Here is a 230,686-nt window from a genome sequence, read left to right as displayed (position 1 = left end):
GCGTTCCGATATAACAGGAAACGGAATGAGCAGGAGGGTGGTGATAAACAGCAAAGCGGTCTTACCGAAGCCACAACCGGCAGGTGGCCCTGCCAGCGGATCAAAAAGATAGGTGAGCAGTCCCAGCACGGCGCCCAGCGCCACCAGCGGATGCAGCCGTATCAGCCTCGCCCGGAAAAAATCCTGCAGCCGCAGCTGCGGCATGCGGTCGTCGTAAGCATAGGCTATCACAAAGCCCGACAGGCAGAAGAAAAAATCCACTGCCAGGAAGCCATGCCCTGCAAAGTTTTTATTGTAATCGGTAAATACCACTTCCATAAAGTGGAAAAACACTACGACGATGGCGGCTACGCCCCGCAGTCCGTCCAGTATCGCAAAATGTTGTTTGCCGGCGGACGCCTGCAGCCGCTGCGCCGCTCCCGTTGTCATTGTTCCTGTTTCCATATCTGTCTGCGCAAGATAACACGGAGGTGGCGTAACTGCAAACCGGATTTATTTGTATCTTTTTCGAAAAAAAGATGACGACCCTGCAGCAGATGGCCAAACATTTCCGCGACGTACATTTTGGTGGTAACTGGACATCGGTGAACCTGAAAGATACCCTGGCGGATGTGGACTGGCAGATGGCCACCACGCCGGTGCATTCGCTTAATACTATTGCCGTGCTGGTATTTCATGTCAACTACTATGTGAGCGCGGTGCTGAAAGTGCTGCAGGGCGGACAGCTCCAGGCCAGCGATAAATTCAGTTTTGACCTGCCGCCCATTACGTCGGAAGAAGAATGGCAGCAGCTGGTGACCAAAACGCTGGCCGAAGCGGCCACCTTTGCCGATGCCATGGAACAGCTGGAGGACAAACAGCTGGCGGAAGACTTCACCGACGGGAAATACGGCACCTGGTACCGCAACCTGGCAGGGATCATTGAACACACCCATTACCATCTCGGACAGATCACCATCATCAAAAAAATAATCAAAGGAACATAACCCGTTTCCTGCTCCCGGGAGTATATAACAATTCCCGTTTCCGGTTACATTCTTCCCTGATCCGGTTACTTCAGCCTATGGCAGTTGACAGAATTTTGCTGTCAAAGTAAAGAACAGATGGAATTAACGCATTATCGCACCCTGGGAAAGTCTGGGCTGAAAGTATCTCCGCTTACCCTGGGCGCCATGACTTTCGGAATGGACTGGCACTATGGCGCTACGCCGGAAGTATCGAAAGAAATCCTGGCTGCTTACCTGCAACAGGGCGGCAACATGATTGATACGGCCAATATCTACACCAAAGGGCATTCGGAAAAAATCATCGGGGATTATCTGAAGGAAAGCCATATTAACAGGGACCGGTTGGTGATCGCCACTAAATTTTTCGGCAGTATGCGGCCGGGAGACCCCAATAGCGGCGGCACCGGAAGGAAAACCATCCTGCAGTCTGTGGAGGCGTCGCTGCGCCGCCTGCAAACCGACTACATAGACCTCTACTGGATGCATGCCTTTGACCCGCATACGCCCGTAGAAGAAACGCTGTATACGCTGGAACAGCTGGTGCGGTCAGGCAAGGTACGGTATATTGGTGTGTCTGATACGCCGGCGTGGAAAATAGCGCAGGCGCAGACCATCGCCCATTTCCGGGGCTGGCCGGCTTTTATCGGTCTGCAGATAGAATACTCCCTGCTGGAAAGAACGGTCGAAGCGGAGCTGATACCGATGGCGCAGGAAATGCAACTGGGGGTAATGCCCTGGTCTCCCCTGAAGCAGGGCGTTCTCTCCGGAAAATACACGCGGGAACAGCGGGGGCAAACCCTTAGCAAACGGACCGCCGATAGTGCGCTCAGTGAAAAGGCCTACCTGCTGACAGACGCGCTCAACGGCATCGCGGCGGATTACCGCGTGCCGGCAGCCGCTATCGCGCTGGCATGGGTGATAGCAAGGGAGGGTGTAACATCGACCATCATCGGCGCCCGCACGCCGGAACAATTGCAACAAAACCTGCAGGCATTGACAGTCGTGCTCTCACCGCAGACGATTGCCGAACTGGATGCATTGTCTGCGCCCGAACCGGTTTTTCCGTACACTTTGCTGGCAAACGCACGGCATATAGCACAGGGAGGCGCTACCATCAACGGGCAGCCGTCTGTACTCCCAGCCATCCTTCCGCAAACGCAGAACGATCATTATTGACGCGGATATGTCTTATTTTTATGGCATGAAGAAAACAATGCCATCACCCGCGATATATCCGGACATCGCATCTTTTCATGAAGAACTGGGATTGCCTGCGCCGCAACATCCTTTGATCAGTTATGTCAGCTATGATGGTATACAGTTTCAGCGGCATGCGTTTTCTTCGCGGATCATGCTCAATTTTTACAAGCTATCTTTCATTCATAAAACGAACGGGATGGTCCGCTATGGACAGCACTATTATGATTTTAAGGAAGGGGGATTGGCTTTTGTGGCTCCGGGCCAACTGATCTCCGGTGTTTCACCGGAAAAGAGCCTGTCAGGCGTGATCATTTTTTTCCATCCGGACCTGATCAGGCATCATCCGTTGGGAAAGAAAATCCGCCAGTACGGTTTCTTTTCCTACACAGTGTCTGAAGCCTTACATCTTACAGAGAAAGAGCGGGATATTATCCTGAAGTTATTTGAACAGATAGCTATGGAGCTGGACACGCCGGCAGACCGGTTCAGCCAGGACCTGCTGGCATCGGGGCTGGAGCTGCTGCTGGATTACAGCAACCGTTTCTATCACCGGCAGTTTGCGACACAGCGGGAAGATGATAACGGACTGCTGAGCCGTCTTGATGCAGTCCTGCTCCGTTATTTTGACAGCGATGAGCCGTCCCGGTCGGGATTGCCAAGCGTACAGTATGTTTCAGAGCAGCTGCATTTTTCACCGGATTATCTAAGCGATCTGTTGCGCGCCAATACCGGCTTAAACACACAGCAACATATTCACCGGAAGCTGCTCGAAATAGCGAAAGACCTGCTGGGCGCCGGTGAATGGAGCGTTGCCGATATCGCCTACAGGCTGGGGTTTGAGCAACCGCAATCTTTTAACCGCCTGTTTAAAAGCAAAACAGGTTTATCTCCGCTGGCTTACCGCCAGTCCCTCAAAGCGGGAACAAGTACGTTATAATCCGGCATCTTCCGCCAGGACTTTTTGCCTTCTCTCCAGCTCCGCTGCTGACGGCGGTTTTGATTCAATCGCACGTGTTTGCAAGGCTCCCGCCGGTTCGTAGGTCGTCATGATCACCCCTGTGGAAGTGGGCGTAGCGTCTGTCAGTTTCCAGCTGCCGGGAAGCGTACCGTCCGCAAACTGACGCTTTCCCGATCCGATGGTAACAGGGAAGAGCCACATGTGAACGATGTCTGCCAGCCTGTGAGCCAGTAATGTCTGCATTAGCTGACTGCTGCCATAAACCAGGAGGTTGGGGCCGTCTGTATTTTTCAGTGCCTGCAGCGCTTCCACCACATCGCCGGTGATCAGGGTAGCGTGTTGCCATGGCAGGGGGATAGCGTTATGAGAGACCATGAACTTTTCCGCCTGGTTGAATTTTTTGCCGATGCCATCATTATAATGAGGCCAGTGTGCGGCGAATATATCATAGGTGCGCCTGCCCAGGAGCAGGTCGAACGGTTGGTCCATAACGGCGATTATCTTTTGGTTCATTATTTCATCGCTGAAAGGGGCTACCCAGCCACCCCATTGAAAGCCACCGGAAGTGTCTTCCTGCGGCCCGCCTGGCGCCTGTATAACGCCATCTAAAGTAATAAAGTTAACGGTGATGATTTTTCGCATAACGTCTGATTTTGTATTACAAAAATACAGGAGACGGCTGGCCTAAATGCTGTGTCAATGCGACTTTATAGGGGTGGGAAACCGACATGTTTATAACAATGCTATCTTACGCATCACCTGTTGCTTTTCAACGGAAGAGCGCGCCAGCGACAATGCCTGGCGGAGGCAAGCGGCAGCCTTTTCAGGCTGAATGTCTTTGTATAGTTCGCCTAACAGTACAAAATAGAAGTGGTTGTTGGTCAGCGGGATTTTTTCCGCTTCCGTGATCGCAGTTTGTGCGCCGTGAACTTTATACACGGCGTAGGCGCGGTTAAGTGCCACAGAGGGAGAGAAGTTCACCTGTAACAACTGATCATACAGCCGCAGGATGTCCTGCCATTTTTCAGGGGTGTCCTGTTGCTGGCAATGCCGGTAGGCGATACCTGCTTCCAGGTGATAGGACGTCAGCTGCCCGCCCTGGGCGGAGCGTTCGAGGTAACGGACACCCTGATGAATCAGTACCTGGTCCCACCGGGAGTTGTCCTGTTCCTCGTAGAGCACAAAAGAAGTTCCATTGTTTTGTCTCGCTTCAAACCGGGAGGCATGGAAACACATCAGTGCGATCAGCGCATTGGTAGCAGGTACGTTGGTCTTCTCGTAACCGGCCAGCATCAGTCCGAGCCGAAGGGCTTCCAGGCACAGCTCCTTTTGCAGGACGCGGCTTTGCGTACCGGAATAATATCCTTCATTGAACAGCAGGTAGATAACATGCAGGACATTGTCGAGCCGCGCTGCCAGCATGTTTTCCGGCGGCATCTCCAGCTTTATCCCCGCAGCGCGCAGCTTTTCTTTTGCCCTGAACAGCCTTTTGTTGATAGTCTCCTTGCTGGTCAGAAAGGCCTCTGCGATTTCATCGATACCAAATCCGCAAAGCACGCGCAGGGCCAGCCCAATCTGGCTTTCGCTGGCGATAGCCGGGTCGCATACCGCAAAAATCATCTGCAGCTGGCTGTCACGGATATGCTGGTCGGAGAAGTCTAGTGCATCCTGCTCCGCCTGACCTGCTTTCAGGGCCGGCATTACTTTTTCTTCGTAGATTTTATTCCGCCGGAAGTGATACAGGGTTTTCTGCCTTGCTACAGCATAGAGCCATGCGGCGGGGTTTTCAGGTATGCCTTTCAGTCCCCATGTTTCCGCAGCCACCAGGAAGGTCTCGCTCACGATGTCTTCCGCCATTTCGATATGCTGCAACCCGAAACGGCGGCTGATAACGGCCACCATACGGGAGAATTCCTGCTGGAATAATTGTTTTAAAGAGAGTGCTGCGTCCATGATCATATACCACCCGTCCCGCGGGACAGGTGGCGGTAAAGTTTATTGACAATTATACATATAACGGTCTGATTTCCACGCTGCCGCCCATGTCCACAGCCGGACAACCATGCGCCAGCGTAGTGGCGGACTCCAGGTCTTCCGCTTTTACGATAATAAAACTGCCCAGTATTTCCCGGACTTCCACAAAAGGTCCGTCTGTCACCACGCCGCCTGATTTTAATACCCTGCCTTCGAGCGACAGCCGGGGGCCATGGCTGGACAGCTTGTCCTGCGCTACGATACCGCTGACCCAGTCCTGCCACTTCTGGGCAAGCGCCTGCATCTCAGCCGGGGATGCATTACTGTAATCATAGCTGGGCTGACGGAATAATAACATAAACTCTTTCATCGGAACATTCAATTAAGGTGACGGTAAAAAGATAACATACATAGGATGACCGGAAAATAAAAAACAGGACATCTTTCCAAAATAATTTTCCGGCAGATAAACATACAATTAATCCGGCAGCTTTGTTACGGCTGCAAGCCTTCTGTTAGCAGGCCTCAGATACCAGGAAAGCATGATGAGTACCACGAAAATGACCTGTGCGGTAACATCGCCGGGCTTGTCGCCGCTGGCCAGGTGAGAGATGGTGGCGCCGGTCATCAGGAAAAAGAAACCGGCATAAGCCCATTCTTTGACCAGCGTCAGCCGCGGCAGCAGTAGTACCGCGACGCCCAGTATCTTCCAGCTGGCCAGTATCGTCATGATATAAACCGGATATCCCAGATGCACGATACCCTGCGTGGTAGACGGCGTGCGTAGCAGTTGAGCGATGCCTCCTGAAAGCATGCCGGCGGCGAGTAAACCAGTGGTGGTCCAGTAGGCGGCCTTACGGCCTTTGGTAGTTGCTTGCATGTGAAATGTGTTTGTTGTATTGGAATGATGCATGAGAAGCGGTAAATAGGACAAGCGGAGGAAATTTTTTTGTTAATACAGATCCGTTAACGGGAATACGGGATTTGTAGCCAGGGGACACTATACTTTCGCGGCTTATCCGGAATTGTTATGCCTGAACAACAAAATATTGAATACAAAACATCGTGGCGGGATGAATATCTCAAATGGATCTGTGGCTTCGCCAACGCACAGGGAGGCAGGATTTTTATTGGTCTTGACGATACTGGTGCAGTGGTTGGGGTGGAGGACTATCGCAAGTTGATGGATGAAATTCCCAATAAGACAGTCAACCATCTGGGGCTGGTGGTAGACGTTAATCTCCGCGAACGGGAGCAGCACTATTATATCGAAATTATTGTGCCCGTTAGTACTGTGCCAATTGCCTATCACGGCGTGTATCACTATCGGAGCGGGAGCACCAAACAGGAGCTGAAAGGTATTGCGCTGCAAAACCTGTTGCTGAAAAAGATCGGCAAAAAATGGGAGGAGCTGCCGGTGGAAGGCGCTACCTTAGAGGACTTCGATCGGGAGACGATTGATGCCTTCCTGCAGAAAGCCCGGGTCAAAGAGCGAATACCGGCAGATGCCGTGACATTGGATACAATGTCGCTGTTGCAAAAACTGGAACTGGCAACGTCCTCGGGAGAATTTTCCCATGCTGCGCTGTTATTATTCGGGAAGAGTTTAGGCAGAGTATCTATTACGGCCAGCTTTAAAATTGGCCGGTTCGGGAAATCGAATCACGATCTTTTGTTTCATGATATGATCGAGACCAATATCTTCAGCATGGCAGATAGCGTACTGGAGCTGTTGAAACGAAAATATCTCATCCGGCCAATATCCTATGAGGGCCTACAGCGGCTGGAGCCGCTGGAATACCCGGAAATGGCACTGCGGGAGGCTATCTGTAATGCGATTATACACAGGGATTACGCAAGCACATACACTTTTCTCCGGGTATTTGACGATAGACTGCATATATGGAACCCCGGCAATCTTCCCGAGGAGCTAAAAGTCGAGGCATTAAAGGAGAATCACTCGTCGTACCCCAGAAACAGAAATATCGCCAACGTTTTTTATAAAGCAGGGTATATTGAATCCTGGGGCAGGGGGATTAATAAAATCGTGGAGGCCTGTGTGGAGGCGGGACTACCTGAACCCAGGATGGTAGAAGAACAGGGAGGGTTTAGTATTGTGTTTTATAAAGACGCCTATTCCCTGGAAAATCTTAGAAAATTCAATTTAGAAGAACGACAGATAAAGGCGCTTCTGTTCATTAAAGAACATGGACAAATAAGTAATAAACAATATCAGGGTTATTTTTCAGTTTCTAAACGAACTGCAACATCCGATCTGCAAATATTGCTATTGAAACAGTTGATTGAGAAGGTAGGGTCAACAGGCAGAGGGACCTTTTATATTTTATCAAAACCTAATGGGGCAATTAATACGCCTAAAGGGGCGATAAAGGGGCAAAACAGGCGATAAAGGGGCAATAAAGGGGCAAAAGGGGCAATTTACTTATTCCGCCAGCTATGCCCGCAGTGCCTGCACTGCTCTGCCCGCGGCGTTTTGGCCAGGCCATGGCATTCAGGGCAGCGGTTAAAGTGTATCTTGTCTTTATGCTGATTAAATATCCTTGTGGCTACTTCCATTTCAAACTTATCAAAGCCATCTTTTAACAGCGTGAGGTCATCTTTCTCCTCCGTGATCCAGCCCAGCTGATATCATTTCAACAGCCCCATCGGTGTTATCCCGAATTTCTTTTTAAATGCCCGGTGAAAATGCTGCGGGTGCGTATAGCCGAGGCCGTAGGCAATTTCTGATATATTCCGGTCTCCCTGTAAGATCTGCTGCCGCGCAGCTTCCAGTCTCTCGTTGTTCACAAAAGCAAATACGCTTTGTCCGAACAACGACCGGAATCCTTTCTTCAGCTTGAACTCATTCAGTCCACAGTGGCGTGACAGCTCTGCCAGGGTGGGCGGGAAGGCAAGATGTTCCTGCAGGTACTGCCGCGCATGATGCAGGCGCTCACGGTCAGCGGGGCGGAGGATGTCTGCGCCGGCACGTTTGGGCGAAGGCAGCAACGCCTCGCATTGCAACGCCAGCAACTGCAGTATCTGTGTCTCAAAATGAAGACGCCTGAGGCCCTTCGGCGCGGGGCTGTCCCAGATATGGTCCAGCGTATGCTGCAGCCGCGGACTGAAATAAGCCGCTGGTGCGTGCGCAACGAAAGGAATGCCCTTCGCTATTTTGTCTGTCAGCTGATGCAGCTCCGGCGCGTAGCTGTTCAGCAGCGCCATCATTTTTTCCGGTTGGATATGCACCCCCAGGTTACGGAAGCCTTTGGTGTCGGCCAGTTCATTCTTTTCCCACGAGGAGGGGTTGAACAGCATATTGGCGCTTCCCTGTCTGAACAGCTCCCGGTGGATCAAGCCTTCGTGGGTCTGGTACAGCTGTCCCGACATCACAAAATTAAGTTCCACGAAAGTCTTCTCATTGTAATGCTCCCAGGAGAAGTCCGCCGGGCCTGACACCACATGCCCGTCGGCGATGGCCATGTCGTCGCAGAGGATGAATTTGCCGCTGCCGTCTACATCCGGCATGGGGAGGCGGTAGTGATGGATCTCTGCTTGCGGGATCAGGAAAGCGTCTCTGAAAGCGGTCGTATGAGCTACGGATGTTTCCATGGTGACAAATGTAGGGTGAAACCACTACAAAAATGGTACTTATTTATCCGTTTTGTGCACTAAACCCTTTCTGCAGACAGGCAATTTTGCAGGAAATAATTTACTTATGACAACACAACAACCGTTGCATGTGCCGGTACTGATCGCCGGCGGCGGTATTACCGGGCTTTCAGCTGCATTATTTCTTTTGCAACAGGGTATCCGGCCTTTGCTGGTAGAACGGCATCGCGGTACCTCTATTCATCCGAGGGCGAGAGGTTTCGATATCCGTACGATGGAGCTGTTCCGCGAACTGGGCGTAGGCGAGGCGGTACGGGAAGCCGGTAAAGCATTGGGACCGGCCTGGGGCGTGCTGCGGGGCGATACGCTGGCGGCGGTACTGGCAGACATCAGGCCGCGGGAGGGGGAACGCATCACCTATCCCAGCCAGCTGAAAGGGCTGGAGAGCCTGGCGGCGCTCACGCCGGAAAGCGGCGCCCGCTGTACGCAGGACCTCGCCGAACCGGTACTGCGGGCCGCCGCGGAGGAGAGAGGCGCCCAACTGTTGTTTTATACGGAGATGATTTCTTTCTCTCAGGAAGAAGACGGGGTAAGGGCGGAATTACGTGACCGGGAAACGGGGGCCACGACCATCGTAACGGCAGACTATCTGGTTGCGGCCGATGGCGCCGGCAGCCGTGTCAGACAGCAACTGCAGTTGCCGGTCACCGGTCCGGGCGTACTGGCAGATTTTCTCAACATTTACTTTGAAGCAGATATGGCGGAACTGGTACTGAACCGGGAGTTCAGCATCTGTATCATCGACACGCCGGGCATCACCGGTTTTGTGACGGCTATCAATAACAGCGACCGATGGGTGTATCAGCTGCGTTACTATCCTGATAAAGGTGAGCGCGTGGAAGACTATACGGAAGAAAGGCTGCAAACGGTCCTCCATGCAGCCCTGGGGATGCCGGAGCTGCCGGTCCGCATTCTCAGCGTGCTGCCCTGGGAGATGACCGTGCGGGTGGCAGACACCATGCAAAGCGGCCGCATTTTCCTTGCCGGTGACGCCGCGCACGTAATGACGCCTTACGGCGGAAAAGGCGCTAACACCGGCATACAGGACGCCCAGAACCTGGCATGGAAGATAGCAGCGGTGCTGAAAGGACATGCCGCATCATCACTGCTGGACTCTTATTCGCCCGAAAGGCAACCCATAGGACTGGCCAATGCCTTGCGCTCGGCCACGCTGGCAGATGAAAATGGCATCCTGAAAGACCAGGAGATCATGCAACGACAGGTGATAGCGCCGCCGAAGGCAGGTGAACAGGCATCGCCGGCAGAAATGACACTGACGCAAAATGTGCGGACGCTGATCGGTATTCCCGACTATCGCTACCCGGTGAAGGTTGCCTCCCATTGCCCGCCGGTGCCGGCCGATAAAGTGCTGTATGGCCTTCCCGGCACCCGTGTGCCGCATCTGTGGCTGGACGACGACCGTCAGCTGTCTACCCTCGATTTGCTGAAAGGGCGCTTTACGCTCTTCGTTCATGGCGGTCCTGCGCCCTGGCAGGCAGCGGTGAACGAACAGCCTGTTTTCGTTCAGGTGTGCCCGTTGCCCGGTAACAGGCTGGCGCCATGGGAGGAGGCTACGGGCGCAGCTCCCGGCGAGGCATTGCTGGTACGGCCGGACGGTTTCGTGGCCTGGAGAGGTAACAACGCCACCCGGCTGCCGCTGGCAGAACTGCTGTCATAACCGAACAGGCATTGTTCGAATCTGAACGTTATATTGATAATAATTATTCGTATTAAGTTGATATTTAACCTAATATGTTCGTGGTTTCCTTTTTGGTAGGCCTGTATCGTTTTTAGGTATAAATTTCCCTGTCATGCTAAAGAATTATTTCAGCGTAGCGATACGTAACCTTTGGAAGAACAAAGCCTTTTCTGCTATCAACGTGCTGGGACTGGCCATAGGCCTGGCTACCAGCCTGCTGATCATACTATATGTCCTCGATGAACTGAGCTACGACCGTTTTCATGCTGCTGCTGAAAGGACCTACCGGGTAGATGCCGACATCAAATTCGGCGGTACCCATTATGTGATCGCCAGCGCGCCGGCGCCACTGGGGCCGGCCCTGAAAAATGACCTGCCGGAGATAGAGGAAGAAACCCGCTTTCGTAAGTACGACGGCTGGCTCGTACGCAAAGGAAGCCAGAACATCAGGGAAGAGAAAGTGATTTTCGCAGACTCGACACTGTTCCGCGTTTTCTCCCTTCCGCTACTGGAGGGCGATCAGCGAACGGCGCTACGGGAACCGCGCACTGTGGTGATCACGGAGAAAACGGCCTTTAAGTATTTTAACACCACTGATGTTATCGGCCGCGATCTCCTGATTAATGACAGCGTGCCGTATAAGATAACGGGCGTACTGAAACCATTTCCCGGCCTCACACAGGTGGACTTCGATTTCTTCGCTTCGCTCTCCGGCGCGCCGGAAAGCCGGAACGACCTCTGGTTAAGTAATAACTTCAATACCTACGTGGTGCTGCGCAAAGGAGCAGATCCGAAGAAGCTGGAAGCCAAGCTGGGACCGGCTACCGCCAAATACATCGCCCCACAGCTGCTGGCGATGGTGAATACCTCCAGGGAAGAACTGGAGCGCAGCGGTGGTTATATCCGCTACTCCCTGATGCCGCTCACAGCCGTTCACCTGCACAGCAACAAAAGCTTTGAGCTGAGTCCTAACGGCTCCATTCAATATGTGTATATTTTCTCCGCCATCGCCTTGTTTATCCTGCTGATCGCCTGCGTAAACTTCATGAACCTGTCTACCGCACGCTCGGCCAACAGGGCGAAGGAAGTAGGCATCCGCAAGGTAATGGGCTCCCAGCGTGCCCAACTGGTGGCGCAGTTTCTGACAGAATCGATGCTGGTAAGCGCCATCGCCATGTTGCTGGCGCTGGGTATCGCCTCATTGATGTTGCCCTTATTTAACGATGTAGCAGGAAAACACATAACCCTGGGCCTGTTCAGCAGACCCTGGCTGGGCCTTGTCCTGGTGGGACTGGTGTTGCTGGTGGGACTGCTGGCGGGTAGTTACCCTGCCTTTTTCCTCTCCGCCTTCCGGCCCGTACTGGTACTGAAAGGCACTATCGCCTCCGGCTTCCGCAACAGCATGTTGCGCAACGGCCTCGTAGTGTTCCAGTTCAGCATCTCTATCATCCTGATGGTAGGCACCATGGTGATTTACAATCAGCTCCGCTTTATCCGCAATAAACAACTGGGCTTCAACCGCGAGCAGGTACTGGTACTGCAAAATACTGCCACGCTGGGCAGCCAGGCGAAAGCTTTCCGGCAGGAGGTGCTGGGACTCAATGGCGTACAGGCCGGCACGATGACTGCTTATCTGCCCACCGGCGATAGCCGTAACGACGGACCGATGTTCCTCACACCGGTGCCGGATCCCAAAAATGCAGTGACCATGCAAATGTGGTCGGTGGATGATCAGTATATCCCCGCTATGGGCATGCACATGAAAACCGGCAGGAATTTCTCCGCCGCCTTTGCCACAGACTCGCAGGCTGTCGTTATCAACGAGGCAGCCGCGCGGCTGATCGGACTGAAAGATCCGCTCAACCGGAAAATATACGAGTGGCGGGACGAAGGCGGCAAAAGCGGTAACAGCTATACTATCATTGGCGTGGTGAAAGACTTTAACTTCAACTCGCTGCGCGAACAGGTGACGCCGCTGGCGCTGTTTCTCCGGGAAGACAGGGGAAGCATGGCTTTCCGGGTACGCAGCAGCGATATCCCGGCCCTCGTGGCACAGGTGGAAGAGAAATGGAAAACGATGGTGCCGAATCAGCCATTCACCTACTCTTTCATGGACGATGATTTTAACAGCCTGTATCAATCTGAAAGCAGGATGGGTAAAATATCCCTGTCCTTCGCCATACTGGCTATCTTCATTGCCAGCCTCGGACTGTTCGGACTGGCGGCCTACGCTGCAGAACAACGGACCCGCGAAATAGGTATCCGCAAAGTGCTGGGCGCTACCATGACCAATATCGTCCACCTGCTGTCCAAAGATTTTCTGAAACTGGTGATGATCGCCATCCTGTTTGCCTTCCCGCTGGGCTGGTGGGCCATGCACCGCTGGTTGCTGGACTTCGCCTACCGGATCAGTATTGGCTGGGAGGTCTTTGCAGCGGCCGGCTTTATGGCTGCCGGCATTGCCCTGGCCACCATCAGCTTCCAGGCTATCCGCGCAGCGATGGCCAACCCGGTGAACAGCCTCCGGGCACAATAAACCGCGCTCCATTTACCCGATAACAGCGAGGCCGTCTCCCCCAGGAGACGGCCTCCTGGTTTACAGGAGACGTTGGTATATTTTATACCTTTATCGCCGGAGCAAATATCACGTATGGAAACGATCAGTAGCAAGGCAACGATCAAACAACTGGTGGCAGCAGCCCTGCATGCCCTGCAGCATAGTGGCCGGGAGATATTTGTCACCTCGCTGCATGACACCCTGCTGAAGAAGAAAGTGAAGTTTCCGCTGCTGGAATATGCCGCCAGGGAAATAGCGGCGGCGGTCCCGGATGAAGAACAGACCAGCATCCTGGACGATATTATATGCCTGCGGGAAACCGGCAGCCAGGTGCTGGCAGGCACGGTCCTGCAGCTGCGCCTGGACCGGCACTTCGCAGCGTCGATCGATAAGGCCTGCGCTTATATTCAGTACGGCGACCAGTGGTATGTATGCGACATCATCGGAGAACGGGTGTTAGGACACGCCCTGCTGACAAGGCCCGAAGAAACGATTCCCTTATTACAGCAGCTATCCGCGCACGAGAATAAATGGATGGTCAGGACCGTAGGAGTGGCTGCGCATTACGCAGTAAAGAAAGGATTATCACCGGTATTTGTTGAGCCGGTGTTCAATATGCTGCTATCGCTGTCGGACGCAACAGATTTTCATACCAGGAAAGGAATCGGATGGGGCGCCAAAACAGTCGCGAAGTTTCATCCGGAACTCATCGCCCGTTATCATCCGCGTATCGAATCTGCCGCCACAAGACAATGGTTCAGAACAAAAATTAATATGGGTCTTCATTACAGCAGGAAAAAATGATACGTACCGTCGTTGTTAAATCCATACTGAACAAGACAAAGCGCCGGGATCCCTGGTTCCTGGACGACTATACGCTCAATCCCTACAGCGGCTGCTCTTTCAACTGCCAGTACTGTTACATCAGGGGCAGTAAGTACGGGATCAATATGGAGGAAAAGCTGAGTGTGAAGAGTAATGCGGTGGGGCTGCTGGAGCGGCAGCTGTCGCTCCGCGCCCGGAAAAAACAGTACGGCATTATCGTGCTGTCTTCCGCCACTGATCCTTACCTGCAAATTGAAAAAACGCAACAGCTTACCCGGCGCCTGCTGGAGGTGATTCTGCATTACCGCTTCCCCGTGCATGTGATCACCAAATCGGACCTGGTCGGCCGCGATTTTGATCTGCTGCAGGCCATCGATCAAACCGCTATTCTTCCCGGCGATCTTCAGGATAAACTATCCCATAAGGTTTTTATTACGTTCTCCTTCTCCACCATCTCCGATACCATTGCGCATATTTTTGAGCCCGGCGCCACCCCGCCTTCGCTGCGCCTCGGGACGTTAAAAACAGCCATACAGCATGGCTTTCACAGTGGCGTGAGCCTGATGCCGTTGTTGCCTTTTATCACGGATACGGCCACACACCTGGATGAAATGTTTCAGGCCTTTAAAACTGCCGGTGCGGCTTATATATTCCCGGCTACGCTGACATTATTCGGATCGGGGCCGGCAGACAGCAAAACACTGGTGATGAACGCCGTCGCCAAACACTATCCTCATCTGATGGAAAAGTACCAACGGTTCTTTGCGGATGGTCCGCAAATGCCGGCATATTACCGGCAGGCTTTCTCGCAGAAAATGGAGGAGCTGTGCCGGCAATACGGGCTGCGAAACAGCCTTATCCCTTCATGATCTGTGTTTCGTAGGCCGAGCCCCGCATCCACAACAGCCAGTTCATACAAGCTATTGCACAGATATTGACCACGCCGGCATATACTACCCAGAAGTTAAAACCATAAAAGTAGATTACCGGGATCCAGTAGCTGAAAACGCTCCAGTAAGAGGCCATGCAGATAGGACACTGGATCACCGGCTTGCGCAGGTATTTATTAACCTTGAACACTTCATCGATCTTAAAAAATCGTATACTGTTGCCCGTTACTTCTACCTGTATTTTCCCGTCGATCTTAGGAAGCATGTTATTCAGCTCTTTCAGCACCGGGACCCTGGAAGCATCGTCCGGCGGAAGCAGGATGCTGTTGTCTTCCATGTTTAAACGGTATTCCGGCATCAGCACGCCGAGCCTCCGGGCCAGCTGATCAAACTGCTCGCCGCTGTAGTAAATTTTTATACGTTCGGTACGGGTGAGGTACTTGAAGATGGGGAACAGGATCATTTCACTGTCTTTGTCTTTTCCGTTGGGCAGTTTCTCTACCGCGCCTTTCGCCGCTATCCGTACCCCCAGTATAAACAGGGATTGTAAAAAGATATAGCCGATGGCAGCCATGATGCCGAAGAAGATTACACTTGTAGTCATTATTACTGGAATTAATTAAGTACAAAATTAGGATGGCGGTAATTGGGATTTATGACACTTATCGTTGGATATTTAGTACAATTCACAGAAACAGGAAGGTGATGGCCTGCCTGGGAATATTTGGAGAAAGTCATAGAAAACGCGAAATTGTCATTCACCTTAAACAGACAGGAACATGAAGATAAGAAGAGCAACAGCCACAGATTACCCGGAAATGGTAAGAATATGGGAATCCGCCGTAAAGGCCACCCATGGGTTTTTAGCGCAGGAAGATTTTGAGCATATCAGGGCGCTCCTGCCGGAGGCGTTTTTTCCACAGGTAGATACTTACCTGTTTTTGAATGACGCGGGACAGCCGGTAGCTTTTCTCGGTGTACACGCCGATTCGCTGGAGATGTTGTTTGTAGAGGATGCCTCGCGGGGAAAGGGCGTGGGTAAGCAGCTTATTCATTATGCCCTCACGGAGCTGCATATCCGTAAAGTGGATGTTAACGAGCAAAACAGTCAGGCTGTTGGTTTTTATGAGCGCATGGGCTTTAAGATCAGCGGCCGTTCTGAGAGGGACGGCATGGGCAAGCCCTACCCGATATTGCATATGGAATGCTGAAATAGAGAAGCCTGCGTTCACGCAGGCTTCTCTGATGTAAGAACAGCTATGCTTACTTCGCTGGCTGTAGCAGCCATACTTTCTCTTTGGCCCGATTGCGGGCAGGCAGTACCTGCCGCGCTTCCAAAAGGGTTTCCATTTTATACCAATCGACAGATACTCTTCCGAAAATATCTTCTTCCACGGGGCAGCCGAGGGCTGCATCGTCAATGTAAAAGTCAGCCTGTACCTTGGGGCTGCCGGTCCACCGGCGCTGCTGCGGATTCCTGTTTTCACCGTAGAGGGTAATGCCTTTGCCGTTGAGCCATTTCACGGCATCTTTCAGATGCCTGCCGGACCGCATGGTGTTGAGTATAAGCTTTACCCCTTGTTGTTGGAGTCTTTGTAACACAGTGATGCAGTGTGGAATTTCTTCCCCTATCATCGGAAAGCGATGATAGGCGCAGGTACCGTCAAAGTCAATCGCGATGGTGATATTGGAATGCATACGTTATGAAGGTTTAAAAAAGATATGGTAAAATTTTTTAGCAACTATAACTAGAGAAAACGATAAACCGGAAAAGGCAGGTCGGTCATGACCGGTGTGGGCGCCTTTTTCAGTGTCAGTGCTTTATAAGTGGCCGTGTCGGCAATCAGCCGCCATGTTTTAAAGTCCAGGTGCTGGTCAGAAAATCCGGCTTTGAAATTAAATAGCGAATCCTGTTGCCCGCCTACGCCGCCGCCGAGATGCAGATGCCGCATCCCTTTGGACTGCCCGAAAATACTGGCCTCTTCCACCAGCAGCCGCATGGGGGAGTCGTGAATAAAGTCCTCATGGGTGGCTGCCAGGTGTAACTGCATAATGTTGTTGCAACAGGTAAGGAAAACACCTGCGGTATCACGGCCTTCATAAGAAGCCAGCAGGATGTCACTCCGGAATCCGGTGGCCTGTAATAACCGGCTAAAATAATTTTTGTCGAAATGATAATTGGCGCTCGCGCCCAGCCGTTGCATATTCTGCAAATAGATCGCTGCAAATGATGCGATATCTTCTTCGTCGACACCCTGCCGTACTTTGTAGCCTTTATCCCTCAGCTGATTGATTTTGGAGCGGAATGCCTTGCGGTACTGCTGCCGCCGTTCCGCAACGGAAAGGGACAGATCTATCACCACCGTTTTCCCGTTGTCATACAAGCCGCCGGTTTTCCCGGGCTGAAAGTGCTGATGGATCAACGGATGCAGCCTTGTAAACACACTTACTATTTTCTTCTTTTTCAGAAACTGAAGAAAGGCCTGCGAAAACTGCTGTAAAAGCAGCGGTGACATATCACGAAAGTCGTGACTGGATAACGGTCCAGCATACCCGTAGACGGACGTGCAGTCAAAATAACTGGTATCTTCTATATTCCGCTTCAGTAGCGGTACCGCAATGAAATGCCCTTCTTTTTCAAAGACGAATATAAAAGGATGACTGTTGGCGGCAGACAACTGATGATAATACCAGGTGTGGTAAAAATCGTGCGTGTGGGCTGCATGGATAACCTGGTTCCACTGTTCTTTCTCGGTGATCTCAACTGTAAAGTAAGGCATAACAAATGAGGTTTTTAAACATATAGTTTTGATGGCTATGTGTTGATCGATTCACTTTTTTCAGCGGCGCTGATGTAGTAAGGCAGGAATCCGTACGGATATTTTAAAGCAGTAGCACGACATGCTCTTCAAACACCAACTGGTATTTTTTTTGTATTATGCAGCCTGCTATTGATGTAAAAGTCTTTACCTGTTACTATCGCTGAAATCGGCTATTGCTTATTTACATATGTGGTTGTTTGGGCTTCAGTTTTTTTTTACAGATGAGCTGTAATTTTTCCGGGTTAAAAAAATTTCCTTCCGGAATCCAATGACTATGCCATGTGAGTAAGTTTCTGTTAACCAATCACTTACGGAGAAAATTGTATCGTGGTCCCATCCAATATTTTGGAGTTACCCAAATGGATATACGAAATGTTGGATATTGTTAACCGGAGTTGCCGGATGAGCAACTCATTGACCCTATAGTGTAATGAAGAGTGAACATAACCGAAAGGATGCCGTTTATTTATCAACGTCATACGGACCGCTGATAGGAGGTCCTGCGCTGCAGGCTGTGATACAACAGGTGCAGCAGGTGGCCGATACCGATGCCACTGTATTGCTTACCGGGGAAACGGGTACCGGCAAGGAAGTTATTGCACAGGCCATCCATGAATGGTCTGCCCGCAGTACACGTCCGATGGTAAAAGTCAATTGCGCCGCATTACCGCCGCAGCTGATAGAATCTGAATTGTTTGGTCATGAGAAAGGCGCCTTTACCGGCGCACTGCAACGCCGCGCCGGTAAATTTGAACTGGCGCATCAGAGCACCATCTTCCTCGATGAAATAGGAGAACTGCCGCTGGAACAACAGCCGAAACTACTGAGAGTAATACAGGAAAAAGAAGTTGAAAGAATAGGCGGCAGCACCGTTAAAACTGACGTGAGGGTAGTGGCCGCCACCAACCGCATACTGGAAGCAGAATGCCAGTCCGGCCGCTTCCGCTACGATCTCTACTACCGGCTCAATGTGTTTCCGATTCACCTGCCACCCCTGCGGGAACGGAAAGAAGACATCCCCCTGCTGGCGAAATATTTTGTGGAAAATGCTTCCCAACATTTCCGCAAACCGGTAGCCGCCATCAGCCAGCGCTCCATGGAAGCGATGCTACGCTACGACTGGCCGGGCAACATCCGTGAACTGCAACACCTGGTGGAAAGAGCCGTCATTATCGGCAGCGCGCCGGTGATTTACGTGGAACTACCCCCGCCGGAAAAGGCCAGAGCCGCCGGCTCCAGTCCACCTATCACCAGCCTCGCGGAAGCTGAAAGACAACTGATCATCCGCGTACTGAAACACTGCAATGGACGTGTACGCGGAGAAAACGGCGCTGCGGCCATTTTACAGATAAAGCCAACCACCCTGGAAGCAAGAATGAAAAAGCTGGGCATCACCCGGCAGCACACGAAAGATAATTAACACTAAGCTCTTTTCTCCCAAAGTATTACCTGTCATAACTGTATATTTACCCCGTAAATATATGCGTTGCCGTATGACCACTTGTACCTGGATTTGGAAAGACCGTTTGCCGGCTTTGTTATTGGCCTTGTCCCACATCTGTCATTATGTTTTGGACGCGTCCGATCAGGAAGCCATCTCCTTTGGGTTAACCCGGACTTCCCTCGACAATAATCTCTGGTTTGATTACTCCCTGATAGGGGAGCAAACGATAGTGCTGCGGATGTGCCGTGACGACGAGGATACTGATATCCTTCATTGTCAGATCGATCATCCGGAGAAACAGCAGCCGGCCATTAGTATGATGCTCTTTTTTACGGAGAACTTTGAACTGCGGTATCTGCGTTAACCCGCAGGGCGGCCATGCGTTAGGTTTCGTGTACTCACTTTCGGGTGAGTTATTGATGTTGATAACAGGTCTTTCTAACATTGCAGGAAAATTATTTTTCCATGCAATCAAAAGTTATCAAATTAATCATCGTATTCCTGTTGGTGCAGGTGTCTCTCATAGCGCAGTCGCGGAAAGTATTTGTATTGGTGCACGGCGCCTGGCACGGGGGCTGGAGCTGGCAACGGGTCAGTGAACAGCTGCGGGCGGAAGGTAATATCGTGTATGCGCCTTCGCTCAGCGGTCTGGGTGAACATAGGAATCAACCGCATGACAGTATCGATCTCAATACCCATATCACGGATATTGTGAACCTGCTCTATATGGAAGACCTGCATGACGTGGTACTGGTCGGGCACAGTTATGCGGGCGTGGTGATCGCCGGGGTGGCTGACCGTATGCCGGAGAGAATCCGTCAACTGGTTTTCCTGGATGCCGTTATCGCGGGGAATGGGGAGAGTTGTATTTCCGTACATCCGGCATCGCTTCAAAAGGAATTTGAAAAAGACGCGGCGCAACACGGGATGCATAGCCTGTCCATACGGCCTTCCAGCCTGTTTGGCGTCAGCAATGCACAGGACCGGCAATGGGTGGATGCCCGCCTTACGTTACAACCCTATCGTACTTTCGCCCAGCCACTGGCCTTACATCATCCATACGGCAACGGCCTGCCGATGGCCTACATCGCCTGCACGCAGCCACAGCTGCCGGTGCTCGGAGTGTTTGCCGCGCAGGCAAAACAATCTCCCCAATGGAAATATTACGAAATGAAAACGGGGCATGACGCCATGGTCACCCAGCCGAAAGAACTGGCCGACTTGCTGGTAACATTAAGCCGTTAGCAATGGTTTGGCGAAAGACGGTAATGCACTTATATTTGATACACTGTTTTTAACCAATACATTGTACGTATGATGAAGAAATTAATCACTGCATGCCTGTTGACCGCCACCCTTTTCACCGGATACACGGCCTATGCCCAGCAGCGGGCGGGCAACACCATCCGCGAAGGAAAACATAGCTTCACCCTGCAGTGGATCAGCTGGGACCACCCCGGTGAAGTGATGATCGAAAAACAAAAAGACGCTACCTATACGGTAAAAGGAGAACAACGGGACGAGAAGACCGGCGACTTTGTGACCATCGACGGAACGCTTACCGTGGACTCCCCCAAAGAGCTGACTTTTAACGGTACCATCCGCACGCAATACAGCAATGTAAACGGCGGTAAGGTCTGCGAAAAAACCGGTACCTACCATTTCCTGGCCAAAGGCGCCAGAAAATACTGGAGGCTGCAGGAAATGGACAACTGTGAAGGCAATAATGTGGTAGACTACGTTGATATCTACTTCCATTAATTAACCTGTAAAAAAAAATGCGTAACCGATCGGTTTAATAATTTATATTTGTAACCGATCGATTACGCATTTTTTTATTGTTTAAAAACCATGACTATGGCAAACACACCTCAACCAGCGATCGCACAAAGCGGCATGCTGATCCGGAAACCGGCAGCGGAAGTGTTTAACGCATTTATTGACCCGGCTGTCACCACCCGGTTCTGGTTTACCAAAAGCACGGGTAAACTGGAGGTCGGTAAAGAAGTGGTCTGGTCCTGGGAAATGTACAATGTAAGCACCGCTGTGGACACCATCGCTATTGAACCCAACAGGCGGATCGAAATCCGCTGGTACGACAGCTATGACCTGAAAGGTGGTCACCGGAACGCGCCGGAGAACGCTACCCGCGTGGTGTGGACGTTTACGCCGCATGGCAACGACGCTACTTTCGTGGAAGTAGTGAATGACGGTTTCTCCGGTGATGTGCAGACAGTACAACAGAAAGCGCTGGACTCCACCGGCGGCTTCTGCTGGGTGTTAGCCGGATTAAAAGCTTATCTCGAACATCATATTGAGCTCAACCTGGTAGGCGATCGTTTCCCGCAGGGGAAATAACATGTCTTCCTTCTTTCCGGCGATCGAAGCCGCCAGGCCTGCTTACCGGTGTCGTTAAATCAGGACATGGGCTTGCCCCATGCGGTCAGCACAAGGTTGCGGGGACCGCCGTAATCCCGGTGCTCGCAGAGGTAAATGCCCTGCCAGGTGCCCAGCGCCAGCCGGCCGTTGTGGATAGGTATCATCACGGAACAGCCCAGCAGGGACGACTTCAGATGAGCAGGCATATCATCCGGCCCTTCGTCATTGTGCTTATAATCCGGATCGTTTTCCGGAACGGCCTTGTTGAAATACGTTTCGAAATCCACCCGTACCGTAGGGTCTGCATTTTCGTTGATCGTCAGGCCGGCGGAGGTGTGCTGGATAAATACCTGCAACATGCCGGACTGCAAGGCGCCTATCTGTGGAAAGGCCTGCACCACCTCGTGCGTAATCAGGTGAAACCCTCTGGGACGGGCTTTTAGCCGCAATGCCTGCTGAAAAATCTCCATGCTTCTGTTGTTTCTGCAAAAGTAACATTTCCGCCCGTCAATAAAATTCTGCTTGTAAATCACTGTATTGCACTGTATCTTACCGGGATTGATGAAAAACTAAACCGGAAATTTATCTCATGGCAGAAAACGTACAACCATTACGGGTGCTCGTTGTAGGCTGTGGCAATATGGGCACTTCCCATGCCGTAGCTTATCACACCCTGGAAGGCTTTGATATATGTGGTATTGTATCTACCGGCTCCAGCAAGCAGGTGTTAAATGATAAACTGGGCGGCGGTTACACGCTGTACAGCAACTACGAAGAGGCGCTGGCCGCCACCCGTCCGGATGCTGTCTGCATCTCCACCTATCCCGACACGCACGAAAGTTATGCGATCAAAGCGCTGGAAAGCGGATGTCATGTATTTATAGAAAAACCGCTGGCAGACTCCGTGGCTGGCGCTGAAAGAGTGGCTGCTGCCGCACGGAAGGCCGGTAAAAAACTGGTGGTAGGCTATATTCTGCGCCATCATCCTTCCTGGGAGCGTTTCGTGGAGATCGCCCACCAGCTGGGCAAGCCGCTGGTAATGCGGATGAACCTCAACCAGCAGAGCTCCGGCAGCAAATGGGGCGTGCACCGCAACCTGCTGCAAAGTCTGAGCCCTATCGTGGACTGCGGCGTGCATTATATCGACGTGATGTGCCAGATGACCCGCTCCAAACCGGTGCAGGTGAGCGCTATCGGCGCACGGCTGTCCAACGATATCCCGGCCGGTAACTACAACTACGGCCAGCTGCAGATCCGCTTTGAAGATGGTTCCGTAGGCTGGTACGAAGCAGGCTGGGGGCCAATGATCAGCGAAACCGCTTTCTTCGTGAAGGACGTGATCGGCCCGCAGGGTTGTGTGTCTATTGTGGCAAAAGAATCCGGCAAAGCGGGCAACTCAGATAACATCGAAGCACATACGAAAACTGAATCCCTGCGGCTGCATCATGCTGCACTCAACGATAAAGGAGAATTTGAGAAAGAAGATACCTGGATCAATATGGAAGACGAACCGGACCACCAGGAGCTGTGCAACCGGGAACAACGTTACTTCCTGAAGGCCATCCGCGAAAACGCAGACCTGACGGACCACGTGCAGGATGCGGTGAACAGCCTGCGCATCGCTTTTGCCTGCGACGAGTCTGTCCGCACGGGAAAGATCGTTACCTTATAAAACAGACACGAGCCCGCCACTGTGCGGGCTTTTTCTTTACCACCACCAGCCGCAGGCGCCGGCTACCAGCGCTGCAAACAACGTGTTGCTAAAGTTGACGGCATCATTGCCGATGTAGTGTTTCCGCTCCAGCGCCGCCCCCAGTACAGAATCCATCAGGTTGCCCAGTACCCCGGCTATTACGATAAAGGCTATACGCCGGTCGAATCCTGCTGCCAACGCATATACAACGGCGATCACGCCTGCGCCGGCAGCCCCCAGCAGCGTACCTTCCAGGCTTACCACGCCATCCAGTCCCTTCGGCTCTTTCCTGAAAGTGAGAACATTAAAAAAGCGGCGGCCATATACGGTGCCCAGTTCAGACGATACGGTATCGGCAGTAGCGGATGCCAGGCTGCCTGCCAGCATCAGTCCATATAACTCCCTGCGGGCGGGATCGGCCAGCATCAGCAACGCCATAAGGGCGGCGGCGCCGCCGTTGGCAAATACTTGCCCGGCCTTCTGCTTTTCGGGATGCGCCCCGTCGGCAGCAATAGCTGCTTTGATGTTTTTTTTGTGGGAAGTGGCAAGGGTGCCCAGCATGAAGAATGTGCCCAGCAGGGCAATGCCGGGATAGCCTGCGCCGGCAAAGACCAGCAGCCCTGTAAGACCGGCTGCCATGGCCGCAGAAACGGATAGTTTGCCGGTCCGGACGCAGACCGCTGTAAAGCCGGCCAGCAGCAACGCAAAGAGGCCGTAATGCTGAAATGTCGTATTCATAAATTGAGGTCAGCAAAACTAATTAATTACTTTTGCTGCCAGAAAATTTTATATGAAGACATTGTTGAATCTCGAAGAAGTTGCTATGTTCCTCATGGCCATCCTCCTTTTTAATGTGCGGATATCCTATGCCTGGTGGGTGTTCCCGGCCTGCCTGCTGCTACCGGACCTCAGCATGATCGGTTACGCTGCGGGCAACAAAGTGGGCGCCGTAGTGTACAACTTCTTTCACCATAAAGGGATCGCCCTGCTGGTATACCTCGCCGGTCACCTGCTGGGATTTGAATGGCTGGCGTTTGCTGGCATTATCCTGTTTGCCCACTCCTGCATGGACCGCGTATTTGGCTACGGGCTCAAATACATGACCGGCTTCAAAGACACACATCTGGGAGAGATTGGCCCACGGAAATAATTACAAATTACGAATTACGAATTACGAATTACGAATTACGAATTGAGGGCACCCTTACAGAGCGGTTATTTAATAACCTTTCCAAAAGGGTGCCCTCAATTCGTAATTCGTAATTAAAATTTAAAGGCTACGCTGGCAGAGAAGCGGCGGGGCATCATTCTCTCTACGGTCGTCCATCCGCCATAATATGCCTTGTCGGTGATATTGTCCATTTTCAGCGCAAGACGATAGGCATTCACCTGGTAGAAAATACCAGCATTCAATACAGTGTAGGATGGCAGCGTGAATACACCGGTCGCTTTTGAATTGGTGATCAGGTTTTCGCTGCCGTAGTTACCGCCGAATCCAAGACCAAGGCCGTGCAGTTTGCCGCTGGTAGCGGTATAGCTGATCCACCAGTTGGCCACATGCTCAGGGCCTGCGCTGACAGGGCGACGGCCGAGTATGCCGGAATCGGATTTCTCCATTTTGCTGTCATTATAACCATATCCCGCCACAATGTTTAATCCCGGCAGGGGATTGGCGATCAGGTCCACTTCCACACCCTTGCTGCGCTGGGAACCATCCTGTACGGTAATATTATAGTGGTTGCCGTCTTTTTCCACGTCAATGCTGCGTGTCATATTCGTCACGAGAATATTGTAGTAGCTGGCGCTCATGCTCAGTTTATTATTGAGCACATTCAGTTTCACACCGCCTTCAAACTGGTTGGCCTGCTGCGGCTTCAGCACGCCGCTGTACTCCGGCAGTGACTGGGTGACAGGCGCTGAATTTTTGAACCCGTTCATGTAGTTGGCAAACAGGCTTACTTTATCTTTCACTACCTGGTAGATCAAACCAAACTTCGGGGAGACGGAAGTCTGGCTGAAATCATCTTTGCCTTTCTCGCCGGTCACGTAGTTTTTGGTGGGTTTGGTAACAAAGTGGTCAACCCGTAAGCTGGCCATGGCGATCAGCTGGTCGGTGATATTTAATACGTCGGAAACGTAGGCGCTGTAAGTATAGTTGGTAGTGGCGTTTCTTACCTGCCCGGTCGTAGCCTGGGCCAGGCGGGCGTCTACGGCGGCCTTGTTGAGCTGGGAGTAGCGCGGGTCTTTTGGATTCACGGTATTAATGAGGTCGAAGCGGATATAGGGTGAGTTGTCGTTTTCGGTGAATTGGCTCAGGAAGTCCAGTCCGGCCACCAGGCGGTTGCGCAGGCTACCGATTTTGAAATCGCCGATGAAGTTCTGCTGAACGTCGGTGGCGGTGGTAGTGGAATTCTGGCGGGCCAGGTAACGGCTGATGAGCGTGTCGTTGGCGGGCATAGGGTTGTCCCGTGTGCCGCCCTCATCGAGGAACATCACGTAAGAGTAGTAGCCCTGGCTGCGGCGGGTGCTCCTGGAAACAGTCGTCTGGGAGGTCCACTGGTCAGATATTTTATAGTTGGCCTGACCGAAGAGGTTCACGGACGGTGTTTTGATGACAATATCGTTGCTGGTGAAAGACCGGGTGAAATCGATGCCCAGCTGGTCCGGTGTTCTGGCAATCAGCTGACGGCGACGGTTTAGGAATATCATGGTGGGGTTGGTGCCTTCACCGCTATAGAATTCTGTGTTCACGAGAAACGACAGGCGGTCGTTGACACGGTAGGAGAGGCTGGGAGCCAGGAACCAGGAGCGTTTAAAGCCTGCATCCTGGAAGCTGCCTTCAGAGTGATAGGCTGCATTGGTGCGCAGGATAACGGATTTATCCTTGTTTAGCGGGGTATTGAGGTCTGCCGTTACGCGGTTAAGGCCGTAAGTGCCGCCGGTGTAGCTGATTTCACCACCGAATGCGTCGTAAGGTTTTTTGGTGACGATGTTGATCAGGCCGCCAAAAGAAACGAGGCTGCTGCCGAACAGGGTGCCGGAGGGGCCTTTGATGGTTTCTACACGTTCAATGTCGGCCGGATCGGGGCTGCCGTTGGAGATGCCGGCAATACCGTTGACCATGGTAGGCTGTACCGCGAACCCGCGCATGGTGAAATAACCCGCGCCATCGCCGCCGCGGCCGGTGGAAGACCACAGGCGGGTAACCCCTGGCGCGTTTTTCAGCGCATCGTCAAAACTGGTGATCACCTGTTCTTTCATCAGTTCTTTGCCTATTACGTTGTACACCTGCGGATTTTCCAGGTTTTTGATGGGCAGGCGCGCGATATAATCACTTTCCTTGTTGGCCAGCTTGTTCTGGCCGCCAACTACGGTTACTTCCGACAGTTGTGTTTTGGATACCTGCAGGTGCAGCTTTACAGTGGCGGTTTGGCCGGCTGTTACGGTTACCGTCTCGGCCATGGGCTCGTATCCCAGCAGGGATACCTGTAATACATATGTTCCGGGCTCCAGGCGGCGGAAGGCGAAGTCGCCCTTACCATCGGTGACGGTGCCCCTGCTGTGCTGTTCGATGCGTACGCTCACAAAAGCGGCCGGTTCTCCCTCGCTGGTGACAATATTTCCTTTGATTCCTCCGGTGCCGCTCTGGGCGTTTACACCGGCTATCAGACTAAAGAGCGTTAATAATAACGCTGATAATTTCCTGGCCATGGCTGTGCTATAATGATGATATATGGTGATAAGTTGACAATCCCGGGCGCAAAATTCTATCAGTAAATAGAAGTTGCACCATCCAATCGGGAAAAATATTTACGCATTCGGGAATTATCCACGACAATTCAACCCGGTTATCCGACAATTCGGGAAAAAATGGCTGGCCGGGCTGCCGGGACGTCGCATTTTTGTAACGTCCATCAATAAAACACATCATGAAATTTGAAAAAGTGCATAACAAAGGGCAGGCGAGGCTTTTTAAGAGCCGTTACCTGGAGATGCTGACCAAAACGCACCCTGCGGTGATTTTTGGGATGTACCTGCCCGTTATCGGATATATGCTCTATTACAGCCATGCCACCCTGGGATATTCACTGCTCCGCGTAGTACTGACTTACTTCGGGGCCATGTTCAGCTGGACGCTCTTCGAATATGTGGCGCACCGGTTTATCTTTCACTGGGTCAGCGACCAACCGGCTATCCGCCGGGTAGTGTATACATTGCATGGCAATCACCACGAATACCCGCGCGACCGGCAGCGGCTGTTTATGCCGCCGGTGCCCAGCGTCATTATCTCTTCGCTCTTATTCAGTATTTTTTATCTCCTGATGAAAAACAATGCGTTCGCTTTCTTCCCGGGTTTTGTGTCCGGTTACCTGTTGTACGGAAGCATGCACTACGCTATCCATGCCTGGGCGCCACCGTTCAAATGGCTTAAACCGCTCTGGCGCAATCATCACCTGCATCACTATAAGAACGACGACCTGGGATTCGGGGTGAGTTCTACGTTGTGGGACCGGGTTTTCCGGACCATGTTCACGCTTTGCCTGCTGTTAAGCCTGTCTGTTGCCGGTTTCGCCCATCAGCAGGCCGAAGGGGAGTACCGGCTGGTAAAACGGGATAAGTCCATCTCCTTGTACGAACGATGGATCACGGCCGGTAACGAAGAAAGTGTGCGGGAGATCAAAGCGGTGTTCACCGTTCAGTCAGATGTGCCTTCAGTGGCGCGGCTGCTGACAGACCAGCAGCAGGGCGTGGTATGGAATGCCCGCGCCAAAGCTTACCAGGTGCTGCCGCTGGAAGAAGGCCGCGAATGGATCACTTACCTCAAATACAATATCCCCTGGCCTTTCGGCGACCAGGACTGCTGTCTGCTGTTCCGGCTGAAGATGCGGAATGAACGTTCCGGCGAAATCAGTTTCGAAAGTACGCTGAACAACCGTTTCCCTGTTTCCGGCGATGTAACGCGCATCACCGGCACCCGTGGCAAATGGCTGATGGAAGAAACCGGCAGTAACACCATGCAGATCACCTACACGATCACTACGAACCGCAGCGCCCGTATACCGCGGTGGGTATCGGACCCCATTATCCGCAACAATATGTTCGAAACGATGTCCACCTTCAGAAGCATCCTCGAAAAGCGTTGATAAATTGTGTTGTTTGATTATTTTTGGAGAAACCTCCGGTAAATGATCTACAGGGAGTTTGCACCTCACCCGCAACTGGCGCCATATGTTGAATGTTACTGGAAGGCCGACGCCGACAGGCCTCCCTTCCGGGAAGAGGAATCGCTGATTCCCGACGGCACCATAGAGCTGATGTTTAACTTCGGCGATAACTATGCCCGTGTCAAAGACGGTTCCCGCCAGCCGGTAAAAGGCTCTCATATTATCGGTATCCGCCGGCATGCGCTGCGGATCTCCCAAACCGCCCACCAGCATGTATTCTCCGTGCGCTTCCGGCTGGGTGGCGCCTATCCGCTGTTCCGCATCCCCGCCCATTTACTGGCCAACGACTTCTGGAGCCTGCCCGATGTGCTGGGCAAAGACTATACATTGCTCGAAGAACAGCTGTATGAAGCCGCTACAGACGAACAACGGGTGCAGCTCACCGACCGGTTTCTCCTCAGCCGCCTGCAATTTGATAATGCCCCCCATCATTTTCTGCAACAATGCACCGCCTGGATGCTGCAACGGGAGGAGGTGTCCGTTGCCGGCGCCTGTAAGGCTTTCGGCGTTTCCTACAAAGCGATGGAACGCCGCTTTTGCCAGGTGGCAGGACTCACCCCTGCCGAACTGCTGAAGATACGGCGGTTCAATAAAGCCATCCTGGCCATGTACAGCTGTCGTTATGAATCACTGACCGCCGTGGCGCACAGCTGCGGCTTCTATGACCAGTCCCATTTCATCCGCGAATTCAAACAGCTCTCCGGCACCACCCCGCGGCATTTCCTGAAAGAGCAGTATACTATTGTACAGGTGATACAGCCTGCCCTTGCGGCACGGCTGTCTAAATCGTACAATTTATAATCCGCCGCATTTATCACCTTCGTAAAAAATATATGTCATGGAAGGAAAAAAATATGAATTGATTCCCTATCTCACTTTCGGGGGCAATTGTGAAGAAGCAATGAATTTCTATGCGAAAGCGCTGGGCGGCACTTTTAAAGTATGGACCCGCTACGACAATCCGAACATGAACGCACCGGAAGCCTATAGGGACAAGGTGTTGCATAGCCGCCTGCATTTCAACGACCTGGCCATCTATGCCAGCGATATTTTCCCCGGCAAGGAGTCAAAGGGCAACAGCGGAGACGTATCCCTTTCGCTCACGTTCCCCGATGAGCAGACCGCGCAGCAGGCGTTTGACGCACTGTCTGCCGGCGGCACGGTAGGCGTACCTTTCGGCAAACAGTTCTGGGGTGACTGGCACGGCAACCTGACCGATAAATACGGGATTAAATGGATGGTGAATTGCTGATGGCCCCTGAAAGGCCTTGCGTAACAATGCGGCCAGGGTTCGTGCCCTGGCCGCATTGAGTCAGGAAATCTGCCCCAGGGTAATCAAATTGCCGCATCCGTCTTCAAAGATGGCTTCAATACCCCAGTCAACCTTGGTTGGAGGCTTTCGGAACACCACGCCTTTGGCAGTCAGCCGTTCGTATTCTGCTGCAATATCAGCAGTGCCCAATACGATGACGGGTATGCCTGCTGCGTATAGCCCTTCGTGATAGGCTTTGGCCAGCGGGTGGGTGGATGGTTCCAGCAGCAGCGTGGTGCCGTCCGGGTCTTCCGGGGAGACCACTACCGCCAGAAATGCTTCCGGCATATAGACTTTCTCTTTAAAGCCCAGTATCTCTGTGTAAAAGCGAAAAGCTTCCAGGGGGTCGTCAACGTGGACCCCGGTCATGGCTATTATCATATGGATATACTTTAGGAGTGAGTGATCATGGTGGCGGTGTCCCTGCCTTTTTTGCGTTTTAATATCAGGGCGCTGATGAGCGCGATCACGATGCCGATGGGCAGTACTTCCGAATAGGTGATGAGTATAACAAAAAGCGGGTTTTTATACATTTGTTTGAAGTTCTCCGCTTCCGCCATCTTTTTGCTGAGAGTGGCGGCGTCAGCGCCGGCTTCTTTGGCCTGCTTCAGCATATGGGCGTTGTATTTGTCCATGAAATCCGGGACAAACAGGTAGTAATCGACCAGCCATACCACCACATAGGCGGTGGAGGCGATCAGTGCTATCAGCAAACCTACTTTAAAAGCCAGGCCGAAGGTGACCGCGCCGTTGCTGTATTTGTCGCGGTAGTTTTTGACACCGATAAAAATGAAAGAGAAGGCGATCAGCATGCCGGCATAGCCCAGCACCATATTGCCTTTAAAGTCGGGGTCATTATAACACCAGAAAACAGAAAATACCATCATCAGGCTGATAATGGCGCCGGAAATTAATCCGAAAACGAGCACATTTTTTTTCATCTGTCAGTATTTAGTCGTGAGTACAAAAATGCCGTTCCGGCATCATTTTCCATTCATACTTTAGGATGATTTTGGACTTTTTACCTTTTTTCCTGCTTTCGGGTGATGATGATTATGGTATGATACTCAATCGTTTAGCTTTTTCCACGGCTTGTGTCCTTCTTTTGACGTCCAGTTTTTCGAATACGCGGGAGGCGTGGGTCTTGATGGTGTTCAGGGAAACGAACAGGCGGCCGGCGATCTCCTGGTTGCTGAGTCCATCGGCCATGAGTTGAAGCACTTCCAGTTCCCGGCTGCTCAGTCCGAGCCGGTCCAGTTCCGCGGTATTCAGCGAGAAGGGGGCAGCCGGTAACACCGGTACCGGTTTTTCCACGATCACCGTTTCCACTTTCGGCCGGGCCAGCTTTAACGCCAGCCAGATACCCAGCGCCGTAAAAATAACGGCTATCATGCCGACATATATTTCCATCGCATGATGAATGATCAGGAAACGAAGTTCCAGCCATTTCAGGAGAAATAGCAGGATGGCCAGGGAGAGGCCGTAGAGGATGTTTTGCCTGTTTCTGGTGATGGCTTGCCACTTCATGCGTAACTCATTTGCTGTCAGCGTAAAGTTACATATTTAACGCAAAAGGGATGGTCAGCGTTGCTCCGGCGCCAGTGACCATCCTTTCTCCGCTAAAGCCGCTTTGATGGTAGCGATGCCGTGAGGCCCCATACCATGCAGGTGTTTCAGGAATGATTCGGTGAAACCCGCAGGGGCAAGTCCGCCAATCAGGGGGCACCCCGCGACAAAACTTTTCCGTGGTCCGGAATGTATTAAATTATGGTTTCCTGTAACGAGCGCAGTAACATTTAAATATCCTTGTGCGTTGTACTGCTTTTGCCGGCTGCAGACAAGTGGTGGGCCATTAAAGTTTGACTATTAATCTATTATTTATCAAAAAATGATAAGAATTGTTGGTCGGGACATATGATTGTTCAATTGCATACAAGATAAAATAAATTACATTTGACACCAGAAAAACTCAATTTTCCCATGAACAGACGTACTGTTATTGCATTGCCGTTGGTTTGCCTGACGCTTCACAGCTCCCTCGCCAGCCTGGCTGCAAATGTTTACCCCGCTACGGAAACCGTTGCTACGGCCATGAACATGGCTGCTCAGCCAAAAGCGGCCAAAGCGATCACTTACGGCCAGGGTATAGACCTGATTGTAAAAGGGCTGGGCCTCAACATTGACAACATCCGGTTTATCAAAGAACCGAAGGCCACCGACTACTGCCAGTATGCAGATAATAAGGCATCCTACGCCCAGTCTGTGATTATTGCGGCCAACAACGGTATCACGCTGGACCGTAAACAACGTTTCAATACGCCTATGACCCGGGAGCAGTTTGCCCTCGCGCTGGAAGAAGCGATAGAGCACACCGGCCCGTACCCGATGAACATGATGTGGATCAATATCGGCGATGCTGCCGCTTTCGTTAACAAAGACAAGAGCAACAATGCGGTACAGGCGCTGATTAAATTCGGCGTGGTAAAGCTGGAGAGAAATAATTTCCGTCCAAGGGCCTATGTTACGCCGGCAGAAGCCAATGCCATGGTGGCAAAGGCCGCGGCATTCGTAAAAGAACACAAACAACGTATGGAAGAACATCAGCAACAGAGCGAGGTAACGGTAACGACTACCCCGGTAAACGCACAGGTCAACAGCGTGGTATTGTCCCGGGGCAGCAAGCCTAATTCCGGCTACCAGATTGCCATCACCGGCATCAACTTCGCCGAAGGCACTGCCACCGTACGTTACAAGCTCTCCAACCCGGAAGAAGGAAAGATGTACATGCAGGTGATCACTGAGCCTAAAGCCGAAACCTTTGTGGGCAGCGCTTATAAAGTAGTATTACAGGAAGATAAATAGTTTGCGGCCAGTGAGCAACAGCAGCGTGTTGCCGAACAACGGCCCGGTCAGCATGATAGCTGCCGGTTGCTCACTGGTACTATGGAATCGCTGGCGCCGGTGATCAGTGGCATAGAAAAAGAGTATCAGTTAACGGCCACGCCGACCATTATCCCCCGAACCCCCGGTATTTTTTTACAGGAACAAATCCGGCTGCAGTTTCCCGCCCGGTGTCACGTTGTAGTGCGCCAGATCTGTAATCCCCTCTGCTTTTAATACCGCTTCATCAATAAAGTTATTCCCTGTGCAGGACGCGGCAGGTTTGCCCAGGATATAAAATGCGGCATCCGCCATGATGTCGGGTTTGCGGCTTATTTTCATCAGGGCTTCTCCACCCAGCAGATTTTTGATAGCCGCCGTAGCGATGGTAGTGGCCGGCCAGAGGGAGTTGGCAGCAATACCGGCGGACTTCAGCTCTTCTGCCCATCCCAGCGTAAGCATGCTCATATTGTATTTACTGATGGTATACGCCACATGTGGGCCCAGCCATTTAGGGGAGAGATTCACCGGTGGCGACAGGGTGAGGATATGCGGGTTGTTGCCTTTTTTGAGATAGGGGATACAATGCTGGGTAACGAGGAAAGTACCTCTTACATTGATATCATACATCAGGTCGAAACGTTTGGCCGGCGTTTGTTCGGTGTTGGTCAACTGGATGGCCGAAGCGTTGTTAATGACCACATCGATGCCGCCGAATTTTTCAGCCGCCTGCTGCACGGCCTGTTGAATCTGGTCTTCTTCACGGATATCCACTTTTACCGGCAGGGCTTTACCGCCGGCTTTCTCTACGGCTTCCGCCACCGAAAAGATGGTACCTCCCAGGCGGGGATCTTCTTCCGTGCTTTTTGCGGCGATGACGATGTTGGCGCCGGCGGCGGCCAGTTTCAGGGCAATGGCTTCACCGATGCCTCTGCTGGCGCCGGTGATAAAAATAGTGCGGTTTTGAAAGGTCATATCAGGCTGCTTTTGTTGGGTGTACGAAAAGTTTATGGCCGGATGTTTTTACCGGCTTTATAGACCGTCACGATGTGCCGGGTGTTTTTAATGTCTTTCTCCGGGTTGCCGGCCAGTACCAGCAGGTCAGCTACCTGTCCGGGTGCGATGGTGCCGGTGTTCGGCAGTTTCAGCACTTTGGCGGCATTACGGGTGCCCACGCTGATGGCTTCCAGCGGTGTTAGTCCCGCCTGTACCATCAGTTCCAGTTCCAGGTGTTCTGAGAAACCCTGCGCTCTCACGGGCGTTGCGCCGGAGTCGGTCCCCATGGCTACCATAATGCCGGCGCGGTAGATGCGACGCAGGTTGCGCAGCGCTGTTTCGAAAGCCGCTTTGTTTTTGGCGAAGGCGGGAGAGGCCTGCAGCTGTTGCTGATAGGCAGGGGAGGTGATCATCTCGTATACGCCGGGTTCGAGTGAACGTTTAAAAAAATCGTCGTGTAGCCATTTGGGTTGGCGTGCATAGATATAGGCGTATTCATCGAGCGACAGCGTAGGGACGTATACGATACCTTTTGACTTCATGGTTTGCAGCAGCTGTTCGTCGATGTCTTTATCGCGGATACTGTGTGCGAAGATGTCCACGCCGGCGTTGGCCAGTTGCAGTGCGTCTGCTGCGTAATACAGATGCGAAGCGGCTCTGATGCCATGTTTGTGGGCTTCGGAGATGACTGCCTGGTATACTGCCGGTTCCATCTTTTTAAAACGTCCGCCAAAATCATCTACCCATAGTTTTATCACGTCGGGATGTACCTGTGCTACTTTATCCATGGCGGGGGCCACATCGGCGACGGTAGCAGGCCGGTTGACGAGGTCCATGCCATAGTCTACCGGCGGTGCGGCATTGGGCACGCCAAAGCCATAGCCGGCGGAATGCAGGCGTGCGCCTGGCAGCTGGCCGGTGGCGGAGGAGTCGCGCAGGCCGCTTTCAAACAGCAGGGGCCTGTCGGTACCCATGGCTAGCACATGCAGCACGCCATAGTCGGCATACTGCTGTAGCTGCCGCAGTATGTTTTCCCGGGTGTAGTTGACGGCGTTGGTGGTGATGCCCCTGAGCGTGCCTACGTGCGTATGTACGCTGATCAGCGCGGGCATGACGGTTTTACCGCTCAGGTCTACCACTGTAGCTCCCGGAGCGTTGAGACGGGGGCCTACTGCAGCGATGGTGTCTGCCTGTAGCAGGATATCGGTATGCTGCCGGGAACGGCTGCCGGTACCGTCTATTACGGTGGCGTTTTTTAACAGTATCGTCTGCGCGGTGGCTGCTGTCCCCGATAACAGGGCAGCTGTTACCAGCAGCGCAGAAAGGGTATTTGTCATCCTCATCGGTTTTTATAGATCTATCTTAAATATAACCCAGACTGCATAAACTACCATGTAAAATTTTGCAGGACATTTTACCGGTTTTGCAGAGAAAGCGCCGGATATCACACAATACCGTTGGCTGACGCGGACTGAGCGGCTATTTTTGAACAGTCATCATTTATTTATTTATGGATTACTGTATTGAAGTAGCCGATCTGGCATATCAGTTTAGAGACGGCACGCCAGTGTTGCATAATATAGCGCTGCGGGTGCCGCAGGGCGCTATCTATGGTTTTCTTGGTCCTAACGGCGCCGGCAAAACGACGACGCTTCGCCTGATCACCGGACTACTGCGTATGCAGACGGGCGCAGTCCATATTCTGGGGCACCCTTTCCGGGAGCACCGCCTGGAGGTGCTGCGGCAGACGGGCTGCCTGATCGAAAGTCCGGCGATATACGAGCACCTGAGCGCCGCGGAAAACCTGTTGGTGTTGCAGCGTATTTATCAATGCCCGAGGTCCCGTATCATGGAGGTGTTGCAGACGGTGGGACTGGCGGCGGCGGCCCACAAAAAGGCCGGGCAGTTTTCGCTGGGCATGAAACAGCGGCTGGCGCTGGCGATGGCTATGTTGCATCGTCCGAAGCTGTTGATACTGGACGAGCCTACCAACGGATTGGACCCCAACGGTATCATCGAGATGCGGGAGTTGTTGAAGAAGATCAACCGGGAGCAGGAGATCAGTATCCTGATTTCCAGCCATCTGCTGCCGGAAGTCGAGCGGCTGGCCACCCATATCGGCATCATCAGCCAGGGGCGTATGGTGTTTGAAGGCAGCCTGGAGCAGCTGGCGGGGTTGCGGCAGCAGGTGAGTGGCTATCTGCTGGACACCACGGACAACATGGCCGCGATGGCGCTGCTGGCGGCCCGCAACGTGCCGGTTGGCACCGATACCGGCAGGATACAGGTGCCTGCGTTGCCGGCAACGGCCATCGCGGAGCTGAACAGCCACCTGGTGCAGCGCGGTATTGGCGTATTCGGCATTCAGCCTGTTAAAAACGATCTCGAAACCATCTTTATGGACCTTATTCAATCTTAAATCATGACAGCTTATCTCTATAGTGTACAGAGCGAGTGGATCAAGCGAAGACACAGTGCGGCCGCCTGGCTCACGGTCATTGGCGGCACGCTGGTGCCGGTCATCGTAATGTGTATCCGTTTTTATCATTTCGATCTGCTGGCAAAACAAAATGCTTCGGCGGATATCTGGGTGCAGCTGTACAACCGCTCCTGGCAGTATATGGGTTTCTTTCTGCTGCCGATCGGCGTGGTCCTGGTCACCAGCCTGATCACGCAGCTGGAGACCCGCAGCAACGCCTGGAAGCTGTTGCATGTGACACCGCAACGGTTTACCACCATCTTCCTGGCTAAACTGACTGTCATCCTGGTCATGTTATTGTTCTTCTTCCTGTTGTTTAATACCGGTATTTACCTGACAGGCGTGCTGCCGGCATTGTTCGTAAAGGGAGTACCTTTCCCCGCAGCGCCTTTTCCATGGCTGAAATACCTGTATGGTAACGGACAATTCCTGCTGGCCTGTTTACCGATAGTGGCGATGCAGTTCCTGTTGGGATTACTTTACCGGAATTTTATGGTGCCGCTGGGAATCGGGCTGGCCGGGTATATTGTGTCTGTCATTGTATTCCAGTGGAAATACAGTTACATTATTCCCTACATTTACTGTATACTCGTATTTAACGACGGTTTTCATCAGGTGATAAGACCTGTCAGTATTTACGCCCTGGCCGCAGGCTATTTTATAACATTCTGCGTAGTGGCGTATGTGTTATATATCAACAAAAGGGAAAAAGGATAACTATGAAAAAGATCGTCACGGTTGTGATACATATCGGCTACTGGATGATGTATTGTTTCCTGCTCTTTTTTTGTCTGGTGATCGTTACCCGGGGAAAATTACGGCTATTGACATCAGCAGTATGATACCGATAGCCATTTTTTGTTTCGTACCTGCGCTGCTGGGTTTTTATAGTTTTTACGGTCTGTTGTTCAAACGCTATATGCATCCTCACCGGATAGGGTGGCTGTTTCTGACAGGTGTGGCGGCGGTACTTCTCAGCGGGTTTATTTCCCTGCTGCTGCTGTTGCCTTACAAAGGTCTCGCCGGCAACTGGCGGCAGTTTGCCGCTTTGGTACTGGTAACGGCCGGACTGGCAACCATTCATGGCATTATCGGATTGGTCTTGAAAGGCTTTATCAGTTGGTATAATGACATCAAAATAAAAGAAGCGCTGAACAGGAAAAATTATGAGACGTCTATGGCGCTGATTAAAGCGCAGATCAACCCTCATTTTTTGTTTAACACGATTAACAACATTGACATACTGATTTCGAAAGATGCACAGAAGGCCTCCATGTATCTGAATAAACTATCCGGCATCATGCGGTTTATGTTGTATGAAACCGACGGGGAGCTGATACCGCTGTCGCGGGAGATGACCTACATCGATCAATACATTGAGTTACAGCGTATCCGCTCGTCCAATGCAGGTTATGTGACCTATGAAGTGACCGGAACGCCCGGCAACCGTATGATAGCGCCGATGCTGTTCATTTCCTATATCGAAAATGCCTTTAAACATGCGGAGCATAAAAAGGCGGAAAAAGCGATACAGATACGGCTGCAGATAGAAACAAACCGGATGGTGTTCGTCTGCCGTAACCTTTACAGCGTGACGGCGCCGATGAAGCAGGAACACAACGGGCTGGGCAACGACTTGCTGCAAAAGCGGTTGCAGTTACTGTATCCCGGCCGGCATGAACTGAGTATCACCCGGGAAGCGGGCGTTTACCAGGTAAACCTTATATTACAGGACGCATGAAAATCAGTTGTATCATAGTAGAAGACGAGCCGCTGGCGCTGGAGCGGGCGAAGGAGTACGTAGAGAAGCTGCCTTATCTGCAACTGCTGGCTACTTTCGACAATGGCGCCGACGCGATGGTATACCTTCGCCTGCATCCGGTGCAGCTTATCCTGCTGGACATCAATATCCCGGGTATCTCAGGCATACAATTGCTGGAGGCGGACAATACACGCTGCGAAGTGGTGCTGATCACGGCTTATGAACAATATGCACTGAAAGGATATGAGCTGAACGTGACGGACTATCTCCTGAAGCCTTATACCTTCGACCGGTTTATACAGGCCATGGACAAGGTACAGCATAACCTGCAACGGCAGGCGCCTGCTGCGCCGGCATACATCTTCATTAAAACATCGTGGAAGCTGGAGAAAGTATCGCTCGATGATATCTTATACATCGAAGGGCGGCGTGACTACCGTAAAGTATATACGCAGCAGAAGCAGATCATGACGTTGCAGCCGTTCGGCTGGTTTGAGCAGGAGCTGCCGCCACAGCAGGTCTGCAGGGTGCACAAGTCCTATATGGTGGCCATCTCCAAAATTGACAGTATTGAAAAAGACGGTATCCGGGTGGGCGATGCTATCATCCCGGTGTCGGAGACTTACCGCAAACAGTTCTACGCACTGATTACGCGCGGCTGATTTTTCTACGGGTAAACCAGTAGCAAATTATGAAGAAAAGGAGGGCAATGAGGAGCCGGTACCATTTAACGATGGGGGCTTCGTACAGGTGACCGCGAGGAAAACTATAAAACCCTGTCAAATTAGTCAACCATTGTGAAGTGGCGTCGATGTGTGTTATGATAATGACAACAATCAATAACAGGCATGTAAATCCCGTCTGGGTTACGCGCTTTCCGAAGAGCGCCATTATTGGGACGATGCCCAGGAGTAATAACCCTGCCAATATAAATTTTGCTCTATGAGAGAGGAATCCCAGGAGTTCATTGTCCCGGAGATCGATGGCTATCGTACTGTACAGGACGATCGAAATTCCCAGCGCAATTAAGCCAAGGATGGAAAAGGTTGTATTGGCAATGCGTAAATATGTTGACCGAACATTTTTTAATGCGGGTATGAATACAGCAGCTATCAGAAAAAGGAAGATGGAAATAGCACAACCGTCTATCAGATAAGTAAGGATATCCCAGGTATGTTCCATTATACGGGTAAGATTGTTACTTTGCAAAATACAGATAAATGTGCGTATGTTTCAATTGCAGCCCAAACCGGTCATCGTAACGCTGGAAATAAGCCCTTCCGATATGGCATGGTTCAATACTTTGAGGGAGTTGCATTTCCCGGCGCATGCCAATTACCTCAAGGCGCATCTTACCTTGTTCTACCGGTTGCCCGGTATGGAAGCCGCTATCCCTGAGACGTTGCAACAGTATAGCCAACGGGCCCCTATGCCACTGCAGGTAAATGATATTGTGAGCTTCGGTACCGGGGTGGCCTATACGTTGCACGCCCCCGCGCTACAGGAGCTGCATAAGGACTTACAGGCCGCATTTGATCCCTGGCTGGTACGGCAGGACCGGCAGCCGCTCCGGCCGCATATTACCATACAGAATAAAGTAACCGCTTTTAAGGCGGCGCAGCTGCAGGCACAGCTAAAAGAAACTTTCACTCCATTCGATATCACCGCGACCGGTTTCGGTACCTGGGCGTACCTGCAGGGCCCCTGGAAAGCGCTGGACAAGTTTATGTTCCGGGAGTGATAGCCCTGTGACCGGATCCCTCATCTTAGCCAAGAACTCCAGCCCGGCGGCCCTGCGGGCAATAAAAAACGCCTCCGGGGGGAGACGTCTTTTATAAAGAAATAAGTGATTAAATATAGAGCGGGATTTTAATCCCGGGAAAACAAATTATTGCTGTGCGGCTCTTTTCTTTTTGGTGTGGTCCACGATCGCACCGGTACCTGCGCCTACGCCTGCTCCAATGATAGCGCCGATGGCGGCACCTTTCACGCGGTCAGGGTTTACGATAGCCCCGGTGATGGCACCGGCGCCAGCACCTACTACGGCACCTTTAGCGGTATGGCTCCAGCCTTTTTTCTTCTGCGGAGCGGGTGCTGGTGCGGGAGCAGGGGTATTATCGGCGGCTACGGTGTTGGGCGCTGCGTAGTTATTGCGGGCAGGCGCTTCTACCGGGTGGCTTTTATGGGCGGAATGATGGATAGCGTTCATGGAGTCGATCACCTGCTGTTTAGCTACGTTAACGGCATTGATGGAATCGAGCGTCTCTTGTTTGGCCTTTTCAACTGCTGCTGCAGTATCGGCACTGTTACTGTTACATGCGAAGAGTGTTACTACAGTGGCTAAGGCTAAAACTATCTGTTTCATGGTTCAAATTTTTGAAGAATCTTAGGTTTAGCCACGTTTAGCGAAAATTATGCCATATGTTTAAAAAGAAGTATAAAAATTTAGTTTTATGACGCCTACGGTTGGTGGATATTTAGTATATGTTTGACTGTTAGGTGGTTATCCTGGGGAAAAATACGTTATGCTGCGCTGGGCCGGCGCGCGATGAGCCAGGCCACGAAAATATTAGGCACCCAGCAAAGCCAGGCTACCACGCGGTACGCAATGACAAACTGATGCAGTTCATATACCAGCAGCGGGAGCCACAGCCGGAGCGTGACGGCGGCGAGGCAGGCGGCGTAACTGTAAATCATCAGCTTTTCATGCTGTGCCGTATTACCTTTTATGATGGTGGTATAAGCCAGCAGGGTAGTGGTAAACCAGACGATGGCCAGGCAAATGAAGCCGGCCTGCGCAACGGGTCCGGCGGTGGCGGTGAAGCCGATACAGAAGCCTGCCAGGCTGCTGATCAACACGGCGATGACATATACTTTACCCAGTTGCCGGTGAAATTGTACCCGCCGTTCCCTTAACCTGCGATTGAATTGCAACCAGCCGATCAGCAGTGCCAGCCCGCCGGGAAGGATGTGGGCATAGAAACCGATGCGCCACAGCGTATTGGTCAGTAATGCAGGAGGTTTGGAACGGAGCAGCCCAAACTTCTCTCCCAAAACAAAATAAAGGGAAGGGTAAAGGCCTACGATGACGGCCAGCAGGGATAGCAGTATCCAGGCGCCGGTGCGGAAGTACTTTGCGGTGGGGGACACATTCATGGGAAGGGGATTTAACCCCTATAAATTGCGAATAAAATCCGGCATTAGCAACAGCTACTTTGCTCACGGAACGTTGACCGGTTGCTTGCGGTTTAACTTCCGGTACATGCCGGGCGTGGTGCCACGGTATTTTTTAAAGAGACGGGAAAGGTAACTCTCGTCTGTAAAGCCCAGTTCCTGTGCTATTTCACGGACACGCATATTGCTGTACGCCAGGCGGACGTCCACCAGCCTGAGTTTATAGCTGATAATATAATCCTGTACGCTTTCACCGGTGTGTTTTTTAAAATATTCGCCGAGGTAATGTACCGACATGTTGAACTGTGCCGCCAGTACAGGCATACGCAACATTTCCGGCTGATACACATGTTCCTGCAAATAGCTGATAATACGTAATACAGAGGATGGACCGTTGTTTTCCTGAATGTCCGGTGATTCCGACATGAGGAGATTACGCGCGATCAGGTTGAGCAGGATGGAGATGGACTGCCGGATGATCAGCTGATAGCCCTTGCCATGCTGCTGATGTTCACGGGCAATGCTGTTCAGCAGCATCTGCGTCATAGCTTCGTCCGCAGCATCGCGAAAAATGCAGCCTGCCTTGGAGTGGAAGTTATGGAAGATGTAATCTGTTTTTTTCATCCAGTCGCACAGCTCCAGCCTTTCCGCATCATCTTTTAATTGTGTGATAAAAAGCTGCGTGAAGCGAATAATAATGAAAGTGGTGCGCTCCGTGATGTCGCAGTGATAGTGGTCTTCCGGGGCAACGATATATAATTTGCCGGGATGGTAATCATACCGGTTGCCATTGATGTGATGATGCCCTTTGCCTTCGCGGATATAGACCAGCTGAAAGGCGGGTTGGGAGAACCGCGTCTGTTCCCAGTTGTCTTTTTCCTCCAGTACGATATCGTATGGCTCGTGCAGCAGTTTATTGAACATGAAGCAAAAGTACTGGCAAAACCTGTTAAAGTACAGTTTTTTATTGTACAAATGGGTTTTTCTTTGCAGCCATAAAAAGCACGGAGTTTTATGGAAGCAATGGAAAGCCGCCGCTGGTGGGCACTGGCAGTGTTATGCCTGGGCGCGTTTTTGTCGCCACTGGATTTTTTTATTGTCAATGTGGCTTTGCCGGCTATCAAGACCAGCCTCGGTGCTTCAGACGGGGCTTTGCAGCTGGTGATAGCCGGTTATGGGGCGGCATACGCGGTATTTGTGGTGACAGGCGGCCGGTTGGGGGATATGTACGGGCGCAAACGTATTTTTTTGACCGGCATGACGGTATTTACGCTGACATCGGGTATTTGTGCGATGGCGGGGGATATCCGGGTGCTGATTGCTGCGCGCATAGCGCAGGGATTATCAGCAGCTTTGCTGGCGCCGCAGGTATTATCTACGATCAGGGTAATATTTCCGGTGAAAGAACAGCCGCTGGCCATGGGTATCTTTGGATCGGTGTTCGGGCTGGCGGCTATAGGCGGACAGCTGCTGGGAGGGATTCTCCTCAAAGCGGGTCTTTTCGGCTGGAGCTGGCAGAGCGTGTTTATGATCAATATTCCCGTGGGGGTGATCACCGCTATTGCGGGGTGGTTTATCCTGAAGGAGAACAGGCCGCCGGTGCGGCAACAGCCGGATATTCCGGGGATGTTACTGATTACCGCGGGATTGTTGTTGTTCATTTATCCGTTGATCATGGGCAGGGAAGCGCGCTGGCCGGCATGGATATTCGGTTGTTTGCTGGCTTCGGCGGCGGCGGCCGTGTGTTTCGTATATACGGAACGGTATGTGCTGCGACGGGGCCGTACCCCCTTGATACATCTGCCTTTGTTCCGCGACCGGCGTTTTGTGAACGGGCTGACGATCATCTACCTGTATAATCACACGGCGGCGTTTTTCCTGGTGTTTCCATACTATCTGCAGCACGAGTTGCACCGGGATGTATTATCGGCAGGGCTGTCGGTATTGCCCTACGCCGCGGGCTTTTTCGCGGGACCGTTGATCACTCCTGTACTGGCAAACCGGCTGGGCGTGCATATCGTCAGCCTGGGGCAGGGGCTGCTGTCCGCTGGGTTTGTATGGGTGGTAGCAGGATTATCGCTGTCGCCGGAACCGGGGCTGATCGTGCAGGCGGGATTATTTTGCGCGGGTATAGGGCACGGTATGGTGATGCCCTCCATGATGCGTATCGTCCTGTCGGACATCGCGGCGCCGCTGGCCGGCCAGGCCGCCGGCATTGTGAGTACGGCCATCCAGACGGGCAGCGTGATGGGGGTAGCATTGCTGGGGACTTTATTCTTCGCGCTGCTGGATGTTTACGCGGCGCCTGCCGCCACCGGCATCACGCTGGGCATCCTGGCCGCCTTACAGATGGCGGGGCTCCTGTTGGTCATCCCCCTGAAATCATCTGCAAAAAAACAAAAGATCATATATGGACAATCTTAGCAAAGCAAAAGAAGAAGTTATCCGTTTTCATGAAAAGATAGCCGCCTGGTTCCGGGGCGAAGCGCAGGCAGGGACAGCAGGTACTACGGAGCTACTCCGCAATTTCAGCCCCGATTTCCGGATGGTGGGGCCCGGCGGAAACCGGGTTACCCTGGAAGAGCTGGCAGCATTTATGCCGGGCGCATTGGGGAAATTTCCTGAAATGCGTATAGCCGTGAAGGATATAGAAGGTTATGCCACCTCTTACCATGTGCTGCTGACTTATACCGAGATACAGACTTTCGCTGACAGTGAGAACACCCGTCATTCGAGCGCGGTGTTCATCCGTGACGGGGACCGGATGTTATGGCTGGACCTCTGGGAGCGTTTTTAAGTTCTGAATAATCCTGTCCAGGAAAAGAACGGTGTGGGCGTAGTCTTCTGGATCGGTGCCTTCCAGCATCTTGTCCCGGATGTGCTTTTGCCTTTCTTCTATTGATGCGAATACGTCCGCACCGGAAGCAGTGAAGCGGCAGATGTCGTTGTGCACGCTGATCCAGTCCCTGTCCGTCAGGGAAGTGATAATTGCCCGGAATGTTTCCGGCGTGATGAACCGCGCTACCTGCGGGTAGTAGTCTTTCGTATATATTTCTCCGTTATCCGCGATGTTTCTCAGCAGCTGCCAGTGAAAGCGGGTAAGGCCTAAGCTTTCAAAGGCGTTGTTGAAGGCAGCGGTGATCAGGCTGTCTGCTTCTTTCAGATACCAGCCGATAGGCTTTAAGGATTCCATGTGTTAGTCTTTGCCGGGAGTGGTGATTTCTATTAAGATATTATCGTACTGAAAGTAAAATCCAAAGGTCTTACGGATGCGCCGGGGCGTTTCGGTGAGGGCAATGCCGCCGTCATGCAGTTGCTGCCATATGTGGTGCACGGCCGCCTGGTCCGGCAGGTAAAAACCGATATGAAAGGCATCGGGGTAGGTGGAATTGCCTTTGTCATTGAAACGGTTATGCATGAGTACCAGCAGGAACCCATCCGGACCGATGAGTATGGCCATCGCATCATTGGGCTGGTGATCGTTGGCTGCTGTAAAACCCAGGTACGTCTGAAAGAAGTGGGCTGCATCGGTGACATTATTGACGGTCAGGTTTAAGTGGTTGAGTGTCATTGTATTGTCTTTTAAAAAGAATGATCGTTCGTTTTTGTAATGCAAATATAAAAGAATGATCGTTCTTTTTTGAAATTTATTTTTTGAGCGGCTTGCCGGGGTAGATTGAGCCGGATGAGTGTCATTCAGGGAAGAGCTGCTGTTGTAGCAGGATAAACGCCTTTGAGGAACGGCACTACTTTACCTTGACAGGAGGCACGGCTGTCAGGATGGCTAAATGGCTTTTGGCGGGTGCTATTTTATTACAACGGGAAGTCCGCTGAAAGCGCTGTATTGCTGAATAGCTTTTTTCAGTGTGGTCAGCTGTGTTTTCTTCAGTGGGTGGAGGTGTTGCAGTTCCAGGGTGATGTCTTTTTTGTTGACTGTCCGTTTCCAGGTGCCGGTGATTTGCCCGTCGGCCACGATGACCGGGCCGAGGCTGGCCATGGGAGCAAGCTGGCCGTCAATACGCAGTTGTTGTATGTCTCTCTTTTTATAGGCGACGGTGAACTCGTCGAAAGCGGGCAGCAGGAACACGGAAGATTGGGCTTTAGTGGCTTCCGCGGGTGGCATCCAGTAGGTTTTGCCGTCTGCTTCTACGGCAACAAGCTGCTCTTTTATGGCTTCCAGTCCACTTTTGGCTTCTGTCACCGTCAATCCGGACCACCACGCGAAATCCTGTAACGTGGCGGGGCCGTGGCTGTCAAAATACCGTTTCGCCAGCGTAGCCAGCGATTCGGCTTTGGAAAGCGGGGCAGCCGGCGGCACGTGTTCTTCCAGCAGCACATAGGTAAACTGTTTACCATGGCGTGGTCCGCTACAGATAAGTCCGTCCAGTTCCGCATGGGCCAGCAGTGAGCCGAGGCGGTATTCGTCTGTAACGATACCAGCCTTTTGTAATGCCGGTCCCAGCTGCAACCGTGTCAGCTGTTGTTTATTGCGCAGCTGTTTTTCCAGTACTTTCTGGCTTTTGGTGATGACCGCTTTCGTGATACCCCAACGGTTATCGTTATACGCACAGAAAGCTTTGATCCTGGGGGCTGTCAGCTTCAGCATCCAGCGGATGTCTGCCGGCGACACAAAATGCCAGGTAGGGCGCAACACATGCGTTCGGATGATTTCCCAGCTGGCCATGGCTTCGTCGATGGCCGTCTCCGTAGCGCCGGCAAGCCGTTGCCCGATGGCCCACTTCGCGGCGCCGTAATCCTGTGCCTGCACAGCCCCCATCCAGGAAACCAGTTCACCGGCCCGCTTGTGCTGCGGTGTAATCAGGCATTGCTGCCGTAATCGCTGTTGAGTAATATCAAAAGTGTTCATCATCATTAAGTTAATCGTTCTGTTCGTGATTACAAAGAAATAACCGGCAAGTGACAACCATATGTCAGCAGGAAATGGATTTATTTTAAAAGTGGACCGTTTATTTTATGAAAACCGGGCTATCGGTGTCCGCCGATACGGTGGTATATTTGTGGTCCTTAACGCATACCACATGGACGGAATCACCATCAGAAAAGCTACAGCGGATGACCTGGCCACTATCCTGCTGATCGGGCGACAGACTTTTTTTGAAACGTTTGCGCCGCATAATACGGCGACCAATATGCAACGGTACCTGGAAGAAAGTTTTAGCGATGAGAAGGTCCGCGGTGAGCTGAACAATCCCGAGTCCTTCTTTTTTGTGGCGACGGAAGGAACGAAGCCGGTCGGTTACCTGAAACTGAATACCGGTAAAGCGCAGACAGAAGCGCAGGATGATACTGCGCTCGAGATTGAACGTATTTATGTTAGCAGCGATTATCATGGTAAAAAAGTAGGCCAACTGTTGTACGAAAAAGCGCTGGAGACAGCGCTGGCGCTCGGGAAGTCTTATCTCTGGCTGGGCGTATGGGAACATAATCCCAGGGCGATCCGGTTTTACGAGAAGAACGGTTTCGTAGCTTTCAGTCAGCATATTTTCAGCATGGGAGAGGAGGAGCAGACAGATATTATGATGAAAAAAACACTGTCATAAATTTTTCCGCATACCGGTATGAGCCTGAAGTATTTCAAATGCTTCAGGCTTTTTTGTTTTAAACAATAGCCCTGCCCGTTAGAGCCAAATGATATTTTTGTAAATAGTCTACTAAAATTATAGACTTTATGAAAAAATATGTATTATTGTACCCTGGCACGTTTCCGTATGCCACTTTGGATCAACTTTCATCCACCGTGCATAGCCCTTCCCAACGTAAGTTCTCAACCAGGAATCACCATGATACATTATTTATTAAGCGATTTATCAGCCTCCCCGGTTTTCCGATGTTGTTAAATCATTTTCAGGATAAGATATAAAAAAAGCCGGAACTGTTGGAGCAGTTCCGGCTGGCAAACAAGGCTGTGGGACATTTTACAGTGCAGTATGTGAATACTGGCACCGGCCTTATTTTTTTCATACCAAAGTAAAGATAATGAAAATTGCTATTGCAAGCAGTTTAGGCCTGCTGTTGCCCTTTCTTTCCCCGGCGCAGCAGAAAGGAGGGGACACGCTCTTACCTAAATCGGGGGTTGTTGTGCAACACAACATCTCACTCTCCGGAAAAGTCATCGACGCAAAAACATCACAGCCACTGGAGGGCGCCATCGTACACATTAAAGGCACCACGCACGAAGTACAGACCAACCGGCAGGGAGATTTTTTCTTTCGCACCGGCCAGAAAGTACCGGTGATTTACCAGATCTCCGCGCTCGGGTACCAGTTGAAGGAGATATACGTAGACAAGTCCAACGCCGGCAACATCGCCATGGCGGAGCTTTCCCAGCAACTGAACGATGTGGTGGTGGTAGGCTATGGCACGCAGAAACGCCGCGACCTTACCAGCGCCATCTCCTCTGTTAAAGGCGCCGACGTGGCCAACGTACCGGTGGCCAGCTTCGATGCGCAGCTACAGGGCCGCGCTGCCGGTGTGCAGATCAATTCCAACACCGGCGTTCCCGGCGATGGCGTATTTGTCCGCGTAAGAGGCACCACCTCTATTAATGCGGACAACAACCCGCTGTATATTGTAGACGGCGTGTTTATCAATAACACCAACCTGCAGACGGTCAATACCGGCGGGCGCAGCGCCTCGGTGCTGGCGGACCTCAACCCGGCAGACATCGAAAATATAGAGGTGCTGAAAGATGCCAGCGCTACCGCCATCTACGGTTCCCGTGGCGCCAACGGCGTGGTGATCGTCACTACCAAAAGAGGGAACTACAACACCAAATCCCGTCTGAATGTAGATGTGTCCGGCGGCGTAGCCTGGGCGCCCCGGCTATGGGACCTGACCACCGGCCCGCAACATGCGGAGCTGATCAACGAATTCTATCGCAACTCCTATGCGGACGCTGTAGCTCTCGGAGATGAGGCCGGCAGAAAAAAATATGAGCTGTTGCCGTTCCGTGCCAAAACAGACCGCCCGGAAGCCACCCCGGCGCCCCGCGGGCTGCCCTCCGAACAGCAGACGTACGACAGGCTGGGGGAGATCTTCCGCCATGCAGGACTACAGAACTATAACCTCTCGCTGTCGGGCGGCAGTAAGGAAACGAAATATTATATCGGCGGCGGCTTTTCCAAACAGGAATCCATCCTGCGGCCCATGTCATTCGACCGGGTGAACTTCAAACTCAACCTGGACCAGCGTGTGAACGACCGCATCAGCGTGGGTACCAGCAACAGTTTCTCGCGCAGCTACCGCAACCAGGGCCGTGCCGGCGATGGCCCGCAGGGAGGCCTGCTGCAGGCGGCATTGCATACCCCCACCTATCTGCCGGAATTCAATGCAGACGGTACACCGGCCAGATGGGCAGGGTTCGACAACGTACAGGTGCTCATCAACAACTATGATGTGAACACTACCAGTCTCCGCTACATCGGTAATATTTACCTCGATGCCGCTATTCTGCCGGACCTCAAATTCCGCAGCACGTTCAGCCTTGACTATAATAACTACAACGAATCGGAATACTGGAACAATTTTACACAGCTGGGAGCCGCGCCTACCAATGGATTGGCCACTTCCGCCATTACGCAGAACACCGCCTGGATCAACGAACAGACATTATCCTATAAAAAACGGCTGGGTACCGGCCACTTCCTTGGTGTACTGGCAGGCAATACCCTGCAGAGCAACACCATTTCCCTTACCTCGGCGCAGGGCACCGGCTTCGCCAGCAATGCCTACAAGGATATATCGGCCGCGGCTACACGTACTTCCAACCAAACGTGGACAAAAGTGAACCTGGCTTCTTTTTTCTCCCGCATCGATTACAACTATGCGGGTAAATATTATCTCGAAGCCAGCATCAGGGCAGACGGTTCTTCCAAGTTCGGTAAAGATACCCGCTGGGGCTATTTTCCGGCGGTAGGCGCCTCATGGCGCGTGAAAGAAGAAGCCTTCCTGAAAAATAATTCCCGTATCAGCGACCTTAAAATCAGGGCCAGTTACGGGGTGACCGGCAACCAGGCAGGTATAGACAACTTCGCCTCACAGGGGCTGTGGAGCGGTGGCTTCGGTTACCCCGACGGCAGCTCCGGCGATCAGCCGGGAACGGCGCCGCAACAACTGTCCAATACCAACCTGCAATGGGAACGTACCAGTCAAACAAACGCCGGTATCGACCTGGGCCTGTTCGAAGGCCGGATCAGTCTTACCGCCGATGTCTATTATAAATACACCAGCAACGTGTTACTGCGTTTGCCCGTACCCGGTATGACCGGCTTCAGTTCGCTCAACAGCAACGCCGGCGAAATCAGCAACAAAGGTTACGAGGTCGGCATTAATACCGTCAATATTACAAACAAGGCACTGCGGTGGACAAGCAGCCTCACCATCTCCGGCAATAAAAACCGTATAGAAAAGCTGCCGACACCTGTTTACCAGTACAACCGCGACTGGATCATCATGCAGGAAGGATCTCCCATGTATGCTTTCTGGCTTTACAAGCAGCTGGGCGTGGACCCTCAAACCGGCAGCGTGATTTTTGAAGGCGCGGAGAAAGGCAAGCTTCCCGTATCTGCCCGCCGGGTGATGGGTAATGCCATGCCGGACTTCTTCGGCGGCTTCAGCAACACTGTCTCCTGGAAAGGCTTCGACCTGAATGTGCTTTTCTCCTTCCAGTACGGCAACGATGTTTATAACCTGAACAAGTTCTTCGGTGAAGGCGGCGGCACCCGCGATGCCAACAGGGTATTGGTGGCCGACCAGCTGAACCGCTGGCAGAAGCCCGGCGACGTGACCGATGTGCCGCGGCTTACCGCCTATGGCCTGAACTATACGATTGATCAGAACAGCCGTTTCCTGGAAGACGGTTCTTTCCTGCGGCTGAAATCAGTCACCCTGAGTTATACGGTGCCCAAGAACGTCACCGCGCGGCTGCACATGAACCAACTGCGTGTGTATGTTACCGGTAGTAACCTGTGGTTGCTGACCAACTACACCGGTCCGGACCCCGAGGCCAATGTGACCTCCATTCAAACCGTCCAGGGGCTGGACCTCGGTACGCCTCCGCAGCCTCGCAGCGTACAGGCAGGCATCCATCTCACCCTTTAAATCCTGACTGATGAAACAACTACTCCGATATTTATTACTCTTCTGGACAGTGCTGGCCATCTCCTGCGGGAAGTTCCTCGATGTCAAACCCAAAGACTACGTCTCCGACGACCAGACCATCACAGACAAGACCTCTGCGCAGACCGCGCTGCGCGGCACTTACCGTAAGCTGTCTGCCGATGGTTACTACGGCAGCCTGTTCCAGACATTCGGCTACCTGCCGGGGGATAATGTGCAGTGGACCGGCTCCCAATCGGTCATACAACAGTTTATCACACATAATATCCAGGCAGACAACGGCAACCTGGCCAGTGTGTGGTCGGCCATCTATGCCACGATCAACAGCGCCAATCACGTCATTACCAAAGTGCCGGGTGTAAACGACGCCGCTTTCTCCTCCGATGATAAAAACCAGATCGTCGGCGAAGCGCTGGCCATCCGTGCGCTGAGCTATTTCGATCTGGCGCGGACATGGGGAAACGTGCAGATCACGTTGACGCCTACCCTGACAATGGCCGACAAGGAGAACGTGGAGCAGCGCAACCAGGAGGCCGTATATGCACAGGTGTTAGCCGACCTGAATGCAGCCGAGCCATTGCTCAAAGCGCCGGTATCCGCCAATCCTGTCAGGATCAACCAGGAAACAGTGTGGGCGCTGAAAGCGCGGTATTATTTATATCGTGGCCAATGGAGCGAAGCGGCCGCCTATGCCGCCAAAGTACTGGCTGATCAAAAGAATTACCAGCTGGTACAACCTTATGCCGCTTTCTTTTCTCCGGCCAGTACCGTGGCTACCAGGGAAAGTGTTTTTGAACTGTCCTATAGTGCTACCTATACCAACAGCCACCGCAACAGCTGGCAGCCTCCGGCTAATGGCGGCACCCGGCAATGGGCGCCGGCCGATGCGTTTATTACCCTGGTGAATGATGCCGCCATTGGGGGTAACCGCAAGGCGCTGGTAGGCAGAACATCTGCAGGTCTTTGGTATGGCAATCTTTACTACCGCAGTCCCGCCACTGATCCGGCCTATATTATCCGCATCGCGGAGCTGTACCTGATCTATGCCGAGGCATTGGCGCAACAGGGCAAAACCACCGAGGCGCTGACACCGCTCAATGCCGTACGGGGCAGGGCCGGTCTGACAGACTTCACCGGCACTTCTAAAGAAGCGGCGCTGCTGGCAATTGAGAACGAAAGACGCGTTGAATTTGCCTTTGAACCGCATCGCTGGTTTGACCTGGTGAGGACCAACCGCGCCGCCGCCGTGCTGGGACTGACAGATGCCCAAAAGTACCTATTCCCCATTCCGGCACAGGAGATCCTGTTGTCCAAAGGCAGGCTTGCACAGAACCCCGGTTATTGATCATCCAAAATAATTACTGTTATGGATATTACTTCACAAACAGGTGCGGAAAGCCGCTGGAACGCACCGGAGAAAACAGCCTTCCGGATACTGTTCGTCTACCTGCTGCTGCAGGTACTGCCGCTGGACTGGAAATTCTACAGTTATCTGGGTAAGGTGGACTGGCCGGAGCTGGCCTACCAGGATATTTTTAACCTGGCCCGCTATACCACCCGCTTTTCCGCCGGACCGGCAGCATTTACCGACTGGGGAATTATATTCGGGATAGCCGTGGTGGCCGGGCTGATATGGACTTATCGCGATGCAGGGAGGACGGACAATTACGATAAACTTTATTACTGGTTGCGGGTATTGGTGCGTTACCGGCTGGCGCTGGCCATTCTGGCTTACGGTTTTATAAAATTCTTTCCTTTACAGGCCCCGTATCCTTCGCTCAGCAGCCTGAATACGCCATACGGCGCCTTTAACCGGTGGAAGCTGTTTTCCCTCAGTCTGGGAATCGTACCCTCGTACGAGTTATTCCTCGGGTTGGTGGAGATCGTGACAGGACTGTTGTTGCTGCACAGGAAAACGGCCTCCATCGCCGCTTTTATCTTCCTGATATTTTGCGGAAACATCTTCATGTCCAATCTCGCATATGAAGGCGGTGATACGGTGTACAGCCTTTACCTGATTACGCTGGCGCTGTTCATTTTCAGTTTTGACCTGTTGAGGGTAGTGCGGCTGTTGGTGCTGCAGTTGCCTACGGCGCCGAACAATTTTCGTCCTTCTTTTACCGGTGGCTGGAAAGTAGGCCGGGTGGCACTGAAGTCGGCCTTTGTCCTTTTTTTTGTGTTGATTTATGGTGTCAAAACCGGTACAGGCGCGCGGAAGGACCCTTATCAATATCCGACTGCAAAGGGATTGGCCGCTGCCGCCGGATTATATAATGTTAGTACGTATGTGCTTAACGGTGATACCGTCACTTATTCTCCTTCACATCCCAAACGCTGGCAGAACGTCGTGTTCGAGGAATGGAACACACTGAGCATCCGTTCCAATGAGCCGGTGCTGCTGGACAGTAATAATGCGCACCTTGTGCCGAAAGCAGATACCGGCAAGAGATATGAGTCTGAAGGCACCAATGGCAGGCACTATTACAGCTATGTCATAGACAGTGTTCATCAGCGGTTGCTGCTCAGCAACCGGAACCCGCATTACCAGCATGATGTGTTTGTGTTGCAGTACAGCCGGCCATCGGCAGGCAGGGTGGTACTGGCGGGCATTACCGCCGCCAAAGATTCGGTATTGGCGGTGCTGGACAAGCTGCCCAAAAAATATCTGCTGGAAGAAGCCGCCAAAGGAGAAGGCCGGTTAAGGAAACTCAAATTATAAACATCTAACATTATTGAACATGGTAACAGCAGCAACTGTTTTACAGGAGGCCGCGCCGGTGACGAAAGCAGCGCCATCGCCTGTAAAGACTGCCTGGAAAGGCTATGAGAAGGTATTGTTCCGCATAGCGTTTATCTTTTTTATCGCTATTTCGATACCGAACACGCCGGAGTGGTACGCCCAGCTGATAGCGCTGGACTGGCGTCACCTCAACTACCGTGACCTGTATGATATTGCCCGGTTTGGTTCCGGGATCAATTTCTTCGGCAATAAAATTTTTGGCACGTCGCTGCTGGGGTATGCCAACTGGCTCACGACCGTGTTGATTGCTACTGGTGGCGGATTGCTGTGGACCTGGATCGTGAAGCTGCGTAAAACGGAGCGGGCGGAATATTTCGGTCTGTATTACTGGTTGAGGGTAGTGGTGCGTTACCGGGCTGGCATTGGTATCATCGGTTTCGGGTTCACCAAGCTGTTGCCCGTGCAGATGCCTTATCCTTCCCTGGGGATACTGAATACGAACTTTGGTGATCTGACGGCGCAGAAGATCTATTGGTTGTCGATCGGTATTGTGCCATGGTACCAGATTTTTGCGGGAGTGGTGGAAGTGGCCGCGGGCACATTGCTGTTCTTCCGCAGGACTACGACGCTGGGGGCTATACTGCTGGCGGCGGCGCTGGGAGATATTGTCTACGTCAATTTTGCGTATGACGGCGGCGTACATGTGTACAGCAGCTATTTTGTGTTGCTGGCAGGTTTTCTGCTGGTGAACGACGTTCCCAACATCTACCGGTTGCTGGTGCAGGAGAAGCCGGTGGTGCCGGTGAATTATTACCCGGTGTTTAATAGAGCGGGCAAAGCATTGCGCATCGGTCTGAAGTCTTTTACCATTTTTCTTTTCCTGGGAGTGTTGTTTTATCTGCAGCTGATCAATTTCCTGTATGATCCTTACAAGCAGCCGGCGGTGGCCGGAGTAAAGGTGCTTCGGGGGAACTACAACGTGACGGAGTTTCGTATCAACGACCAGGTGATCCCATACAATCCGCTGGACACGGTGCGATGGCAGGAAGCTACTTTCGAGAACTGGTCTACTTTTACCTTCCGGGTGAATAAGCCGCATCCGCTGGATTTATCCAATGGTGGCGGTGATCCGCAACGGGATGTAAACCGCACTTTTGAAATCACCGGCCTCGCCGGCGGCCAGCGGGCTTTTCACTATTATGCCGATGAGGTGGAACACACGTTGTATCTCGAAGATAAATACAAAGCCATCCCTGATCGGCGCAACAGGACTGCCGGCGTAGGCGGTGACGGTGGAACGGATGTGAACCTCGGTAACGATAAAACGCCGGCGGTTACACGAAACGATAAAGACGAGAGGCAGCAGGAAGACTGGATACCGGCTGCCGCAAGAAAAAATATCGGGGACGAGTATGGGAAGATAGCGTCCATTGCTTTGTCTGCCCGCAGAAAGCGCGATTATGCGGCGGCTCCCAAAAACGAAAAGCGTCAGCGTTTTGTGGTGCAGTACCAGACAACGGACGGCAATCATGTTATCCTTACCGGTACCGATGAAAACAAAAACAGGTTATACGTGGTGCTGGACCGGGTAGACAGGCACTATGCGCTTACGCCTTCATCCTTGCAGGCGGGGAAATATTAAAACAGATGATAAGAATATTAACAGTGGTGATGGCAGGGATGAGTGTGGTGGCCTGCCATACCACGCCGGCAGGCCCGGAGCGGTTCGGCTTCGGAAGGCCGGCCACACAGCAGGAAACAGATTCGGTGAATATCTCGATCGCTCCTGACGGGAAGGGGTTGCCGCCCGGCGAGGGGCGTACAGCTGCGGGCCGTGCTATTTTCATCGCCAAATGCGCTCCCTGTCACGGCCCTACAGGTACGGAGGTGGCCGCCTACCGGCTGGTAGCGCCGATGGGAGATACTTCCCACGTAAAAGCCATTGGTAACTACTGGCCTTACGCCACTACGTTGTTCGACTATATCCGCCGGGCGATGCCATTCAATGCGCCCGGCACGCTGAGCAATGAGGAGGTATATCATCTGACGGCGTTCCTGCTGAGCAGTAACCAGGTCATCGACAGCAATACTATCATTAATGCACACACGCTGCCTGCGATTGATATGCCGGCCCGCAAGCTGTATGTAAACGATGACCGCCGTGGTGGTCATGAAGTGAGATAAACAGTCAATGTATGAAGAAAGAGAAGATTGCGCGACGAACGTTATTGCAGGCAGCGGCGATGTCGGCGTTGGGAGCGTTGATCCCCGGGGCATCGGCACAGCAGGCGCCGCCTGAGGTTTGGGCAGACCCGACAAAAACGCCCGGCGTGCCGGTGGGAAAACTGGGTAGCCGTTCACCTTTTGAGCGGCCGGAGAAAAAGGCGTCGGACATCTCTGCCCGGTCGCCGCTGCAGGACTTCTACGGTATCATTACACCATCGGACCTGCACTTTGAGAGAAGTCACAATGGCGTACCCAATATTGATCCTGATAAGTATGAATTGCTTATCCACGGTATGGTGGAACGGCCCACAGTCTTTACGTTGAGGGACCTGAAGCGGTTTCCGGCGTTGTCACGTATCGCTTTTATCGAATGTTCCGGTAACTTCAGGACAGGAAAAGAAACCATGACGCCGCAGGAGATATGCGGGTTGACGAGCCAGAGCGAGTGGACCGGCGTGATGCTCAGCACCTTGTTCCGCGAGGTAGGAGTGAGCCCTAAAGCCACGTGGTTTCTGGCGGAAGGCTCCGACGCGGCCGTGATGACGCGCAGTATCCCCGTCAGCAAAGGCTGGCAGGATGCCATGATCGCTTACGCGCAAAACGGGGAGGCGATCCGTCCGCAGCAGGGTTATCCTGCACGGCTGTTCCTGCCGGGCTGGGAGGGCAATACGAACGTAAAATGGATCAGGCGTATTGAACTTTCCGATCAGCCTTTTATGACGCGTGAGGAGACGTCCAAATACACGGAGACGATCAGGGGCGGGAAGATCCGGCAGTTCAGTTTCGATATGGACGCCCGTTCTATTATTACCTATCCCAGTTACCCGCAGCAGGTCATGCGGGGTTGGATAGAGATCCGGGGTATTGCCTGGAGCGGTCGGGGGAAAATCAGCCGGGTGGAGTTGAGTACAGACGCCGGACGGCACTGGCATACAGCAACGTTACAGGAGCCGGTGCTGGACAAAGCGCATACTTATTTTCGTTATCTCTGGCGCTGGGACGGCCAGCATACCGAGATCATGAGCAGGGCGGTGGACGATACCGGGTATATACAACCCACGCTTCAACAGCTGACAGCTGCCCGTGGCACGGATATGGGAGGGTATCACCTGAATCCTGTCACCGCATGGATCATACAAAGAGATGGTACCGTTTTATTTAAACCGGAGAAATTCAGATGAGTTACGATGCAATCGTCGTGGGAGCGGGGCCTAACGGACTGGCGGCCGCTATTACCCTGCAACAGCAGGGGTTACAGGTATTGGTGCTGGAGGCCGGCGACACCATCGGCGGTGGTATGCGCACCAAAGCGCTGACGTTGCCTGGTTTCCGTCATGATGTATGTTCCGCCATACACCCCATGCTGATCATGTCACCGTTCTTCAGGGGGCTTTCATTACAGGACTACGGCCTTGAGCTGATATACCCGGCCGTGGCGGCCGCGCATCCGTTTGATGATGGCAGCGCCGCTGTGCTGCAGGGCAGCATAGCCGCTACTGCCGCTGCCCTGGGGCCTGATGCCGCTGCTTACGCAGACCTGGTGGGACCGGTGGTGGAGCATTGGAATGAATTGAGCGGGGATATCCTGGCGCCTTTTCATTTCCCGCGGCATCCCTGGCTGATGGCGCGTTTCGGGCTGACTGCCCTGCGGTCTGCAGCGGCAGTGGCCAAACGTTTTCGCACAACCGCTGCCAAAGGCTTGTGGGCCGGCATGGCAGCGCATTCCATGTTGCCGTTTCATTATCTCTCCGGCGCCGCTATCGGTATTATATTAAGCGCCGCCGGGCATGTGGCTGGATGGCCGCTGGTAAAAGGCGGTTCACAGGGCATAGCAGACGCTATGGCGGCGTACTTTCTGTCGCTCGGCGGAAAGATCGAAACCGGTATCAAAGTAGAAAACGTTGACCAGCTGCCGCCGGCAAGGCTGCTGATGCTGGATGTATCCCCCAGGCAACTGATCGCCCTGGCAGGGCACCGTTTCAGCACCGGCTATACAAAAGCGTTAGGACGTTACCGTTATGGCCCCGGCGTTTTCAAAATCGACTGGGCGCTCGACGGGCCGGTACCATTTACCAATCCTGAATGCCGGCAAGCCGGCACTGTCCACCTGGGGAATACTTTCGCGGAAATTGCACAAGCGGAGCGGGCCAACTGGCAAAACGAAATTTCACAAAAACCCTTTGTGCTTTTCGCCCAGCAAAGCCTGTTCGATCAGACGCGCGCGCCGCAGGGACATCATACGGCCTGGGGATACTGTCATGTTCCTAATGGCAATACCACAGACATGACTGCCATCATCGAAAACCAGGTAGAGCGCTTTGCGCCGGGATTTAAAAAGCGTGTCATCGGCAGGCATGTCATGAATGCCGCTGACATGCAGCAATACAACGCCAACTACATCGGGGGAGATATCAACGGGGGCGCTATCGATATCGGCCAGCTGTTCACGCGGCCGGTGCTAAGTACATCGCCTTACCGTACCAGCGCCAAAGGTATCTATCTCTGTTCCGCTTCCACACCGCCGGGCGGCGGCGTACATGGCATGTGCGGGTATCATGCCGCAGTGCAGGCGTTGAAAGATTTATAGGGAACAAAATTTTTTCTGAATATTTTTTGGAGATGAAAATGTTTTTACTACCTTCGCGCTCCCTTCAGGGGAAAATGATTCCGTAGCTCAGTTGGTAGAGCAATACACTTTTAATGTATGGGCCCTGGGTTCGAGTCCCAGCGGGATCACAGAAAACTTACAAACCTCGCGCTGGTCGCGGGGTTTTGTTTTTTAGTTGAGCGTCCAATGGCGTTTCCTTTTCCGCCCGTCAAGTATACTGGAGACAATCACGATTGTCAATTGTTCCGGTTCAAAAATCAGCCTGGTAAGGGATGAAGCAGTGGTGGACCGGGCCATTCCCTTGCTTCATGCAGTGGTTCGAGGCATGCCTGGATTTTATCTGGTGATTTGAGGTATTCCTGGATTTCCTTGTCAAGTTTATCTTTGGGAATGATGCCAACATGTTTGTAAACAAGCTTGCCATCTCTGAAGAACGCGATCACAGGGAGGCTGGTGATATTGTATTTTAAGGCACGATAGGGGTTCCGGTCCACATTTATTTTACCCACATTTACTTTACCGGCATACTCATCAGCCAGCGCTTCAATGACTGGGCGCATTGCGGCGCAGGAACCGCACCATTCTGACCAGAAGTCAACAACACAAAGTTTGTCAGAGAATATCACTTCACGAAAGAAGTTTGTATCAGTGAATTCTAAAGCCATACACAACTTATCTATATTGATTGTTATAAGAATTGTTTTGATTCTTTATCATCGTCTGTAGCATAAGCGATATAACAGCAAAGACTTACGTTTTGTTGTTTGCGCAAGATTACATTTTTATAAAGGTAAGCCTGGTGCCGGAAGGGGCAATGAATAGAAAAAAGTGGCTCCATGACCGTATGAAGATTCCGCCCATAATTTCCCTTCCATCTGCCAGATCATATCCTGGCAAATACTTAAAGCAATTCCGGCGCCTTGAAGATAATGGCTGTCTAACACCCTGGTATCCTGGACACTAAACAAGCGTTCAAGCTGTTCTTCCCTTATTCCCATCCCCTGATCAGCAAATGCCACGGTGATCTGATTGTCTTCAACACTGCATGATATATTGATGATTCCTCCCGGGGGAGAGTATTTGGTGGCATTACTTAAAATGTTCCTATTAATAAATTGCAGCATTTCCTTATTTGCATGAATCAGTTGATGCTCTGGAATAGTATTGGAAATACTGATGGATTTACTCGCCTGGTCATAAATATACAGCCCGTTAGCGCTATTGATGAGTTCACGTAAGGGTAGTGATTGTGTTTGACAGGTATAACCGTTATTTTGGGATTTCATCCAAAAAACCAGCCCGTCAAGCAGCTTAATGCTTTTTGATGCCGTATGACGCATATGGTCGAAGATCATATACAGCTCTTCTTCGGATAAGGGGTGGTCTGCATATTTGATCATGTCTGCAGCCGAGATAAGTGTTGCAAATGGTTGTCTGAGGTCATGTACCAACACTGAAATCAGCATTTTACTGAAGCTATCTGAAGTATCTTGCTTTTTTCTCATCATTATGGGATAAGGTGAACAAACAGTCTTAATCTTATATTTTTACGTTTACCCGGTTTTGCGCTGTCGAATGTAAAAGATGGGCCCTGATTTCCTGGTCGCCAATGATGTCGAGTAATTCTGTGATGCCATAGTAGCTTATGACCTGATCTATATCTATCTGAAGCAGGATGTCTTCAGGCTCTATTCCTGCAATGTCTATATTCAGTCGGTTCGGCTGTGAAGCAGGGGTGACATAAGCAGTTTCGGCATTTTTAATGATTAATCGCATTCTGAAAATTAATTTTATGACTTTGTTTATTCTGCTAATTGCTTGCTATGACAGGAGTGTTGAAGGAATACAAAATTAATCCACTTCTTTTAAAACGAGGTATAAGGCCCTATCTTAAGACAATAAAATGCTAGGGAATTTTAAAAAATAGCAGAAATTTGCTATTGTAGTGGTGACGTTTATTGCCGGACCAGATAATTTACATGTATAATATAATGATTTATAGGTATATCTGCGTTCATCTTCGCTGTATCAAAATCACATTTTTTTGCTATATTCGGGCTTCTATAGAAGTTTTTTATGAAAAAAAGGGAGGCTATAGCAATCGTATTTGATGATCACCTTTTGTTTGCAGACTCTTTTTCGGCGTTGATTGAACGGCTGGAACTTTTTCGTTCAGTACATACGCTTTGTGAGGAGCAGGAATTAACCCAATTCCTGATGAAACATACCGGGCTTCCTGTTTATCTATTCCTGGATTACTATTTGAAGAATCAAAATGGGCTGCCCCTTATCAATGTAGCCAGACGGTTAAATAAACACGTTACGATTATTATCGTAAGTTCTGTAGCCAGTCCAATAGCCATCACTAATATCCTCAGCTATAGTCCCAACGGGCTTATTAGTAAATCATCAGGATTTGATGCGATTCTTGAATGCCTGACCATGGTAGGCCGTGGCGAACAATATATCAGCCCGGCGATAGCTGAAATTAACTCAAATTCAAATTTAAAAGGAGCAACACCATTTTCAGCGAGGGAAGTGGAGATTCTGCAACATTTTGCACAGGGATTATCCATTGCTCAAACGGCTGAACGAACATATCTTAGTAAACATACTATTGTAGCGCACAGACGCAATATGATGGCGAAAGTGAATGTCAATTCCATTACGGCGTTATTGTCATATGCGCGCAAACAGGAAATAATCTAAACAGTCCCGGTAAAATAATTGTGTAACCTTATGATGACGACAGTTAATCCCTATCAGTCACAAAAGAATTTGTACTTCCTTATTGTATTTTTTTTACTCCTGATAGGCCCGGGCCAATTTGCTGCCGGGCAGTCGCTTGACAGTGCCAGACAGAATTTTGAAAAACTCAACAAGACCTACCATGCCGGTAACATCTCAGACACAGCCTACCTGGATCAGGCCTACTCGTTGACACAACAGTTTCTTGATGAAGGAATAGAATTCAAAACCCAGGAACTGGCACGTCTCCTCAGCTTGTATAAGGAGATTGCCTGGAGCAAAAAGAACTATGGGCGTCCCCGTGTGAACTACTATCTGGCATTATCCAACAACGCACTGATGTTTGGAGAAACCGGAGCAGCCATGTATTATACTGAAAAAGAAGCCAGGGAATTAGAAAAAAATGGCAGAACACGTCCTTTGCTGGAGGACCAGAGCAAAGTACAGATTTTGCTGGAACAGGACTTACATGATAAAGTTATCTCTATTTATAAGGGTAGAGAAGCGTATATAAAACACCTGCCTGAGCTGCTGCGGAAAAAAAAAACAGATAATGTTAACGGGATGCATGCCATAGACATTTTAATGGGAGCCATCAATTCCTATTTGAATATGCATGATACGGCAGCTGCTTATCAAACAATACAGGTGGCCGACCAAATTAGCGCTGAACTAAAGCACAAATACCCCATTAACAGAACCTTCATGTTTTATAATGACTATTTCATACTGATGAGGCAGTATGATATTGCTGCCATTGAAGGCAGGCAAGCCAAAGCAGGGGCGCTGCTGGATAGCATACAGGCACTAAAAAATACATATGAAGACCAGGCGACAGCCTATATAGAAAGGACCCTTTATGAATTAAAAATTGAACACTTCCTGGCCTTAAAAAACTATGATAGCGTACGTTTTTATATAAGTAAACTTGAATCGGTTCCCGTTTTTTTAAAAAATCAAAAGCCGATAGTTGATGAATACAAAGCAAAACTTCAGGTGGCTCAAGGAGACTACCGGGGAGGCTATACATGGCTAACCCAATCTTTGGCGAATGAGCGAAAGGCAAAGACAATATTGATGACACAAATGGATAGTTTGTTATATGCTTACACCGACGCCGAAAATACGAGGATTGAGCTTCAGCATTCAGAAACCATCAAAAAACAGCGAACGCTTTGGCTGGTGGTTATTTCATCTGCTGCGGCCTTTATTGTGCTGACCATCTATCTGATCATGCTTTACCGGAGCAGGAAAGCCAAAGCGCAGATTGAAGCCTTAAATAACGCTACCAATATGCAGATCATCTCCATGGAAGAAGCCAGGCACGAGGCGGTGAGGGAAGAGCAGCGACGACTTGGGCAGGATCTTCACGATGGTCTTTCTTCGTCTATTGCTGCTATCAGGCATCAACTGGAAACACTGTCAATGGATACCGAAGATATTACCCTGAAAACTAAATTGAGTAGATTGCAGCTGGCGACAGCTAACGCTTATGAGGCAGCCAGAAGAAAAAGCCATGAATGGTTCAATGCCGCAGACGGGCAGCAGGAGCTGTCTTTTGAAAAGCAGGTCAGGCTGCTGACAGATCAGTCGTTGCCCGATAGCCGGTACAATAAAACCATTCACATCGACGATAAGTCATTGGTTAATGTCGATACAGATACACGAATTGCATTACTCCGTATTATCCAGGAGGCTGTCACCAATATCATCAAACATGCCAGGGCTAAAAATGTAAGCATCCTGATTTATGAAGAAGAGGATAGCCTGATACTGACGATCAGCGATGATGGGATCGGATTAGGCGGAAAGAAATCCGGTAGCGAAAAATCAACTATGGGCCTGGAATCTATTCGCCGCAGGGTACAATATCTGAACGGTGAAACGAACATCAATTCAAACGCTGAAGGTACTGAGATAATGGTATCTATCCCGTTGGTATTATCCTGATTTACACCTTCTTCCCGGCCTGAAAATTTTGAACGATGTGCTTTTTTCAGCCTGGTTAGCTCTATCTATATTGATTCCGGCGAGGCCGGGTATGCTGCCTTTTTACAGGTTCGCGATCCGGCAGTCCCATCCGGGCAGCCCGACTCCATCCGAAAAGAAGCCATGGGAGAGAAATCCTTTGGCCCCGGCCTCATCATTTCCCAACAGTTTGTAGTAACTCTCCCCCCAAAAAGTGGTTGCCCCATCAGGATGATTTACAGTTGCAGTATTTGTTTTCAAAAAGTCAGGTGGAGATTGTCCGTTAAGTGATAATTCCTGCCTGAAGCAGGCGTGTTTGTCCGTGTAAGGATAGCAATAATTTGCTATTTCTGTAAATAACATAGCAGGTTATTGCTATAACCGTTAGCCGTATATATCAGTTTGATATTAAGTTGCTAGTTTTGCCAGACACCACAAGAAGTATGAGCTGCAAGGAAAATTGCTTGTATAACGCAATCGCCGGAGACTTCTTTAAAGCACCCTAAACAGAGTCATTATATCATTACAATTTCTAACAGAGAAGAGATTGCATCTGTGTTTTTGAATGCGCAGAAATTTTATACTATGGAAAACGAATGCATTCTTCCTTTGAACGCCTTTCAATATCTTTTTTTATGGGATTATAAACCGAACGTTGGAGCCTAACTGACGTCTGTTTTTGTTTTAAATCCAATATACCAAACGTCGTATGGGCCTGAAAAAACGCCGGGCTGTCAGCCAGATCAAATTGCGTAACCATCAGTAACCATCTTAATTAATCACTCATGACTGTATCACTTATGAAGTTTACCCGCTGGCCCGGCTTGCCGGATAAAGTGCGTATTACTTTCCCCATGCGCAGCATCAAAACCTGTTCAATATGGCGCCTTAATATCAGATCTACGGCTGCTTAATTTTTTACCGGACTATCATTAATAAAAACTGCTGACATTAAATCAGGTGTATGAGTAAAAGTTCTACGCTTAGGAACCCTTATGTCTATTATCGTGCTTGTCATATGTGGCAAGATTGTAAGAAGAAAATATCGGGATACCTGGTAATTCTATCGGGGATAATACTGTTCTGTATCAGTAGTGCGCAAAGCGTATATGCGCAGGGGTATGGTGTTTCTTATTCCTATAGTACTACGAATATTGTACGTATAGACAATGCTACCGGAGCCCTTACGTTTATTTATACCTTCGCTCCGGGCACCATCACTTCAGCCACGGCATTGGCAGTAGATCTGAATGGAGACATCTACTTTACAGACAGCCAGGTAGCCGGTGCCAGGTTGCTGAAGTTCGTACCTAATCCGCCGCCGGCTACGGGAGGAACGCTTTCAACGGTGGGCACTCTTAATGCTACATTTATCGATGCAAACAACGCAGCAAGAAACCTGGTGTTCGGAAAGCTGGCCTTTACTACATCCGGCTCGCTTTTCACAATTGCAAACTATAGTCCTGCGAATGCAAATAACCTGCCCGGCCGGCCTTACATGGTTAACCTCGATAAAGCAACGGCGGCAGTGGTTTCAACCAGTATCATACCTGCTCCTTCCAGTGTTACTGACCTTCCGGTGGGAGGGGGGGATATTGACTTCAGCCCCGCCGGTAGATTATTTGTAAGTGGAACAACTACCAGCAACATACCTTCTATTTGGGAGATTTCGCCTGCCAATGGTAGTATATTGGGGTATAAATCGGTGCCGGTGATTGCTCCTGCAACCTACTATAATTTAGCCGGGATAGGATTTGATTTGCAGGGTAATGTAATTACCAGTTCCCCGATTTCAGGCAGTACTGCCACTTATATAGTAAGAATAAATGCCAGCGAATTTTCCGGGACCAATGCATGGTCCGGTAATAGTAGCATTCCGGCCTCATCTGTTACTGTGTTGAGTGGACCAATTCCTCTTCAATATGGAGACCTTGGCTCCAATTCATTTAAGATCTCCGGGCGTGTATTCGAAGACGTTAACTATGGGGGTGGTGCAGGCAGGACATTTGGTACCGGAGGGACCGCCGGGATTCCTAATGCCAGGGTGGAAGTGTATAACGCTGCGGGTAACCTGGAGAATTTTACCAACACGCAGGCTGATGGTACCTATGCCATAGGTGTAAGCGGAAATGGTGTTTTTTACATCAGAGTTGTAAATAGTACGGTGAAGTCTACGCGGCCAGGCAGTAACGGAACAGAATTGGGCGTACAAACATTCAGGGCTGAAAGGGTGGTGGCATCTACCCTGAATAATGTGGTGGATGAAGTGGGAGGTAGAAGCCCGGCTACAGCAGATCCGGGTACAGGTACAATCGGTACTACTGCTTTGAATACAAGTACTTTTGTATTGAGTGGGAGCGTAAGCGGGGCGGCACAATCTGTATCGCAGGCTGCCATTGAGACTGCCAGTATCACCGGAATTGACTTTGGGTTTAACTTCTCCACGATCGTTAATACTAATAATACAGGGCAGGGTTCATTACAGCAATTTATTAGTAACAGCAATATATTAACCAATACGGGGTTGAGCCAGGCGGCTAACAGTATCTTTGCGCCTGCGCCCGGTGTGGAAACCAGTATTTTCATGATTCCGGACGGTAACGCGCACCCCGGGATTAACAAACCTGATCAGTTAACCGCTGCCGGAGGTGGCGCTACTGCCATTATTAATCTTACCACTTTATTACCTGCCGTTACAGATGCTAACACCAGTATTGACGGCCGTACCCAAACAGCCAATATTGGCAACACACAATCAGGGGTGGCTGGTAACCCGGGGACTAAAGTGGGAGTTGACCAGCTATCGTTGCCCGGAGTACAGCGGCCAGAGGTGGAAATACGTTGGAATGGCGCCGCTGGTACCGCTGCAAGCGGGTTGAATTTGAGCGGCAATAATGAGATTGTCCGAAATATCGCTATCAGCCGGTTTGGTAACAATACCAGTGCAGGAGCCAATATTCTTAGTACCGGTAATAATAACCTGATCACGGAGAATATTATCGGAGGCGCAGCTGTTTCAACCAATACAGAAGCCGCCGGAAGCAATCCGGGCTCCAATATTTCTATTAGCGGAAATGCCGGTGTCACCAATAACTATATTATTCGTGCCGACTTTGCAGGCGTCCGGCAAAGTGCAGCGATCAATGGCCTGACTATTTCAGGTAATGAAATACTGAATAACGGAAACGGAGCGCCGACTTCGGTGCAACCTTCCGGCATCGGTATTGAAATGACCAGCGGAACGGTATCAACGGACCTTCAGGGCCTCGGTATTACCGGAAACAGTGTGCAAAACAATCTGAATGAAGGGCTGAAAGTGGCTATAGGAAGCGGTACTACAGTAACCAACAATACTTTTTCCGGAAATGGAGCAGCAGGTACGATTGCAGCGGAAAGAGATAATATTCAGTTCAATAATACCACGAACAGTGTTATTACCAGGAATATTGTTACCGCTGCAGGAGCCTCCGGTATCGCAATAGGAGGCAGTGCTGCCGCTTTGGGCAATAAGATTACAGAGAACAGTACTTATGCCAATGAAGGTCTGGGAATTGATTTGCGGCCTGCAGGCAGTGCGCCGGATATTGTTACCCCTAATGGAAGCTCGACTTCCGGTCCTAATGCATTACTCAATTTCCCGGTTGTTACCGGCGCGGCAATTATAGGCAATAACCTGGTCATAAAAGGTTATTCCGTCCCGGGGGCCACTATTGAGCTGTTTCTGGCCGACAGGGATGCCAGCTTTGCTCCTGTGCCTTCCTTAAGCCCTAATCCGCTGCCAGCTGCATTTACCAACCTCCTGGGATTTGGTGAGGGCCGCAGGTACCTGGCCACATTTAAGGAAGGAGGAACGGTAGCAGGTATTACAGACCAGGACGCCGCTACCGGCACGTATATGGACGATGGGACCGGTATAACGGGAACCCATACCGCTAACCGGTTTCAGTTTACTATTCCATTGCCGGCCCTTAGTGGGGTGGCACAGGGTAGTTTGTTGACGGCAACAGCCACCGATGCCGGAAACAATACCTCGGAATTTAATGGCGTAGTAGCCGTAGCGAATGCTGATTTGGGAGATGCGCCGGATAGTTACGGTACTTTATCAGCATCTGATGGACCAGTGCATCTTGTTAATCCCGGATTGAAAATAGGGGCTACCCTTGCAGGCAAACCAGAAGCGCTTGCGGTGGCCGCCGGCGCTGACGCGAATGTACCCAACGGTGATCCGAATGACGATGGCCTGACCGCACCATTACCTGTGCTTACAGCCGCGACCACCACTTATACACTTACTTTGCCTGTTACCAATACTACCGGTACGGACGCTAATCTGGAAGGCTGGATCGACTTTAACCGTAACGGTACTTTTGATCCGGAAGAAGCAACCGGTGCTACAGTCGCCAATAACGGGACCACTGCGACGCTTACCTGGACTAATGTTAATACCTTAATCACAGGAGCAGGCATTTCAGGAGGGATTACCTATGCGCGTTTCCGTTTGACCACCGATCCGCTGACGGCAACAAGTACTTTTGGTGCTGCAATGGATGGGGAAGTGGAAGACTATAGCCTGATCATACAATCGGCCTATGATTTGTCGATCACTAAAACAGCTAATCCAAATCCGGTTGTTGCCGGTCAGTCACTGACTTATACGCTTACTGTTACCAATAACGGCCCGTCTGCTATAAATGCATCGGATAGCATCACTGTGACAGATAACCTGCCTGCCGGTTATACGGCTAATGGTTATACTGCCTCTGCAGGCACCTATACCAGCGGCAATGGCATCTGGACAGGCCTGACCCTTACGCCCGGCCAGAACGCCACTATCACTATTGCAGGTACCGTAGCGGCCAATGCTGCCGATAGCCTGAATAATACCGCTATCGTCACCAACCCGCCAACGATCCCTGATCCGAACCTGTTAAATGATACGGCCCGTCAGACGACGACGATCAACCGTGTGATGGATTACGGGCTGACGAAGACAGCCAGCCCAAAACCAGCCGTAGCTGGCCAGGCGCTGACTTATACCATTACGCTAACGAATAATGGCCCAAGCAGCATGCTGCCCGGCGATACGTTGACGCTCACAGATAATTTGCCATCTGGTTTTACGGCTAACAACTACGCTCCGTCCGCAGGTACCTATAACAGTGCCACCGGCGCGTGGACCGGCTTGTCGCTGACGGTTGGCGGCGCTGCTACCCTGACAATTACCGGCACGGTCAGCAATAGTTATACCGGCACGAGCCTGATCAACAGCGTGACGCTGGTACCGCCGACCGGTACTACAGATCCGACGCCGCCAACAGCGAAAGACACGACACTGGTAAGCCGTATTATGGACCTGGACCTGGCCAAAACGGCGACTCCAAAACCAGCCGTAGCCGGCCAGGCGCTGACTTATACGATTACGCTGACCAATAATGGCCCTGCTACATTGTTACCGGCCGATGTTGTAACGGTAACGGATAACTTACCATCCGGATTTACCGCCACCGGCTATACGCCATCTGCCGGTAGCTATACCAGCGGGACCGGAGCCTGGACAGGATTGACGTTAGCCACTGGTCAAAGCGCCACCCTGACGATTGCCGGTACCGTGGGTGCGGGCGTAAGCGGAACCGCATTGATAAATACCGTTACGGCTACGCCACCTCCGGGCGCCACCGATCCAACGCCGCCAACAGCCAAGGATACCACCCTGATCAGCCGTGTTGCAGATCTGGTTATTTCCAAAACAGATGGTTCGGCTACGTATACCCCGGGAACAAACGCGGTGTATACAATCGTTGTGAGCAATAATGGTTCTTCAGATGTAACCGGGGCAACTGTCAGTGACGCGTTACCTGCCGGCATCACTACGGCAACGTGGAGCGCAAGCACGCTTAATGGTGCAACAGTGCCGGCTCCCAATGGTACGGGCGCTATTAATCAACTGGTAAATATACCTGCCGGTGGAAGCATAACTTATATGCTTACATTACCGGTACCGGCAGGATTTACCGGTAATCTTTCAAATACAGCTACTGTTACGCCGCCCGCCGGTTATACTGATAATAACACCGCTAATAATACTGTTACTGATACCGACACCTATAGTCCGCAATTCAATCTTAAGGCAACAAAAACCGGTACGCCGGATGCTCCGGCAGGAACGGCTATCAGCTATACTATCACCTACGTTAATAACGGACCGTCTGATGCCATCGGTGCAATATTGAGAGACACCATTTCTGCACAGATCACCGGCGTTACCTGGTCAGCCAGCGTACAGGGAACTGCCACAGTAAGCGCTGCCAGCGGAAGTGGCGATATTAACCTTACAGGTAATCTTCCTGCAGGTAGTGGAAATACTATTACTATTACCGTTAATGGCACTATTAAATCTTCCGCTACCGGCACCATTTTAAATACTGCAAGTGTTACGCCCCCCGGAAGCACTACGCCCATACCCTCTAATACGGTGAGTACAACTGTTACGAACCAGACAGGTGTTAATATTGTGAAAACCGGCCCGCCCAGTGGGACCGTATCTGCAGGCGATACTATCGTGTATACCATACAGGTAACAAATGCCGGCCCAAGTGATGCTCCGAATACCAATATCCAGGACAACATTCCGGCAACGCTGACAGGCGTGAGCTGGACAGCCACCGCTACCGGTTCTGCCAGCATTACGGGCGGAAGCCCGTTGAATGGCACCGGTAATATCAATATTACGACCAGCTTACCTGCTGGCAGCGGTAATGGAGTTACTATTGTTATCAGGGGAAGAATACCAGCCGCTACACCTGCCGGCACTATTACCAACACCGCAAGTGCTACACCAGCCGGTGGTACGCCTGTAACCAGCCAGGTAACTACCAGTATTACCAATGATCCGGCATTGGTCATCACCAAGAATGGTCCTGCAACACTTGATGCCGGAGATAGTATTACGTATACGGTAGAAGTGATAAATAATGGCGCTTCTGATGCAGTCGGTGCAGTAATAACAGATAATATTCCGGCTCAGATACAGGGAGCCCGGTGGACGGCCACAGCAACGGGTGCAGCTGCCGTAACAGCCGGCAGCGCCGGTACGTCAGGTAATGTGAGCGTCACAGCCAATATTCCTGCCGGCGCCGGAAACAAGATCACCATCGTTGTAAGAGGCAAAGTGGATCCTGCCATTACAGGCACATTAACCAACACTGCTACCGTGACACCTGCCGGTAAACCTTCGCAACCGTCCAATACGGTAACTACCGTTGTTGGCAGGAAGACTTCACTGCAACTGGCAAAGAGTGGCCCGGCCACACTCAGTGCGGGACAGAACATCACTTATACATTGGAACTGACCAATGCAGGTCCGAGCGATGCAACAGGCGTACAAATAACAGATGTGCTGGATAGCCATATTCTGAATCCTGTTGTCAGCGCTTCCTCTGCGTCCGGAAATGCCAGCATTGCCAGCGCAACGATCACCAACGGTACCTTGTCAGTTACCGGTAACGTAGCCGGCGGCGCAGGAAATAGTATCACCATTACGGTGAGTGGTAAAATAGATCCGGCCTTTGCGGGTAGCATCACCAATACAGCTACTGCTGAACAACCGGGTGGCCCTGCCGTACCCAGCCAGCCTGTTACCACTGTAGTCACTAACACGCCGGATGTCACAATCAGTAAAAGCGGACCACTATCTGTCAGTGGAGGTAATAACATCACCTACACGATTGTTGTGGGTAATAACGGGCCCTCTGATGCCCTGGGAGTGGTGATTACAGACTCCATACCATCGGGTATTTCAGGAGCCGTATGGACGGTTGCCACCAGCGGTAACGGTACTACATCCAGTGCACAGTCCGGTAGCGGGCATGTGAATATTACCGGTAATATCCCGGCGGGCGCTGCCAATAAAATCACCATTACCGTTACAGGAGTAGTGGACCCTGCGTTTAGCGGTAGTATTGTTAATAAAGCTGCTGCAACGCTTCCGGGTAAACCGCCGGTTACCACTCAGGTCACTACCAGCGTTACCAACGATCCTGATGTGCAGATCACCAAGAGCGGTCCGCTTACGCTTAGCGCAGGGCAGAATATCACTTATACCATTACCGTCACCAACAATGGGCCATCGGATGCCATTGGCGCAACAATTACGGATGCTATTCCTGCCGGTGTGCTGAATCCAACGTGGAGCACTGTTACTGCGGGAACAGGTACAACCGTAAATACCGTTAATGGTGCTGGCAATGTTAACATTACCGGGAATATACCCGCCGGCGCCGGAAATAGTATAACCATCACTGTTAAAGGACAAGTGGATCCGGCGTATACCGGAGCTGCGCTGCGTAACTTCTCGCTGATAACAGTTCCGGGTAAACCAACAGTATCAAGTGATACAGTCACTACAACGATCACCAGCGACCCTGTTTTGCAGATCGTTAAAACCGGGCCGGATAAGGCGAGTGCCGGCACGCAGATCACTTATCAGTTACTGGTGACCAACACGGGACCATCTAATGCTACCGGTGTCGCCATTACAGACATCCTTCCTTCGCACCTGTTGTATGCCAGCTGGACAGCAACAGCCAACGGTACAGGCACCAGCGTCAGCGCGGCTGCCGGCACCGGTAATATCAACCTCACCGGCAATATTCCTGCGGGAGCAGCTAATAATATCAGTATCACTATTCATGGTACGGTGGATTCGTCTTTCTCCGGCACGCTCACCAATACAGCAACGGCCGGCATAACCGGTAAAACACCGGTATCGGATTCCAGGACAACAACGGTGACCAATGATCCCAATGTGACAATAGTGAAGAGCGGACCGGCTACTATCTCAGCAGGACAGCCTGTTGTATATACACTCGACGTTACCAACAGCGGGCCGTCCAATGCCAGCAATGTTGCCATCAGCGATAATCTACCGGCCGGTTTACAGCAGGTTTCGTGGACAGCAGCTGTTACAGGGGCAGGTACTACCGTGAGCGCTGCTTCCGGAAATGGCAATATTGCAGTAACAGGTAATATACCTGCCGGTGCTGCCAATAAAATTACATTTACCATAAGCGCTGTCGTTGATCCGGCCTATACATCGGCATCAATTGCCAATACCGCTACTGCTGCAGTACCAGGCAAAACACCCTCTGTTAGCACCGTTACCACGCAGGTGAATAACATCACTGACCTGAATATTGTAAAAAGCGGTCCCCAGCAGGTGACTGCCGGTCAGCATGTGACTTATACCATTGTGGTCAACAATGCAGGACCGGCTAATGCTGTTGGCTGTCGTATCGCTGATGTAATTCCTCCAGGCTTGCAAAATGTGACCTGGACAGCCACCGCTGCGGGAGCCGGTACTTCTGTGAGCGCTGCCGCCGGGACCGGTAATGTGGACATCACCGCCAGTATACCGGCAGGCACGGGAAATAATGTCACTATCGTTGTAAACGGTAAATCAGATCCTGCTACAACAGTGACAACGCTGAAAAATACAGCTACGGCGACGCCACCTCCGGGCGCCACTGATCCAACACCTGCTATCAGCACGGTAACTACTGCCGTAGACAGGAAAGCTGACCTGGTTATTATTAAGGCAGGCCCGGCTGATAAGGCTGCCGGTCAGCCAATCAGTTACCAGCTGCTTATTACCAATAACGGCCCTTCAGATGTGCCGGGAGCCGTCATACGGGATGCAATACCAGCCCAGATAACCAATATCACGTTTACAGCTGCTGCGAATGGTACAGCCCAGGTGCTTACTACTGATCTTTCCGGTAATAACCTGACTGTTACAGGGAATATTCCGGCTGGTACCGGCAATAGTATAACGGTAAATATCAATGGCGTTGTAAATGCAGGCGCTACGCCGGGTACCATCAGGAATACAGCTACCGTAACACCACCCGCAGGTATTACAGAAACGGTACCGGGAACCAATACCAGCACTATTAATACCAACATCAATACAGATGCAGGACTGCAGATCAGTAAGAGTGGCCCTGCAGAAGCTAATGTGGGGGACAAGATTGTGTATAGGGTGACTGTCAGCAACAACGGCACATCCAATATTACACCTGTAAATATTACAGATCTGGTGCCGGCGGTGATCACTGATGTGACATGGACAGCCACTGCTACCGGTAACGGCGGTACTACTGTAAGTGCAACAAGCGGAAGTGGTAATAATATTAATCTGCAGGCTGCGATCGAAGGTACTACGGATGGTCCGGGCCAGATATTGATTACCATTACCGGCACCATCTCTCCGGCAGCTGGTTCATCTATTACAAATACGGCAACGGCTACATCAGGTTCCATTAAAACAAGTTCATTTACGACATCTGTCAACAAGTCAACAGATCTGAATATCATCAAAACAGGTCCGGCAAATATCCATGCAGGACAACAGATCAGCTATACATTTGAGGTAACGAACGCCGGTCCTGCTGATGTTACCGGCGCCACTATTGCAGATAATGTACCGGCCAATATCAGTAATGTAAACTGGAATGCTGCCGTATCCGGCGGAGCCACCGTAAATACGGCATCCGGCACGGGTAGTAACATCCATATTACTGCCGGAATACCAGCAGGTACAGGTAAGGTAGTTGTTACAGTGACTGGTATGGTAGATCCCGCGTTTACCGGTACATTGACGAATACAGCCACCGCTGTACCGCCGGCAGGAGTCATTGACCCTACCCCGGCTGCCAGTACGGTATCTACCACTGTCAATAAGCAAACCGGGTTGCAGGTAGTTAAGAGCGGTCCTGCTTCTATTGCAGCTGGAAACCGGATAACATACAGTATCACCGTGGTCAATAATGGCCCTTCAGATGCCATGAACCTGAGCATTGATGATGCGGTGCCTGCTGCTGTGCAGAACGTAAGCTGGACAGCTACTTCGGCTGGCAGTGGAGCAGTGCTGACCGGTGGCACCGGAAGTGGTAATACGGTTCATGTTACAGGCAACCTGCCGGCCGGAACAGGCAATAAGATTGTGATCAGCGTGACCGGTACCGTGAGCCCGTCATTCAGTGGCACGCTGGTGAACACAGCTTCGGCTACGCCAAATGGAGGCGCCACCGTTACCGGACCGCCGGTAAACACCGACGTGGTGAACCAGGCAGCATTACAGATTACCAAGAGCGGCCCGGCTACGATTTTCGCAGGGGCGCCGGTTACCTACACGATCGATATTGTTAATAACGGGCCTTCCGATGCCGGTAATGTCAGCATCACTGACGCCGTGCCTTCCCAGATACAACAGGTGACATGGACGGCTATAGCCACAGGTACAGGTACCAGTGTGAGCCAGAATAGTGGCACAGGAAACAACATCAGTTTAACCGGAAATATAAAGGCGGGTGCTGGTAACAAGATCAGTATTACGGTTACAGGTATCGTGGCTTCCTCTTCCTCAGGAGTAATAACCAATACTGCTTCAGCTACATTGCCTGGTGGAACACCTGCTACCAGTTCTGTAAACACAACCATCAGTAACAAACAAGGGTTGAATGTGGTTAAGAGCGGACCCTCAGGTGTGATTGCAGGGCAGGCCATTGTGTACACTGTTGTGGTCACGAATGCCGGTCCGTCCGATGCCATCAATACCAGTATAACTGATCTCGTACCTCCACAGGTGCAAAAGGTCACCTGGACTGCCGCGGCAACGGGTACCAATACTGTCATCACCGGCAGCAACAGCGGTAGCGGTAATAATATACAACTGCATGCTAATATCCCTGCCGGCGCCGGGAACGAAATAACTATCACCATCAATGGCGTGGTTGATCCGACCTTTACAGGCGTCATTACGAATACAGCCGCTGCTGTACCTCCTGGTGGAACACCTGTTAACAGTGTACCTGTAGTAACCCAGGTAACCAGGCGTCCGGGACTGCATATCACTAAAGCCGCGCCATCTGCTGCGCAGGCCGGGGATGCTATAACATATGTTGTAACAGTAACGAACACCGGGCCCAGCGATGCAACAGGTGCAGTGATTACTGATAATGTGCCGGCGGGTATTAATGGCGTAACCTGGACAGCGACAGCCACCGGAAATGCTACCGTTACTGCCGGCGCTGCCGGTTCAGGTACGGCGGTAGCGGTAACAGGCAATATAGCGGCAGGTGCAGGTAATGAAATCGTTGTAACCATCCATGGAAAACTGGATCCGAATTTCAGCGGCAAGGTGAAGAACGCAGCTAAAGTATCTGCTCCCGGTAGTCCGGAGATAACTTCAGATACAACAGTAACGAATGTGCAGCGTAAGGCCAATGTGCTGATAGCCAAGAGCGGTCCGGCCCAGCTGGCGGCAGGCGGTGATATTTCCTATACGATAGAGGTCACCAATAATGGTCCGTCTGATCTTGATACGTTGATAGTCACTGATGTTGTACCATCGCTCATTACCGTCAAGAGCTGGCAGGCAGTGCGCGTATCCGGTAACGTTATATTTACCGGTCCGGCCAATGGTACGGGTAATAATATCAGCATACAGGCGGCGGCCACGAGTGGAAGTCATTTGCGTATCACTATTGCCGGAACTTTACAACAGACCACTGCAACTACCGTTACCAATACGGCCTATGTAAAAGTGCCGTCAACAGTGGTGACAACTACGCCCGATAGCAGTAAGGTGATAACGAAGATTGTACAGCAGCCAGGCGTAACCCTGCAGAAAACAGGACCGGCCGTTGCCGGTACAGGCGATCAGGTGATATACCGGATTACAGCCGGGAATATTGGCCCGAGTGATGCCAGTGCTGTTGTTATCACTGATTCGGTGCCTGCTGCGTTGAAAAATGTTACCTGGTCAACTTCCGTTGTTGGCAACGGTAATGTTATCGCCGGCAGCAGTGGCGCCGGTAATAACATCAGCGTAACCGCCAATATTGGCGCCGGCGCTGGCAATCGCATCCTGATAACAGTGACCGGGACAGTTCCTGCGGGCTATGGCGGACAACTGGTAAATACCGCTACAGCTAACGTTCCCGGCCAACCGGCTGTTGTTACACCTCCTGTTATAACAACGGTAAGTAAAGTGGCAGACCTGCAGGTTGCTAAAACAGGACCGGCTACAGTGGTACAGGGAAGCGCTATCAGCTATGTGGTAACAATAACTAATGCCGGTCCGTCTGGTGTAAGCGGCGCTACCTTCAGCGATGCGGTGCCTGTAGGGGTGACTGGAGTAACTGCCACTGTTCAAAGCCAGTCGAACGGCGCGGCAGGTACTGTTGTCAGTGCAAGCGGTAATAATGTGACCGGCACGATCGCTGTTTTGCCTGCCAACGGCAGCGTGCGTATCCTGATCTCCGGTACTGCGGCCACTATCGGTACATTGAGAAATACAGCCACCGTGACTCCTCCTTCAGGAGTGACAGATAATGTACCGGACAATAATACTACGCCCCCGGTGATCACAACAGTGGTTGCGAAAGCCCCGCTGCATATCATTAAAACAGTAACACCAGGGCCATACAAAGCAGGCGATAAGGTAACGTATACATTGACGGTTAGCAACGCTGGTGCTGTTACTGTTAAAGATGTGGTAGTAACGGATGTGCTTGCGGGCGATAACCTGCCAACACCGGTGTTTGGCAAGCCAGGTCTTGGAACGGTAAATTATAACGCTGCATCCCATACAGCCACCTGGTCAATAGATTCATTAACAGGCGGGCAAAGCACCTCCCTCACATATGATGTGGTATTGCTTGACCAGGGCGCCATCAGCAATACTGCTATCGTTACCGGGCCGCCTGCAACGTCTGTGCCGGACACTGCGAAAGTGGACATCAATCCGGTGAGATTGGCCGACCTGGTGATTAATAAGGCAGTAGTTACGCCACAGCCGTATGTTGTTGCCAAACGTATCGGATATAAGATCGAAGTAAGCAATCGTGGGCCAAATGCTGCTACCGGCGTGGTGGTTACAGATGTGCTGCCCGTTGCATTGGGAGTGCCTGTAGATATAACAGTAACGAAAGGAGCGGCGCACTATGACCCGGCAAGGCGCAGTATTATATGGACCATCGGGGATGTGAGCACCACGGATGCGCTTACGATGACTTATACCGTGCAGATAATAAGCGGCGGTAGTATCCGCAATGCGGCAACCATAAAGGGCAATGAAGATGATCCGGCGCCAGGTTCCAATACATCGGTAGTAACGATAACTGCAAGTGATGAGATATTTATTCCAAATGTTATTACCCCGAATGGAGATGGAAAGAACGATCGCTTTGTGGTCCAGGGATTAGGCAAATACCCTGGTAGCGGTTTGTTCATTTATAACAGGTGGGGGAATATGGTGCACCAGAGCAAAGACTATGATAACAAATGGGATGGAAATGGTTTGAATGAGGGTACCTACTACTATATATTGAAACTGAGAGCACCGGAAGGAGAACGTGTATATAAGGGTTGGATAGAATTGTTGAGATAATTACGTAAACGAAAAAAAAATGTTATGTATAATATATCAAGATGGAACCGGGTGTTGTTAAAGTGTATAGGAGGATTGATGCTTTTTCCTGCTTTGGCAAGAGGGCAGCAGAACCTGCAGTTTAGTCAATATGTGTTTAACATGTTGAGTGTAAATCCGGCTTACGCGGGTTACAAGGAAGATCTCTATCTGAATACTATTTACAGAAAGCAATGGGTTGACTTTCCCGGGGCGCCGGTCACCGCAGCCGTTTCGGTAGATGGGGTAGTTAAATCAAAAGACGACAGGGTAGGGTTGGGGCTGCAGGTAACATACGATAAGCTGGGGCCGCAGGATGCTACTGCATTTTACGGAATGTATTCTTACCGTATTCCGCTGGATGAAGATGGTACCAGGCGTTTATGCTTCGGCATAGGCGCCGGGGCCACACAGTATGCTATCGATGGAACTACGCTGCAATTCAACGACGACGGGGATCCCACCATCCCGGCAGCCAGGGTGTCGACGCTTATTCCGGACGCGCGCTTCGGGATCTATTATTTCACCCCCAGGTTTTATGCCAGTGCATCAGTGATGGACCTCTTCTCATTGTATACGGACCCTACCCGATATTATTGGAAAGGGTATCAATACAAAACGATCCGCAAAACGCAGCACCTGTATCTTACGGCTGGGACAGTATTTGATCTGGGAGAGAATTTCAAACTCAAACCTTCAGTTTTGATAAAGGAAGATTTTAAAGGCCCTACGAATGTGGACCTGACGGCATTTTTACTGATCGCGGAAAAATTGTGGGTAGGGGGCTCTTACAGAACAGGCGTGCGTTTGTGGAACAAGCCAAATCTGCCTTCATATCTTGATCCGCTCGATGCTGCCAGCGCAGTGGTTGAATTTTATGCTAATGACCGGTTCCGGATCGGTTATGCCTACGATCTTACGATCAGTAAACTGGCTTCTGCCCAGAGCGGGTCACATGAAATATCCCTGGGTATTACCTTCCCCGGGAAAAGAACACGTATACTCAGTCCAAGATATTTTTGATTACCATGAGAGCTTTTCACTTTGTTAATAACCACATGATGAGAACGGTTGGGATTATATTTTGCTGTTTGCTGGCCCGGTACGTATGCGCCCAGGAACAAAGATCTGTTGCCCGGCAGGCAACCATATATTATCTGCAGCAGGATTATGCAAAAGCGGCTAATCTCTATAAAAGAATGGCAAAAAAGAAGAAGGTCAGTACAAAAAATCTGGAACGTCTCGCTGAGTGTTACCGGCAAATAAATGACTATACCAATGCAGCGGAATGGTATGGGAAATTGGTGGCAATGCCGGATGCTGATCCCGTCGATGAATTGTATTATGGAGATATGCTGAAAAGCCTGGGCAAATATGATGCTGCCAAAACAGCCTTTCAGCAATATGCACGGAAGAACAACCAGGCCCGCCTGGTAGAAAACAAAATTGCCGGTTGTGATGCCGCTGTTCAATGGATGGGGCAACCAACCAGGGATGATGTCCGGAACGTGGCCAGGCTCAATACAGCAAAGTCTGACTGGGGTGCTACCTGGTACCCCAATGGTATTGTATTTATGTCGGATTCCCTGTTTCGGGACCAACTGGCTCCCGGCAGTAAGGTGAATAAAAACAACTATGGCCGTACAAATGATCCCTATTACAAATTGTATCTCGCAGATAGCAGCAAGTATGGAAACGTTTACCTGAGCGATCTTTCCTCTATGTTTAACCAGTACCGGTACCACGTTGGCCCTGTAGCATTTGATAATGGATACCAGACAGCCTGGTTCACTGTAACAGAACCAGACCGCCGCATCGCTACGGTGAAGGAAAGGATAGAAAAAGTGACGATATCGGGTAACAGACGTTTGGAATTGTATGTCAGTAAGAAAGACAGCAACGGGAAATGGGCGCAGCCAACGGCATTTGCCTATAATAAACCAGAGGAATATTCAGTGGGACATGCTGCTTTAAGCAAGGATGGAAACATTTTGTATTTTACCTCAGACATGCCTGGTGGACTAGGCGCCACTGATATCTGGTATAGTGAACGGCAGGCAGATGGCTCCTGGGGAACGCCCCGGAATTGCGGTCCAACCATTAATACAGCAGATGAAGAAGAATTTCCTACTATAGGAGCTGATGGAGATCTCTATTATTCAAGCAAAGGCCTTGTGGGTATGGGCGGTTTCGATATCTTCAAATCGAATGGCAGCAAGGCGCAGTGGACAACTCCGGAAAACATGCGATACCCTGTGAACACGTCCGGAGACGATTTTTATTTGGTGAGCCGGGAAGATGGAAGCGGATATCTTTCCTCCAACAGGGTTGGCGGGAAAGGTGACGACGATATTTATAGCTGGTATACCCCGCAAAAAATGGATGTAATCCCCCTGCCGCGACCGGCCCTGGAGATTCCTTTCGAAGCTACGGTGTGCCCGCAATATTACGATGCGTGCATATACCTGTACAACCGGCAGCGCAACATTGGCTGGTGTTTCATAGCAACTCCCGGAAGGACCATTACCATCATGCTGGAGAAGGAAACAGATTATGTTATCCGTATTACGCCTGCCGGCAATCAGCCTAAAGACAGCATCGAGTTTACTACACGTGGCCTTAAAGGGACTGATGTTTTGAAGAAAGAGATTTGCCCTGAGAATAAAATAAAGAAAGAACCGGTTAATCAACGGTTGCCTATACACGAAAAGATTAAGTAAATCATTGAACGGTTGGGGACTTTTGGATACCAATGGAATTACAAAAGGACCGAAAATTCATCGCCGGTTTTTGCCGGGAGGAAGACTTCATGTTTAACCTTCAGGTTAACTACGATTACATTTATTCCTGCTTTCGCAAAACTCAGGAAAGGTGGTATTATGCCTGTTGGCCGGCAGAATTTCTTTCCATAAATTACCTCTTTCTTTACCAATAATTCAATACTTGTTTTAGGTAAACAAGTACTGATATAGTTGTCTAGTCGTAAAATTTCATTATTTATGAATGATCTTAAATTCATCGGATTTTATTTATAGTTTGCGGCTTTGGAAATTCCTGCGTTAAGATTCCGTCATCCATTGTGTCAAACGACTCTGAAAGAATACCTTTTTTGCTTAAATTTAAGTCAGACCAGCATTTAAAACAATAAAAAATGGCAATAGTCAAAAGACTGTTATGCTTTTTCATGATCATTACCGCTGGTATCGATCCGGGTTTTGGCCAGGAATACCGGCCATCTGTCGACATGCATATTCCTTTTGGGACCGGTACTGTCGTTATAAACGGAAAACCCGCTGTTTACTATGAGCTCTATCTGACTAATTTCTCAAACGATTCCATAAGTCTGGAAAAGATGGAAGTATTGGATGTTGCTGATTCTTCTGTTGTTGCTTCCTTTAACAGGGGTGATTTGCTAAATAGGCTTAGCAGGCCTGGATTGCAAATAAAGGATAAAGAGGATTTAATTGCACCGGGTAATTCAAGGGTAGTGTTTGTTGAATTGCAAAATGATAAAACTGGTGTGCAATTGGTTCATCGTCTTAGTCTCTCGGTATCGCAGGGTAATAAAAAGCAAACATTTTTGGTCCAGGGCGCATTTATGAGCATATCAGAGAAGCCGCGGGTAGCTCTTGGAGCACCTTTGGCCGGTGGTCCCTGGGCGGCAGTTTACGATCCTTCCTGGAGCCGCGGGCATCGCAGGGTAATTTATACGGTTGATGGGAAGGCGCGGATTCCCGGACGTTTTGCCATAGATTTCATCAAGCTTGATACGCTGGGACGGTATGCCAACGGAGACAATGATGTGGTGAAAAATTGGTATGGCTATGGGGCAGCGGTGCTGGCAGTGAGTGACGGCATTGTTTCGGCAACCAGGGATGATTTCCGGGAAAGCAACACTTTGGCAAACCACCCTGAGTACCCCGCAGAGAAGGCAACAGGGAACTACATTTCAATAGATATAGGAAATAACTGCATCGCCTTTTACGAACATCTGAAGCCGGGAAGCATCAAAGTTGTGGCCGGACAACGGGTAAAAAAAGGTGATGTTATTGCAGCTGTGGGGTTTACTGGTCAGACTACCGGTCCACATCTTCACTTCCATGTGGCAGATCAGCATTCAGCGCTGGGAGCGGAGGGGATACCTTTTGTGTTTGAATGTTTTACGCTTCTGGGCACATATGTTGATTTTGGAAAATTTGGAAAGGAGCGCTGGATACCCGTTAAAGATTCTTTCCCGTTGATAATCAGAGCAGAACGCCCCGCATCTAACTCCGTAATAACATTCGACGCGGGAAATAATTGATAAGCATATATACGTCATGTTTAATGCATCACTCACTGCTGTAGGTGGTAAAAGTGGTTATGTATTTAACTGAAATCCTGGCTCCGGGTGATTTCTACCTGAAAAATTCCGTTTTTGATTACGCTTTCCCCCTTGTAACGATTAATTTTGCGGCAATTTCAGGATATGGAGCGGCCAGGCAGTCCTGCGCCAGTTCCAAAACAATGTTTTTTATTTTATGAGAGCAGGCTATATTTCAGCGTTTTTAGTCTTAACTGCCGCCACAAATGCCTTCGGACAAGATAGTACCAGGCCCGGGAGAATCACGGATACCACCAGTCAGTTGAAAGATGTTATTGTTACAGCCAGCCGGGTAGCAGAGAGTGTGAACGAAGTCCCTTCCTCCGTGCTGTTGATATCGGCGAAAGAGGTGGGGAAACAGGCGCAGATCAACAACAACCTGCCGTATATCCTGATGCAGAAAATACCGGGAATTTCACCCAGTGAAGAAGGACAGAATAATTTTATCGGGAAATTGAGAGGCAGGAACTTCCTGGTACTGATCGATGGTATCCCGCAATCTACCCCGTTGAGAAACGGCGGACGTGACCTCAGAACGATCGATGTCAGCGCGATAGATCATATCGAAGTAATCAACGGCGCATCCTCCATGTATGGCAACGGCGGTGCGGGTGGTATTATCAATTATATTACGACAAAGCCGGAGAAAACTGTTCCCTTCAGCTCTTCTACTTATTTCAATAACAGCCTGAATCTCGTTAAGGCTGATGAAACATACGGGTATAACCTCTCACAGGTATTCAAAGGGGGCGTGGGAAGATTTGATTACGTTGTGCAGGGTAAGATGGCACATTCCGGTGTGGTAAGGTCTTCCGATGGTGTTGTTGTCAGCCCTTTTTACGGGCTGGGAGAAACGAAGTCATACAATGCCCTGGTAAAGATCGGATATGATTTCTCTGCCAGTCATCGTATAGAGGTGATGGGTAATTATTTCAACAGTATCCAGGACAGTAAATACATCGGTACCAAAGGAGACTTCGGTGTTTCTCCGGCCATCGGCGTCCGGGGAGATACCAACATCCTGGGAGGAACGCCCTACAATAAAACATTCAACGTAAAGTACACCGGTACCTTTGGTAAAACAGAAGCGAATGTTGCGGTATATTATAATGATATTAATTCGGTATTTGAAGCGTATAATCAAATATACTCTGACCACTGGGGCGGACGGTTCAATTTTTCCACGCCTTTTGTATTGCCGGGCAATAACCATGTGCAATTGATTTATGGCATAGACTTGTTAAAGGACCATACCGTACAAAAAGATATGGCTGACAAACTGGTTACTCCGGATATGAATATGAATAGCATTGCCCCTTACCTGCAATCCAAATTCATACTGGCTAAAGACTGGATATTCAAAGCCGGTGCGCGTTATGAGAACCTCTTGTTTAAAGTCAGCGATTTTACCAGGGGCAATAAGCTGGTGCCGGGCGCCACCAATACCTACAATGCACTGGTGTTTAATGCCGGCCTGCGATACAATAAATTTTCCTATGCCCAGCCGTTTGCCAGCTTTTCGCAAGGTTATTCTATTGGAGACATAGGACTGGTACTGAGAAATGGTGTTTCTTTAAATGCGATAAACGTTGCTCCTGTAAAAGTGAATAATTTTGAGCTGGGTGTAAATGGAGACATTCAGCGCTTCCGTTACGAGGTGACCGGCTATTATAGTACCAGTAAAAAAGGGGCCAGCTTCAAAGAGGTCACCCCGGGTAATTTCGAGCTGGTCCAGTTACCACAACGTATATACGGAGCAGAGGCGGTGCTGGGATACAAAGCAACCAATTGGTTGAGCCTGGGCGGCGTACTCGGCTATATGGATGGAAAAGAAGATACAAAAAACGACGGCTCTTATGACGGAAAAGTAGACAATTCCACTATTTCGCCCATAAAAATCGGCGGCCATGTGAACGTTAAATTTACCCGCCAATGGGACTTCTCCGTTCAAATGACTAAAATCGGAAGCCGCGATGTATTTCCTAAAGAAGTATGGAATTACGGAAAATACCCCGTTACCGGCTATACGTTGTTCGATATGTATACTTCCTATAAACTCAGGCATGTAACGTTGACTTTTGCAGTGAATAACCTCTTTAACGCCAGTTATTATCCCACTCATTCAGCGGTGCGTGGCGCTACAACGGAGGGGCGTTATTACGTTAAAGGAACAGGAACGGTTGCCAACCTGGGCGTAGTGGTCAATTTATAATATCCCGGTCCCGCTGCGGGGCATAGTCATTGCCTCGTCAGCTAAGTTCTTTACCATTGAAGCCCTTGCTTCGCAATATGTTGATAATTTCGTCCGGGATTCTGGCGGCGGCTTCTATCCGTAGAATTTTATCGCAGTCCTCCAGGTCAAAACTCCATTTGGAAATCAGCTGGTGTCCGTTGAATAACGGCGCCAGCTTCCTGACGGCTTTGACTGTGTTAACATTGGTGCTGAATATTAATACTTCCCGGGTTAATTCGTTCATATCCCGTACTTTAATGGATGGTGGATAATATATGCGATGGCTGTGCCTCGGTTCATTCTTGTATCGTATACTCTTTCACCGCCACTTCCGATAATCTGAAATATCCATAGGCGAAGTTGTCAAAATGGGTCTGGTTGACGATATTTCCTCTCACCTGGCCAGGCGTTGTTTGAAACGGGCCGTTGCCTGCCCCGGCTGCGGTCAGCAACTTTCTGAAATAGTCATAATATCTCCTGGAGATGCCGTACAGCCTGATGTTGATTTTATCTCCGGCTTTCAGGTCTTCATCGGAAAAATATTCCTGTAGCAGTTTCCCCTGGCCGTTCGCGTCATCCTGGGGTTTGTAGTCCGGAAACACGGATACAGGTGACAGGATGCGGTGCAGGTAGTAATTTTCCTCATTGCCGTTGTCCTGGTAGTAGTAGGTGATCTCTATTTCATCGCCCCCGAACCCGCCGGAATTATTCTGTACGATGTTATTCTGAATGTCCGGCACACCGATGCAGGTTTCGGTGGCGGCATAGACTTCGCCATTTAGGATAACTTTTAAAGTATATGTTTCCCCGATCACCGGATGGAAGTCGGAGCAGCTATATTCGCCCGTGCCGGCAATTTCTGCAAAGTGAAAAACTGTATTGGCTGAATTGGTGATAACGATATCTGCTCCCGACACTGTTGGGAATTGCGTATTGTAATATCCTGTAGTGGTGGAGAGCTTGATTTTCTGCTCTCTGCCTGTTGTGCCCTTTACCCAGTCGATCGATGCATCGATCACCAGTTTCGGTGCTGCTGTGTCCAGTGGCACGTCCACCACTTTTGTGCAGGACAGCAGGAGAAGACTGCATGAGATTATCAGGTATGTCAGTATGTTTTTCATTTTTATATTGTTGGCATTAAAATTTGAAATTGTAGGTCACTCCCGGAATGATACCGAAAATGGATATCCTTTTCGCTTCGCTCAGCCCCGTTTCCCTGTTTTGCTCGAACATCAGGGAGGCGGCGTTGTTTCTTGCATACACATTATAAATGCTGAACACCCATTCGCCTTTCCATCTTTTTTTGCTGTACGGCTTCGGGGTGAAGGTGGCCGATACATCCAAATGATGGTAAGCCGGAAGCGAATTGATGTTCCGCTCTCCGTAGTTCGCAATCGTAATGCCCTGATACTCGTATTTGCCGATGGGGTAGGTGGCTGCTTTGCCCGTTTGGTAGGTAAAAGCGCCGCCAAAGCTCCATTTTTTCGTCAGCTGATAAGCGCCGGTAAGGGAGAGATTATGTGTTTTATCGTAATTGGCGCGATACCATTGGCCGTTGTTAATGCCGGGTTCTGTGGCATTTCTGCCCGGGGTGCGCTGCTCTGCCCTGGAAAGGGTGTAAGAGAGCCAGCCTGTCAGTTTGCCGGTATTCTTCTTCAGCATTAACTCCAGTCCGTAAGCCCTTGCCTCCCCGTTGAGCAGTACCTGTTCTATGGCTTTGTGGGCAATCAATTCGGCGCCGTCGATATAATCTGCTTTGTTTTTGATCTTCTTGTAAAAGACCTCTGTTTCCAGGGAATATCTTCCCTGGCTGAAATTCCTGAAATAGCCCAATGCAACCTGGTCAAGGATTTCAGGTTGCAGGTATTGGTCGCTTGGCGCCCAGATATCGAGCGGGGAGACGGAGGCCGTGTTGGAAATTAAATGAATATACTGGCTCATCCGGTTATAACTCGCTTTAAGGGATTGATCGTCATTGATGGAATAGGAGACTGCCAGGCGAGGCTCTAAGTTCCCAAAATCGATGATCTTTTTGTTTTTGCCATAATACGTTGTGCTCATGGGCGTTCCTTCCTCATAAATTTGCAGCTGCGGGTTGAAAATTACTGCCTGGTTATGGGCATAATTGTTCACCTGTTGTTCTCCCAGCCGTTGGAAGTAGCTGTACCGCAGTCCGTAGTTCAGGGATATTTTATCTGTGATCTTTTGTTCGGCGCTGATGTACAGTGCATTTTCCCAGGCATACTTTTTTTCAATCTGGTCGGCATTGATGGGCGATTTTTCGTCCATCGGTTTTATGGTGCCCGGATTGAATTGATAGTAGATGGAGTTGAGTCCATAATTCAGCACCAGCTTATCAGACAGGTGATGGTTAAAATTATACTTGAAGTTATAATTGCGGATATCCGAAGCCCAGTCAATGCCCACATATTTTATCTTCAGGCCGTAATCGTACTTACTGTAAATAAACGAGGCGTTGGAGAAGCGTTTCTCGGAGAAGATATGGTTCCAGCGGAGATTAAAAAAGGCGTTTCCATAAGTGTTGTTGAAGAAATTGCTGAAATCCATTTTATCCTTGCCGAAATAGGCTGAAAGGAAGATCCTGTTGTTGTCGTTGAGTGTATAGTTCAGTTTGGCATTCAGGTCGTAAAAGGAAACTGAATTGGGGTTGTCTGCCAGCTTCATCAACAGATGCGCATAAGAAGTACGCCCGGCGATCACGAACGAGCTTTTGTCTTTTACGATGGGGCCTTCTGCCAGCAGTCTGCTTGAAATAGCCCCGATTCCGCCCGTTAGGTGGTATTCCTGGTTGTTCCCCTCTTTCTGGTAAATATCCAGGACAGAAGAGGTGCGTCCGCCGAACGTAGCCGGTATGCCGCCTTTATACAGTTTCATGACTTTGATCACATCTGCGTTAAAAACAGAGAAGAAACCGAACAGGTGGGAGGTGTTGTAAACAACGGCTTCGTCCAGCAGTATCAGGTTGCCATCGACCGAGCCACCCCTGACGTTAAAGCCTGTTGCGCCTTCCTGCGAAGTGGATACCCCCGGTAGCTGCAGGATCGCTTTCAGGATATCGACCTCTCCCATCACCGCCGGCATCTTTTTGATGGTGGAGATAGAGAGCTTGTTGACGCTCATTTCAGGCGTCCGGATGTTGCTGGCTGCTTTATTATGCCTTATCACTACTTCATCCAGCGTTTTGCTTTTTTCGGACATCGAAAAATTTCTCCTGGTGTTTTGTTTCAGGGAGATGGGCTCCTCTATGCTCTCAAATCCTATACAGCTGATGACGATGGTGTATTCTCCTTTGGGCACCGTGACCGCATAGAATCCATACGCATTGCTAATGGCTGAAACTTTTGCTTCCGGAATGAAAATGCTTGCCCCGATGACCGTTTCGGTATTGGCTTTCATGGTGATCGTTCCACTCAGTGTGACTTTCTCCTGTGAATACGCCCCAAATGAAATGGTTGTAAACAGCAGGGTATAAAGGATCTTGTATCTCATCTTTTAAAAAGTCGATTTAACAGTTGTAAATTGGATACAAAACTATTTCTTTGGATTACCGTCTTTTTTTAATTATACCAAAGACGGTGGCTTTTATAGCAAAAGATGCCGGGACTGTACCAAACAGATTGTTGTTGTACGCGTTTTATCTGCTCCTGCTTTAGTATAAAAAGCAGGCACTTTCGTATAAAAGCGGGTTGGACATAGCATTAAATGTTAAATTTGTTCCATACAATTTGGTCAATGAGTGATTTTAACCGTCAGCAGCTTGCGAGTGAGAACGTGCTTTTTCGTTTCCTGATTTCTCCTGAACACAGGATATTCCGGCATCTGCTGTTCATTGTTTTTATAGGCGCCGTGCTGTACAACAGCGCTTCCGTGATTTCCGACCCGATAGCAGTATTTGTATATTTTATTATATTGTTTTATGTTAATATGTATGTGCTGGTGCCCAAACTGTTGTTCCGGAACAGGAATATAGCATACTGCCTGTCTGTTCTCGGCATCGTTGCTGTAGTGGCTGTCTGTGGGTATTTTTTCAATCCATTTAACAGGGAAAACGGGCTGAACATCCCGCTCTTTTCCTTCCTTACCGCGTTGCTGCTGGCGGCTTCCTCTTCTATAAAACTGTTCCAGAAAGGAATGATGGACAAGCAGGTGATCTATGAGCTGGAACAGTCGAAGGCTTATGCGGAGCTGGAGCAGTTAAAAAACCAGATCAATCCGCATTTTCTGTTTAACATGCTAAACAACGCCAACGTGCTGACGAAGACGGACCCGGAGAAGGCGTCGCAGGTTTTAATGAAGCTGAGCGACCTGCTTCGCTATCAGCTTTATGACAGTGCAAGAGACAAGGTGTTGCTGACTTCGGATATTCATTTCCTGGAAGATTTTTTGAATTTGGAGAAAGTAAGGCGGGATAGCTTCGACTTCCTGGTTTCAAAAGAAGGGAATCTGAGCGGCGTGCAGATTCCTCCGTTGTTGTTTATTTCGTTTGTGGAAAATGCGGTGAAGCATAACAATGATGCAACAAAAGCCTCGTATGTAAACCTCTATTTCGATGTCAGGAACGATGAGCTTTTCTTTAAGTGCATCAATTCCAAGCCTGTGCTTAAATCCGGTAGTAATACGGGCGGGCTGGGGTTGGTAAATGTCAGGCGGAGACTGGAACTTTTATTCCCGGCACAGCATACGCTGGATATCGAAGACGGCTCCGAAAGGTATTGCGTAACTTTAACCATAAAGCTATGACCCGGTACGCCGGGCCCGGAGTTATCCGTAAATCGTATATATCATGAACTGTATTATTATCGATGATGAACCATTGGCAAGGGAAGCCATCGCGATGTTGATTGACCAAACCGACGGTTTAACTTTAACCGGTTCGTTCAACAGTCCGGAAACGGCCGCCGGTTTTATAGAAAACAATGTTGTCGAATTGATTTTCCTGGACATCCAGATGCCGGGAATTAACGGAATTGAATTTGCGCGTACAATTCAGAAGGAAACCCTGGTGATTTTTACGACAGCCTATGCCGAATTTGCCACCGACAGCTATGAGGTAGATGCCATTGATTACCTGATAAAACCCGTAAAATTAGCACGGTTTCAGAAGGCCGTTGAAAAAGCGCACACCTACTCGAGGTTGCTGAAGGCGGATTACGCTAATAACAATATCGAACAGGTAGCAGACGATTACTTCTTTGTGAAAGCTGACCGGCGGATTTTTAAAATCTATTTCAACAACATACTTTTTATCCAGGGGTTAAAAGATTACGTGGTGATGCACACGGAGCATCAGAAAGTAATTACGGCGATGAACATCAAGACGATCTACGATCAGTTACCCAAAGAGATGTTCGTGAGGGTAAGCAAATCCTATGTTATCAATGTAAAGCATATCGGCTCTGTGGATAATAACACGGTGTACATCGGTACCAACGAAATCCCAATAGGTAGTATCTACAGGGAATTCTTTTTTAATAAATTTGTAATAAAGAAGATCGTACGGAGGTAATTTACCGCCGGAATCGAAACACATCCGGCAGCACCTCATTCAGAATTATCTTCTGGACCTCCGCTGCTGAGGTGTACATCAGCAGATGCCCGTCATTTTTAAACCAGTATACTTTCTTTTCAGGGGCCTTTAGTTTATTGAAGTAGGCTTTGGAGTATACGGCATTTGTCTGAAGATCTTTGCCACCGAGAAAAAAGTAAACAGGCATCTTCAGTTTTTTGACAGATTTGGACAGCGGCACTGCTGTGGCCTCATTCCAGGGCTTCATCCACGTTTTGTTCCACTCCCGGAGATATGCTTTTATTCGTATGGAATCCTTTTCAGGGAATGGCCTTCCGGATAACTGGTTCATCCACTTTCTCGCATAATACAGATCGTCCGGATGCTTAAACGGCACGGCAACACCGCTTAGTTCAGCTAATGCTGTTTGGTTGTTGTTGGCCGTTGCCCATGCTTTTATCGTATCCAGCGCATGGCGCTCGCTGCGTTGCTGGTCTACTACCGGACAGACTACCATCAGCGCGGCAATTGACTCCGGGTGGTCCGCTGCCAGTCTGAACCCAACGAGGCATCCCCAGGACTCGCCCAGCAGGTAAATCTTATTTTTATTGAACTTCTTCTTCAGTTGCTCCACAAGGCTGTAGGCGTCTTCGGCCACTACAGGAAGCGAAGGAGGGACCGGAGAAGCATTTAATTGCAATGTTAACCCTGTTTCCCGTTGGTCCCACATCACAACACAAAATTTCTCCCTCAGCAGCCCGGTAACTTTCTCCATTTCGGGGATGCGGGATTCGCCGGGGCCGCCATGGAGAAACAGCAGTACCGGTCCGTTGGGGTTGCCATTTACGGCGATGACCTGTTGTAAGCCACCCAGCGTAAGGGTATCGTAGTAACTTAGTTGCTGCGACTGCGCATATGTTGCATGGAGCGTCGCCAGGCTAAAAAGAATACAGCATAGCTTCTTCATGAGGATGATAGGTTAGCGTTGAGGAAATGCTGGTCCCCTGCAATATAACACAATCCGCTTTCATCCTGTGAGGCCCGTGAGCCGGCTCCGGTCGCTAAAACTTTTACCGGCATCTGTCTGGTTATCCAACCGGTCGGACTTTGCAAAAGACAAAACCACGGAAATGACCTGTAAAATATTATCGGCCGCGCGGTAACAGTTTGAATTCAAAATAGTCGGGTTCCGTTCTTCCAAAGTAGCTAAGGCCTCCCTCTCAGGTAAAATCTTTAAAAAAATGGCTAATTTTTGAAATTTTTGCCCTAGTTTGTGCCTCCAATTGAATAACAACGAATTGTCGACCATCGAAGCATATGGGGAAACGGAGCTGATATATTTCTTTCAGCAGGGAGAACGCAAGGCATTGCACCAGGTGTATGCGCTGTTTCAACGGCCGCTCTGTTTTTTTGCAGAGCAGCTGACCGGCGACACCCTGGCGGCGGAAGATATCGCCAGCGAATGTTTTATTCATGCTTTTCAACGGAAGGAACATTTCCCTTCGTTAGGCCAGCTGAAATCTTTTTTGTTCACCGCCGCAAAAAATGCGGCTTTAAATTACCTGAAGGCCCGGAAAAGACACGATGATGTCCATCATTCGATCGAAAGAGGGGCCGAACGGTTTTCTGTAGATGCAGAGAATGCCTATATCAAAACGGAAGTCCTGCAGTTTATCTCCGGCGAAATAGAGAAACTCCCTTTCCAATGCCGGCAGGTGGTGCGCCTGGCCATCATAGAAGGCAAAAGCGCGCCGGAAATAGCAGAAGAGCTGAATATGGCTTACCAGACGGTGCTGAACCAGAAAGCCAAAGGCGTCGCATTATTGCGGACGGCCATCCTTAAAAATAAGTTACTTTCCTTACCCATGCTCTATTTGACCCTCAAATGGCTGAATTCATAAAAAAAATTGAATTCGCACCGGTATAAAAGACCGGTTGAGTTGTTTTAGTAGTATAGCATGACTGACAAGAATCAATACATAGCGGGATTAATCGGTAAATACCTGGATGATAGCCTGGACGCCAACGAAGAAAAGGCGCTGGAAGCGTGGATCAATGCTGCCGACAGCAATCGTGCGCTCTTTACGGAGATGACCAGCCCGGAGCAGCTGACACGCCACCTGCAACAATACTATGCGTATAATTCAGCCCGGATCAGCGCCAGGATCAGCGAGCAGATACCTGCGTTCAGGGAAACAGTTACGCCTGCACGCACGCTTTCCCCGCTCCGGAAGTGGGGCTGGGCAGCAGCTGCGGCGGTATTGCTGCTGGCAGGAGGTACTTACTACCGGTATGCCTACCGTCAGCCTGCCACGTTCGTAGCGGCCGCACCGGCGATCATCGAACCCGGGAAGCAGGGCGCCATTCTCACCCTGTCGGATGGCCGCCAGGTAGTGCTCGACAGCCTGAACAACGGTGTCGTGGCCAAACAAAGCGGCGCCTCCATCGTCATGGCGGATGGGCAGCTGGTGTATGACCCGACCGTGGCCGGCACCGCAGCCATGCAGTACAATAAAATGACGACGCCCAAAGGCAGGCAGTTCCGCGTGACGCTGCCGGACGGTACCAACGTATGGCTGAACGCAGCCAGCTCCCTCAGGTATCCCACCAGTTTCACCGGCAACGAAAGAAGGGTGGAGGTGACCGGCGAAGCCTATTTCGATGTGGTGAAAAATGCCGGCAAACCATTCATCGTACAGGTAAAAGACAAAGCAGACATAGAAGTACTGGGCACTTCCTTTAATATCAACGCCTACGAAAATGAACAGGCCATCCGTACCACGCTGCTCAACGGAGGCGTAAGGGTAGGAGTGCCATCAACAGATTATAAAAAAGCCGTAGTCCTGACGCCGGGCCAACAGGCGCAGATAGCCGGCCAACAGATCACCGTCGCGGTCAACCAACCGACCGATAAAATATTAGCCTGGAAAAATGGCTTGTTCAACTTTGACGGCGCAGACCTCGAGGAGGTCATGCGACAGCTGGAACGATGGTATGATATTGAAGTTATATACGAAAACGGCATTCCTCATACCCGGTTTATCGGGGAACTGAGCAGACAAATTGCCTTGACCGACCTGCTGGATATTTTAAAACGAACAGAAGTCGACTTTAGAGTAGAAGGGCGCAAACTGATAGTGCTCAACAAATAACAACGTAAAACCGAAAGAGGATGCATTTTTTTAGCCGGATTTATCCGGCACGGGTAAATATTGTCAAAAACTAACCAATAAAAAACCGTCACGGATTGCGGCCGTGACGGTACTTATGACTTAGTTCGTTTCAAAAACGTCTGTTGCAAGACACATTTAGTAACAACCAAATCTCATGCAATTTATGCAAAAAAAACGCTATTGGCCACCCGAACACCGGGTAAAAGGAGCCGGCCCAACCAAAATCTTTCTGGCAATGAGACTGACTGCTGTACTTTTAACCACCGCCATCCTGCAGGCAAGCGCCTCAGGACACGCGCAAACTGTCACCATTTCGGGTAAAACGATACCGCTCCGGCAGGTATTTGCTGCCATCAAACAACAAACCGGTTACGTTGTCTTCAGTAACAACAACACGATCAGTGAAACCGGCACCGTATCGCTGTCTGCGAAGGATATGCCACTGACAGCCCTGCTCGATGAAATGCTGAAAGGCATGCCCGTTACCTATGTCATTAAGGACAAAACCATCGTATTATCCCGTAAAGCGATACCTGACGGCGCCGCATGGGCCCCTACTACCATTACCGGTACCATTCGCGCCACCAACGGCGAACTGCTGCCCGGCGTGTCCGTAAGAATTAAAAACACCGTCACAGGCACCATAACGTCCGGCAATGGCACCTTCTACTTCAACCATCTCCCGGAAGATGCCGTGATACAAATCTCCATGCTGGGCTTTGAATCCCTGGAAATCGGCGTGCGGAAATCCGACAAAGGGTATACCGCCTACACGGTCAATAAAGCCCAGTCAGGCTCCTTACTGGTGACAGAAGGAAATAACCTGGTGCTGAACATCACCCTCAACCGGAAAGACTATGAGATCAACAATGTGGTGATCACCGGCTATATGAACGTGAACAAAAACGTATATGCCGGTTCCGTCTTTTCCGTAAAAGCCGACGATATCAAAGTGGCCGGGGAAACCTCCATTGACCAGATGCTTCAGGGCGTTGTGCCCGGCATGTCCGTGATGACGCAGACAGGCCAGGTGGGCGGCAGCCCTAAAATCCGCATCCGCGGTACCTCCACCCTTCTCGGTAACCAGGAACCACTGTGGGTGGTAGACGGCATCATCCAGCGCGATCCCCTGCCCATCCCCGACGGAAACGGTTCCCTCGCAGGCGACATACAGGAACTCCGCCTGATAGCCTCCAACGCCATCGCATGGCTCAATCCCAATGACATCGAAACCATCACGGTGCTGAAAGATGCCTCCGCTACGGCTATCTATGGCTCACAGGCCGCCAACGGCGTGATCGTGCTCACCACCAAAAGAGCACGCCCCGGCCAGCTGGCTGTTTCCTATTCCAACAACTTTTCTATAGGCCAGCGCCCTACCTATGGCATGTACGACCTCATGAACTCGCAGGAACTGATGCAGTTCTCCAGCGAAGTATATGCAGGACGCGACAGCTATACCAACACTATCCTGCCGATCGGATTTGGTGAGCTTATCCAGCAGTTACAGAACAAAGAGATCGATTACGCTACCTACCTGGAGAAATACCGGAAGATGGAAAATCAGAACACCGACTGGTTTAAACTGCTCTTCCGCAACTCCTTCAGCCAGAACCACAGCATCAGCGTCTCCGGCGGTACTGAGAAAATCATGAACAGGACCTCAATCAATATGCAACAGCAGAAAGGAGAAGCAATAGGGAACGATCTGACTACTTTCTCCGCATCGTCCAATACCACCCTGAAATTCAACAACCGGTTATCGGTCAACTTCCTGCTGAACGGCACTGTCCGCGAAACGGACGGCTTCGCATACGGGGTAAATCCATTCGACTATGCCTATAATACCGCCAGGACCATCCCGATGTATAACGACGACGGCTCCTTCTTTTTCCACGAAAAAAGAAGTACCATCGCCAGTACCTCTATTCCCAATAAATATTCCTACCTGTACAATATTCAGAATGAGATAAATAATACCGGTAATAAAAACAGCACTACCTCCCTGGGGGCTACCGTCGACCTCCGCTATGAAGTGGCAAAAGGACTGGAATACCAGGGGCTGCTGTCCTACACTTCCGCCACTTCCAATATAAAATCGTATGCTACGGAACTCTCTTACTTCGCCACGCAGTACAGAGGCTATGAATTCGGCAGCGTATTGTCCAACAGTCCCGAAGAGCTGGCCAGCCGCCTGCCCTTTGGCGGTTTGGCGCAACTGGAAAATGCTTCCAGCAAAGGATACACTTTCAGAAACGCCCTGGTATATAACCACCTGTTTGCAGAACGTCATAGTGTGAGCTTACAGGGAGGGATAGAAGCCCGATCTTCCCTCATGGAAGGAAATACCAATACCCGTTACGGTTACATGCGTTACCGCGGGGAGACCTATGCGCCGGTGCCGCTGAATCCAACCATGATCACCAACAACAGCGCTCCGGACCTGAATAACGAAATGCGGCTGAACTCGAAGATCGTCAACCTGCAAAGCAATTACCTGAGTGAGTATTTCTCCGCGGTATATGGCTTCGATTCCCGCTACATTTTCAACTTCAACGCACGCCTTGATGCCTCTAACCGCTTCGGCCAGGACAAGAACAAGCGCTTCCAGCCCACCTGGTCTGCCGGCGCCAAGTGGCGTGTGGCCAGTGAAAAATTCCTCAGCTCCGTGCGCTGGCTGAATGCACTGGACCTCTCTGCGACCTATGGTTTCCAGGGCAATGCCGTGGAGGCTGTTTCTCCCTACCTGATCGCTACCGACGGCGGTTTGAATAATCTCTTCAAGCAGTATACGCTGAACATTAAATCGCTGCCTTATCCGGACCTGGGCTGGGAAAAAACCAAATCCTGGAACCTCGGCCTCGACCTCTCGCTGTGGAACGGCAGGGTCAATGCAACGGCCAACTACTACAGGAAAGTAAGTAACGTGCTGGCTTCCCGCGATGTGCCGCTTGAAAACGGGATGAGCTCAGCCACCGTTTTCGGGTCTGAAATGGATAACGAAGGATATGACCTGATCATTAGCCTGATCCCTGTTAAGACCGATAACTTCAGCTGGCAGCTGTCTGTCAACACCGGTAAGGTAAGAAACAGGGTGAGGGAAAACCAGCGGATCAACATGCTCGATGACTACCTGAGAGGACAGGCGATCGTTAACGGTGAAGCCTACTCTACATTTTATTCCTATGCTTACGCAGGACTGAACCACAATACCGGCGTACCGATGTTTAACTACATGGATATTAAACCTACGTCGAACAACCTCGATTTCCTGGTGAAGTCAGGAAAACTGGAGCCTGATTTCTCGGGCGGCTTTAATACGGTGTTCAGGTATAAAAATATTTCGCTCTACGCACAGTTCGCGATGGCCTTCGGCGCACATAAAAGAGTGCCGCCCTACTACAACGCCAGCGGCGCGCCCACGCCCGAACAGAACGTTCCGCGCAGCCTGCAGGACCGGTGGAGAAAGCCCGGAGATGAATTGTATACCAACATACCGGCTATTCCCCCGGGCAATCCCCGGTATTTTGAGCTGACGCTCCCGCTGCTGAATGCTTCCACAATATTGTCTCCGTATACGATGTATAATTCATCCGATTTTATGGTGGCCAATGCTGATTTTATCCGCTGCCGGCAGATCTCTCTGAATTACGAATTTCAACAGTCCCTCCTGGAACGGATCCATATTAAGCGGCTGAGTACTTCTCTCAGCTTAACCAACCCGTTCCTGCTCACGTTTGATAAAAAATGGAGAGGGTATGACCCCGAAACAGCAGGCTGGCCTGCACGTAAGACAGGGTCTATTTCATTTAACATGACACTCTAACCTTGAAGCGTATGAAACTGAAGTCATTTTTAATAGCTGGGCTGACCGGTTTGCTTACTTTAAGCAGTTGCTCCAAATTCCTCGAAGAGAAATCGCAGAGTGAAGTGATTCCGAAAACAGCGGTCGACTACCGGGAATTATTGACCGGATCAGGGTATATGACCAACGATGAACCTATGGGTTTTCTCTATTTCATGGATGACGACGTCGATTTCTTCATGGAATATGCCAATGATGAGTCTTATGTGGTAGGCTCCTACGATGCACGGTATAACTACCTCTGGTATACGTGGCAGCCCCGGCTGGCCGACAGGAACGGGGTAGGAGATCTGATTGCGGAAGATCCTTCCGCTACCGCTTATTTCAGGTACTATAAGTGGATCATGGGCTGTAACGCCGTGCTGGACAATATTGACAACGCAGTGGGCAGCCAGCAGGATAAAAACCGGGTGAAGGCCGAAGCACTGGCGGTCCGCGCGATGTACTATTTCCGGCTGGCCAATCTCTACGGTGAACCTTATAACCGCAACCCGCAGTCACTTTGTGTGCCCATGAAGCTGAACTCCGGTATCGTATCGGGACCTACGCCGCAGCATACTGTAGCGGAAGTGTATACGCAGGTAGTCAATGACCTGAAAGAAGCCTGCCGCCTGATGGACCCGCTGCCTATAGCGCGCCGGGATTACCACATCAATCAGCCCGCCATCCATATCCTGCTGTCAAGAGTGTATCTCTATATGGAAAAGTGGCAGGAGAGCGTTGCCGAGGCCGATAAGGCATTTGAGCAGGGCAGCAAACTCGCTGACATGACCACGCTGGACACTAAGTCCGGTACCTGGCTCACCTATAACAACGTGGAAGTAGAGTGGGTGTTTGGCGGTAACACCCAGCCGAACCAAACGACCTACGTACCGGCAGCCACCTTCCTGTCTACCTTCGATCAGCAGGACGCCCGTTTGAGAGTAGGTATTTCCATCAGCGAGCAGACATTTGTTCCGCTCCTGTCGAAGCTCCCTTCAGGGGCCAACCTGGCACAAACCATCCGCGCTTCGGAAGCGCTGCTGAACAGGGCGGAAGCCAATGTGCAGCTGGGGAACCTGGCGCCGGCGCTGAAAGACCTGAATGATCTCCGGCGTAAACGCATCACCGGGTATACGGATGAAGCGATCGCCGATAAAGCCACCCTGTTGCAGGCAGTGAGAGAAGAACGCCGCAAGGAATTTTGTTTCGAATGTTTCCGCTGGTTTGACCTGCGCCGTTACGGCATGCCTGCTATCAGCCACCGGTATAAACACGAGCTGGGGGGAGACCTGCTGCAATACAAACTGAAGCAGGGCGACCCGATGTACGTACTGCCGTTCCCTGCCAGCGTTATCATGAGAAACACCGCCCTTCAGCAAAACCCTTCCGGTATCATGGCGGACAGGGTCGGCGAAAAATAGATTTTTTAACAAGCAATGCATCCTATTATGAAGCATATATTGATGATACCCTGCCTCTGCTGCATGATATTGTTGTCCTGTAAGAAAGATGTGTCCATAGGCCCGCCGACAGCGGTACCGTTGGATTATGCCTTGCCGCAGGGCGATGCGCCGAAGGAGGCCAACGACAAAATCCAGGCGCTTTACGATAAATACGGGTCCTTTTTCCTTTATAAGTTCACCCAGAAGGACTTTATATGGGTACCCTCCACCGGCGGCGCTAATTCGAAGATCGATACCGCCGTACTCGGCAATCCTGTATACACCATGGATATGCTAAATTTCCTGGACGATATCTGGCTGAAGTTTTTGCCGGAAGACTTTAAAAAGAACAAGGGCATTCCCTACCGGGTGATGATGGCCGATACGATTAAACAATACCGCCCCGGATATCCTCCCGGCCGGGAATACCTGTATTTTGATTATAAGGTGGTAGATAAGTCCATCACTTTCGCGGGAATGAACGCATCGCTGCGGACCATGACGGCGGCAGAGAAGATCGCAAAGAAAAATATCCTGATCGGCGTTATCTGGAATTACTACATCCAGAACGGAATACTAAACATACCATCGGCTTTTTATGAGGTGAGCGATTATGTGACTTACCCGGTGTCGCCGATTAATGCGGCCAATCCCGCCAACGTAGAGGCGTTCCGGCAACGGGGGTTCCTGCCGGCGTCCTATAATGCGGTGACAGGTGCGCCCTCGGAATGGTACTATGGTACCTTCTCCTGGTCCGGCGCTAAACCCAGCGACATTGCTTCGTATATCCTGGCCGTTACCACCCGCACGGATGCACAGATGCAACCATTCCTTGCTTACCCGTTGATTAAGCAGAAGTTTGATCTGCTGGTAAATCATTTTAAATCCAGGTATAACATCGACGTGCGCGCTATTGCGAACGCCACTTATTAACATTTAACCTTCCCCGTCTGCCGGAGAAAGCGCCGGCAGGCGGGAAAAACAACCTTTCCCGGAATTTTAATTTATGCGCTGCGTCGTGTAAGCAATTGCTTGCGCCTGCTAATTTATTCAATAAACAATCCGTAATGAATGGAAAACACCATCGTAAAAGTTGAAAACTTGTCTCACCGCTACGCCTCCCAATGGGCCGTCAGAGATATAAATTTTGAGATCGACAGCCAGGGCGTTGTAGGGCTGCTGGGTTCCAACGGCGCCGGCAAGTCTACCACCATGAATATCATCTGCGGCGTGTTGAAACAATCAAAAGGAGAGGTATTCATCAATGGGATCAATCTGAAAGACAACCCTGTCGAAGCCAAACGTAATATCGGGTTTATGCCGCAGAAACTGCCTTTGTATCCCGACTTTACCGTAGAGGAATATCTTACCTATTGTGCCGAATTGAGGATGGTCGAAAAAACGCAGATAAAAAAGGCGGTCGGTACCGCGCTGGAAAGATGCGGCGTCGCCCATTTCAGGGAGCGCCTGTTGCGTAACCTCTCCGGTGGGTACCAGCAGCGGGTAGGCATTGCACAGGCCATCGTGCACGACCCGAAGTTCGTGGTGCTGGATGAGCCAACGAACGGGCTGGACCCCAACCAGATCCTGGAAGTGCGTAACCTGATCAAACAGATAGCGCTGGACAGGGCGGTATTGCTTTCAACCCATATCCTGAGCGAAGTACAGGCCACCTGCCGGGAGATCAAAATGATTGAAGAAGGACAGATGGTGTTTTCCGGCTCACTGGAGATGTTCGATAACTACATAGAACCCGATACGCTCATCATCACCCTGGATACTCCTCCTGTAACGGAAGCGCTGCTAACGGTTGAAGGGATCCGGTCTGTAGAGCAGCTGTCTCCCTATCGCTTCCGCCTGGGCTATGACGGGGAGAAAAGGACAGCGCAGAAAGTGGCTGCCGCCGCTGTCAGCCAGGACTGGGGCCTGATGGAACTGATCGTGGAAAAGAGCTCGCTGGAAGCTGTGTTCGCCAGACTGTCGAAGAAAAATAATAAGTAAACCTGATAATAAAATATTCAATGAGACGAATTTTTAAGATCGCCAAGGCAGAGTTATTTACCTTGTTCTATTCGCCGATCGCCTGGATGATATTGATTGTTTTCGCCTTCCAGACGGGGATGAACTTTATCGGGCACCTGCAGGAAATTGTACGTTCAGAGAACATCGGCTTCGGCAATTCTTTTATCACGGCCGGCATCTTTTCAGGTAATCTGGGCGTGTTCACTGCCGTGCAGGGCTATCTCTACCTGTATATACCGCTGATGACCATGGGGCTGATGAGCCGTGAATTCAGCAGCGGCTCCATCAAACTGTTGTACTCTTCACCGGTCACTTCTGCGCAAATCATCTACGGTAAGTTCCTGGCGATGATGCTTTACAGCCTTATGCTGATCGGCATACTGCTGGTATATGTCGTGATAGGGATGTGCGCCGTGAAGAATTTCGACCTGCCTTCCGTGCTGTCGGGATTGCTGGCGCTGTACCTGCTGATGTGCGCCTATGCCGCCATCGGCCTGTTTATGTCCTGCCTTACCGCTTACCAGGTGGTGGCCGCATTGGGGACCCTGGTATTGCTGGCGGCCCTCAGCTACATGGACAAAATATGGCAGGACATCGACTTCGTCAGGGATATTACCTACTGGGCTTCTATTTCCGGCCGTTGCAACGCCATGATAGGCGGATTGATCTGCAGTGAAGACGTACTGTATTTTGTCATCGTTATCGCCATGTTTATCACCCTGAGCATTCAAAAGCTGCAGGCCAACCGTACGCATGCCGCTTTTACGGTGGTATGGGGTAAGTATGCTGTGGTGGTGCTGGCGGCCATGATGCTGGGATACGCCACTTCCCGCCCTGTACTGATGGCCTATTACGATGCCACCGCCACCAAACGGAACACGCTGACGCCCAACAGTCAGGCGATCATGGCCAAACTGGAAGGCGGTTTGACCATCACTACCTATGTGAACCTGCTGGACCGGGAATATTACCACGGCATCCCCACGCAGGTGAATGAAGATAAAGAGCGCCTGAGACAGTATATCCGCTTTAAACCGGAAACCAAACTGAAATACGTTTATTACTACGATAAACCCAGTAATAACCCCCGCCTCGATTTTGTCTACAAAAACAAGTCCCTCGCGGAAATGGCCAAAAAAGAAGCGGAAATACGGGAACTCGATATCAATATGTTCCTGACCCCGGAGCAGATCAAAAAACAAATCAACCTGACGGATGAGGGCAACACCTTCGTGCGTTTGGTGGAAAGAGAGAACGGGCAGAAAGCCTGGCTGCGGATCTACGACGATATGGAAAAGTTCCCCAGCGAAGCGGAAGTGTCGGCCGTCTTCAAAAGAATGGTGATGAAACTCCCTAAGATCGGCTTTCTGCAAAAACACGGAGAAAGGGATATAGAGGGCGACCGGATCAAAGACTATACGCTGTTCTCTTCGGTAAAAACATTCCGTTATGCTTTGACCAACCAGGGCTGCGATGTAGAGCCGCTGGACCTGACAGGCGATAAGGAAATTCCCGGGGGAATCGATATTATCGTGGTGGCGGATATGAAGGAAGCGCTGGACTCCGCTACCAAAAGGAAACTGGACGCTTACATCGCCAACGGGGGGAACCTGGCCGTTACCCTGAAACCCGGTTCTGCTGTGATGGAATCGTTCATTGAACAGTTTGGCCTTAAAACAGTGCCCGGGCAGCTGGTGCAGCCCAAGGTCGACGTGGCGGCCAACGCGGTGATGGCGGTGCCAACGCCTGCCGCAGAAGGGCTGGCAGACGTATTCCGGCTCATGCGCGAGCAACATAAATATGTAGGCATGGTGAAAAGCGCAGGCCTGGTCTTCTCCCCGGAGAAAGGATTCAGCGCCATTCCGGTGCTGCGCACCATCGATTCCATGAAGACATGGAATGAACTGCAGACCATCGACTTTGTGAACGATTCTGCAACGCTGGACGTGGCTACCGGTGAGAGAGCGGACAGTTTTGTTACCGCCTATGCGTTGACAAGGAAAGTAGGCAGCAAAGAACAGCGTATCATGGTGCTGGGAGATGCGGACTGTATCAGCAACGGGGGAATGACGCCGCCCATCAGGCGTTATGGCGCGTCCAACTTCAATATTATCCCCGGTATGTTCCATTGGTTGTCTTACGGCACGGTGCCCGTGGATGTGACCCGCCCGCGCTCCAAAGACAACGAATCATCTTTTACCAAAGGGAATGTAAACGTGCTGAAGTATGCGCTGACGTGGATGATACCCGGAATATTGCTGATAGGCAGCACCATCTTACTGATCAGGAGAAAAAGAAAATAAAAAACTATGGTGTATGAGCTTAATGACAGACAAACAAACCCTGAATGACCTGAACATCTTCGGTAAGAGCGGCACCAACAGCGGCATCTACGCTATTTTCAACAATACCTTTACCCGCGGGGGGCCGAATTGCTGGAAGAGATGTTTCGTTACCCGCTGGCGGATGTGGATACGATCAATGCACGGAGTACGACTATCCGCGCTTTTGCCGAACGGGGCGTGGTATTTCCTTACGAGGCGGCATGGTTTGACGCGGCGGAGCAGTATCTGCAAAACACCGATGAGCGCAGCCGCCTGTCTGATCAGCAGGACACCCTGGGCCGGAAGCTGCAGCAGCTGATTGCGGGCGACAATGCGTATAAAGCGATAGAGAAAGGGGTAGAAGCCCTTATCCGGATATTACAGGCCACCCGTCAGTTTGCCGAAGACATGCGCCGGCAGGTGGCCGATCTGCCCTATAGTAAAGCGTTGGCCGTCATGGAGCTGCTGTTGCGGTCAGAAGAGCTGCAGCCGCTGCTGCAGGAGCCGGCGGGGCAGAAGTTGCCGTTTGCCAGGGTGGCGGAGTATGACAAGATACTCCGCTTCCGGCAACGCGACGAAATGAGGAAGCTGCTGTTACAGATCTACCAGGCAGATGTATACATTTCCGTTGCCGGCATCGCCCAAAAAAGAAAGTTCGCTTTCCCGCTGGCGGTACCGAAAGAAAAGCAAATAGTGGTACTGGAGGATTTTTATCATCCTGCCCTGTCCAACCCCGTGGTGAACACCCTTACCATTACGCCTTCAGGAAATGTCATCTTCCTCACCGGCGCCAACATGGCCGGCAAGTCTACTTTCATGAAGGCGCTGGGCGTAGCGATGTACCTCGGCCAGATGGGGTTTCCGGTGCCTGCCTCAAAGATGGAGTTTGCCGTAAGGGATGGTATTTATACCACCATCAACCTGCCGGATAACCTGAGCATGGGGGCCAGCCATTTCTATGCAGAAGTGTTGCGCATCAAAAATATCGCCCGTGAGCTGAGCAGGGATAAATACCTGTTTGTCATTTTCGATGAGCTGTTCCGCGGTACCAATGTAAAAGACGCACATGAAGCCACGGTTGCCGTTACCAGCGCAATAGCCCGCAGGAAAAACTGCATGTTCATCGTGTCTACCCATATTATAGAAGCAGGAGAGGTACTGAAAACGCAATGTGAGAACATCCGTTTCGTATACCTGCCCACGTTAATGGACAGGTATCGGCCGGTATATACACATAAGTTGCAGGAGGGCATTACGGCCGACAGGCATGGCATGGTGATCATCAACAATGAAGGTATCCTGGATATTTTGGCACGAAAAAAATCAATAAAGAAGAACACATGAGCTTTATTGCAGATAAACAAACGTTAGACGATCTGTCTTTATTAGGGCAATTTAACCCTGCGTCTGTTTTCAGCCTGTTCAACCAGGTGAAAACAAGAGGAGCGGAGAAACTGCTGGATGAAATGTTTTTGCATCCATTGAGCGATGCAGACAGCATCAATAACAGGAGTGCGATGTTTCGCTATTTCGGTGACCACCCGGTTGATTTTCCTTTCAACGGCAGACAGCTGGAGCGCATGGAAGCCTACCTGGATGAAGGGAACGAAGGCAGCTATCTGCTGGCGCTGTGGAAGATCGGTAAAAAGAAAATAGCAGAGGTGCTGGTGAAAGATGAGGCTTACCAGTTGGAAGTCTCCGGCATTCAGAGCAGTCTCCGGGTAGTGAGTGGCTGCATCGCGCTGCTGCGGCAGCTGGAGAAAGAGGGCCGTGACCAGGATGAGCCATGGCGGGAATGGGGGGCGCTGGTCAGCGAGGTGGCAAGAGATCCCCGCCTGAAGGGATCACCGGATGATCAGCATTCGATGATGGAACATGTTCGGTTTCATCATCTGCTGACGGGGGTATATCGCCGGCAGCTGAAAGCGTTGCTGACGCTTATCTACCAGCTGGACGTGTATATCGCCGTAGCAACGGTAGCGAAATCCAGGCGCTTCTCTTATGCTACAGCCCTTCCGAAAGAAAAAAATATCATGGAGGCGTGGGGAGTAAGGCACCCATGGTTGGAAAAAGCGGTGACCAATACCTTGTCCTTCCGGGGCGACAATAATGTGTTGTTTCTCACAGGGGCCAATATGGCCGGGAAATCTACCCTGATGAAATCGGCGGGCATCCTTTTATACCTGGCGCATATGGGGTTTCCTGTGGCGGCCACGGAGATGCGGTTTTCCGTACTGGATGGTATTTATTCTTCCGTCAACGTGCCGGACGATCTGAATAAAGGCTACAGCCATTTCTATGCAGAAGTGCTCAGGGTAAAGAAAGTAGCGGAAGCCGTAGCCGGGGGCCAATCGTTGTTCATCATCTTCGACGAGCTGTTTAAAGGCACCAATGTAAAAGATGCCTATGATGCCACGTTAGCGGTAACAACGGCGTTTGCCGGCTTCAGCAATTGTTTCTTTATTATCTCCACACATATTTTCGAGGCAGGCCACGCCCTCATGGAAAAAGAAAGTTCCATCCGGTTTGAATTTCTGCCAACTGTAATGAAGAACCATGTACCGCAGTATACCTACCGGTTGCAGCGCGGCATCACGGAAGACCGGCAGGGAATGATCATTATTGAAAATGAAGGGATACTTGACATGCTTTAGCATGTAATTATTTAAATTACGCTCTTTTGTCAGGAGCTTGTTACAACAAAAGCATCAAACACTATGCATTATAAACATTGGGCTGCAGCCGGCCTCAGCTTCCTGCTGCTGAGCGGAAACGTTGCCATGGCCCAGCAAGAGGACCAGCCCATGCCGCTGGACACAGCGGTACGCACGGGTAAACTGGCCAACGGGTTTACTTACTATATCAGGAGAAATGAAGAACCGTCGAAGCGGGTGTTGTTTTACCTGGTCAACAAGGTCGGGTCTGTCCTCGAAGATGAAGACCAGCTGGGGTTGGCCCACTTCATGGAACATATGAATTTCAACGGTACCCGGCATTTTAAGAAGAACGAGCTGATAGATTATCTGCAGAAAGCAGGAGTGAGGTTCGGGGCTGACCTGAACGCTTATACCGGGTTCGATGAAACCGTATACCAGCTGCCGATTCCGACAGACAATCCTGCGATGGTCAGCAAGGGATTGGAAATCATGCGTGACTGGGCGCAGGAAGCGTTGCTGGAAACAGATGATATCAACAAGGAACGCGGCGTGATACTGGAAGAAAAACGTTTACGCGAAGGCGTGAGTGCCCGTGTCCAGGAGAAAACGATGCCGTTGATGTTCAATCATTCCCGCTATGCGGCGAGGTTGCCCATCGGCACAGACAGTATTTTGAAGAATTTCCCGGTAGACGCGCTCCGCAGGTTTTACAGAGATTGGTACCGCCCCGACCTGCAGGCGCTGATAGTGGTGGGAGATGTGAACGTGGATAAGGTAGAGCAGCAGCTCAAAAAGCAGTTTGCCGATCTGAAGAATCCTGCTAATGCGCGGCCAAGGCCGGCCTATACCATCGGGCTTACAGGGAAAAACCAGTTTATGGCGGTCACCGATCCTGAAATCACCACGACCACGCTGGAGCTGGTGATAAAGTATCCGGAGACGAAAATGATCACTACGGCGGACTATAAGGTGGCTGTGAGAAAAGCGCTGTTCAACCAGCTGTTGAGCCGCAGGGTAGGGGAATTAAGCCAGCAGCCGAACCCTCCTTTCCTGGGTGTAAAAGCCGGTATCGGCAACATGACCGGCGGGCTGGAGCAGTTTGCCTATTCGGTAGCTGCCAAACCCGGCCGGTTACAGGAAGCCTTCGCCGGCACCTGGCTGCTGCTGGAACAAATAAAACGGTTTGGTTTTACGCAGGCCGAACTGGACCAGGCGAAACAAAGCTATACTACCGGAATGGAATCAGCCCGGAGGGAAATCAGCAAAACGCCTTCCCAAAGTTATGTGGCCGAATACCAGCAGCACTTTTTACAGGGCGCGGCCTCGCCGGGCTTCGAATGGGAATACCGGTTTGTTAAGCAGTACCTGCCGACCATTACTTTGGCCGATATCAAAGCGGTGGCCGATAAATATATCCGGCCGGAGGCCAACAGGGATATCTTCCTGACAGCACCGGAAAAAGCGCCATCGGCATTGCCGGACTCCGCTACAGTGGACGGGTGGATAAAACAGCTGGCTTCAGCTTCCATACAGCCGTACCAGGAAAATACGGCCGACAGCGTGTTGTTGAAAGAAATTCCTGCCGGCGGTAAAGTGGTTTCACGCACGGAGCTGAAAGCGCTGAAGATGGAGCAGGTAACGCTGAGCAACGGGGTAAAGGTGTGGTTTAAGCCCACCACCTATAGTAATGACCAGGTCCGGTTTTCCTCTTTTGCGCCGGGAGGCATTAATAAATACTCCAATGAAGACTTTCCCACCGCTTCCAATACCATCGGGATTATCGGCGGCAGCGGGCTGGCTACTTTTTCGCCGGTGCAGCTGTCGAAGATGCTCAACGGAAAGTCGGTGTCCGTAGGTGCGTATATCGGTGGACGTAGTCAGGGCATCAATGGCGCCTGCAACAGGGAGGACCTTGAAACGGCCCTGCAGCTGATCTACCTTCGTTATACCGCGCCAAGGAAAGACACGGTCTTGTTTGATAATGCGCTGGAAAGGTCTGCAGAGGCTATCAGAAACAAATACGATGATCCTGATAATGTATTCCGGGACACCGTCAGCAATGTTTTAAGCGGATATCATTACCGTGCAACGCCCGTTACCCTGCGGCGGCTGGACAGTATTCACCTGGACAAGGCCTATGATATCTATAAAGACAGGTTCGCGGACGCTTCGCAGGCCAACTTCATCTTTGTGGGTAATTTCCGGACAGACAGCATACTGCCGTTGCTGGAACGTTACCTGGGCGCGTTGCCGGCACTGAACAGGAAAGAGGAGGCCGTTATCCTGCATACTGAAGTCCCTAAAGGCCGGCTGATCAAAAAAGTGGAAAAAGGGAAGGGGAATAAGGCAACGGTGTTGCTGGTGTATCATGGCGATTGTGCTTACAGCACGGAAGAGAACCTGCAGTTACAGGCGTTGACAGAGATTCTGGAATACCGGCTGCTGGCAAGCCTGCGGGAAAAAGCAGGGGAGGTGTATACGCCGTCTGCGCAGGGAAGCATGACCAGAGAGCCTGATCAGCGTTTTGCCATTAACGTGTCTTTTGGTTGTGCACCGGACCATGTGGAGCATTTGGTGGGCCTCGTGGAACAGGACATCGCCGCTCTTCAGCAAAAAGGCGCCAGCAATGACGAGCTGACGAAGTTCAAAGCCGGCTACAGGAAACAGGTGGAATTGCAGGTCCGTAACAATGAGTTCTGGCTGCAGTATATTGCCGGGAAGCTGGAAAACAAAGAGACGTTAAAGCCTTTGCCGGATGTGGAAAAGCTTCTGAGCAAAGTGACGGGTAAGTCTTTGAAAGATGCGGCCAAAAAGTACCTGAGTGGTACAAACTGTATCCGGTTTGTGGCATTGCCTGACAAGTCCGTTACCATGTCAGGGAAATAATAAAGGTTGTTGTCTTCATAGAGGTGCCGGCCTGGTACCTTGCCAGGGGTGTTGTTTCAAATGCAGAAACAACACCTTTGTTGTTTATAGCTGACGGAATGTACAATAACGGCCCCGCTGGTGGACACCAGTAGGCGTTTTAAATGTGTTTTTTCGAACTGTCTGTCACACCATAGTCTGATAGGGAGGATGGATATGGTGATACATTAACCCGTTTATTGCAAACATTTTCTGTACGTAACAATAACATGGTCAGTTTTTCCGGATAATTGCATACAGGTCCAGGCAATTGTTGCCGGGCGGGGCAACGAAAAAGTCGGCATCTGTTATATTGTTGGTTTCCTCCGGAACGGAAAGAAAGAGCATGATACGATTAATATTGTTCATGACCGAGTAAGGTACTCTCAGCAGCCATGCCGGCATCCGGTTAATCAGGTCCCACCGGTCAAAGCTTACTATTTTTGCTACAGCATTTTTGTTGGCTTCATAGTATGCCATTACCTTTTCATTGCCATATACTCCTGTTACATCAAATTGCGTAAAATGCCCTGATATTTTTTGGGAAAATTCGCCGGGCGTATATTCCCGGATATGAAAAGGGTTTCTGACTAACGTAGCAAACCGGTTGGGAGTAGTGATAAAAGCCACTCCTCTGGGCCTTAGTATTCTTTTTATTGCCGCCAGCAGCAAATCATCCTCTTTAATATGCTCTATTACCTGGAAGCATATAATAGTATCAAAGCTTTCGTCGGGGATGGTCTGAAGATCCGGCAGATGGCACTGGTGGTAATATGTATTTGATGCTTTGACTTCTACTGCTGGCTTTTTTTTATCCACTGCTACGTAGGTGTTCGTTCTTTCCGAAAGTACTTTCATGCCGTAGCCTGTTCCGCAGCCCAGTTCCAGCACGTCTTTTCCTGTCAGGTAGCAGGAGGGCACGCTGTTATAGGCAAACAGGTGACGGTAAAAAATGTAGTTGTTTATAGATGTGGCATCATTTGTTCTTTCCGCCGTACGAATAAGATTTATCATGTGTTCAGGTTTCGATGAGGAATGCTCTTTTAGTTTTATACACACTGATAAATCAAAACCCTTATCTGATAATTACAAATTATGCGCTGTGTTGGCAGGACAACTGAGCAACGTTTTTTTTCGTTTGATACGGATGTGGTAGATAACTCCTGCCTGGAAGCCTATCCATATACCGGTGCTTGTAGCTTGCTGCTTATGATAGCTGTCATGCAGGTTTAAGAGGGGAGACACCAGGCCGTAGGTATGGAGGAAGGTCTCTTTTTCCAGCATGGGCGCTACCATTTCACCGTCTTCATAATACCGCCGGAACAACATATTAAAGGTGATACCGGCCTGTATGCTGAAATGATTGTTCAGATGCCTGACGATACCGGCGTTTGCCTGTACCCAGTTCCCGGTGACCTCAATTTTTGTTTTTTTGATCGTGTCCGGCGTAGTAAAGCTTCCTGACAGCCGTGATAGAAGGATGACGGCGGAGAGGTCTGTATGGCTGCTTAACGGTATTTGTGTGCCTGCCCCGAGGCGCACCATCCGGGACTGCTCTTTAAGGGTGATAGCGGCAGCCAGGTGTAGCCGTTTATATCCGGCAGCGGCAAAAAGATTGACGAAAGAATAGTCATCGATATTCCATCCGGCGCAGAAGTACAAACCTCCCATCGGTGGCAATTGGAGGCTGCTTTTATATGTTGTGGCAGGACCATGCCGGAGGCTATGACTGTTGCGGCCGGTGATGGCGGTATCTGCCCGGACGAGGATAGTGTCCGCACTGTCCCTTTTTTGCAGTACCGCATAATGGGCCGGGATACAATAAATAGGTGTGTCGGGAAATGAGAGCTTTGGAGGAAAGGAAGTATGTATTTGTTCCAGCGGACTGATGACCGGCGACTGCTGTTTGGTGCAGCCGGCTGCCTGCCGGCTGATGGTCTTTGGCTTGTCGGTGACTACAATATGGTTTCCTACGGTCCTAAAGTCCATCCCGGCTCTATGGTGTAGTAACTGCAGCAGTTGCTGCACCTTGTAACGTCCCGGCTGAAGCCGGATGGTTGCCCCCGGGGGAAAGCGCCTGGTATCTATAGAAAACAAAAAGCCGGTTTGTTCCTGTATGTCTTCCAGCAGGTTGTCGAACCTGACGAGGGGATTATCTATTGTTATGTTTTTCTGCGCATCGGGAACAGCCTGGGCAATCGCCTGCAGGGGCACCCAGCAGCATAACAGAGGCCACAGTATCCATTGCTTTCTATTAGTTAGTACGCTTCGCATTTAGTATGATGGAATCATTTGAATGATGATATTGAATAGAGAGAGTTGCGGCAATTACGTTCATGATATTATCGAGGGACTCATTACGGAAGTCGGCGCTCATGGTTAGTGGCTGCAGTGAGCTGTCCGCCAGGATAATGCTTGCGTCGTAAGCGTCGGCGAGTTGCCGGCAAATAACGGTTAGTGAACTGTTGACGAAATGGAAGTGTCGTGGACTTACCGTGTAGTTGGGCTGTTTTATGTTTTCATGCAACTGGAGTTTTTCTGTTGCCGGCGAATAGGTGGCCGACTGGCCGGCTTTGAGAACTAAGCTATCATGCGGGGAGATGACCAGCACACGACCGCAGCTTACGGATACACGCTGGTCATTCTTTTCATTGACCACTTGAAATACGGTTCCCAGCACTTTAATTTTAAGTGCCCCGGCATCCACTTCAAAGGGTAGTTTGCTGGCGCCGGTCACATGGAACATGGACCGGCCTTTCATCACCACCCGGCGGCGGTTTTGCGTCGCATAATACTGTAATGAGGAGCCTGTTTCCATTTCGACAACCGATTGGTCCGGTAGGGTATCCCTGAGAGGATTGCTGATACTATACAGGTTGAGCTGTGGCTGCTCTTCCGGCGGCCGTAAGGAATAACGCATAACAAAGTAACCGCATGTAATAACCATTGTTATCGCTGCAACGCTGCGCACAAGCAGGTGCCGCCGGAATTTTTGCTGTTTGCGTACCGTTGTTATTTTCTCCCAGGCTGCCGGTTCAGGGAGCGGGTCATAAACCCTGCCATCTATCTCATGCCAGACCAGGCTGATTTTGTCAAACAGTTCCTGGTTTTCACGCCGCGCCCGTTTCCAGTCTTCCAGTATCATCGCTTCACCGGGTGAGGCTTCGCCGGATAAAAAGCTTGTAATGAGTTGATTTATCTCTTCGTCTGCCAGTTCCATGACTATTGATATTAATTGCTGTTGAGGGTAAAATTGATGATAAGCATATACAGAAAGAGAATGCCGGACAGCTTACCCCGGAGGATGCGTAGTGCCTTGCCCATGTGTACTTCCACTGTTTTTACCGAGATGTTGAGCTCCCTCGAAATTTCCTGGTAGGACTTTTTTTCAAACCTGCTTTTAAGGAATACGATCTTGCATTGTTCCGGGAGCTGATCTATGGCATGCAGTATCCGGTCATAGTTTTCTTTTGATATCAGCTTATTCCCGGATTCACTTGGATGCTGGAGCTGTGACTGGTATTTTTCCATTATTTTCTGCCGGCGCATAATATTGAGGCAATGGTGCTGTATGGCTGTATACAGGTATGCCCTCACCCCTTGTTCTTCAACAAGCAGGGCCCTTTTCTCCCAGATTTTCAGAAAAACGGATTGTACTGCATCGCCGGCGGCTTCATTGCTCTTGAGAAATGTATAAGCATACCTATGCAAATCCTTATAGTAATTCTTAAAGCATAGCTCAACTAAACGATCGACAGAATGATCGTGCGTCATAAATTTGTTTACAATGTTTGGTGATGGCTTCTTCTATTACTACACACTGGTTGGCGAAAACCCTTACTCCGGGGTTATTTATTTGGCAGCTTATCGGTTTCCGCGGATTTTCCGGAAAATGACGCGAATATTGACCCGGGGGCCGTAGATATACATTGTATGAAAAATCAATCCCTGTTTGTCCCAAATTTACATTCGAAATGCGATGCCGGCTTATCTGCATGAAGATGTACATCGCTTAAGCCGCCGGCGCCAAAACCACGAAACCCACTGAGAAAAGGTAGAAATGAGTGTGGGCGTTAAAGATATCAAAACCGGTAAAGCGGCAACAAGAGTGCAGTACTGCTACCAGATATGGGACGAGTGCGGGGTACCTGGAACGTTTGAGTGTCCGGCCCGGGCGGATCTGCCAGGAGAGAACTGTTTTTACACACAGATTATTACGTTTTGGCAAATAGTGGCTGCTAAAGGGACAACCGGATATTGTCATATCCCGTTGTTTTACAGGGGCGATCCTTTTGGATCGCCCTTTTTTAGTGGTTATATAATGATGCAGGCGGCTTTTGGGATTTTAGTTCCCCAAAGGCAGGAGATGGTTATTTACTGTATTCGTAGTCAGTATTGCCTTTGCTGTTGACTGGCTTCTGGCCGCCGGTACTGTAAATCATACTGGTAAAAGCTACTTTTACCGGCCGGTTGGCACTGTTATAAGTGTAGGCGTTCTTTTGCACGGTGACGATGGAGTCCTGTTTCCCGTTGAGGTTGACATACTGGATTTTCCTGGTTTCCAGCGGGTTCTGATCGCTGAATGTTTCATGTCCGGCGCCTTCCAGCAGATAACGCAGCAGGGGATGGGTGATATAGGTAGGATGCTGGTCAAAACCGGCTACTGACAAGAGAGAGATTACTTTTGAGCCGTCGGTTACTGTTTCTTTTTTGATGTTTTTTAGTTCGTAGGCATAGGAAGTGACAAATTTCAGGTTGGTGCCACCACCCGTTACCGAGGTGACGGTCACCAGGTTTCCGCCGGCGTCATAGGCGTATTTTTCATCCTCTTCCAGCTTGCCGGTTTCCAGGTCGTAAGTTGTTTTCCGGGAGATATTACCTTTAGCGTCCCATTCAAATTTTGTACTGCCGGACAGCATAAATTTTCCGGCTGACAGGAAGTCGGGAGAGTAATGCAGCACCTTTTGCAGTTTACCGTTGGCGTCATAGACAACAGTGTCTTTTTGCAGCAACATGCTACCGGCATATTGGGTAATAATAGCAGGCTGCAGCCGCTTGTTGTAGCTGATAAGATGAATGAGGCCGTCGGCGCCGCCCAGGCGGATACGGGTGAGCAGGTTAGGGGCTGGTGCGGCAGCCGGTGTGGCGGCAACATTTTCTCCATTGGCACTGTGACCAACTTCAGGAAGGTGCGCCTTGTTACAGGCCGATCCTGCCACCAGGGCGATGCCCAGCAGGGCTACAGACAGTGCGGAATGATGATTGTTTCGCTCGGTTTTGCGATGTTTCATAAAATTGCAGTTTAGGTTTTTACTCAGACAAATGGTATTTGTGATGATAAAGGCGTCGGGGCATAGTATACAACAGGAGGCGCTGTCCTCCTGCTGTATACTACTGGTTTCCGGTTTGCTGATGCAAAGAAAAAGAGAATACTTACCCGGCTATATGAATTTTGATCATCTTACCGGAATTGCTGACTAATGTGCAGAAATCCTGTACGATCTGCGTTAAAAGCGCGTTATGAGTCTCTAAAGCCCCGCCCGGTTTGGTTTTTTTTTGCTTTTTTGCAGTAAAATTGACTGATGCCTAAGCCATTCTTTTTGATAAAATCCTGGCCCGTCATTCTCACAATATGGTTAATGGATGTGGTACTTACCTTTTTGCAGGTCCACATGCAGGGGCTGCCTTACCTGGAAGCCTTCTGGCTGGCGGTGATCGAATCCATTCCCGGGGCGCTCTGCGCTTTTTTGTTCTGTTACTGGCTGCTTCCGGTTTTTATGAAGCGCCGGAAAATGCTTCTGTTTGCCTTGCTGGCCGTGGTGATCTGCTTTGTTGCCAGCCTGGCCACCGTGATTTTAAGTTTGCCGATGTTATGTGAAAGTGCCGGCAAGGTAATGGCCGCCCCTCAAACATGCGGCCTGCAGACGGTGTTCCCCGGTCACTTTATCGGCATGCTTTTTACCAGCGGAACAGTCTGTGGTATTCGCTTTTACCAGGAATATGTTAAGACCCTGATAGATCACGAGCAGCTCCATACCACCCACCTGGAAGCGGAAATGAGACTGCTGCGGGACCAGCTGAACCCGCATTTTATGTTTAATATGATGAACAGCATCCATGTGCTGATAGAAAGGGATGCCGGCCAGGCTGCCGACATGGTGCTGGAGTTCTCCGATATGCTAAGGTACCAGCTCCACGATGCTTCCAGGCCTGCCATACCACTGCAGCAGGAAGTGGGCTACCTCCAGAATTATGTGAATGTGGAAAACAAACGGCGATGCAATGAGCTGAAAGTAACCTGTAACTGGGAAACACCGCTACCGCCTTATTACATCTCACCATTGATCCTGGCGCCCTTTGTAGAGAATGCTTTTAAGCATGTATCCCAGTTTCCGGACCAGGATAACTTTATAGGAATAGATCTCTTCCTGGAGGAGGACACGCTTTTTTTTGTCGTTAAAAACAGTAAAGAGCCCGACCCGTTGGACATCGCAGAGGATGCCCGTCCCAAGGGGATCGGGCTGGCCAATGTGCGGAAAAGACTCCTCCTTCTATACCCCGATCAGCACTTTTTGTCAATAGAAGAAACAGCAGACCTGTTCGTGGTTTATCTCGAAATAAAAACCGATGTTCTCAGATAAAAAAAGCAGTATGGAAATTAAATGTATTATCGTGGATGACGAGGCCCTGGCCAGGGAAGGATTAAAAAAATACATCGGGACGTTGGATTTCCTGTCGTTGGTGGCCAGCTGCAATAATGTGGCTTCGGCGCGTAAAACATTGGAGACAACCCCTGTGGACCTCATGTTTCTCGATATCAATATGCCCAAGGCGAGCGGACTGCAGCTGTTGGAGACATTGTCGGATCCTCCGGTGACCATCCTGGTGACGGCCTACCCGGACTATGCGCTGGATGGCTTCCGGCTGAATGTACTGGACTACCTGTTGAAACCACTCTCGCTGCAACGCTTTACCCAGTCGATGCTCAAAGCACAGGACTATTTCGGGCTTCGCCGGCAGCCGGCGGTCACCGCCAATTCTCCCGTAAGAGACTACATCTTCGTAAAACATAAACAGGTATACGAAAAGGTGATGCTGGCTGATATTCTTTTCGTGGAAAGCATGCAAAACTATGTGCTCATCCAAACCATCCATACGAAGATTATAGCCTACCTGACGTTTAAAAACGTAGAGCAACAGCTGCCGTCGGATAGCTTTCTGAAAATACATAAGTCATATATCGTCAACCTCCATCAGGTAAATAAACTGGACAGCAATATGGTGCAGGCCGGAGGGCATACCCTGCCGGTGAGCCGCAGCCAGCGGGAATTGCTGATGCAGGTGGTGAGTAAACGGCTGCTGAGTAAATAGGGTACATGTCGCTGGCGCATACAGGTCTGTTTATCTTAAAAAATGGAGTACCTTTTTGCCGGATTATATGGTAAAGTCAACATAACAGGAACATCTTTATGAATAAGCTATTGATCGTATTGGGAGCGCCCAATGATCATTTGGGGAATCTGTCACAGATCGCTGAGGACAGGTTGGCCTGCACCTGTCACTTTTACGGCGCCAACAATGATTTTAAAATTATTTGTACGGGTGGCTTTGGTCCGCATTTTAATACGACTGACCGGCCACATTATGATTATGCAAAAAAGTACCTGACAGACAGGAATGTTCCTGCCGGCGCTTTTTTAGACTGTCCGCTGTCTGCCAATACAATTGAAGACTTTCAAATGACCAGGGAGCGGGTACTGGAAGAAAAACCTGACATACTGGTGGTAATCACCTCCGACTTCCATCTCCCAAGGGCCAGGTTTTTGTATGACAGAATTATTGGGTATCCGCGGGTGGTATTTCTCCCGGCGCCTTCTGCTTTGCCCCCGGAGCAACTTTCACCTTTGCTGGAACATGAAGCACGGGCATTACAAAAATTACAGGAAAGGGATTATACCGGATAACCTGTTGCAAGATGGGTTAATATTGTATCAGAATTGAGCAAACTTTGTGTTGTTACCTGAAAAGGTGTTTTGTATATTTAAAGGAAGCTGTATTTTACTAATGTACAGATATTTTATTCCACGTTAAATAAAGTCAACATCTATGACTAATGGTAAAATTAACAAAAGCGCGCTGTTTACAGGTAGCTGTTTTGCTTTAATTACAACTGCTTTTACTTTCTCCATCCGTGCGGGCATTTTGCCGCAGCTGGCTGCCCGGTTTAACCTTACCGGTGAGCAATTAGGATTTATTAACCTGATGTTCTTTTTAGGGTTTCCTGTCTCTATGATCATCGGCGGTTTGGTATATCATTCTTTTGGCCCGAAGAGAATTATGCAGGTGGCTTTTGTGACCCATACGATTGGTATTTTGATGACGATATATTCGGGAGGATATGTCAGTCTGCTGGCATCCACGCTGTTTATCGGATTTGGTAACGGCTGCACTGAGGCTGCCTGTAACCCTTTGATCGCAGACGCCTTTGCCGGCCGCGATATGAATAAGATGCTGAACAGGTTTCATATGTGGTTTCCCGGCGGCATTGTGATTGGCTCGCTGATTTCAAAATTTATGACAGACCTTCATCTGGGATGGCAGGCGCAGATGTGGGTGACCATGGCGCCTACTATCATGTATGCTGTTTTGTTCTACGGGAAAACTTTCGTGGTAAGGGAAGAAGCAGCTACAAGTTCCCTCTCGCAAAATTTTGCAGCGATGCTAAGCCCGCTCTATATATTCCTGTTTATTTGCATGGCCTTTACGGCTATAACGGAATTTGGCCCTAACCAGTGGGTGAGTGTTATCATGAGTAACAGTGGTGCCAGTCCTATGCTGATTCTTGCGCTCACCACCGGGTTGATGGCCGCGGGCAGATTTTTTGCAGGCCCGGTCGTGCGCCTGTTGGGGCAAACGGGGGTGCTTTTAACATCTGCTGTTTTAGCTACCATTGGCATTTACATGTTCAGTACGGTAACTGGTCCGCTCGCTTATGTTGCTACGGTGATATTTGCCCTGGGCGTATGTTATTTCTGGCCCGTGATGGTGGGCAGTGTTGCACAACGGGTACCTGAAAGCGGCGCCCTGGGGATGTCCATCATCGGCGGAATCGGGATGTTCTCTACTGCCATATTCCAACCGTTTATCGGAAGCTGGATCGATTCGGCAAGGGCGGAAAAAGCGGCAGCGGGCCTCACCGGCGGAGCGTTGGAGCTGGCTGCCGGTCAGGCCACACTGGTAAATATGATTACTTTCCCGGCGATATTGATCGTCCTGTTTACCATTTTATTTTTCTGGCAGCGGAAAGCGACTTTTGCTCCCACTGCAGCGGCGCATTAACGCGAGGTTGGGATATGTCAACCGGGCCGTGGAGGATCATAACGCAATAATCCTGATGTTGTCATGATACGCAATGCGTGTGGCGACAGACCCGTTCGCGGTTGATTGGTCCGCGCGATACAATCCCCATTTGATATAGCCATAGGCGCTGGTCGAGTTATAGGTCGACTCATTGGAATATTGTGCTTTCAGCGTATAGCTTCCGCCCGGAAGCCTGGTATATACGCTGTAGGTGCCTGTGCCGCTGTTGGACCATAATACATCCACCCGGAAGTCTATCCATTGATTGATATAGCCGGTGTAATCAGCTACCAGGTTGTCCTGGGCACTTGCGCCGTGCCTGAAAACGATCGCATTTCTTTTAGCGGCTATGAAAAACGAGGGGCCGCTGCTAGTTGGTTTTGCCTGGAACAGGATTTCTGCATCGGCCGGCATGGGGGAGGTCCAGGTGGTCCAGTCTTTCAACAGCACACTGAATTCGTAGCGCCTGGCGTCGCCAGGCTGATACCTGGCACTGGTAATGTTTAGAGCGTCGCTTTCGCTTCTGGGCTGGCCGGCAGAACTATAGGCGGTATCGTCCAGCGTGACTTTATGCGCGATACCGTAGTTGCCCGTACTGCCTGGTGTGATCATATAAGCTGCGTCGGGTGCTGAGGCGGCTGTAGTGCCAAGACCCGCGATGCCCGAGTTAAGCGTACCGGATTCATAGCTAACGTTGAGCAAGGTGTCACCTGTTGCCAGCGCTTCGGGTTTCGGGCTGCTGTTCGTTGCCGGTACTGTTTCGATGGACTGTTGCTCTTTTTGGCATGATGTCAGGGGAATAACAGACACCATCGCCAGAAAGGCGATACACTGAAAAAACACAGGGCTTCTTTTCATAGCGATTTGTTTAGGTTGATGAATAAATATCATGGTTAATTTTACCATCCGGTAGCAAACAATCTTCTGGCGCCTTTTATGCCGCAATGCTGATACTGATGATAGGCCTGCGCCACCCGCTCATGAATAACGGCGGGCTTTTCCCGCTGCAGCCATCCGTTAATGACCGGTACGAGGGTATATGCTTCGGGCGACATCAGGTGAGTGGTCCAGATGAGGGGCTGTGCCCCTGTCTTGTGGATACTCTCCGAAAAATAAGGCTTGCTGGCGCAAGCGAAGATAGCGACGTCCCTTTGCTGGTTGTCGCTTTTGGCAGGCGTGGCCGGCAGCGTAAAATCCATTAGCCCGTTATGCCCTACGAAAACGATCAGCCCCGCATGACCACCGGCACGGATCGTAGCGGTATCCACCGTGATCTGCGTTTTTTTCTGCCCGGCCGCATAATGCAGAAAATCCGTAATGGTCTCTTTCATTTTTGCGCCGTCATAGGCGTCAGCGATCAGATAGGTGTTGGTTTTACGATGTTTAAAAACGATACGTTCATATATATTATTGCCGGGATGCGGTAGCTGTTTGATCAGCTGCCAGTCGGCCTGTTTCTTCAAAAAAGTTTTAACGCCGTATCCGCAGCCCCAGTACAGGTTATTAGCGGGATCCTGCCCGTTCCCGATCCTGGGAGGCACCTTTACGATGCCCTGGTATTTGTTATCACAGAGGGCTACCAATACGTGAATAGCAGGAGACTGGCTATAGGCGTTTACACCTGTCAGCAAAAGACTTAAAAGCAGGGTTAATCTGAACATATGGCATTTTTCCGTGTAAGATGCCGGAAGTGTTTTATTCCATAAAGTTGCCGTTACTTTTATGCCAACGGTCGATACGAAATGAGACGCAGGGAAAGTACAGCGCCTTTTTCATTACAAAAAAGGCGCGTTCAGAAAATCTTTCAGTGGCTTCAACGTTTTGTAAATAGCAGCAAATTGTTGCGGAGCGTCTTTTGCCAGCAGCTCTTTGTCGGCATCTCTTCCCGGGCGCTGTTGTAAAGATGTTTATGCGCAGTAAACCATTCCCGGTTGTTGTTGGCAGCCAGCGCTGTCAGAAAATTCAGCACGGATATATTCATAGCTGTTAGTTGATAGAGTGGACCGCCATTTTATTTCCTTCTGTGTCGATGAACATGCCGATATATCCTACTTCCGGGCTGATATGGGTTTTCGGCACAATTACTTTCCCGTTGTTGGACGCTACCCTGTCCAATACCGTTTGCAGGTCATGACCGCCATTCAGATATACGAGTACGCCGTCTGCGGAAGGCTTGTAGTCCGCACCCTGAACGATGGCTCCTGAGGCGTTTTTCCCGTCGCTGGGAAAGAACCCCATTTGGGTGCCGGATATTTCGGTCTCGGTGATTTCCAGCCCTAAGATGGCTTTGTAAAAAGAGACGGCTCTGCTAAAGTCTGTTGCGGGGATGTCGAAAAAATTGATCACGTTTTCCATTGTCATATATTTTATGTCGGCACAAAATTATTGTCCGCGGAAAACATAAAATTGTAAAAATGGGACAAGGTCAATCCATCCTGTCAAAAATCAAAGACATCTTTAAGTGATCACCATAAAATTCTTTGGGCGTCAGCCCGGTGAATTCTTTGAAGTCTTTGATAAAGTGCGCCTGGTCGTAGTATTCGCCTTCGTAGGCCAGTGAGATCAGGCTGGTGACTTTTTCATTCAGCAACATTTTGAGGGCTGCCTGCAGCCGGATGGTTTTTGAAAGCTGCTTTGGGCTTAAGCCGATGGTGGAGGAGAATTTGCGCACCAGCTGCCGGCGGTTGATATTGGTTTGCCTGGAAAGCTCATCGACGGACAGCTGACCGTTGGCCGTCAGGATAGTGTCAACAGTAGATTTTACAATGTGGTCAATGGTTTGGGTATCGGCTAACTGCTTAAACAAAAAAGTTTCCGCCAGTTTTATCCGCTCTGTGGTGGTAGACGCCTGAAGGACTTCCCGCCCTAGTACCGCACCTTCCTCTCCGAACAGTTCTTCCAGCGGAACGGCCGTGTTTTCCATCTCTTTGATGGGCATCGTGGCAAAAGGTAAAAACCCATAAGGATGAAAACAAACGAAGAAAGTGCCGGTTGCTCCAACGGGTTCTACATCGAGCGGTTGCGTCAGCTGGCCGATGACAAAACACTTTGGAAGGGCAAAACTGTCACCGTTGTCTGTGTACCGCTTGTAAGGTGCGCCATAGTGAAAAATCATCTTCATCCTGCCGTCGGGAACGATGGTGTTTATCTGAGGGGTGTTTTCTTTGGGGCTCTCCAGTGTCCAGTAACACGCAACGAAGGATGCCAGGTCTTTGTGCGGTGCAAATATCCGGTGATTCATGGAAGATTTGTTTTGGACGAAAGCAATCCCTTCGCCAGTACATCCTCTCCCCATATCTCCATCAGATCCACTATCGGCAGCAACGACGCTCCCAGCTCCGTTAAAAAATACTCCACTTTCGGCGGCAACACCGGGTAAATGACTTTCCTGATAACGCCGTGCTCTTCCAGTTCTTTTAACTGCAAACTCAGCACCCGCTTGCTGGCGGCAGGATGATGCCGCGCCAGTTCGCTGGGACGGTGTATTCCCTTATGGATAGAATTAATTAAGCAGGGCTTCCATTTGCCCCCGATAATTTCAAGCGTTACCCCGATGCCGCAACTCAGGTCCTTCGGATTTTTCTTCTCGTACATAGGCACAAAAGTAGGGCATATCGCTTAATGCGGGCATAGGGGCAAAATTTTCACTATAGCAGAATTTTTACCCTTATTTTTCACCCCGGCGTGTCGCTATACCTTTGTCAGCATTAAATAGCAGGCATATGGAATTATCAAACAGAGACAAAGCAGCAGCGATACAGAACAGCATCGAAACCGAAACACTGGCGGAAATTGGTTTAATTGATCCGGTTTCTTACAAACAGCACAATCCTCATGTGGCTACGGGGTTGCAGGCCATCCTGGAACTGCATGGACAGATGCCGATGGACAAAGTATATACCAATGTGGTCCGCAAGTTCCAGGATGGCGACATCGGCTTTGTGCACGTAGATTATTTTTTGTTTGAGCCCACGGTGGCTTTCGATATCCATCGTTTTGAAGAGGGCAGGAGTGTGGAGCACTGGGACAATCTCCAGGCCAATCCCCTGCAGCGGAACAAGAGCGGGAGAACGATGACCGACGGCAAAACGAAAGCGACAGATCATCATAAAACGGTTGCCAACAAAGCGCTCGTCCGCCGTTTTGTGCAGGAGGTGCTGATAGAAGGGAATACGGAAAGGCGCTCGCTGTACTTTAAGGATGACGAGCTCATTCAGCATAACCCGCACATGGGAGACGGCGTCAGCGCGTTTTTTAGCGTGCTGGAGGAATGGAAGGCAGCAGGGAAACCACAAACCTACCATACCATCCATAAGGTGCTGGGAGAAGGCAATTTCGTCCTGGTGTTAAGCGAGGGGTACCTGCACGGCGTGCATTCGGCGTTCTACGATTTATACCGGGTCCATAACGACCGGATCATCGAACATTGGGACGTGATCGAAGAGATACCACCCGTTGAAAAACGGAAGAACGACAATGGAAAGTTTTAGTAACAGGGCGCAGAGGATGCGCCCTTTTTCGTGCCGGTTGGAAATTACACCACGGTAACCTTCGATAAATCCGCTACCCGTAACCCTTTCAGGGCCGCATAGGTTATTTTGTCCATGGTGGCGCCGTCAAAACAAACGGTCTGGAAATCGAGGTGTGACCTGTTGGTGAGGGAGAACGGCAGTTTGAAAGACACGTTCCTGAGCGTGGCGCCGCTGAAAGAGGCGTCTTTTAACGCAGACTTGTCGAACTTCACGCCGATGAAAGTTTGCCCGTCAAAGTGCATGCCCCGCATATCGCATTGATGGAAGTCGGTGCCGTTGAAAGTACAGCGCTCAAACCGTGTTTGCTGAAGGTCAACTTTGGTCAGCCGGGCATCGAGAAAGGTGACATCGGTGAATATGGCGCCATGTCCTGCTATATGCAGCCTGGTGCGGACAAGGATGGAGCGGTGGAAGCTGGCGTCTGTGAGGTCGGTGATGGAAAAACTGCAGTCGGTCAGGTTGGCGCCGTCAAAATTGGCTCCGCGGGCGTCGAGGACTTCAAAGGTGCTGCCTGTTAAATCTGCTCCTTCGAAATTAGCGCCCTGCAGGGAACCGGCCTTAAACTTTCCTTTGTGCAGCGTAGCGCCGGCAAAATTTTCCTGCTGCATGTCAACTGCCGTGAGACGCAGCGGTACCTGCCGTTCCTCTGAAGGCAGGATCTCTGCTGCCGGTTGTTTAACCGGTGAGGTGGCGGGTATTTCAGCCGTGCCGTTTTCAGAGAAATAATTCAGGTCAACCTCCAGCATTTCCGCCAGACGGTAGAAGGTGGTGATGTCCGGCATGGATTCGCCCCGTTCCCATTTACCGACAGCTTGCGGACTGATAAACAGCTGTTGCGCCAGTCCTGCCTGGGAGAGACCTTTGGCTTTACGTGCCCGGGTAATTTTGCTGCCGATGATCTTAGTATCCATATAGTATCCTTTTTTGCGACGCAGTAAAGATATCCTGCTTTCTCCCGGTAATCGAAAAAATGAAGGCAACTGTTGGTTGTAATGCAGCTACTTATTGTTGTTATGCTGTGTGTTGCGCTGTTTCGCTGCTGTAAACCGGGCCATCCTCTCTTGCTGTTCCTGTGCCAGTTGCGCCAGCTTTTCTTCTCCCAACGCTTCCGTCAGCATATCATCGATGGATTTGTTCCTGGCATTGGAAAACAACTCCTGGTGTTTGTTTTCCGTCTCTTTCAGGATGTTGACCACCACTTGTTTGTCCTTTGGGTCGATGTTATGATACATCAGGAGGTTGGGCTTGTAGAGCAGCGGGTACACCCTGGCCAGTATTTTTTCACCGGCTTTGGTGATGCTGACCAGTTTGGCCCGTTTATCGTCCGGATCTGTCCGTTCGGTGATATACCCTTGTTTCTTCAGTTTGTTAAGGATGTCGATACCGGTCGTTTGTTCGGTGAAGTTATATTGTATGACCTGTGTTTTCTTGACTTCTTTTAACTGGTAAATGGTATTCAGAAAATAGAACCACTCCAGTTCAAAGCCGGGCAGCTCCTGCAGGGCCATTTTGGCGTAGGCTGTCTGCATACTCGCCAGCCTGCCGATCAGTTTGGCGAATACCGTGTCCAGGTCCAGCGGCGCAAGGCCGCTGAAAAGCTGCTGATTACTCTCTGTCGCTAAAAAATGCATACAGAATTCCGTGGCAGACAAACCGGGGTTCTTCTGTGTATAGGCCTCCCAAGCGCTGATCAGTTTCGTAAGTTCTCCCATGATTTACATCGAATTCGATATAAAAGTAGGAAAAAAAGGACCGATAATTTGTTGAATTCGATTTTATAACTAATTTTACATCGAAATAGATATATTTTATATTGAAATAAATCTAAAACGATATAATTGCTTCTTTCTTAAAATCGAATAAAAAATGATTAAAATGGATAATATAACAACCGGTTATCTGATGCGGGCCGAACTCTGGTTATTCATTACCACCTTGCTATACTTTCTAATGAACGGAGCGCAGCTGTTTGAGACGCTGGTATTTGTGCCGAAATGGACGGAGGCCCCGCCAGCAAATTTCAACCTGTTGCTGGACGGTCAGGGCGCCAGCCTGAAAAATTTCTGGATCGTTTTTCACTCCATACATGAAGTGACTTTCCTGCTCGCCATTGTCTTCTGTTGGAAAATCGACTTTGCCAGGAACTGGCTGCTGATTTTATTCGCGGTCCACTTTGCGGTAAGGGTGTGGACGCTGGCCTTTTTTGCACCGAACATCATTCATTTCCAGAAGATAGCTGAAACGCCGGTTGTTGTAAACGATCTTGCGGCGAAAACATCCCTCTGGCAAACGCTCAACTATATCCGCGTGGCTATCTTTATCGCGGTTTCCATTGGATTGATTCCGTTATGTATCCGCATATGGAACCTACGTGCATAACATTTTGCAGATAACCTATGCCGGCTGACGATGCCAGTGCAGCAGAGATGTGGTCGCAAAAAAAAACAAACCCGCCCGGTTTTCTCCGGGCGGGTTTGTTTTTTAGAATCTTCTCTCAATAGCCTGGAAACTGCACCAGCTTTTTATTCCGGTCTATCTCACTCTGCGGAACAGGATAGAAATAAAACTTGGGCTGCCATGCGGCCCTGGTAAATGAAACCGTTCTTTGATGAAACTCGGGGTCCGATAGCGAGCTTCCTTTTTCGATGTTCATCCCGTGGAAAGCGCCGCCCTGGTGCTGGTCAGCTTTGTCGGCCACTTTCCAGCGACGCACGTCCCAGTAGCGATGACCTTCAAACATCAGTTCGATGCGGCGTTCGAGTTGTATCTGCGCCCGCATTTCCGCCTGGGACATGCCGGGCAGCAGGTCGGGCAGACCGCCTCTGTTGCGGATCTTGTTAAGATATCTGAGAATGTCGGCGTTGCCGGGTTCATATTCGTTGAGTGCTTCTGCATAGTTGAGATAGATCTCGCCAAGGCGGATCATCATGGCCGGGCGGGTGAAATTGCGCCCTGTCCGGAAATCGGTGTTAGGGTGAATGTTCTTCCGGGCAGTGTAACCGGTGGAGGGCCAGTCGCGCGGCGCGCCGTTTTTACCGGAATTGCCGGTAAAGAAAAATTCCACTCTCGTTTGTCCGGATTCAGGAACGACGGGCACTGTTGCGCCATTAAAGGTCACATCTACATAAAAACGCGGTTCACGGCCGGTGTACATATTGTAGGTACCGCTCACATAGTAGGGAGTGGCGGTATTGGTAAAACCGTTCTCTGTGTAACCGCTGCCGGCATCACCGGTGGCTTTGCCGTTGGCCATCCGGAAAATATCCACCTGCTCCTGTGTGACGGCGATGCCGTTCCAGCCCTGACCGTTGGCGCAGCGCGGAGCGCAGTGGCGCTCCCAGTTGCCGACGTGACTGGAAGACGTGCGTATCCAGATAGCTTCTTTCTGCCAGCCGTCGAAAAAGAGATTGCGGCAGGAGAGATAGGCGGCACGGAAAGGATCGGGGTCTGACACGGTATAGAGTTCCCAGCGGTTGAGATCAATGACAGCTTTAGCGGCATCGGCGGCTCTTTTCCATTTCTCTTTATCATACGCCTGGTTAAACAATACGGTGCCATCAGGATTGGTGAAAGAAGCCAGGTCTTTATTCCCGTTGAACAACGGGCTGGCATGATACAGCAGTATCTGCGATTTGACAGCCAGGATGATCGGCTGGGTAATACGTCCCGTTTGAGTAACATCTGGCTGCGTAGGATCTACCGGGTTTACATGCTGTACCGGCACATCAGGGAATGCTTTGTCCATTTCCGAGATCACGTAAGACACGCAGGCATCCCACGGACTGCGGGGTATCTGAAAATCATCTTCCGGGAGACTGGGCGTTTCGCCCATCAGCACCACGGGGCCATACTGCCGCATCAGCAGCCAGTAGTAATAGGCCCGCAGGAAACGGGCTTCGGCTTTGTATTGTTTCAGGAGCCGTTCGCCATCAGGAAGCGCTTTGATCTCCTGGTTCTCGTCCGCATGCTGCAGGAAGATGGCAGCCTGCCGGATGGTCTGATAGTAGCTGTTCCAGTACGAAGGACTGGCATTGTCGGGAGCGATGGCGCCGGAGTTGATGCCGGGCTGGGACCAGGCGTAGTCGGCTTCGTCGCATTGCCCGGTCCATGGGGTAGTGTAAGGCTGCGCCCACATATCGGGCATGGGATTGTACAGCCGCGCCAGCCATTGCTCGGTCATGGAACGGTTGGTGAATACATCTTTCAGCGTGGTAATATTGTCCGGCACCGTGTCGAGGTACCCTTTCTTACAACCTGCGGCACACAGCAACAGCAGGAAGAACAGCAGTATGTTTTTGTATGAATAGGTCATGATGTTAGGTTTTATTTGAAACTGGCACGGATACCGAAGTTGTAAGTAGTGGTGTTGGGATAGGCGGTGCCTCTGCCGTCGCCCAGCTCGGGGTCCCATATTTTCCAGGGTGAGATGGTAAAGAGGTTGGTGCCGTTCACATAGGCCCGCAGCGTCTTCAGGCCGTATTTCTGCAGCCTCCGCATACCGAAGGTATAACCCAGCTCCGCGCTTTTGAGACGGATATAATCCGCCCGTTTGAGCCACCAGGTGCTCGCGTAATAATTGGTAGTGATGTCCTGTCGGGTTGACATACGTGGATAGAAAGGCTTGCTGTTGGGATTGTCCGGCGTCCAGCGGTCGGTGGCCGCCGTATAGAGGTTACCGATAGTAGGACCTTCGTAGAACGGGTTGGTGCCATGCCCGCCGCTGTACATGAAGTCTGCCATGGCTACGCCCTGGAAGAAAAGGCTCAGGTCAAACCCTTTGGCGCCAACGCTGAAGTTGAGGCCGTATACAATGCGGGGTACCGAGCCATAACCGATAGCCTGCTGATCGTAACTGTTGATGATGCCGTCGCCGTTAAGGTCCTGGTATTTGATGTCGCCCGGCCGCACATCGCCGGACTGTTTGGGAGATTTGGCAATGTCTGCGGAATCGGAGAAAAGGCCGAGCGCTACATAACCGAAACGCTGATCGATGGTATGACCGGTGCGGTTCAGCCACGGGTACTGCCACGGCGGAAGGCCGTCATACACGTTTTTGTTGATGTTGAAGTTAAAATTGCCTCTGAAAGCCGCCCAGTAATTTTTGGAAAACGTTTTATTATATTCTACCGTTACGTCGATACCCTTGTTTTCCGTGATTCCGATGTTGCGGTAAGGAATGTTGTCTGTCGTATAGCCGGAAGAGTAAGGTATGTCGTACTGGCGCAGCAGGATACCTGTCCTCCTTTCTTTAAACAGCTCCACGATCACAGATAGTTCATCTTTAAATGCTTTTATTTCGATACCCAGGTTTTGACGCTTGCCGGTTTCCCAGCTTACTTCTGAACCGATCTGGTCTTCTTCCATGCCCCAGAAAGAGGTGGTATTACCTGGCACGCCGAACGTGTAACCGAGGTCGTCTTTGTTTTTTATCCTTGTCAGGAAGAGGAAACGGGAGCCGGTGTTGCTGTTGCCGGACAAACCGTAGGTGTACCGCACTTTGAAATAAGAGAGCACGTTGCTCAGCGGTTCAAAAAAATGTTCGTTGGAGATGACCCATCCTGCGCCAAAGGAAGGAAACAGGCCATACCGTTTTTTAGGGGTGAAGTTCTCTGAACCGTTGTACCCGAAATTGGCTTCCGCAAAATAGCGGCTCTTGTAGCCGTAAGTCGCCCTGCCGCTCAGGCCCCTTACACGGAAAGGGATAGAGCTGATGAGGTCACCGGCGTCGCCGTCGATGTAGTCGGACTGGTTATACAGTAACAGCGCGGATACGTCGTGGTCCCCGAATTTACGGGCATAGTTCAGCGCTGTTTCGGTATAGAAACGGCGGTCGCCGCCTCTGGACACTTCAAAGCCCAGTACATTGGACCCGGGATCTACCACGCGCGTCAGCAGGTTGCCGGCGGAATCACGCCCGGTGGCGTAATAGGTTTGTACTTCCCTTTTCCTGTTTAGGTTATTCCAGCTGTAGGAATCAAAGGCGAACATGCTGGTGGCCGAGAGCCCTTTCAGGATAAAATCCAGTTGCTGCCGCACGCGGATATTGGAACGGATGTTATTGCGGTATTCGGTGGCATAGCCGGACTGTGTCAGGTTACGGTACGGACTGGGGTAACTGCCGCCGGGTATTTTAGGCCATTGCCCGTTGGAATACTGCGGTGGTATCAGGTGCGGCGGTACCTGTGTGGCCAGGTCAAACAACGCGCCGGTACCGATACCGGGATAGTTGCTGTTGATGATATAGCCATTGACACCCAGTTCCAGCTTGGTGGTCCTGGTGATATTGGCGTCTACATTGGTGGTGAAGTTGTAGCGGTCGAGCTTTATTTCAGAGTTGTACGATTGCAGGTTGTCTCTTTTCAGCATGCCTACTTCTGAATAGTATCCCGCTGAAATATAGTACGTCGCGAATTCAGAGCCGCCGCGTACGTTCAGGTTGGCCCTTCTGTTCTGGCCATACTGGTTGAAGAGTGTTTTAAACCAGTCCACGTTCGGGTACAGGTCCGGATCTTCGCCGCTGATATGTTGCTGTATTCTTTCTTCCGAATAGAGCGGCGTCCTGCCGCGCATTTCGAGCCCTTCGTTGTAAAGACGCATGAACGTAGGCGCATCTACGAATTTGGGCAGTTGGGTGAATTTGGTGATGGCCTGGTTGAGTTCTATATTGATCTGCGGTTTGCCTGGTTTGCCGGTCTTGGTATTGACGAGGATCACGCCGTTGGCGCCACGGGTGCCATATACCGCGGTAGCGGATGCATCTTTTAACACGGTGAAGCTCTCCACGTCTTCAGGGTCGAGGTCATTGATGCTGCGGTCCGGCACGCCGTCTACGATGATGAGCGGTCCGCGGGGGCTGGAGCCGAAAGTAGAGATGCCCCTGATCCAGATGTCAGAGCCGTCATAGCCGGGTTCCCCGCTGCGCTGAACGGCCACTATGCCCGCCAGCCGGCCGCCCAGCGCATTCGTGAGGCTCCTCACCGGGAGCTTCAGTTCCTCCGGTTTGATGGTGGACTGTGCGCCCACCAGGCTGATTTTTTTCTGTGCACCGAAGCCTACTACAACTACTTCATTGAGACCTCCCTGCTTTGCCAGCATTTCGATGTTGATGTCTAGGCGGTTACGGACGCTGATCTGCTGCGTTTGATAGCCGATGTAGGAAAATTCGAGGGTGTCGGTCGGCTCTGCGTCCAGCTCGTAAAAACCTTTGTCATTCGTGGTGGTGCCAATGGGCGTTTTGATGACTTTAACGGTCACGCCTACCAGTGGCGCGCCGAGTTTGTCTTTTACCGTGCCGGAAACGTGGATTTTGGCGGCGGGTTTCGTGACGGGGGCCGGACGCGGCTCGGCCGGCGTGATGATATATTGTGAGGGGCCGGTCATGTTAAGGGTGAGGCCATAGGACTGTAGTATTTTCTGCAGCGAAGCGATAGCGGCAGACGCCCCGCTGTTCAGCAGGTTGTCGGGCACAAAAATGTTCTTCGCATATTTTTCATTCATCGCTATCCGCAGCTGGTATTTGTTATAAACTTTTTCCAGCGCGCTGGTGAGGGAGAGTACCTGCCGGGCAGGACTGGTATCGGCATTGCCGGACTTACGGTATTGGTATTGTGGTAACGGTGACGACTGTATGCCGGCCACTGCGTCCTGCGCCTGTGTGGCAGATGTGGTGACGCCCAGCAACAGGCACAGGCCGGCCATTCCCTTCAGGCAAAGCCGTAGAGATCCAAATTTCATAACGGATAAAATTTTGGTTAAAGACTACATAAAGCGATATGTGGAGGAGTTATCTGTCACGGGACGGTGCTGCCCGGAGAGAAAATCCTTCCGTTGTAAAAACAAAGTCACTGTTCCCGCAGGCTACGCTGCGGCGATCGGGATTTCCGGATAATTTTTTTTCTGGTTAAAAAATGATGTTGTTTAATCTGGTCTTTGTTCTGAAAAATCTGGGACGTGCTTATTTTGGTTGAATAATAATCCGGTTACCTTCTTTCCTGACATCGGCTTCCAGCATACCTGAGAGCGATTGGCACAGGCTCTGTGCATCTGTTATCAGCATACGGCCGCTGATGCTGGTGGTCCGGAATTTCTGCGGTTGCAATATGGTGACTTCATACCCGTAGTTGGCCTCCAGCAGCTCTTTCAGCTCCGCTACGGAAGTATTCTCAAATTTGTAATCGCCATCCTTCCAGGCGGCGAACAGCTGCGCGTTGACACTGTCCATCCGGAGGGTATTGCTGACTACCGTTGCTCTCTGTCCGGGCCGCACCAGCATGTCCTGCTCATGCGCGGTGGCTTTTACCATCCCGGTATTTACTATTACGTTGGTGTTGTGTTGATCATCGTTCACTGTAAATGATGTACCTAATACCGTCACGGTGATACCAGGTGTATGTATCCTGAACGGCGTCGCCGTGTTTTTTACTACTTCGAAATAGCCGCAGCCTTCCAGCCATAATTCGCGCAGCCCGTCCTTTACATTGCGATAGCGTAACCGTCCTCCCGGTTTGATCCATACGCGCGTGCTGTCCGGCAATACCATATGCTGCACCGTTGCCTTCTCCGGTACGAGCGTCAGCAGAGGCTCCTCGCGGGGTGACTGCAGCAGCATATAGGTGGCTATACCTCCGCCGATGACCAGCACCAGCACGGCTGCGGCGTATTTCAGCCAGTGGAGCCGCCGTACCGGAACAGGCTCCGCTGCAGCAGGCTGCAGCTGCCCGGCTATCTGCAACCATCGCCCGTCGGTTTCTTCCCGGGTGACCGCCGATACGCGCTGCTGGTCCAGGATGTCCTTCACCCGGAAGTACAAATCCCGGTTGCCGGGGGCGGCATCCAGCCAGGCTGCTACCTCAGCGGTTTCGGCAGGACTGGCCTGACCGTCAATAAACTTAATTAATAGCGTATAATCCAACGGGTTAGTATTATTAAGTGCCATTTCATATTATTTAGACGAGAAAGGGATAGGAACTACGTATCGATTTTGGAAAAAAATTTTTCTGCGCGCTCCCCGGTTCCCGGGGTCCACGCCCTGGGAACCGGGGAATGAAAATATAATATATATCCGCGTTAAAAAAGCATCATCGCAGCGAGGAAAATGCTGGTTTTGCGTATGAGCCCGCGCAGTTGTTTGATCGCTTTGTAAAGTTGTGTTTCCACGGTACGCGTGGAGATGCCCATAGTAGCTGATATTTCACCGGTTTTAAGGCCCTGCTGGTAACGCAGTTTGACGACCTCCCGGCACTTGGGGGCAGCGCTTCTATGGCCTGCCATACGCTGGCAGCCAGGTTGTCTTGTTGGATCAGGCTTTGCCGGGGGCCGTCGGGACTGAAATAGTCCAGCTCCGCTTCACTAAGTCCCGGAAGGGTGGTGCTGACATAGCGCTGGTGAACAGCTTCGCGCCGGATATAATCAAGGCAACCGTTGTGCACGCTGCGGAAAAGATAAGCTTTGATACTGGTGTCGATGTTCAGGGAAGGACCTTTTTTATACAGTTGAATGAAAACGTCCTGGATGATGTCTTCCGCCGTCTCCCGCGTCACATATTTGCAGGCATAAGCGCGCAACAGGGCGTAACACGCTTTAAAGATAGGTTCAAGCGCTGCTGCATCCTGCGGTGCCGGCGTGCCGGTCTGGCGTGTTTCATCTACAGGTTTCCCATAACTCATTAAAGGTAATTTGAACAATTATCCAAGATAATGACAATAATAATAAAAACAAACAGGGGAATCCACGGGCCCCGTCCAGATCAACACGCTACAAAGTCTGTTTAACCCCGGTAGACAACTGCCGGTAGTTGGTAGTTTTGGTACATAAAATATCACCCTAAAAAACAAACAAACAATGACACAGATAGCAGACAAAGTGCTGACAACGGAACAGGTAGTAGCACGTTTTAAAGAACTGGCCTCCCAGGAAAAGTGGTTTGAGATCCAGGATGAATTATTCGCAGAAGAGGTGCGGAGCATCGAACCGGAGAGATCTGTTTACATGCAGGATGCCACCGGGAAAGCGGCTGTGCGGAAAAAAGCAGAGGACTTCGTCAGCCGGATTGAAGCAGTGCACCGCGTATACACCAGTACTCCGATCGTAACGGGCAATCATATAGCGGTGGCGAGGGAGACGGATATAACCGTGAAACCGCATGGCAGGGTCCAGCTGAACGAGATCATGCTGTATGAAGTGAAGGACGGCCAGATCATTCTCGAACAGTTTTTTTATTAGTAGTTGATCTCAGGGGCGGACAAAAGATATCAGGATTGTCCGCCCCTTTTTACATACCCTGTTGGCGATACGCCAAATTGTTTGAAAAAAACACGATTAAAATGATTCGGGGAACTAAATCCCATAATATAGGAAACTTCGGACACCCGGTACTTTCCTTCGGCAAGTAATTCCGCCGCCTTCTTCAGCCTGGTTTGATTGATCAGCTCGTGGATAGTCAGATCAGACACTGCTTTGATCTTCCGGTATAATGTAGGCCTGCTCATATTAAGCGCATCTGCAAGGAACCCGCCATCCAGTTGAGGATTGTCGAGGTGCTGCAAAATAACCTCTTTCAGCTGCTCCAGGAACAGCTCGTCCGCCTTGTTCCCGGCTACGGTGGCAATATGCAGCAGCGGAGCGCTGGCGAAATAGTCGCGGACGATATTGCGGTTGGTGATCAGGTTAGCAACCTGCACTTTCAGATGCCGTGGAGAAAAAGGTTTGTCGATATATGCATCTGCACCGGTTTCCAGCCCTTCAATCCTCGACATCAGGGTGTTTTTTGCGGTAAGCAGTACCACCGGGATATGGCGGTATTCCGGGGTCGACTTAATGATTTTACAGAGTTCAAAACCATCTGTTTCCGGCATCATCACATCGCTGATCACCAGCTGTATAGAGGTGGCAGCCAATACTTCGAGCGCCTGTTGCGCGCTCATCGCCTGGATGATCTGATAATCCCCTCCCAGGATGTCATCCACGAACTCCAGGATTTCCTTGTTGTCATCTACTATCAGCAGTGTTGGTTGCATGGCATCAGGTGCTTTTTTTTTGTACAGCATTCAGCTTGAATTCTATTTGCTGATGTACCGGAAGAGAAAGAACAAAAAGATTCATCCCGTCACCGGCCTGTTGCAGTTCCAGTGTTCCATTATGCAGCCGGGTAAGTACACGGGCCAGCGATAAACCTATGCCCGATCCCGGCTGATGGGTGGTGTCTGCACGGAAGAAAGGCTCGAAGATTTTTTCCCGGAATGCCCATGGAATCAATGGACCATCGTTACTGATGGCTATGCGGAAAACATCCTCAGATGGAGATGCTACGTGTATCACCACTTTCTCCGCTGCATATTTTACGGCATTGCCGATCAGGTTACTGAGTATCTTTTGAAATGCTTCCGTATCAATGAAAGCATGGAAGCTCTTTTCCGGCAATTGAAGCGTAAATGATAACTTCTTCTGTTGGGCGGCATGCATAAACGCCTCGTAGTTGGCCTGTACCAACCTGGGCACATTCACCTGCACAAAACTGAGCGAAAAATCCTGGTTTTCTGTTTTGCGGAAATCCAGTAACTGGTCCGTCAGCGCTACCAGCCGTTCCGTATTTCGTTCTATGCTTTTCAAACGCTTTCTGAGCTTCGGTTGGTCACCGGCGTCATCGATCACCATTTCGAGCGGTCCTTTAATTAACGTTAAAGGTGTCCGGATTTCATGAGCCACATTTGTAAAGAATTCGATTTTTGCTTTGTAAATCTCCTTTTCTTTCTCCTGTTCGAAAAGCGCTAACTTTCGCCGATGCTTTTCTTTCTGACGCCGGTGATAAGCGGTGACCCCCAGGTAAATTAATGATAACACCAACAACAGATAAACCCCGTAAGCAGTGCGGCTGAGCCACCAGGGAGGAGAAATTAAGATCAGTAATCTCCTTTCCTCGTTTAACCAGTCACCCTCGCTATTGACCGTCCGCACCCTGAAGGTATAGTCTCCCGGGGGGAGATTGGTGTAATAAACTTTACGGTTGCCCGGCAGATATGTCCAGCTTTTGTCTGCTCCGTCGAGCTGGTAGGCATAGGGCGTCATGTCAGACGCGACGTAGGTGAGCGCGGCAAAGCTGATGGCAAAAGAGGACTGGTCGTATTTGAGCCTGATGGTGTCCGTGAACGAAATGTTTTGACGCAGCGCGCTGCTGCCGGCCGGGAGGTCCTGGTTGTGGACCTGGAAGTTCGTGAAGTATACGGCCGGATTGATTTTGTCCGTTGCCGCAAAATCCGGGTTAAAACTAATCAGCCCTCTTACACTGCCAAAATACAAGGTGCCGGAAGCATCCCGGTATCCTGAACTGTAATTGAACTGGTCCGTGAGCAGGCCATGGGCCTGCGTGTATATCTTCCAGTTATCCCTGGCAGGATTGTAACGCGCCAGTCCCTTGGAGGTGCTGATCCAGAGCTGCTTGTTTTTATCTTCCAATACTTTATATACCATATCGCCCGGCAAACCGGAACCTGTATTGAACCGGGTGAAATGACGCCGGGTTTTGTCCAGCCTGCACACGCCACCACCTTCTGTCGATACCCACAGCTGCTGTTCACTGTCCTCCGAAATGCCGGATACGCTGTTGCTGCTCAGGCTTTGGTTGTTGCGGGCATCGTAGCTGAAATTTCCCGATACGCCTGTCCGGGGGTTATGAAAATACAGGCCGTGGCCGATCGTGCCCGCCCAGATGACGCCCATCCCGTCTTCATACAGGCTGAATACATATATGCTTTCAGGGAACCCCTTTACCAGGGTAAAACGGTCGGTAGGACGGTGATATCGATAAATGCCATGACTTGTGCCAAATAACATGTCCCCGTGCTGTGTTCTGCAGGCGGAGATAATAAAATTGGACTTCAGCCCGTTGACTGCTGGGGCTGCATTGTAGTGCCGTAGCCGTTTGCCGGTATGACGGTCCAACACATCGAGCCCCTGCTGGAAGGTGCCCACCCATAGCTCATGGCCATCAATCAGCAGGGCATGTATGTTGGTAGAGGAAACCGTTTCAGGAGAAGTAAAACGGGTTACTTCTCCTGTATGCATATCCAGTCTGTTCAGTCCTGCATCCTCTGTACCTATCCACAGATGGCCTTCTCCATCGGCACATAATTCCCTGACCGCGTTCCCGCTCAGGCCCGACGAACCACTGCTGCGGAAATATTTTTTGAAATAACTGTGGCGGCTGTGGTAGTAGTTGAGACCGCCGAAATATGTACCGCACCAGATACCGCCTTCCCTGTCCTTGTAAAGCGTGTAGGCAGCGTTGTCTGAAATAGCATAAGGGTTGGCATCCTGTTGCCGCATATTCACCGTATGGCCGGTTTTTGTATTGATGCTGTACAGGCCGGACTCTGAAGCGATCCAGTATTCATCTTTTGAGAAGGCCAGGATGTCGCGCACGTACACTGGCTTTTTCTGTACCGGAAGGCCCAGCAACGGACGGTAGGTATGGCGTTCAGGATCGTATGCTGTCAGCCCCCGGATGGAGCCGATAAGCAGCTGTCCGGAGGCAGTGCTGAAAATCCGGTTTATTTCGTTGGGTCTTTGCTCATGGGGCGGGAGTACGCTGTTCATGCAATGAAACGTATCCTTCCCCGCGTCATAGCGGAACAGGTACCCATCGAGCGAACAGGCCCATAATGTTTGAGTTTCTGTTAAACAGATAGCTGCTATTTTCAGGGAGTCCATCCCGTAATGACGCAGTTGACCGCTCCCTTCATCATAACAATACAATTGTAAGTCTGAGGTGAACCATATCTTTCCTTTACCGTCTGATTTAATATCAAGGATCTCTCTGCCTTTGGTGCCGTCAAGCAAAGAAAAGTTTTCTGTGCGTGGATCAAATTCATAGAGCCCTTTCCGGGTACCTGTCCATAATGTCCGGTGAATTCCTTCAACGATGCAATAAACGAACTCTTTTATATCCTGCTGGCCCTGCTGTTTCATATCGAACGCCCTGAAAGTAACGCCATCGAAGCGGTTGAGGCCTTCCTTGGTGCCAAACCACATAAAGCCCCGGGAATCCTGGAAAACGGAAAATACAGTATTGTTGGCCAGTCCATCCTCTACCTGGTAGTGACGGAAATATACAGGTTGCCCGTTGGCAATGCTGGCATACCAGGGCAGTAATAAGTATAAAATAAAATGATATCTCACCCGCGCTGTAAATGATCTTTCCAAAAATAGAGAAAATAGCTGCAAAAAGCCAGTCGCGGAAAGGAGTGATACAAATTGAGAGATTTTTGATACACAGTGTTAAGTCCGTCACTTTTTTATCAGCTTATTTTGCATCACCTGACGCAGATCTGTTCAGTACCTATCAGACAACCAAAAATCGCGCAAGATATCAATATCGCCTGTTTCACGTACCTGTCGTGGATATGCTTCCTGATTGTCCTGCTCAACTTTTCAATTAAATACTAAATCGCTGACCGTTATGAAAGAAAGTTTATCTATCCCTCCCGGCTGGGTTAAAATGAACACTGCCACCGCCTTGTTCCGGCTCGTTGTTGTAGCAGCCTTGTGCCTGGAAACTACAGGTGCATCCGCAGAAGCAGGAAATCGCCCCATTGATTTTATTCCCGGGAATGCATACCAACAGATAAAAATTTCAGGTATTGTAACGGATGAATCCGGCGTACCGCTGCCGGGCGTGGCCATACGTGTAAAAGGGGGCACTACGGGAAGTGTTACCGATGCCGCCGGGAAATACAATATCAGTATCCCTGATAATGCGGCAACCCTCGTTTTCAGTTTCATCGGCTATACCACCCAGGAAGTGGCGGCTGGCAACAGAACTATCCTCAATATACGCCTGGTAGCGGTGGAAACCTCGCTGAACGCAGTGGTGGTAGTGGGCTACGGCACCCAGAAAAGGGAACGCGTCACCACTGCCGTAGCCAGTGTGAAGTCGGAAAACTTCGTGAAAGGGGCTGTACAGGACGCAGCACAGCTGGTACGCGGAAAAGTGGCCGGGCTGAATGTGGTCACGCCGGACGCCAATCCTACCGGCACGGCACAGATCAACCTTCGCGGTATTACCACCCTTACCTCCGGCACATCGCCACTGGTGCTGATAGATGGCGTACCCGGTACGCTCACCACCGTGGCGCCGGAAGATATCGAGTCTGTTGATGTGTTGAAAGATGGTTCCGCAGCAGCTATTTACGGCACCAGGGGTACCAACGGCGTTATCCTTATCACCACCAGGAAAGTACACGGGGAAACCCCTGCCGCGGTGGACGTAAACAGCTATGTCACCACCCAGAAGATCACCAAACGGCTCAATTTCATGAATGCAGATGAATACCGTCAACTGGTAGCGCAAGGTAAACCGGGCGCATTCGACTATGGTGCCAGCACTGACTGGCTGAACGAAATTACCCGCCGTCCCGTTTCTCAGGTGTATAACGTCAGCCTCCGCGGCGGATCACAAAATACCAGTTACGTCGCCAACCTGAACTATCGTAATATGGAAGGACTGGTCCTGCGTTCAGATAACAGGATGCTGTATCCGCGAATAGAGGTTACCCATCGGATGTTTGGCGGGAAACTACGGCTCAATGCCAACCTCAGTGGCTATCAGCAGACGTTTTTTGCCGGCGCGGATGGCGATAGCTATCGCGGTGATGTGTACCGCAACGGTCTGACTTATAATCCCACCGATCCGGTAAAAGACAAAGACGGCAAATGGACGGAACATACCGATAAAACAGCTTATGCGAACCCTGTATCCCTGCTGATGGAAACGGATGGCAAAAATCAGAACAGCAACCTGAGGACGCTGGGCACCGTTACGTATACACCGCTGAAGGGGCTTGATATTATGCTGCTGGGGTCGCGTGATCTCTATAACAGTGTGCGCGGTTACTACGAAACCAAACGCAATTATTCTACCCTCCGCGACGGAAGGAACGGTTATGCTTCAAGAGGCACCACCCGTACGGAAGAAAACCTGTTGGAGCTGACGGCCAACTTTCAGAAACAGATCAGGGAACACGACTTTACCTTACTGGGCGGTTATAGCTGGCGGGAAACCAATTACCAGGACTATTGGATGCAGAACTGGGATTTCCCCACAGATAATTTCTCTTACAATAATATAGGCGCCGGCCTTGCCTTATCACGGGGGGAAGCACCCGAAAAATCCTACCAGAGCCGTAATAAACTGATTGGCTATTTCTTCCGGCTGAACTACAGTTTCCAGAATAAGTATCTGCTGATGGCCAGCATCCGCAGGGAAGGCTCTTCGAAATTTGGCCGTAATAACAAGTATGGCAATTTTCCTGCGATCTCCGCAGGGTGGAATATGAAGAATGAAAACTTCCTGAAAGCGTCAAAGATCGTCAGCGCGTTGAAACTGCGCGGTGGTTTCGGGATCACAGGGACCGAACCCAATGATCCCTACATGTCGCTGAACCGGCTTAACTTCGACACCTATACGTTGATCAACGGACAATGGGTGCAGGTGATCAATCTGGCGACCAATGCCAATCCCGATCTGCGTTGGGAGAAAAAGGAAGAGACCAACATCGGGGTGGATTACGGATTTTGGGACAACCGTATCACAGGTTCACTGGACCTGTACCGGCGGGTTACCCGTGATTTGCTGATGGACTATTCCGTGCCAACCCCGCCGTACCTGTACAATACTATCCGTGCCAATGCTGCCTCCATGGAGAATAAAGGCATCGAATTTCAGGTGAACTTTGCCGCCATCGACCGCAAAGCGCTGAAATGGAATACGTCCCTGAACTATTCCACCAACCGGAACAAATTGCTTTCCCTGTCGGATAAAAACTTTCAGCTGGCAGCCGGTTATTTCGATGCAGGCACCACAGAAGAGCCCATCCAGCAGTCAATTGCACGTATCCAGATAGGACAGCCTATTGGAAATTTCTGGGGTTTTAAATCTGTTGATATCGACCCGAATGGTTATTGGATCATTGAAGGTAGAGATGGTAAACCCAAGCCTATCGCCAATCAACAGGCGGATGATAAACAGATTCTTGGCAACGGGTTGCCCAAACATTATCTGAACTTTAATAATAGCATCAGCTACAAAAACTTTGACCTGAACATTACCATGCGTGGCGCCTTCGGATTCCAGATCCTCAATACGCCCCGTATGTTCTATGCGGCGCCGGTAATGCTTACACGCGGCAACCTGCTCAGGTCCGCGTATGATAATGTTTACGGAAAACGCCCGCTGGCAGACGACCAGTCACTCAATTACGTGAGCTACTATATCGAGCAGGGGGATTACTGGAAAATAGACAATATCACCATAGGGTATAATATTCCGTTAAAGCGTACCGCCATCAAAGCACTCAGGGTATATGCCTCAGGCTCCAATCTTGCCACGTTTACAAAATATTCAGGCGTGGACCCGGAGATAGGCGTTACCGGTCTTACGCCGGGACTGGATGACAGAAACCGTTATCCCGCCACTACTACGTTCACACTGGGCGCCTCTTTCACCTTATAAATGATATGACAATGAAATCAATCAAACAATATTTACTGGCGCTTGCCATTGTTCCGGGAATATTGAGCGCCTGCAATAGTGATCTGGACGAAATTGTGTATTCTGACGTAACTGAACAAAGCTATACTTATGAAAGTGCTACCGCAGCTATGGGCATCGTGTATGCGAATATGCGCACCCTGTTTGGCCATACCAATTTTTACATGATCCAGGAAACGACTTCCGATGAACTGGTGATGCCGGCAAACCCTTCCGGGTGGGACGATGGAGGTATCTACAAAAGAATGCACCTGCACACCTGGAATTCAGAAAATCCGCAATTGCTTAATATGTGGAATGCGTTGTACCGTGGCGTCACTAATTCCAACAGGATAATAGAGCAGCTGCAGTCCGGTAAAGTGCCTACGCCTGCCGGTATTTCACAAGCATCTCTTGTCGCTGAGATGCGGGCTGCCAGGGCTTTTTTCTATTGGCTGATCTGTGATAATTTCGGCGACGCGCCGCTTGTGACGACTACCGCTACCGTGCTGCCCGATAAGGCAAGCCGCCGGCAGCTCTATGATTTTATCGTATCTGAATTAACGGCAGCGATGCCTTCCCTGAGCGAAGAAACGGGTACCCGGCTATACGGCCGTTTTAATAAATGGGCGGCAAAAGCCCTGCTGGCCAATATTTATCTCAACGCACAGGTATATACGGGAACAGCAAAATGGCAGGACTGCCTCCGGGAATGCAACGATATCATCAGCGCCAATAAATACTCACTGGAGGCGGCTTACCGTAATGTGTTTGTTACACAGAATGATCACTCGCCGGAGATCGTATTTGCTATTCCCTTTGATGAAAATCGTGGTGGCGGCTTCTTTGTGGATATGTTCTCCTGGCACGCGGCCTTGCGCGATAAACGTGCTATGCAGGTAACGCCCTGGGGATCAGGCAGCGCAATGGGCGTATCCCAGTTCATCGATACCTATGATCCGGCTGATAAACGCCTGGCGGATACCTGGCTGATGGGCCCGCAGTTTGCCTTAGATGGCGTAACGCCCCTGAAGGGCTCGTATGACAGGGCCGGGCAGAATCTTATATTTACGAAAGACCTGCCCGATGGATTGTTCACCGGCGAATCTGAAGGCTACCGGCAGAATAAATTTGAGATTAAGACAGGGGCCCGTTTTGATCTGGGCAATGACTTTCCCTTCTTTCGTTATGCACAGGTGCTGATGATGAAAGCAGAATGCCTTATGCGTACCGGTGATGCAGCAGGTGCCGCACAAATCGTGTCCGAGGTGCGCAGACGCAATTTCACCGATCCGGCAAAAGCGGTGGTTACCGCGGCGGCACTGACCGGCAATACCCGCTATCGCTACGGCTATGTGGAGAAGTATGTAGTCACAGACCGCGGAAATACGGATGTTGTGCCGTATGGCGGTTTTATGGACGAACTGGGTTGGGAGTTTGCATGGGAAGCACAACGCCGCAGGGATAATATCCGCTTCGGCGTATTCACTCAAAAAAGCTGGCTTTCGCATAAACCGCAGGGGAGCGGCAGAACCGTCTTTATGATCCCGCAGGCTGCCGTCAATTCCAATCCTAAATTACAGTAAGTAAGTGTGTATACTAAAATTCAGCATATGAGGTTATTATTGATGCTGGCTGTTGCTTGTGCAGGATCTATGTTGCAGGCCACAGCGCAGCAAAAACAGACAGGGACCGGCACAGCTGCTGTCAGACAAACATCTTTGCGACAGAACCCATACCGGGAACTGCCGCTGGGAGCGATCAGGGCTGACGGCTGGCTGAAGGAAATGTTACTGCGCCAGAAAAGTGGCGCCACAGGCCAACTGGACCAGCTGTATCCCGAGGTGATGGGCCGGCGCAATGGCTGGCTGGGGGGCGATGGTGATCAATGGGAGCGGGGCCCTTACTGGATCGATGGCTTGCTGCCGCTAGCCTATATCCTGGATGATAAGGAATTGATCGCCAAAACAAAACCATGGATAGAATGGGCTATCAAAAGCCAGCAACCGGACGGTTACTTCGGCCCATCGAAAGATTATGGCCCCGAGTCGGGGATACAGCGGGATAATAGCCACGACTGGTGGCCAAAAATGGTGATGCTAAAAGTGCTGAAGCAATACTACTCAGCCACCGGTGATCAGCGGGTGATCGATCTCATGACACGCTACTGCCGGTATCAGCTGAAAGAGCTGCCTGCCAAACCGCTGGATAACTGGACATTCTGGGCAAAATACCGTGGCGGCGATAACCTCATGATAGTATACTGGTTATATAATATCACGCATGATGCTTTTTTACTGGAACTGGGAGATCTTATTCACCGGCAGACGTTCGATTATACTACGGCATTCCTGGAAAGGAAGTTGCTGTCCACCCAGGGGAGCATTCATTGTGTCAACCTCGCTCAGGGGATCAAGGAGCCGGTTATTTATTACCAGCATCATCCGGAACCCAGGTACCTCGATGCCGTGAAAACCGGTTTCGCCGATATCCGTCAGTTTAACGGCATGGCCCATGGCTTATACGGTGGCGATGAAACCCTTCATGGCAACAATCCCACACAGGGGTCGGAATTTTGTACAGCCGTGGAAATGATGTTTTCCCTGGAGAGCATGCTGGAGATTACAGGACAGGTGGGCTTTGCGGACCACCTGGAAAAAATTGCCTTCAATGCTTTGCCGGCACAGGCTACAGACGATTTTATGTGCCGCCAGTATTTTCAGCAGGCCAACCAGGTGATGGCGACGAACAAAATGCGGAATTTTGAAACCAACCATGACGGTACGGACGTTTGTTATGGTTTGCTCACCGGGTTCCCCTGCTGTACCGCCAACATGCACCAGGGATGGCCGAAATTCACGCAGAATCTATGGTATGCCACTGCCGACAGCGGCCTGGCCGCGCTGGTGTATTCTCCCAGCGAAGTGACAACCAGCGTAGCCGGGGGAAATACGGTAATGGTCAAAGAAATAACGAACTATCCTTTTAGTGAAGACATCCGGTTTGCCGTTACAATGGACAAAAAATCCACCGTAGCAACCTTCCCTTTCCACCTGAGAATACCTGCCTGGTGCAGGAATGCAACAGTAAAGATTAATGGTAAGATCTGGCAACAGGCAACAGGCAATCAGATAGTGAAGATCAACCGCCAATGGAAATCCGGTGATGTAGTGGAACTGCTGCTGCCGATGCACATCTTCCGGAATACCTGGGATGAACGCTCCGTATCCATCGAAAGAGGTCCGCTTACCTATGGACTGAAGATAGGGGAAGAGATGAAGCTGGTTAAAAATTCGAACCCGCCGGGTTCCTATGGCGGAAACGAATTCTATGAGGTACGCCCCACCACGCCCTGGAATTATGGCCTGCTCCATACCGATGATGACAAGATGGAAACGGCTTACAAGGTAAAGAAGAAGGATGTCGTGGGTAACTATCCGTGGAACCAGGGAAATGCACCTGTCAGTATCACCACCAGGGCAAAACGTATCCCTTCCTGGCAACTGTACAACGAGATGGCAGGACCATTACCTTTCAGTATGACCTACAGGTTTGAGGCTGCAAAGGAAGAAGAAGAGATTACCCTGATACCGTATGGATGTACGAATCTGCGGATATCGCAATTTCCGGTGGTGAGTCAATAAACCGTGAACGATCAATAAGGTTTGTTTGCATATAAAAAGACGTCTCGGTACCCGTGAGACGTCTTTTTATATGCCCCGTTATGACCCTTGTAACACCTGCCGGGGAATAAACAGTGTGTCCTCATAATCCGGAATGTCCGGACAGATGTCATCCTGCCATTGAGCAACATCCGTTGCTTTTCCTGCCTGTATCAGCGCCTCCAGCGGACCCGCCATCCCGGCCTCCTGCAGCATCTGAAACATGGGGCGGTTAATGAGCTCGCGGGGAGACAGAAAAGAGGTCTTCACCAGCCACACTAACCCGAACAATGCCGGCTCACGCAGTTGAACCGCGAACTGCATGGCCTGTTCCATAAAAACATGGGCGAATGCCAGTCCCTTCTGTGGGGTGGCGTATTTGTGCTGCACTTCAGGCTGGCCATAATCTGCTACGGCGTTCATCCACCACGCCGGTTCTACTATGCGGGCGGCAGCTTGCAGAAAATCTCTCCCAAAAGAAGCATCTAACGAGGAGCGCTGTTGAAGCATCGTTTGCAGTAGATCCGCCTGCATGGCCGCGATGGTCATACCGGTACCATGGATGGGGTCGAACGTGCAGAAGGCGTCGCCGATGGCCAGCAGTCCGTCGGGCCATGATGCCATCTTCTCATAATGCCGGAAGGTGACGTCTTTGATCCGGTATCCGCGCGGGGCCTCCAGCGGTGTTACCTGTTGCAGTACTTCCTGCAGGGCGGGAATATTCAGCAGTTGCAGCACCTTTTCAAACCCGTCGCTGTCTGTCGGTGGATATTGCCCGCCGATGTTGCCCAGGATGATTTCGAGCACGTTGTTTTCCATGAACGATGCCACACAGGTGGGCACTTCCGGCCGCTCCGGGTTTTCGGCGTGCAACAGGCTCCACGGAACGGACCGCGAAGCGGGAAACGCGTAGTGCCTTGTGCTGTAACCCAGGAGGGTGGTCAGTATTTCCGGTTCAGGAATCGTATATCCCTGCCTGTGAAGCCACTCGCTCAGATGCGAATGGAAGCCGGTTGCCACCACTACCATGTCTGCATGTAGTCGTATGGTTTCATTCCCGCGGGTGGCGGTCACGCCATACACATTGTTGTGGGTTTTATCTATCAGCAGGTCGTTGACCGTCGTTGCGGGAAGTAATTGTATCGTTTCTTTTTTCAGTACCCGTGACCGGATATGCCATTCCAGGAAAGACCGGCTGCAGGCGGCTTCATTGGCGGGTTCGGGAATGTGGAGATCGCCGGAAGGATAAGAGAACCATATCTCTTTACCGAGGCTGGAAGCTGCGCCGTTTTGCAGCAGTTCGTTGTTTAAGCCGGGAAACAGCTGCTGCAGTATCATGCGTCCCCGGGGCGTAAGATGATGAGGATGATATGCCTGAGGCGTACCTGGCCGTGTTGCCGGTCCGGCCGGTAGTACATCTCTTTCAATGATCAGTATCTCCCGACAGTAGTCCGCCAGCACATGAGCTGCAATTAATCCGGCTATTCCTCCTCCGATGATGATGACTTTTTGCATAGCGTCTTTTTAGGACTAAAGCTCATCTTTTCGGTGCCCTGCCTGTGGCATTACCGGGATTAACTTTTATACCAGCGGGATTTTCGTTATCGGGCGCTTTGCTGTTGTACCGCCATTAACATGCGGGCAAAGTGTGGGTTCATATCGGTGATCCTGCCGCTGTTGACGGAGATACCCATGGAGCCTGCAGGCGGTACTGCTCCGCCAAGACCCGCGCCTGATACAGAAAAATACAGCGCCGCCTTGTTTTCTTCTCCCTTGATATTCCGCCACGCGCCCATAGCGCCGCCTTTACTGAGCTTCAGTTCCGAACCTGCCGGTACTTCATAGCGCAGGGTGCCATTGGCGGGGATATCTTTCTGCTCCGCATTTACTTTTACGGACATCGCTTTGCCTTTATTGCCAAACAGGTATACTACATTTTTTTCTTCACGGGCGGTATTCCGCTGAAGCGCTTCTTCCGTTGCCAGGTAAAGATCGACGATCAGCTCCGGCCGTGTGCTGTCGCTATCGGTGAAAGAACGGAAGATAAAAACATTGGAGCCCATCCTGTTGGACCGGTTGCCCGCATGTATCCACAGTTCCCATAATGAATTGCCGCCCATGGCGGAACCCTTGGAAGAGAGCGTGGCTACATATTCCAGTCCGGCAGAGTCGGCGGGATTGTTCCAGAAAATGAAACTGCGTTGTTTCCCTTTGTGTTCAAATGTGTCTGACCGGCGGAGGACATCTATGTTCTGACTGTATGCTCCGCTGCAGATAAGCAGCAGGAAAGGGAACATCAGGTAAGGGACTTTCATCGTCGGGATTTTGTTAAAAATAAGGAAAAAGAAGAGAAGTTAGTAGCTTTGGGAATGACCCATCCGAATCCTGAAACTTTATACGAAAGCTTGTCTCTGCGGAAAAGACCGGAAGACATCGCCGCGCTGATAAAAGATCAGCTGCAGGGCGAGCTCGGGAAACAGGAAATGCTGCTGCTGGACAAAGCTGCTTCGGGCGCTTTGCGTCACCAGGTGGGGCAATATACTTCCATGCTGGAAAAGTTTGCGGAGGTGTCTGGCGCCCAGGTACAGGTGGGCAAGGCCATACAGCTGTTTAAGACAGATGACGACGCTACCGGCGCTGCATTTGACGACCCGCTGGTAGTGGAAGCTTTCCTTGTAAAGGTCAGTGCCATCCTGCATAAAAATCCGGGGTATAATAGCTACCAGGCGGACCGGTTGAACCGGGAAGAACGGATGGCCGTGGGACTGGATATTTCCCGGCGCCGTTATAATAAGCTGTTCCGTTGCCTGCGGCACCTGGAAAAGAAGCTGCGTACCATGGTCCGTGAGCATAAGAAAAGCCTGTTCCTGCGGGTAGGCAAACATGCGTTTGCGGAAGATATATCCCGGGAGGATTTTATGCAGGACATGAACAGCGCCTGTTTCATCGCTTACTACACCGCGCGTTGCAATCTGCGCAGTGAGTTTACGGTCGAAGGGCAGCAGCGGGCTTATGATGACATTGCGGACATGCTGCTGAAACGTTGCCAGGCAGATAGTGAAAAGGCCAACTGGTGGGCGATGGCGCAAGTGTATCCTTTTCCTGAGGTGCTGAAGCACCTGTCGCCGGAGCAGCAGGGAGTGTTGCTGGGCAAATGGACCACCTTATTGCAGGAGGTGGCTGTTTTTCTGGAAGAACTTTGGCAAACGAATGATATAAACCGGGAGACGATGGTGGTGCGAAGGGGGAATGATTCCTCCACCTGGAACCATACCGCCGGCGCCTGGAACAAAGCGCGTGACGGCTGGATAAGCCTGCTCTATGCGCTCGGTATGGAGTTCCTGCTGGACGAGATGTGTTTCGGGAAAGCGATGCGGCTGATAGCCGGCGACGTGGCGGCCTGGCACCGGAGCGTAGGCAACACCGGCGATCCTAACCTGATAGTATGGAACCAGTTGCCCCTGCCGTGGGAAGTGCTTTCCGGCAAAGCTACGTGTAGCCGCGACCGTGTGGCGGCAGCCTGTAGGGAAGCTAAGCTGGACCCTGAACGCAGTGGCTGGCTGGCGCCAAGAACACATCAACCGCTACCTTTCCGGCCAACGCCCGAGCTGGTGCATGGCGTTACCGTTTCAAATCCCTATCTTGCCCGAATATTAAAACAACACAAATATTTTTCAGGGAAAGACGTTTCACCGTTGTACCCTGAACAGAATTAACGGAGTAGTTCAGTTGGCAGAACTTCCGGCACGTTATCCGGATAGACGCAGGTTCGAGCCCTGCCTCCGTTTCTATATCCCGCTATGATTGTTCATCCTAAATAAACGTATATGGCTTACAGTGAGCTACTGGCTACAAAGCTCCGCAAGGCGCTGGAAAAGGTAACTGCCGTAGAGGAGAAAAAGATGTTCGGCGGACTGGCATTTATGGTCAACGGTAAGATGTGCCTCACCGCAGGGGCGGACCGGATCATGTGCCGTATCGACCCTGCGCTGCATGAGGCGTCCATCGCCAGAAAAGGCTGTTCTACAGTCATCATGGGCGGTAAGGAATATAAGGGGTATGTACACGTAGCGGCAGACAGCCTGCGCACTAAGGCTGACTGGGACCATTGGGTGAAGCTGGCCCTGAATTTCAACAAGACACTGTAAACAAAAAGAAAGCATGGATTTTGGCGCGAACTGGCAAATGTATGATCGATTGGACCTGAGCCTGCCGGCCGATGCGTGGCCTACAGCGGAAGTATTGAACGGCGCCCCGGGTGATAGTGTGCTGAGGATAGGCACTTCCGGCTGGAGCCGCAAGGAATATGCCGGCACCTTGTACACCAAAGGCATTAAAGACCCGCTGGCAGAATACAGCCGGCTGTTCAACTGTGTGGAGCTGAACGCCACCCACTATAAAATCTATAGTCCTGACGACATCCGCAAATGGACAGATAAAACCAAAGGGCAGGATTTTCGTTTCTGCCCCAAAGTGCCACAGTCTATCAGTCACCATAGCTCTTTACTGAATGCCGGCACAGAAACGGCGACTTTCCTGGAGAGCATAAGGGCTTTTGAAACGCAACTGGGACCGGTATTCCTCCAGCTCAGCGAACATTTTTCTCCGGTGCGCAAGCTTAATCTCTATAAATACCTGGAACAGCTGCCGGAGGACATCCGCTTTTTTGTGGAGGTGCGGCATCCCGATTGGTTTCAAAAAAACACGGAGCGGGAAGACTTCTTCCGCACGATGCAGCAGCTGGGCATCGGGGTGGTGATGACAGACACGCCCGGAAGAAGGGATTGCCTGCACATGGCGCATACCATCCCGCACCTGTTTCTCCGGTTTGTGACCAAAGGCGGGCATCCGCTGGACCTGACCCGGCTGCAGGCCTGGAAGGAGCGGCTGGACATATGGAAAAGACAAGGGCTGCAGGACCTGTATTTCTTCCTGCATGTACACGACGGGAAATATGAAGCGGATTTCTACCAGGAGGTGCGCACCGTGTTCGGACTGGCCGGGCAACCCCAGCAAACGCAGATGACCCTTTTTTAAGCAGCCGCGGCGGCAGGGACTATAACGTACGGATAACATTTACCCTGCTTAAAAAGTGCGAAATTACAGCATAACCAAACCCCAAATGTTATGCGTACCCTACTCAAAGTGGTAATGGAGGTAACAGCATCCAACGCCGCCATCAAAAATGCGAAGCTCCCCGAAATCATCAAAGCCACCGTGGACAAACTGAAGCCGGAAGCATGCTTTTTCCTGGCCTCAGAAGGTTGCCGCACCGGTATGTTTGTCTTTGACCTGAAAGATCCGTCGGACATCCCGGGCATCGCCGAACCGTTTTTTATGGAGCTGAACGCCAAACTTGAATTTCAGCCGGTGATGAACCTGGAAGATCTGAAAAAAGGATTGGCGGCCATCGGGCAATAAATAAACGCTCTTCCAGGGAAAGTATTAAAAGAAGAGAGCCAGTGTGATTTGTTTCACACTGGCTGTTATTTTTAAGACAGGAAACTGAACTTCTCTTCAAAAAATTTCCCGATACCGGGAACAGGGCTGGTTGATTCATTGGAAGCGGCGATAATACCGAAAATCATCAGGATCAATGGAAGAAGGCCGGCAATGGAGAGTATTCTGGCCAGCGAGGGGATAACCATACTAATGATGGTCAGGGCTACGGACAACACAACGGAGAAAATAATAATACCTAATGCCTGCTCAAGATGGTATTTCACCAACGGGCTTTTTTCATCCCCGTTTTTATACTGAAAGTAGGCAATCAGCCACCCTATTAACGTGATGTAGCTGATGATGGCAAGCGTCTTTTTTGTCATAATGTTTCGGTTTTTAGTACAGGGCAAAAGTAGGGCGCAACCCGGCCGTTCACCTAATTCCAGCCTACTACACAGCAACTACAGGTAGTCAAAACAGCTGTCTACAAAGCGTCTACAAATTTCATTATGTATTGATTATAAATTTTTTATAAAGAAATTACAAGATTAATATATTGTAGACCATTTCCGCAGAACTGTTATTTTTGCAACATGAGGATACGCCACTGGTTCATTATTTTGTATCTGACAGGATGTCTGTTGCCCGCAAAAGAGAGTGCGGGGCAGCGTTTACTGATCGATTCCCTGCGGCATGAGCTGACGAAGGACAGTCGCCCGGAAAGCCGTATCATGACCACCGCCCGGCTGGCACGGGCCCTCTTTTATAAAGACATCCGGGAGGCCATTCAACTGGAACAGCAGGCGCTGATGGTTGCAGCGCCCCTGGAGGACGGCCGGTACAAAGCCTTCACCTTCGCCACGCTGGCCTACCTGTACCCCGAAGTGAAAGACTATGCGGCCATGCATGCCGCCATAGACAGCGCCGTATGGTATGCGGCCCGCACGCAGGATAAAGTGACCAAAGGGTTTGTATACCTCCGTAAAGGCATCCTCGCCTTTTCTGCGGAGAAATACGACGAAGCCATGAGCAGCCTGCTGGAATCGCTCCGCTACCTCGAAGGACAGGAGGCATGGCACTACGAAAATCTGGCGTACTACTACATCGCCGGCACCTACTGGGCCAATCATGACCGCGACAATTACAACCGGTATGCCCGCCTGAGCTGGCAGACGGCCCTCAAAAGCAAAAATCCGGACGACATCTGCAGGGCCTATCAATCCCTGGGGAGCACCTTCCTGGAACGTTACCGTACCGACAGCAGTCAGCGTAATCTCCTGGACTCCGCCTTGTATTACAACGGCCTTAGCATCGGGGTGGCCGGGCAGCAGAAAGACTGGCTCGTGTTTCGTAACACCGCTGCCGTGGCAGCGCTCAATAACGGTGATATCTACTTTGAATTTTATCCCGCCGCCTATCGCGACAGCGCCGAAAAATATATTTATCTCGCCCTCAACATCGCCCGCGAAGTACGGTATCCCGAGGTGGTGGCCAACAGCTACGGCCTCCTGAGCGAATACGCCATCCGCGAAGGACGCTACGACGAAGCAGAAAAAATATTGCTCCTGGGCCTCGCCCGGGCAGAAGAAGATTCTACCACGGCCGATTTTACCAAAGCCCGGCTGTTTACCGCCCTGGCCGGCATCGCGGAGAAAAGCGGTAACCCCGCCAAAGCGCTGCGCTACTATAAAGACTATGTCCGGTACGACAAAGCCTACTTCGATGCAGGGAAACTAAATTCCATCCGAAAGCTGGAAGCCCAATACCAGTCAGATAAAAAGGAACAGGCGCTGGCTGCCATGGAAGAACGCGCTGCCTTCAACAGGAAGCTCAATTTCTTCTACGCCTGCCTCATCGTGGCCAGCCTGCTGGCCCTCATATTCCTGTTCCGCTCTTATCATTTCCGGCTCAAAGCCTCCATGCGTCAGCAGCAGCTGCTCACCAAAGAAAAAGAAGACGCCGCCCTGCAGGCCGGCCTGCAAGCACGCCTGCAGCAAGAGGAAGCGGCAAGACTCCTCGCGGAGCAACAACTCATGCAGGAACGCCAGGACCGCCTCGAAAAAGAACTGCTCGCAGGCACCCTGCGCTCACAGGAGAAAAGCGGGCTGTTGCTAACGTTACGGGATAAACTGAGTAACGAATCCGGCAACGTGCTAAAACAAATGGACCGTATCATTCATGAAGACAAACGGCTGGACGAAGACTTCGAAATGGTAAAATCCGATTTCACGGAGATACGGCCGGAATTCGTCGCACGGCTGCAGCAACACGCGCAAAATACCCTCACCCGCCTCGACCTTAAATATTGCGCCTACATCTTAATGGGCCTGTCCGGAAAAGAAATTGCCGCCCGCCTTCATGTGGCGCCGAAAAGCATCCGCATGGCGCGCTACCGGCTGAAACAGAAGCTCGGCCTGCAAAAGGAAGATAACCTCGACGGCTTCATCCGCGGCCTCGCATAACTTCAGATTTTTATGATATTACTGTGTCAATACTCCCCGTGCTAAGGCCTAATTTTGCAGCGAATTGAATCATCAGCCTCTGTAAAATGACTACCAGCACTGTTAAACGCATCAAAGAGGGTAATATCGGAATAGCTACCGTGCTTGCTTTTGCCATGATACCCATGTCGGGATTCGCTACCGACATTTACATTCCTTCCCTGCCCGGCATGACCACCGCACTGGGCATTTCCAGCAGCCAGGCGCAGCTTACGCTTAGCCTGTTCCTGATCAGCTACGGCGTATCCCAGCTGTTTATCGGCGGACTGCTGGACAGCTACGGCCGCTACAGGATTGCCCTGGTATCCATGTTGCTTTTTTGTATTTTCTGCGGCATCATCGCCAACACCCATAATTTATATGTGGTATATGCTATGCGGATTGTGCATGGCATCACCATAGCCGCCATGGTGGTGAGTAAGCGGGCGCTCTTCATCGATCTCTACTCCGGTGAAAAGCTAAAACACTACCTGAGCTTCTTCACTATCATATGGTCTACCGGTCCTATCATCGCGCCTTTTATCGGTGGCTACCTGGAAGAAACTTTCGGTTGGGAATCCAATTTTTATTTCCTCGGTGGATATGCCGCGGTGTTGTTGATACTGGAAGTGTTTTTCAGCGGAGAGACCATCAAAAGCACCACGCCGTTCCACCCCGCGAAGATCGTCTCCATCTATTATGAGATGCTGCGCACCAGCAGTTTTACACTGGGCATCGGCATGCTGGGACTGGCTTATACCATGGTGATGATCTACAATATGTCCGGTCCTTTCATTATTGAACATTATTTCAACCTGTCACCGGTGGTAACAGGTTACTGCTCCCTCTTCCTCGGTTTCGCCTGGATGGTGGGTGGTTTCGTCGGTAAAGGCACCGTCAGTAAACCCTTTGTGCGGAAAATGAACATCAACATCGTGTGCCAGTTCGTGTTCGCACTGGCCCTGTTGGCCACTTTCCTGTTGTTCAACCAGCTGTGGACGGTGCTCGTGTTTGCCTTCCTCGTACATGTGGGCGCTGGCTTTACTTATACCAACTACTTTACTTACTGCCTGCAACGGTTCCCGAAAAATGCGGGTATCGCCGGAGGCCTCACCGGTGGTCTCGTTTATGTGATCGTATCCATGCTCAGCGCAGGCGTTATTTATGTATTGCCCGCAAAAGACGGCCAGAACCTGTCCTTCAGTTACATGGCGCTGATCGTCGTCAGCGGACTGGTGATGTACCGCGTGTTGGTGGTGAACCGGCAGGAAGCGGCGGCGGTGGAGCAGGGGAAGATGCAGACGGTGTAACGCCTCCTACTGCGGCAGGTTGTCTCTGAAGCCGGAAATATTCACGCCGGTGTACATTTTAAAAAACCGGCTGAAGTGTGCGGGGTTTTCAAATCCAAGCTCATAGGCTATCTCCTTGGCGGTTTTATCGGTGTAGTGAAGATACCGCTTGGCTTCCAGCACAATCCTGTTCTGGATCAGCCGGGAGGGAGCGGGCTGTTCCAGCAGGGCAAAGATATTGCTGAGCGTCTTGGCGGATTTATTCAATGCGTTGGCATAGAATTTTACGCTGTGTTCCTTTCTGAAAGAACATTCCAGCAACAGTGAAAATTTTCGCACAATATCCATTTTCTCATCGGGGAACTGCAGGTAATGCTCGCTCTGTTGCTTGGCAATGCGGGTGGTTTTAATGATCAGGTACTTCAGCAATGTGCGCAGCATTTCTCCCTGGAAACCATCTTTGGCAGGCCATTCCGCACAGAAAGTCTGCTCCATGTGCCGTATTTCTTCCTGCTGTGTTTTATTCAGCCTGATAAACATCGGGTGATGAATGCCATAGAACAGGAACCCTACACAGCCTACTTCTGTGTCGTGGTCCACGATGCAGTAAAACTCCCGGTTAAATTGCCAGGCAAGCAGTTGATCGGGCGCTTCAAACGTAAAATGTTGATTGGATACCAGTGGCAATATGGCGGCAGCAGGCATTTCATAGGCTATCTCGTCTATGGTTACCCGCTGCGCTTTGCCTTTGTTGTAAACAAAAGTATTGATCGGCGCGGTAGGCTTGTGCAATCCCGCTCCTTTAAACCGGTCATTGTGAACATGCATAATGAACCGCGCCGATGTTGCTTTTTCTTCGTATTCACATACCATATCTGTTTACTGAAGGGTTACCTTAATGATATTGGGTATTGCCGGCAGCGTGGTAAATGCATTGGGATTGGGAACTTCCATGATGTTTTTGTTCTCAGGCTGGGGAGTGCCGCCAAAGTTAGCCTGTGAAATACCAGCTCCCGGGTACTGATCTGCAGCGGTGCCATCGTCGAAAAGACCGACAGAGCCGGAGATGTCTCCTGCCTGGCTGGCGTCTGTACCATTCCCTTTGGAAGCAAAGAACCAGTCATTGGATAAGCCGTACATGGTAGCGATGGCAATCCTGTCGCCGGATGTAATGCTCAGCTGCTGTGAAACCTTACCGCCTGCCTGCATACCCGATTTGGGCAACAATACTGTTGTATTGGGCGCCGGCAGCACATATACGTTTTTCACGCCTTTGACGGTTTTCAGGTAAGCTGCCAACTCGCCCGCATCCCCTGTTTGTGCCAGTTTTTTCAGTCCCTGCCCCCTGTCTTTTTCGCCTGTCTGATAAATTGGATTGTCGATGCCGTTGTATACCACCACCAATATAGGAGATAATGGCGTAAAAATACCGGTCTGCCCCTGGATATAATTTCCCAATACGCTGTTGTCGCCCATCTCGGCAATGTTGGTGAGCCCGTTGGCACTGGGTTTACCGGATTCATAAAGAGGATTGGGACTCAACAGGTTACCCCCCGCAGCATAAGAGACTGCCCATACGCCCGGACTGAAAGGCGTAGGATTGGAAGTGCCGCCGGAAGTGTTGGTGATGGTCAGTGTAAAAATGGAGTTCCCGTTGTAATGGAGACTGGCCTTCATCAGCGACGATGCGGGAGCATAGGTGTTACCCTGGCTGTCGGTGCCGTTTACAGCTGTCACATTTTTAGCCGTTGTTTCCGCCGTGCCGGGATGTGTCACGGAAGCGCCGGGCGCCTGGTTGATGCGCGTACCGTTATCCCACAGCATTATCTGACCGGAAACGTCTCCCTCTATCGGCGTACCGTCGTCTTTGTATACTTTGATGCCCGGATTGGCCGGAGCGAAGAACAGATCGTTGGACCATCCGTACATAGTGGCAAAAGAAACCGCCTGTCCTTTCCCTGCGGAAAACCGGATAGAGATGGATTCCCCCGGCATAATCACCGGCGAGCTACCGGTATTCTTAAAAGTACCTGACTCCACCAGCGGTCGTGAATCCAGTACATTTTCGATGGTGATGGTGGGAGACGAGGGCATATTCATGTCGCCATCGTCCTTATTGCAGGCGGATGCTAACAGGGATAGCCCTAAAAAAGATACCCACACCGGTTGTTTGTTTTTCATACTGCTTTTTTTTATTAGGAATCGAAACAAAGGTAACCGGCGGGGCAGGGCAATTTGATACCTGATTTTCCCTGAGAGTTGGCGAATTTTCCCGAAGAGGAGGTTAGCTGGCTACTTTTTTCATATTCCAAATGCCGGCACAACCTTCGGTATAAGTCCCCAATGGCGTTTCATGAGTATCTCCCATATGTTCCCATTCTCCGAAAAAGGTTTCCTGGGCTGCATCATAATATCCGGTATAATTGATAGGAGGGGTCCATGTTGTGGTGGGATTTTCAACTGAACTGGTAAAAGGGCCATCGTATTCTTTAATGAAATTGATGAAGTCATTTTCGATGTAACCTTTGACCATAGCCTGGGGAGCTGGCTTGTCGTAGAAGTCGGTACAACGACCTTCAAATTCTTCATTCCCGATATCATGTAATTCCAGTTCGAACTTTACTTTTTTTCCAAACAAAGCGTCTGAATAGCCTTGTCCTAAAATGTAGTAGCCGCACCACTTACCGGCCATAGAAAAATCAGGCATAGGGGATTTTTGTTTTAAATATATAAAAAACCGCGGTAGACCATCTGCCTGCCGCGGTTTTTTTATTTACGCTGTGCGAAGTTTTTCTTCCAGCTGTTGTAAGGTGTTATTGATCACCGGCAGCTGTTCCTTCACCTGACGGGTATGCGGATATTGTGCCATCAGGTCTTTCAGCAGTTGATAGCCTTCGGCCAGCTGACCGGCCTGTAAGGTCCTGGCTGCCTGCTGGAACAAGGCCGCGGCGGCTTCCTGGTCAGGATCGTATACGGGGAAGTTTTTATAGGAAAATGCCTCCCACAGCTCTTCGCTCCACGGCCAGTGCTGATGCAGCAGGTCTTTGTTCATGCCTTTGAGCACTTGCGGGTACTGTTTGTTTTTTACGATGGGGTCCAGCCGATGCGCCAGCTGACATACGCCGGCGTAGACGAGCGTCGCGGCATCCGCGAGCGCGGGCGGCATAGGCTGACTGTTGAGCCGGTTCACGTAGTCATTCCATTTTTTCCAGAAGGTATACATCATACGGTCGCCCAGCGGATTGCGGGCGGTGAGTTGCTGGTATCCCTTGAAAAGCAGTGTGAGGAACTGTTCCAGCTGCTGGTTATCGCCGTATAACTGTTTCGCCCATACGCTGTTACCGTTGCGGAAAAGGTGTTCCAGCACCAGGTAGTGCAGGGTGGCGTTGTTATTTTCCCCTGCCGGCAGCTCGGAGAACAGCTGTGTGACGAGGTCTCCCGGCGCTATGGCAAATACCAGTTCAGCGACAGGCCATTGGGGGTAGGGGCATGTCCAGCCGCCGGCATATTCCCAGTCGTTGAAGGTTTGTATGCGGCGTTTGGAGTGTACCTGCGGCAGGCGGTACTGCATGAACAGCGTGTATTGTTCAGGCGTGAAGAGGCGCAGCAGCCGTTCCCGGTATTCCAGGTCTATGAAGCCCACCTGTTCAAGGTATTTACGCACTACGTATATGCCTTCCGTGTCGGGGGAGGTGAGGATATACTGAAGGCTGAGCGTCACCAGTTCGGGGGTGACGAGCTTGCCCTGTTGAAGGATGCCGGTCACCTGCTGCAGCAGGCCGGAGGACTTGGGCGTTTGCAGCAGCATTTCGTACAGTGCGATGATCTCTGCTTTTTTGATGGTGCGGTTGTTCCACGCATCGTTGATCAGGCGTTGTACTTCCATAAAGCTCTGCATGCCGTTGTTTTTCATCATCGCATCTTTGAGCGTGGGCAGGAAAGCGCCGGTCTGGTCGGTTTTTTCTGCGCCCTTCAGCAGCCAGGTGGCGCCTGTGACGGACACCAGGTAAGGAAGTTCTGCTCGTATCGCCGGATGTTGTTCTGCCAGTTTGCCGATAAGCTGTACCCATTCATCCAGCGGCTGTTGCGGGTACCAGGCGATGTGCCGGTAGAGTGCCTGCAGCAGGGAAGGCGCCAGCTGGCTGAAATCTGCTTCCAGCGTTTTCAGCACGCGGTAGATGCGGTCCACCTCTTGTATATCTTTCGCCTGGTCCAGCAGCAGGCCAAGGCTTTTGCGCAGGTGCGGGTCGTCGCTGTAGGAGAATGTCTGCAACCGCTCCATTACCTGTTGTTTGAGCGTTGCAGGGTACCATTGTCCTTCCAGTATGTCGCAATACAGCTGCAGCAGCGCGGACTGGAAGTTGTCCTGTATGAACACTTCACACGCGGCGGTGGCGAGTTGTATTTTCAGGCGATGGTCTGTTTCGGCGACGGCCAGTTCTACCAGCAGGCGGTCTGTTTCTGCCGCTTTACGGCCGGTTTGCAGGAGTACCTGTACCATGGCGCTGCGCAGCGCTACCAGCGGCTCTTTGCGGATGGCGGCGGCCAGTGCGGGCTCCAGCTGCTCCTGCCAGGCGGCGAAACGCAGCGTGAGCAACGGTAAGGTGGCTTCTCTTACATAGGGGTTGGCGTCTTCCAGTCCGCTGACGATCAGCTGTGGAAGCGCCGCCTGTTGCAATAACTGCAGCAGCCGGATCTTCAGGCCTGCGGAGGGCGTGGTGGCAAACAACGCCACAAAAGGGGCCTGTAATTCAGGATGGGCGGTGAGCCGGTCTGTCACAAGCACCAGCAGGTCCGGGAGGTCCGGCAGCTGTTGTAAAGCTTCGAATATATTTTTGAACAACGCGGTGTCGACCTGCCGCATACCAGCCAGCAGGCTGATAATGGCAGTACGTACAGGCAGCGATGTTTCAACCGGTATCATGGCCGCCAGCTGCGATAAAATGCCGGCTGGCACCTGCGGCATCGCGGCGAGGAAATGCAGGGCGGAGAGCCGTAGCGGCGTGGCTTCCAGCGGTCCGGTGAAATGCAGCGCCATCTCTGCTGCCGCGGGCAAAGGCAGTTGCTGTACCAATGCCAGCAACGCTCCCCGGCAGGCTGCCGGCGCCTGCGGCAGATAGGCGCCTATCTTTTCGATGGTGGCGGCGGTTTTGCTGACGCTGTTCTGTAATCCGCCTATGCTGGCCAGCTGGATGTCTGTATCCAGGTCATAGGCCAAGGTTTCGGCCAGCACTTCCTGTACTTCGGAGACATGCGCGGCCAGGCCTGCAAGTGCGCTGACGGCCATCAGCCGCAGCGGGCGCTCAGGATCAAGGCAGGCGATGCGGGCCATCGTTTCTATGTAAACAGGATGGTCCGTCACACGGGCGCTGTCCAGTTCACACAACTGTTGCAACATGGCACGTTTTACGGCGACGGTGGCTTCCGCCTGTACGGCGCCGCACAGCTTCGTGATGCCATCGGCCGCTTCCAGGAAAGGACGCAGCCCGGAGAGCGCGGTAAGCCGCTCTTCTGTACTGCGCTCTGCAGATAAGAGTATATCGAATAATAAGATTTCTTCTGACATATATGGTGCGCTGAAGATGATGAAATAATGTACGGGCCCTTGTTAATCGGCGAAGCCGGGGCCATCGGCCTGCGGAGCGGGCGGCGGTGCGATGCTGCGCAGGAGGTCGTCGATATCGACACCGGCAGCGCGGCAGGCCCGTTGCAGGGCGTCTTTGAAGCTGCTGTCGGACAACAGGCCGGGCAACTGTGCAGCGTCTTTCAGCAGCGCCGGCGCCGGTTCCCAGCTGTTGTTGGCTTCCAGGTACTGCAGGTACGGTATGGCGCCCGCAGCAGTGGTCTGCTGCGACAGATGCTGACGGAAAACATTTTCCAGCTGGTCTTTCCAGATGATACCCAGCAGTTCGTCCAGCTGTATCATATTCAGATAGCGGCCTCTTTTTTCCAGCAGCTGCCACAGGCCCTCCCGCAGTTCCGCGTTGGCGGGATTGCTCTTCAGCACCAGCAGGTACCATTTGAATTTGGACTCGTTGCCCAGATCGGTGTGCAACAACTGGTTCAGGGCATACCGGCTCATTTCATCGCTGACGCCGGATTTGACGGAAAGGAACTGTAAAACCTCTATATCGGTGACGCCGGATTGATACAGGCTGCCGCCATTGGACGGGTTAATAGCAGCGAAAAGTATTTTGTCGGCCATCGCCGGGTTGTCATCATAGAAAAGCCAGATATGCGGGAATATGCCGTTCAGGTCACCGGCCACTTCGGCTTTATGCAGCCACTGCTGCCAGTTGACCTGCGTACCGCCGTTATGTGCAATGGCTTTCTCCTGCACTTTGGTGGCGATACTTTGCAGCTCTCCGTCGTTGCTGTGGTCTGCCAGTTGACTGAACACCTGTACCGCTGCCGCAGGCAGCTGCGGGATACAGCTGATTTTGCGGGCCAGCAGCCGCTGTTGCCGGAAAGGCAGCTCCGGTTGTAACAACGCCGGCGCAGCCGCAGCGATAGTGCTGTTGTTTTCAGGTGTCAGCGGGAGGTACAGTATGGCTTGTACTGCCCAGCTCCTGATGGCGGCAGACGGGGCTTCCAGCGCACGGAGATAAAACCGGTTCCAGCTTTCTCCTGTATTCATGGCGCTGGTAATGGCTTTCAGGATCACCGCCTTGCAGGCGTCATGCTGTTCTTTTTCGTAAGCCGTCATGAATTGCTCCAGCAGTGCGGGCTTTACAGGCACCAGCCGGCCGAGTATGTCGTAAATGGCGGTGGCAAGATCAACGGCTATGTCGCGGTCCAGCAGCTGCCACAGCGCTTCACCGAGTGCCTCGTTCTTTTCTGTATAGGGCGCCAGCAGCTGTAGCAGCTGTAAGGCTACGGCTACATCTTTTTCTGTTTGCAGGCACAACGCCAGGTGTTCAATGGTGGCGGGGGTGAGCGTGAGACTGTAAGCAAATACGGACATGGCGGCCTGTCTTACGGCAGGATCGGGATCTTCCCGCAGCGCGTGCAGGATGGTGTCCAGCACATCGTTGTCGCTGACGCCGTGTACGGCGAGCAACTGTATACCGGCTTTGCGTATCAGCGGATTCTTGTCTGAGCGTACGAGCGTACAAAGCGCCGCCTGTGGGACCGTGGAGCGGTCAAAGCAGAAACGCAGCACCATTTCCTTGATAACATCGGGCGTGGCAGGCTGCAGCTGTTGCGCTATCTGCTCCGGCGTCAGCTGGTCGCGCAGCAGCAGGCGGTTCAGCAGCAGCAGTTTATCTTCGGTGTCGGTACTGTCCAGCAGGCTGTGATAGAACGCGAGGTCCGCTTCGGTGGCATGGACGGGTATCAGGAGCCAGGACAGGACCAGGCGGTTGACATCGGCGTTGTGTTGCTGTCTGTAAAAAGCGATCAGCCGTTCCCTTGCAGGCGGGTAGGAGAGCGACAGCTTGCCCAGCAGCGGGAGGATGATATCCCGCGACTCGTCCTGCTGCAGCGCGCCGGCCAGCAGGTCTGCGAAGCCGGCTTTGTCGGGGATCTGTTGCAGCCCTGTGGCGGCGAGGCGTTGCAGCATATCGGCTTTCAGCTGCGTGTCTGTCTCCGCCGCGATGAGCGTTACCCATCGGCTGATCACCGCAGGATCATTCAGGTGGTGGGCAGCGGTGGACAGCAGGGTGTATTTATTGTATGTATCGGAAAGCGGCACCATGTCGAGCGCCAGGAGCGCCTGTTCGGCGCCGGCGTTCCTGCGTTCGCGGATGGTGGAAATAGTTTGGCTAAGGTCCATATTGACGGTCTTTTATCAGGAGGTTTTCAACGTGCCGGGTTTCAGGCCGGACAAGGCATTGGTCAGTGTCTCCTGCTGGTGTTCATCTAAAGAAAGTTTCAGGATGGCGTCCAGCGCTTTCTGCCTGGAAGCGGTGTCTATCAGTTCGTTTTTCACCACATGAACGAGGACATCGAACTTTTTCTCCACGCCGGGGCGCAGGTATCCGTCGAGGCAAAGGCGTACCAGCTCTCGCTCGTTGTCGTACAGCAGCACGTCTTCCAGCGCCGGCGGTATCCGGGGGTACAGCTCGGCCGCGTTGGCGAGGATGCCGGCGCAGGTGACCCGGAAAGGTGATCCCGGTTCGGTGAGCTCGTCGCAGAATACGTCCACCAGCTGCGGATGACGGGACACGGACAAGGCTTTGATCTGGTTGAACAGCACTTCCCGCAGCGCTTCGTTGTGTTCCTGTGTGAACAGCTGTACCACGGGGTCCAGCATTTTTTCGAGGCTGATTTTGCCGATCAGCAGCTGCAGCACTTTCTGGCGCTGGCTGGTGACGGGCAGGCCTTTGATGCTCTGCAGCAGCAGCTGGCTGATGTTTTCGTCGCGGCCGGCATAAGGGGCCAGCATGTCGGTGAGCTGATGAAATTCTTCATCGTTAAACACGCCGGGGTTGCCGGCAAAGGCGGCGGCTACTTTATTCCTGATGTCGGCGATGCGCATCACGGGTTTAAGCTGCTGCAGCAGGGTAAGCCGCACGCCTTCCGAGCGGTCGGAAGCCAGCAGGGCGGCCATGCTGATCAGTTGTTCGTTGGTGCGTTCAGGTTGTTCGCCCTGCAGCTGTAAAGCCTGGCTGCGGATACCGGCGTCGCCATCGTGGGAGGCGGTCCACAGCAGTTGCAGCAGGATAGCCTCATTCCATGGTTTGATGCGCGACAATGCCGCCAGCGCTTCATGACGGGCGTCTGTATCGTTATCGGTACGCAGTACCGGTATCAGCACGTCGGCATAGGCGGGTCCCAGCAGCCGTGCTGCGGCCAGCTTTTGCAGGATGCGGAAGCGGATGCCGCGGTCGTTCTTTACGTCGAGATAGGGTTGCAGGCCGGCCACCATCCTGTCGCTCCACGAAGGACATTTCTCTGCGATCTCCACGGCCTGTAATTGTAATATCGTAGGGGCGTTCACGTTTTTCAGCAGCGCTGCCAGCGCGATGTCCTCCGTGATAGCGGGTAACGAGGAAAGGGTATCCTGTACGGCTATACGTTCCTGTTCACTCAGCGTTTCCTGTCCGGACAGTTCCACGAAAAACACCGCCAGCCGCGGGTCCTGGTGGATACTCTCCTGCAGCCTGTATAAGAGGGTGGTGCGGGTATCGCGGTCTTTCTCCTGCCGGTATACGTCCAGCAGCGCCTGAAACAAAGCGCCGGTATCGGCAAAACGGGAGGTGTTCAGCGCGGAGAGGAAGCGCAGGAGCTGGTCCCGCGTTTCTTTGTCTTTCGTAAGGGGCAGTACTTCCAGTAACGCCGTGGTTACTTCCGGTACATGCAGGTTCTGGGAGGCCATCTGGATAATCTGCGCTTTGATCACCTGTTCGGAATGAGGGCTTCCCAGCACTTTGCGGATAAGCCCGGGCAAGGCGTGCTCCGGGCGTTGGGTCGTATTTTCCATGCTATCGTTTTTAGGTTTTTTAAATAGCATCAGCTTCCGCTGACAGCGTCAATTTTATCCAGCCGGACAATCGTCTGTCGGCCATCTTCTGTTCTGAGGGTTACGCTTCCTGCATCAATTTGGGACACAATGCCCCTGATCGAATGACAGGAGAAAAAGATATGGACGGGTAACTGTTCTTGCTTACTACTCTCGAGCATGACAAGGAATACATTCGGATCGGACATATGGTTAACATTTTTATATGGAGTTGTCCGCAAAGATGCGAAGAACCGTAAAGACGCCAGGTATTATTTTAAAATTAACAAGAAAACAAAGAAAAAAGAAAAACAAAGAAAAACAAAAAAGCGGAGACCAATTTGATCTCCGCTCTTTGCGGTCTTATTAAAACAAAAGGGGGTTTTTAAGCCTTTGCGAGCCCCAGGTACTGCAGGTATTTATCCAGCACGGCTTTATCAAATACCGGCTCTGGTATACCGGAGCCCTGCATGAACTTGTCCACGTTGTCGCGGTGCCATACATAGGTGTCCTGATAAAGTTCCACGGTGGAGAGGCCTTCGTGCATATTGTCCCTGAAAAGGCTGGTGAGCGGATACAGCCGGTTGGTGCTGTCGTCTTCCCACTGTTTGCGCCAGTCTTTGTAGGACAACGGCTTCAGGTTGAAACCATAGAGGTCTATCAGGCGCTGGAAGAACTCTTCCAGTGTGAGATTGGTGTCCGGTGAGCAGATCAGGTTGAACTTCTGTCCGATGGCCTCCGGATTTTTGGTGATGTGTACGATGGCTTTCGCCATGTAGTCCACGGTGATCAGTCCTTCGCGCAGCTCGCGGAGGGTGGGATAGGACGCATACTGCACACAGTTTTTCACGAGGCTGGCCCACCACTGGTAGGGGGCGCTGGCGCCGGACTGGCTGTGGCACATGGCATAGCCGAGGCGGTAAGTGATCAGCGGAACGCCGGCTGCCGCCGCCAGGTCGGCCACGGCTTCCATTACCCATTTGCTTCTCACATAACCAATGTCTTTGCTCACCGCGAGCAGGTTTTGGGAGATGTCATCGCTCTCCTTCATGACGGTTTTATGCGTGAAGACATGCCCCCAGCTATACACCGAAATGGTGGACAGCAACGACAGGCACTTCATTTTACCGGTGGCGGCAAAACGAATGATCTCCCGCAGCCCGTCTACATTGGGTTTCTTCATGAAAGAGTAAGGCTCAATAAAGTTCACGGAGCTGCCGGAATGGTAAATCACTTCCACTTTGCCGGCCAGTTGCTGGTAGGCCTGGTCTGCGATGCCGAGGAACGGCTGCCCGAAATCGCCCACCACCGGCACAATGCGGTGCCGCGTGCCCTCCTGCACCGGGATGTGATAAGCCGCAAAGGCCTGGTGGATTTTGTCGAGGGCATGGTGCTCGTCCCGCGCGCGAACGAGGCAGTATATCGTGGCGGTGGTATTGTCCAGCAGCTCCTGCAGGAGGTGGATACCTACAAAACCGGTGGCGCCGGTGAGCAGCACGGCGGACTGGCGTTGCAGTACGCTGGCGTCAAATGGTTGCCGGTATTGGACGCCGGGCAACAGGTATGCATCCTGTTGCAGGGACACATAAGGTTCCACATCTTCTTCGGGGATGCCGGTTTCACCTGTTTTGATCCTGTTGTCGATCATAGCGGCCAGCGTCCGCAGTTCAGGGTACTGGTACAGATCGCGCAGGTACATTTTCACGCCGAAGCGGTCTTTTAGTTTGGTGACCACGGTGGCTACCAGCAGCGAATCGCCGCCGATGTCGAAGAAGTTGTCGCTGTGGTGGATATACGGCCGTTCAAGGATATCTGACCATACTTCCGTGATGGTACGTTCTGTTTCGCTCAACGGTCCTGCAGATTCCTGGTAGCTGCCAGCGGCCTGTTCGGAGAGTGCTGCCAGCGCTGCCTTGTCTACTTTGCCGCTGGCGTTCATGGGCAGTTCGCGGACAGTGATAAAGCGGGCCGGCACCATATAACCGGGCAGGTCCTGCTTCAGCTGTTGCCTTGCCAGCGCGATGCCCTGTTGTTCGTTGGGATGGTCCTGTACAATAAAGGCGACCAGCTGCTTTTGCTGCCGGTTGTTGTCTACCGCGATCACGGCGGCGCTTTTCACATGGGGCACCTGCAGCAGGGCGGCTTCTATTTCGCCCGGCTCCACGCGGAAGCCACGGATCTTCACCTGGTTGTCGATACGGCCGAGGAACCGGATATCGCCATCCGGCAGACGGCGCGCCAGGTCGCCGGTGCGGTACAACTTATGACCGGGGAGGAAAGGATGCGGCACAAATTTACTGTCGGTCAGCGCCGGGTTTTTGAAATACCCTTGTGCGATGCCGATACCGCTGATGCACAGTTCACCTACGGCGCCGGACGGCAACAGCTGCAGGTCGCGGTCGAGTATATAGGCCTGTGTATTGGCGATCGGTTTGCCGATGGTCGGCACATACTGTCCGTCTGCATCCACCACCGGGCGGTGGGCGGCGTACACGGTATATTCCGTTGGACCGTAATAGTCGATCAGCTGGTACGGCAGCCCGCTGGTCAATACGGGTTTCATTTGTTCACCGCCGGAGAACAGGTATTGCAGTGCCAGCCCCGGCGTCTGGCGGCTGAGTGTTATCAGCTCGGGCAGCAGTACAGGAGGGACGAAGGCATGCGTGAGCCGGTTGCTCCGGTAGAATTCCAGGAGGAGGGCGGCATGGGTTCTTTCCTCGTTGTCTGCGATAAAGAGGGCGCCTCCGGACAGGAGTGCCGACCAGCATTCCCAGACAGAGATGTCGAATGCCAGTCCCGCCACGAGCGATAAACGGCTGTTGCTGTTAACGGCATACTGTTGTTTGTGCCAGGTGATCAGGTGCTGGATGGACAGGTGGGTGATCATCACGCCTTTCGGTTGACCGGTAGAACCGGACGTATAGATGATGTACGCCAGGTCTGACGGCGCCGGCATCTTCGCGGGTGCGGTGACGGGCTGGTCCTGCAGAATGGAGAGGCTGTCGAGGTATACCACGGCCGTGTTGTGTACCTGGAAAAGCCTGGAGCCGAGTGACAGCTGGGTGATGATCACTTTGGCTTCCACTTCTTCGAGGATGTAGGCCACTCTTTTACCGGGGTAGATGGCATCTACGGGGATGTAGGCGGCGCCGGTTTTGAGGATGCCCAGTACCGCGATCGCCCATTCGGCCGAGCGTTCCAGGTATACCGGTACATAGCTGCCGGTAGTGACGCCCTGCGCCAGCAGGTAATGCGCCAGCTGGTTGCTTTTTTCGTCCAGCTCCCGGTAAGTGAGCGTGTGGTCTTTAAACGATACAGCCAGGTTGCCGGGTGTGCGTTCTGCCTGTTGCCGGAACAGGGAGACCAATGTTTCGTGGGAATTGTAATCTTCCCATGCTGTGTGTGTCAATACATCAGCAAGGTGTTGGGTGCCATCGGTTGCAACGGTATTCCGTTGTTGTCCGTGCGCATCGTACAGGATCGCGTCCATAGAATTGCGGTTTAAATTGAGGGTGGAAAAAAGGAGTTTCGAAGGATGTGGTGTGTTGTGGTTTTAAAGTTCAGCAATAAAGATGCGCCTGTCCGGCGGTGTTAAAGACAGGACATAAATGTTCACATGTCTGGTGATAGTATGGTATGAAAGATCAGCAAAAAAGGTTCACTGTTGTGGTGGTGGATAGGTGTCTGTTTCATCGTGGATAGGTGTACGGTTTAATAAATTAGCAAAAAGGTTTTCACATCATTAATCGCGGATAGGTCAATGAAAGATCAGCAAAAAAGGTGTTCACATGGTGCGGCGAGGGCCGGCAAAAGACTCAGCAATTAGAAAAAGATTTTTTAAAGATATCCGGTTTTTCAAAAAAATATACGAACAGGGAAAGTATTTGGATTTGCTGCTTGTCGAAAAAAATGGTTACTGTGTTTTCCGGGTTCGAACGGATAGCAAATTAGTACGCCTCACTGAAATATAACCGCAGTCGAAAAAATTGAATTATTGTGGTCTAACTGGTTCATAATAAATCTACTGTATGCCGGATTCATATCGTTTGCCGTGGGTGATTTTGAGCGGTATCCGCCGGAGGACGGCAGTAAAGAACCGGTTTGGGGAGGTATGCCTGGCCTTAACATGCGATATCCGGGAAAGCATCGGCGGCTGCCTGGGCGATTTCATGGTCCTGTTCCGCCCAGCTGCCACTTACCCCGATTGCACCGATCAAATGGTCATTATAAAGCAGGGGAATGCCACCTCCGAACGTCACTATTTTTCCCCCAAGTATTGTTTCCATTGGGAAAGAAGCTGCCGGCTGTCTGAACGCTCCTAAATCTTTTGTGGCCATTTTGAACATAGCTGCAGTATAGGCTTTCTTTTGCGCTAAATCAACACTGACAAGGCTGGCGCCATCCATTCTTAGAAAAGCCAATGACAGCCCCGAAGCATCCGCTATGCAAACGGATATCGGCACCTGGATAGATGCCGCTTTGCGGACAGCGATTTGTAAAACCCGGAATAAATTCTCTGTCCTGAAACAGCATTCAATATCTCTTGTATGCATAACGTTATTTAATGATGACAACAATGTGCTCGCTTAAATAATAAAGCGGTCTTCTCAAATTATATCTAACCGGATTAAATATCATTAAACTAGTATAATAAGCTGTTGTGCTATTTAAAAGTGACCTTTATGATTGGAGATGTGTTGGGCCCAACCGCTTATTTTTAGCGGCATAAACGTTAAATTTAATGGAAACTTTTACGGATGAATTGAACCAGCCTGCTTTCATCTTGTTGTGTTAAAAAAGAATGTACATGCGTAAACCGAAGGTAGATATTGAACAACTGACCGCCGCGGTGATCAGTCATTACGGGAAGATTGATCATATAGGACCGGTGCAGGACGGCATGGAGTCTTTTGCTTTCCGGCTGGTCATCTCGGGGAAAAAGTATGTGCTCCGCGTGAATCATCAGGCAGAAGGTTTTGAAAAAGACGATTTCGTCCAGCGGCATTTGACCGTCGCCGGTTTGCCGGTACCGGAGATAGAAGCCATCGGTTTACTGGAGAGTGGCATTGCCTGGTGTTTGTCTGTCCAGGCGCCGGGTGTAACGTTGCAGGACCTGCCCGCAGCTTACCTGCCGGCGGTGGCAGCGCCGCTGGCCGCGGTCATGCAGGCGATGGCGGAGGCGCCGCTGGACAAGGTGACCGGCTTCGGTCCTTTTAACGCGAGAGGCGAAGGGCAGTATGCCAGCTGGAAGGCATACCTGGAAAGCATTTGCGGGGACGTGACCTACGACTGGCGTGCGGCCGGTAAAAGAGTGCCGATGAAACGTGTCCGGCCATTGCAGGAACAGCTGTCAATAGCGATACAGGGCATCCCTGAAGTAAGGCAGCTGGTGCATGGTGACTTTGGTTCCAACAATGTGCTGACAGACGGGCATGTGATCACCGGCGTGATTGACTGGTCGGAGGCTATGGCGGGCGACAGCCTGTATGATATGGCCAATATTTTTTTCTGGCGTACCTGGCTGAATTGTATGGAACAGCAGGCGCGTTATTTTGAAACCCAGGGGATAGACAAAGCGCGGCTGGATGCTTACCAGTTGCGCATCGGCCTGGAAGAAGTATACCAGGCGGCGCTTGCAGGCGACGTCGATGAAATGGACTGGGCGCTGGTACGATGTGAACACCTGGCAGGTATTGTCCGCTGAATTGGGCGGCAAAAAAATTTCGTGTAATATTGTAAATTCAACGGTTTTCCTATTTTGACATGCAAGACAAAGAACTTTGGTCCTGGTACAAATCCGGAGAAATCAGTGGGCTGGAAGGTTTGTATAATGCCTATTACAGGCCGCTTACCAACTATGGCTTTAAATTCACGGAGGACAAATCATTTATTGAAGAGAGCATACAGGACCTCTTTCTGAAATTGTGGCGCAACAGGGATTCCATTGTCACACCGCAGGTGGTGAAACAATACCTGCTTTTATCCTTCCGGCGCATTTTGCTGCGCAAGCTGGAATACAGCCCTTCCCGGCTGGAGGAAGCGTTTTCCGGAGAACATATTCCTTTTTATTTGGAACTGTCTTATGAGCATCCCCTGATCAGAGCAGAGCGTGCAGCGGAGTTGAAGAAAAAGGTCGATGCCTTGATGGATACGCTGACCCACCGGCAGCGGGAGGCCATTTTCCTCAAATACTACGAAGATCTGTCATATGAAGAGATTGCAGAGATCCTGCAAATCAACACAGGAGGCACCTACAAACTGGTTTACCGCGCGCTGGAGCGCCTGAGAGAGCAATTCGGCGACTTCTCCCTCCTGGTACTGTTATACCTGCTGCAACGCCGCTACTAATTTTTTTTTCAAAATTTTTCTGAAAATGGGATAATCCGGATATTCTGTTGTGTCTTATGAGTGATGAACAAAGACTATCGTGATTACCGGATGGAGGATTTCCTGGCGGACGAGTATTTTATCCGCTGGGTGAAATTCCCTGATGCGGCAGCTGACGCTTTCTGGCAGCAGCTCGCCGCCGACGTGCCGGAGAAAGCCCCGCTGATGCGGGAAGCCCGGGAGGTGGTGTATGCCCTGTCTACACCGGTGCTGGAAAAAAATGATCCTGCCCGCGAAAAGATATGGCAGGCAGTGCTGGACAATATACAACAGACGCCGGCGCGACCGTTGCGGCGTTACCGCCGGACATGGCTGGCGGCAGCCTCTGTGCTGCTACTGCTGGCGCTGGGCGCCACCTGGTATTTTACCTCCACCATTATCGTCAGTACAGGTTATGGTGAAACCCGGGAAGTTATTTTACCTGATCACTCTTCCCTGATGCTGAACGCACATTCCACCGCCTCCTACGCCCGTAGCTGGACCGTTACCGGCAGGAGGGAGGTGTCACTGGAAGGAGAGGCCTTCTTCGATGTAAAACATACCGGTGACACTTTCCGCGTACAGGCCGGTCCCGCGTGCATTACCGTGCTGGGCACCGCTTTCAACGTACGGCACCGGGAAGGTATGATCGCCGTGGTGCTGCAACGGGGACGTGTACGCATCGACGTGGCCAACGGCGAAGGACAACCGGCATTCCTGCAGCCGGGAGAAGGATGGTCTTATGCCCATCAGCAGCAGCCGGTGGTCATGCAGGCTGTCGATACCGCCGCCGCCACCGCCTGGACGCGGCATGAACTCCTGCTGAATGCCACCAAAGTGAAAGATGTCATCAGGCTATTAAAAGATAATTACGGATATACAGTAGTATTGGAAGACAGCACCATCGGTGAACGTGAAATTAAAGGCAGGATACCTATGCAAAGGGAACAGGACCTCCTGTTCGTATTGTCCAGGATACTGGATGTAGACATTCAACAGAAAAACGATACGCTTTTGTTCACTACGAGATAGTGATCGATTATTTATCAACCAAAAACCAACCAACATCAATGATGACGAGAGCACAGTTGCGCAAGACTGCGGCGATGGTGTGTACATTCCTGTTCTGTATGCAGCTCGCACATGCACAGATGAAAACCATGCCGGTCAGTGCCGCGCTGAAGGAAATCACCCGGCTCTATGGTACCAGCTTCGTGTATGAAAACAGCCTGCTGGACAATGTAACCACCACCGTGGATGCCAGCGCCTTCCGCGGCAAAACAGTGGAAGCCGTGCTGAAAGAAGTACTGTATCAGCGGGGATACCTCTTTCTGTACGTTAACGACAACACCTATACGATTATTAAGGACGTGCGCCGGAAGACCGCACCAGGCGGTGGAGCAGGCCCGGTGGCCGACACGGAGCGCAATGTGGCCGGTACCGACCCGTTGCTGGTAAGAGGCCGGGTGACAGATGAAAACGGTATCCCGCTGCCGGGAGTAACCATCAAGCCTGCCTCCGGCAGGGCGGGCGCCTTCACGGACGGCAACGGTGCCTATACCGTCCGCCTGTCGAAGCCGGGTGAAATGATTGCTTTCACGTTTATCGGCTACCGTATGCAGGCAGTTGCCGGCAAGCCCCGGCTGGACGTGGTGTTACAGCCAGACAACATCCAGCTGAAACAGGTGGAAGTGTCTACCGGCTACCAGACCATCGCGAAAGAAAGAGCCACCGGATCTTTCTCCCAGATACAGGAGAAAGACATGGAACGCAAAATCACCACTAACGTGGTGGATAAAATGGAGGGCATGGTGAGCGGTTTGCTGGTGACCAACAACCCGCCGGGGACCGACGGCCGTCCGTCTAAAAGCCCGGTGTTTTCCATCCGCGGACGAAATACCTTTAAAGCGCAGCAGGACCCGCTGGTCGTGATCGATGGCTTTCCATATGAAGGCGAGCTGTCTATGATCAACCCGGAAGATATTGCACGGATCACCTTCCTGAAAGACGCCGCCGCCGCCTCTATCTGGGGCGTCCGCGCCGCCAACGGGGTAGTGGTGATAGAAACACAGAAAGGAAAACCACAACGCCGGCAGATCAATTTCTCCACCAACTTTACCCTGGGAGGCCGCCCCGACCTGGGCTACCGCCCGGTGGCCGGTTCCGCCGATTACCTCGACTTTGAAAGTGAAGCGGTGCGTAAAAATCTCATCCCCGATCCCAGGGGCCGCACGCTGCCTGCTGTGAGCGCCGGCGCTGACGTTTTCTACCGCTACAAACGCGGGGAGATCACCGAAGCGCAACGCGACGCATTGGTAGCGCAACTGGCCGGCTATGACTATAAATCACAGTATCAGCAGTATCTGTTGCAACGCCAGCAAATACAGCAGTACAACCTGTCCATGAGCGGCGGCAGTGAATTCGCACAGTATTTTGTCTCCGGTTCCCTCAGCGATGAACTGCCGGTGGCCAAAGGCAATCGCAACACCCGGGTGACCATCAACGCTACCAACAATTTCCGGCTTCATAAAAACCTCGATGCCAACCTGGGCATCATGGCCGTGATGAATACCGCCAAAAACAACGGCCTGGGCCTGTCTCCGCTGGAACCGGGCATCAATACGCTGCTGCCCTACGACCGGATCATAGACGATAACGGTAAAGCCATACAGTACGCCCGCGCTTTCAACGCCCCCGCCCTGGATTCCCTGCAACGCCTCGGCTACCTGCCGTGGAGATACGATTACCTGGCTGAGCTGGCGAATGCGGATAATGCCGCCCGTCAGAACCTCTACCGGATCAACGCCGGTTTCAACTACCGCATCATTCCCGGGCTGACGGCCACACTGAGCGGCCTCTATGAACGCTCTTTCCAGCGCACCCGCAACTATTACAGCCCGGACACCTACACCGCCAGAAATACCGTTAACAACGCCACCTCCACCGTGGCCGGTAACCCAGTCACACTGGTGTACGGTCTGCCCAAAGGCGGTATACTGAACATCACGAACGCAGAGATGGAGCATTACGATGTGCGCGGACAGCTGAACCTGAACCGCCAGCTCGGCAAACGGCACAGAATAGATGCCGTGGCGGGCAGCGAAATACGGCAGGTATGGACTACCAGCGCTTCCAGCCGCCTGTATGGTTATGACGATCAGACGCTGGCCTCCATGCCGGTGAATTATGATGCTTATTACAAGACTGCTGTTTCCGGTAACCAGATAAAACCTTCCATACCCAACAGCCTGGGCGATACCAGAGACAGGTTTATGTCCTGGTACACCAACGCGAACTACACCTATAACAGCCGCTACGTGTTTTCCGGAAGCGCCAGGCTGGACGACTCCAACCTGTTTGGCGCCAGCGATAAATACCGCGCTACGCCGCTGTGGTCACTGGGTGGTATGTGGAAGCTGGGAGAAGAAGCGTTTATGCAATTGCGTTTTCTCAATCGCCTTAATCTGCGTGTAACCTATGGCGTGAACGGTAACGTGGATAAAACCACCAGTCCCTTCCTGATAGCAGCAGTAGCGTCCTACCCGGGCGCTTATAACGGTCAGCCTTTTGCGAGCATCAGCAATCCGGCCAACCCGCTGTTGCGCTGGGAAAAAACCAAAACCTTCAACGTGGGCGCCGATCTCTCTTTCTGGGACAGCCGCCTGGATGTGACGCTGGACGTATACCGCAAACATAGCTACGACCTGTTAGGGCCGGCGGAATTTAATGCTACCTATGGATTCACCACGCTGACCGTCAACACCGCGGAACTGCGGAACAACGGGATCGATCTTAATGTTACCGCAGCGGTGATACAACGGAAGAACTTTTCGTGGAAAGCGAACATGAACTTCGGCTATAACGAGAACAAAGTAGTGTCATCCAACCTGCAGCGGGAAAATGTTACCTACTACAGCAACAGCGGCACAGGCGCCAGCCCCGTGAAAGGCAAGCCTATTGAAGGAATCTACAGCTACCGTTACGGTGGCCTGGACAGCATCGGCAGACCGGTCGTATTATCCGGCGATGGCAAACGGAACCTGGCGAACGCTGATATTTCCGCCGATCTGTCTACCCTGGCTTACAGCGGCACCACAGTGCCACGGTTTTTCGGGGGGCTGACGAACATCGTGCGTTACAAACAGCTGGAGCTGTCTTTCCTGGTCACCTATAAGATGGGATATGTATTCCGTCGCCCTACGGTGGACTACTTCAGCTATTTCACGCAGAAGTCCATCCACAGCGATGTGGCAGAGCGCTGGCGCAAGCCGGGCGACGAAGCGCGTACAGACGTGCCCGTAGTGCCTGCTACCGGTGTCAACTATACGAATACCTGGTATCCGAAATCCGACCGGCTGATAGAAAGCGGTGCGCATATCCGTTTAAGGGAGGTGTCTCTCACGTATGACCTGCCGTCGCAGGTGCTGCGCCCCTTGCGTATGCAGCGATTGTCGCTGATGGCTTATGGCCGTAACCTGGCGCTGTGGACCAAAAATAAAGCGGGTATTGATCCGGACTACATCCCGGGTGCTTATTATTCCCTGCTGCCGCCTGCGCGTTCTTTTGCCGTTGGCCTGAAAACAACTTTTTAACCTTAAAAATGTAGCCTGATGTTTCGCACTTTGATATATGCAGCCGCTTTGATGGCCCTCGCGGGTTGTGGCAGGGATTATCTCGATATAAAACCCAAAGGAAAGGTAATTCCTTCTACGTATAAGGATTATCGTTTGTTGATGAACAATACCAACGACCTGGCGGGTTCCTATGGGGCTGATGAAATGGCGTCCGATAACGTAGCATACTATGAACAACAGGGCCTGGATTACCTTGGCACCGCTACCTACCGGATACATACCTGGCAGGACGATGTCTGGATGTCTACCGACAACGACGGCCAGTGGAGCAACCTTTACAAGCAGGTGTACCTGGCCAACGTGGTGGTGGAAGGGATGAAGGTGGTGACCGACGGTAGTGAAAAAGAGCGCAATCAGCTGGTGGGAGAGGCGCTGGTACACCGGGCTTTCGCTTACCTGTCGCTCGTGAACCTGTACGCTGTGCACTATGATGCCTCTTCCGCGGCGTCAGACAAAGGCGTGCCGCTACTGCTGGCGCCTGTCATTGATGCCAGGTTGAACCGGGCTTCTGTGAAGGCCGTCTATGACCAGTTGCTGGCCGATCTGAGCCAGGCAACCTCGCTGCTGGGCACCACCAGCACCAGCGCTTATGAGCCAACGCTGGCTGCTGCTTATGCGCTGCAGGCCCGTGCTTATCTGCTCAGGGGAGAATACCCCGAAGCGCTGAAGGCGGCCGCTAAAACACTGGAGATCAAAAACCAGTTGACCGATTATAACAAGGCAGTAGCGGACCCGCGCAATACCTTCCCGCAAAACAGAAGCAATCCTGAAACGATCCTGATGAAAACCGTTTCCAACAGTTACGCCTGGTTTTCCCTGAGCAAGGATTTACAGGCGGAGTTCAAAGATTCGCTGATCGATCTGCGGTATAAAATATTGTTTACCACCACTACCGATCCATTTAAGGGGCATCTCTACTACTATGGTGAATTCCTGTCGTTCGACTCTCGGCTGGTAGGGCCAACCGTGCCGGAGATGTACCTGGTCCGCGCTGAATGTAACGCCCGGCTCAATAACGTGGCGGCTGCCATGCAGGACCTGAACCTGCTGCGTCAAACGCGTATCGCAACCGCAGCGTATGTGCCCTCCACCGCCGCCACGGCAGAGGAGGCGCTGCGGATGGTGCTGTCCGAACGCCGGCGGGAGCTGTGTTTCAAAGGCCAGCGGTTGTTCGATATGAAACGGCTGAATAAAGACCCGCGTTTCGCAAAAACGGTCACCCACACTTACAACGGACAAACGTTTACGTTGAAGCCCAACGACTATCGCTATGTATTTCCCATTGCGCCGAAGCTGATGCAGCTGAACCCGGAACTGGAACCGAATGAAAGAAAATAGCCAATCATGGAAAGATGGCCGGGCAGCTGGTATGACGGTGGTCCCGCCCGGACATGCGCCACCACCGGGACAGCCTTTTGAACCGCTGATAACAAAACGGGGGCGTTACAGGAGGCTATTTGCGGGAAGACCTTTAATTTGTAGATGTAAAAACCAAACCAACACATTAAAAGTATGATGAAAAAACTATTACTGGTGTTAGCCGCCTGTTTACCGCTTGCTTTGGCGGCGCAGGAAAAGGGCATTCACTTCGAGCATGAACTGAGCTGGAAGGAGGTCCGTGCCAAAGCCCAAAAAGAAAACAAGTTTATTTTCATGGACTGCTACACCACCTGGTGCGGTCCCTGTAAAATGATGAGTCGCGACATCTTCCCGCAGCAGGTGGTCGGCGATTTCTTCAATGATAAATTCATCTCGGTGAAAGTCCAGATGGACAAAACCGCCAAGGATGACGATGCCGTAAAACGCTGGTATGAAGACGTCGACGCTATCGCCAGGGAGTATAACGTGATGGCCTACCCGACGTTTTTGTATTTCGCGCCTGATGGCAAGCTGGTACACCTGGTGGTAGGCAGCGACAGCGCTTCCGCGTTCATTGCAGCTTCCGCCAAAGCGCTGAAGCCGGAAACGCAGTACTATACCCGCATGGAGACCATGGCTGAAAATGCAGGCAATCAACCGGACACGCTGAAACGGCTGGCAGAAGAAGCCATGGAGATGTATGACGGCCGCTACTCCGCCTTGTTCGCCAAACGGTATCTCCGCGCAGTGCCGAGCGTATACACGTCGGAAACACTGCAGTTCCTGGATAAGTATACCCATAACAGCAGAGACACGGGCTTTGTCATCTTCCGTAAAAATCCGGCGAAAGTCAACCAGGTAATGGGAGCAAAGTATGCGGAAAAGAAAGTGGAGCAGATTATCTTCGGTGAGGAAATATATGCCAACCTGAAAGAAGGCATCACGCCCGATTTTAAAGTTATAGAAACCAAACTGCAAAAGAAATATCCCGATCTGTCCCGCAAGCTGGTGGATAAGTTCAGGCTGCAATGGTATCAGGGCAAAGACTATGATCAGTTTGAAAAAGCAGTGAAGGTATACATCCGGCAATACGATAAACAACTGGACCCTTCCGATCTGAGCAGCTTTGCGCGCACCGTGGGCCGTAAGGCCAAGGATACCGCTATGTTACGCACTGCGCTGGCATGGAGTGAACGTGCGGTAAAGGAGAACCCGGGTCCGGACGCTGTGAGCGTACAGGCCATGCTGATCTATCGCCTGGGTGATACGGCAACGGCTATCCGCTTACAGGAAGGCGTTGTCAATGATCTTTCTGCAAAAGAGAAGAAATACCAGAAGGAATTCCAGGAGAAAGTGCTCGATAAGATGAGGAAGGGCGAAAACCTCTGATAACAGGGGAGAAGGACGCAGTTTTGCCGGTATCTCGTTTTATTAGATTATCATTACGGCGTAAGTAAATAATTTATTAAACGATGAAACGTTGTTTTTTCCCGATAGCCCTGATAGCATTGCTGAGTTGTAACAACCATCCTGAAAATACGACATCGCAGCCGGCAGACTCAGGAAATGTTATGATGGAAGATAAAGATAAAGATAAAGCACAGGAAGCTGCTGGTACTTACCGGCAGCTTCCTGAATTAATAGCCCATTTAACGGAAACCGAAACAGGTATCGCAGACCCTATCCGGAACATACAGGAACAGAATGACTTTTGCAATCAGGCCTCACTGATGCGCAGCGCTTCCTGGCAGAAAGCAGATGAGCGGTACCGGCAATTCGCACAGGACCAGGCAGGCCATAAATACATCAATGTGTTCCGGCAGTATGGTGCTTACGTTATTTTGGTAAATCTGAATTTGCTGGCGGAAAGTTCGCCGGAGGCGCTGCTAAAAATCTGGTTCTATACAGACGAGCTGGTAAAATCCGGCGCTGTCAATGCGCCGCTGATATCCGCCGGGCTCAGTCAATTGAAAGAACACGGTTTTTCTGCCGCGAAAATCCGCGAGCTGGCCGACAGTGCAGAAAAGCAGTTACAGGCCAACAGCAAATATGCGGAGGTGAAAAAGAGCGTGCAACAATACGTCAATCAGGCAATGTCCGCAACGAGAGATCCAAAGTACGCCGCTGAAGACGAAAACCATATCAGGGTCTTTCGTTTGATACAGGAGGCCGAAGAGAACATTCACGCGTTAGCGCAATAAAGGGTAGTGGTTTTGCCCGTTTCACCGGATTTGCCTACATTGCCGGGCTAACAACGTTATTTAACATACGACATGGAACTAACATCACTGGCCCCGCAGTCATTGTGGCAATATTTCAGTCAACTGAACGCCATCCCGCGGGCATCGAAGAAAGAAGAGAAGGTGATAGCCTTTGTGGAGGCATTTGGCCGGCAGCTGGGCCTGGAAACGACAAGGGACGCTGTCGGGAACGTGTGCATTAAAAAGCCGGCTACCGCGGGCATGGAAGACCGCCAGACGGTGATCCTGCAATCGCACCTGGACATGGTACACCAGAAAAACGGGGATACCGTGTTCGACTTTGACACGCAGGGCATCGAGATGTATGTGGACGGCGACTGGGTAAGGGCCCGCGGCACTACCCTCGGCGCAGATAACGGCATCGGCGTAGCCACCATCATGGACATCCTGGCGGCGACGGACATACAGCATCCCGCCCTCGAAGCCATGTTCACGATCGACGAAGAAACAGGTATGACCGGCGCCATGCAACTGGACCCGGGCCCTTATACCGGTACCATCCTGCTCAACCTGGACACCGAAGAGGAAGACGAAATCACCATCGGTTGCGCCGGTGGCCTCGATACCAATACCAACGGCAGCTACCAGCAGGTGCCTGCTACAGCCGGCGGCGCCGCCTACGACGTCACCATTAAAGGCTTGCTCGGCGGCCACTCCGGGATAGATATCAATAAAGGCAGGGCGAACGCCAACAAGCTGATGAACCGCCTGCTGTACAACGTGCGTCAGTCTATAGACCTGCAGCTGGCGTCCCTCGACGGCGGCAGCCTGCGGAACGCTATCCCGCGCGAATCCCGCGCCACGGTAGTAGTGCCCGGCGCCGATAAAGCCCGTTTTGAAGCAGCGGTACAGGCATTTGCCGCCATCCTGAAAGATGAATATAAAACCGTGGAGACCGGACTGACCGTAGCGGTTACGCCTGCTGCCACGCCGGTTTCTGTGATGGCGCCCGCTTATTTCGATCAGCTGCTGCGCGCCATCTACGCCGCGCCCAATGGCGTGTTCCGCATGAGCCCCGATATGCCGGGCCTCGTGGAAGCCTCTAACAATATCGCCAAAGTGACCGTGAAAGACGGACAGTTTATTACCCAGTCACTCCAGCGCAGCAACGTAGACAGCACCAAAGAAGACGTCGCCCTCGCGGTACGTTCCGCCTTTGAAAATATGGGCTGCGAAGTGATACAGGCCGGTGGTTACCCCGGATGGAAACCCAACCCGGATTCTCCCATCCTGAAGCTGATGCTGTCCCTGTACGGCGATCACTTCAAACATGCACCGAAAGTAGGAGCGATTCACGCCGGACTGGAATGTGGCATCCTCGGTTCGCTGCTCAAAGGGCCGGACATGATTTCCTTCGGACCTACCATCCGCGGCGCGCACTCACCCAACGAATGTGCGCAGATCTCTTCCGTGGAGCGGTTTTATAAATTTCTGCTGCATATTTTGAAAGAAATACCCAAACGATAGTTATTTTAGGCTAACGATAACCGGGGCTGACCAACAGGTCGGCCCTTTGTTTTTGCCGCTGCGGTGATAATTCACAGAAACTTAATACCCCGTTAATATTTAAACAACCATTTTTGCATCGGTTATGAATCATTCCGATGGACTATAAGCACGCATCTGATATGGAATTGTTGCTTTGTTGTAAGAACGACGACATCAGGGCATACAATGAGTTGGTGGACCGCTATGCGCCCCGTCTGCATAAAATCGGCCTGCGCTATCTCCGTGACAGGTTCGTGGTAGAGGAGCTAGCCATGGACCTGCTGTTCAATATATGGGAGCGCAGAATGAACATCACCATCGAATACAGCCTTTCTGCTTATCTTTTCAGGGCTTACCGCAATATGATTGCCCGGCAGCTTTGCCGGAAGATTCCTGCTACCAGCCCCATAGAAGAAATGACCGAACACGAATTACCCCTTTCCTCCCGGACTGCCGATGATGACCTGATCTTCACTCAGACAGAGTTGATCTATCATGAAAATTTGGCGCGGTTAAGTCCTCAGCGCCGGCTGGTGTTTCAGCTGAGTCGCGAGGAAAACCTGAGTTATAAAGCCATCGCTGAACGTACCGGTCTTTCCCTGAATACCGTTGAAAACTATATGACCGCTGCACTGGCCGGCCTGCGCAGATTTTTTGGCAGGCATTCGCTGCATCTCTGGGTAACCCTGCTACTGACGCAACACCTCTGACCCCCCGTTTTTCTTTCTCTCTAAAAAATCTGAAAAAAAATTTCATCCGCGTAGGTGGTAGACATGCCTTTTGGGTAACTCTATAGGTAGAAGCCTGCGAATAATGAAAGAGCATCCTACTGAATTGTTAAAAAAGTTTCTGGACAACCGCTGTTCTCCCGAAGAGCTGGAACAGGTACAGCAGCTGTTGCAGTTGCCTGAAAACAGCGAGCTGCTGGACAGGCTGATGGCCGGGCAATCTGCGGCCGACTGGGAGCATACCGGCTATGCGGATGAACAGCTGCTACCGACGGTAGAACGCTGGAAAGCGCAGTTGAATGAACGCATACGTCAGCAGTCAGGAGGGAAGGTGAAACAACTACGGGCACGCAGGCTACGCAATATAGCCGCCGTTATGGCCGGTATTTTGGTGTTAAGTGGTATCTCTTACCGGGGTTTAAAAAACAAAAGAATGCACCCCGCTTATGTGGAACAACGTAATCCGGGAGGAGCGCCGGTGAGATACCTGTTGCCCGACAGCACGCAGGTGCACCTGGCAGCGGGCAGCCGGATGCGTTATCCGGCGCAGTTTTCAGGAAGTAAAAGAGAAGTCTTTCTGGAAGGAGAAGCTTTTTTCGATGTAAAGCAGGATGCGAAGAATCCCTTTATCATCAGAACAGGCGACGTATATACGGAAGTGTTAGGCACGTCCTTCCGGATCACGGCATTTGAGGCGGCGCCGCTGGAGGTGGCTGTCGCTTCCGGCAAGGTACAGGTGACAGACCCGCAAAAAGGGCAACTGGCCGTTTTGACCAAAGGCAGGGTAGTCAGCTACAACGCTGCCAGTGGGGTGGTAGAGCAGCATACGGTAGACCCGTCTTCGTTGGAAAAGTGGACCACCGGCGAAGTGTATTTTGAAGAAACACACGTGGACAGGATCGCGGAAGAATTGCAGCGCATCTATGGAGTTAAGATCCGGTTTCAGCAACCTGCGTTGGCCACAATCCGCGTCAGCGCCGCTTTTTCAGCAAGCGAGCCGGTGGCGGGCGTAATGCAGATGCTGGCTTTTGTCGGCAAATTCCAATACAACTATGATAGTGAAAAGAAACTGTACACCCTTTACGTGAAAAATCAGCCTATGGATAAAAGATAAACGAAGCATTCAAAAATAAAAACGTTCCTGCGGGAAAGCAGGAACGCTGACAGAACATCAGGCCGTTATGATTGGACGTCTGACCGGCCGAATGTTCCATGCTTACAGCTCAATAGCATTAAACCCGTAAACATTCTACAATATTATGCAAAAAAGCACTTATCTGCTTTATGAACTCAGATCAAAGAATCTGTTAATGGCCCTGCCATTGCTTCTATTCCTCGCTGTCCTGCCGGTGGTGGGCAATAGCCAGGACCTCGCCACCTTGAAACTATCTGTCAGCGCGCAGAACGTAGGTATCAAGACAGCCTTGCGGGAGATACAACAGCACAGCAAAGTCCGGTTCTTTTATGGCAAAGATGTGGACCGCTATGATCATATTAAAGTCAGTCTCACCGGAAAAGAGAGCAACGTGCTGCAGGCTGTGGAGCGTGTGCTGAAGCCTACCGGCCTTCGTTATACGCAGAAAGGATATCATATTATGATCGATGAAAAACCCGCCGGCAGCATTTCTGCGCCCAAACAGGAGCAGGAAAAAGCGCCCGCCCGGCAGCAGGGCCGTATCAGCGGCAAGATCGTGGACGACCTGGGAAGACCCCTGATCGGCGCCTCTGTCCGTATCGCAGGCAGTAGCAGCCAGGCTACACAATCGGCCGCAGACGGGAGTTATATGCTGAGTGTCCCCGCGGGTAGTTATACTTTGGAAGTCAGCTACATCTCTTTTCAGTCCCAGCGTATTACAGGCGTGGTGATAAAAGACAACAGCATTACGCCGCTGACCGTGTCCATGAAAGTGGCCGCCAGTACTTTAAGCCAGGTAGTGGTGACGTCAGGGTACAAAAAGGCGTCCATTGCCGGCGTGTATGCCGGGCAGAAAAACAGGGCATCCATCAGCAACGGCGTATCGGCGGAACAGATCGCCGCCACGCCCGACCGTAATGTGGGAGAAGTGTTGAAGCGTGTCTCCGGGATCAATACGGCAGATAATAAATTTGTCATTGTACGCGGTATCGGTGAGCGATACAATGCGGCTTCGCTCGACGGTACCGCCCTGCCCAGCACAGAGGCGCAGAAGCGCAGCTTCTCTTTTGACATGATCCCCAACGCTATTGTCGATAACATCGTTGTGGTAAAAACGGTGACGCCCGATATGAACACCGGCTTCGGCGGGGGCGCTATCCAGATTAATACCAAAGACATTCCTACGGAAAACTTTATGACAGTGGGCATTGGTACTTCCATCAACGATCAGTCTACCTGTAAGGAATTTTTAAGTCACCAGCGTGGTAAGTACGATTACCTGGGTTTTGATGATGGCCGCAGGAGTTTTCCTAAAGACCTGAAAACGACAGCCAGCGTAGAGGAAATGGTAGCGCAGAGCAGGCGTTTTACAAACGACAATTTTACGGTGTATAAATACAAAGCAGCACCTGCGCAAAATTACCAGTTCGCCATCGGACAGGTGTATAAATGGAATGAAGCAAGACAGTATAAGTTTGGCTTTACCGGCGCACTCAGTTACCGGAACAATCAAACCATCAATAATATTGAAGAAATCCGTCGTGGAAAGTGGAACACGAATACCGCGATCGCTGCCAGTGGACATTCGTATGATTTTAATACGACGCTGGGAGGGGTACTTAACCTGGGGCTGCAACTGGGAAAGCACCGTTTGAGCCTGCGCAACACTTACACGCATTTGTATGATAATGCCTTTACGCGGATCAAGGGTGTCAATTCGGATAACGACTTCAACGAGCAACCCAACCAGATCCGGGAAACGGATGATCCGACTTTTACAACGCTGGTTCAAAACAAGCTGACGGGCCAGCATCAGTTACAGAAGACCAGAATAGAATGGGACGTCGCGCGGACAGGCATCGACCGCAAACAGAAAGATCTCGGTATCGCCACGCAGTCGCCCCGGGTTCTCGGAAACGACACCCTGTTTCTGTACGGTTACGGCCAGTTGTCGGGTCCGCGGTTTACGCCTGCATCGCGGCACAGCTATTCCAACAGTGAAACCCATTATTCCTGGAACGTATCCGCTTCGCGGCCATTCGATATTGGAAATTTCAGCAATACGCTCAAGGTAGGCTATTTCGGAACACAACGTTCCTCCCGGTTTGACTGGAAGATCCTGCCGTTGCTGGCGGATGATAAAGTATTTGATCCCTCTTTGTCCTATCTGCCTATTGGAGAATGGCTGAAGCCTGAAAATATGCGTGCTGACGGTTACCTGTTTTTGCTGGATGGCTGGGGCAATGACTATTACGCCGGAAAAAGCCAGAACCATGCAGGTTATGTGATGTTTGACAACCGGTTCAATAGTCAATGGCGTCTCGTATGGGGAGTGCGGGCGGATTATTATCAATATACAGAAATCAACAATGGTTCCAACGCAACAAAGCAGGGTGCAAACGGCATTTTCGATCTTCCCCGGGAAAAGAAATGGGAATGGCTGCCCTCCGCCAATCTGACGTATAGCCCTGTTAGTACGGTGAATATCCGGGCCGCTTACTCCGCTACGGTGGTGCGGCCTGAAATGATGGACAACAGCCAGTTCTTTCGTTACAGCGCTTTTTATGACGGCCTGGTAGGCAGCTTAGGGATCAGCAGTACCCGCATCACTAACTGGGATGTGAAGGCAGAGTGGTTTCCGGGGGCCGGCGAGGTACTTTCCATGGGAGGATACTATAAGTATTTTGACAAACCGGCAGAAATGATTGCGATAGAAACGCTGGATTTCGGATTCCAGTATACCCTGAAAAATTCCAATTGGGCCAGGGTATACGGACTTGAACTGGAGGCCCGCAAGGACCTTGGTTTTATCAGGGATGTGGCATTACTGCGCCACCTGACGCTCTATGGAAATCTGACGCTGCAACAATCCCAGGTAGAAGGGTTGTACCAGACAGGAGATAAAGATCCCGTTACCGGAAGACCGGTGATGGCCCCGATGGAGCAGAAGCGGGCGCTCTATGGACAGGCTCCTTACTTGTTGAATGCCGGCCTGCAATACCAGGATGAGCAATTGGGTTTCAATATTGTCTATAATAAATCGGGAAGAAAGACCTATTTCGTGACCACATCACCTGCCAATACAGAATATGAGCAACCACGGGCGCAGCTGGACGCACAGGTCAGTTATAAATTTTTAAAGCCCGCGCTGGAAATCAGGATCAACGGAGGTAACCTATTGAATGCTGCTTCTGTTTTTTACAACAACAGGGGCAGTTATGAGATGAATCCGGATGCAACAGATATCAGTAACAGCCAGCGGTTAAAAGCAGGGTTTACCGATAATTATGAAGAAGGCGATTTATATACGTTCAAACAGCGGTTCGGAAGGACCTTCAGCGCAACCATTACCTATAAATTTTAAGATCGTGATAAGGAAAATAAAAAAACAGTACTTATGTACAGCGGCAGGGGTGTTGATGCTGCTGATGACCGTCCTGCAGGCTTGCCGGAAAGGGGAGATGTTTAGTCCGTCTGCTCCGGCGGTGGTGGAAGTGTCTTTTGCCGGTTCCACCACGGTGCCGCTGGAATTTATCTATAACAATCTGGTAGTGGATAGCACCCGGGGGCCTTTACATGGTCTTCCTGCTCCATTTAAGTTAAATGTAACAGGTGGTGACCAAAAGGTGGCTGTCCGGGAAAAGGGAAAAACAGCGATACTGAAAACGTACGATATTCAAAAGGGAAGCTTTAAGCAGGAGTTTGGGATCTTTTATGACAACGGGAAAATATACGATGCAGGGGTTATCTATAATTTACAGATCTTATCCAAAAAAGATGGCCTGGATTTTTTCCTGGACGGCAAGCTGATTCACCAGAACCTGTATCCGGGAGCAACACTGCATGAACTGAAGGTGCCTATCGAAAAGGACAAGAAGAGGGAACTGACGGTGAGAAAAAGTGGAGAAGAAGCCGTGCTTGTGTCGAGGATGATAACGATAGCGGATGACAGTGCGGCCCTGAAATTTTATTTCGACGGGGAGCGACTGACAGAAAGTATGAAACTGCCGGCTTTGAAAAATCCCCAAGGCATGTTGCTGACCTTTCAGCTGTTTCCCGATGTGGAATTTGGTCAGACAGCTTTTCTGGGTGGAGATGTTGACATCGTTTTTTACACGCGGGACCAAATCACAGAGGAAGTAGAAAATCTGCAACCGGAACTCCGGGTGACCGTTCCTGCCGGTCAACAGTTCGCATCGGTGGAGTTGCCGCCACTTCCCGATGGAAAATTATATACCTGTGATGTCCTGAAAAGAGGAACCCATGAGATCGCCTATCAGAGTACCGTTCCCGGTTATACAGCCCGGCCCGGGCTTGGGAAGCATGGTGTTTTGCTTTTTTCTACAAGTGACATCGTATATTTTCTGCCAGGGCAGAAGGTGGTCTGTACGATTACTGCATATGAGGAGTTGGGTGGCACTAACTTTGACGAGATTTATATTACTCCTTTTGTTACCGGTTTTTTGGACAACTTTGTTGATATTGTCGAATAGCGCACCTATTTAATTCCTAACAGGCCGCGGTGCTCCGCTTTGCTGAGATCTGGCGGGGGGGGCGCCGTGTCTGTGCGTAGCAACAGTAACCGGAACTGCTCCCTGAAATCTAAAGACCCGGAGACTATACGGGAAACCGTAAAACGCTGCATAATTGTATCGCTATTTTTGTCCCGTACAACCAAATAATCCTCAGCATATGGACAACCAGGTACACTGCCCCAAATGTAATTCAACACAGATTACCGCCAACAAGAAAGGTTTCAGTGCTGGCAAAGCTGTAGTTGGCGCTCTTTTAACAGGAGGAATCGGAGTGCTCGCCGGCGGAATTGGAAGCGGTAAGGTGATTATCACTTGTTTGGCGTGTGGTCATCAGTTTAAGCCAGGAGCGAAAAAAGAGACTGCCGTGGAAGAGTATCATCGGCTGAAGGCAAATAGGGAGAAAATAGATGCTGAACGCAACAGGCAATCAGCCCTGGAAGAAAATCTTCGGAGGGATCTGGAACTACGCAATAATCCCGAAAAAAGAAAGGAGAGTAGAAACGCCGTCATTAGAACGGCAGGTCTCATCGTGTTTGCAGGCGCCGTCCTCTGGATACTATGGCCAATCGGCGGGTATGCCGTTATGGGATTCGGAGCACTGTTATTTATTGCGGCATTTGTTTAGCCGGGAACCGCCAAGGGTTAAGATATGGTCATTAATGTACAAGTTTTGCTGCTCTCTGATTTTATTTATATATTGCAAATAAGGCACTTGTACTAAAGCCCCCGAATGTCAGTTTGAACCCAAAGCAGCTTAGGGTTATCATCTGTACATCAAAATTTGACCAATCCTTATTGTAACGCCCAAAGCTGGTGCCCCCACTGGTTTTTAACGATCATCTCTGAATGCATTATCCCATGTCCCAAAAAGCCATTTCCTGTTTGAGTGTAGCCAAGCCCGAACATGCCCGGGAATTTTCCCCGTTTGACAGTAATCGAAAGGAGCCTGTATTTCATGATCGTTAAGGATGCCCCCAATGGACGGTCTGACATTTACGACACAAGCTTTTGGCCAGGACTGGGCGGCCTACCTGCATGACTATGGTGTGCCGGTACCGGCAAACGACTGGCTGCAAAAGACCATTACACAGGCTTTTGAGGCGATGACGCCGGAAGAAAAGGGGCTGCTGGAACGGTGGTTTGCCTTCCCGTCCCCTCAACCGGTGGAGGTTGTCCGGAGATTGCAGGAGCGGCTGTTTGATGCTATGCTGGAACCCCTGGTGACGCAGCGGCTGTCTGTCTTTTCCACCCGGGAGATATTTACTGAGGTTATCCGCTTCCGGAAGGAGCAGGAGCTTTGTTTCCTGGAGGAACAACGCAGCCGGGAAGCTGTTGCAGACATGCCGGATACCGGCGATACGATCATCGATATTTCCGGAGAGCCCGTTCCTATTGATTTTAGCGTTGATGCTGTTCCTGCGGTACCGGCGGATGGCCAGCCTTATGATGATAACTGGAAACTTGGCCATCAATACCAGGAGAAGCTGGGATTGAATACACAGGAAACTGCATGGCTGAATAAATTCTGGAATCCCTGTAATGCTTTCCTCGAAATGGAGGGATGCTGTATAGAGACGATCAGGCTTTACCTGCACTGTTTGAAGCAGCTCAATAGAGTGTTCGGGAAAAGAGGCACGACAATCGACCGTCAGGTGAAACAGTTCCAGGACCGTTACATACAGGGAAATAACAACACTTACACCATTAGTTATGAGCGTCAGAACCTGGAGACTCATATCTACCTGACTATTTTTAAAAGATCAGAAAATATTGTCAGGGAAATCTATCGGCATAAGCGAAAAATCAATAATGACTTCAATTATCCCGTTTTCGCCACTGATTTTGAGCAAACTTTCGGTAGTGCCGTCAATGAAATATTAGCCGGCGCAATGCATACGGTCGCGGCAGCGGACGACGGCACAGAGCTGCTGTTAAACGAATTGAACGTTACCCGTTGGAAAACGTTTTTCGATGAGATCATATCTGCGCTGAATAATAATAATGCGGAACAGATAGCGGAACAGCTGGACAGGCTGGGTGTTATGAACGAGAAGAACCCTGCGCTTGAAAACATCTACTTTGAAGCTTCGAGGGCCTTTGTAAAAGTAGACAAGGTAGCAGCTGTTACTTTTTATCTCAAATACCTGTATGCGGACCTTCACTCCGATAAGATTGACAACCGGCAGTTGACAAGATCCGTTCAGAAAAGTCTCTTTGCAGACCCGGAACAACTGGAGGCCTTCGAAAAAATAGCTAATGAGCTGATTGCCACCCGCAATTTGCCGGCCGCACTAGCTGCAGCAAAAAAAATTTATGAGAAGAAGAAAAAGAAAATAGAACTGGACGCCGGGGAAATAGCCGCCGTTCGCTCTCAGAGCGCAATAACCGTAGGCCGTTTGAGTGAAATATTGCAGGAGGAGGACGAAACAGCAGATGGGCAAGATGCCACCGTAATCCTGCAACTGGCGGCCACTGAGCCGGCTGACCGGCCGCTGCAGGACCCTTTCCTGATTGCCGGTGTACAGCTCAACATACATCAGCAGGAATTACTATCGCTGTTTAAAGATCATCAATATCAGCTGACCACCACAGAGGTAACCATCTATGCCAAAAGCCGGAACCTGTTCAGAAACCAGCTGGTGGAGAGCATCAATGATTGTTGTTACGAAGAGCTGGATGATATTCTGATTGAAGAAACGGAGGACCGGTATGAGGTAAATGAATTTTATTATCAAAAAATAATTAATCTATGTTAGGTGACATCAAACCAAAAGAAGCTACGGCTGTGATCAATTCTCTCCTGGGCGGCGTCGTGCCTAAAATAGGTGTTCAGCATATTGCTGTGGGCCGAACGGCAGAAGTAAATGCATTCCTTTCCGCACTGGATGACGTGAAGAATGGTCACAGTATGGTGAAATTCTGGATCGGGGATTTTGGTTCCGGAAAATCTTTCATGATGCATTTGCTGAATACGGTAGCCATCAAACAGAAGTTTGTGGTGGCCAATGCTGACTTCACCCCGGAGAACCGGTTGTATGCCAACGATGGAAAGGCTGTTGCGCTTTATACGGCTATTATGGATAATATTGCCATTCAGACCCGTCCGGAAGGCGGAGCACTGGCGGTGCTGCTGGAAAAGTGGATAGAGCAGGCCATTGCGGGGGCTGCACAGGAAGCAGGCATGACGCCGGATGTGGTCCGGCAGCCTGAACATGCGGAGGTGATCCGCCGGCATATCATGCGTACGATCAATAATATCACGGAAGTAGGAGGTTTCGATTTCGGGCTGGTAGTGACCAAATATTATGAAGGATACATCCGGGACGATGAACAACTGCGCAAAAACGCACTGCGATGGCTGAAAGGGGAGTACAATACCAAGACAGAAGCGCGGCAGGACCTTGGTGTCCGGGAAATTATCGACGATCAGAATTTCTATGATATGCTGAAAAACTTCTGTAAGCTGTTTGTCAGCATTGGTTATAGCGGTTTTATGATCAACCTGGACGAGGCCATTAACCTCTATAAGATCTCTACCACAGCGATGCGGGAGAAAAACTACGAAAAGATATTAGCTATCTACAACGACTGTTTTCAGGGAAAAATCGCTCACCTGTTTGTAAATATCGCCGGTACACGGGAGTTCCTGGAAAACGAACGGAGAGGTCTTTTCAGTTATCAGGCTTTAAAATCAAGACTCGAAACCAACAAATTTGAAACAGTCGGGGTGCGCGACTTCGCACAGCCGGTGTTGCGCCTGATGCCACTGAGCCACACCGAGATTTTTGTGTTGTTACAAAATCTTAAACAGATTTTTGATTTCAACTATAAAACTAATATACCGGTAGATGATAATGATATTCAATTGTTTATGGAGGAGATTTTTAATAAGCCGGGCGCCGGTGAATTCCTGACACCACGGGAAGTGATCCGGGATTTTCTGAATGTGTTGAGCATCCTTCGTCAAAATCCGGATATGGATAAACGAAAGTTGATCAATGATATCGAGATCACAGACGAAAGACCCCGGGAATCTTTACAGAACATTGAAGAAATCTAATGGCATACGAACTGTTATCTGAACCGGTACGCCGCTATATACGCGAGAAAAAGTGGGAGGCGCTCAGACCTATCCAGGATGCGGCTATTAAGGCAATCATGGGATCGGACGGGCACTATATCCTGGCCTCACGCACAGCTTCGGGTAAAACAGAAGCGGCTTTTCTGCCAGTGTTATCCAGTGTCGACTTCAGGGAGAAAGGAGTGCAGGTGTTATATATATCGCCGTTGATCGCGCTGATCAACGATCAGTTTCTGCGATGTGAAGCGCTTTGCCGGCATATGGACGTATTGGTAACTAAATGGCATGGAGAAGCCAACCAGTCGGGTAAGAAACGCCTGCTGGCCGATCCTCAGGGAGTGATGCTGATTACGCCGGAATCGATAGAAGCGATGCTGGTGAATCACCCCGGCAGGGCCAGACAACTTTTTTCCAACCTTAAATTTATTATCATAGATGAAATACATGCTTTTCTGGGAACAGATCGGGGAAGGCATCTGCAATCCCTGCTGTCGAGGATTTGCGGCCTCAAGGCGGGAGCGCCGGTAAGAATAGTAGGGCTGTCTGCTACAATTGGTGATGAGAATTTCCAGGTAGCAAAGCGGTTTATTGAAAATGTGCTGCCGGCGAAGGTATTAATCGACAGAACAGCAAAGGAAAATCTTGTTAGTTTAAAATTCAGTCACGAAGGAACTGAATTCTCCGTCGGATTTATTGAATCCCTGTACGAGTTGACAAAAGATAAAAAGGTATTGATCTTCCCAAATGCCAGAGGGCGGGCGGAGGAAATCGCGGTCAAGCTTTCCGGGACTGCCGCCAGGAAAAAAGGACATTCCTTTTATTTTTCGCATCATTCCTCTGTGGACAAAGACTTACGTGAGTATGTGGAAAATTTTGCCAGGACCAACGAACGCCACCCGTTTTGTATTTGTTGCACGTCGACACTGGAACTGGGAATTGATATTGGTACCGTGGACATGGTGGTGCAGATAGATTCCAGCAACAGCGTGGCGTCGCTGGTGCAACGAATGGGGCGCGCCGGCAGGAGAGAAGGCGCTAAAAGCGAGTTGTTGTTATATGGCACCCGGCCATGGACGCTTTTGCAATCGCTCGCCTGCTGGCAGTTGTACGAAGAAGGGTTCATGGAACCAATACCGGTGGCTGATAAGCCTTATGACCTCTTATTTCATCAGATACTGTCAATACTAAAAGAAACCAATGGTATCAGCAGCGCTTCATTAACGGAACGTTTAACCGCTAATCATGCATTTAAACAGATACCCGTGGCGGTTGTCAGCCAGTTGCTGGACTTTATGGTCCAGGCGGAGTATGTGGAGGTGTTAGGCCGGGAACTGATTGTAGGATATGAAGGAGAGAAGCTTACCAACTCTCAGGATTTTTACAGCGTGTTTTCCACCGACCGGCTGTTGAAGGTGATTCATGCCGGTAATACCATTGGGGAAATTCCCGATTCGCTTTCACTGGCAGAAGATGTGAATATTTATCTGGCGGCAAAAATCTGGAAGGTAAAACTAAAAGATACCCAGGCTGCTAAAATATTGGTGGAACCGGCGCATGATGGCAAAAAGCCGATATTCGGAGGCGAAGGGCCGGCCGTACATCCCCGGGTGAGAGCCAGGATGCTGGAAATTGTTTATCAGGATTTACCCGCCGGCATCATGGATGGGAAAGCTATTGAAGCCCTGGAAGAGCTGCGTTTTGAATTAAAACAGGCAGTGTTGACACCCGGAGAAATGGAGCGGCCGTATGTTGCCAAAGAAACCGGCTATCAGTATTATACGTTTACCGGTTCTGTGATTAACAGGACACTGGCGGTACTTTTGCAACTTGCCGATGTCCAATTCGTTTTTGATGACGATATGAGCATGTTTTCCATTGCCGGCAAAGCCTGGGAGCCGGCAAAATTGTGGCCGCACCTGGAAGTACAATTATCAGTGTTATGCAGTCTTGATCTTGATAGTTTGGAGAAACTGGGATTATCCTGTGCTTTCTTTAAATGGGGCCGGTATCTGCCGCCACCGCTGCAGGAAGAACTGATCCGCACCACGCTGCTGGACATTCCCGGCACCACCGCCTTCCTGCAACAGGTCAGATTCGTGACTTGCTGATATATCACCCGCTACACATATTAATTTCAGCGTATGTAGCCACCGTTCTAATTAAAAATACTATCTTACCTACGTTTTAAAATTTTTGAAAATGGCTATTAACTTACAAAAGGGACAAAGGATCGATATTGGGCTGTCCAGCATCAGCGTAGGACTGGGATGGGAGCCGAATGAAGGGACCGGCGCGGCTTTCGACCTCGACGCCTCTGCTTTTATGATCGATGACAACAGGTCGATCCCCGAAGAACGTTATTTTGTTTTCTATGGTAATACCGACTCTCCGGACGGCGCCCTGCATCATACCGGCGACGACCCCACCGGCGGCAACAGCGACGGCGGCGACGACGAAACCATTAAGGTAGACCTGAGCAAAGTAGATCCCCGCGTGAAGGAAATCCTGTTCGTTGTCACCATCCACGATGCCATCGCCAGAAGGCAGAACTATGGCCAGGTAAGAGATTCGTATATCCGTATTGTTGACAACGCTACCTCACAGGAAATCGCCAAATACGAACTGGGAGAAGACTTCTCCATCGAAACCGGCGTGGAATTCGGCCGCCTGTATTTAAAAGACGGTCAGTGGAAATTCGAAGCTTCCGGCAAAGGATACAAGGAAGACCTGGCATTTTTCCTCTCTAAATATTTCAAAGGACAGATCATTAAATAACCTGTATATGGCGATCAATCTAGTAAAAGGTCAAACTATCGACCTCCGTAAAAATGACCAGGGAGAAGAATTTGACCTCTCTACTGTCACCATCGGCCTCGGCTGGGACGTAAAACAGAAAAAAGCGGAAGGCGGCTTCTTCGGAAAAATTTTCGGAGGAGGACAGAAAGAAGAAGAATATGACCTCGACGCAGTGGCTTTCCTGCTGGACAACAACGGCAAAGTGGCGAACCTCGGCCGCACCGTGCAAACCCGCGACGGCAGGAGCCAGGGGCTGTACGAAGGCGACGTGGTGTTCTTCAACTCGCAAAAACACCCTTCCGGCCATATCTGGCTCACCGGCGACAACAGGACCGGCGCAGGTGACGGCGATGACGAACAGATCATCATCAAACTCAACCAGATGGACCAGCGTTATGACAAAATACTGTTCATGGTGACCATCTACCAGGGCCGTGCCAACAACCAGCATTTCGGGATGATCGAAAACGCGTTTATCCGCGCCGTAGACGCCAGAGGCAAAGAAATCGCCAAATACAGCCTGTCCGGCGACAGCACCTACAATGGTATGTGCTCCATGACTTTCGCGGAAATCTACCGTAAAGATGGCGCCTGGAAATTCAGAGCCCTCGGTAACCCGCACCAGTCAGACAGCTTCGTGGATGAACTGAAGAAAATGGTGTACTCCTGAGTCCCCGGATATATAACTGTAGCAATGTTGTTAACCCTTATCAACAGCAGCGCTTTAACCAATTTATTTTATGAGAAGACTACCTGTATACCTCTTACTGGACACCTCCGGCTCTATGAGCGGAGAACCGATAGAGGCCGTGAAGAATGGCGTTCAGATAATGATCAGCTCATTACGACAGAATCCGCAAGCCATCGAGACTGCATTTATCAGCATCATCACCTTTGACAGCACCGCCAGGCAAGTCGTGCCGCTGACAGACCTGGCCTCTTTCCAGATGGCCGATATCCGCGCCACCGGCACCACCTCGCTGGGCGAAGCCCTGCAGCTGGTCAGCCAGTGCATGGACAAAGAAGTGGCTAAAACCACTGCCGAACAAAAAGGCGACTGGAAACCACTGGTGTTTATTATGACCGACGGCGTGCCGACAGATAACTGGCAGAGCGGCCTCGCCGCCTTCAAACAGCGCAAAACGGCGTATACCGTGGCCTGCGCCGCCGGTCATAGCGCCGACACCGCTGTGCTCAAACAGATCACCGAAAATGTGGTCAGCCTCGATACGGCCGACAGCGCCACCATTTCCCGCTTCTTCGCCTGGGTGACCGCCTCCATCGGCGTAACCTCCACCCGTGTGGAAGACTCCGGCAAAGAAGTGACCGGCCTGTCCGAACTGCCGCCACCACCCTCCGAACTGAATATTGTAGTGTAAGCCTTTAATACACCTATATGCGACGACTACCGGTATATTTCCTGCTGGACACCTCCGGTTCCATGTATGGGGAACCCATTCAGGCACTGAACAATGCCCTGAGCGGAATGGTCAATAATCTTCGTATGGATGCCCATGCCCTGGATTCCCTGTGGCTCAGCATCATCACCTTCGACAGGGAAGTAAAGGAACTGGTACCGCTCACCGAACTGGTGAGCTTCCAGTTGCCCGAAATTACCTGCCCGCAGAGTGGACCCACCCATACAGGACAGGGACTGGAATATCTCTATGGTAAAGTAACCAACGATGTACAACGCGGAACGGCCACCCAGAAAGGAGACTGGCGTCCGCTGTTATTCATCTTTACAGATGGAAAACCATCCGATCAGCTGCTTTACCGCGAGATGATCCCCAAAATAAAAAGCCTCAACTTCGGCGCCATCGTAGGATGCGCCGCCGGCAAAGCGGCAGACAACGATATGCTCAAAGAACTGACCGACACCGTGGTGCACCTCGATACCGCCGACAGCGCCACCCTGCGCCAGTTCTTTAAATGGGTGTCCGATACCATCGAACAAGGCAACAAAAGCATGGGCACCACCTCACAGGTAGCCCTGCCACCGCCCCCCCAGGAAGTGAATTTAGTGATCTGATCAACGAATTATGAACGTAAAACTTATAGGGCACGACTTTAAAAGCCTGCAGGTAGAATTAACCCACAACGAGAAATTTTATTGTGAGAAAGGAGCCCTGATCTATTATGAAGAAGGTATCCATTCTTCGCTCAACGTGTTTGATAAAGGCCTCGCCGGCGTACTGAAAAGAAAACTCACCGGCGAAAGCATTTTCCAGGTGGAACTCTGTAACACCAATATTAACCCGAAGAAACTCATGGTGGCCGGCAAAGTAGGTATGCTGCCGGTCAACCTGAAAAACATCTCCGGCGGCATCATCTGCAGAGCCGGATACTATGTGGCCTCCTCCGATAAAGTCGATATCGACGCGAAGCTGAACCTCACCTCGCTCATCGGCGGCACCGGCCTCATTATGCAGAAAATCACCGGCTTCTGCACGGTATTCCTCGATGTGGTCGGCACTGCCACCACGCTGGACCTCGCAGCCGGTCAAACGGTTTTTGTGGATGAGAAAAGTTTTATCTGTATGAATGCTGATATGCAAAACAGGATGTCGTCACACTTCTCCGGTAGTAATATGCTCGGCGGGGAAGGGCTCTCCATGCTCAAAATCACAGGGCCGGGCACCGTATACATCACCTCCGTAAACTTCAGATAATGAGAAGACTCCCCATTTATTTTCTGATAGACGTCTCCGAATCTATGGTCGGAGAACCTATACAACAGGTGGAAGAAGGCCTGTCTCAAATTATCCAGGCACTCAAAGCCGACCCCTACGCTATTGAAACCGTCTGGGTTTCTATTATCGTCTTCGCAGGACAAGCCAAAACACTGGTGCCCCTGCAGGAGATCATCAATTTCTACCCGCCCCGTTTCCCCATCGGCGGCGGTACCTCGCTCAGCAAAGGCCTCGGACACCTGATGTACGAGCTGCGCAAAAACCAGGTGAAAACCACCTACGAACAGAAAGGCGACTGGAAGCCCATCGTATTCCTGTTCACCGACGGCGTGCCGACCGACGATACCCGCGCCGCCATCGCAGAATGGAAGCAGAACTGGCAACGCACCGCCAATATGGTGGCCATTTCCTTCGGCAACGAGACAGACGTACATGTGCTGAAAGAACTGACGGAAAACATCATCCACTTCAAAAACAGCAACGCCGCGGCGTACAAGCAGTTCTTCAAATGGGTGACAGACTCCATCAAAACCAGCAGCGAAAGCGTGGAGAAAAACGCTTCCGGCTTTGAACTGGCTAAAATATACGGAGACGATACCCTCAGCAAGGTAGATCTCACCAAACCCATCCCGCCACAGTCCTATATGGACAGCAACTACGCCGTGCTGGTGGGCAAATGCCAGAACCTGAACAGGAACTACCTGATGAAATACCGCCGCTCCGAAGAGGAAGCCAAAATATACGGGCTGGACATCAACCGCCTGTCATACCGGCTGGTAGGCGCTTTCCAGGTAGACCAGACCTACCAGGAACTGTCGGACGAGAGCGCAGGCCCTTCCCGTATCAACAGCGATGAACTGATCGGAAACCCTACCTGCCCCTGCTGCGGCAACCAGGTGGCCTTCGCCATGTGCGTCTGCGGCCAGATACACTGCATCGGGGAGGAGCATATCAGTACCTGCCCATGGTGCGGCAATAAAGGGACGTACGGCATCGGTGAAGGCGGATTCGACGTTAACCGCGCCCAGGGCTAAAAAGGAATCAACAGCATGTCAAAAAAATATATCCGCGAACTGTTTGCCGCTAAAAATATTACCATTGCCGGCAGCAAACAACACCTGTTCGATGCCTTTGTAGATGATGAACAACATCAGCAAATAGCCAGGCAGATACTGGAAAACCAACAACGACTCATGGACATATGGCAGTATAAAAACAGACTGGCTGATATCCAGCAACAACCGGTCACCATCCCGAATGCTACCGTGGGCAAGCCATACCAGGCTACGCTCGATTTCCGGCAGCTGAACTGGTCCGACGTTACATGGACAGCCATCGAAGGGCTGGAAGAATACGGGCTGCAATACGATCCCGCCACCGGCGGGATACAGGGTGTTCCCGTGAAAAGCGGCGATATCCGCCTGAAACTGCAGTTCCGCCTCGCCGGCGGCGATACCAGCGCAGCAGCCCACGAAAAAGTGCTGCCGCTGGTCATCAACCCCGACCCCCGCTCACTCTGGAAAAGCATTCCCAGCGATATGGCCGGCCCCTTCTGGAAAGCAGATGATGTCGCCGAATTCGCCCCGCTGGGCGACCGCTTCGTGACCGTCGCCTCCAAACGCGGACGCTCCCACGCCAACGTAGGCTCTTTCCGGGACGACGACTACGCCTTCCGGCACCTGGAACCCTCCGGCTGGAGCGTGCTGGCCGTATCAGACGGCGCCGGCAGCGCCAGACTGTCCCGCGAAGGCTCCCGGCTGGCCTGCACCGGCATCATAGACTATTTTGAACAGTTCTTTAAGACCGCGCCCACAGCCGACATCGATGCCCTTTTCGGAGAACATGCCGCTGGTACCGGTACCGATACACAAAAGAAAATCAACCGCCTCGTGTATGACACACTGGGCAAGGCTGCCTTCGCGGTACATAAAAAACTGGAAGAATTTGCCGCCGCTCAACAGGTTTCCATAAAAGATCTGCATTCCACCCTTATATTTGTGCTGCTGAAAAAGTATGCATTTGGCTATGTCATCATGAGCTTCGGGGTAGGAGACTGCCCCATCGGACTGTTGAACAAGGACTGTTCCGCTGTCACGCTGATGAACCGGCTTGACGTAGGAGAATTCGGAGGCGGCACGCGGTTCATTACCATGCCTGAAATCTTTACGAGCGACAAATTCCCTACCCGCTTCGGTTTTAAACTGGTCCCGGACTTCGCTTATCTCATGCTGATGACCGACGGTATCTACGATCCCAAATTCGTGGTGGAAGCTAACCTGGAGAAACTGGACACGTGGAAAGCGTTTCTGGCGGACCTGAACGGCAACAACCCGGAAAACGTGGCCCTGCCACTGGGAGCGCACTCCCCGGAAAGCGCCGGCCGCCTGTCGGCCTGGATGGATTTCTGGAGCCCCGGCAATCACGACGACAGGACCCTGATGATCATCAGTTAATTGCATATTGATTAGGTAACACCATAACATCATGAACACTAAAACTGTCCATTCCGTCATTAACACAGGCAAGTCGTATCAGTATATCGATAACGGCGAACCGATGCGTGGCGGGATGAAAGACGTGTATTTCAGCCCCGATAAATCTTATGTGGTGGCGTTCTACCGGGATGAACAGGATTTTAGCTCCCGCGAACGCCTGCGCAAAATTGTGACCGAATACTATAACAGCTTCTTTAACCGCGAAGGCGGCCACTACTACAAAGACCTGTACTGCTGGCCTACCGATATGGTGGAACTGGATAAAAAAGTAGGGCTCGTCGTGCCCTGTTATAATCAAAACTTCTTTTTCAAAAAAGGATACGCCACCAACGACCTGATCAAAGGCAAGGAAAAAGAAGGCAAATGGTTTGCCTCGCCCAAATTCAGGAACAAACAGTTCGCCCTGCGGCTCGATGAAGCGGAACTGGGCAACTGGCTCAGCTATTTCCAGATCTGCGTCAACATCGCCCGCGGCGTCAAACGCCTGCACGCGGCAGGTCTGGCCCATTCCGACCTGTCTTACAAAAACGTGCTGGTAGACCCGGTCAGCAAATCGGCCGCCATCATCGATATAGACGGCCTCGTGGTGCCCGGCCTTTTCCCGCCCGACGTCATCGGTACCGCCGATTTTATTGCGCCGGAAGTACTGGCCACCAAACATCTCGACGTTAAAGACCCGAACCGCAAGCTGCCCAACCGGTTGACCGACCTGCACGCACTGGCGGTGATGATCTATATGTACCTGCTGTACCGCCATCCCCTGAAAGGAGGCAAAGTACATGACCTGGACACGGAGAAAGACGACCTGCTGTCCATGGGCGAAAAAGCCCTGTTCATCGAACATCCGCAGGATACGTCCAACAGGCCCAAACTGAACCAGCTCAACCCGAAGGAACTGCCCTGGGCCGATATCACCAAACTGCCATACACCATCACCGGCCCTTACCTGAAAGAGCTGTTCGACCAGGCTTTCATTACCGGCCTGCATCAGCCCAACAACCGGCCGCCGGCAGAAATGTGGGAACAGGCGCTGCTGAAAACCACCGACCTGATGCAGCCCTGCAGCAACGCAGCCTGCGAACAGAAATGGTATGTATTTGATAATACCATCTCCCCGAAATGCCCGTTCTGCGGTACGCCGCATAAAGGCACGCTGCCGGTGCTGGACCTGTATTATGAATTTAAACCGACCGTCTGGAAACCGGAAAATCACCGGTTAATGGTCTATCATAACCAATACCTGTTTCAATGGCATGCCAACCGGAACATCATCCGCAATGAACGGCTGACCCCCGAACAGAAAGTGCCCGTAGGCTATTTTACCTTCCACCAGGACAAATGGGTGCTGGTCAACCAGAAACTGACCTCCCTTAAAGACCTGACGGAAGACAAAGAGATACCCCCGGTACCATGGTGGAACTGACAGATGGTAAAAAACTCCTGCTCTCCCGCGAAGAAGGCGGCAGGGTAGTAGTGATCACAATGGCGAACAAATAAGAACTATAAAAAACACACTGAAATGAATTTTGCAGAACTGTTCCAACAAATTCTTGACAATCCCATCCCATCCCTGATCGTAGTGGGGAACCTGATTATCATCGAAAGTTTGCTTTCCGTTGATAATGCGGCGGTACTGGCCACCATGGTAATGGACCTGCCCGAAAAACAACGTGACCGCGCCCTGAAGTATGGTATCTTTGGCGCTTATTTGTTCCGTGGTCTTGCGATGCTGTTTGCCTCCTTCCTGATCCAGTTCTGGTGGCTGAAAGCACTTGGCGGCCTGTACCTGCTTTACCTGGTATTTGCCTGGGTGAGGGACAAACGTGCTAAAGCCAAAGCGGCGGAAGCAGAGGAAGAAGAATCCATCGACAAGGAAAAAAACTGGCTGTACAAAATGACCGTAGGCGCTATCGGTCCCTTCTGGGCCACTGTGGCGCTGGTAGAGCTGATGGACATGGCCTTCTCTATTGATAACATCTTCGCGGCGGTAGCTTTTACGGACAACATCCTGCTGGTATGCCTCGGCGTGTTTATCGGTATCCTCGCCATGCGTTTTGTAGCGCAGGCTTTCGTAAAACTGATGACGAGATTTACCTTCCTGGAAACAGCTGCCTATATCGTGATCGCCATCCTGGGCCTGAAACTGTCCCTGTCCCTGTGGGAACACTATAACACAGAGTCTCCCATTACCAAATTCCTGGAGAGCCATATCGCGGACGTATGGACTTCCATTCTGACGGTGAGCGTGTTTGTAGTGCCCATCGTTACTTCTGCGCTGTTCAACGTGCCTAAAAGAGGCGCTGCTGCCCAGTTGGAAGGCAAGAAAGCATAATCACCAAATAGGTAAATAACCAAATAAAAAAATGATTAAATGAGAAAGTTGCATCGGTCTTCGGGCTGATGCAATTTTTTTTAGAAGGTATCGGTGTTGAGCATGGTGCGCAGGATGTTGGTCTGCACATCGTAGTTGCCGATTTTCTGGAGGAAGTCCACTTCGGAGATTTTATCATAGTACTCCTGCAGTAAAGTCCGCACGGTATCCGGGATGGCGGTTTTCAGGATATTGGCCCTGCTTTCGAGCTGATCGTTTTTGTCGGTCATTTCCTGTATGATCCGCGCTTTTTTGGACATGGAGTTGGTCCAGTCGATATCCGGGATCTCTGAAAGATCGCAGAGAAGGAACAGGTTTTTGGACGGGAAGTAGAGGAAGTGCCGGTCTGCGTCGAGGAAGCGGTACACTTCGGCGATCATGCCGCCGGTTTTGAGGCCGCAGAAAAATTCGGTACGGAACTCGTGTTTGCACAGAAGTCCCATGAGTTTCTTCTGGATGATGGCGTAGCTGTTTCTATAGATGTCAGCCGTCTCATATTGGATGAGGTTCATCATCTGTTCGGCGGAGATGTCGTAATAAAAATCCTGGGAGAAGCGGCTGCTGAAGGTGTTGATGTTTTTGGAAAACGGGTATTCGTCCGTGTTGTCAGACAAGGTCTGGTACAGCCTGCGGAGGGACAGGTTTATTTTCAGCGCCTGTTTCTGTTTGTCGAGGTCGTAGTTTTTTTCTGAAAAGACGGAGCTGTTCAGCTTCTCCATCATTTCCTTGTTGAGCTGCATTTCGTCATAGATCAGGCTTACGTTTCTTTCGTTGGAAGCCTTGATTTTTCTCAACAGTTCGATGGCAGAGGCGGTGTATTGCAGGTGGAACAGCTCCAGCTTATTAATGTCCAGTTCAGGATTGGATTCGAATAATTTATGGACAACCTGGCTTCGGAGATATATTTTATAAATAATCTCTTCTTCAAAAAAAGCGGACAGCAACTGTAGTTTGCTGATGGTTTTATTTGAGTCATTTAATATAATCGCCAGGTTATCCTCCATTATCTATACACGGTTAGCGCACGTTAGTTACATTTTTCTTCAGCTCTGTTTCCAGGTTCTGCAGTTCACCGTTGAGCACTTTACGGCTTTCGGCGCCCTGTTCATGGATTCTCTTCACTTCATGCAACGTTTCGATCAGCGACTGGGTGGTGCGTTTCAGTGTTTCGACAGACACCACGGTCTTTTCGTTTTCCCGTGCCACATCGATACTGTTCTGTTTGAGCAGGTCTGCATTTTTCTGCAGGATGGTATTGGTGGTATCGGAAATTTTGCGTTGCATTTCCACGTTGGCCTTCTGGCGTTGCAGCGCCACCGCGATGGTGAGCTGGTTTTTCCAGACGGGGATGGTGGTGGAGATGATAGACTGTGCTTTTTCTGCGATAGAGGTGTTGTTGTTCTGCACCAGTCTGATCTGCGCGAGGGACTGCAGCATGATGAAGCGTACGATCTTCATGTCTGCCAGCCTTTTATCCAGGCGGCCCACAAAATCCCGGAGGTCCGCAATTTCGTAGTCGTTATAGTTGCCGGCGTTGGCTTCCATTTCGGCCAGTTTCTGTGTCAGCTCATTGTACTTCAGTTGACCGGAGATGATCAGGTCTTCCATCTGTTTAATGTAGTTGACATTGCTGTCGAACATGGTTTGCAGGGAGCTGTTGTCTTTCAGGGAATTGATACGGCCCGCTTTGATCTTGTTGGTGATCTTGTCGATATTGGCGACTACGGTATCATACTTCTGGAAGAGTTTCTGCGCATCCATGACGAGCTTTTTCAGGAACGGGACTTTGGAGAGAAAGCTTTTGAAGCCGCCCTGGTTCAGCTCATCCACGTCGATGTAGTTCAGTTCGCTGAGCAGTTCATTGATCAGGCCACCTACTTCTCCGGAGTTGTAGGTGCGCACAGAGGTCAGGAACTCGTTGCTGTAGCGCTCCATAGAGCTTTGTACTTCAGCGCCGTAGTTCAGGATAGAGTTCACGTCGGAGGTGACCAGCGACTTATTGAGCTCATTATATTTCTGCGTTTCTTCGGGGGTAATACGGGCGAGGTCGGCATTGCCGTCCTTGTCCAGTCTTACCACGGGAAGCGCCTGATCAGTAACATTCGGATTAGATTCCATAAGGTATCGTGATTAATGAGTGATAGCATTGCAAAGGTAAGGACTACAGGTATTGCCTGGACACGGTGTCCACGGTTTCCTGTAATTTCTTGTCCCGGGTAGGTTCTCCGATGGCGTTGAACTTCCACTCGCCGTTTTTCTTATAGAAAACGCCCATTACCATGGAGGTATGTCCGGCGAAGCTGGTGCTGCCGGCGATATCGTAGGTGGCAAATACTTCATTCACACGGGAAGGGGTGCCTTCATAGATGCGGATGGAGGCGAAGGGAATGGTGCCGAAGTCGTGGCCGCGGAAGCTGTTGAGCACAAAAGCTACGTAGTTGATGCTTGGGTTCAGGCGGGACAGGTCTACGGTGATCACTTCGTTGTCGAGGCCGTCGTTGCCGTTCAGGTCGCCGGTCAGGTCATCGCCGCTGTGGCGGATGGAGCCGTCCTGGGAGCGCAGGTTACCGAAGTAAACCACTTCCTGCAGTTGTTTCTGCTCGGTGAACAGGGCGCAGCTGCCGTCCAGGTCTACCGCTTCCTTGGTTTTGGACATGCCAAAGAGGCCTTTTTTTTCGATAGCACCCCAGTTGATGCCTACACAGATATTTTGGAGTTTGCTACCGTTGCTTTTCTCGAGGCTGATGCGTTGGCCTTTTTGAAGATTGATTGCCATTGGTCAGGTAATTTATAGAATGGTATAGAATGGGTTAGTTTGAATTAGTTGTATTTGTTCAGATAATCCTGCAGACCGCCTTTCATGCCTACGCCTACGGCTTCAAATTTCCATTCGTCGCCACGTTTGTAGATGCGGCCGAATTCCACAGCGGTTTCGATGGAGAAGTCTTCTTCCAGTTCATATTTCAGGATCACTTCGTTGGTAACAGGGTCGAATATACGTACGTAGGAATTTCTCACCTGGCCGAAGTTCTGTCTTCTGGCTTCAGCTTCGTGAATGGTTACTACCACGCAGATTTCAGTGACGTTGGCTGCTGCTTTGGAGAGGTCGATTTTGATCTGTTCGTCATCGCCGCCGCCTTCGCCGGTAAGGTTGTCGCCAGTGTGTTCCACGCTGCCATCGGGAGAAACCAGGTTGTTATAAAACACAAAGTGCTGATCGGACAGGATTTTTTTGTTGTCACCCATCACAAAGATGGAAGCATCGAGGTCGAAGCTGGTGCCGGTAGAGGAGGAATTTACATCCCAGCCTAAGCCGATAGTGAATTTGGGTGCATTGATCGTCTGCCGTTGTCCTTTTTGCAAATTAATTGCCATGTTGTATGCTTTTATGTTTTCTATGAAAAATATAGTTTTTAATATACTGAAGATTTTGCTGATATGCCTCGATGGTGTGATAACCGTTGCCGATGGCCATATCATACAAAATATTAATGAACTGGTCTGACTGATTTTGCAGGAAAATACAAAATGAATCGAAATCGTAGTTCAGAATATATTTTACAATGCGGGTATTGATGGCGAACCGTTCCTCCCGGATGATTTTCTCGAGGTGGAAAATCGATTTGACAAAATGATAATTGAGGTGGTTCTCAATGTTGGGATGGATACCGGTATTCTGCAGTTCCGCATAATACAGCAGGTATAGCTCGTTGGCGAGGCCGTAGGCGTTCACCATTTTAAGGATCATGCGTTCGTGGCCGCCGGTGATGCGGATATCGTCCAGGAACACGACGGTTTTGCCGGCGAGAAATTCCCGGTCAATATGAAACGAATCGTTGCCGATCAGTTTCATCCGCTGTTCGGCGTCCAGTTCCCCGTAATCTTCCTTATAGGTGATGGTACGATGCACTTTCGTTTCCTGGACGATCGGATGCCCGTTGGCCGCCAGCCACCGGTTGAGCCGGAACACGAAGTGGTTCTTCATGGAGAAGGTGGCGGTGGGGATGAACGCATACGGGCTGGATACCACCACCAGCTGCGGCACGGCGCGGCCTTTGAGGTGGTGCTCAATAAACCCGTCAGCCAAACCGACGCCGAACTTTTCTGCGACAAGGTCGTCACCAAATTTAAAACGGCTGTAGTCATCCGGGCAAAAACCGAACTGGCTGGTATCTGTGATTTTATGCAGGGAGTAAGTCGTCGTCATCAGTTAAGCAGGCTTGAAATACATTGATTGTTGGAATTGACCAGTAACGAATGAATGCCGGCCTCGCTGGCGCCTTTGATATCTGCCTTTACATTATCGCCTATGTGTATGATCTGTTGGGGCATCACTACCTCCCCGTTCCTGGTATTGGCAATAGAGCCGAGCATGAGCCGGAACATTTCAGGGTTGGGTTTGGACACGCCGGTTTCATCTGAATACAGCTGAAAATGCAGGTATTGGTCCAGTTCCAGTTCCTGTAATACTTTCCGTAGGGTGCGTCCTTTGATGAAGGCGGTGTTGCTCAGGAGGCTAAGGGTACAGTCCTGCCGCCCGTGCAACGCACGCAGTACGCCTGCGGTGGCAGAGCAATATACGGTAGGCTGGTATTGCAGTACCAGCGCTTCCATTTCGTTGTACAAAGCCTGCAGGTCTACCGTCTCAAAGTCGTACTGATGGTCGTTCATTTCGCTGATGACCATCAGGTGCAGGGTGTCCGTATCGATATTGCCGCCTGTTTTTTCGTTGATGGCGTTGGTCATCACGTCTATCCGGCGGAAGATACGTTCCACTTCTTCGAGCGTTTTTTGCCGTCGGTTAAAATGATCAAAAAAGAATTTTGTCCGCTCCCGTTTAAAGGAAGGATTAGATCTGATCAAGGTTAACCAGAGGTCAAAGGAGTAATGCTGGTATTTATTCATCAGTTGGTTATGGTGTATAATGCTCATGGACACCGCATATCACGGTGGCCGCACAAATCAGGGTTAAACCTATTTATGGTCGCATAGTGTGAATATAAGTTTTGTTTACAAACAGGACATTCCTTTTTTTATACGCATGACTGAGCCGGGATTACATCAAAAAGCCTGCCGTAGTGTTCGCCGGCTAATATAACATATAATCCTGCACGGAGATGAAAAAATTGCAGTGTTAAAGGAAGGATAACGGCGCTGTCCACCGGTTTCGTTGCTGTCAAAATGACAACTTATCTTGTGGGCGTAAAAAAGAGAGGCGCTGTGTTTAACAGTGCCTCCCTGGTGTTTCCTGCTTTCCTACGCTGGTATTACCCAGTTCAGGTTGTAAGGGTATAATCTCAGGTGTTGTGTTACCAAACCACCCCTTTTCAGAAACATCTTGTTTAAAATAGCAACAGAATCATGCCGGAAGCATCGCCCTGAAGGAAGGCGCTGATTTTCAATGAAGACCGCTATGGTCGCCGTCCTCCATTGTAGCATGGATTGCACATTCCGGGGTGTGTGCCGGGGGAATTGTTGCCTGTCCGCTATTGTTGCTTTCCTGCTGTAACCCGCCGCAGTGCTGCGATAACCAAACCGGTAGGTTGTTTGTTTCCTGTATACACGCCGTATTGTTCACCATTAAAACTTTTCTTATGGCTATCGTTAAAGTGATTGAGGTGATTGCTTCCTCAGAAAAAGGTTTTGAAGACGCTGTACAGAATGCAGTGCAGGAAGTCAGCAAAACCATCCACAACGTAGATTCTGTATTTGTAAAGGATTTTAAGGTGCATGTAAAGGATGGCAAAATCACCACCTACGGGGCCATCTGTAAAGTGTCCTTCAGGCTTGATGAAAATCGTTGACCAGCGAACAGGGATTGGGTGGGTCCGGGGTTAAAACCCGGGAGGTTCCAATCCCTTTTTCTCATCTAAACACCACTCCTAAAAAGAAGGTGATATGAAATCGATACTTATTCTGACCGATTTTTCCGATGCCGCCTTCCGGGCGGCAGAATACGCTACCAGCCTCGCGCCGGCGCTGGGCGTAGAGCGGATGATCCTTTATCATGCCTATCGCACCATGGTGCAGGGCTCAGACGTGCCGGTACCTGCACCGCAGGTGGAAAATCTGGTATATGTCGAAAATATGGAAAAGCTGGCTTCCCTGCAGGACCAGCTGCGGTTAATGACCGACGCCGACACCAAATACGAACTGCTGGCAGAAGACGCTTTCCTGCCCGATCAGCTGAACAAACTCTGCCAGGAAAGGGACGTAGCGCTGGTGGTTATGGGCGTAGCGGGGAAGACAGGGTTGCAACAGCTTTTAATGGGCAGCAATACCTCCCAGGTGCTGAAAGTAAGCGAATACCCGGTGCTGGTAGTGCCCAAAGAAGCAGTGGTAGGGAAGGGGATCAGCAGCGTGGTCTTCTCCACCGACCTGCAGAACATATCCAAAGCGTCTTTGGAGCAGTTGTACCGCTTCCTCGACCTGTTCCGTCCCGAAGTGCATGTGGTCAACGTGGAACCGCCGGCGGCAGACAAATACACCGACGATACCAAAAAACAGATCACAGCCCTGCACGAGGTACTGGAGCGCTACACGCCGGCTTTCCATTATATGACCGGCACCCATATTGCCGACAGCGTACTGGAATTTGCCCGGGAACACCACGTGTCCCTGATCGTGACCGTGCCCAAGAAGCACTCCTTTATCTCTTCCATCTTCCACAAAAGCATTTCCAGGGAACTGGCCTATAATTCCCCGGTGCCTTTGCTTTCGATACCGGCGCTGCCGGAATGAGCAGGGAAGGCTGTTACGGTTTTACGGTATTCACCACGCCTTTGAAATACCCGGCCGATTCGGCGATGCCGGGCAGGGGATCCTTCATATCTTTCTCATATTCAATGCTGCAGATTCCTTTGTAGCGTACTTTGTCCAGTGCCCGCACCAGGCTGGCGAAGTCGATGACACCTCTGCCTATTTCGGTGGGTTTCCCTTCTTTGGAGGCGGCGGTAACGTCTTTCAGGTGCAGGTCAAACACCCTTTCCTTATAGGCCAGCACTGCTTTGGCCGGATCTTCGCCGGCGCGGGTGGCGTGACCGATATCGATGCACAATCCCATGCGGCCGTCCCGGTTTTTGATATGTTCCCATGCGTTGCGCGGACCGGGGTACAAGGCGTCTTCCGGGCCATGGTTATGAATAGCGAGGCGTATGTTGTGTTGTTTCACCTGTTGTTCGGTATAGTCCAGCAGTTCCGGCGTTGGTACGCCTACGATCAGGGGCACTCCCGCTTTTTTGGCATAGGCAAAAGCTTCTTCCACCGCCTGCCGGGTTTTCATATAAATAACACCTACGGCGTATACGTTGATGTCCGCGTTGCGGAACTGTGAGAGCACCGTTGCTATCTGTTCCGGGCTGCTCTGCAGCGGCAGATGGATATCTTTTACGGAGATATGACGGATGTTGGCCCGCTGCATCATCGCAATGGCCTGGTCCAGCCTGAACTGTGCGAAGGTGTACCCTGCAACGCCAACGGACAGGCGGTCTTTCGCCGGCGGCGCCACGGCGGGGCGCGCCGCGGTGGACAGCAAAGGGGAGAGGCCGGTAGCTGCCAGTCCCACGGTGGCCTGCAGCAGGAAGTTTCTTCTCGAAGACATAAGCGTACAATTGATATAACGGCCAAGATCTTCAAATTTCCCGGCATTTTTCCCGCAAATATTACCTGTGGCTGGTGTTTTCTGAAGCCCCGCGATTGTGGGTTGGAATGTTTACATTTGTTGAGCGGCCGCATTGGTTGGTGTGCCGGTCGCCATAACCTATAAAAACGAGGAAGATGAAACCACGTATGAAAGCCTATACGCCGCACCCCGCGCTGCAGGACGTTGTCAGCAGTATTACTATCTATGAGGCCGACTTTGCCCGGTCGCCGGGGCTTTCCAATATGTACCGTTTTGTGCCTACCTATCAGCGGTATATCATGTTCTACATAAAAGATCCTATCAAGGTGCTGAGGGTGTACAGCAATGATTTCCAGACCAAGTCCGTATCGCTGACGGTCGGACCTTTGGAGCGCGCTGTCACGTTGGACCTGGGACAGCATCACCTCGCGCTGGGCGTGGCTTTTAAGCCGGGGGGACTGTTTCGCCTGCTCAATATCCCGATGACGGAAATGCATGAACAGGATTTTGATACCAGCATGCTGCTGGGCAATGAAATAAAGGAAGTCAATGAGCAGCTGCAGGAGAATACGCACGACTGGGACCTGATGCTCCGGATCGTACAGACCTACCTGCTTAAAAAACTGTCCCGCCTGAAACCTATCCTGCCGGTAGACCTGGTCATGAATGAGCTGGTCACGAAGGCAGGTAATGCCACCATTGAAACGCTGGCTGCTGATGCCTGTGTGAGCGTGCGGCAGTTTGAACGGAAAGTAGTGGAGCGCACCGGTATGTCCCCTAAGCGGTATGCCCGGCTGATCCGCTTTTGTAAAGCCTACCACCTGAAAGAGTTGCATCCTGAAGCTACCTGGACGCGTATCGCGCATATGAGCGGCTACTACGATCAGATGCATTTCATCCGTGACTTTAAGGAATTTGCAGGCATTACCCCTTCTTTTATCAATGAAACGGAACTCATCAACACCGTGCGCCTTCACCGGATGATGACGCGATAAAGTAAAAAGATGTCGCATTTGTACTATTCATCTACCGGTAATCACGATAATTTTGAGGCCGGAAGAGGGGGATCCTCTTGTCTGTCCTTTACCTAACCGTATGAATGACAGGAGTTCTCAGATAGCATCTTCTTCCGCCATTCTAATCTACGTCGTCTTAATCAGTATGCCATTGTTTGTTGTACCCCATTCTTTTTGACAGGTACCGGATTCCCGGCCTTGCCATATAGTAGTAATTGGTTTGATGTGAAAAAAGCCGCACTGTCCTCCGATTGGTGCGGTTCTTTTATTTACCTTTAGTGAACCGCTTAATCCCGATATATGAAACCATTTATATTCCTCTTGTTATCAATAGTCTGTAGTGCCCTTGCTTTCGCCCAAACACCCGGCCAGTCTGCCACACGTAAAACAGCCCATGACGACCGGTCTCCTGTTTATTTTGTAGACAGCGTTCAGGTGACAGCAGCAGACCTGGCAGAATTCAACCCCAACAATGTCGCGTATGTGTATGTGTTGAAGAGCAAGGACTTGCACAGTGGGCAGGATATCAAGACTATTTTCATTGAAACGAAAACGTTTGTTCGTAACCGTTATTGGCTGGTCTTCAGCCAGGACGCCGTTTATCGTAAGCTGGTACCCTCACCGGAAGAAGATGGACCGGTGGCATACATCGTGAACGGGAAACTGCAGACAGCTACCGCGGAAAGCGATCTCGCTGCGGTCAACATTCACTCGTTCGTTAGCCTTGCCATCCTCGATAAAGCCACTTTAGAGCAACAGTACGGCGTCAAAGGAAAAAAATATGGCGTGGTAGTACAATTGAAAAAAGATCAGTGATCTTTCCGGTCGTCCTATTTCTGTTAGGTTTGTATGAATATTTTGCTATTTTTCGGCCTGCCAGTAAATTCCGTGGAATGATCAATCTGAATCTGAAGGCCGAAGCGGCCAATACGTACGATGCAATAGTAGTAGGCTCCGGCATCACCGGTGGCTGGGCAGCCAAAGAACTCTGTGAAAAAGGGCTGAAGGTGCTGATGATAGAAAGGGGCCGTCAGCTGGAACATGTAAAAGATTACGAAACGGCTACCGCCGCGCCCTGGGAAGTGCCGCACCGCGGCGTACTGACCAACGAACAGAAAAAAGGACACCAGTTCCTTATCCGCGAAAAAGTATACACAGCATTCAACCACAGCTACTGGATGAAAGACGGGGACAGCCCGTATACCGAAGAAAAACGGTTCGACTGGCAGCGTGCCGACATTGTAGGTGGCCGCTCTATCATGTGGGGCCGCGGTTCGCTGCGCCTCAGCGACCTGGACTTCGAAGCCAATGTCAAAGAAGGCATCGGCATCGACTGGCCGATACGTTATAAAGACCTGGCGCCCTGGTACTCCCATGTGGAAGCCTTTGCCGGTATCAGCGGGCAGGCCGAAGGGCTGCCGCACCTCCCGGACGGCGTGTTTCAGCCGCCGATGGAGATGAACTGTTTTGAGAAACATGTGAAAGGGAAACTGGAAGCCGCTTTCCCCGAACGCCGCATGACCATCTTCCGTACGGCCAATCTCACACAGGCCATCGGCGACCGCAACAAATGCCAGTATCGGGACCGCTGTTCCCGGGGGTGCCCTTTTGGCGCTTATTTCAGCACGCAGGCGTCTACGCTGCCGGCGGCGGTGAAAACCGGCAATCTTACCCTGCTGACAGACTCGCTGGTCAACAGTATCATCTACGACGAAAGCAAAGGAAAGGCCACCGGCGTCCGCGTTATCGATAAACATACCAAAGAGATGACCGAATATCACGCACGGATCATCTTCCTCAACGCTTCTGCGCTGGCCAGCACTTTTGTGCTGCTCAATTCCACGTCGGCCCGCTTCCCGCAGGGACTCGGCAACGACAGCGGCGTCCTGGGGCACTACCTGATGGACCACCATTTCCACGCCGGCGCCAGCGGTATCTCCGAAGAATTTGCAGATAAATACTACCACGGCCAGCGGCCTGCCGGCTTTTATATCCCGCGCTTTGCCAATGTAGGCAAGGATAAACGGGGCTACCTGCGCGGCTTCGGTTACACCGGCCACAGCAACCGTAGCGGATGGGCGAGGGGTATCGCCGAACTGGGCGTTGGCGGCGCGTTTAAAGACTATATCTCCGAACCTGGGCCATGGCAGATGGGACTGATGGGCTTCGGCGAATGCCTGCCCTACAAGGAGAATATGGTCAGCCTGGACACCAGCGTAAAAGACGCCTGGGGCCAGCCGGTACTGAAAATGAACTGCGAATTCAAAGAAAATGAAAGGATGATGCGTAAGGACATGGCCGCGGAAGCCGCCGCCATGCTGGAAGCGGCAGGACTGAAAAACGTGCAGGCTTTCGATCGCGAATCCTATCCCGGTATGGCCATCCATGAGATGGGCACTGCCAGGATGGGCAGGGATCCCAAAACATCGGTACTCAACGAATGGAACCAGGTACATGCCGTAAAAAACGTATTCGTGACCGACGGGGCTTGTATGACTTCCTCCGCCTGCCAGAACCCGAGCCTCACCTACATGGCGCTCACGGCAAGGGCGGCCAACCATGCCGTGGAAGAACTGAAACGGCAATCGCTGTAACGAATTTATTTTCATTAACTTTAAAGCGCACACAGCGCATAGAGGTGCCTCATCGGCCGATGAGGCACCTCCTTCTTTTTTTTGTGCCATATTTTAAAGCCAGCCGGCGCCTGGCTGTCAACGTTAACTAAAACGCCTATGCATCCTTATTCTGAATGGACAGTAATATTGGTTTTTCTCGTCATTGAAGCGGTGCTGATCGTGAAATATGGCGGGAAAGTGGTGGAGACCTACCGTCAATACCGGGAAAATGAGGTCCATGGCGTGATACTGGCCTTCAGGATCATTCTTTTCATGTTGTTGCTCACGGCTGCGGTCCTCCTGGACATCGCCCTGTGGCCAACCGGAAAAGAAACACCATGATGGCATTTGACGACACGTCCCGGGGCCTTAGTACCGGGACAAGAGGGCAGGGTGTGCTTGATAAGCCGATTTTCGCGGTATATTTGCAGTCCTATGCATAAGGGACCATCAGGTTATCTATACCAACTTACACTGCGAGCGTGGAATTCCATCGTCAATGTTGGCGTAAATCCGCTGATGCCCTTTATTGAGTCCAGGCGTACCCGGTTACTAAACCTGCTGGCCATTCCCTGCATTCCTTTTATGTTGTTTTTTTCCGCCCTGAACTGTTACCAGGGCCGCTACCTGTTATCCGTCTTTAACCTGCTGACCAGCTGCATCAACGTATTTGTACTATGGCTGCACTGGAAACAACGCTACCTGAGCGCCCGGATGGTGGCTATCCTCTGTAGTGTGCTGATATATACTTTTACCGGCCTTTTCTTCCACAACGGCGCGGAATACTTCCTGCTCAATATCCTGATCAGCTGTTTGCTGGTGTATGACAATAAATGGCTCAACGCCGGGCTGGGCATACTCATCGTCACCGCTTTCCTGCTGATCGTGTTTATGCCGCAACACTGGCGTGCCGCAAACCCTGTGCCCCAAAGCAGGGTGTGGGTCAACGTGGCCACTTCCCTTCTTTTTATCATTATCGCGCTGAGTTTTTTCAAACATATCCAGTCCGATTACCAGCGGGAGATAGAAAAACAACGGGAAGCGCTGGCCACCATGAACAAAGACAAGGAAAAACTTTTCTCCATTGTGGCGCACGACATCCGCAGCCCGCTGGCTACACTGGAAATCCTGCTGGACATGTTCCAGAAAGGAGAGTATCCCGAAGAGGAGATGGAAGAGGCTGCTGCTATGCTGCATAAAAAGATATCGCAGCTGGGAGGGTCGCTGGACAATGTGCTGCGCTGGAGTTCCCGCAGCATGAAGGGCATTCAGGCGCAGGCAGTTAATTTTTATCTGGGCCCGCTGACGACGGAAGTATTGTATTTTTTTGAGATGACCATCCAGCAGAAAGGCATCAGGGTGGATACCAGCATTCCCGGGGACCTGATGTTGTATGCCGATAAGGACCAGGTGTCCGTGATCCTGCGTAATTTTTTAAGCAACGCCCTCAAATTCAGCTATGCCGGCGGTCTGATCGAGCTAAAGGCACAGGCGGCAGGCGCACAGGTAGCCATCAGTATTACCGACCATGGCACCGGTATGCCGCCAACGCAGGTGTTGCACCTGTTTTCCTACAACCAGAGCCCCGGTTACGGGACCAACGGGGAGCGGGGGACCGGCCTCGGACTTATTCTCTGTAAAGAGTTCGCCCAGCAGAACGGGGGGACCATCACCGTGGAAAGCACCGTAGACAAAGGCACCCGTTTTACCGTGTACCTGCCCGTCGGCATCACTGCGGAGGGGAAAGACGCCCCCGCTTCCTAAACAGCCCTGGCCAGCGTGCGGCGGCCCCGGATCACCGGTTTATCTTCTGTTTTCATACTTTCACCATCTGCACGCATGGTCTTCTGTTTAGCTTCCATCAGCTGGCGGAAGGTTTCCATGTATGCTGCGCCCCATGTCTCCATAGAAGCCACCACCGGTAACATCGATTCGCCGAAAGGCGTCAGGAAATACTCCACTTTGGGCGGCATCTCCGGATAAATCACCCTTTTGATGATACCATGAAATTCCAGTTCCCGCAGCTGCAGGTCCAGTACCCGGCGGCTGGCGGAAGGAATAGCGCGTTGCAGCTCCGCCGGCCTCCGGGTATTGTTGGCGATCAGGTAAATCAGATAGGACTTCCATTTTCCGCCGATAATTTCCATCAGAATGGCCATGCCGCAGCTGAAGTCTTTAGGAATCTTCTTTTCGTACATCGTCGTCAGTTTTATACACGGACAAATTTATCCCTATTTCCCTAAACGGGGAATACGGAAAAAATTATCCGTATCCGAACATTATCACCGTTATTGCTACTCTCCCTTTATCTCCGTCCCTTTGTGTTGTCAAAAAAAACGAACAACATTCAAAAAAATCATCAATATGAAACAGGGAAAATACGAAGGAAAAAAAGCGGTGGTCACCGGAGGAACACACGGCATCGGACTGGCCACCGTAAAGATGTTACTCGAAGAAGGCGCTGAGGTATTATTGACAGGGCGTAATCCCGCTAATGTGGAGCAGGCGCGCCGGACGCTCGGCGCCCGCGCCCACGCCGTTGTCTCCGATGCCGCCAGCATAGCGGACATCAAAGCGCTGGGCGCCATTGCCCGGGAGCAACTGGGCAATATCGACCTGCTGTATATAAATGTGGGCATCTCTTCGCTCACATTACTGGAGACCGTCACCCCCGAAACCTATGACCAGGCGTTTGCCATCAACACCCGCGGCAGCTATTTCACGGTACAGCAGCTGGTGCCGCTGATCAAACGCGGCGGATCTATCGTTTTCACCACCTCCGTGGCCGACAATTCCGGTTACGCCGGTATGAGCGTGTATGCCGGCACCAAAGCGGCCCTGCGGGCTTTTGCCAAAAACTTTGCAGCGGAACTGCTGCCCCTGGGCATTCGGGTGAATGCTGTCAGCCCCGGCTTTATAGACACCCCCACCATGGGCGTGACAGATGCAACGGAAGCGGAAAGGGAGGCCTTCCGCAAGACCGGCGACATACTCACCCCCATGGGCCGCCATGGTTCCCCCGATGAAGTGGCCAAAGCCGTACTGTTCCTCGCTTTTGACGCTACTTTCACCACCGGCGAAGAGCTGCTGGTAGATGGCGGTATCGGGCAACAGTTAACGCCGGCTGAAAAGCTGGCCTGACAGCTCAGGGTCTTTTTTCCTCAACTCGAGGGAAATTCGTTTGCAGTAGCTCCCCGCTACTGCATTTTTGTGTCCGGGAATAAGCATAAAGAAAACGGAAGCTGTTTTGATTACTTAAAGCCAACAATCATATGCAACCTACAAAGTACACGTTGATTACGGGGGCCAGTTCAGGATTGGGAAAGGAATTCGCCCGGCAATGCGCCGCCGGCGGCCGAAATCTTATCCTGATGGCGTTGCCGGGCAGCAATATGTTTTCCCTCGCGGAAAGCCTCGAGCTGGAATATGGAGTGGACGTCCGGTTCTTTGAATTCGACATGACGAATACCGCTTTGCTGCAACAGACGCTGGAAGAGGTGATGTCGCAATACCAGGTCAATTTCCTGATCAATAATGCCGGGATCGGCGGTACATCAGCCATTACAGACACCTCGCTGGAACGGATAGACAGCATTATCCAGCTCAATATCCGCAGTACGGTGATCGTTACCCGGATGCTGATCCCGCACCTGTTGCAGCATAAGGAGAGTTATATCATGAATATCGCAAGTATGGCGGCTTTTACGCCCATCGCCTATAAAACGGTGTACCCTGCCTCCAAAGCGTTCATCTCTTCCTTTTTCCTCGGGCTGCGGGAAGAGCTGGCAGGCACCGGGCTGTTTGTGAGCGTGGTGTATCCCGGACCTATCATGACCAACTCGCATACTTCCCGCCGCATCATCGGGCAGGGCTTCAAAGGCAAAATGGGACTGCTGAACACATCGGAGATAGCGGCCATCGCGCTGAAAGGCACTTTCAGCAAATGCCGGGTGATCATCCCCGGACTGATGAACCGCATCAATCATACCCTGATGCAGTTGCTGCCCCTGTCTTTTAAACTGAAGCTGGTGTCGCGGGAAGTCAAAAAGGAGATACAATTTACCATCTGATCAAATACATGAAGACAGTACTAGTGACAGGCGCCAATGGCTTCCTGGGCTCCAATCTTACCCGGGAACTGTACCGGCAGGGATATGACATCAAAGCGATGATAAGGCCTACGGCCGATCTGAAAGGTATTGCCGATATTCCCTGCGAAGTATTCTACGGGCATATCGACAATCCCGACGATGTGATGGCCGCAGTAGCCGGTTGCAGCATTGTAGTGCATGCCGCCTGCATTACAGACCAGTGGGACATTCCCTTTGAGGAATACGAACGGGTCAACTATACCGGCACCCGCCATATTGTGCAGGCCTGCATCCGGCACCAGGTGGAACGTTTTATCTATGTGAGCACGGCCAATACCATCGGGCCCGGCAGCAGGCAGCATCCGGGCAGTGAGTTGAATGGCTTTACCCTGTTCAACGCCAACTCAGGGTATATCAACACCAAATACCTCGCGCAGCAATATGTGCTGGAACAGGTGGCAGCAGCGCGTCTGCCGGGTGTGGTGGTCAACCCCACTTTTATGCTGGGCCCCTGTGATGTGAAGCCCAGCTCGGGCAAACTGCTGTTGTACGGCCTCGGTAAAAAAGTGTTGTTCTATCCGCCGGGAGGAAAAAACTTCGTGCATATCCACGACGTGTGCCGCGGGATCATCAATGCCATCGCCTATGGTAAAACGGGCGACTGTTACCTGCTGGCGGGTCATAACCTCAGTTACCGGGAATTTTTTACCCTGGTAAACCAGGTGGCGGGAGAGAAGAAACTGATGGTGCGCATCCCGAAAGCGGTACTGAAAATAGCGGGGATGACAGGCTCTCTGCTGCAGCGTTTTACACGGTTTCGCAGCAAGCTGAATTACACCTCCGCTTACCTGTTGTGCATCGATAATTATTACTCAGGGAAAAAATCAGAGCGGGAGCTGCAGGTAAGGTATACGCCGATTGAAGATGCGGTCAGCGGCGCATTTAACTGGTTCCGGGAAAATAACTATTTTTAGGACTAAGGCATACTATGAATTTCCAGGAAAACGAACCTTTATTCTCCAGCAAACTGTTCCTGTATCTTTCCAGGATACTGGTACTATTCACTTTCAGCATCATCTTTAAGTCGTTCGATCATACGTTTGTGAATGATCTGCGGGTGATGGATGTCAGGGGGTGGACTTTCAGTGTGGTATACGTGGTCTTCGGGCTTGTGGTATGGGAAGGGGCGGTATGGCTGGCGCGGGTGCTGGAGAAAAGGATAGGCGGCGGCAGCGCTTCCCGCCGGCTGACGGTGCTGTGCTGTGCGCTGGTGCTGTATGGTATGCTGGCGGCGGTGTGTTTCGGTTTTCTGTATGCGGTCACCGATATCGCACTGTTCCACCGGTACGAGGCGTGGGAGAGCTTTAAGCGGTTGAGTTACGATCTCAACTTCGGGATCTTTATGTTTTACCTGCTGATACTGACGTTCAACGGTATCATCTACTATTATACCGCGTGGAAAGAGTACCAGGTGCAGGCGGAAAGGCTGAAGCGGGAGAATATACAGGCACGGTATGATGCGCTGCGCAACCAGATAGACCCGCATTTCTTTTTTAATTCACTGAGCGTGCTGACCAACCTGGTGTATAAAAGCCCGGACCTGTCGGCAGACTATATTACCCAGCTGGCGAAGACCTACCGTTATATCCTCGATAAAAAATTCGAGAACCTGGTCACCATACAGACGGAGCTGGATTTCCTGGAGTCCTATCTCTTCCTGATGCGTATCCGGCATCAGCAGAGCATACAGTTCCGGATAGATATTGATGAAAAAATACGCAGCAAAGGGATGATACCGCCGGTATCGCTGCAGCTGCTGATCGAAAACGCGATCAAACATAACCGCTTTTCTTCTGCCGATCCGCTGGTGATCACCGTCAACAGTGAAGACAGCTGCCTGGTGGTGTCCAATCATATCCGCCGGAAAGCCAGCACAGAGATATCGTCCGGCATAGGACTGGAAAATATACAGAAGCGCTATGCGCTGATCAGTGAGCAGGGAATCGAAGTATTACAGGCGGACGACATGTTTATTGTAAAAATTCCCATTATAACTGTCACATGAAGATAGTCATATTTGAAGACGAGATGCATAATGCCGAACGCCTGATGCAACTGTTACGCCAGTACGATCCGCGGATAGAAGTTGTGGCAGTGATAGAGTCGGTCGCGGAAGGCATCAAATGGCTGGAGCAGGGTATTGCTGCAGACCTGATGATGATGGACATCCAGTTGTCCGACGGCAACTGCTTCGAAATGTTCAGCCAGGTGAAAGTGAACACGCCGATTATTTTTACTACGGCCTACGATGGTTTTGCTTTACAGGCTTTTAAGGTGAACAGTATCGACTATCTGATGAAGCCGATAGATACCGGAGAGCTGAACCGGGCCTTGCAGAAATATGAACATTTCCGGCCTTCCGCTGCTACCGCTATCAGCATCGAGAAGCTGGCCGAAGAGTTTATGAAGCGCAACAGCACCCGTTTTATCGGCAAGATCAACAATCAGCTGGTATACGTGAAAGCGCAGGACATCGCTTACCTGCACTTTTCCAAAGGGATGACCGTGGCGACTACTGTCACGAACCAACGGTTTCCGCTGGACTATTCGCTGGACCAGATAGAAAAGATGCTGGACCGCAACGTATTTTTCCGGATCAACCGGCAGTTTATTATCCATATCGATGCCATTAAGAAAATAACGACCTATTACAACAGCAGATTAATTCTTCAATTAGCGCCTTATGTTGATACTGATGTTATTATTAGCCGTGAGAGGGTGGCGGAATTCAAGAGCTGGCTTGAAGGCAAAAGCTAACGCCGTCAAGCAGTGATCAAGAGATGTCCTGCTGTACCGGGCCATCTCCGAAGCCTTCCTGTACTGATGCTTGTCCGTACGCTTCGAATCTTCCATTACCAGCCGGGAAATAAAAATTCCCGGCTTTTTTCTTATGTTTGCGATAGTCTATTTAACCCGACATATGAAAAAATTATCCCTTTATTGTAAGTTAACCGTGTTAACCTTTTTCCTGGCTTTTTCCTGTGTACGTGCCGAAACTGTTGATCAATATGCAGCAGCCGTTACGTTTCCCGCCGGCTATGCCGTAGGCGACTATGTGGAATTTCTGAAAGCCAGTCCTTCCGCCGTAGGTGCTTCCGGCTATTACGAAATCTCTATTGCGTATACCCGTAGTGGTATTGCGGCGGCGGCCACTTTCCTGGTAGGCGTCACCCATGCCAACCCCGATAAGTGGAGAGAAGCAGGACGTATCAACAAGAGCGGTTTTCTGGCGGCGATGGACGAAAGCTTTACGGTGGACGTGAATGGCCAGTCCGGTAACGTGCGTTTCCGGATCAGGGCCATCAATACCTATGGATCGCAGACCAACCCTGTAAGCGTGAATGTGAAAGTCCGCGCCATCAACTTCAACGACAGCTGGACGGCCCTGGATGTCAGGGGCACCAACACATCGGCTGTGGGATTAATGCCCATGACCAACGAATGGAATCTTTTTGTAGGTAATCCGAGAGACACAACGACGGCTAATGTGGCGCTGACAGCCACTACCAACGGTAATGTGGGTATCGGTACCCGGGTGCCGCAATCGAAGCTGGCAGTGGCCGGCACCATTACCGCGCAACGGGTAAAAGTGACGGCCACAGGCTGGCCTGATTATGTGTTCCACAGCGGTTACCGCCTGCCATCCCTGCAGGAAGTGGGTGAGTATATCCGGGTGTATGGTCATCTTCCGGAAATACCGGCAGCGGCTATAGTAGAAAAAGAAGGGCAGGACGTGGGCGAGATGAACAAGGCACTGTTGAAGAAAGTGGAGGAGCTGACGTTGTACCTGATGGAAGAAAACCAGCAGCGTAAAAAGCTGGAAGCGGAAATGAGCGTACTCAGGAACAAACAACAGGCGCTGGAGCAACAGTTAAAGGTGTTGCAGCAAAAGTAAATACCCCTGCTGCTTGCTTTCCTTTGCCCTTTTGGGTAATTTTAGGAAGAATCAAAAGCAGTAGTCATGAAAAGCACTGGTACATTATGCGTGCATCCGCTGGAGCCGTCCGGCGCCCCTGACGGGGCGGTGACCGCCGCCGTGATGCCCGCGGTAGCCTACGCTTATGGAGATACAGATGCGCTGCGGTATCCTGGTTTTTATTCTACGTATAACCAGCAGCGGGTGGGGCAGATCGTCGCCAACCTTGAAAAAGGCAGCTGGGGCATCGCACATAGCTCCGGGATGGCCGCCATCAGCACGGCTATCCTTTCGTTCGCGCAACAGGGGGACCATGTGCTCTTTTCGCGCGATCTCTACGGTGGCACCTGGAAGCTGGCGGAGCAGGAACTGCCTAAACGGGGTATCCGTTGCAGTTATGCCGGTAATACGCTCGCTGAATTTGAAGCGCAGCTCGAAAAAGATACTAAAGTGATCTACCTCGAAACGCCGGCCAACCCGCTGCTCAACATCGTTCCCCTGAAAGCTGTGGCCTCGCTGGCTGCCAGCAGAGGGATTGTTACCATCGTTGACAATACGTTTGCCACGCCGATCAACCAGCAGCCTTTGCTGCTTGGTATCGACATCGTTATACACAGCGGCACCAAGTACCTGGGAGGCCATAACGACCTGCCTTTTGGCGTACTGGTGGCTGCGGATGAAGAACATCGCAGCAGGATCATGGATACCGCCAAAATGTATGGCGGGTCACTGGCGCCGCAGGAGTGTTATCTGGCGGAGAGAAGCCTTAAAACCCTGGCCTTGCGGGTACAGCAGCATAATGCCAACGGACTTGCACTCGCGGAGTACCTGTCGGTATGCCCGGAAGTAGGACAGGTGTTCTACCCCGGGTTGCCTTCCCACTGCGATTACCAGCTGGCCTGTGAACAGATGTCCGCCTTCGGCGGGATGTTATCCTTTGAACTGAATGCTACGTCGGACCAACTGCAGGCTTTCCTGGGCCATCTTGAACTGATAAAGCCTGCGCTGAGCCTAGGTGGCGTGGAAAGCCTGATCTGTCAGCCGTCCACTACCTCCCATAGGGCATTGTCGGCTGCCGCCCGCCAGGAGCTGGGTATCGCTGATAATCTGCTACGGCTCTCTGCCGGCATTGAAGATGCGGCAGACCTGAAAGCAGACATTGAACAGGCGATACGCCGCGCAGGCATCTGAGATATGTTGTACCTTGCAGCCCATGAGTAATACTGTAGTTAACCTGACCGATACTTTGTTTGCAGAGAAGGATGGCAGCAAATTCGCCACCCTGAAAGATAAACTTATCCGCAGTTATGCCGGTAAGGACCGGCAGGCCGTTATAGCATCGCTGGTACGTTATGCCCGTGAAGGACAGCTGTTGCACTGGCGGGGATACCTGATGGCTGATATTGTCCGCCTGGTAGCTCCCGGTGAAAGTGTATGGCGTCCCTTTTTCGAATGGGCGGTAACACAACCGCCGCTTGCCTATTGGGCTGTAGACGGGCTGCTGGCAACAGCCGGCCGTGACGCTTATCCCATCCTGCTGGTGCTGGCGCTGAACGGAGACCGGTCAACGGAACAACGCGCCAAGGCGATCAAGAGCCTGGCGATGTACAGCCGTCAGCCTTTCGACAGAGAGCTGCCTGGTGACCCGGGCTACTGGAAGCCGGAACAGCTGCGGCTCACAGAACTGCAAGCCTGGCAGGAGCAGGGATACCCCGACGGAGCGGGATACGCACCGCCACAGGTGCACCCGTCGTTACTGCATCCCGGTAATGATTTTGAGAAACTGATGGCCAGACTGGATAAGCAGCTGGAGAAAAAACGGCGGAAAAATAGAGATCATGCGAACCCTTCCGACTGGCTGACCGTGGCCGATGAAAAAGATATGGCGTACATCCGTGAGCGTTGGACGCTGCCGGAGGTCTATCTTATCTTTCTGCAATATTATTCCCCGCTGAAAGTGACTTTGACCGGACCGCATTTTACCGAAGGGCTTTCCCTGTATGGCGCACATGAACTGGCGGAGCGGCAGGGAGGCTATGCTTACAACGGTATCAGCGGCGAGCCGCTGGCCGACTGGCCCTCTCATCTACTGGTCATTGGCGATGACGGCGCCGATCCCTATTGCCTGGATTTGTCGGCCATTAAAGACGGCGATGCCCCGGTGCTGATGGCATTGCACGGGCAGGGGGACTGGGATTTTGAGGTGTATGCGGAGAGTTTTACGGAGCTTATACAGGAATTGGTAAAGGGGTAATAGGCATATTTTTCTTTAAAAACAGTTTAGTCGCATCATGACGCATCTGCAACTCCTCGTCATCAAAACCCGTCAACCGGAAACACTCGCCGCGTTCTACACGCTGCTGGGGATCGAGTTTGAATACCATCAGCACGGCAAAGGTCCTTTTCACTATGCCAGTAAAAACGGGTTGCCTGTGATTGAAATTTATCCTTTGCCTGCAAATGCCCTTGTTGCAGATAATACTACGCGTTTAGGTTTCGGGGTGACGCATCTCGATGAACTGATTGCACGTCTGCAACAACAGCATATGCCCGTTGTTAGCATGCCGGAAAAAAGCGAGTGGGGTTACCGCGCGATAGTCCAGGACCCTGACGGCCGAAAAATAGAACTAACGGAAATCCCTAATTGAAGTCATACACGGTCACATCGATGCCTGTAGTTGTCAGCTCCTGCTGAATGATAGGCGCTATCTTATCCCAGGTGCCGCCGGCGAGCCCGCAGCCTATGCGGGGCATGTGTACGGAGGCGTTGCGGGCCGAGGCAAACGTTGCTACCTGCCGTAATCCTTCCTGTATGGCTTCATACCGGACGGGAGGGAGGCCGCCTTTCCCGTTGGTGATTTTATGCTGGCCGATCACATTTGCCACCCACAGTTGCGGCGCCACTGCTACGAGCTGCGCATTCCCCAACGCAAAATTTTCCCCGGAGGCATACCAGTCACGATATTCCTTTTCCGGCTGCGGCCAACGGGCGGACAACGCCAGCACGAATCCTTTTCCCCAACGCCCGATATCATTACAGATATGGACGATTATTTTCTTACCGTCGCCAATGGGTTGCGTGGCGTCTCCCCGGATGTACCTTATCTCCCTCATCTGTCTTTAAATTTTACTTTGCGTCAAAAATACGTTAACGAGTTGGTTTTACCAAATATTCATGCCGGTCTGTTGGCGGGTTGGCGTTTTATCAATTTTTTGGGGGAGATGTAATTATGATTTCCGGAGATGCTTTGATAGTTTTGCAGACGGTCACGCGCTATCCTTTCACGTTAAAACGGATACATCCCTTGAGAAAGAAATTCCTGTTATTGAGCCTGCTGCCCCTGGGTGTCAGCCAGCTGTTATTTGCGCAGCGTTATTATTTGTTTGTCGGTTCCTATAACCAGGATAAAAGCAAGGCGGGCATCTATATCTACCGGTTTAATCCCGGTGACGGCACAGTACAGGCAGCCAGCGCCGTTAGCCAGGTGTTGAACCCGGCTTACCTGGTGCCTTCGGCAGACGGCCATTACCTGTACGCCTGTACGGAGGCGCAGACGCCGGGGGCCGGCAGCGTCACCAGCTACAGCTTCAACCCGGAGACAGGGGAGGCCGTATGGCGCAGCAGCCAGCCTGCCGGCGGCGAAAACCCGGTATATATCACCGAGCATAACAGCCGGCGCTGGCTGGCAGTAGCAAATTACACCGGCGGTTGCGCCGCGGTGCTACCCGTAAAAGACGGCTACATCGGCAAGGCCGCACAGGTGCTGGTATTCAGGGACAGCAGCCTCACAGACCGGCAACGTAGTTCGCATGTCCATTCGGCGGTGCTGGACCCAACGCACCGTTTTCTGTTGCTGCCGGACCTCGGAGCGGACAAAATCCGTTGTTTCTCTTTTGATGCTGACAACGCGCAGCCATTGCAGCCGGCCACGCCGCCCTTTACCGCGACGGTACCCGGCAGCGGCCCGCGGCACTTTACCTTTCATCCCCGCCTGCCCCTGGCTTATTGCATAGAAGAATTGTCGGGCATGGTCAGCGTTTACCGGTATGGCAACGGCAGGCTCGACAGCCTGCAGCGGATAACGGCGCACTATACACGCAGAAAAGGCGATAACTATGGAGGCGCTGACATTCATACCTCGCCGGATGGCCGTTTCCTGTACGTTTCCACCCGTATGGATGAAAATATCATCGTCACCTACGCGATCGATCCGGTATCGGGGCTGCTCAGAAAAATCGCACATCAGTCTGCCGGAGGTAATCATCCGCGTAACTTCGTGATCGATCCTACCGGCAGATACCTGCTGGTGGCCAATCAAATGAGCAATAACATAGTGGTGTTTGAACGCAACGTACAAACAGGATTGTTGAAGAGAACAGGTACGGAGCTGACCATGCCGGCGCCTTCCTGCTTACAGATCAAAGCTTACTGAATATTACCAGAGGAAAGGGATCAGTATCCGCCGTTGTGCAGGGTAGTCCCGGAACCGTTGCCGGTACCATCGCTGGTTGGCGGCCGCCCTTGGCACCAGGTTGGCGCAGGTCCAGATAAAGAAAGCCAGCGCCGGCGCACTCCATGTCAACAGCGCATAGCCGCCCCATTCAAGGATCTCGCCCATGAGGTTGGGGGAGGTGACGTATTCAAACAGCCCGCCCTGCGGTAGCTTGTAACCGGTATCATGTTTGCCGCGCAGACCTATCAGGTGATAATCCGCCGACCAGTTGATCGCCATACCGGCAAAAAAGCAGCAGGTGCCTGCTATGAAGGGGAGGCTGGTAAACCAGTTGTCCGGATACGTGGCATAATGCGCAAACCAGGAGCCCAGCAACGAGCCATTGACCATGTTAAATAAGACCGCCGACAACATAATGACCAGCGGCATCTTCTTACCCCTGGTACGTATCATAAACGGATATACGAAACTGCGGTGCAGGTAATGCAGCAGGAACATACCGGTCATCACACCGGCGGGTGAGGTCCATTTTACCGCTGTTGGCGGCTGCCATATAAAGAATGATACCAGCACGGTGGTCTCCATTAATATCCATCCCAGTTTATTACTGATCATCGGGCCCCATTTCTCGGAGGTAAAGCGTCCGTAGGGGGCCTCACGCCGCAGCAGGTAAAGCGCTGCAATGATGCCGATGGCAGACCAGCCGCCGATAAAAAGGTAGTACTGCTGAAGAGAAGGGTATGCATTCATGGGAGCATCTTATTTTCTTTAAACCATACGATGGTGTCCTGTAAAGTGTCGGCGAGACGGCCCGGATGAAAGCCCAGTTCCTTCTTCGCTTTGCTGCTGTCTATCTTTTTGTTGCTGCGGATAAGGTTGTATACGGATTGCCTGGTGTAGAACGGCGCGCCGCCGGTGAGCCGCGCAAAGGCACGTACCAGCGGCAACAGCCCCATTACCAGCCACAGGGGCAATACGGGAAGGAATATACGTTTTCCTTTGATCTGTGCAATATGCGCGGCTAATGTTTTCAGCGTCATCCATTCACCGCTGAGGATATAGGCTTGTCCGGGCGTACCGGCTGTCAACGCCCGGGAAACAGCCTCGGCCACCTGCCTGACATCGACGAAGTCCACACCGCCCGGAAATATCGCGGGTATCTTCCCCCGGTAAATACGCACTACGGCATCGCCGATCAGAGATGGGCGCCGGTCAAACGGGCCGATAACGGCCGTAGGCGCCAGTGCGATCACCTCCAGCTGCGGCCCGTTACAGGCCAAGGCTATCTCCTGGGACACGGCCTTGGAATGATCATAACTGTAACGCATCGCCTGTGTGTACGGACGGGTCTCGTCCATCGGCATATCATAAGGGGCCTGCTCGTATGCGGTGATGGAGCTGATGTACAAAAACCGACGGACGCTGGCCTGCTGCGCAGCTTCGGCCAACAGCCGGGTGGCGGTGGTATTGAAGTGAAAGGCCTCCATATCGGGGGTATCGCTCACCGAGATAACTGCCGCCATATGAATGACCACATCCATATCTGCTACAAAGGTGGCGGCAAAATCAGGATCTAACAGGGAGCCATATACGTAGGTAACACCGTTGACGGAGGGCTGGGTTTTCCGGGCGTGAATGCTTAACTGGTGTCCCTGGGCCAGCAGCAAGGGTGTGAGGACAGAGCCGATATAACCCGTTGCGCCGGTGATTGCGATTTTCATGCATCGAATATAATATTTTATTCGATGTGTTATTGGTGCCCGGGGCGGGAGCCCCGGGGAGCCGTGACTAGTAGGATAACGTTATCCCGGCACCGAAGCCCATGTCGCTGTCGTAGTGAGTGGAAAGGGCAAAGTTGCGGGTGAAGATGTACCGGAAACCGGCCATATACTCTTTGTCAGTGTTGACCATAAAGTTGAACCGTAATCTTCTCGTGACGGGCACGTCGTCGCGCATCAGCTGTATACGCAGCCTGCCGTCGGTATCGATGGAGGCGTCGGCCAGGATGAGCATCGGCAGCGTGTATTGTACGCCGAGGTGCAGCACCTGCCGGAAGTCTTTTGTGCTGCGCTGGCCAAACAGGTTCTTTTCGTGATCGTCGCCCATTTTACGGTAACGGACGTCCCAGCCTACATAACCCAGCAGCCACTGGTTTTTACCGAAATAACGGCCGAAGTGCGTCTCGTTTTCGTAACCATTCTTATCGTTGAGGCCTATACGCCATTCGGCGGAGAGGCGGTAACGGGTGTTGGAAAGCATAATCTCGCCGTCGCTGCCGTTGCTTTCCAGGCCTACCTGGCCCATAAGATACAGCATACGGTCGTCGCGTTTCAGCATCCGGTAAGCTTTTACGGGGTCGGGCACCTGCGGGTTGGGAGGGGAATCTTCATAGCTGAACACACGGCCCATCCCGCTCATCATATGGTACAGGATGTGACAGTGAAAGAACCAGTCGCCGCTTTCGCTGGCGGCAAACTCAATGGTGTCCACCTCCATAGGCATGATGTCCAGCACGGTTTTCAGCGGAGCGTATTCTCCCTGGCCGTTGAGTACCCGGAAGAAATGGCCATGCAGGTGCATGGGATGGCGCATCATGGTGTTGTTGTACAGGACTATGCGTACGTTCTCTCCTTTCCTGATCAGTATCTTGTCTGTTTCAGAAACGGTTTTGTTGTTGATGGTCCATACATAGCGGTTCATGTTGCCGGTCAGCTCAAACTTAAACTCCCTTACAGGCCCTGCCGGCAGGGTGGTTTTTGCGGGCGCTTTGAGCATGCCGTAGTTGAGCGTCACGATATCGCCGGCGGAGGAGTCAGGTTCGGTGATCTCCGGGTACATGACGGTGTTCATGTCCATGGTCTGGTTGGTCATCATCATGCCGCCGCTGGTATCGAGGTTGCCATCCATGCGCATCATGTCGTTCATCATTTTCATCCCTTCGAAGTATTTGAGCTTGGGGAGATGGCGGGCTGCTACTTTATCACCGTCACCTAACCACAGCGACGTGCTGTTGGTACGGTCTTCCGCGGTGGCGAGGAATTCGTAGCTTTTGTTGTCAGGGATGGTCACGATCACATCGTATGTTTCGGATACGCCTACCAGCAGGCGGTCTACTTCCAGGGGTTCCACATCGGCGCCGTCGTTGGCCACCACAGTGAGCTTGCCGCCGCCATAGTTAAGCCAGAAATAGGTGGAAGAGCTGCCGTTGATGACCCGCAGCCGTACTTTGTCGCCCGCCTTGTAAGCGGGAGCGGCAGCCTGTGGCTGGCCGTTGGTAAGGAAACGCTCGTAGTATACGTCACTCACGTCCATAGCGTTCATCCGTTTCCATTCGTTGGTGACTTTCGTGCCGAAATAGCCTTTTTTGACGGCTTCGGCATAACTCTGGGTAGATCCTTTTTTGATGGCGAACCAGTCGCTCGCATTGTGCAGCATACGGTTCACCTGGTGCGGATGGATGTCGGTCCAGTCGCTGAGCAGCACCACTTCTTCCTTTTGCGGGGCGGCGTTTCTTTCATGGAAAACGATGGAGCCATACATGCCGCTTTGTTCCTGGAACATGGTATGGCTGTGGTACCAATAGGTGCCGTGTTGCACTACGGGAAAGCGGAACTTATGGGTCTGGCCGGCTTTAATAGGTTGTGTGGTCAGGTAGGGCACGCCGTCTTCCTGGTTGGGCAGTATCAGGCCATGCCAGTGGATGGAAGTTTCTTCGTTCAGGGTGTTGTGAACATATATTTCGGCGGTATCTCCTTCGGTGAAGTGGAGGACCGGACCGGGAATGGTGCCGTTGATAGCCAGTGCGTGCTTCATTTTGCCGGAATAGTGGACCATAGTATCGCCCACATAAAGATCGTAACGGATGGTTTTTTGTGCAAAGACAGTGTAACTGGTAAAGAGCAGCAGAAGCAGTGAGAGAAGCTGTTTCATAAAAGATATTTGTCGACGGAAGTGCAGGAGGAGGGCTGTAAGGCGACAAGGGAGCGGGAAGAGGGCCCGCTCCCTTGTCGCAGTTGTTATTTGATGGTATCGTTTATTTTACCGCAGGTCAGCATCTGGCTGCCGTAGTACGGATTTTTGATGGCGGTGCTGCTGCTGAGCCAGGAGGCCTTTTTCATCGGGCAGTAGTCCTGGTAGATGGGCTGGTCAGACAGTTTGGATGTTTTGGCCAGCTGATACAGATCGTCAGACAGGGTTTTAAAAGCTTCCCGCTGGCGGGCCAGGTCTTTGGTGCCGGTGATACCGGATGCGTCAGCGATCAGTTTGTCTTTTACAGCTGCATCGGATGCTTTGGCTGCCTGCACAAAAGAGGCGGCGGCGCTGGCTGCATTGTCAGCATTGCCACTTACCAGTGCATCCTTGATGCTGTAGTAATTGGTCAGGAGAGGAGATTGTCCTTTGTCCTGGGCTTCACCGCGGAACTGAAAGAGGGCGGTGAGCATAGATGCGGCAAAAATAAACTTTTTCATAGCTGTAATTTTTTAGGCGATGTTTTCGGCTTTGTAACCGGCTGTTTCAACTGCTTTGCGGATAGCGGCTGCATCTACATTGTCAGCGGAAACGGTGAGCACTTTGTCGGGTGATTGCAGGTCTACTTCCCAGTTGTCGGCGCCGGCGGTTTCATTTAATCCCGGTGTTACTTTTTCGAGGCAACCTGAACATTTAATATTGGTTTTGAACTGTACTGTTTCCATTTTATTTAACTTTTAATGTGGTGAATGTTTTTGTTGATGATGTAAAATTACATCGGAGGTGGCGCTGCACTGTTATACAATTGAGTAATCGTTTTATATAATTATGAGGTGTTAGCCGTCGATGGTGACCGTCACGTCATTGTTGAGCGGAAACGCCTGGCAGAGCAGCACATAGCCCGCGTCCACGTCTTCTTTCCGGAGGGCGAAGTTCTGTTGCATATGCACGGCGCCCTGGGTAAGTAGGGCGGCGCAGCGGCCGCAGGTGCCCGACTGGCAGGAATGGGGAAGCGGGATCCTTTCTTCCAGCGCTGCGGCGAGTATTGTTTGCCCGGGCTGAACTTCCAGCAGGTTGCTTTGCTCAAAATAATGCAGCAGTACTTCCTGTGTGTTGTCGGGCAATTCAATCGTCGGAGCGCTGGTTTCCGGTGCAAATGATTCCAGGCGTATATGCGTTTCCGGTACTCCCAGCGATGCCAGCGATTCCTGGTGCAGCTTCATCAGTTCCGCGGGGCCGCAGAGAAAAAAGTGTGCGGGGGCCGTGGCGTCGCTGATCGCTTGTTTGACCAGCTTTTTGATGATGATCCTGTTGAGCCTTCCGGACATGATATTGGCCGGATCGTCCGCGGCGGCGGTGTGTTTGGATAAAACATATTGTATGCGGATATTGTTGTGCCGGGCTTCCCATTCGTCCAGGGCATTTTTGAAGATAGTCTCCGGGATGCTGCGGCTGGCATAGAGCAGCGTGATACGCGCGTCCGGCTGCTGGTGCGACAGGGTGCGGGCGATGGAGAAGAGCGGGGTGATGCCGCTGCCGCCGGCCAGCAATACGATATTATGGTAGCTGCTGGTGTCGTCGTCCAGGGTAAAGGCGCCATAGGGGCCGTCGATGTCCCAGCTGTGGATGCGTTCCGCGTTTTCAACAATGTGCCCGCTCATCAGGCCGCCGGCGACTTTTTTGATGGTGATCGCCGGTGCGGCGTCTGTACCGGGAGCGGAGCTGAGGGAGTAGGAACGGGTGACCGGCTGTCCATCAATCCTCAGTGTGAGATTGATGAACTGGCCGGCCAGATATTGAAAGGTTTCTCCCCGTGTATCGAAAATAATGGTGACGGTGTCTGTTGTTTCCCGGATCACCTGTTGCGTGTACCAGGTATATGATAAAGGCATTGTTGTGTGGTGAAAAAATTTAAAAAGGTAAAAGATCAGAGTTTTGCTGTTTTAAGGCGCAGGCTGTTGGATACTACGCTGACAGAGCTGAGTGCCATGGCTGCGCCTGCGATCATCGGGTCGAGCAGGAAGCCATAGGCGGGGAAGAGTATGCCGGCGGCCACCGGTATGCCGATCACGTTGTAGATGAAGGCCCAGAACAGGTTCTGTTTGATGGTGGCCACTGTTTTGCCGGACAGCTTCAGCGCTTTCGGGATGCTGTTCAGATCGGAAGTGATCAGCGTCATTTTGGCTACGTCCATGGCGATGTCGGAGCCTTTACCCATGGCGATGCTCACGTCGGCTTGTGCCAGGGCCTGGGAGTCGTTGATACCATCGCCGACCATCGCTACCGTTTTGCCTTTTTCCTGCAGCTGTTGCACGAAAGTGGCTTTGAAGGAAGGCATTACTTCGGCGAAGTATTGGGTGATGCCTACCTGTTGCGCTACTGCGGCGGCAGTCTGCTGGTTGTCGCCGGTGAGCATGTATACTTCTATGCCCTGGCGTTGCAACGCTGCGATCGCGGCGGCGGAACTTTCCTTGATACGGTCGGCGATGGCTACCACGGCCACTATCTGTTTGCCGCGGGCGAAGTAGATCACGGTTTTGGCGGCTGCCTGCAGGCCTTGTGCGAGGGTGGCGGATTTGCTGTCCAGTGCTACACCGTTTTCCTGCAGCAGTTTTTTATTGCCCGCGAAATACGTTTCACCGTTGTAGCTGCCTTTTACACCCTGACCGGTAACGCTTTCGAATGCGGAGAGAGCGACTGCCTTCGTGCCGGCCTGCTGGAGATGCTGTGCGATAGCCGCTGCCAGCGGGTGTTCGGACTGTTGTTCGAGGGCGAAAAGCACCGCCTGGTCTGCTTCTTTTTGATGGTCATCTACATATAAAAGATCGGTGACAACAGGTTTGCCTTCTGTGATGGTACCGGTTTTATCGAGGATGATCGCGTTTACTTTGTGCGCCAGTTCCAGGCTTTCCGCATCTTTGATAAGGATGTTGTTTTCCGCGCCTTTACCAACGCCTACCATGATGGCGGTAGGGGTAGCGAGGCCAAGGGCGCATGGGCAGGCGATCACCAGTACGGTCACGGAAGTGAGCAGTGCGTGGGTGAAGGCGTTGTCGCCACCGAATACCATCCAGGTGATGAAGGTCAGGATAGCGATGCTGATCACTACGGGCACAAAGATGCCGGCGATTTTGTCGACCAGTTTCTGTACCGGCGCTTTACTGCCCTGGGCTTCCTGTACCATTTTGATGATATGTGCCAGCAGCGTGTCTGCGCCTACCTTGTCGGCTTTGAAGCGGAAGCTGCCTTTCTGGTTGATGGTACCGGCAAAAACGGCTTCTCCTTCTTTTTTCAGTACGGGTACGGGTTCACCGGTGATCATGCTTTCGTCTACATAAGAGTCGCCGGCGGTAACGGTACCGTCTACCGGGATTTTTTCTCCTGGTTTTACCAGAAGGATATCGCTCACTTTTACGGTGGAGATAGGTACTTCGCGGGTGTTGCCGGCCGCGTCCACCAGCAGAACGGTCTTCGGTTGAAGGCCGATCAGTTTTTTGATAGCGGAAGAGGTGTTGGACTTCGCTCTTTCTTCCAGCAGTTTACCCAGCGAGATGAAGGCGATCACCACGGCGGCTGCTTCAAAATATACGTGTGCGTGCAATCCGCGCTGATGCCAGAAGTCAGGGTAAATGGTATTAAAGGCGCTGAATATCCAGGCGATACCGGTGCTGAGCGCTACCAGCGTGTCCATATTGGCTTTACCGTGACGGGCCTGTTTCCATGCGTTTATAAAGAAGCTGCGGCCGAGGAAGAACACTACCGGGGTGGACAGCGCCATCATGATCCAGTTGCCGTAGGGCATGTCCATGAAAAACATACCAATGATGACGATGGGGAGCGACAGCACGGAAGCCCAGATGGTACGTTGTTTTACCGCTTTATAGTGTGCCTGCTGGGCAGCTTCCTTGATCTCGTCCTGGTTTTCTTTCTCGATCACGATATCATAACCCACGCTTCTTACCGCGTCGCGTAATTTCTCCGGGGAGGTTACGGCCGGGTTATATTCCACCCAGGCGCTCTGGTTGGCGAAGTTCACCCCGGCGGCGTTTACGCCTTCTACGGAGCCCAGCATGGATTCTACGCTGACAGCGCAGGCGGCGCAGGTCATTTCCAGTACCGGGTAAGTTTCTTTGATCATTCCTTTTTTATGTTGATGGCTGTTGGCCCTGGATGTATCGTTTAGTGTTAAGGTGGTCATAGCGGTCTGTTTTATAATTTTAGCAAAGGTACCGACGGAGCGGTGCGGCGTTGTTATATGATTAAGGATGATTTGTATATAATTTTAAGATGGTTTTCCGGGCATCGCCTTTATAGAGAGCCTTGACTTCCGGATTCCCTTGAAATAACCCGGATTCAGCCCCGTAGCGGCCTTAAAATGGGCCGACAGCTGGCGGGCGCTGTGGTATCCGAGTTTGGCTGCTATCTGCTGCAGCGGGATGTCTGTGTATACCAGCCATTCCTTGGTCTTTTCAGTACGCAGATTTTCTATATATTTTTCTAATGTAATATTTTCGGTTGCCAGGAAAGCCTGGCAGACGGTGGCGTAGTCCAGCTGGAGGGACCGGGATATTGTTGTGGGCAGACTGAAATGGTCGGGGAATACAAAATCGCCTCCGTAGATTTTTTCTGCCAGCTGTTTTACGGCCAGGGTGATAGTGTTGGATGTGGACGTAAGCGGTTGCATGTCATCAGTTTTTTATGATGACAAAATTGGCGGAGTTGAGGGGCGGAATCGTTATACAATTACGGGAAACACTTATAAAATTTGCGTTCCCGGCCCGGGGTTTAAGGCCCGGGCTAAATCATGATTTACCTTCTTTCATCAGTTCACGGTGGATGGCGCTTTGCAGATCGGGGACGGTCAGCTCCTGCCGCTGATCGCTGATGAGTTTTAAGCAGCAATGGAAAGCGATGTTATTGATATTGGAGCCGGTAAGTT

General features: G+C 51.2%; 192 protein-coding genes, 2 tRNA genes, 1 pseudogene and 1 riboswitch (2 of these 196 cut by a window edge). Of the genes and pseudogenes, 115 read left to right on the top strand and 80 right to left on the bottom strand.

Features of this window, described 5'->3' with window-relative positions:
• Nucleotides 1-444, bottom strand: the 5' portion of a protein-coding gene (locus tag HF324_RS21790) for an acyltransferase family protein (RefSeq protein WP_220101217.1). It extends 660 nt beyond the left edge of the window; only the first 444 of its 1,104 coding nucleotides appear in the window; its start codon is at nt 442-444; its stop codon lies beyond the left edge, outside the window.
• 74 nt (nt 445-518) lie between these two features.
• Here HF324_RS21790 and HF324_RS21785 point away from each other — a divergent pair, with 74 nt between their 5' ends.
• The 3 genes from HF324_RS21785 to HF324_RS21775 all read left to right on the top strand — a co-directional run bounded on the left by HF324_RS21785 (nt 519) and on the right by HF324_RS21775 (nt 3,144).
• The gene (locus tag HF324_RS21785; RefSeq protein ID WP_168860817.1) at nt 519-986 is read left to right on the top strand and encodes a DUF1572 domain-containing protein; all 468 of its coding nucleotides are present in this window, start codon (nt 519-521) and stop codon (nt 984-986) included.
• Between the two features lie 117 nt (nt 987-1,103).
• Nucleotides 1,104-2,183: an aldo/keto reductase gene (locus tag HF324_RS21780; protein WP_168860816.1), complete on the top strand. Its 1,080-nt coding sequence runs from the start codon at nt 1,104-1,106 to the stop codon at nt 2,181-2,183.
• Nucleotides 2,184-2,208: 25 nt separating this feature from the next.
• Nucleotides 2,209-3,144, top strand: coding sequence for a helix-turn-helix domain-containing protein (locus HF324_RS21775; RefSeq protein WP_168804521.1), 936 nt, complete (start codon nt 2,209-2,211; stop codon nt 3,142-3,144).
• On the opposite strand, the gene HF324_RS21770 is transcribed toward HF324_RS21775, so the two are convergent.
• The 4 genes from HF324_RS21770 to HF324_RS21755 all read right to left on the bottom strand — a co-directional run bounded on the left by HF324_RS21770 (nt 3,139) and on the right by HF324_RS21755 (nt 6,019).
• Nucleotides 3,139-3,807: a dihydrofolate reductase family protein gene (locus HF324_RS21770; protein ID WP_168860815.1), complete on the bottom strand. Its 669-nt coding sequence runs from the start codon at nt 3,805-3,807 to the stop codon at nt 3,139-3,141. The genes HF324_RS21775 and HF324_RS21770 overlap by 6 nt on opposite strands.
• Nucleotides 3,808-3,897: 90 nt before the next feature.
• Nucleotides 3,898-5,118, bottom strand: a complete 1,221-nt coding sequence (locus HF324_RS21765) for an RNA polymerase sigma factor (RefSeq protein ID WP_168804519.1) — start codon at nt 5,116-5,118, stop codon at nt 3,898-3,900.
• A gap of 52 nt (nt 5,119-5,170) precedes the next feature.
• Nucleotides 5,171-5,509: a YciI family protein gene (locus HF324_RS21760; RefSeq protein WP_168860814.1), complete on the bottom strand. Its 339-nt coding sequence runs from the start codon at nt 5,507-5,509 to the stop codon at nt 5,171-5,173.
• Nucleotides 5,510-5,617: 108 nt separating this feature from the next.
• A complete protein-coding gene (locus tag HF324_RS21755; protein ID WP_193114960.1) occupies nt 5,618-6,019 on the bottom strand; it encodes a DoxX family protein in 402 nt (133 codons plus the stop codon).
• A gap of 150 nt (nt 6,020-6,169) precedes the next feature.
• Here HF324_RS21755 and HF324_RS21750 point away from each other — a divergent pair, with 150 nt between their 5' ends.
• A complete protein-coding gene (locus HF324_RS21750; RefSeq protein ID WP_168860812.1) occupies nt 6,170-7,549 on the top strand; it encodes an ATP-binding protein in 1,380 nt (459 codons plus the stop codon).
• Between the two features lie 239 nt (nt 7,550-7,788).
• Here HF324_RS21750 and HF324_RS21745 read toward each other — a convergent pair whose 3' ends face one another.
• Nucleotides 7,789-8,751: a helix-turn-helix transcriptional regulator gene (locus tag HF324_RS21745; RefSeq protein WP_168860811.1), complete on the bottom strand. Its 963-nt coding sequence runs from the start codon at nt 8,749-8,751 to the stop codon at nt 7,789-7,791.
• Between the two features lie 106 nt (nt 8,752-8,857).
• Between HF324_RS21745 and HF324_RS21740 the strand changes: the two genes are divergently transcribed.
• The 4 genes from HF324_RS21740 to HF324_RS21725 all read left to right on the top strand — a co-directional run bounded on the left by HF324_RS21740 (nt 8,858) and on the right by HF324_RS21725 (nt 14,761).
• Nucleotides 8,858-10,489 carry an FAD-dependent oxidoreductase gene (locus tag HF324_RS21740; protein WP_168860810.1) on the top strand — a complete coding sequence of 544 codons (1,632 nt, stop codon included), beginning with the start codon at nt 8,858-8,860 and terminating at the stop codon, nt 10,487-10,489.
• A gap of 133 nt (nt 10,490-10,622) precedes the next feature.
• Nucleotides 10,623-13,046, top strand: a complete 2,424-nt coding sequence (locus HF324_RS21735) for an ABC transporter permease (RefSeq protein WP_168860809.1) — start codon at nt 10,623-10,625, stop codon at nt 13,044-13,046.
• Nucleotides 13,047-13,160: 114 nt separating this feature from the next.
• Nucleotides 13,161-13,871 (top strand): DNA alkylation repair protein, encoded by a 711-nt coding sequence (locus tag HF324_RS21730; RefSeq protein ID WP_168804512.1) that lies wholly within the window; start codon nt 13,161-13,163, stop codon nt 13,869-13,871.
• Nucleotides 13,868-14,761: an SPL family radical SAM protein gene (locus tag HF324_RS21725; protein WP_168804511.1), complete on the top strand. Its 894-nt coding sequence runs from the start codon at nt 13,868-13,870 to the stop codon at nt 14,759-14,761. The genes HF324_RS21730 and HF324_RS21725 overlap by 4 nt, the downstream gene beginning before the upstream one ends.
• On the opposite strand, the gene HF324_RS21720 is transcribed toward HF324_RS21725, so the two are convergent.
• Nucleotides 14,748-15,386 carry a transposase gene (locus HF324_RS21720; protein WP_168860808.1) on the bottom strand — a complete coding sequence of 213 codons (639 nt, stop codon included), beginning with the start codon at nt 15,384-15,386 and terminating at the stop codon, nt 14,748-14,750. The two genes, HF324_RS21725 and HF324_RS21720, sit on opposite strands and share 14 nt — an antisense overlap.
• A 175-nt stretch (nt 15,387-15,561) precedes the next feature.
• On the opposite strand from HF324_RS21720, the gene HF324_RS21715 reads away from it, so the two are divergent.
• Nucleotides 15,562-15,993, top strand: coding sequence for an acetyltransferase (locus HF324_RS21715; RefSeq protein ID WP_168860807.1), 432 nt, complete (start codon nt 15,562-15,564; stop codon nt 15,991-15,993).
• Nucleotides 15,994-16,045: 52 nt separating this feature from the next.
• Here the strand turns inward: HF324_RS21715 and HF324_RS21710 are convergent, their stop codons facing one another.
• Both HF324_RS21710 and HF324_RS21705 read right to left on the bottom strand, forming a co-directional pair.
• Complete coding sequence (locus HF324_RS21710; RefSeq protein ID WP_220100800.1) at nt 16,046-16,480, bottom strand: HAD family hydrolase; 435 nt, start codon at nt 16,478-16,480, stop codon at nt 16,046-16,048.
• A gap of 50 nt (nt 16,481-16,530) precedes the next feature.
• On the bottom strand, nt 16,531-17,562 hold the full coding sequence (locus tag HF324_RS21705; RefSeq protein WP_168804508.1) for a GNAT family N-acetyltransferase: 1,032 nt from the start codon (nt 17,560-17,562) through the stop codon (nt 16,531-16,533).
• Between the two features lie 472 nt (nt 17,563-18,034).
• Here HF324_RS21705 and HF324_RS21700 point away from each other — a divergent pair, with 472 nt between their 5' ends.
• The 5 genes from HF324_RS21700 (at nt 18,035) to HF324_RS21680 (ending at nt 21,406) form a co-directional block, all read left to right on the top strand.
• Nucleotides 18,035-19,024 (top strand): sigma-54 interaction domain-containing protein, encoded by a 990-nt coding sequence (locus tag HF324_RS21700; protein ID WP_168804507.1) that lies wholly within the window; start codon nt 18,035-18,037, stop codon nt 19,022-19,024.
• Nucleotides 19,025-19,097: 73 nt separating this feature from the next.
• Entirely contained in the window at nt 19,098-19,412 is a 315-nt protein-coding gene (locus HF324_RS21695; protein ID WP_168860806.1) for a hypothetical protein, read from the top strand.
• A 101-nt stretch (nt 19,413-19,513) separates the two neighbouring features.
• Nucleotides 19,514-20,293, top strand: coding sequence for an alpha/beta fold hydrolase (locus HF324_RS21690; protein ID WP_168804505.1), 780 nt, complete (start codon nt 19,514-19,516; stop codon nt 20,291-20,293).
• Between the two features lie 69 nt (nt 20,294-20,362).
• The gene (locus HF324_RS21685) at nt 20,363-20,809 is read left to right on the top strand and encodes a hypothetical protein (protein ID WP_168804504.1); all 447 of its coding nucleotides are present in this window, start codon (nt 20,363-20,365) and stop codon (nt 20,807-20,809) included.
• Between the two features lie 96 nt (nt 20,810-20,905).
• On the top strand, nt 20,906-21,406 hold the full coding sequence (locus tag HF324_RS21680; RefSeq protein WP_168860805.1) for an SRPBCC family protein: 501 nt from the start codon (nt 20,906-20,908) through the stop codon (nt 21,404-21,406).
• Nucleotides 21,407-21,465: 59 nt separating this feature from the next.
• Here HF324_RS21680 and HF324_RS21675 read toward each other — a convergent pair whose 3' ends face one another.
• The gene (locus HF324_RS21675) at nt 21,466-21,897 is read right to left on the bottom strand and encodes a secondary thiamine-phosphate synthase enzyme YjbQ (protein WP_168804502.1); all 432 of its coding nucleotides are present in this window, start codon (nt 21,895-21,897) and stop codon (nt 21,466-21,468) included.
• A 119-nt stretch (nt 21,898-22,016) separates the two neighbouring features.
• Between HF324_RS21675 and HF324_RS21670 the strand changes: the two genes are divergently transcribed.
• A complete protein-coding gene (locus HF324_RS21670) occupies nt 22,017-23,099 on the top strand; it encodes a Gfo/Idh/MocA family protein (RefSeq protein ID WP_168804501.1) in 1,083 nt (360 codons plus the stop codon).
• A gap of 36 nt (nt 23,100-23,135) precedes the next feature.
• Here HF324_RS21670 and HF324_RS21665 read toward each other — a convergent pair whose 3' ends face one another.
• The gene (locus HF324_RS21665; RefSeq protein WP_168860804.1) at nt 23,136-23,858 is read right to left on the bottom strand and encodes a DUF92 domain-containing protein; all 723 of its coding nucleotides are present in this window, start codon (nt 23,856-23,858) and stop codon (nt 23,136-23,138) included.
• A gap of 52 nt (nt 23,859-23,910) precedes the next feature.
• Between HF324_RS21665 and HF324_RS21660 the strand changes: the two genes are divergently transcribed.
• Nucleotides 23,911-24,270, top strand: a complete 360-nt coding sequence (locus tag HF324_RS21660) for a DUF4260 domain-containing protein (RefSeq protein ID WP_168804499.1) — start codon at nt 23,911-23,913, stop codon at nt 24,268-24,270.
• Nucleotides 24,271-24,383: 113 nt separating this feature from the next.
• Here the strand turns inward: HF324_RS21660 and HF324_RS21655 are convergent, their stop codons facing one another.
• On the bottom strand, nt 24,384-26,831 hold the full coding sequence (locus HF324_RS21655; RefSeq protein WP_168804498.1) for a TonB-dependent receptor: 2,448 nt from the start codon (nt 26,829-26,831) through the stop codon (nt 24,384-24,386).
• Nucleotides 26,832-27,049: 218 nt separating this feature from the next.
• Between HF324_RS21655 and HF324_RS21650 the strand changes: the two genes are divergently transcribed.
• Genes HF324_RS21650 through HF324_RS21640 form a run of 3 tightly spaced genes read left to right on the top strand, consistent with a single transcriptional unit; the run spans nt 27,050 to nt 29,597 of the window.
• Nucleotides 27,050-28,264 carry a sterol desaturase family protein gene (locus tag HF324_RS21650; RefSeq protein WP_168804497.1) on the top strand — a complete coding sequence of 405 codons (1,215 nt, stop codon included), beginning with the start codon at nt 27,050-27,052 and terminating at the stop codon, nt 28,262-28,264.
• Nucleotides 28,265-28,306: 42 nt separating this feature from the next.
• Nucleotides 28,307-29,146, top strand: a complete 840-nt coding sequence (locus tag HF324_RS21645; protein ID WP_168804496.1) for a helix-turn-helix domain-containing protein — start codon at nt 28,307-28,309, stop codon at nt 29,144-29,146.
• 37 nt (nt 29,147-29,183) lie between these two features.
• Nucleotides 29,184-29,597, top strand: coding sequence for a VOC family protein (locus HF324_RS21640; RefSeq protein WP_168804495.1), 414 nt, complete (start codon nt 29,184-29,186; stop codon nt 29,595-29,597).
• A gap of 60 nt (nt 29,598-29,657) precedes the next feature.
• On the opposite strand, the gene HF324_RS21635 is transcribed toward HF324_RS21640, so the two are convergent.
• The 3 genes from HF324_RS21635 to HF324_RS21625 all read right to left on the bottom strand — a co-directional run bounded on the left by HF324_RS21635 (nt 29,658) and on the right by HF324_RS21625 (nt 31,184).
• Nucleotides 29,658-30,038, bottom strand: a complete 381-nt coding sequence (locus HF324_RS21635) for a VOC family protein (protein ID WP_168804494.1) — start codon at nt 30,036-30,038, stop codon at nt 29,658-29,660.
• 11 nt (nt 30,039-30,049) lie between these two features.
• A complete protein-coding gene (locus HF324_RS21630; protein ID WP_168804493.1) occupies nt 30,050-30,598 on the bottom strand; it encodes a DUF4199 domain-containing protein in 549 nt (182 codons plus the stop codon).
• A gap of 112 nt (nt 30,599-30,710) precedes the next feature.
• On the bottom strand, nt 30,711-31,184 hold the full coding sequence (locus HF324_RS21625) for a response regulator transcription factor (protein WP_168804492.1): 474 nt from the start codon (nt 31,182-31,184) through the stop codon (nt 30,711-30,713).
• Between the two features lie 453 nt (nt 31,185-31,637).
• Between HF324_RS21625 and HF324_RS21620 the strand changes: the two genes are divergently transcribed.
• Complete coding sequence (locus HF324_RS21620; protein WP_168860803.1) at nt 31,638-32,519, top strand: protease complex subunit PrcB family protein; 882 nt, start codon at nt 31,638-31,640, stop codon at nt 32,517-32,519.
• Between the two features lie 174 nt (nt 32,520-32,693).
• On the opposite strand, the gene HF324_RS21615 is transcribed toward HF324_RS21620, so the two are convergent.
• Together HF324_RS21615 and HF324_RS21610 are read right to left on the bottom strand one after the other, a co-directional pair.
• Nucleotides 32,694-33,512 carry an SDR family oxidoreductase gene (locus tag HF324_RS21615; protein WP_078668446.1) on the bottom strand — a complete coding sequence of 273 codons (819 nt, stop codon included), beginning with the start codon at nt 33,510-33,512 and terminating at the stop codon, nt 32,694-32,696.
• Nucleotides 33,513-33,544: 32 nt separating this feature from the next.
• Entirely contained in the window at nt 33,545-34,870 is a 1,326-nt protein-coding gene (locus HF324_RS21610) for an amidohydrolase family protein (RefSeq protein ID WP_168860802.1), read from the bottom strand.
• Between the two features lie 173 nt (nt 34,871-35,043).
• On the opposite strand from HF324_RS21610, the gene HF324_RS21605 reads away from it, so the two are divergent.
• From HF324_RS21605 to HF324_RS21580, 6 genes are all read left to right on the top strand, one after another.
• Nucleotides 35,044-35,952, top strand: coding sequence for an ABC transporter ATP-binding protein (locus tag HF324_RS21605; RefSeq protein ID WP_168860801.1), 909 nt, complete (start codon nt 35,044-35,046; stop codon nt 35,950-35,952).
• A gap of 3 nt (nt 35,953-35,955) precedes the next feature.
• Nucleotides 35,956-36,729, top strand: coding sequence for an ABC transporter permease (locus HF324_RS21600; protein ID WP_168860800.1), 774 nt, complete (start codon nt 35,956-35,958; stop codon nt 36,727-36,729).
• Nucleotides 36,730-36,731: 2 nt separating this feature from the next.
• Nucleotides 36,732-36,854, top strand: coding sequence for a hypothetical protein (locus tag HF324_RS33665; RefSeq protein ID WP_258539173.1), 123 nt, complete (start codon nt 36,732-36,734; stop codon nt 36,852-36,854).
• Nucleotides 36,851-37,753, top strand: a complete 903-nt coding sequence (locus HF324_RS21595) for a sensor histidine kinase (protein WP_168860799.1) — start codon at nt 36,851-36,853, stop codon at nt 37,751-37,753. The genes HF324_RS33665 and HF324_RS21595 overlap by 4 nt, the downstream gene beginning before the upstream one ends.
• The gene (locus tag HF324_RS21590) at nt 37,750-38,436 is read left to right on the top strand and encodes a LytR/AlgR family response regulator transcription factor (RefSeq protein ID WP_168804485.1); all 687 of its coding nucleotides are present in this window, start codon (nt 37,750-37,752) and stop codon (nt 38,434-38,436) included. The genes HF324_RS21595 and HF324_RS21590 overlap by 4 nt, the downstream gene beginning before the upstream one ends.
• Before the next feature lie 566 nt (nt 38,437-39,002).
• Entirely contained in the window at nt 39,003-39,515 is a 513-nt protein-coding gene (locus HF324_RS21580; protein WP_168804483.1) for a 2'-5' RNA ligase family protein, read from the top strand.
• A gap of 147 nt (nt 39,516-39,662) precedes the next feature.
• Here the strand turns inward: HF324_RS21580 and HF324_RS21575 are convergent, their stop codons facing one another.
• The 3 genes from HF324_RS21575 to HF324_RS21565 all read right to left on the bottom strand — a co-directional run bounded on the left by HF324_RS21575 (nt 39,663) and on the right by HF324_RS21565 (nt 41,872).
• Nucleotides 39,663-40,139, bottom strand: a complete 477-nt coding sequence (locus tag HF324_RS21575; RefSeq protein ID WP_168804482.1) for a YMGG-like glycine zipper-containing protein — start codon at nt 40,137-40,139, stop codon at nt 39,663-39,665.
• A gap of 158 nt (nt 40,140-40,297) precedes the next feature.
• On the bottom strand, nt 40,298-40,930 hold the full coding sequence (locus tag HF324_RS21570) for a DUF2306 domain-containing protein (protein WP_168860798.1): 633 nt from the start codon (nt 40,928-40,930) through the stop codon (nt 40,298-40,300).
• A gap of 63 nt (nt 40,931-40,993) precedes the next feature.
• Nucleotides 40,994-41,872, bottom strand: a complete 879-nt coding sequence (locus HF324_RS21565; protein WP_168804480.1) for a helix-turn-helix domain-containing protein — start codon at nt 41,870-41,872, stop codon at nt 40,994-40,996.
• 90 nt (nt 41,873-41,962) lie between these two features.
• Between HF324_RS21565 and HF324_RS21560 the strand changes: the two genes are divergently transcribed.
• Together HF324_RS21560 and HF324_RS21555 are read left to right on the top strand one after the other, a co-directional pair.
• Nucleotides 41,963-43,372 (top strand): MFS transporter, encoded by a 1,410-nt coding sequence (locus HF324_RS21560; RefSeq protein WP_168860797.1) that lies wholly within the window; start codon nt 41,963-41,965, stop codon nt 43,370-43,372.
• Nucleotides 43,359-43,745 (top strand): DUF4440 domain-containing protein, encoded by a 387-nt coding sequence (locus tag HF324_RS21555; RefSeq protein ID WP_168804478.1) that lies wholly within the window; start codon nt 43,359-43,361, stop codon nt 43,743-43,745. The genes HF324_RS21560 and HF324_RS21555 overlap by 14 nt, the downstream gene beginning before the upstream one ends.
• On the opposite strand, the gene HF324_RS21550 is transcribed toward HF324_RS21555, so the two are convergent.
• The 3 genes from HF324_RS21550 to HF324_RS21540 form a co-directional block, all read right to left on the bottom strand.
• Nucleotides 43,716-44,141, bottom strand: coding sequence for a MarR family winged helix-turn-helix transcriptional regulator (locus tag HF324_RS21550; RefSeq protein ID WP_168804477.1), 426 nt, complete (start codon nt 44,139-44,141; stop codon nt 43,716-43,718). The two genes, HF324_RS21555 and HF324_RS21550, sit on opposite strands and share 30 nt — an antisense overlap.
• Nucleotides 44,142-44,144: 3 nt before the next feature.
• On the bottom strand, nt 44,145-44,519 hold the full coding sequence (locus tag HF324_RS21545) for a VOC family protein (protein ID WP_168860796.1): 375 nt from the start codon (nt 44,517-44,519) through the stop codon (nt 44,145-44,147).
• Nucleotides 44,520-44,753: 234 nt separating this feature from the next.
• Nucleotides 44,754-45,821: a winged helix DNA-binding domain-containing protein gene (locus HF324_RS21540; RefSeq protein WP_168860795.1), complete on the bottom strand. Its 1,068-nt coding sequence runs from the start codon at nt 45,819-45,821 to the stop codon at nt 44,754-44,756.
• A gap of 166 nt (nt 45,822-45,987) precedes the next feature.
• Here HF324_RS21540 and HF324_RS21535 point away from each other — a divergent pair, with 166 nt between their 5' ends.
• The 9 genes from HF324_RS21535 to HF324_RS21495 all read left to right on the top strand — a co-directional run bounded on the left by HF324_RS21535 (nt 45,988) and on the right by HF324_RS21495 (nt 57,788).
• A complete protein-coding gene (locus tag HF324_RS21535) occupies nt 45,988-46,509 on the top strand; it encodes a GNAT family N-acetyltransferase (protein ID WP_168804474.1) in 522 nt (173 codons plus the stop codon).
• A 436-nt stretch (nt 46,510-46,945) separates the two neighbouring features.
• Nucleotides 46,946-50,068, top strand: coding sequence for a SusC/RagA family TonB-linked outer membrane protein (locus tag HF324_RS21530; RefSeq protein WP_168860794.1), 3,123 nt, complete (start codon nt 46,946-46,948; stop codon nt 50,066-50,068).
• Between the two features lie 10 nt (nt 50,069-50,078).
• Nucleotides 50,079-51,431, top strand: a complete 1,353-nt coding sequence (locus HF324_RS21525; RefSeq protein ID WP_168860793.1) for a RagB/SusD family nutrient uptake outer membrane protein — start codon at nt 50,079-50,081, stop codon at nt 51,429-51,431.
• A gap of 21 nt (nt 51,432-51,452) precedes the next feature.
• Entirely contained in the window at nt 51,453-52,805 is a 1,353-nt protein-coding gene (locus HF324_RS21520; RefSeq protein ID WP_168860792.1) for a DoxX family protein, read from the top strand.
• Nucleotides 52,806-52,824: 19 nt separating this feature from the next.
• Nucleotides 52,825-54,468: a hypothetical protein gene (locus tag HF324_RS21515; RefSeq protein ID WP_220100799.1), complete on the top strand. Its 1,644-nt coding sequence runs from the start codon at nt 52,825-52,827 to the stop codon at nt 54,466-54,468.
• 5 nt (nt 54,469-54,473) lie between these two features.
• Nucleotides 54,474-55,010 (top strand): c-type cytochrome, encoded by a 537-nt coding sequence (locus tag HF324_RS21510; protein ID WP_168804470.1) that lies wholly within the window; start codon nt 54,474-54,476, stop codon nt 55,008-55,010.
• A gap of 11 nt (nt 55,011-55,021) precedes the next feature.
• A complete protein-coding gene (gene soxC / locus HF324_RS21505; RefSeq protein WP_168860791.1) occupies nt 55,022-56,233 on the top strand; it encodes a sulfite dehydrogenase in 1,212 nt (403 codons plus the stop codon).
• Nucleotides 56,230-57,639 carry a phytoene desaturase family protein gene (locus HF324_RS21500; protein WP_168860790.1) on the top strand — a complete coding sequence of 470 codons (1,410 nt, stop codon included), beginning with the start codon at nt 56,230-56,232 and terminating at the stop codon, nt 57,637-57,639. Before soxC ends, HF324_RS21500 begins: the two co-directional genes overlap by 4 nt.
• A gap of 76 nt (nt 57,640-57,715) precedes the next feature.
• Nucleotides 57,716-57,788, top strand: a tRNA-Lys gene (locus tag HF324_RS21495).
• Between the two features lie 129 nt (nt 57,789-57,917).
• Here the strand turns inward: HF324_RS21495 and trxA are convergent.
• From trxA to HF324_RS21480, 3 genes are all read right to left on the bottom strand, one after another.
• Nucleotides 57,918-58,325: a thioredoxin gene (trxA, locus tag HF324_RS21490; protein WP_168860789.1), complete on the bottom strand. Its 408-nt coding sequence runs from the start codon at nt 58,323-58,325 to the stop codon at nt 57,918-57,920.
• A gap of 117 nt (nt 58,326-58,442) precedes the next feature.
• A complete protein-coding gene (locus tag HF324_RS21485) occupies nt 58,443-59,168 on the bottom strand; it encodes a sensor histidine kinase (RefSeq protein ID WP_168860788.1) in 726 nt (241 codons plus the stop codon).
• Between the two features lie 31 nt (nt 59,169-59,199).
• Nucleotides 59,200-59,436: a hypothetical protein gene (locus HF324_RS21480; protein ID WP_168804450.1), complete on the bottom strand. Its 237-nt coding sequence runs from the start codon at nt 59,434-59,436 to the stop codon at nt 59,200-59,202.
• Between the two features lie 300 nt (nt 59,437-59,736).
• Here HF324_RS21480 and HF324_RS21475 point away from each other — a divergent pair, with 300 nt between their 5' ends.
• The gene (locus HF324_RS21475; RefSeq protein WP_168860787.1) at nt 59,737-60,369 is read left to right on the top strand and encodes a response regulator transcription factor; all 633 of its coding nucleotides are present in this window, start codon (nt 59,737-59,739) and stop codon (nt 60,367-60,369) included.
• Between the two features lie 30 nt (nt 60,370-60,399).
• Entirely contained in the window at nt 60,400-62,358 is a 1,959-nt protein-coding gene (locus HF324_RS21470; RefSeq protein ID WP_168860786.1) for a sensor histidine kinase, read from the top strand.
• A gap of 102 nt (nt 62,359-62,460) precedes the next feature.
• Here HF324_RS21470 and HF324_RS21465 read toward each other — a convergent pair whose 3' ends face one another.
• Nucleotides 62,461-62,739, bottom strand: a complete 279-nt coding sequence (locus HF324_RS21465) for a hypothetical protein (protein WP_168860785.1) — start codon at nt 62,737-62,739, stop codon at nt 62,461-62,463.
• Between the two features lie 655 nt (nt 62,740-63,394).
• Between HF324_RS21465 and HF324_RS21460 the strand changes: the two genes are divergently transcribed.
• From HF324_RS21460 to HF324_RS21440, 5 genes are all read left to right on the top strand, one after another.
• Nucleotides 63,395-76,825 carry a DUF7927 domain-containing protein gene (locus HF324_RS21460; RefSeq protein WP_168860784.1) on the top strand — a complete coding sequence of 4,477 codons (13,431 nt, stop codon included), beginning with the start codon at nt 63,395-63,397 and terminating at the stop codon, nt 76,823-76,825.
• Between the two features lie 24 nt (nt 76,826-76,849).
• The gene (locus tag HF324_RS21455; protein WP_220100797.1) at nt 76,850-77,866 is read left to right on the top strand and encodes a PorP/SprF family type IX secretion system membrane protein; all 1,017 of its coding nucleotides are present in this window, start codon (nt 76,850-76,852) and stop codon (nt 77,864-77,866) included.
• A gap of 176 nt (nt 77,867-78,042) precedes the next feature.
• Complete coding sequence (locus HF324_RS21450; RefSeq protein WP_168860783.1) at nt 78,043-79,563, top strand: hypothetical protein; 1,521 nt, start codon at nt 78,043-78,045, stop codon at nt 79,561-79,563.
• A 431-nt stretch (nt 79,564-79,994) separates the two neighbouring features.
• Nucleotides 79,995-81,146 (top strand): M23 family metallopeptidase, encoded by a 1,152-nt coding sequence (locus HF324_RS21445; RefSeq protein ID WP_168860782.1) that lies wholly within the window; start codon nt 79,995-79,997, stop codon nt 81,144-81,146.
• Between the two features lie 217 nt (nt 81,147-81,363).
• On the top strand, nt 81,364-83,418 hold the full coding sequence (locus HF324_RS21440; protein ID WP_168860781.1) for a TonB-dependent receptor: 2,055 nt from the start codon (nt 81,364-81,366) through the stop codon (nt 83,416-83,418).
• A 37-nt stretch (nt 83,419-83,455) separates the two neighbouring features.
• Here HF324_RS21440 and HF324_RS21435 read toward each other — a convergent pair whose 3' ends face one another.
• Genes HF324_RS21435 through HF324_RS21425 form a run of 3 tightly spaced genes read right to left on the bottom strand, consistent with a single transcriptional unit; the run spans nt 83,456 to nt 86,949 of the window.
• Nucleotides 83,456-83,683 (bottom strand): hypothetical protein, encoded by a 228-nt coding sequence (locus tag HF324_RS21435; RefSeq protein ID WP_168860780.1) that lies wholly within the window; start codon nt 83,681-83,683, stop codon nt 83,456-83,458.
• Nucleotides 83,684-83,735: 52 nt separating this feature from the next.
• Nucleotides 83,736-84,560, bottom strand: coding sequence for a DUF4249 domain-containing protein (locus HF324_RS21430; protein ID WP_168860779.1), 825 nt, complete (start codon nt 84,558-84,560; stop codon nt 83,736-83,738).
• 16 nt (nt 84,561-84,576) lie between these two features.
• Nucleotides 84,577-86,949 carry a TonB-dependent receptor gene (locus HF324_RS21425; RefSeq protein ID WP_168860778.1) on the bottom strand — a complete coding sequence of 791 codons (2,373 nt, stop codon included), beginning with the start codon at nt 86,947-86,949 and terminating at the stop codon, nt 84,577-84,579.
• Between the two features lie 243 nt (nt 86,950-87,192).
• Here HF324_RS21425 and HF324_RS21420 point away from each other — a divergent pair, with 243 nt between their 5' ends.
• Together HF324_RS21420 and HF324_RS21415 are read left to right on the top strand one after the other, a co-directional pair.
• Entirely contained in the window at nt 87,193-88,200 is a 1,008-nt protein-coding gene (locus HF324_RS21420; protein ID WP_258539172.1) for a sensor histidine kinase, read from the top strand.
• A 43-nt stretch (nt 88,201-88,243) separates the two neighbouring features.
• Complete coding sequence (locus tag HF324_RS21415) at nt 88,244-88,966, top strand: LytR/AlgR family response regulator transcription factor (RefSeq protein ID WP_168860776.1); 723 nt, start codon at nt 88,244-88,246, stop codon at nt 88,964-88,966.
• 1 nt (nt 88,967) lies between these two features.
• Here the strand turns inward: HF324_RS21415 and HF324_RS21410 are convergent, their stop codons facing one another.
• The gene (locus HF324_RS21410; protein WP_168860775.1) at nt 88,968-89,933 is read right to left on the bottom strand and encodes an alpha/beta fold hydrolase; all 966 of its coding nucleotides are present in this window, start codon (nt 89,931-89,933) and stop codon (nt 88,968-88,970) included.
• Between the two features lie 304 nt (nt 89,934-90,237).
• Between HF324_RS21410 and HF324_RS21405 the strand changes: the two genes are divergently transcribed.
• The 10 genes from HF324_RS21405 to HF324_RS21360 all read left to right on the top strand — a co-directional run bounded on the left by HF324_RS21405 (nt 90,238) and on the right by HF324_RS21360 (nt 107,317).
• The gene (locus HF324_RS21405; RefSeq protein WP_168804436.1) at nt 90,238-90,867 is read left to right on the top strand and encodes an RNA polymerase sigma factor; all 630 of its coding nucleotides are present in this window, start codon (nt 90,238-90,240) and stop codon (nt 90,865-90,867) included.
• Nucleotides 90,868-90,924: 57 nt separating this feature from the next.
• On the top strand, nt 90,925-92,118 hold the full coding sequence (locus HF324_RS21400; RefSeq protein ID WP_168860774.1) for a FecR family protein: 1,194 nt from the start codon (nt 90,925-90,927) through the stop codon (nt 92,116-92,118).
• A 256-nt stretch (nt 92,119-92,374) separates the two neighbouring features.
• Nucleotides 92,375-95,965: a SusC/RagA family TonB-linked outer membrane protein gene (locus HF324_RS21395; RefSeq protein WP_168860773.1), complete on the top strand. Its 3,591-nt coding sequence runs from the start codon at nt 92,375-92,377 to the stop codon at nt 95,963-95,965.
• 11 nt (nt 95,966-95,976) lie between these two features.
• A complete protein-coding gene (locus tag HF324_RS21390; RefSeq protein ID WP_168860772.1) occupies nt 95,977-97,407 on the top strand; it encodes a RagB/SusD family nutrient uptake outer membrane protein in 1,431 nt (476 codons plus the stop codon).
• A 27-nt stretch (nt 97,408-97,434) separates the two neighbouring features.
• Nucleotides 97,435-98,361: a hypothetical protein gene (locus HF324_RS21385; protein ID WP_168804432.1), complete on the top strand. Its 927-nt coding sequence runs from the start codon at nt 97,435-97,437 to the stop codon at nt 98,359-98,361.
• A gap of 138 nt (nt 98,362-98,499) precedes the next feature.
• Nucleotides 98,500-99,429 carry an ABC transporter ATP-binding protein gene (locus HF324_RS21380; RefSeq protein ID WP_168804431.1) on the top strand — a complete coding sequence of 310 codons (930 nt, stop codon included), beginning with the start codon at nt 98,500-98,502 and terminating at the stop codon, nt 99,427-99,429.
• 20 nt (nt 99,430-99,449) lie between these two features.
• On the top strand, nt 99,450-101,753 hold the full coding sequence (locus tag HF324_RS21375; RefSeq protein WP_168804430.1) for a Gldg family protein: 2,304 nt from the start codon (nt 99,450-99,452) through the stop codon (nt 101,751-101,753).
• Nucleotides 101,754-101,894: 141 nt separating this feature from the next.
• The gene (locus tag HF324_RS21370) at nt 101,895-103,118 is read left to right on the top strand and encodes a MutS-related protein (RefSeq protein WP_258539171.1); all 1,224 of its coding nucleotides are present in this window, start codon (nt 101,895-101,897) and stop codon (nt 103,116-103,118) included.
• Nucleotides 103,115-104,428: a MutS-related protein gene (locus HF324_RS21365; RefSeq protein ID WP_168804428.1), complete on the top strand. Its 1,314-nt coding sequence runs from the start codon at nt 103,115-103,117 to the stop codon at nt 104,426-104,428. The genes HF324_RS21370 and HF324_RS21365 overlap by 4 nt, the downstream gene beginning before the upstream one ends.
• 63 nt (nt 104,429-104,491) lie before the next feature.
• Nucleotides 104,492-107,317, top strand: coding sequence for a M16 family metallopeptidase (locus HF324_RS21360; protein WP_168860771.1), 2,826 nt, complete (start codon nt 104,492-104,494; stop codon nt 107,315-107,317).
• 252 nt (nt 107,318-107,569) lie between these two features.
• On the opposite strand, the gene HF324_RS21355 is transcribed toward HF324_RS21360, so the two are convergent.
• The 5 genes from HF324_RS21355 to HF324_RS21335 form a co-directional block, all read right to left on the bottom strand.
• On the bottom strand, nt 107,570-108,349 hold the full coding sequence (locus HF324_RS21355; protein WP_168804426.1) for a class I SAM-dependent methyltransferase: 780 nt from the start codon (nt 108,347-108,349) through the stop codon (nt 107,570-107,572).
• A 72-nt stretch (nt 108,350-108,421) separates the two neighbouring features.
• On the bottom strand, nt 108,422-109,609 hold the full coding sequence (locus HF324_RS21350) for a hypothetical protein (RefSeq protein WP_168860770.1): 1,188 nt from the start codon (nt 109,607-109,609) through the stop codon (nt 108,422-108,424).
• Nucleotides 109,590-110,555: a FecR family protein gene (locus HF324_RS21345; protein ID WP_168860769.1), complete on the bottom strand. Its 966-nt coding sequence runs from the start codon at nt 110,553-110,555 to the stop codon at nt 109,590-109,592. The genes HF324_RS21350 and HF324_RS21345 overlap by 20 nt, the downstream gene beginning before the upstream one ends.
• Before the next feature lie 11 nt (nt 110,556-110,566).
• A complete protein-coding gene (locus tag HF324_RS21340; protein ID WP_168804424.1) occupies nt 110,567-111,046 on the bottom strand; it encodes an RNA polymerase sigma-70 factor in 480 nt (159 codons plus the stop codon).
• Nucleotides 111,047-111,705: 659 nt separating this feature from the next.
• Nucleotides 111,706-112,626, bottom strand: coding sequence for a hypothetical protein (locus HF324_RS21335; protein WP_168860768.1), 921 nt, complete (start codon nt 112,624-112,626; stop codon nt 111,706-111,708).
• Between the two features lie 348 nt (nt 112,627-112,974).
• On the opposite strand from HF324_RS21335, the gene HF324_RS21330 reads away from it, so the two are divergent.
• The 4 genes from HF324_RS21330 to HF324_RS21315 all read left to right on the top strand — a co-directional run bounded on the left by HF324_RS21330 (nt 112,975) and on the right by HF324_RS21315 (nt 116,674).
• Nucleotides 112,975-113,976: a sensor histidine kinase gene (locus HF324_RS21330; protein ID WP_168804422.1), complete on the top strand. Its 1,002-nt coding sequence runs from the start codon at nt 112,975-112,977 to the stop codon at nt 113,974-113,976.
• 10 nt (nt 113,977-113,986) lie between these two features.
• Nucleotides 113,987-114,706, top strand: a complete 720-nt coding sequence (locus HF324_RS21325; protein WP_168860767.1) for a LytR/AlgR family response regulator transcription factor — start codon at nt 113,987-113,989, stop codon at nt 114,704-114,706.
• A gap of 98 nt (nt 114,707-114,804) precedes the next feature.
• A complete protein-coding gene (locus tag HF324_RS21320) occupies nt 114,805-115,299 on the top strand; it encodes a YdcF family protein (protein WP_168860766.1) in 495 nt (164 codons plus the stop codon).
• A 142-nt stretch (nt 115,300-115,441) separates the two neighbouring features.
• Nucleotides 115,442-116,674 carry an MFS transporter gene (locus HF324_RS21315; protein ID WP_168804420.1) on the top strand — a complete coding sequence of 411 codons (1,233 nt, stop codon included), beginning with the start codon at nt 115,442-115,444 and terminating at the stop codon, nt 116,672-116,674.
• 36 nt (nt 116,675-116,710) lie between these two features.
• On the opposite strand, the gene HF324_RS21310 is transcribed toward HF324_RS21315, so the two are convergent.
• The 6 genes from HF324_RS21310 to HF324_RS21285 form a co-directional block, all read right to left on the bottom strand.
• Nucleotides 116,711-117,553 (bottom strand): heparin lyase I family protein, encoded by an 843-nt coding sequence (locus tag HF324_RS21310; RefSeq protein ID WP_168804419.1) that lies wholly within the window; start codon nt 117,551-117,553, stop codon nt 116,711-116,713.
• Nucleotides 117,554-117,594: 41 nt separating this feature from the next.
• Nucleotides 117,595-118,356 (bottom strand): hypothetical protein, encoded by a 762-nt coding sequence (locus HF324_RS21305; RefSeq protein WP_168860765.1) that lies wholly within the window; start codon nt 118,354-118,356, stop codon nt 117,595-117,597.
• Between the two features lie 152 nt (nt 118,357-118,508).
• Nucleotides 118,509-118,676 carry a DUF2461 family protein gene (locus HF324_RS21300; RefSeq protein ID WP_168804417.1) on the bottom strand — a complete coding sequence of 56 codons (168 nt, stop codon included), beginning with the start codon at nt 118,674-118,676 and terminating at the stop codon, nt 118,509-118,511.
• A gap of 5 nt (nt 118,677-118,681) precedes the next feature.
• Entirely contained in the window at nt 118,682-119,050 is a 369-nt protein-coding gene (locus HF324_RS21295) for a VOC family protein (protein ID WP_168804416.1), read from the bottom strand.
• A 70-nt stretch (nt 119,051-119,120) separates the two neighbouring features.
• Nucleotides 119,121-119,936, bottom strand: coding sequence for a helix-turn-helix domain-containing protein (locus HF324_RS21290; RefSeq protein WP_168804415.1), 816 nt, complete (start codon nt 119,934-119,936; stop codon nt 119,121-119,123).
• The gene (locus HF324_RS21285) at nt 119,933-120,289 is read right to left on the bottom strand and encodes a winged helix-turn-helix transcriptional regulator (RefSeq protein WP_168804414.1); all 357 of its coding nucleotides are present in this window, start codon (nt 120,287-120,289) and stop codon (nt 119,933-119,935) included. The genes HF324_RS21290 and HF324_RS21285 overlap by 4 nt, the downstream gene beginning before the upstream one ends.
• A gap of 128 nt (nt 120,290-120,417) precedes the next feature.
• Here HF324_RS21285 and HF324_RS21280 point away from each other — a divergent pair, with 128 nt between their 5' ends.
• Nucleotides 120,418-121,185: a nuclear transport factor 2 family protein gene (locus HF324_RS21280; RefSeq protein ID WP_168860764.1), complete on the top strand. Its 768-nt coding sequence runs from the start codon at nt 120,418-120,420 to the stop codon at nt 121,183-121,185.
• Nucleotides 121,186-121,229: 44 nt separating this feature from the next.
• On the opposite strand, the gene HF324_RS21275 is transcribed toward HF324_RS21280, so the two are convergent.
• Nucleotides 121,230-122,138, bottom strand: coding sequence for a pentapeptide repeat-containing protein (locus tag HF324_RS21275; RefSeq protein WP_168860763.1), 909 nt, complete (start codon nt 122,136-122,138; stop codon nt 121,230-121,232).
• An 87-nt stretch (nt 122,139-122,225) separates the two neighbouring features.
• On the bottom strand, nt 122,226-122,939 hold the full coding sequence (locus tag HF324_RS21270; RefSeq protein WP_168804411.1) for a MarR family winged helix-turn-helix transcriptional regulator: 714 nt from the start codon (nt 122,937-122,939) through the stop codon (nt 122,226-122,228).
• Between the two features lie 163 nt (nt 122,940-123,102).
• Here HF324_RS21270 and HF324_RS21265 point away from each other — a divergent pair, with 163 nt between their 5' ends.
• On the top strand, nt 123,103-123,606 hold the full coding sequence (locus tag HF324_RS21265) for a transposase (protein ID WP_168860762.1): 504 nt from the start codon (nt 123,103-123,105) through the stop codon (nt 123,604-123,606).
• 115 nt (nt 123,607-123,721) lie between these two features.
• On the opposite strand, the gene HF324_RS21260 is transcribed toward HF324_RS21265, so the two are convergent.
• The 5 genes and pseudogenes from HF324_RS21260 to HF324_RS33885 all read right to left on the bottom strand — a co-directional run.
• Nucleotides 123,722-125,539 (bottom strand): RagB/SusD family nutrient uptake outer membrane protein, encoded by a 1,818-nt coding sequence (locus HF324_RS21260; protein ID WP_168804409.1) that lies wholly within the window; start codon nt 125,537-125,539, stop codon nt 123,722-123,724.
• A gap of 11 nt (nt 125,540-125,550) precedes the next feature.
• Nucleotides 125,551-128,961: a SusC/RagA family TonB-linked outer membrane protein gene (locus HF324_RS21255; RefSeq protein WP_168860761.1), complete on the bottom strand. Its 3,411-nt coding sequence runs from the start codon at nt 128,959-128,961 to the stop codon at nt 125,551-125,553.
• 220 nt (nt 128,962-129,181) lie between these two features.
• On the bottom strand, nt 129,182-130,162 hold the full coding sequence (locus HF324_RS21250; RefSeq protein WP_168860760.1) for a FecR family protein: 981 nt from the start codon (nt 130,160-130,162) through the stop codon (nt 129,182-129,184).
• A gap of 131 nt (nt 130,163-130,293) precedes the next feature.
• Nucleotides 130,294-130,497, bottom strand: coding sequence for a sigma factor-like helix-turn-helix DNA-binding protein (locus HF324_RS33890; RefSeq protein WP_373997292.1), 204 nt, complete (start codon nt 130,495-130,497; stop codon nt 130,294-130,296).
• A 29-nt stretch (nt 130,498-130,526) separates the two neighbouring features.
• Nucleotides 130,527-130,892, bottom strand: a pseudogene (locus HF324_RS33885) (sigma-70 family RNA polymerase sigma factor); the annotation flags it as partial.
• Nucleotides 130,893-131,067: 175 nt separating this feature from the next.
• Between HF324_RS33885 and HF324_RS21240 the strand changes: the two are divergent.
• Entirely contained in the window at nt 131,068-131,448 is a 381-nt protein-coding gene (locus HF324_RS21240) for a nuclear transport factor 2 family protein (protein WP_168860758.1), read from the top strand.
• A gap of 29 nt (nt 131,449-131,477) precedes the next feature.
• Here the strand turns inward: HF324_RS21240 and HF324_RS21235 are convergent, their stop codons facing one another.
• Both HF324_RS21235 and HF324_RS21230 read right to left on the bottom strand, forming a co-directional pair.
• Complete coding sequence (locus HF324_RS21235; RefSeq protein ID WP_220101216.1) at nt 131,478-132,242, bottom strand: response regulator transcription factor; 765 nt, start codon at nt 132,240-132,242, stop codon at nt 131,478-131,480.
• 4 nt (nt 132,243-132,246) lie between these two features.
• Nucleotides 132,247-135,423, bottom strand: a complete 3,177-nt coding sequence (locus HF324_RS21230) for a ligand-binding sensor domain-containing protein (RefSeq protein WP_168860756.1) — start codon at nt 135,421-135,423, stop codon at nt 132,247-132,249.
• 256 nt (nt 135,424-135,679) lie between these two features.
• On the opposite strand from HF324_RS21230, the gene HF324_RS21225 reads away from it, so the two are divergent.
• The 3 genes from HF324_RS21225 to HF324_RS21215 are packed head-to-tail and all read left to right on the top strand — an operon-like array spanning nt 135,680 to nt 142,392.
• Nucleotides 135,680-138,730 carry a SusC/RagA family TonB-linked outer membrane protein gene (locus HF324_RS21225; RefSeq protein ID WP_168860755.1) on the top strand — a complete coding sequence of 1,017 codons (3,051 nt, stop codon included), beginning with the start codon at nt 135,680-135,682 and terminating at the stop codon, nt 138,728-138,730.
• Between the two features lie 11 nt (nt 138,731-138,741).
• Complete coding sequence (locus HF324_RS21220; RefSeq protein WP_168860754.1) at nt 138,742-140,334, top strand: RagB/SusD family nutrient uptake outer membrane protein; 1,593 nt, start codon at nt 138,742-138,744, stop codon at nt 140,332-140,334.
• 27 nt (nt 140,335-140,361) lie between these two features.
• Nucleotides 140,362-142,392, top strand: a complete 2,031-nt coding sequence (locus tag HF324_RS21215) for a beta-L-arabinofuranosidase domain-containing protein (protein ID WP_258539170.1) — start codon at nt 140,362-140,364, stop codon at nt 142,390-142,392.
• Between the two features lie 78 nt (nt 142,393-142,470).
• Here HF324_RS21215 and HF324_RS21210 read toward each other — a convergent pair whose 3' ends face one another.
• Both HF324_RS21210 and HF324_RS21205 read right to left on the bottom strand, forming a co-directional pair.
• Nucleotides 142,471-143,925: an NAD(P)/FAD-dependent oxidoreductase gene (locus tag HF324_RS21210; protein WP_168860753.1), complete on the bottom strand. Its 1,455-nt coding sequence runs from the start codon at nt 143,923-143,925 to the stop codon at nt 142,471-142,473.
• A gap of 86 nt (nt 143,926-144,011) precedes the next feature.
• Nucleotides 144,012-144,725 carry a hypothetical protein gene (locus tag HF324_RS21205; RefSeq protein WP_168804399.1) on the bottom strand — a complete coding sequence of 238 codons (714 nt, stop codon included), beginning with the start codon at nt 144,723-144,725 and terminating at the stop codon, nt 144,012-144,014.
• A gap of 54 nt (nt 144,726-144,779) precedes the next feature.
• On the opposite strand from HF324_RS21205, the gene HF324_RS21200 reads away from it, so the two are divergent.
• The 5 genes from HF324_RS21200 (at nt 144,780) to HF324_RS21180 (ending at nt 147,831) form a co-directional block, all read left to right on the top strand.
• Entirely contained in the window at nt 144,780-146,126 is a 1,347-nt protein-coding gene (locus HF324_RS21200; RefSeq protein ID WP_168860752.1) for a hypothetical protein, read from the top strand.
• Nucleotides 146,125-146,198, top strand: a tRNA-Thr gene (locus tag HF324_RS21195). The genes HF324_RS21200 and HF324_RS21195 overlap by 2 nt, the downstream gene beginning before the upstream one ends.
• A 39-nt stretch (nt 146,199-146,237) precedes the next feature.
• Nucleotides 146,238-146,558, top strand: coding sequence for a TfoX/Sxy family protein (locus tag HF324_RS21190; RefSeq protein WP_168860751.1), 321 nt, complete (start codon nt 146,238-146,240; stop codon nt 146,556-146,558).
• Nucleotides 146,559-146,571: 13 nt separating this feature from the next.
• Nucleotides 146,572-147,447: a DUF72 domain-containing protein gene (locus tag HF324_RS21185; protein ID WP_168804396.1), complete on the top strand. Its 876-nt coding sequence runs from the start codon at nt 146,572-146,574 to the stop codon at nt 147,445-147,447.
• Between the two features lie 90 nt (nt 147,448-147,537).
• Nucleotides 147,538-147,831 carry a hypothetical protein gene (locus HF324_RS21180; RefSeq protein ID WP_168804395.1) on the top strand — a complete coding sequence of 98 codons (294 nt, stop codon included), beginning with the start codon at nt 147,538-147,540 and terminating at the stop codon, nt 147,829-147,831.
• A gap of 71 nt (nt 147,832-147,902) precedes the next feature.
• On the opposite strand, the gene HF324_RS21175 is transcribed toward HF324_RS21180, so the two are convergent.
• Nucleotides 147,903-148,235 carry a magnetosome magnetite crystal formation protein family gene (locus HF324_RS21175; RefSeq protein ID WP_168804394.1) on the bottom strand — a complete coding sequence of 111 codons (333 nt, stop codon included), beginning with the start codon at nt 148,233-148,235 and terminating at the stop codon, nt 147,903-147,905.
• A 210-nt stretch (nt 148,236-148,445) separates the two neighbouring features.
• On the opposite strand from HF324_RS21175, the gene HF324_RS21170 reads away from it, so the two are divergent.
• Entirely contained in the window at nt 148,446-150,314 is a 1,869-nt protein-coding gene (locus HF324_RS21170; protein ID WP_168804393.1) for a tetratricopeptide repeat protein, read from the top strand.
• 86 nt (nt 150,315-150,400) lie between these two features.
• Nucleotides 150,401-151,642 carry an MFS transporter gene (locus HF324_RS21165; RefSeq protein WP_168860750.1) on the top strand — a complete coding sequence of 414 codons (1,242 nt, stop codon included), beginning with the start codon at nt 150,401-150,403 and terminating at the stop codon, nt 151,640-151,642.
• 6 nt (nt 151,643-151,648) lie between these two features.
• On the opposite strand, the gene HF324_RS21160 is transcribed toward HF324_RS21165, so the two are convergent.
• The 8 genes from HF324_RS21160 to HF324_RS21125 all read right to left on the bottom strand — a co-directional run bounded on the left by HF324_RS21160 (nt 151,649) and on the right by HF324_RS21125 (nt 165,616).
• Nucleotides 151,649-152,449, bottom strand: coding sequence for an AraC family transcriptional regulator (locus tag HF324_RS21160; protein WP_246269602.1), 801 nt, complete (start codon nt 152,447-152,449; stop codon nt 151,649-151,651).
• 51 nt (nt 152,450-152,500) lie between these two features.
• The gene (locus HF324_RS21155) at nt 152,501-153,802 is read right to left on the bottom strand and encodes a spondin domain-containing protein (protein WP_168860749.1); all 1,302 of its coding nucleotides are present in this window, start codon (nt 153,800-153,802) and stop codon (nt 152,501-152,503) included.
• A gap of 103 nt (nt 153,803-153,905) precedes the next feature.
• A complete protein-coding gene (locus HF324_RS21150; RefSeq protein WP_168804389.1) occupies nt 153,906-154,328 on the bottom strand; it encodes a hypothetical protein in 423 nt (140 codons plus the stop codon).
• A gap of 66 nt (nt 154,329-154,394) precedes the next feature.
• Nucleotides 154,395-157,187: a formate dehydrogenase accessory protein FdhE gene (locus tag HF324_RS21145; protein ID WP_168860748.1), complete on the bottom strand. Its 2,793-nt coding sequence runs from the start codon at nt 157,185-157,187 to the stop codon at nt 154,395-154,397.
• Nucleotides 157,188-157,229: 42 nt separating this feature from the next.
• Nucleotides 157,230-159,395 carry a HEAT repeat domain-containing protein gene (locus HF324_RS21140; protein ID WP_168860747.1) on the bottom strand — a complete coding sequence of 722 codons (2,166 nt, stop codon included), beginning with the start codon at nt 159,393-159,395 and terminating at the stop codon, nt 157,230-157,232.
• A gap of 15 nt (nt 159,396-159,410) precedes the next feature.
• The gene (locus tag HF324_RS21135) at nt 159,411-161,045 is read right to left on the bottom strand and encodes a HEAT repeat domain-containing protein (protein WP_168860746.1); all 1,635 of its coding nucleotides are present in this window, start codon (nt 161,043-161,045) and stop codon (nt 159,411-159,413) included.
• Between the two features lie 403 nt (nt 161,046-161,448).
• Nucleotides 161,449-164,553, bottom strand: coding sequence for a non-ribosomal peptide synthetase family protein (locus tag HF324_RS21130; protein WP_168804385.1), 3,105 nt, complete (start codon nt 164,551-164,553; stop codon nt 161,449-161,451).
• Nucleotides 164,554-165,184: 631 nt separating this feature from the next.
• The gene (locus HF324_RS21125) at nt 165,185-165,616 is read right to left on the bottom strand and encodes a GlcG/HbpS family heme-binding protein (RefSeq protein ID WP_168860745.1); all 432 of its coding nucleotides are present in this window, start codon (nt 165,614-165,616) and stop codon (nt 165,185-165,187) included.
• Nucleotides 165,617-165,870: 254 nt separating this feature from the next.
• Here HF324_RS21125 and HF324_RS21120 point away from each other — a divergent pair, with 254 nt between their 5' ends.
• The 25 genes from HF324_RS21120 (at nt 165,871) to HF324_RS21000 (ending at nt 197,966) form a co-directional block, all read left to right on the top strand.
• Nucleotides 165,871-166,767 (top strand): phosphotransferase family protein, encoded by an 897-nt coding sequence (locus HF324_RS21120; protein ID WP_168860744.1) that lies wholly within the window; start codon nt 165,871-165,873, stop codon nt 166,765-166,767.
• Between the two features lie 59 nt (nt 166,768-166,826).
• Complete coding sequence (locus HF324_RS21115; protein ID WP_168804382.1) at nt 166,827-167,411, top strand: RNA polymerase sigma factor; 585 nt, start codon at nt 166,827-166,829, stop codon at nt 167,409-167,411.
• A 63-nt stretch (nt 167,412-167,474) separates the two neighbouring features.
• Nucleotides 167,475-168,461, top strand: coding sequence for a FecR family protein (locus HF324_RS21110; RefSeq protein WP_168860743.1), 987 nt, complete (start codon nt 167,475-167,477; stop codon nt 168,459-168,461).
• A gap of 38 nt (nt 168,462-168,499) precedes the next feature.
• The gene (locus HF324_RS21105; RefSeq protein ID WP_168860742.1) at nt 168,500-172,021 is read left to right on the top strand and encodes a SusC/RagA family TonB-linked outer membrane protein; all 3,522 of its coding nucleotides are present in this window, start codon (nt 168,500-168,502) and stop codon (nt 172,019-172,021) included.
• An 18-nt stretch (nt 172,022-172,039) separates the two neighbouring features.
• Nucleotides 172,040-173,401, top strand: coding sequence for a RagB/SusD family nutrient uptake outer membrane protein (locus HF324_RS21100; protein ID WP_168860741.1), 1,362 nt, complete (start codon nt 172,040-172,042; stop codon nt 173,399-173,401).
• A gap of 174 nt (nt 173,402-173,575) precedes the next feature.
• Nucleotides 173,576-174,811 (top strand): thioredoxin family protein, encoded by a 1,236-nt coding sequence (locus tag HF324_RS21095; RefSeq protein WP_168860740.1) that lies wholly within the window; start codon nt 173,576-173,578, stop codon nt 174,809-174,811.
• 83 nt (nt 174,812-174,894) lie between these two features.
• Nucleotides 174,895-175,623, top strand: coding sequence for a hypothetical protein (locus HF324_RS21090; protein ID WP_168860739.1), 729 nt, complete (start codon nt 174,895-174,897; stop codon nt 175,621-175,623).
• 72 nt (nt 175,624-175,695) lie between these two features.
• Nucleotides 175,696-177,150 carry an aminoacyl-histidine dipeptidase gene (locus HF324_RS21085; protein ID WP_168860738.1) on the top strand — a complete coding sequence of 485 codons (1,455 nt, stop codon included), beginning with the start codon at nt 175,696-175,698 and terminating at the stop codon, nt 177,148-177,150.
• A gap of 137 nt (nt 177,151-177,287) precedes the next feature.
• Nucleotides 177,288-177,881, top strand: a complete 594-nt coding sequence (locus HF324_RS21080; protein ID WP_168860737.1) for a sigma-70 family RNA polymerase sigma factor — start codon at nt 177,288-177,290, stop codon at nt 177,879-177,881.
• Nucleotides 177,882-177,984: 103 nt separating this feature from the next.
• Entirely contained in the window at nt 177,985-179,013 is a 1,029-nt protein-coding gene (locus tag HF324_RS21075; protein WP_168804374.1) for a FecR family protein, read from the top strand.
• 145 nt (nt 179,014-179,158) lie between these two features.
• Complete coding sequence (locus tag HF324_RS21070) at nt 179,159-182,398, top strand: TonB-dependent receptor domain-containing protein (RefSeq protein ID WP_168860736.1); 3,240 nt, start codon at nt 179,159-179,161, stop codon at nt 182,396-182,398.
• Nucleotides 182,322-183,527, top strand: a complete 1,206-nt coding sequence (locus HF324_RS21065) for a hypothetical protein (RefSeq protein WP_168860735.1) — start codon at nt 182,322-182,324, stop codon at nt 183,525-183,527. The genes HF324_RS21070 and HF324_RS21065 overlap by 77 nt, the downstream gene beginning before the upstream one ends.
• A gap of 199 nt (nt 183,528-183,726) precedes the next feature.
• Nucleotides 183,727-184,194 (top strand): hypothetical protein, encoded by a 468-nt coding sequence (locus tag HF324_RS21060; protein WP_168804370.1) that lies wholly within the window; start codon nt 183,727-183,729, stop codon nt 184,192-184,194.
• Nucleotides 184,195-184,546: 352 nt separating this feature from the next.
• A complete protein-coding gene (locus HF324_RS21055) occupies nt 184,547-186,325 on the top strand; it encodes a tellurite resistance TerB C-terminal domain-containing protein (protein ID WP_168860734.1) in 1,779 nt (592 codons plus the stop codon).
• Complete coding sequence (locus HF324_RS21050; RefSeq protein WP_168804368.1) at nt 186,319-187,629, top strand: ATP-binding protein; 1,311 nt, start codon at nt 186,319-186,321, stop codon at nt 187,627-187,629. The genes HF324_RS21055 and HF324_RS21050 overlap by 7 nt, the downstream gene beginning before the upstream one ends.
• Nucleotides 187,629-189,758 (top strand): DEAD/DEAH box helicase, encoded by a 2,130-nt coding sequence (locus tag HF324_RS21045; RefSeq protein ID WP_168860733.1) that lies wholly within the window; start codon nt 187,629-187,631, stop codon nt 189,756-189,758. Before HF324_RS21050 ends, HF324_RS21045 begins: the two co-directional genes overlap by 1 nt.
• 91 nt (nt 189,759-189,849) lie before the next feature.
• Complete coding sequence (locus tag HF324_RS21040; protein ID WP_168804366.1) at nt 189,850-190,425, top strand: TerD family protein; 576 nt, start codon at nt 189,850-189,852, stop codon at nt 190,423-190,425.
• 7 nt (nt 190,426-190,432) lie between these two features.
• Entirely contained in the window at nt 190,433-191,116 is a 684-nt protein-coding gene (locus HF324_RS21035) for a TerD family protein (protein ID WP_168804365.1), read from the top strand.
• Nucleotides 191,117-191,186: 70 nt separating this feature from the next.
• Complete coding sequence (locus tag HF324_RS21030; RefSeq protein WP_168804364.1) at nt 191,187-191,825, top strand: vWA domain-containing protein; 639 nt, start codon at nt 191,187-191,189, stop codon at nt 191,823-191,825.
• Nucleotides 191,826-191,842: 17 nt separating this feature from the next.
• The gene (locus HF324_RS21025; protein WP_168804363.1) at nt 191,843-192,478 is read left to right on the top strand and encodes a vWA domain-containing protein; all 636 of its coding nucleotides are present in this window, start codon (nt 191,843-191,845) and stop codon (nt 192,476-192,478) included.
• A 10-nt stretch (nt 192,479-192,488) separates the two neighbouring features.
• Entirely contained in the window at nt 192,489-193,118 is a 630-nt protein-coding gene (locus tag HF324_RS21020) for an AIM24 family protein (protein WP_168804362.1), read from the top strand.
• Nucleotides 193,118-194,173 (top strand): TerY-C metal binding domain-containing protein, encoded by a 1,056-nt coding sequence (locus HF324_RS21015; protein ID WP_168804361.1) that lies wholly within the window; start codon nt 193,118-193,120, stop codon nt 194,171-194,173. Before HF324_RS21020 ends, HF324_RS21015 begins: the two co-directional genes overlap by 1 nt.
• A 15-nt stretch (nt 194,174-194,188) precedes the next feature.
• Nucleotides 194,189-195,592, top strand: coding sequence for a PP2C family serine/threonine-protein phosphatase (locus tag HF324_RS21010; protein ID WP_168860732.1), 1,404 nt, complete (start codon nt 194,189-194,191; stop codon nt 195,590-195,592).
• Between the two features lie 31 nt (nt 195,593-195,623).
• Complete coding sequence (locus tag HF324_RS21005) at nt 195,624-197,057, top strand: helix-hairpin-helix domain-containing protein (RefSeq protein ID WP_220101215.1); 1,434 nt, start codon at nt 195,624-195,626, stop codon at nt 197,055-197,057.
• Nucleotides 197,058-197,153: 96 nt separating this feature from the next.
• A complete protein-coding gene (locus HF324_RS21000; protein WP_168804358.1) occupies nt 197,154-197,966 on the top strand; it encodes a TerC family protein in 813 nt (270 codons plus the stop codon).
• Nucleotides 197,967-198,046: 80 nt separating this feature from the next.
• Here the strand turns inward: HF324_RS21000 and HF324_RS20995 are convergent, their stop codons facing one another.
• From HF324_RS20995 to HF324_RS20970, 6 genes are read right to left on the bottom strand one after another with little or no spacing between them, the layout of a single operon-like run.
• On the bottom strand, nt 198,047-199,009 hold the full coding sequence (locus HF324_RS20995; protein WP_168860731.1) for a hypothetical protein: 963 nt from the start codon (nt 199,007-199,009) through the stop codon (nt 198,047-198,049).
• A gap of 13 nt (nt 199,010-199,022) precedes the next feature.
• Nucleotides 199,023-200,123, bottom strand: coding sequence for a toxic anion resistance protein (locus HF324_RS20990; protein WP_168804356.1), 1,101 nt, complete (start codon nt 200,121-200,123; stop codon nt 199,023-199,025).
• A 43-nt stretch (nt 200,124-200,166) separates the two neighbouring features.
• A complete protein-coding gene (locus HF324_RS20985) occupies nt 200,167-200,781 on the bottom strand; it encodes a TerD family protein (RefSeq protein WP_168804355.1) in 615 nt (204 codons plus the stop codon).
• A 44-nt stretch (nt 200,782-200,825) separates the two neighbouring features.
• Nucleotides 200,826-201,380, bottom strand: a complete 555-nt coding sequence (locus HF324_RS20980; RefSeq protein ID WP_168804354.1) for a TerD family protein — start codon at nt 201,378-201,380, stop codon at nt 200,826-200,828.
• The gene (locus HF324_RS20975; RefSeq protein WP_220101214.1) at nt 201,370-202,212 is read right to left on the bottom strand and encodes a phosphoribosyltransferase family protein; all 843 of its coding nucleotides are present in this window, start codon (nt 202,210-202,212) and stop codon (nt 201,370-201,372) included. Before HF324_RS20975 ends, HF324_RS20980 begins: the two co-directional genes overlap by 11 nt.
• A complete protein-coding gene (locus HF324_RS20970; protein WP_220100792.1) occupies nt 202,212-202,937 on the bottom strand; it encodes an HAD family hydrolase in 726 nt (241 codons plus the stop codon). Before HF324_RS20970 ends, HF324_RS20975 begins: the two co-directional genes overlap by 1 nt.
• A 304-nt stretch (nt 202,938-203,241) precedes the next feature.
• Nucleotides 203,242-203,341: riboswitch (TPP riboswitch) on the bottom strand.
• A 258-nt stretch (nt 203,342-203,599) separates the two neighbouring features.
• Here HF324_RS20970 and HF324_RS20965 point away from each other — a divergent pair.
• Nucleotides 203,600-203,809, top strand: a complete 210-nt coding sequence (locus HF324_RS20965; protein ID WP_168804353.1) for a dodecin family protein — start codon at nt 203,600-203,602, stop codon at nt 203,807-203,809.
• A 94-nt stretch (nt 203,810-203,903) separates the two neighbouring features.
• Nucleotides 203,904-204,746, top strand: coding sequence for a universal stress protein (locus HF324_RS20960; RefSeq protein WP_168804352.1), 843 nt, complete (start codon nt 203,904-203,906; stop codon nt 204,744-204,746).
• Between the two features lie 13 nt (nt 204,747-204,759).
• Here the strand turns inward: HF324_RS20960 and HF324_RS20955 are convergent, their stop codons facing one another.
• The gene (locus HF324_RS20955) at nt 204,760-205,605 is read right to left on the bottom strand and encodes a sugar phosphate isomerase/epimerase family protein (protein ID WP_168804351.1); all 846 of its coding nucleotides are present in this window, start codon (nt 205,603-205,605) and stop codon (nt 204,760-204,762) included.
• Between the two features lie 176 nt (nt 205,606-205,781).
• Between HF324_RS20955 and HF324_RS20950 the strand changes: the two genes are divergently transcribed.
• The 5 genes from HF324_RS20950 (at nt 205,782) to HF324_RS20930 (ending at nt 211,021) form a co-directional block, all read left to right on the top strand.
• A complete protein-coding gene (locus tag HF324_RS20950; protein WP_168804350.1) occupies nt 205,782-206,621 on the top strand; it encodes a helix-turn-helix domain-containing protein in 840 nt (279 codons plus the stop codon).
• A gap of 321 nt (nt 206,622-206,942) precedes the next feature.
• A complete protein-coding gene (locus HF324_RS20945) occupies nt 206,943-207,458 on the top strand; it encodes a hypothetical protein (RefSeq protein ID WP_168860730.1) in 516 nt (171 codons plus the stop codon).
• A 77-nt stretch (nt 207,459-207,535) separates the two neighbouring features.
• The gene (locus tag HF324_RS20940) at nt 207,536-209,236 is read left to right on the top strand and encodes a GMC oxidoreductase (protein ID WP_168804348.1); all 1,701 of its coding nucleotides are present in this window, start codon (nt 207,536-207,538) and stop codon (nt 209,234-209,236) included.
• A 138-nt stretch (nt 209,237-209,374) separates the two neighbouring features.
• Complete coding sequence (locus HF324_RS20935) at nt 209,375-209,599, top strand: hypothetical protein (RefSeq protein ID WP_168804347.1); 225 nt, start codon at nt 209,375-209,377, stop codon at nt 209,597-209,599.
• 177 nt (nt 209,600-209,776) lie between these two features.
• Complete coding sequence (locus HF324_RS20930; protein ID WP_168804346.1) at nt 209,777-211,021, top strand: sensor histidine kinase; 1,245 nt, start codon at nt 209,777-209,779, stop codon at nt 211,019-211,021.
• Here the strand turns inward: HF324_RS20930 and HF324_RS20925 are convergent.
• Complete coding sequence (locus HF324_RS20925; protein WP_168804345.1) at nt 211,018-211,455, bottom strand: winged helix-turn-helix transcriptional regulator; 438 nt, start codon at nt 211,453-211,455, stop codon at nt 211,018-211,020. The genes HF324_RS20930 and HF324_RS20925 overlap by 4 nt on opposite strands.
• A 166-nt stretch (nt 211,456-211,621) precedes the next feature.
• Here HF324_RS20925 and HF324_RS20920 point away from each other — a divergent pair, with 166 nt between their 5' ends.
• From HF324_RS20920 to HF324_RS20880, 9 genes are all read left to right on the top strand, one after another.
• On the top strand, nt 211,622-212,398 hold the full coding sequence (locus tag HF324_RS20920) for an SDR family oxidoreductase (RefSeq protein WP_168804344.1): 777 nt from the start codon (nt 211,622-211,624) through the stop codon (nt 212,396-212,398).
• 131 nt (nt 212,399-212,529) lie between these two features.
• Nucleotides 212,530-213,327 (top strand): SDR family NAD(P)-dependent oxidoreductase, encoded by a 798-nt coding sequence (locus tag HF324_RS20915; protein WP_168804343.1) that lies wholly within the window; start codon nt 212,530-212,532, stop codon nt 213,325-213,327.
• A gap of 8 nt (nt 213,328-213,335) precedes the next feature.
• Complete coding sequence (locus HF324_RS20910; protein ID WP_168804342.1) at nt 213,336-214,322, top strand: NAD-dependent epimerase/dehydratase family protein; 987 nt, start codon at nt 213,336-213,338, stop codon at nt 214,320-214,322.
• Between the two features lie 14 nt (nt 214,323-214,336).
• Complete coding sequence (locus HF324_RS20905) at nt 214,337-215,413, top strand: sensor histidine kinase (protein ID WP_168860729.1); 1,077 nt, start codon at nt 214,337-214,339, stop codon at nt 215,411-215,413.
• Nucleotides 215,410-216,165, top strand: coding sequence for a LytR/AlgR family response regulator transcription factor (locus HF324_RS20900; RefSeq protein WP_168804340.1), 756 nt, complete (start codon nt 215,410-215,412; stop codon nt 216,163-216,165). The genes HF324_RS20905 and HF324_RS20900 overlap by 4 nt, the downstream gene beginning before the upstream one ends.
• A gap of 163 nt (nt 216,166-216,328) precedes the next feature.
• Nucleotides 216,329-217,303 carry a hypothetical protein gene (locus HF324_RS20895; protein WP_168804339.1) on the top strand — a complete coding sequence of 325 codons (975 nt, stop codon included), beginning with the start codon at nt 216,329-216,331 and terminating at the stop codon, nt 217,301-217,303.
• Nucleotides 217,304-217,369: 66 nt separating this feature from the next.
• Nucleotides 217,370-218,515 (top strand): trans-sulfuration enzyme family protein, encoded by a 1,146-nt coding sequence (locus HF324_RS20890; RefSeq protein ID WP_168860728.1) that lies wholly within the window; start codon nt 217,370-217,372, stop codon nt 218,513-218,515.
• Nucleotides 218,516-218,537: 22 nt separating this feature from the next.
• Entirely contained in the window at nt 218,538-219,578 is a 1,041-nt protein-coding gene (locus HF324_RS20885) for an SMI1/KNR4 family protein (RefSeq protein WP_168804337.1), read from the top strand.
• Between the two features lie 37 nt (nt 219,579-219,615).
• On the top strand, nt 219,616-219,972 hold the full coding sequence (locus HF324_RS20880; protein ID WP_168804336.1) for a VOC family protein: 357 nt from the start codon (nt 219,616-219,618) through the stop codon (nt 219,970-219,972).
• Here the strand turns inward: HF324_RS20880 and HF324_RS20875 are convergent.
• Nucleotides 219,965-220,438 (bottom strand): macro domain-containing protein, encoded by a 474-nt coding sequence (locus HF324_RS20875; RefSeq protein WP_168804335.1) that lies wholly within the window; start codon nt 220,436-220,438, stop codon nt 219,965-219,967. The genes HF324_RS20880 and HF324_RS20875 overlap by 8 nt on opposite strands.
• A 191-nt stretch (nt 220,439-220,629) precedes the next feature.
• Between HF324_RS20875 and HF324_RS20870 the strand changes: the two genes are divergently transcribed.
• Nucleotides 220,630-221,757 (top strand): lactonase family protein, encoded by a 1,128-nt coding sequence (locus tag HF324_RS20870; protein WP_258539169.1) that lies wholly within the window; start codon nt 220,630-220,632, stop codon nt 221,755-221,757.
• 3 nt (nt 221,758-221,760) lie between these two features.
• Here HF324_RS20870 and HF324_RS20865 read toward each other — a convergent pair whose 3' ends face one another.
• From HF324_RS20865 to HF324_RS20825, 9 genes are all read right to left on the bottom strand, one after another.
• Nucleotides 221,761-222,528 (bottom strand): DUF1295 domain-containing protein, encoded by a 768-nt coding sequence (locus HF324_RS20865; protein WP_168804334.1) that lies wholly within the window; start codon nt 222,526-222,528, stop codon nt 221,761-221,763.
• Complete coding sequence (locus tag HF324_RS20860) at nt 222,525-223,499, bottom strand: NAD-dependent epimerase/dehydratase family protein (protein WP_168804333.1); 975 nt, start codon at nt 223,497-223,499, stop codon at nt 222,525-222,527. The genes HF324_RS20865 and HF324_RS20860 overlap by 4 nt, the downstream gene beginning before the upstream one ends.
• Before the next feature lie 67 nt (nt 223,500-223,566).
• Nucleotides 223,567-225,708 carry a multicopper oxidase domain-containing protein gene (locus tag HF324_RS20855; RefSeq protein WP_168860726.1) on the bottom strand — a complete coding sequence of 714 codons (2,142 nt, stop codon included), beginning with the start codon at nt 225,706-225,708 and terminating at the stop codon, nt 223,567-223,569.
• A gap of 86 nt (nt 225,709-225,794) precedes the next feature.
• Complete coding sequence (locus tag HF324_RS20850) at nt 225,795-226,247, bottom strand: DUF3347 domain-containing protein (RefSeq protein WP_168804331.1); 453 nt, start codon at nt 226,245-226,247, stop codon at nt 225,795-225,797.
• Between the two features lie 12 nt (nt 226,248-226,259).
• Complete coding sequence (locus HF324_RS20845; protein ID WP_168804330.1) at nt 226,260-226,472, bottom strand: heavy-metal-associated domain-containing protein; 213 nt, start codon at nt 226,470-226,472, stop codon at nt 226,260-226,262.
• Nucleotides 226,473-226,583: 111 nt separating this feature from the next.
• Nucleotides 226,584-227,639 carry a ferredoxin--NADP reductase gene (locus tag HF324_RS20840; RefSeq protein ID WP_168860725.1) on the bottom strand — a complete coding sequence of 352 codons (1,056 nt, stop codon included), beginning with the start codon at nt 227,637-227,639 and terminating at the stop codon, nt 226,584-226,586.
• Nucleotides 227,640-227,674: 35 nt separating this feature from the next.
• Nucleotides 227,675-229,945, bottom strand: coding sequence for a heavy metal translocating P-type ATPase (locus HF324_RS20835; protein ID WP_168860724.1), 2,271 nt, complete (start codon nt 229,943-229,945; stop codon nt 227,675-227,677).
• An 84-nt stretch (nt 229,946-230,029) separates the two neighbouring features.
• Entirely contained in the window at nt 230,030-230,431 is a 402-nt protein-coding gene (locus HF324_RS20830; protein ID WP_168804327.1) for a helix-turn-helix domain-containing protein, read from the bottom strand.
• Nucleotides 230,432-230,549: 118 nt separating this feature from the next.
• Nucleotides 230,550-230,686 carry the 3' portion of an ATP-binding protein gene (locus tag HF324_RS20825; RefSeq protein WP_168804326.1) on the bottom strand. It continues 1,177 nt past the right edge of the window, so the window shows 137 of its 1,314 coding nt (coding positions 1,178-1,314); its start codon lies beyond the right edge, outside the window — the gene reads right to left on this strand; its stop codon occupies nt 230,550-230,552.

It is taken from the genome of Chitinophaga oryzae, from assembly GCF_012516375.2.
Lineage (GTDB): Bacteria > Bacteroidota > Bacteroidia > Chitinophagales > Chitinophagaceae > Chitinophaga > Chitinophaga oryzae.
The sequence above is the reverse complement of the archived record's forward strand: the minus strand, read 5'-3'. Positions and strand labels throughout refer to the sequence as shown.

Excerpts from the sequence above, each read along its gene's own strand:
- HF324_RS21785 (WP_168860817.1), top strand. The coding sequence starts at position 519 with ATGACGACCCTGCAGCAGATGGCCAAACATTTCCGCGACGTACATTTT.
- HF324_RS21780 (WP_168860816.1), top strand. The coding sequence starts at position 1,104 with ATGGAATTAACGCATTATCGCACCCTGGGAAAGTCTGGGCTGAAAGTA.
- HF324_RS21775 (WP_168804521.1), top strand. The coding sequence starts at position 2,209 with ATGAAGAAAACAATGCCATCACCCGCGATATATCCGGACATCGCATCT.
- HF324_RS21770 (WP_168860815.1), bottom strand. The coding sequence starts at position 3,807 with ATGCGAAAAATCATCACCGTTAACTTTATTACTTTAGATGGCGTTATA.
- HF324_RS21765 (WP_168804519.1), bottom strand. The coding sequence starts at position 5,118 with ATGGACGCAGCACTCTCTTTAAAACAATTATTCCAGCAGGAATTCTCC.
- HF324_RS21760 (WP_168860814.1), bottom strand. The coding sequence starts at position 5,509 with ATGAAAGAGTTTATGTTATTATTCCGTCAGCCCAGCTATGATTACAGT.
- HF324_RS21755 (WP_193114960.1), bottom strand. The coding sequence starts at position 6,019 with ATGCAAGCAACTACCAAAGGCCGTAAGGCCGCCTACTGGACCACCACT.
- HF324_RS21750 (WP_168860812.1), top strand. The coding sequence starts at position 6,170 with ATGCCTGAACAACAAAATATTGAATACAAAACATCGTGGCGGGATGAA.
- HF324_RS21745 (WP_168860811.1), bottom strand. The coding sequence starts at position 8,751 with ATGGAAACATCCGTAGCTCATACGACCGCTTTCAGAGACGCTTTCCTG.
- HF324_RS21740 (WP_168860810.1), top strand. The coding sequence starts at position 8,858 with ATGACAACACAACAACCGTTGCATGTGCCGGTACTGATCGCCGGCGGC.
- HF324_RS21735 (WP_168860809.1), top strand. The coding sequence starts at position 10,623 with ATGCTAAAGAATTATTTCAGCGTAGCGATACGTAACCTTTGGAAGAAC.
- HF324_RS21730 (WP_168804512.1), top strand. The coding sequence starts at position 13,161 with ATGGAAACGATCAGTAGCAAGGCAACGATCAAACAACTGGTGGCAGCA.
- HF324_RS21725 (WP_168804511.1), top strand. The coding sequence starts at position 13,868 with ATGATACGTACCGTCGTTGTTAAATCCATACTGAACAAGACAAAGCGC.
- HF324_RS21720 (WP_168860808.1), bottom strand. The coding sequence starts at position 15,386 with ATGACTACAAGTGTAATCTTCTTCGGCATCATGGCTGCCATCGGCTAT.
- HF324_RS21715 (WP_168860807.1), top strand. The coding sequence starts at position 15,562 with ATGAAGATAAGAAGAGCAACAGCCACAGATTACCCGGAAATGGTAAGA.
- HF324_RS21710 (WP_220100800.1), bottom strand. The coding sequence starts at position 16,480 with ATGCATTCCAATATCACCATCGCGATTGACTTTGACGGTACCTGCGCC.
- HF324_RS21705 (WP_168804508.1), bottom strand. The coding sequence starts at position 17,562 with ATGCCTTACTTTACAGTTGAGATCACCGAGAAAGAACAGTGGAACCAG.
- HF324_RS21700 (WP_168804507.1), top strand. The coding sequence starts at position 18,035 with ATGAAGAGTGAACATAACCGAAAGGATGCCGTTTATTTATCAACGTCA.
- HF324_RS21695 (WP_168860806.1), top strand. The coding sequence starts at position 19,098 with ATGACCACTTGTACCTGGATTTGGAAAGACCGTTTGCCGGCTTTGTTA.
- HF324_RS21690 (WP_168804505.1), top strand. The coding sequence starts at position 19,514 with ATGCAATCAAAAGTTATCAAATTAATCATCGTATTCCTGTTGGTGCAG.
- HF324_RS21685 (WP_168804504.1), top strand. The coding sequence starts at position 20,363 with ATGATGAAGAAATTAATCACTGCATGCCTGTTGACCGCCACCCTTTTC.
- HF324_RS21680 (WP_168860805.1), top strand. The coding sequence starts at position 20,906 with ATGGCAAACACACCTCAACCAGCGATCGCACAAAGCGGCATGCTGATC.
- HF324_RS21675 (WP_168804502.1), bottom strand. The coding sequence starts at position 21,897 with ATGGAGATTTTTCAGCAGGCATTGCGGCTAAAAGCCCGTCCCAGAGGG.
- HF324_RS21670 (WP_168804501.1), top strand. The coding sequence starts at position 22,017 with ATGGCAGAAAACGTACAACCATTACGGGTGCTCGTTGTAGGCTGTGGC.
- HF324_RS21665 (WP_168860804.1), bottom strand. The coding sequence starts at position 23,858 with ATGAATACGACATTTCAGCATTACGGCCTCTTTGCGTTGCTGCTGGCC.
- HF324_RS21660 (WP_168804499.1), top strand. The coding sequence starts at position 23,911 with ATGAAGACATTGTTGAATCTCGAAGAAGTTGCTATGTTCCTCATGGCC.
- HF324_RS21655 (WP_168804498.1), bottom strand. The coding sequence starts at position 26,831 with ATGGCCAGGAAATTATCAGCGTTATTATTAACGCTCTTTAGTCTGATA.
- HF324_RS21650 (WP_168804497.1), top strand. The coding sequence starts at position 27,050 with ATGAAATTTGAAAAAGTGCATAACAAAGGGCAGGCGAGGCTTTTTAAG.
- HF324_RS21645 (WP_168804496.1), top strand. The coding sequence starts at position 28,307 with ATGATCTACAGGGAGTTTGCACCTCACCCGCAACTGGCGCCATATGTT.
- HF324_RS21640 (WP_168804495.1), top strand. The coding sequence starts at position 29,184 with ATGGAAGGAAAAAAATATGAATTGATTCCCTATCTCACTTTCGGGGGC.
- HF324_RS21635 (WP_168804494.1), bottom strand. The coding sequence starts at position 30,038 with ATGATAATAGCCATGACCGGGGTCCACGTTGACGACCCCCTGGAAGCT.
- HF324_RS21630 (WP_168804493.1), bottom strand. The coding sequence starts at position 30,598 with ATGAAAAAAAATGTGCTCGTTTTCGGATTAATTTCCGGCGCCATTATC.
- HF324_RS21625 (WP_168804492.1), bottom strand. The coding sequence starts at position 31,184 with ATGAAGTGGCAAGCCATCACCAGAAACAGGCAAAACATCCTCTACGGC.
- HF324_RS21620 (WP_168860803.1), top strand. The coding sequence starts at position 31,638 with ATGAACAGACGTACTGTTATTGCATTGCCGTTGGTTTGCCTGACGCTT.
- HF324_RS21615 (WP_078668446.1), bottom strand. The coding sequence starts at position 33,512 with ATGACCTTTCAAAACCGCACTATTTTTATCACCGGCGCCAGCAGAGGC.
- HF324_RS21610 (WP_168860802.1), bottom strand. The coding sequence starts at position 34,870 with ATGACAAATACCCTTTCTGCGCTGCTGGTAACAGCTGCCCTGTTATCG.
- HF324_RS21605 (WP_168860801.1), top strand. The coding sequence starts at position 35,044 with ATGGATTACTGTATTGAAGTAGCCGATCTGGCATATCAGTTTAGAGAC.
- HF324_RS21600 (WP_168860800.1), top strand. The coding sequence starts at position 35,956 with ATGACAGCTTATCTCTATAGTGTACAGAGCGAGTGGATCAAGCGAAGA.
- HF324_RS33665 (WP_258539173.1), top strand. The coding sequence starts at position 36,732 with ATGAAAAAGATCGTCACGGTTGTGATACATATCGGCTACTGGATGATG.
- HF324_RS21595 (WP_168860799.1), top strand. The coding sequence starts at position 36,851 with ATGATACCGATAGCCATTTTTTGTTTCGTACCTGCGCTGCTGGGTTTT.
- HF324_RS21590 (WP_168804485.1), top strand. The coding sequence starts at position 37,750 with ATGAAAATCAGTTGTATCATAGTAGAAGACGAGCCGCTGGCGCTGGAG.
- HF324_RS21580 (WP_168804483.1), top strand. The coding sequence starts at position 39,003 with ATGTTTCAATTGCAGCCCAAACCGGTCATCGTAACGCTGGAAATAAGC.
- HF324_RS21575 (WP_168804482.1), bottom strand. The coding sequence starts at position 40,139 with ATGAAACAGATAGTTTTAGCCTTAGCCACTGTAGTAACACTCTTCGCA.
- HF324_RS21570 (WP_168860798.1), bottom strand. The coding sequence starts at position 40,930 with ATGAATGTGTCCCCCACCGCAAAGTACTTCCGCACCGGCGCCTGGATA.
- HF324_RS21565 (WP_168804480.1), bottom strand. The coding sequence starts at position 41,872 with ATGTTCAATAAACTGCTGCACGAGCCATACGATATCGTACTGGAGGAA.
- HF324_RS21560 (WP_168860797.1), top strand. The coding sequence starts at position 41,963 with ATGGAAGCAATGGAAAGCCGCCGCTGGTGGGCACTGGCAGTGTTATGC.
- HF324_RS21555 (WP_168804478.1), top strand. The coding sequence starts at position 43,359 with ATGGACAATCTTAGCAAAGCAAAAGAAGAAGTTATCCGTTTTCATGAA.
- HF324_RS21550 (WP_168804477.1), bottom strand. The coding sequence starts at position 44,141 with ATGGAATCCTTAAAGCCTATCGGCTGGTATCTGAAAGAAGCAGACAGC.
- HF324_RS21545 (WP_168860796.1), bottom strand. The coding sequence starts at position 44,519 with ATGACACTCAACCACTTAAACCTGACCGTCAATAATGTCACCGATGCA.
- HF324_RS21540 (WP_168860795.1), bottom strand. The coding sequence starts at position 45,821 with ATGATGATGAACACTTTTGATATTACTCAACAGCGATTACGGCAGCAA.
- HF324_RS21535 (WP_168804474.1), top strand. The coding sequence starts at position 45,988 with ATGGACGGAATCACCATCAGAAAAGCTACAGCGGATGACCTGGCCACT.
- HF324_RS21530 (WP_168860794.1), top strand. The coding sequence starts at position 46,946 with ATGAAAATTGCTATTGCAAGCAGTTTAGGCCTGCTGTTGCCCTTTCTT.
- HF324_RS21525 (WP_168860793.1), top strand. The coding sequence starts at position 50,079 with ATGAAACAACTACTCCGATATTTATTACTCTTCTGGACAGTGCTGGCC.
- HF324_RS21520 (WP_168860792.1), top strand. The coding sequence starts at position 51,453 with ATGGATATTACTTCACAAACAGGTGCGGAAAGCCGCTGGAACGCACCG.
- HF324_RS21515 (WP_220100799.1), top strand. The coding sequence starts at position 52,825 with ATGGTAACAGCAGCAACTGTTTTACAGGAGGCCGCGCCGGTGACGAAA.
- HF324_RS21510 (WP_168804470.1), top strand. The coding sequence starts at position 54,474 with ATGATAAGAATATTAACAGTGGTGATGGCAGGGATGAGTGTGGTGGCC.
- soxC (WP_168860791.1), top strand. The coding sequence starts at position 55,022 with ATGAAGAAAGAGAAGATTGCGCGACGAACGTTATTGCAGGCAGCGGCG.
- HF324_RS21500 (WP_168860790.1), top strand. The coding sequence starts at position 56,230 with ATGAGTTACGATGCAATCGTCGTGGGAGCGGGGCCTAACGGACTGGCG.
- trxA (WP_168860789.1), bottom strand. The coding sequence starts at position 58,325 with ATGGCTTTAGAATTCACTGATACAAACTTCTTTCGTGAAGTGATATTC.
- HF324_RS21485 (WP_168860788.1), bottom strand. The coding sequence starts at position 59,168 with ATGATGAGAAAAAAGCAAGATACTTCAGATAGCTTCAGTAAAATGCTG.
- HF324_RS21480 (WP_168804450.1), bottom strand. The coding sequence starts at position 59,436 with ATGCGATTAATCATTAAAAATGCCGAAACTGCTTATGTCACCCCTGCT.
- HF324_RS21475 (WP_168860787.1), top strand. The coding sequence starts at position 59,737 with ATGAAAAAAAGGGAGGCTATAGCAATCGTATTTGATGATCACCTTTTG.
- HF324_RS21470 (WP_168860786.1), top strand. The coding sequence starts at position 60,400 with ATGATGACGACAGTTAATCCCTATCAGTCACAAAAGAATTTGTACTTC.
- HF324_RS21465 (WP_168860785.1), bottom strand. The coding sequence starts at position 62,739 with ATGTTATTTACAGAAATAGCAAATTATTGCTATCCTTACACGGACAAA.
- HF324_RS21460 (WP_168860784.1), top strand. The coding sequence starts at position 63,395 with ATGTGGCAAGATTGTAAGAAGAAAATATCGGGATACCTGGTAATTCTA.
- HF324_RS21455 (WP_220100797.1), top strand. The coding sequence starts at position 76,850 with ATGTATAATATATCAAGATGGAACCGGGTGTTGTTAAAGTGTATAGGA.
- HF324_RS21450 (WP_168860783.1), top strand. The coding sequence starts at position 78,043 with ATGGCAAAAAAGAAGAAGGTCAGTACAAAAAATCTGGAACGTCTCGCT.
- HF324_RS21445 (WP_168860782.1), top strand. The coding sequence starts at position 79,995 with ATGGCAATAGTCAAAAGACTGTTATGCTTTTTCATGATCATTACCGCT.
- HF324_RS21440 (WP_168860781.1), top strand. The coding sequence starts at position 81,364 with ATGAGAGCAGGCTATATTTCAGCGTTTTTAGTCTTAACTGCCGCCACA.
- HF324_RS21435 (WP_168860780.1), bottom strand. The coding sequence starts at position 83,683 with ATGAACGAATTAACCCGGGAAGTATTAATATTCAGCACCAATGTTAAC.
- HF324_RS21430 (WP_168860779.1), bottom strand. The coding sequence starts at position 84,560 with ATGAAAAACATACTGACATACCTGATAATCTCATGCAGTCTTCTCCTG.
- HF324_RS21425 (WP_168860778.1), bottom strand. The coding sequence starts at position 86,949 with ATGAGATACAAGATCCTTTATACCCTGCTGTTTACAACCATTTCATTT.
- HF324_RS21420 (WP_258539172.1), top strand. The coding sequence starts at position 87,193 with ATGAGTGATTTTAACCGTCAGCAGCTTGCGAGTGAGAACGTGCTTTTT.
- HF324_RS21415 (WP_168860776.1), top strand. The coding sequence starts at position 88,244 with ATGAACTGTATTATTATCGATGATGAACCATTGGCAAGGGAAGCCATC.
- HF324_RS21410 (WP_168860775.1), bottom strand. The coding sequence starts at position 89,933 with ATGAAGAAGCTATGCTGTATTCTTTTTAGCCTGGCGACGCTCCATGCA.
- HF324_RS21400 (WP_168860774.1), top strand. The coding sequence starts at position 90,925 with ATGACTGACAAGAATCAATACATAGCGGGATTAATCGGTAAATACCTG.
- HF324_RS21395 (WP_168860773.1), top strand. The coding sequence starts at position 92,375 with ATGAGACTGACTGCTGTACTTTTAACCACCGCCATCCTGCAGGCAAGC.
- HF324_RS21390 (WP_168860772.1), top strand. The coding sequence starts at position 95,977 with ATGAAACTGAAGTCATTTTTAATAGCTGGGCTGACCGGTTTGCTTACT.
- HF324_RS21385 (WP_168804432.1), top strand. The coding sequence starts at position 97,435 with ATGAAGCATATATTGATGATACCCTGCCTCTGCTGCATGATATTGTTG.
- HF324_RS21380 (WP_168804431.1), top strand. The coding sequence starts at position 98,500 with ATGGAAAACACCATCGTAAAAGTTGAAAACTTGTCTCACCGCTACGCC.
- HF324_RS21375 (WP_168804430.1), top strand. The coding sequence starts at position 99,450 with ATGAGACGAATTTTTAAGATCGCCAAGGCAGAGTTATTTACCTTGTTC.
- HF324_RS21370 (WP_258539171.1), top strand. The coding sequence starts at position 101,895 with ATGTTTCGTTACCCGCTGGCGGATGTGGATACGATCAATGCACGGAGT.
- HF324_RS21365 (WP_168804428.1), top strand. The coding sequence starts at position 103,115 with ATGAGCTTTATTGCAGATAAACAAACGTTAGACGATCTGTCTTTATTA.
- HF324_RS21360 (WP_168860771.1), top strand. The coding sequence starts at position 104,492 with ATGCATTATAAACATTGGGCTGCAGCCGGCCTCAGCTTCCTGCTGCTG.
- HF324_RS21355 (WP_168804426.1), bottom strand. The coding sequence starts at position 108,349 with ATGATAAATCTTATTCGTACGGCGGAAAGAACAAATGATGCCACATCT.
- HF324_RS21350 (WP_168860770.1), bottom strand. The coding sequence starts at position 109,609 with ATGCGAAGCGTACTAACTAATAGAAAGCAATGGATACTGTGGCCTCTG.
- HF324_RS21345 (WP_168860769.1), bottom strand. The coding sequence starts at position 110,555 with ATGGAACTGGCAGACGAAGAGATAAATCAACTCATTACAAGCTTTTTA.
- HF324_RS21335 (WP_168860768.1), bottom strand. The coding sequence starts at position 112,626 with ATGAAACATCGCAAAACCGAGCGAAACAATCATCATTCCGCACTGTCT.
- HF324_RS21330 (WP_168804422.1), top strand. The coding sequence starts at position 112,975 with ATGGATGTGGTACTTACCTTTTTGCAGGTCCACATGCAGGGGCTGCCT.
- HF324_RS21325 (WP_168860767.1), top strand. The coding sequence starts at position 113,987 with ATGGAAATTAAATGTATTATCGTGGATGACGAGGCCCTGGCCAGGGAA.
- HF324_RS21320 (WP_168860766.1), top strand. The coding sequence starts at position 114,805 with ATGAATAAGCTATTGATCGTATTGGGAGCGCCCAATGATCATTTGGGG.
- HF324_RS21315 (WP_168804420.1), top strand. The coding sequence starts at position 115,442 with ATGACTAATGGTAAAATTAACAAAAGCGCGCTGTTTACAGGTAGCTGT.
- HF324_RS21310 (WP_168804419.1), bottom strand. The coding sequence starts at position 117,553 with ATGAAAAGAAGCCCTGTGTTTTTTCAGTGTATCGCCTTTCTGGCGATG.
- HF324_RS21305 (WP_168860765.1), bottom strand. The coding sequence starts at position 118,356 with ATGTTCAGATTAACCCTGCTTTTAAGTCTTTTGCTGACAGGTGTAAAC.
- HF324_RS21300 (WP_168804417.1), bottom strand. The coding sequence starts at position 118,676 with ATGAATATATCCGTGCTGAATTTTCTGACAGCGCTGGCTGCCAACAAC.
- HF324_RS21295 (WP_168804416.1), bottom strand. The coding sequence starts at position 119,050 with ATGGAAAACGTGATCAATTTTTTCGACATCCCCGCAACAGACTTTAGC.
- HF324_RS21290 (WP_168804415.1), bottom strand. The coding sequence starts at position 119,936 with ATGAATCACCGGATATTTGCACCGCACAAAGACCTGGCATCCTTCGTT.
- HF324_RS21285 (WP_168804414.1), bottom strand. The coding sequence starts at position 120,289 with ATGTACGAGAAGAAAAATCCGAAGGACCTGAGTTGCGGCATCGGGGTA.
- HF324_RS21280 (WP_168860764.1), top strand. The coding sequence starts at position 120,418 with ATGGAATTATCAAACAGAGACAAAGCAGCAGCGATACAGAACAGCATC.
- HF324_RS21275 (WP_168860763.1), bottom strand. The coding sequence starts at position 122,138 with ATGGATACTAAGATCATCGGCAGCAAAATTACCCGGGCACGTAAAGCC.
- HF324_RS21270 (WP_168804411.1), bottom strand. The coding sequence starts at position 122,939 with ATGGGAGAACTTACGAAACTGATCAGCGCTTGGGAGGCCTATACACAG.
- HF324_RS21265 (WP_168860762.1), top strand. The coding sequence starts at position 123,103 with ATGGATAATATAACAACCGGTTATCTGATGCGGGCCGAACTCTGGTTA.
- HF324_RS21260 (WP_168804409.1), bottom strand. The coding sequence starts at position 125,539 with ATGACCTATTCATACAAAAACATACTGCTGTTCTTCCTGCTGTTGCTG.
- HF324_RS21255 (WP_168860761.1), bottom strand. The coding sequence starts at position 128,961 with ATGAAATTTGGATCTCTACGGCTTTGCCTGAAGGGAATGGCCGGCCTG.
- HF324_RS21250 (WP_168860760.1), bottom strand. The coding sequence starts at position 130,162 with ATGGCACTTAATAATACTAACCCGTTGGATTATACGCTATTAATTAAG.
- HF324_RS33890 (WP_373997292.1), bottom strand. The coding sequence starts at position 130,497 with ATGGCAGGCCATAGAAGCGCTGCCCCCAAGTGCCGGGAGGTCGTCAAA.
- HF324_RS21240 (WP_168860758.1), top strand. The coding sequence starts at position 131,068 with ATGACACAGATAGCAGACAAAGTGCTGACAACGGAACAGGTAGTAGCA.
- HF324_RS21235 (WP_220101216.1), bottom strand. The coding sequence starts at position 132,242 with ATGCAACCAACACTGCTGATAGTAGATGACAACAAGGAAATCCTGGAG.
- HF324_RS21225 (WP_168860755.1), top strand. The coding sequence starts at position 135,680 with ATGAAAGAAAGTTTATCTATCCCTCCCGGCTGGGTTAAAATGAACACT.
- HF324_RS21220 (WP_168860754.1), top strand. The coding sequence starts at position 138,742 with ATGAAATCAATCAAACAATATTTACTGGCGCTTGCCATTGTTCCGGGA.
- HF324_RS21215 (WP_258539170.1), top strand. The coding sequence starts at position 140,362 with ATGAGGTTATTATTGATGCTGGCTGTTGCTTGTGCAGGATCTATGTTG.
- HF324_RS21210 (WP_168860753.1), bottom strand. The coding sequence starts at position 143,925 with ATGCAAAAAGTCATCATCATCGGAGGAGGAATAGCCGGATTAATTGCA.
- HF324_RS21205 (WP_168804399.1), bottom strand. The coding sequence starts at position 144,725 with ATGAAAGTCCCTTACCTGATGTTCCCTTTCCTGCTGCTTATCTGCAGC.
- HF324_RS21200 (WP_168860752.1), top strand. The coding sequence starts at position 144,780 with ATGACCCATCCGAATCCTGAAACTTTATACGAAAGCTTGTCTCTGCGG.
- HF324_RS21190 (WP_168860751.1), top strand. The coding sequence starts at position 146,238 with ATGGCTTACAGTGAGCTACTGGCTACAAAGCTCCGCAAGGCGCTGGAA.
- HF324_RS21185 (WP_168804396.1), top strand. The coding sequence starts at position 146,572 with ATGGATTTTGGCGCGAACTGGCAAATGTATGATCGATTGGACCTGAGC.
- HF324_RS21180 (WP_168804395.1), top strand. The coding sequence starts at position 147,538 with ATGCGTACCCTACTCAAAGTGGTAATGGAGGTAACAGCATCCAACGCC.
- HF324_RS21175 (WP_168804394.1), bottom strand. The coding sequence starts at position 148,235 with ATGACAAAAAAGACGCTTGCCATCATCAGCTACATCACGTTAATAGGG.
- HF324_RS21170 (WP_168804393.1), top strand. The coding sequence starts at position 148,446 with ATGAGGATACGCCACTGGTTCATTATTTTGTATCTGACAGGATGTCTG.
- HF324_RS21165 (WP_168860750.1), top strand. The coding sequence starts at position 150,401 with ATGACTACCAGCACTGTTAAACGCATCAAAGAGGGTAATATCGGAATA.
- HF324_RS21160 (WP_246269602.1), bottom strand. The coding sequence starts at position 152,449 with ATGCATGTTCACAATGACCGGTTTAAAGGAGCGGGATTGCACAAGCCT.
- HF324_RS21155 (WP_168860749.1), bottom strand. The coding sequence starts at position 153,802 with ATGAAAAACAAACAACCGGTGTGGGTATCTTTTTTAGGGCTATCCCTG.
- HF324_RS21150 (WP_168804389.1), bottom strand. The coding sequence starts at position 154,328 with ATGCCTGATTTTTCTATGGCCGGTAAGTGGTGCGGCTACTACATTTTA.
- HF324_RS21145 (WP_168860748.1), bottom strand. The coding sequence starts at position 157,187 with ATGTCAGAAGAAATCTTATTATTCGATATACTCTTATCTGCAGAGCGC.
- HF324_RS21140 (WP_168860747.1), bottom strand. The coding sequence starts at position 159,395 with ATGGACCTTAGCCAAACTATTTCCACCATCCGCGAACGCAGGAACGCC.
- HF324_RS21135 (WP_168860746.1), bottom strand. The coding sequence starts at position 161,045 with ATGGAAAATACGACCCAACGCCCGGAGCACGCCTTGCCCGGGCTTATC.
- HF324_RS21130 (WP_168804385.1), bottom strand. The coding sequence starts at position 164,553 with ATGGACGCGATCCTGTACGATGCGCACGGACAACAACGGAATACCGTT.
- HF324_RS21125 (WP_168860745.1), bottom strand. The coding sequence starts at position 165,616 with ATGCATACAAGAGATATTGAATGCTGTTTCAGGACAGAGAATTTATTC.
- HF324_RS21120 (WP_168860744.1), top strand. The coding sequence starts at position 165,871 with ATGCGTAAACCGAAGGTAGATATTGAACAACTGACCGCCGCGGTGATC.
- HF324_RS21115 (WP_168804382.1), top strand. The coding sequence starts at position 166,827 with ATGCAAGACAAAGAACTTTGGTCCTGGTACAAATCCGGAGAAATCAGT.
- HF324_RS21110 (WP_168860743.1), top strand. The coding sequence starts at position 167,475 with ATGAACAAAGACTATCGTGATTACCGGATGGAGGATTTCCTGGCGGAC.
- HF324_RS21105 (WP_168860742.1), top strand. The coding sequence starts at position 168,500 with ATGATGACGAGAGCACAGTTGCGCAAGACTGCGGCGATGGTGTGTACA.
- HF324_RS21100 (WP_168860741.1), top strand. The coding sequence starts at position 172,040 with ATGTTTCGCACTTTGATATATGCAGCCGCTTTGATGGCCCTCGCGGGT.
- HF324_RS21095 (WP_168860740.1), top strand. The coding sequence starts at position 173,576 with ATGATGAAAAAACTATTACTGGTGTTAGCCGCCTGTTTACCGCTTGCT.
- HF324_RS21090 (WP_168860739.1), top strand. The coding sequence starts at position 174,895 with ATGAAACGTTGTTTTTTCCCGATAGCCCTGATAGCATTGCTGAGTTGT.
- HF324_RS21085 (WP_168860738.1), top strand. The coding sequence starts at position 175,696 with ATGGAACTAACATCACTGGCCCCGCAGTCATTGTGGCAATATTTCAGT.
- HF324_RS21080 (WP_168860737.1), top strand. The coding sequence starts at position 177,288 with ATGGACTATAAGCACGCATCTGATATGGAATTGTTGCTTTGTTGTAAG.
- HF324_RS21075 (WP_168804374.1), top strand. The coding sequence starts at position 177,985 with ATGAAAGAGCATCCTACTGAATTGTTAAAAAAGTTTCTGGACAACCGC.
- HF324_RS21070 (WP_168860736.1), top strand. The coding sequence starts at position 179,159 with ATGCAAAAAAGCACTTATCTGCTTTATGAACTCAGATCAAAGAATCTG.
- HF324_RS21065 (WP_168860735.1), top strand. The coding sequence starts at position 182,322 with ATGAAGAAGGCGATTTATATACGTTCAAACAGCGGTTCGGAAGGACCT.
- HF324_RS21060 (WP_168804370.1), top strand. The coding sequence starts at position 183,727 with ATGGACAACCAGGTACACTGCCCCAAATGTAATTCAACACAGATTACC.
- HF324_RS21055 (WP_168860734.1), top strand. The coding sequence starts at position 184,547 with ATGGACGGTCTGACATTTACGACACAAGCTTTTGGCCAGGACTGGGCG.
- HF324_RS21050 (WP_168804368.1), top strand. The coding sequence starts at position 186,319 with ATGTTAGGTGACATCAAACCAAAAGAAGCTACGGCTGTGATCAATTCT.
- HF324_RS21045 (WP_168860733.1), top strand. The coding sequence starts at position 187,629 with ATGGCATACGAACTGTTATCTGAACCGGTACGCCGCTATATACGCGAG.
- HF324_RS21040 (WP_168804366.1), top strand. The coding sequence starts at position 189,850 with ATGGCTATTAACTTACAAAAGGGACAAAGGATCGATATTGGGCTGTCC.
- HF324_RS21035 (WP_168804365.1), top strand. The coding sequence starts at position 190,433 with ATGGCGATCAATCTAGTAAAAGGTCAAACTATCGACCTCCGTAAAAAT.
- HF324_RS21030 (WP_168804364.1), top strand. The coding sequence starts at position 191,187 with ATGAGAAGACTACCTGTATACCTCTTACTGGACACCTCCGGCTCTATG.
- HF324_RS21025 (WP_168804363.1), top strand. The coding sequence starts at position 191,843 with ATGCGACGACTACCGGTATATTTCCTGCTGGACACCTCCGGTTCCATG.
- HF324_RS21020 (WP_168804362.1), top strand. The coding sequence starts at position 192,489 with ATGAACGTAAAACTTATAGGGCACGACTTTAAAAGCCTGCAGGTAGAA.
- HF324_RS21015 (WP_168804361.1), top strand. The coding sequence starts at position 193,118 with ATGAGAAGACTCCCCATTTATTTTCTGATAGACGTCTCCGAATCTATG.
- HF324_RS21010 (WP_168860732.1), top strand. The coding sequence starts at position 194,189 with ATGTCAAAAAAATATATCCGCGAACTGTTTGCCGCTAAAAATATTACC.
- HF324_RS21005 (WP_220101215.1), top strand. The coding sequence starts at position 195,624 with ATGAACACTAAAACTGTCCATTCCGTCATTAACACAGGCAAGTCGTAT.
- HF324_RS21000 (WP_168804358.1), top strand. The coding sequence starts at position 197,154 with ATGAATTTTGCAGAACTGTTCCAACAAATTCTTGACAATCCCATCCCA.
- HF324_RS20995 (WP_168860731.1), bottom strand. The coding sequence starts at position 199,009 with ATGGAGGATAACCTGGCGATTATATTAAATGACTCAAATAAAACCATC.
- HF324_RS20990 (WP_168804356.1), bottom strand. The coding sequence starts at position 200,123 with ATGGAATCTAATCCGAATGTTACTGATCAGGCGCTTCCCGTGGTAAGA.
- HF324_RS20985 (WP_168804355.1), bottom strand. The coding sequence starts at position 200,781 with ATGGCAATCAATCTTCAAAAAGGCCAACGCATCAGCCTCGAGAAAAGC.
- HF324_RS20980 (WP_168804354.1), bottom strand. The coding sequence starts at position 201,380 with ATGGCAATTAATTTGCAAAAAGGACAACGGCAGACGATCAATGCACCC.
- HF324_RS20975 (WP_220101214.1), bottom strand. The coding sequence starts at position 202,212 with ATGACGACGACTTACTCCCTGCATAAAATCACAGATACCAGCCAGTTC.
- HF324_RS20970 (WP_220100792.1), bottom strand. The coding sequence starts at position 202,937 with ATGAGCATTATACACCATAACCAACTGATGAATAAATACCAGCATTAC.
- HF324_RS20965 (WP_168804353.1), top strand. The coding sequence starts at position 203,600 with ATGGCTATCGTTAAAGTGATTGAGGTGATTGCTTCCTCAGAAAAAGGT.
- HF324_RS20960 (WP_168804352.1), top strand. The coding sequence starts at position 203,904 with ATGAAATCGATACTTATTCTGACCGATTTTTCCGATGCCGCCTTCCGG.
- HF324_RS20955 (WP_168804351.1), bottom strand. The coding sequence starts at position 205,605 with ATGTCTTCGAGAAGAAACTTCCTGCTGCAGGCCACCGTGGGACTGGCA.
- HF324_RS20950 (WP_168804350.1), top strand. The coding sequence starts at position 205,782 with ATGAAACCACGTATGAAAGCCTATACGCCGCACCCCGCGCTGCAGGAC.
- HF324_RS20945 (WP_168860730.1), top strand. The coding sequence starts at position 206,943 with ATGAAACCATTTATATTCCTCTTGTTATCAATAGTCTGTAGTGCCCTT.
- HF324_RS20940 (WP_168804348.1), top strand. The coding sequence starts at position 207,536 with ATGATCAATCTGAATCTGAAGGCCGAAGCGGCCAATACGTACGATGCA.
- HF324_RS20935 (WP_168804347.1), top strand. The coding sequence starts at position 209,375 with ATGCATCCTTATTCTGAATGGACAGTAATATTGGTTTTTCTCGTCATT.
- HF324_RS20930 (WP_168804346.1), top strand. The coding sequence starts at position 209,777 with ATGCCCTTTATTGAGTCCAGGCGTACCCGGTTACTAAACCTGCTGGCC.
- HF324_RS20925 (WP_168804345.1), bottom strand. The coding sequence starts at position 211,455 with ATGTACGAAAAGAAGATTCCTAAAGACTTCAGCTGCGGCATGGCCATT.
- HF324_RS20920 (WP_168804344.1), top strand. The coding sequence starts at position 211,622 with ATGAAACAGGGAAAATACGAAGGAAAAAAAGCGGTGGTCACCGGAGGA.
- HF324_RS20915 (WP_168804343.1), top strand. The coding sequence starts at position 212,530 with ATGCAACCTACAAAGTACACGTTGATTACGGGGGCCAGTTCAGGATTG.
- HF324_RS20910 (WP_168804342.1), top strand. The coding sequence starts at position 213,336 with ATGAAGACAGTACTAGTGACAGGCGCCAATGGCTTCCTGGGCTCCAAT.
- HF324_RS20905 (WP_168860729.1), top strand. The coding sequence starts at position 214,337 with ATGAATTTCCAGGAAAACGAACCTTTATTCTCCAGCAAACTGTTCCTG.
- HF324_RS20900 (WP_168804340.1), top strand. The coding sequence starts at position 215,410 with ATGAAGATAGTCATATTTGAAGACGAGATGCATAATGCCGAACGCCTG.
- HF324_RS20895 (WP_168804339.1), top strand. The coding sequence starts at position 216,329 with ATGAAAAAATTATCCCTTTATTGTAAGTTAACCGTGTTAACCTTTTTC.
- HF324_RS20890 (WP_168860728.1), top strand. The coding sequence starts at position 217,370 with ATGAAAAGCACTGGTACATTATGCGTGCATCCGCTGGAGCCGTCCGGC.
- HF324_RS20885 (WP_168804337.1), top strand. The coding sequence starts at position 218,538 with ATGAGTAATACTGTAGTTAACCTGACCGATACTTTGTTTGCAGAGAAG.
- HF324_RS20880 (WP_168804336.1), top strand. The coding sequence starts at position 219,616 with ATGACGCATCTGCAACTCCTCGTCATCAAAACCCGTCAACCGGAAACA.
- HF324_RS20875 (WP_168804335.1), bottom strand. The coding sequence starts at position 220,438 with ATGAGGGAGATAAGGTACATCCGGGGAGACGCCACGCAACCCATTGGC.
- HF324_RS20865 (WP_168804334.1), bottom strand. The coding sequence starts at position 222,528 with ATGAATGCATACCCTTCTCTTCAGCAGTACTACCTTTTTATCGGCGGC.
- HF324_RS20860 (WP_168804333.1), bottom strand. The coding sequence starts at position 223,499 with ATGAAAATCGCAATCACCGGCGCAACGGGTTATATCGGCTCTGTCCTC.
- HF324_RS20855 (WP_168860726.1), bottom strand. The coding sequence starts at position 225,708 with ATGAAACAGCTTCTCTCACTGCTTCTGCTGCTCTTTACCAGTTACACT.
- HF324_RS20850 (WP_168804331.1), bottom strand. The coding sequence starts at position 226,247 with ATGAAAAAGTTTATTTTTGCCGCATCTATGCTCACCGCCCTCTTTCAG.
- HF324_RS20845 (WP_168804330.1), bottom strand. The coding sequence starts at position 226,472 with ATGGAAACAGTACAGTTCAAAACCAATATTAAATGTTCAGGTTGCCTC.
- HF324_RS20840 (WP_168860725.1), bottom strand. The coding sequence starts at position 227,639 with ATGCCTTTATCATATACCTGGTACACGCAACAGGTGATCCGGGAAACA.
- HF324_RS20835 (WP_168860724.1), bottom strand. The coding sequence starts at position 229,945 with ATGACCACCTTAACACTAAACGATACATCCAGGGCCAACAGCCATCAA.
- HF324_RS20830 (WP_168804327.1), bottom strand. The coding sequence starts at position 230,431 with ATGCAACCGCTTACGTCCACATCCAACACTATCACCCTGGCCGTAAAA.